We start from the raw sequence: 197525 nt of genomic DNA on the forward strand, positions 1-197525 counted from the left end.
CGCGGGATGGAGCAGCCCGGTAGCTCGTCAGGCTCATAACCTGAAGGTCGTAGGTTCAAATCCTACTCCCGCAACCAAACTTCTAAGTCAGATATCAAGCACTTAGCCTCGCATAACGCGGGGCTTTTTGCGTTTGAGGAATAGCCCGTGGAAGCACTGTGGAAGCAACAGGAACGAACTAGGCCTGTGACAACTCCGCAACAAAGGCTGTCCGCGCAATACTCCGCAAATTGGTTACAATGAGCCCTGTGCCGTCGCAATTCAATTGAGCCACTGCTTCCGCGATAGACGGAGAGCAACGCAAAAGAGTAGAAATAACTCAGCGCGAAAGAGGGACTTGGCATGTAGTTCCACGCCACTCGCCATAAGCTCGTCTATCGATGATAGTCCCGCGATAGCCAATCACACCGAAAACTAAGACTTCAACCAGCCATTGTGAAATAAGCCAACTCTCGTGAAGCTGAATGCCGGAAAGGGCACCTTTCGTGTCTTGATGCACTAACCTGTTTCTAAACTGCGAAATAATTTCAAACACGTCAATGTTGCTGTTTTCCGAAGAAAACTTCGAAAGCTCGGGGCTCATAGAAAGCAAATCACCTTCGATGCCGAAATGAAGTGTAGCGGCACGGCTTTTGTCAGCAAAAGCGATTGTGCGGTTCTTCATTAATGGCTTAGACCAACCCGCTCTATACCCTAGTATGTAGTGCACAATGGCTTCCAAGGCGGAATGTGCAGCAATTATTGACATCTCGATCGAGACGCGGCGTGAAGCGTTTGAAGCACGATAAAAGTTGATTGTTTGATTAAGTGCTCGTCTAGTCAACTCGTCTGTACTTGCTTCTGAAAAAAGCATGAAAATTTCAGGTAGGCTTTTCTGTATCTGGATATCATACCAGTTGATCTCTCGTCTTTCTAAGTCGCTCGGCGAAAAACCCAACAACTTGAAAGCAACTGCGTCATCCGCATCGTAGGCAAACAGGTGTCCAAAACCACAGTTACAGCCTTTTGCAAAGTTGAGAAAACTAAGAAGCGATGTAAGTGGCCTAAGCGGGTTGTCAGGGCTCAATTTCAGGTTTGATTTAATCAAACACTTGCTACCTTCCGCTGACGTGGCGGGCTCGAGCCTAGGTTCCACAGCGGCATGTAGCCTGACTACTGAATTGAGGAAAATGACCAACGGCAGCTCAGGGCTCTGTGCTGCTGTACTGAACTTCACCTTGGTTGGTAGATTTTGTTACGTAGGGATGGGGCAATCCATACATAAGGTAATGCATACTCTGATCCCTATGTAACGTAACCTTACGTAGAGCGGTGCCATGCCTAAACTGCTAAACGCAACCTGCGGGCGACGTTTGGCATTCCCACCAATGCGTCGAGCCGGGTCGCGTTTTCTTCCGCCGCCCGTCGTACCGGATCATCCGCCAGATGCGCATACCGCATGGTGGTCTGAATTTGACTGTGACCCAGCAACCGGCCAACCATCTGGATCGGCATACCTGAAGATACGGCATTTGATGCGTAGGTGTGGCGCAAGTCGTGAATGCGGACATCATGCAGACCAGCCAGCTTACGAATACGCCGCCAAGGTTTTTGCAGATCAGTGACGTAGTGTCCGGGAACTGCCCCGGCAATAACGTAAGGATTGTCAGGAAGCTGTGGGAGGGTGCTCAGGACCGCTCTGGCGGCTTGGGGCAGGGGAATGCGCCGCGCACCTGTTTTGGTATCTGGAAGCTCCATTCCAACGTCTGTGATGAAGGACCATTGCAAGGTCTGAATTTCACCAAGGCGACAGCCGGTTAGGATCAGCAATCGGAACGCGGCAACCACAAACGGCGACTCTGATCCGTCCCGTTCCGCGTCTGCCAAAACCTGCCCAAGCCGTTGAAGCTCATCTTGGCTCAGAAACCGTTCCCGCTTTTCTTCGCGGTATTTCGGGACATGGCGACAGGGGTTTGAACCGTCAGGTCGCAAGCCCCAGATTTCCGCCAGATTGAACATCTTGGACAATACGCCCAGTGTTCGGTTCGCCTGATAGGGTTTGTCCCGGAATTTGTGGTGCAGTTCGGCAATGTCTTTCCGTTCCACGTCAACTACTTTGAAGCTGCCAATTGCTGGAACAATGAACAGGTCGATTGCCCTGCGATACTCCCCTTGGGTAGAAGGCTTGCAGCGTTCTCTGACGTGCGTTTCAAAGAACCGTTCACACAGAGCCGCGACCGTTGGCGCGCGGCGATGTTGGGAAATCTCTTCGGCAGGGTTCTCACCTTTTGCCACTTGGCCCATGACTTCCTTTGCCAGCTTCCGTGCCTCGTCGACTGTGATCTTGCCATGTCGACCGATGGAAACGCGCCGTGTTCTTCCACCTTTGCGATATTGCGCCTGATAGGTTTTGGCACCGGAGGGCATGACGCGGACACCAAACCCGGCAATCTGACTATCCCAAACAAAGTAATCCTTCGCCTCAACGGGCAGAGCTTCTACGGCGCGCTTGGTCAGTTTCGGCATGCTCATTCCTTTACCTGTCATCGCCCCGTGGAAGCATTGTGGAAGCAACTGGAAGCGGTTCATGGCGTAAGAGGTAGGAATGGAGTGATGCGATCGTCAACAATAAAACAACGATTCCAATAAGATAGATTAGAACGGCGCTTTCCAGCGTAATTGGTGCAGGTGGGCGTAAACTATCTCATAACCTGAAGGTCGTAGGTTCAAATCCTACTCCCGCAACCACTTTTGCCGAACCAGCCGCCGCAAGGCGGCTTTTGTCGTTCTGGGCCAGCCCCCTGAAATCAGGCCACAGAGTAGTTAGTAATCCATCAAAGCATAGGATGAGGTACGTATTAGAAGCTTCACTGCTTGCAGTTGAATAGAGCCATCGGTGGGAAAAACCGATGGCTCTGTTTTTGAAAGTGCAACGCTAAAGCGAGACAGTTTCCAACGTCGCCTTTAGGCTGGGACTTCCTGCTCTGGCGCGCTCAGTGAAATGACCAGCACTACTGCAGCTCCGTTCAGCCAGTAAAATGCCGCATCCAAACCCGAGAACCCGAGAACGCTGGGTGCACACAGAAAGGTGATGCCGACAATAAGATCCACGGCCAGATGGAACTTGTAAGGCAGAACCCGCCAGATCCCGAGATGGTGGTCCGTCAGCACGGTCAGAACAAATGCAGCGACACCGGTGACTACCGAAAGCCACAGCGCCAGCGGATTGGATTGCCCTAACCCCAGCAGGAACGGCAGTGTCATCAGGGCGATGGCAACCGGATAGTCAAGATAGGCGTGAACAGAACGGGTAACGAAACGCAGGGACATAAGATCTTCCTCTTCTCAATCAGTGATGAAAGAAAGGTAGGAACCCAAGCCCGAACGAAGAATTCCTGATCGTTTCAGAAACATTGCAGATCGTTCAGAACCTCTGGGGTTTCAATGCATGGCCCTGTATGCAGCCGGCGACAAGCCAACCTGCTTCTTAAAAACGCGGGAAAACGCGGCCTCAGAGGCATATCCGACTTCGGCCGCTGCGTCCGCCACGTTCCATCGTGCCTCTGTTAACCCATGGCACGCGATCTGCATGCGCCAGTCGGTGAGGTACTGCATCGGCGTCGTGCCCATCTTCTCGGCAAATAATTGGGCGAAGGCCGTGCGTGACATTCCAGATTCACGCGCCAGGGTCGCAACGCTCCAATCGTTTGCCGGTGCTTGATGGAACGCGGTCAACGCACGAGAGATTCGTGTATCCGCAAACCCCGCAAGGGCAGCATCGCCGGGGCTCTGACGTTCCAGATAGGTACGGATCGCCTGCGCAAACAGAACTTCAGAGAGTTTCAGAGCGATGAGGTCGCCACCGATCCGGGTTCCGGACACTTCGGATCCGATCATGCGCAGGGTCGATTCGATCCAGGATCCGGCCTCTTCACCGTAGTTTTCGATCAGGATATACGGCGGCAGGCGATCGATCAGCATATGCCCGGTACCCTGTCGCCCAGCCGGGCCAGTGAAAGAGAAATGACCGCAGATCAACTGCGTATCCCGTTCTTCGTCATTCCCACCATAAACCAGCACGCCATCGCCGGTGTAGCCAGCGACCTCAAGCACCTGCTCCAGCGGCAGCGCATCCAAGGGTTTTACCTCGGCACAGAGTAACGCGTGCGGGGCACCATGTGGTATCAAGATCAAGTCCCCCTGTCTAAGCCGCAGGGTCTCCCCTGTGGTAGAGACGTACACTTTGAGCTCGCCGCGCTGCACAAAATGAAACCGCGCCACGTTTTCGAACCTCGGTACCTGAATACCGAAGGGTGGTGTGAACGAAGTGCGGAAGTAAAACGTGCCTCGCAAGGACAGGCGGGTGAGAATATCGCTGAGAAGGTCCAACATGCGCAGAAGATACGCAATCTGTGCAAACCGTCCAGACCACCGAACGATATGCACAGTAATTTGCACGCACTGCAACAAAAAAACCCCCGCCGAAGCAGGGGCTGAAAGCTTAAGAGCGAACCAGTTTCTCGTAGTCTTCCGCGATCTGGCGGGTCAGGTCCCCGACCTCAAAAGTATAATCACCGATTTGCCCGACCGGAGTGACCTCGGCTGCTGTGCCTGTCAGCCAGCACTGTTCGAAGTCGGCCATTTCCTCGGGCTTAATGCGGTGTTCATGCACTGTGATGCCCTTGTCTTTCAGCATCTGAATGACCGTTTGACGGGTGATGCCGTTCAGGAAGCAATCGGCCAGTGGGGTATGAACCTCACCACCTTTGACGAAAAACACGTTCGCGCCGGTTGCTTCGGCAACATAACCGCGCCAGTCCATGAACAAAGCGTCCGAGCAGCCCTTGGCTTCGGCCTTGTGCTTGGAAATGGTGCAGATCATGTATAGGCCAGCCGCCTTGGCGTGAACCGGGATGGTTTCGGGGCTGGGGCGTTTCCATTCGGCAATGTCCAGCTTGGCGCCCTGCATCTTGGCATCGCCGTAGTATGCACCCCAGGGCCAGACAGCGACGGCCATGCGCACCGGGTTCTTGGCTGAGGCTACGCCCATATCTTCACCCGAGCCACGCCAGACAAGTGCGCGCACATAAGCGTCCTGCAATCCGCTGGCCTTCAGGGCTTCTTCCTTGGCCGCTTCGATTTCGTCCACCGAATATGGCATCGGCATATCCAGCGCTTCGGCAGAGGCAATCAGACGCTCGGAATGTTCGCGGCTTTTGAAGATCTTACCGTTATATGCACGCTCGCCTTCAAATACGGACGAAGCGTAGTGCATTGCGTGGCTCAGAATGTGTACATTAGCCTCACGCCAAGGCACCAGCTTGCCGTCCAACCAAATGGTGCCATCACGATCATCATACCCCGCCATGCGAAACCTCCTGAACCGGGTTGAATTTTCGATTATTGCGCTTTTTAGGACCGATGTGGACATAATGTTGCGCAAAAACTGCGATTCGATACCTCTCTCTCCTTGGAATGTCAATAACGCTGACATAAACTCGGCGGTGTGTAACGAATGAGGCATGATATGTCCGAAACCCGCCCGGCCCCGCGTTATGGGGGCGAGAGTCTGTTGTTTTTGACCGATGAACAATTGCGGCAAGGGATCGAAGCCATGTTCTTTGCCTATCGCGGTTTTACCGCCGATCCCGATCGCATTCTTGCCGAATTGGCCTATGGCCGTGCCCATCACCGGGCAATCCATTTTATCAACCGCGCGCCGGGTACAACAGTTAACAACCTGCTGGCCATCCTTGGGGTTACAAAACAGTCTCTGAACCGGGTTTTGCGGACCTTGATCGAGGATGGTCTGGTAGAAAGCCGCGTGGGAACAGTGGACAAACGCGAACGCCACCTATTTCTGACTGAGAATGGCCAAGCGCTGGAAACCACGCTGTCGGATGCACAGCGGGCCAGAATGCGTGCCGCCTACAAGGATGCCGGCCCCGAAGCTGTGGCTGGATTTCGCAAAGTGCTTGAAGCAATGATGGATGCTGATATGCGTCATGCCTATACGAAACTTCGGGATACGACCTCATGAGCGATATGGATGCCCATCTGCTGATTGTTGACGATGACGAGCGCATTCGCGATCTGCTCAAGAAATTCCTGATGCGAAACGGGTTTCTGGTTACGGCAGCGCGGGATGCGGCCCATGCACGGCGTGTATTGTCTGGGCTGGATTTCGACATGATCGTCATGGATGTGATGATGCCGGGCGAAGATGGCGTCAGCCTGACACGGGCTTTGCGCGAAACCCATACGACGCCGATCCTGTTGCTGACCGCAAAAGGCGAAACCGAACATCGGATCGCAGGCCTTGAGGCCGGGGCGGATGATTACCTGGCCAAACCGTTCGAACCAAAAGAGCTGCTGCTGCGGATCAACGCAATCCTGCGCCGGATGCCGGACACCCCGGCCGAGGAAACCGCGGCGAAGATCCTGAACCTTGGCCCGATCCGGTACGACATTGAACGCGGCGAGATGTGGCAGGGCGAAGATCCGGTACGACTTACCGCAACCGAAAGCCAGTTGATGAAGATTTTCTCGGCCCAGCCCGGAGAGCCGATCAGCCGCGCCAAGCTGGTCGAGGATCTGGGTCGTGACAAAGGTCAGGCACAGGAGCGCGCGGTGGATGTACAGATCACACGCCTGCGGCGCAAGATTGAACAGGACCCGAAGCAACCCAGGTATCTGCAAACCGTCCGTGGTGCAGGGTATATGCTGGCACCGGATTAAATTTGCCGCCGCGCGGCGGTTTTGAGCCTTCGGCGAAGGTATTTGTAGCCAGATGAACAGGGGACCTCGATGACAACTGCCCTATTGACCCATGCCGATTGTCTGGGCCATGTGACACCTGAGGGCCACCCTGAACGGGTGGCGCGACTAGAGCACATTCTGCACGCCTTGGAAGGGTTAGACCTGAAACGCGCAACGGCGCCGCTGGCTGCCGATGATGATCTGCTTCGCGTGCATCCGGAAGGATATATTCGCGATATTCGGTCGACGCGTCCGGCGGACGGTTTTGCCCAAATTGATGGTGATACGTTCATGTCTTCGGGATCCGTTGATGCGGCCTATCGCGCAGCGGGCGCTGTTGTTCGAGCTGTCGATCTGGTGTTGAGCGGCGGGGCTTCGAACGCGTTTTGCGCCATTCGCCCGCCGGGGCACCATGCCGAAACCGATACGGCCATGGGGTTTTGCCTGTTCGGCAATGCAGCGCTGGCTGCCAAACATGCATTGGATCACCACGGCTTGAACCGGGTGGCCGTTGTTGATTTCGATGTGCACCACGGCAATGGCACGCAGGATCTTCTTTGGGATGAGAAGCGCGCGTTGGTCATCACCAGCCAACAAATGCCGCTGTGGCCGGGATCCGGGCGCCCGGATGAGACGGGCGCTTATGACACGGTACTGAACATACCGCTTGCGCCCGGTTCAGGCGGCGACCAGATGCGTGCGGCATACGAAGCCCAAGTCTTTCCGCGCCTCAGGGCGTTCAAGCCGGAACTGATCATCATATCAGCCGGTTTTGATGCCCATCAGGACGACCCCTTGGCCAATCTGAATTGGTCCACCGGCGATTTCGTCTGGATTACCGCCGAGCTGTGCAGGATTGCCGATGAAACCTGTGAAGGCCGTATCGTCTCGACTTTGGAAGGCGGGTATGATCTGAACGCACTGGCCGATGCCACACGCGCCCATGTGGAAGAACTTATGAGAGCAGCACGATGACCGATACCCCTGTTGAGCAGATGACATTCGAGCAAGCCATGAACGAGCTTGAGGCCGTGGTGGGCCAGCTTGAACGTGGCGACGTGGCACTGGACCAGTCAATTGCGCTTTATGAACGTGGTGCGGCGCTGAAGAAACGGTGTGAAGACGAATTGAAGCGCGCCGAGGAAAAAGTAGCGGCAATCACTCTGGATGCGAATGGTCAGCCAACCGGTACGACGCCCGTCGAAGGTCAGTGAATGTTCCCCGAAAGACTTGCGAAGGATGCAGCCAGCATTCAAGGCCAATTCGATCTGGTTCTAGGCGCGTTTGAAGACGTGGATGTAACCCGGGCAATGGCCTACGCTACCCGAGGCGGCAAACGATTGCGGGGGTTTCTGGCCCTGGAAAGCGCCCGACTTCATGATGTTGAAGAAAACCGTGCGATCTGGCCTGCGACGGCTATCGAGGCGCTGCATGCTTATTCCTTGGTGCATGACGACCTTCCGTGCATGGATGATGATGATCTGCGTCGCGGGCGCCCTACTGTTCACGTAGAATGGGACGAAGCGACCGCTGTTCTGTCCGGTGATGCCCTTCACACGCTTGCTTTCGAGCTGTGTATGTACGCTGAGGTTGGAGTTGCGAACGTTCGTGCAGACCTTGCCCTGACGTTGGCCAAAGCCAGCGGCGCGCAAGGCATGGTTCTTGGACAGGCGTTGGACATTGCGGCGGAAACGGCAGCAGAACCGCTGTCGCTGGACCAGATCACGCGCCTGCAGGCGGGAAAGACGGGTGCTCTGATCGAGTGGTCTGCCTGCGTTGGTGCCGTTATGGCGCAATCCGACCCAGGACCGTTGCGCCAATATGCCCGTGCACTGGGCCTTGCTTTTCAAATCGCTGATGACATCCTTGATATTGAAGGTGATGCCAAAAAGGCGGGCAAGCGTCTGCAAAAGGATGCTGAGGCAGGGAAAGCCACATTCGTTTCTCTGCTGGGTCTGTCAGCAGCCAAAGCACGCGCAGATGAACTGGTGGATCAGGCCTGCACCGCATTGGATGGGTATGGCCCAAAAGCTGAAACCTTGAAGGAAGCCGCCCGCTTCGTTATTGCCCGGGACAGCTAAGCCAGGAACGCGCCAAATGTCAGACCGCCCCAACACGCCCCTGCTGGATCTTGTGAACCGCCCTGCGGATCTCAGGCAGTTCTCGGACGCGCAACTGCATCAGGTCGCACAGGAGTTGCGGGCCGAAACGATCTCTGCGGTTTCCGTTACCGGCGGGCATCTGGGGGCCGGTTTGGGGGTCGTTGAGCTGACCACAGCGTTACACGCAGTGTTTGATACACCCCGCGACAAGATCATCTGGGATGTGGGTCATCAGTGCTATCCGCATAAAATCCTGACCGAGCGACGTGACCGCATCCGTACATTGCGTATGAAGGATGGTCTCAGTGGCTTCACCAAGCGCAGTGAGAGCCCCTATGATCCGTTCGGCGCTGCGCATTCCAGCACGTCGATCAGCGCCGCGCTAGGATTTGCTGTCGCAAGGGATCTGGGCGGTGTAACGCCTGAAGGGTTGGGTGACGCAATTGCAGTGATCGGTGACGGTTCGATGTCTGCGGGCATGGCCTTTGAGGCGATGAACAATGCAGGCCACCTGAAAAAGCGTCTGATCGTCATTCTGAATGACAACGAAATGAGCATCGCCCCTCCGGTGGGTGCCTTGTCAAGCTATCTGTCGCGTATCTATGCCGAAGAACCGTTTCACGATCTTAAAGCCGCTGCCAAGGGCGCAGTGTCGCTGTTGCCAGAACCATTCCGAGAAGGCGCCAAGCGAGCCAAGGAAATGCTGAAAGGCATGGCGATGGGCGGCACACTCTTTGAAGAGCTTGGGTTTTCCTATCTCGGCCCTATAGACGGCCATGATATGGACCAGCTTTTGCCAGTTCTTCGGACTGTAAAATCACGGGCAACCGGGCCGATCCTGATCCACGTGCTGACGAAGAAGGGCAAGGGGTACGCGCCCGCCGAGCAGGCCCGCGACAAGGGCCATGCCACAGCGAAATTCGATGTGGTGACGGGCGAACAGAAGAAGGCTCCTTCTAATGCACCCTCTTACACCTCGGTCTTTGGCAAGGCGCTGGCGGACGAGGCCGCGCGCGACGACAAGATTGTAGCGGTGACTGCGGCAATGCCCGATGGTACAGGTCTGAATCTGTTCGCTGAACGCTTTCCGTCGCGTTGCTTTGACGTGGCGATTGCAGAACAGCACGGCGTGACCTTCTCGGCGGCCCTTGCGGCGGGGGGAATGAAGCCGTTTTGTGCGATGTATTCGACCTTCCTGCAGCGTGGCTATGACCAGGTGGTGCATGACGTGGCAATTCAGCGACTGCCAGTCCGTTTTGCTATCGACCGCGCGGGTTTGGTGGGGGCGGACGGTGCCACCCACGCCGGATCGTTCGATATCGCCTATCTATCCAATCTGCCGGGTATCGTCGTGATGGCGGCTGCGGATGAAGCCGAACTGATGCATATGGTGGCAACTGCTGCCGCACATAACGAAGGCCCCATCGCCTTCCGCTACCCTCGCGGCGAAGGCGTCGGCGTAGATCTTCCCGAACGCGGCGACGTATTGGAAATCGGCAAGGGGCGTATGATCCAGACTGGAGCGCGCGTGGCCTTGCTGTCCTTCGGTACCCGACTGGCAGAGGTGCAAAAAGCAGCGGAGTCTCTGGCGGTCAAAGGTATTGCACCAACCATTGCTGACGCCCGCTTTGCCAAACCTCTGGACTGCGACCTGATTCTGGACCTGGCGGCCAATCACGAGGCGTTGATCACCATTGAAGAAGGCGCTGTTGGTGGCTTTGGCAGCCATGTTGCGCAACTTCTGGCGGACACAGGTGTTTTTGATCGGGGGTTGAAATATCGCTCAATGGTTCTTCCGGACATTTTCATCGATCAAGCCAATCCGGCGGACATGTATGCCGTGGCCGGAATGAATGCCGAGCAGATCGAAGCCAGGGTATTAGATGTTCTGGGCGTGGCCTCAATCGGTGAAAAACGCGCATAGGATTCGATCATTATGGTCCACTCCGCGCAGCTAGTGAATTGGGTGCTCGCAGAAAACGATGCGGTCGACGAGTAACTCAGCCAATAGGGCGAATACCTGACTTAAACGCGCCGACGCACTGAGATGTCAGCACGTTTGCCAAACTCTCTCATACCCGGAAAATCGCAGACGCCACGATTTCGTGTTACCCTTCTTTTAGTGGAATGCTGAAACGAGAAGGGGACGACGTGTCTAAACGTCGAGTAAAACTGGTTTTTTTTGCAATCGCATTATTGCCAGTTTGTGTTTTTGCACTGCACGAGATTATTCAAAAGCACATGATTGCGACCGAATTGGACGTTCCCATCAGCATTCTTACCGACGAGCGTACGTGGCTTGAGGCTGTAGGGCGGTTTCGATTTCTTGCCGCTGCATGGTTTTTTGCAGCGCTCGCTTTGTTACCTGTGGCTGTGTTGGTCCGCAATTTGTCACGCCCTACGGAACGGCAGACCAGAGTAACCGCCATCGCAATTGTTCTGGCCATTCTTCTTCTGGCGATTGTGCCGACTGTCCAACAGCATGTGACGTCAAAGACACCGCAAATCTATCACCAGGTCGGCAAAACTGTATTTGAATTGGCATTGTCTCAGGGGACTCTGCCCGGATGTATGGACCCCGACGATACCTGGCTGCTGGGAAGGTGCGGTGACATGCCGGTATTTACACTTTTCAGGCGTATATTAGACGTGATCAACGCACTTGCCGGGCTTGCCATTGGGTCATTGATCGTTGGGATGATTCTGTGCCTGGGATCCCGCGAAACCCGCGATATCGAAGAAACCGCTGCCGAGTTGGCAAAAAACCTGCGTCAAATGCGACAACAGCTGTATCTGTCCAGTCTTATCCTCACCTTTGGTATGTTCTTTGCAGCAAGCTGGATGTATTGGCCCCTGCCCCTGATCTCGGATTCTGAAAGAGCCGCCTACAATTCGCTGGTGACCGCTTCTGCGCTTTTTACAGGAACCTATTTTTGCTTGTTGATGTTGAGCTATTTCCTTCCTGTGGCTGTCATACTGGATGGAAGGATCGCCAACCTTGCCGTCGCTGCCAGCCAGGAAAGTGAGGCTGAAGATGCGTTTGACATTGAAGAATGGAGGTCTTCGCACAAGCTGGCCGAGGGTACGGGCGACATTATCCGCGCCGGCTTTGCGCTGGCCGCGCCAATTTTAGCCGCATTCGCCGGGGGTATATCCCCAATTACCGGGTAACTTCTGAGTGAATCGCGGTTGGTGCTTACCCACCCGTGAATGAGATCATGGGACTTGCCGCAAAATGAAGGCGGGATCGAAGGCGTGTAAATTGCGCGACAAGTCACCTGGCCAAGTATTCACTAATTTTTTGGGTTTATTTGGTGCCGCTGAAGGGGCTCGAACCCCCGACCCCATCATTGCGAATTTTGGCGTCCATGGGTTGGATGTGACCGGCTCAAATGGAGCACTCTCGTTCTATCGATATTTGCAATTGCCTTCTCAGCCCCTCGTGCAGCGCTTAGCAAGACATCGCGATAGGTGGGCCCGGCCTTTCCCCCTTCATGATCGTGAAGCGGCGCCAGTCCTTGGAGATGCATAGCTAATCGTGTGTCAAACTGCTCGAAGTCAGAGAAGCCGTCAGCCAATTTTTCCAGGGTTTCCACACGCAACGTTGAAATGAACTCTGCGGCCAGAGCCACGTCAGTCTCTCTCAGGGCGAAATGAGTTCGTTCAAATATCGATGCAAGCTCACCGCCTCGGGACTTACAAGCAGCCCGCTTTCGCCGAAACGTTTCTAGATCTTCCGTATTGATTTCTTCCGTAGGTTTCTCGGATATTCGGAGCATCTCCTGCCCCAAGTAGAAATAGTCGTCGTCCAGCTGCTTCTGACCTTCCAATATCGACGCTGCAGTGTCCGCACGAAAAGCCGCCCACTTGCGATCAAATGATTTTGCTGCTGCCCGTCGAACGTACCAGCCTCCGAGCAACGTTATCAGGACGAGCGTGACAATAATTCCGATCATTTCGGATGTCAGGTTGAGCACCATATCATCCGAGGTGAGATAACTCCAAGCATCGCAAAGAAGGCAGTGTTCATTGGCATCGTTTGGACTAGTCATTGATGTTCCTGCGAGGGCTGGATCGTTTAGATTACCGATTGTGCCATTCAAATTGAGGATTTGGCGACTGAGTGCAAGCAACTCGGCTTGTTGGGCGAGTTCCGCTATACACAGGGAAGTTTCGCGACTGCGGCAGATGTCCGCAATGTGGGCTGCGAATGCAGCATCGAAATAATGCGTTAAACGTCGGCTTTGGGCCAGAAACTACAATTCGGTTGGTAAAACGATAGAAAACTGATGGTGCCTCAAGAGGGACTCGAACCCCCGACCTTGTCCTTACGAAGGACCTGCTCTACCAGCTGAGCTATTGAGGCTTTCAGACCCTACTATGGCCCTACTAGTTCTAAGTGTTTGCCGCGAACTCATTGGTTTCGGAAGTCATTCTCGCGGGGACCCGCTAATTTCGAATGACGTGTTCTACCAGCTGAGCTACAGCGGCACCGTAGGTCACCCGGAACTGGTTCTGACCGGGTGCGAAGATCGTTTAAACTGTCAAACTGGTGCCTGCAAGCCCGGTTGTAATCGTATCGACGTAGCTATGCGTCACCACAGGTCTCAGCTTGTGAGAGGCCTGCCTGCGACCAAACCGTCGAGTTGGAACGTTCGTCTGTGAATTTTTTGTAACGGTGTGGGACTCAAATTGACTAGCTTCATATATTTCTATATTTCATGAAATATGAAAAAAAAGATAACCGATCAACTGGCCATCCTTGGCCACCCGCAACGTATCACTGTGTTTCGCATGTTAGTGCGACGATTTCCTGACACTGTTCCGGCAGGCGAGCTGGCGACTGAACTGGATATCAAACCCAGCACCATGTCGAACTATCTCAACGCTTTACAGAGGTCCGGGCTGGTCAAGCAGGAGCGATCCGGGACGTCTCTTCTTTATTCGATAGAAATGAAGAACGTGCAGCAAATGCTCGATTTCCTGATTGTGGACTGCTGCCGCGGCCGTCCTGATCTTTGTATGCCTTCACCCAAGGGAAGTGACACTATGACTGACCGTAAGTTCAATGTGTTGTTCATTTGCGTGGGCAATTCCGCCCGCTCGATTTTTGCCGAATCCCTGCTGCGTGAGATCGGCGGTGATCGGTTCAATGTGTATTCAGCTGGAATACGGCCAAGCTCAGCGCTCAACCCGTTTGCCTTGCAGGTTCTGAATGACAAGGGGCACGATACCTCGGTCCTGCGATCGAAGAATGTATCCGAGTTTTCGGGGCCGGACGCGCCAGATCTGGATTTTGTTTTTACTGTTTGCAACCAGGCCGCCAACGAGGAGTGCCCGGCATGGGACGGTCAACCGATCAGCGGCCACTGGGGCATGGTTGATCCGGTCAAGGCAGAAGGCACCGACGCCGAGAAGAGCCTGGCCTTCCAAAACGCCTACGGCGCGCTGCAGCGACGGATTCAGGCCTTCACATCTTTGCCAGTCGAAAGTCTTGACCGGATCGCACGTCAATCCGCTGTCGATGAAATCGGGCGGGCGCCACTCGAGGACACGAAATGACGATCTATGCGCTGAACGGCCTTGGCCGGATGGGAAAACTGGCCCTGAAACCTTTGCTGGAACAGGGCGCAAGGATCGCCTGGATCAACGATGCCGTCGGTGATCCCGAGATGCATGCACATTTGTTGGAGTTCGACACGGTCCATGGGCGCTGGGACGCACAGTTCAGCCATGATGCTGACAGCATCACCGTGAATGGAACCCGTCTGCCTTTCATTGGCACCAAAGACCCGGGCGCCCTACCGCTGGATGGCGTTGACGTGGTGATCGACTGTACTGGCGTTTTCAAGACCGAGGCCAAGCTGGACCCGTATTTCGATGCTGGAGTGAAGAAGGTTGTTGTCTCAGCCCCGGTCAAAGACGGCCCGACGGCCAATATCGTCATGGGTGTGAATGACAGCACCTATGATCCAGCGACCCATAAGATCGTGACAGCAGCGTCCTGCACCACCAACTGTCTGGCGCCTGTCGTCAAAGTGATCCACGAAAATCTGGGCATCCGTCACGGGTCGATGACCACGATTCACGACGTGACCAACACACAGACCATTGTCGATCGGCCAGCAAAAGACTTGCGGCGCGCGCGTTCGGCCCTGAATTCGCTGATCCCGACCACCACCGGCTCGGCCACGGCCATCACGCTGATTTACCCGGAACTCAAAGGCCGCCTGAACGGTCACGCAGTACGGGTGCCGCTACTGAACGCCTCGTTGACCGATTGCGTGTTCGAGGTTGAACGTGAAACCACGGTTGAAGAGGTCAATGCATTCTTTGAAGCCGCCGCCGGAGGTGATCTGAAGGGCATTCTGGGCTATGAAACCCGCCCCTTGGTTTCAACTGACTATACCAATGACGAACGCTCCTCGATTGTCGATGCGCCGTCGACCATGGTTGTGAACGGGACGCAGGTGAAAATCTACGCGTGGTACGATAACGAGATGAGCTATGCGCATCGACTGGTGGATGTCGCATTGATGGTAGGGTCATCCCTGTGACACAGCGGCCCGAAGGACTGTCGGCCTATATCGCGGTTACGGCGGCCTATTGGGCTTTCATGCTGACCGACGGTGCACTCAGGATGTTGGTGCTGCTGCACTTTCACACCATGGGCTTCTCTCCGGTTCAACTGGCATATCTGTTTGTACTTTATGAGATCGCCGGGATTGTCACCAATCTGTCCGCAGGCTGGATAGCAGCGCGGTTCGGATTGACCTCGACCCTTTATGCGGGGCTGGGGTTGCAGGTGGTGGCGCTGCTCGCGATGACGCAGCTTGACACGAACTGGACCGTTGCCGCTTCGGTCACCTTTGTGATGATGGTGCAAGGAGCCAGCGGAGTGGCCAAGGATCTGGCCAAGATGTCTTCGAAATCGTCGGTCAAGCTGTTGGCTCCGACCGAAGGCGGCGGTTTATTTCGCTGGGTTGCGGTCTTGACGGGATCGAAAAACGCCGTCAAAGGGCTGGGTTTCCTGTTGGGGGCGGCCATGCTGGCAACGCTGGGCTTCATGACGGCAATCCTTGTCATGGCTGCCGCTCTGGCGTTGATCCTGTTCGCAGTTATCCTGTTCATGCCGGCAGGCCTACCGAAGGGACGCAAAGGCGCGAAATTTTCTGAGGTTTTTTCGAAATCCGCCAATGTGAACTGGTTGTCTGCGGCGCGCGTCTTTCTGTTCGGTGCGCGAGATGTCTGGTTTGTGGTTGGCATCCCGGTCTATTTTTATGCGGTCCTGTCAGACGGCACAGAAGAGGGCAATCGGGCCGCGTTCTTCATGGTCGGGACATTTATGGCGGTATGGGTCATCCTCTACGGCGTAGTGCAAGCCAGCGCGCCGAAGATATTGCGTGCAAGGGACCGAACCGAAAGTGATCTGATCCGTGCCGCGCGAAGCTGGGCGGTCATCCTATTCTGTGTTCCCGCGGCTCTAACATTAGTAGTTTCGCTGTCGGATAGCCCAGAGACTTGGCTCACCATAACGCTTGTAGTTGGCTTGCTGATCTTCGGTGCGATCTTCGCAGTCAACTCATCACTGCATTCTTATCTGATTCTGGCCTTCACCCGGTCTGAGCGCGTGACGATGGATGTTGGCTTTTACTACATGGCGAATGCGGCGGGTCGGTTAGTTGGAACCGTACTGTCCGGCCTGACCTTTCAGGTGGGGGGGTTACCCATGGTTCTTGGCACGGCAACCGTTATGGTTGCCCTTGCCGCACTGATGTCCGGCAAACTCACAGATCAAACTTCCGAGGCGCTCTCATGAGCATTTTCGAACGCTATCTCACGGTTTGGATTGCCCTTGCGATGATTGGCGGCGTCCTAATCGGACTAGCCGCGCCGGGACTGGTGCAACTGGTGGCAAACGCTGAGATTGCCAGCGTCAATCTGGTTGTGGCCGTGCTGATCTGGGCAATGGTCTATCCGATGATGGTCAACGTCGATTTCGGCGCAGTCGCCGGGGTTGCCCGCCAACCGCGTGGTCTGATTGTTACGCTGGTGGTAAATTGGCTGATAAAACCCTTCACTATGGCACTGCTGGCCGTTGTGTTTTTTGACTATGTCTTCGCGCCCTGGATCGCGCCTGAAGACGCCGCCCAATACACCGCTGGTCTGATCTTGTTGGGGGCAGCACCCTGCACCGCCATGGTGTTTGTGTGGTCGCAACTCACCAAAGGCGACGCGACCTACACTCTGGTTCAGGTCTCGGTCAATGATCTGATCATGGTCGTTGCGTTTGCGCCGATCGTGGCCTTTTTGCTGGGCGTCACCGACATTGAAGTGCCGTGGCAGACACTGGTATTGGCCACGATCCTTTATGTTGTGTTACCGCTTGTCGCCGGGTTGATCACTCGCCGCAATTTAGGCTCTAAACAAGCGATTAAATCCTTTTCGACCCGGGTAAAACCGTGGTCTGTGATGGGATTGATCGCAACTGTGGTTATCCTGTTCGGCTTGCAGGGCCAGACCATTCTGGCGAAACCGTTGGTTATCGTTCTGATCGCTGTTCCCATTCTGATCCAAAGCTACGGTATTTTTGCCATAGCCTATGGTGCCGCTTATGCGCTGAAAGTTCCCCACCGGATCGCAGCCCCCTGTGCCATGATCGGGACATCGAACTTCTTCGAATTGGCCGTTGCCGTAGCAATCAGCTTGTTCGGTCTACATTCCGGCGCGGCATTGGCAACCGTTGTGGGCGTTCTGGTCGAAGTGCCGGTGATGTTGTCTCTTGTGGCTTTCGCCAACCGCACGCGCGCGCGGTTTCCAGCACCTGCGACACAGTAGGATTGGCCAACGCAGCAGAACGACGATCATATCTGGCGGCTACACACCGCCAGCCTCACACCACACGCTGCTTCAGAAATCCACACCGCGCTGTGCTTTGATACCCGCTTGGAACGGATGCTTCTCCTCGGTCATTTCAGTGACCAGATCGGCATATTCACGCAGGGCTTGCGGTGCGTCACGACCTGTTAGAAACACGCTGGTCTTGTCAGAGCGTACTTTCAACCCTTCGATGACCTGTTCGACCGTCAGGTATTCGTAACGCAGGGCGATGTTGATCTCATCTAATACGATCAGATCATACTCTCCGCTTGCCATCAGGGCGCGTGCTTTGTCGAAAGCGGCATTTGCCGCGGCAATGTCACGCTCGCGATCCTGCGTGTCCCAGGTAAAACCTTCACCCATCGTGTGCCATGTCACCAGATCGCGTTCCTCAAAGAAACGGCGTTCACCAGTTTTCCATTTGCCCTTGATGAACTGCACAACGCCAACTTTCTGACCCCAGCCCAAGGCGCGAATGACCACGCCGAACGCTGCCGAGGATTTACCCTTGCCCTTGCCGGTATTAATCAAAACCAGACCGCGCCCGGGGTCGACCGCTTCGGACACTTTCTTTCGGTGCTTTGCCTGCACCTTCTGCATCTTTTCCTTGTGATCCTGCGCGTCGCTCATTTGGGAACCTCTTTGATTGTCCGGCCCAACCTAGGGGAAGATTGCGAAAGGTAAAGTCACGCTTTGGGGTCCGTGACCGAACGGGCCTTGCCACGCTCAAGCCCCAGCTGGTGTTCGCGCCAGATTACAACGACATTGCCGGCAATCACCAACGTGGCGCCGATCAGAATCGCAACCGTTGGCAATTCGTCAAACCAGAAATAGCCAATGAAAATCGCAAAAAGCATCGTGGCATAATCATAAGGTGCCAGCATCGAGGCCTGACCAAATCGATAGGACGACGTCACCAGAATCTGCGCAACCCCGCCGGTCAGGCCCATCATGATCATGATTAGAGCCTGATTCCAGGTCGGCATCGACCATCCCCAGAACGCTGTCAGTGCGGACAGCAGCGTCGCGGTCATGGAGAAATAAAAGACAATGGCAGCAGGATGATCAACCTTGACCAGTTGCCGGATGTGGATCTGAACAAAAGCGCGTGCGAGGGTTGCGCCCAACACACATACCGCGCCAACGGTCGCAGCGACCTCCATCTCGGTACTGCCAAGGCGCGGCCATATCATGATCAGGACACCCAGCAGGCCAAGGGCCACCGCGCCGATGCGGATCAGGCGAATGCGTTCGCCCAGCATCACAGCCGCCAGAATCAGAGTGAAGATCGGGGTGGCATAGCCGATCGCGGTAACTTCAGGCAGCGGCAGCAGGCTGAGGCCGGTAAAGGTCAGACCCATTGCGCCGGTACCCAGAACACCGCGCCAGAAATGGCCCATGGGTTTCTTGACCACAAATCCCTTCGATAACTCTCCACGTGCGATTAGCCAAACAATGATGACCGGAATGGCAAAAAGCGAGCGAAAGAACACCAATTGGCCCGGCGGGAAGTCGTCGGACAAAGCCTTGACCAAAGCAGACATTGACGTGAACAGGAACAAAGCGCCCAGTTTCAGCGTCACTGCCAGCAAAGGTCGATGCGATGTTAAGGGTTTTGTCATCGGCGCGAACCTGCGCCTTTGCCAGACAAAGATCAACGGGTGGGGTCAGTAATTTACCCATGATTGAGGCAAGGAACTGCCGATTTCTTCGGCGAATTCTTCGAGAAAGCGGATCATACGGGCCGTTCGTTGCTCGGCGATCCTTCTGCCGGTCTCAGTCAGCATGTCACCCGGCAGCCGCAGAAGTTTCACCTTCCAATGGTCGAGAGAGAAATAAAGGTCGTCCAGAGGCCGGTTTTGGGCAAAAGGGTCTGCCGGATCATACAGAGTGCGCCCCAACGCGCCGGAGACGGAAAAGTTGCGTGCGATGCCGATTGCACCCAAAGCGTCAAGCCGATCTGCATCGCGCAGGATGCGCGCCTCATCTGTCTCGGGCGCTATATTGGCAGAGAAGCTATGTGCTTCGATCGCGTGCTGTATGGCCCGAACCTGATCTGTACTGTACCCGAATTCGACCAGAATAGGCTCTGATTCCGTTGCAGATCTGCGGGAAGCCAGATGTCGGTCAGGATCGTCCTTTGCCAAGTTTACAAGATCGTGCAGATAACTTGCGGCCAGCAACACGAGCATTTCGGTTTGGTCATCTGCTATGGCTTTAGCATTGGTCCAGACCCGATCCAGATGGGCCAGATCATGGGCCGGATCAGTTTCCATGCGGTGCGCGACGACAGCGCGCAAACGCGCGCGCAGGTCAGCCGATCCGTCCACGGTTTTCTCCGATTTGACCACGGTGCAGCAATAGATGGTCCAGGATCACGCAGGCCATCATCGCCTCGCCCACTGGAACTGCACGGATGCCGACACAGGGGTCATGGCGACCTTTAGTGATGATTTCGGTTTCTTCGCCAGTTTTCGTAATCGTCTTGCGCGTCGTCAGTATCGAGGAGGTCGGCTTGACCGCGAAGCGCACAACAACGTCTTGCCCGGTTGAGATGCCGCCCAGAATGCCGCCTGAGTGGTTCGAGCTATATTGTGGTCCATTCTGACCCATGAAGATTTCGTCCGCATTGGCTTCGCCAGTCAGTTCAGCGGCATCCATTCCTTCGCCGATCTCTACACCTTTGACGGCATTGATCGACATCATCGCTGCGGCCAGATCAGTGTCTAATTTGGCGTAAACGGGTGCTCCGATCCCGGCAGGGACACCGCGCGCGACGACCTCGACCACGGCGCCGACCGAGTTGCCGGACTTGCGCAGGTTGTCCAGATACGCGGCCCAATCTTCTGCGGCTGATGCGTCAGGTGTCCAGAACGGGTTCTGTTCGATCTGAGACCAGTCAAAGTTGACGCGATCAATTTTGTGAGGCCCGATCTGGGTCATATAGCCGGTGATCTGTATGTTCGGAGCGATCTGTTTGATCGCTTCGCGCGCCAGCCCGCCTGCCGCAACGCGAGACGCCGTTTCACGGGCCGAACTGCGCCCGCCGCCGCGGTAATCCCGGATACCGTATTTCTGCCAATAGGTGATATCGGCATGGCCCGGGCGGAACTTGTCCATGATATCGCCGTAGTCTTTCGAGCGTTGATCGGTGTTCTCGATCATCAGCTGCACCGGCGTTCCGGTGGTTTGCCCTTCAAACACGCCGGACAGAATTTTCACCTGATCGGGTTCACGCCGCTGAGTGGTGAACTTGTTCTGCCCCGGTTTGCGCTTGTCCAGCCAGCGCTGGATCATGGACTCGTCGATTGTCACTCCGGGGGGGCAGCCGTCGACCGTGGCGCCCAAAGCGGGCCCATGGCTTTCACCCCAGGTGGTGACGCGGAAAAGATGTCCAAAGCTGTTCATCGACATGGGGTGTACTCCTTTGAGGGTTGTGATTAGCGGGCAAGGCCCCCGGCCTCAAGCGGATTAGGTCGTTGATGGCGTGTGTGCCGCCTTATGGGCGGCACAACTGAGTATTTTTGTAAAGATGAAGATCAGGCGACCTGTGCGACTTTCGCGCGGGTTTCCGTGATCTTCAACGCGGCCTGAGCCGCTTCGCGCCCTTTCTGGACGAAATGGTCACGGTAGATGGCGTTATGGTGATCGGTTTCCTGGTATTGATGAGGGGTCAGCGAGACGGACAGGACTGGCACGCCCGTGTCCATTCCGGCGCGCATCAGCCCATCGACCACGGCTTGCGCCACGAAATCGTGCCGATAGATGCCGCCATCCACGACAAAGGCGGCACAGGCAACGGCGGCGTAGCGCCCGGTCTGAGCCAGATCGCGGGCCAGCAGCGGCATTTCAAACGCGCCGGGAACGTCGAAGACATCGACCTGCTCGGCAGGAATGAGCTCCAGAAACCCGTCCAGCGCACGGTCGACGATATCGGAATGCCAGTTGGCCTTGATGAAGGCATAGCGGGTGTGTGTCATCATGATCTCCTTAGTAAACAGACACTTCACCCAAGGCGATCACGAGCAGACGCACCGTATCACCGGCGCGGCTGGCACGTTCTCTTTCATCCGGACTTTAACCGTCGGCTCTGGCTTCTCACCAGATCTGCTGACACTCTTTCATGGTTCCACAATTTGACCGAAAACCGGTTCCCACTTTTCGGATCGTGGACACGGCAGAGCCGCTCGCGGGCTTACGGGTCATGGCCCGCATACCGCCGGTGGGGAATTTCGCCCCGCCCTGAGAACGATGCGGACCTTGCATGTAACCGGTCTTCTCTGCAAGTGATTTGACAGGAGGATCGTCATGCACCCAAATCCCGCTTTTCGAAGTGAAGACCGCGCCCGTCATGTTGAATTCGCTCGGGACCGAGCTTTTGGTGTGCTGGCCCTGTCCGCAGACGGCACACCGTTGTTGAGCCATTTGCCATTTTTGCTTTCGGAAGACGGGGCCGTGGCTGAGCTGCATTTGGTGCGTTCCAACCCGATTATCCGGGCGTTAAGCACTCCGCAAGAGGTGAAGATCGCAGTGCAAGGGCCGGACGCCTATATCTCGCCTGACTGGTACGGGGTAGAGGATCAGGTTCCGACCTGGAACTATATTGCCGTTCACCTGAGCGGAGAGCTGGAACTGCGCCCACAAGAAGAGTTGCTGGATCTGCTCAACCGTCAATCAGCTTTCTATGAAGGCCGCTTGCTGCCAAAGCCGCCCTGGGCAACCGGAAAGATGTCGGAACAGGCATTGGCCCGGATGATGCGGATGATCGTGCCGTGTCGGATGCACGTGCAAGATGTTCAGGGCACATGGAAGCTGGGGCAGAACAAACCTGACGAGGTGCGATTCGCCGCTGCGGATCATGTGCCAGATGGATTTGGCATTGAACCCCGACAGCTGGCCGCCTTGATGCGCAAGGCATAGCCAGCACCGGGAAACAGAATTACTCGGGACTGAAAGTCGCCAGATAGGCAGCGATATCTGCCGAACCCTTCTTGAGCTTGACGCTCATGTTCGGGCGGGCGGTTTCGTCATCCAGATATTCTTTGATGAAGCCGATCGGATCTTTGGAGTAGGCGGCGATGTTGTCTTCGGTCCAGATCAGACCCTCTTCGCCTGCACGGATCATGTCGTCGGTGAACATTCCGACGGGCAGGCGTTCGCTGCCATAACGATAGTCGTTTTCTGATCCGGCCACGCGCCCGACCACGCCATAGAGATTCGGGCCGGTGATTCCGCCTTTGACCAGAACTTCACCGTCCCTGATGATCGCATGACACGAGGAACAACGGTTATACATTGCCTCACCTTTGGCAGGATCGCCTGCGGCGAAGGTTTGTGCGGGCAGGGCCAATGTGAACATCGCAATGGCCAGGGTGATTTTTGACATTGGAGGTCTCCTTGCAGGAGTTCGCGCGTGTCCTGCGCTGTCCGGTATTCGCGCAAAAAGTGCAACGGTGTATTCACGCTCAATTTGCAATTTAAATCATCTATTTAGGGAATATCATTTAACCGAACACAATCTTCATCCTGCATTGCTGATTGTAGAGGATTTGCGCGCATATAAGAGGCCGTCGCGGTGACTCGGATCCGGCTGAACGGGCTTCGCAAAGAAGGTTTTGGTGTTCGAATCAAGGCTGCCTGATTCGACGCTCCCGGCAAAGTTGCAGGCAAGATTCACCAAAAAAAGCCCTTCGACAGGTGCGTGAAGCGACACATGCGGCGTATTGCGCGTTTATGAACGCTGGACGAACACTATTCTCCCCGATAGTAAGCGCGGTTAAGACGCCGCATTCATGCGGTGCGCGAGCTATTTGCCCGTCCGCGGGCGCCAGACAATCGGAGATAACCTCGTGTCCCACGCAGAAGACCACGAAGGCACCCGCAGAGATTTCCTGTATTACGTCGCAGGCGGCGCAGGTGTCGTTGCAACGGGTGCAGCAGTATGGCCCCTGATCAACCAAATGAACCCATCGGCAGACGTTCAGGCGCTGTCCTCGATCCGTGTGGACGTGAGCGGCGTTGAGCCGGGTACACAGCTGACCGTGAAATGGCTGGGTAAACCCGTGTTTGTGCGTCACCGCACCGGTGCAGAGATCCAGGAAGCACAGGAGCAGGATGCTGAAGGCGTTGATGCGCTGCCCGATCCGCTGGCGCGCAACTTCAACCTGAGCGCTGATGCACCGGCGACCGACGCAAACCGCGTGATGCCGTCACCAGAAGGCGAAGCACCGGGTGCATGGATCGTTCAGATGGGCGTTTGTACCCACCTGGGCTGTGTACCTCTGGGTGATGCCGGTGACTTCGGTGGCTGGTTCTGCCCCTGCCACGGCTCACATTACGACCTTGCCGGTCGTATCCGTAAAGGCCCCGCGCCTGAGAACCTGCCTGTCCCGCCCGCCGAATGGGTAGACGACAGCACAATCAAACTCGGCTAAGGGAGACCCAAACTTATGTCCGGAATTCCCCACGATCATTACGAGCCGAAGACAAACGGCGAGAAATGGCTGAACAGCCGTCTGCCGATTGTCGGTCTGCTGTATGACACACTCATGATCCCTACGCCTAAGAACCTGAACTGGTGGTGGATCTGGGGCATCGTTCTGGCGTTCTGCCTGGCGCTGCAAATTATTACCGGTATCGTTCTGGTGATGCACTATACCCCGCATGTCGATCTGGCCTTTGCCAGCATCGAGCACATCATGCGCAACGTGAATGGTGGCCACTTTATCCGCTATGTGCACATGAACGGCGCGTCGCTGTTCTTTGTCGCAGTTTACATTCACATGTTCCGCGGCCTGTTCTACGGTTCATACAAGGCCCCGCGTGAAATCACGTGGATCATCGGCATGCTGATCTATCTGATGATGATGGGCACCGCCTTTATGGGTTACGTTCTGCCCTGGGGTCAGATGTCCTTCTGGGGTGCGACCGTGATCACCGGCCTGTTTGGCGCGATCCCGTTTGTTGGCGAAGCGCTGCAGACTTGGTTGCTGGGTGGACCCGCTGTGGACAACGCCACGCTGAACCGCTTCTTCTCGTTGCACTATCTGCTTCCGTTCATCATCGCGGCACTGGTTGTTGTGCATATCTGGGCCTTCCACACCACCGGCAACAACAACCCGACAGGTGTTGAAGTGCGTCGTGGGTCGAAGGATGAGGCGAAGAAAGACACGCTGCCGTTCTGGCCATATTTCGTGATCAAGGACCTGTTCGCGCTGGTCGTTATCCTGGTCGTGTTCTGGGCGGTTGTCGGTTACATGCCGAACTACCTGGGCCACCCGGACAACTACATCGAAGCCAACCCGCTGGTGACACCGGCGCACATCGTTCCTGAATGGTATTTCCTGCCGTTCTACGCAATCTTGCGTGCCTTTACCGGCGAGGTCTGGGTCGTTCAGTTCGCAAGCTTCATCACCGGCGGTATCATCGACGCCAAGTTCTTTGGTGTTCTGGCGATGTTCGGTGCGATCCTGGCCATGGCTCTGGCACCGTGGCTGGACACGTCAAGCGTGCGTTCGGGCAAATACCGCCCGATGTTCAAATGGTGGTTCTACCTGCTGATCATCGATTTCTTTGCCCTGATGTGGCTGGGTGCGATGCCCGCCGAAGAGCCCTATGCGACCTTCTCGCTGATCGCGTCCGCTTACTGGTTCGCCTATTTCTTCGTAATCCTGCCAATCCTTGGCGTAATCGAGAAGCCTCTGGCACAACCTGAGACCATCGAAGAAGACTTCAACGCGCATTATGGCAAGGCTGACGCTGACGCCACGCCGGCCGAGTAAGAAGAGGGACCGGAAACATGTTCAAGAAACTTGCAATCGGCGCCGCGTTTGCTCTGGCACTGACCCCTGCTGCATCCATTGCAGCAGGTGGTGGCGAGCAGCATATCGAAGATTTCGCCTTCTCGTTCGAGGGGCCATTCGGCACCTGGGATCAGCATCAGCTGCAGCGCGGTCTGCAGATCTATACCGAGGTCTGTGCAGCCTGCCACGGTCTGCGATATGTTCCTCTGCGTGATCTGAAAGCGCTGGGCTATTCGGAAGAAGAAGTCATCGCTTACGCAGCTGACAACTTCGAAGTATTCGATCCTGAGCTGGACGATTTCCGCCCGGCGATCCCGACCGACCACTTCCCGGCCAATAACGGTGTCGGCGCACCGGACCTGAGCCTGATGGCCAAGGCTCGCGCGGGCTTCCATGGACCTTACGGTCTGGGCATCAACCAGCTGGTCAAAGGCATGGGCGGTGCCGAGTACATCGCCTCTCTGCTGGACGGCTATACCGGTGAGGAAAAGGAAGAGGCAGGCACTGTCCTTTACGAAAACAAAGCCTTCCCGGGCGGCTGGATTTCGATGGCGCCGCCGCTGTCGGACGAACAGGTTGAATTCGCCGATGGCCACCCGGCCACAGTTGAAGCCATGTCCGAAGACGTCTCAGCCTTCCTGATGTGGGCGGCTGAGCCGAAGATGATGGAGCGTAAAACCGCGGGCTTTGTCGGCGTGATCTTCCTAACCGTACTTTCGGTGTTGCTCTATCTGGTCAACAAGCGCCTCTGGGCACCGCATAAGAGCAAGCTTCGTAACGAAGATTGATCCTTTCCGGGATATTGATATCGAAACCCCCGCGCCATCTGGCTGCGGGGTTTTCTTTTTTCAGATTCGCTTAAAGGGGCCAGCCCCTTCTTGGCCTTTGGCCAATTCATCCCCGAGGTATTTTTGGCCAGATGAAGAACGGATCAGGCGGTGAGTTGGGTGAGCGTCTGCCCGATGATCGACGCAGTCACGATTTGACCTTCGGGTTGGGGCGCTTTGAATGATACCTCGGTGAATTGTTCGGTTCGGCCCAAATGAGGGTTCTCCATCAGGATGTGATGGGTTTTTCCGATTTGTTCTGACAGGTGCTTCTGAATCTGAGCGTCACCGGCAGCGCGCAGGCGGGCGGCACGGTTTTTTATGACAGTTCCATTCACTTGCCGCGATATGCGGGCGGCTGGAGTGCCTTCCCGCTTGGAGTAAGGGAAAACGTGCAGCCAGGTCAGATCGCAATCCGTGACCAGTCTGAGTGAGTTTTCAAAATGATCATCGGTCTCAGTCGGGAATCCCGCGATGATGTCGGCGCCGAAAGTCATTTCGGGGCGCAATTTCCGGGCCTCTTCAGTAAATCGGATGGCGTCGTCACGCAAGTGGCGGCGTTTCATGCGCTTCAGAATCAGATCGTCGCCATGCTGCAGTGACAAGTGCAGATGTGGCATCAGTCGCGGCTCGGTCGCGATGGCTTGCATCAAATTCTCATCGACTTCGATCGAGTCGATCGAGCTGATCCGCAGGCGTGGCAGATCAGGCACCAGCTTGAGAATACGCATCACCAGATCGCCCAGCTTGGGCTGAGCGGGCAAGTCGGCCCCCCAGGAGGTCAGATCGACCCCGGTCAAGACCACTTCGTTATACCCTTTGTCGACAAGCCTCTTGATCTGATCCACCACAACGCCTGCGGGCACGCTGCGTGAGTTGCCCCGGCCATAGGGAATAATGCAGAAGGTACAACGGTGGTCGCAGCCGTTCTGGACCTGCACATACGCACGTGAGCGTGTGCCGAACCCATCAATCAGATGACCGGCCGTTTCGGTGACCGACATGATGTCATCAACCTGAACAGCTTCGGTTTCTCCAATGAAATCGGCCGCCATGCCTTTCCAGGTCTCGGGTCGCATCTTTTCAGTGTTGCCGACCACCACATCAACCTCATCCATTTGGGCAAAGGTCTCGGGTTCAGTCTGAGCGGCACAGCCGGTGACGATCAGGCGGGCACTGGGGTTCTCGCGCCGCAGCTTGCGGATTTCTTGCCGGGCTTTGCGCACCGCCTCGGCAGTCACCGCGCATGTGTTCACCACCACAGCGTCTGTCAGACCCGCCTGTTGCGACAGCTCTTTCATTGCCTCGGTTTCATAGGCGTTCAGACGGCAACCCAGCGTGGTGAATTTGGGCGTGTTCATCCCAGCGTCCTCAGGAAGTCAGGCGTCAGCGTGCCCGAGAAGACGTGACATGTTGGGCCGGTCATCCAGACGCCATCGTCGCGCCAGTCGACCCAAAGCGTTCCGCCGTCCAGATCAATCTGTACCTTGCGCCCAGTTAGACCGCGCCGCGCTGCAGCAACGGCTGTAGCACAGGATGACGACCCGGATGCCAGAGTGATGCCAACTCCGCGTTCCCAGACGCGCATACGGATGCGATCCGGGCCGGTAATTTGCGCCACCTGTACATTAGTCCGTTCCGGGTAGAGCAGGTGGTGTTCATAACGTGCACCAAACTCTGCCAACGGAATCGCCTCGGCGTCTTCAACGAAGAAGGTACAATGCGGGTTACCCATTCCCGTTGCTGTTGGGATGCCTTCGATTGGCAATTCCAGCGTTTCCACCTCTTCTGCCAGCGGAACTTCGTGCCACTCCAATTGCGGATGACCCATATTGATCGAGGTGAGCCCATTGTCCGCGTCTCGCGCAAAAAGCGTTCCACGTTCGGTGGTGAGCGTCAGTGCAGATCGACCTGTCTCATCCATAAGCAACCGCGCAATGCAGCGGGTTGCATTACCGCAGGCGGCAGAGGTTGATCCGTCGGAATTATAGAACACCAGATGCGCGTCAGCTTCACCGTTTTCGATAACGGCCAACTGATCGAAACCCACGCCAAATTGTCGATGCCCGATTCCCTTGGCTATGGACGGGGTAATCGGGTCATCGTGTGCACGTGCGTCTACAATGACAAAGTCATTTCCCAGACCATGCATCTTCAAGAAGGGCAATCCGGTATCGAGTCTCTGTTGCATGGCGGGCATATAACGTTGGTCAGAACATGAATCCACCCTGTCACGAAGATTCCTTAAAAAAGGGGTTGACCCTCATGCGCCACCTGCCTAATTAGGCCGCCTATCGGGTCGCCGGAAACACTTGAAGTAACGGCGAAACGAGGCGTAAATAAGGGCTTGAACCCAGTTGGGAAAATGCCTTAAAGAGCGCCACGGATCAATCAGATCCAACAAAAAGAGTGGGCCGTTAGCTCAGTTGGTAGAGCAACTGACTTTTAATCAGTGGGTCGCAGGTTCGAATCCTGCACGGCTCACCACTTTTCATAATTTTTCCTTGCCTTGCTTGGGGTTGGTGTTGGATTTGACGAACCTTTTGTGAAGGTTCGCCAAGTTGCGCTCGCCATTTGGACGGGTAATCAGCTTGCCGATGGCAGAATCGGCCATGCCATCGCGACCTGCGGCCTCTGTATAGCGTTGGACGAGCGCCAGAGTTTTATGGCCGGTGACCGCTCCGATCTCGTGCGCAGTGGCTCCTGCTTCGGCCAAGCGACGCGCGCAGGCTTTGCGCAGGCCGTGAGCGGAGCACTGAGGCAGTTTGGCGCCTTGAGTCCAACGCTGCATGAGATTGCCTAGGCCTCCGGCGGACCGCATCGCGCCTTTCTGGGTTGCTAGGAAAGGGCGATCCTTCGGCAGCTTGTCCAGCACTTCGGCCAAATCTGGGTGGATCGGCACAGATATCAAAACACCACCTGAGCGCTGTGTCTTCTGCCGCCTGTACTCGATCTTGCCGTTGCGGATGTTGTTTGGCCCTAGCTTCACAGCATCGACTCGCGCCGCACCTGTGTAGAGCATCAATGTCACTGCCGTATGCGCCAACGTGTGGGGTTTATGGACCTTAAAGAACTGGGCTAACTCGTCCTCATCCCAGGTATGGAAACCATCACTGCCCACGCGGAACGGCTTGGTCGCCCTTGCCGGGTTGTCGCCGCGCCAATCAAGGGAAATCGCGAAATCCATCAGTTGAATTAGCCGTTTGCGTAAGTTGTTCGCTGCCGCAGGAGTCCCAGCTTTCTCTGCTAAAATCGCCTGTACATGCCTTCGCTGCATCAGTTTTACAGGCTTGTCACCATGCGCTTCGCGGAATTTCTCGACGATCCCGCGATAAACTTTTTGAGTGCTTAATTCGAGATCGAGGAATTGCGGTGAACGGTACCAGAAGGCAACGAGCTGGCTGACGCTGTAAGGTTTAGTTCGGTCAGTGCCAATTTTTCCACGTGATTTATACCCTTGAACTGCCGCTTCATAGCGGCGTACGAAATCCTCTGATCCGTAGCCTGTTCCCAGTTCCGCTGAAAATCCTTTCTTTCGGAACCGCCAACGCCGATTTCGGTGCCGATCAAAATAGGCCGTTGCGCCGGGAAACTGTTTGCGGCGTTTCACGGGCGATCCCACGGGTTAGTACTTTCGTCGGCCTGCTTTTCGGTGCTGTAAATCACGACCTTTCCGTCGCGGCTGATTTCGGAGCGCAGGACAGGTATGCCCGCGTCTCTGTATGCCTTGAGGTATCGTGTTAATTCGGTTTGCGTTATCGACGCACGAGACGTGCTCATTGAGTGATCTTTCGCATCAAAGGTTTGAGTGCGGAGGTTCGCCTATAGGCAAACTCGATTGTTTGACTGCCTTATGTTTGATCTTTGTGGCTTCCCTTTGGAAGCGCTCCCAGCCACTTAAAGTAAGCATCTTGGTTTTCGAAGATATCTCAACAAACTCGAGCCGCCCGTCGTTCATCAACGCTCGAACTTGCGCTGTACTGAGGCCTACGATCTCTCCAAGTTCTTTCGGTGAAAGTAGTTTTTCTCGTGTCAAAAGCTTTTCCTTTTCATAAGGTAGCACGAATCAGGCCATACTCACTTTAGCGCAGTGATCCGAGTACGAAACACAACAAGTGACGCTCAAATGTGCGTATAGCACTCAATTGTGCGCAACTGCAAGAGGAACGATGCCAGCATGGCGGATCGGCCCTATGACTACCTAAGCTCTCTTGGTGCGCGCTTAGCAATCGCGCGCAATGAGCTTGGCATGTCACAAAAGAAAATGGCGGATGCGCTCGGGATTTCGCTTCGCGCTTATCAGAGCTACGAACTCGGGAAACGCTCAATTCCCGTCGAGCGGCTTGTGGAACTGCACCGCATATTTTCCGTTGACCTAAATTGGGTTCTCTTGGGCGTCGATGCGGTAAGACTGAAACACGATTTGTTCGCCCTTGAAGAGTTCGAAGTCGCGCTGGATAAGTATCTATCTGATAATGGGATATCACTAAAAAGCGAAAAGCGCGGGGCCATTGCAGCACGCTGGTATCGTTCTTTCCTAGAGGGGAAGGGAGTGATCATGGATGACGTTCATACTTGGATTGAACTACTTAAGGAGTAGATTTTGGAACAACCAACCGTTCAATGGCAACGCGCTAGAATTGCGGCACTTGAAGGAGCTCACCGTAGAATCCTCGAGCCAGTTGGTAGAGCTCTGTTTAATGGCACAGCAACGGCTACACTTTGCTTTTTAGTGGTTTTTGTCTGGCACAACTTATTCACTTTTCGAGGTATCGGGAATTCGTTGATAATTGAAATTCAACATTTGATCGCCGCATCGTCGATGCTGACAATGTTACTCTTAACTGTGATCGCGTGTCCCGTCGCTCTTATTGATTGGCGCTATCGCCGCGAAATTGAATACGGCTCTAATAGATCATAAAACAAATGAATCTCTTCAATAAAAAAACTATTAAGCGGCACCTTAAGCCTGCAACGATCCCTCACGATCATTACGATACCCTGTCTGCTTGGGCTAGTATGATCCATGACAGTCGAATCTACTCGCTAAAGGAAGTCGCTCTGCATGGGCAGTTCACCTCCAAGATTGTAGAGAGTGTACTAGGTTACCATGGTCCCGCTGGCGGTGCAGATTATACTGTTTCAACCGAACAAACGATCCTGCGAGGCAGTGTCGACTTGGCCCTCGGGCGCTTCGGCGGCCCCAAGCCTGAAATCCTCGCACCGTTCGAGCTGAAGGGCGCAGATACCCGCGACCTTGATGCGATCATGCCTGGCCGCAACAAGAGCCCCGTTCAACAGGCGTGGGAATACGCCATGAACGCGCGCGGCGTGAAGTGGGTTCTAGTGTCTAACTACATCGAACTGCGGCTCTATGGGTTTGGCGAAGGCACATCGGCTTACGAGGTCTTCCGCCTCGACAAGCTGACGGATCCGGACGAATACGCCCGTTTCATGCTTCTTCTCTCGGCCGAAAACCTTCTATCTGGCCGCACGCTTGACCTGCTTAAGGAAAGCCGCCGCGAAGACAAGGACATCACGGACAAGCTCTACCAAGACTACAAAGACCTCCGGTTGAAGCTGCTCCATGCAGTGCAAGAGGCAGACTCGTCAATCGACGCGCTCGACGCGATTGCCTTCGCGCAGAAGATCCTCGACCGCGTGCTTTTCATCGCCTTTGCAGAAGATACTGGCCTTCTGCCCGACAACACGCTTAGAGACGCGTTCTCGCACGTTGACCCCTACAGCCCGCGCCCAGTTTGGGAAAATTTCAAAGGCCTGTTCCGCGCTATCGACGCAGGCCGCAACGAAGTTAGGGACGCAGAAGGCAAGGTCCTCGTCCCGGCCATCCCGCGCTACAACGGCGGGCTGTTCCGCACGGATGAAGTGATCGACCGCCTCATCCTGCCGGATGCCATCTGTGAAGGGTTCAAGACGCTGGGCGAGTATGATTTCGCCTCCGAAGTCTCCGTCACGGTTCTAGGCCACATCTTCGAACAATCCATCGCCGATGTGGAACGCCTGCAGGCCATCGCGCGGGGCGAAGAGGAAGAACTGGAAAAGACCAGCGGCACCAGTGGGCGACGCAAGCGGGACGGGGTGGTTTACACCCCTGACTACATCGCGCGGTTCATCGTGGCTGAAACCCTTGGCGCGCACCTGAAGGAAGCCTTTGAAGCCATCCTGCGCGATCATGCCAAAAAGGGCGCGGATGTGTCCGACTATGCCGCCATCCCGTGGCGCAGGAAATCGGCCGAGTTGGAAGCCTGGCAAGCCTATCGTGATCGCCTACGAGCTCTTCGCATTGTTGATCCCGCCTGTGGCTCGGGCGTGTTTCTGGTGATGGCTTTCGACTTCATGAAAGCTGAGCTGACCCGCGTTAATGACAAGATCAAGGAGCTGCTGCCCAAGGCCGAACACTTCGGCGATCTGCTCGACTACTTGCCGGACAGTGAAATCCTGTCGAACAACCTCTTCGGCGTCGATGTGAACGCGGAAAGCGTCGAGATCACCAAGCTGTCGCTTTGGATCAAGACCGCGCGGCGCGGCAAGGTGCTGGACAGTCTGTCGGGCAGTATCCGCGTCGGTGACAGCCTGATCGAGGACAGCAACTTCGCCTATCTCGATCACGCCTTCACTTGGGAAACCGCCTTTCCCGAGGTCTTTGCCGAAGGTGGCTTTGACGTAGTGCTGGGCAACCCGCCCTATGTGCGTCAGGAGCTTATCTCCAACCTTAAGCCATATTTACAAAGGCGATTTGAGAGCTACCACGGTGTGGCTGACCTGTTTTGCTACTTCTACGAGCGCGGTCTCCGTCTGCTGAAGCCGGGCGGTCGCTTGGGCTACATCTCGTCGAACACCTTCTTTAAAACCAACTCAGGCAAACTATTGCGTGAGTACTTGTTGAAGAATGCAACGGTTGAAGGCGTGGTCGATTTTGGTGACCTGCAGGTTTTCGAGGGCGTCACAACCTATCCCGCGATCCTTGTGCTTAAGAACGGCTCCGCGCCAAAAGACCATGAACTCAGGTTCTGGAAAGTGGAAGCGCTCCCAGAAACGAACTTTATTGCAAGCTGGGAAGCCGCTGCGGGACCGTTCACACAATCCGGACTGGATTCTGGGTCATGGCAGTTGGAAAATCGGTCACTCAGAGCCCTCAGAGAAAAGATTTGGGGCGGAAAGAAGACCTTGAAGGATGTATATGGGGCACCATTTCGCGGCATCGTAACGGGCGCAAATCCTGTCTTTGTTATCGGTACTGCGACCAAGGAACAGCTTTGCGCAGAAGACCCGCGATCTGCAGAGCTTTTGAAGCCATTTCTTGAAGGGAAGGATTTGAAACGCTGGCGCGCAGAACCAAGCGGTAGGTGGCTGATATTCACGAGACGCGGCCTCGATATTGAGTCCTATCCAGCGATCAAAGCTTACTTGCATAGCCATCGCGAAAAACTGGAACCGAAACCTGAAGGATGGACGCCACCCAAGCCGCGAGACAAATGGCCTGGCAGAAAATCAGGCACATACCAGTGGTTCGAAGTGCAAGACACGATTGGCTACCATGCGTCATTCTCACACAAAAAGATCATCTATCGGGACGTTTCGCGGCAAGCATCGTTTGCGCTCGACAAAAGCGGACTTCACTTGGATTCGACCGCCTCGTTCATTGATGCAGATGATCCCTTCCTGATCGCGGTATTGAACTCAAGAGTATTCTGGTTTGTACTTTCTGCTCTAACCCCATTGGCTCAAGGCGGTTACCGAAGGAAAAAGAACCAGTACATTGAGCAAGTACCTATCCCCAATGCTTCCGAAGAAGCTCGATCTAAGCTGGCTGTGCAGGTCGAAAAGTGCGGCGACCTAGCGCATCAACGCCTGGCACTCCAAACAGCCCTCACCCGCCGCATCCCCGACCTCTGCCCGCCAGACCGCGAGCCAAAGCTCAACGCCAAGCTCAAGGAATGGTGGACCCTGCCAGACTTCGCCGCCTTCCGGGCTGAGGTGAAGAAAGCCTTCAAGGCCGATATCCCGCTTTCAGAGCGTTCCGACTGGGAAGACTGGATCACCCGCGACCGCGCCGAGATTGCGCGCCTCACCGCCGAAATAGCCCAGGCCGAAGCCAAGATCGACGGCATCGTCTACGACCTCTTCGACCTCACTCCCGACGAAATCGCCCTTCTAGAAAGCGTAGTGTGACATGAGCACCGGGCTGCCCAACGGACGCAACATGTGGATACGCGCCTTTTACGGCTTCGATCCTGAACTGGACGGCTATGTAGGATGGACCAATGAGAGTGGTCAGGCACGCGCCCTGCGTGAACTGAACGATGGCGATCTGATGATGATCTACGGCGCAGCGTCGGGCAACACCAAGAAGTCCATGCGGTCGCACATCCTCGGATTTGTCGAAATCGAAGCGCGCCCAATACGCGATCACGAAAAGGCGTCTGAGGCCTCGCTTAAGGCCAAACGAGAAAGAGGAAACAGCGAAAAGTGGACTTATGGCCTTCCCGTAAGTCGCGCATGGCGTGCGCTCGACAAGATGTCGATCGAGCGCATCGCCCCCGACACCTACGACAAGGACGCTGGCCAAGGTATAGGCGTCTGGGGCCGTGCCTTGACGCCAGACGAGATCGAGACGGCGCTGAAGATCAATGTGACAGAGGTCAACGTCTTCGGTGAAGAGCCGGTTGGGGAGAGCGGTCTGACCAATACCCCGTTCAAGGACGAGTTCTTTCCGTCGAAGGCATTTCCGGGGTCGAGCGGCGAACGCACGTCTACCTACACCGATGGCGAGACGTTTCTGTACCTAGCGAAGTTCGACGGTGACGGTGCTTCCCTGCTGGGGCGCGCCAAGGCATTCGGAAGTAAGTCTGTCGCGCTGAAGATCGGTGTCTCGAACGATCCGGCGTCGCGCTCTGACCAGCTAAACGCAGGCATTCCGCCCGCTGCCAAGGGGCGGTGGCGGATCGAGTTGCAAGCGCCCTTCACGGATCGGAAAGCGGCAGAGACGGCAGAGCAGTTGTTTAAGGATAAATCCGGCAAGCTGGAAAGCCTGGGCGGGGAGTTTTTCTGGGGCGAAATCATGGACGCGATCCTGCTGTTCTCATCGATCCCAGGCGTGTCGCGGTTTTGAGTGAGAGACTTTGATGAGACGATTTGAAATTGATGCAGAGAAACTCCCGGACCTTCCCGGAATGATGCTTGTCGCGGTTGATGCGCTGAAAGACCTCGGCGGGTCCGCGACGATCCAAGAGCTCGATGAGAAGGTGATCGAGCTGGAAGGCGTGACCGAGGCGGAACAGGCCTTTACCATGCCGCGCGATGAAAACCGGACGCGGGTGAACTACTACCTTGCTTGGGCGCGCACCTATCTGAAACGCGGTGATGCGCTGAACAACTCCAAGCGCGGGGTGTGGGCGTTGACCGAGACAGGGTCTGCAATATCCGACCTGAGTGCGACGCAAGCGATCTACGATCAGGTGACACAGGAGGAACGCGAGCGCGCGCGCCTGAAGCGTCTGGCCGCCAAGAAGGCCGACACTGACAGGGGAGAAGAGATTGAGGTCATGGCCGGTGACGGCTTCGCGGACGAGGATGACTGGAAATCGGCACTGTTGGCTGTGTTGGGCAAGATGACCCCCGGATGGGTTCGAGCGCCTGGCACAGCGTCTCTTGCGCGAGGCAGGCTTCACAAAGGTCGAGGTCCGCGGCAAGTCAGGCGACGGTGGGATCGACGGAGTTGGCGTGCTGCGCGTGAACCTCGTGTCATTCCAGGTCTACTTTCAGTGCAAGCGCTGGAAGGGCAGCGTTGGCTCCAAGGAAATCCGAGACTTTTGGGGAGCCTTGCAGGGCCGCGCTGAAAAAGGGCTTTTCATCACCACTGGGCATTTCACTAGCCAAGCCTCGGATGAAGCCACGCGCGACGGCGCGATTGCGATTGACCTCATCGACGGTGATCGGCTCTGCGAGTTGTTGAAGGAAAATCGACTGGGTGTAGCAACTGAGATGATTGAGAGGGTTCAAATTCACCCAGATTGGTTTGAAAGAATTTAAAGCGATAGATGCAGCGGCTTGAGATCATCCGGGCTTTGGCGCGAGATTATCGGCGTTTATGGCTCAGATTATTTGAGACTCAAAGTCGCCACTGGCTCACAATAATTGCGACTGGCGCAGATATTCTGAGACGGGCACAACTCACCGAGACTGAGCAAATCACACCGGGCTTGTGGTCTGAGAACGACTGTTCGCATCGCCAGGCCCGAACTGGTAAGATGCGGGACAATGCGGACTATAACCAAATGTCTGCTGTGCTGCTGCCCGCACGACTCTATCCGCCTCATAGTCAAGTTCCGCATTCACTTCGATATTTCACTCCGCTACGATTGCTTCTATGGTTGTGGCATGTCTCTATGAGGTTGTTTTTTTGAGTAAGGGATTGGCATGGCGCATACAAAACAAGACTTAGCCGACAAGATTGTTGCGCTTGCTACGGCAAATTGGAAAGAGGTCTCGCAGCCTTTATTGCTTAGTCGGCTAGGGCCAGTCTTAAAAGCTGAGGGTTTTGACTACAAAGAAATTCTTGATGGGCAAGGGCTACGTAACTTCATCGACAAAGAAGTAGCCGAGCTGACGGTAGCACAACATCCACAGCAATATGCAAAGGTCGGCGTGCATCCTGTCGCGCAAACCTTTTCTTATTCAGACGCGATTGTTGAGACCAAACCTGAACCCTCAGAGTTCGACAAGCTACGAAAGAACCGACGGGCGTTCTATGGGTTTATTCAAGCAATTTCGGAACTGCCACCTGAAGAGATTGAAAGCGTCAACATTCCTGCACGAGTAATAGTTCGATTGCTTGAAGGTAAGTGAATGAAGGTCGCTATTGTCGTGATAACGCACGACGTAGACGTGCGTGCTTTCTTCGATGAGCAAAAGGGCGCTGTTGTTCCAAGAGAACTGCGCAAGGGCAACGTCGAATATGGTGCGATACCAATAGACGCGGCGTGTAGCGACCCTGAATTAATTAGGGCCTTGCTAGACGCCCACCTTAAACACGATGCCGTTGGTGTGTTAGTTGAAACAGCTTGTTTGTCGCGTTTAAAGGCGTGCCCGTCAGCTTTATTTGTAAAGGCTTTTGAGCCAAATGAAGCTAAAGGGAGTATGAAAAACTACTTTGGCCACAACATGAAACGTTGGCTGAAAAATCTACTGTTTATGTCGCGGACGTTTCGAGACGGTAAGCAAGTCAAATGCCTTTTACTGCCCAAGGGTAGCTTCAATGCGTCAGAATTAGATGAAGTTTTCAATCTATGCAGGACGCAATGTGATTTGGGACAGTTTCCTGAGTTGTTAGAGGCGCAGCTTAAAGCTGTCCGCGACCGAAGCGTTCCAAAGAAGAAAAAGAGCGGAACCCAGCATTTTTTGAAAGACGATAAAGACAGGTTTTTTGAACTCGGTAAGGAGGAGCATGGTCAATCTGAAACCGCTATGCCGCCACATGCCGCTGATTGTGCGTTAACTGCGTCAGCGCGTTTCGGCGTTACGATCAATCGGATGCTGCACTTTAATGTATCATTGGGTGGCGGGCAGATTAGCGGCACGTTTAGAGACTGCCACTTAGCCGAGTTTGTCGTTAAGCCAACCACCCATATCAATATGTTTCCGAACGGGTTCATTCGGTAGCTGGCTCTAAAACGGAAATAGGCGCAACGAAACCGCTACGCCTATCCGAATTCGAGTTACCTAAGTCGAGTTCACATGCTCAATGCGGTCTTAACCAGATCAACGCTCGAAGCCTATCTTTCCGGTTTGCCGATACAATGACGCGGCCTACAAACGATACAAGTATCATCGGCGGGCACACATGATGGCTTAGGTAACGAGTTATATGGACGAAATGGCGTCGTTTGTCAATGCTCGTTGGAGCAATCAAGCACTGTAGGGTGCGCTATGGTTAACGCTTACTGCAAAATTGTACAGACACCACATAGATTATCTGGACACATGCGCATACACAACATTAAGCCATTTTCGACGTGCGTCTAACTCGCCATTCTCGCGACTGGGACAAATAGCTACAAAGGAGTGCCCCGTGAATAGACAGCAGCGCCGACAACTAGAGCGTCAACAGCGCAAGGGTAAGGCAAAAGCAACGATCCCCAGTTATCCACAAGGCAAGACCGAGGTCTACGCATATACAGACGACAACGGTCAGGAACAGTGGCTAGACGTAGTCGGTCTGCGAACTTGGGCTGACGCCCACCTTCCTGTCTTGCGCGTTCCAATAGACTTACGGCGCGTTTCAGATATCATTACCTCCAATGCTATCGACGTCGAACACTTCAAATCGCACACGCTGCCAAACCCAGAAAGCGCCCGTCCGATTCTGATTTGCCAAAACCTCACCACAGGGAATGACCAAATTGTTGACGGCAACCATACATATGTAGCGTTTGGCATGGGTGTCATCATGGCCCAACAGGAAGGTATTGAAATGCCTGTGCCGCCAAGTGCAGCGGGATACATGATCGAACCAGATGCTTGGAAACGATTTGTTGTGCCGCCTGAGTTGCGAGGACCCGACCAACTTAAGTAGGCCGTGCGTCACACCAAACCGCGCGCGATGAACAGATCGCAATAAGCGCTAAATCTCATGAATGGAGACATTCGTGCAAATCGCAGAATCGGCCAGTGTGGGCTCTCTGCTCGAATTCGCCGCGTGCCGCATGAATGGCTGCTGCTCGCAACGGGCACCAATCCGTGGAGCGCTCACAAGGAAAACGCCCGTCATTCTGGCGGTGGCGATGTGCTGCGGATTTCTAGCCTCGACCTTCCGCTTTGCTGCGTACTTCAAAGAAGTTTGTCGATCAGAAAACCGATACACATGCCCAATCGGGTGAGCTAGTCTTCGACTGTGAACTCAACCTTGCGCTTCACGCTAACTAAGGAAGTTCGTTGCGGAATGACTTTGTGATGCTGCAACCTAGTAAGCAATAGCCCGGGAGGCACATCGTGCTGGTCGGCGAAACGTTTAAAGATTTGGGCTTTCATAGTGGGAACATAACTTCCGAATGAGGTGACAAATGCCTCTAGGACATCCATTGGAACAAGTATCTCAGCCGAAAACTGGTCCGCCTCAGCCTCGATGTCACGTTCTCCAGTTCCGCTGTCTTCTTGGTCGATAAACACTGCTTTTTTGCTATGCTCCAAGATGTGGCACGCCTCGTGGAAGAATGAGAACCAAATATTTGCTTCACGCTTCAATCGGTCACTGAGAACAATTACCGCTTTGTCTTTTGTCGCCCAATATGCAGCTCCTCGAAGTCCAGTGTTGGAAACCATGGGTACGAGAGCTACGGAAACACCAACCTCGGCACACTCTGACACCAACTTCTCGGAAATTTTGTCCCAGCGGTCGAGCGAGAGCTTCCGCAAAACAGGAAGTTTGCTTCTGAATTCTTGCTCGGAATAAGGAGCCGTATCTATTCGATCAGCAGCTACCTCAGCACGCCGAAGCCAAACTGCTACTGCATATGGATCGATCCTGTTGTGTCCCTGTTGTTTGAACCGAGAAAGATCCAATCGTTTTTTCCAATGCTCATCCCAAGCCGAAATACTACTAACGCTGAATGCTCTTAATACCGCGTCTACGATCTGTGAGCCCTTAGGTTTTGCGTCTAAGAGCTTCAGCTTGAGCATTTCTGCGATTGGAAAGTTTTTTGCCCATTCAATCGCGTCCTTCGATGTTGCGGCTTCTGTTTCACGGTCACGAAGTTTGGCAAGCTGATGGTTGGCCTCAAGAGCTAGCCAAAAACCCGCGCTCTCACCTAGAACGCGCTCAAACTGCAACGCGGTTTCCGGGGTTATTGCGACCTTCCCAGAAATTATTTCACTGATAGTCTTTGTCGGGCGACCTGTTCGGCGCGCAAAGTCGACGATCTTAATCCCGCGCGCCTCTAGGAAGCGACGCAAATGCTCACCAGGCGCACGCGGTGCGTAATCTGGCTTAAAGTTCTGAATAGCGCTGTCTGTCATACTGTTCCTCCCACAGAAATGACGCTCACGCTTCGGATACTATCCAAACCTTGGTCTGGCCGATGCTCGAACGGCATGAACAATATCTGCCCTGTTCCAGCCCTACCCACTGTAAACATTGGTCTTTTCTGTTCGGCAACTTGGTTTCTAAGTACCGGAGGCGATTTGCTAAGGTCGGCCAATGTCGGCGCTGCATCTAGGTAGTACAAAAGGTCTTTGACGTTCTCGGCTGCGTCTTCTCCCAAAGTATGAACCAAACGGTATCCACTGTTGCACAAGTCCCCTAACGAGCGGGACTCAAACGCCACCTGCATCCGAAAACCTCTAAGCGTCATGGTGGTTGGCCACCTTTTCCATAACGCGTCGTGTAATGGAAAGAGAATCAGATGTCAAAAATAAAAAGTAACATAAAACGTTATGAAAAGCTGTTGACAGAATCAGGCAGGCGGTACAAAAACCATAACAGCAAACGTTATGAAAAGGAGTTTTGCTATGACTCAGAGTTGCACTGCCTACGGTGACAAGTGGGAAATCTATCGCGACAACGCTAGCAACTGGCGCTGGCGCCGTACGGCCTCGAACGGCCGCATCGTCGGCGCATCAAGCGAAGGGTACATGAACAAAAGCGACTGCATTTCCAATGCGAAACGCAACGGCATGGCATGCACGCCGGTCTAAGTTGATCACGCAGCCGCATCGGCTGCGTGACACTCTCAACCAAGTAGAATCCAGCAGAAAGAAAGAAGATGCCGTACTCAACGAACCCGAAAGCACAGATTGCCTGGCGTAAGGCGCGGAAGGTTAGAGGCAAGAATCCAAACCAATACAGACGAGATAATGAAGGGAATCTAATTTACAAATCGTCTTACGGAAAAAACAGCCAAATGGGTTGGCAAGTTGACCACATCATGCCTCGTTCAAGAGGTGGATCTGATGCATCGCGCAATCTTCAGGCCTTGCAGACTGGCGCGAACCAACGAAAGTCCAACAAGCTTCCTAGGGGTGCGCGGAGCAAAAAACGTTACTGACCGCTTTGCGCAGAATGAAAGCTTCGCGGCATAGCAAATGCACGCGAGTAAGGCGATGAAATAGTTTATCAAATTGAGTTTAAGGATGAAAAGACAAGACTGTTGGCTGGTATAGAGTTCGACCAGGCGAGGTCGGATCATGAACAATACAAACGGTAAGGTTTGTTGGTATTCTTTCAAAGCATGCGCAATTAGAGATCAGCGAGTCGCAGGACTTCCCGAATTGAACTTCAACTAACGAGCAGTATCGGTGCTGCAGATCGGTGAAGGTTTGAAACGGTCAAGTGTTAGTATTCACTATCTGTCCCACCTCGATCGCCTTCGCATCCAATCCTAACTCCCTGATCAAAAAACCTTTGTCGCCCCACTTCTGGATGTTGCGCAAGTAGCCGTTGCCTTCGGCATCCATAAACAGACAACGGATGTCGCTGTATTCGCCCCAAACACCTGCAATGGCGATCAACAGGACATCCTTTGGCAAGCAACGCACATTCTCGAAGTCGCGATAGTCGATCCCGAAGTCGAGAGCTTGGCGAAAACTCATGGTGAAGCGTTCATGTGGAAACAACATTGCTTTCCTTTCAAATTAAAGATGGAAGCCGTATTCACGGTCTTGCTCAAGGTACTGTTCGTTCAGCTCTCTTTCAGCTGTGTTTCGGCGGCTCTCGCTAGCTTCAAGCTGGTTTTCAATTTCTCTTCCAACGCCGTGTAGCTCTGCTCTTCGGTTAGCAAGTCGGCCAACGTGGTGACTGACACGAGATGCGATTTCATGAGCAGCTCCACGCACTGCACTAAGCCATTCAATCTGGCTTCGATCCCGGTCGTCGAGCGTTCTTCCAAACTGCGCAATTCCTTGGCTGAGGTCTCGCAAGCCGTCACCAACCGCTCGACGCAAGCGAGCAAATCGCGCTCCAAGGCTGTCAGAGGCTGATCCATCTAGTTCGGCTCCACTCTGATGCAGGAAACCAACCGGCTTGCCACCGAACAGGTGCGCATGCTCGACGTCTCTGACGGCAGGATCAAATAAGTCGCTTGCTCGTGCAGCACCGTCTGAATGCCCAACCTCTCCAATTGCGTCGTGGTCGCAATCGTAGAAAGCTTCCAACTCCAAAGAAAGGTCAGCCCTGATGTTGCTGCGATCAGTACCAGACAGACAGTCGCCATAGCCCAGGGTGAAATCCGTAGCAATCGTTTGATCGTGTCGATGTGACGCTGCCAGGTCGTCCCGCTCCAATCCAGAAACATGCGGGTATCGGCTTCGATTGTATTCTGCGCGCGTGTCACACACTCCTGAATATCGTTCCTGAAGCTCTGCAATTGAGACTCCATCAAGGCGGCGTGTTCCTTGCGGATCTCTTCCAGATCCGTATTCAATTTCTCGCTCAGCCGAGTCGGCTTGCCAGTCGTCACGGAATATTTCTCCTTTCAATCGCCAGCGTTCGCCGGTCTCAGGGTCCTTGGCAGTGATGTAATTCTTGCTGGCGCGGGGGATGTCATAACCAACATCCGTCAAGGTATCGATCATGCTGGCGCGGTCAGTGATGGCGCCGATGCTGATCTGGTCGAGGATCCAGCGGTGCAGGTCTTCGCGGCCTTGCGCGCGTGCCGGGGTCTCCAGAGTCGCTTGCACTTCTTGCGCCCGCTCTAGCTCCATCGGATCAGCCCAGCCGTGCGTCTTGTTCATCAGGTCACGTAGGCTGTCGTAGGCTGACTGATAGCCTGGAGGCGCGATGTTGAGGCTCTTGCCTGTTGTCAGCTCCAAACGTGGCGTGCAGAAATGTAATTCAATGCGATCTTCGTGGCTGTGGCGGACCCAGAGCATATCGAATTGTTCACCGTCCAATCCCGCAAAGGCCAGCTTTTCGAATGCCTCCATTACTTCGACTTGTTGAGCTTCTGTAGGCGCATCTTCGTCGGCAAAACTGATGACGCCCGCGCGGTAGGTCCATTGGTTTTGGCTCGCGTCGATCAGTGCTTCAGTGCGGCTAGGGTCACCACGAAAGACTTCAGGCAGTGGGTCGCGCGCGACCATCACTGATTGACCATCGGCGTCACGGATCAAATCGCGATTGGCATCATAGGCCAGCACCTCACCCGCAACGAGATAGCCGACTGGTCCAGCGCCTACACCTTTTCCGTTGGGAAAGAACTTGATCAGCATCGCCGCGCTACTTCGATAATCTGGGCAAGTTGGCGCTCGATCACGACCAACTGGCGGGCCACGGCCAACGCATCAAGATCAACTCGACCATCCAGCAGCGCACGGTTCACAAACCTTGCGATCTGGTTGAGGTTGCCACCGATGCGTCCAACAGCCAGGACCAACGCTGGATCAACGCGCGGTGCGGGCTTGCGACGACGGGCTTCGATCAGGCCAAGCGCCTCGCGCAAAAGCGTCGCGGCGGGGACGCCAGCAGCCTCGGCCTTGGCGCGAAGCTCAGCCTTCTCAGCAGTTGTGCACCGAAAGACAAAGGTCTCGGTCAGCGGCTTTTTGGCGTGGGGCTTGCCCCCGCCGGTGGGGTTCGAAGGGGAGGCTTGCCACCCATCGCAAGGTCCCGTGTCAGCAACGCCAGTGTATGACATGGGTCGCCTTGCTCCTTGCTCAACTCGCATGGCGCACTTCCAGCTCAGATGGCTCGAAAACGGTCCAACCCTCCTTGATGAGCCAATGCTGCCAAGCGGGCCAGTCGTCTTTGTTAGTTGGCGGGAACCTGTCCGGAAGCCAGTATCCGCTAGCGCCGTTCTCCCAGGCAGCTGGCAGGGTTCTGTCAATCCAGGTTCCAAACATGCGTTCTGTGAACACTTCCCATTGGCGACAACCGAATGATGATCGCGGAACGAATACAGCCTGCGGTGCACCCCTGCGCGCCGAGGCGGATGGCCCTCCATCCGGCAGATCCGGCTCAAGCGCGGTTTTTTGTTCTTTGGATTGTTTAGTCTCTATATAGGAAAGATCACCTGTGAGCCTCTTTTCACCCACGGTTGACCCCTTTTCAGTATTCAAAAGGCTCATTGGTGCGCCCTTTTTTTGGGGGCGGAATGGGATGATTTTGGAGGGCGCGCGAAGGTCATATTTGGTGCAGTTTCCGGCACCACGCCCTTCGGTTCGAAAGAGCCAACCGAACTCAACAAGCTGTCGAAGGCATCGCTTGATGGTTGCTAATGACATACCCGCCAAAAACTCGTCCAATGTGTTCAGCGATGGATTGAGCTGGCCAGTTTTGTCGTTGGCGAACTGAACGGAAAGCGCTGATGCGACCGCTTTTGTAGATGAATTGAGGTCGGCACATTGCAGAACAGCTTTCAGCCATTCAAAACGGTTAAGCTTAGGCATGTGCACCTCCCGCGATTGCGGTAAGGTCACCTTTTTGATAAGTTGAGCGCGCAGAAAGATTTGCATTGCCGTTGAGGTGGGTGGCCGCCCCCTCAGCGGTTTTTCTTTGAGTTGCACCGGCTTTTTGGTTCGCCAAGCACTTAATTTCTTTAGTAGTTTCAATACGCCATTTTCGGTGGTTCGTCAGTTTAAGTCGTTGATTTCTTTGTGCAGGTCCACTCCTGCACGGCTCACCACTTTTTTAAGTGTGACAAATGACACGTGATCGTTCCTTTGCGACACGGTTTCTTTCCTTTGGGGGAAGCCCGAGCTGCCTTGCTTGGTGTCACGCGCTATGAGTGTTGAACTTGCTCGCCATCGCGTCTTAGATTGCCTTGCCGCAAACAGAAAATGCAATGTGGGTTTATTCGGGCGAAACAAGGTGTTCGTGTGTGAGCGCGGTCCAACAGGGTCTTCCGAGTTACTCACGCTGATACATGCAGATGATCGCTATGGCGATAGATTTTGGTATGGCCACGTATCAAGACCACTTGGGTCCCCGAACTACATTGCTGTTCTCGTTTGGTCCACAAAGCTGGTTAAGTGTAAGATCGGCTCGGATGAGATCACGCAGGTTGAGAAGTACGCTTTCACTATCGCCAATGACGAGCGCTTCCGTTCTGTGAAGACACGTTGGAGCTTCTGGGTGATATCCAATGATATGGACGATTATGCAGCTACAAAGACCCGGCAAAAAGACCAGCCGCCTGGTCGCGTGTTTATCTCAGACGACGGTAACGTCGAGGTATGGGTGAAAAGTTGGGCTGAGGTCCTAAACGCTTGCAAGGCCCGAATGCATTTTGTCCAGGAGCAGTTGAAGGCCAACGTCGATAAGGACACTGCATTACAGTACTTAAAAAGGACCTATGACAAATACCTGGTAGGGATAGCCGAAGAGCATGCGGAGGATTCAGAAGTAGCAGAGGTCGAATCTTAGGGCCCACATACTCAGAAGTGCCTATGCGAACCTCACGCCGTAGGAGTATGTACTCCAGCAGTGCCAATGTCTGCTTCACGGATGTGACAACGCGCATGTCGCAGCTGCGGCGAATAACTGCTTCCCACCCACCTGTTGAAGCCACATGCCCTTTTGGGCCAGGCGCCGCGATGGTCGTTAACGCACACTTGAGATTTTACCTGCCAATCGGCATTGTGGCCTGCGCCCAATCGAAGCTCAAGGTTTCTTGGAGTCCAAACTTACGTGGTCTCTAAGCATTTCAAGGATCCCGTTGCGCAGGTCGTCCCTGGCGTAAGTTACTGTGAGCAGTGCTTGATCAATCTTTTCGTCGTCGCCGGTGGAAAAGGCTTTCTTCAGCAATGCAAATTGAGCTTTGTTATCCTTTGCGAACGCGTACTCTTCTTCGATGCTATTGATGGCATGGATGCTCAGACGAGCGCGATTGATGAGCCACGGCCGATGCAGCCGGTCCGTGAATATGGTCGACCGAATTCGGAGGGCAAGCTCAAATGACGTTCGTCAATCAAGCCAAAGCGAAGCATTTGAAGATTTTGAAGGATGCTCATTATGAATTTCCACGGACGCATCGGCTCAACGAAGCAGTTGAATGGGCATTCACAGACTATTTCGTCAACGCAGAAATTCGACAGGAAACAGGAAAGGGGTTTGAGGCCAAAGCTTTGCTTGTCGTTGGACCCTCGCGTGTGGGAAAGACCGCAGAGATCGACAAGATTCGCTACGAGCTGGACCGTTGCAAGCTATCGATGCCGGATGGGCGTCCTGCGAAAATGGTCAAAATTACACTGCGCGGTATTTCATCGTGGAAATCGCTTGGAACACACACATTAAGCGAGTTGGGTTTCAATAGCAGAAGCTCTTCGAACCAAAGCCAGATTTGGGATCTTGTCGCATTCCATGCCCAAGCCCATGGGGTGGTTTGCATACACTATGATGAATGTCAGCACATCTTTTCTGGTAAGTCAGCCGATGTGCAAGACAATCTGATTGACTGTTTCAAATCACTCCTCAAGCAACCTGCCTGGCCCCTTATGCTCGTGTTTTCCGGCGTGCAGCAGCTCAAAGAATTTATCCTGCGGGAAGAACAGCTAAGGTACTTAGTCAGGACTGTCACTTTCAATGAAATAGACCCCCTTTGCGAAGAAGATCTGATCGAGCTGAACAAGCTTTGCTTCGCCTACGCCGACCGCGTCAGCGTAGATTTTTCGGAGATCAGCAACTCAGATTTTCACCAAAGGCTTTCATTTTCTTGCGCTGACAGATGGGGTTTGGTCATAGAGCTCTTGATTGAGGCCCTAACACTGGCCAAGACCGAGAACCAAAGCAAGATTGAAAAACGGCATTTCTGCAGAGCATTTACTGACCGATTTGAACTCAAGCCAAACCATTCACCATTTTCGGTTGAGCAGTATGAAGAGTTCTTCCGTCGCGAAGCTATCTTGGAGATGTGGTTGCGCGATCAAGACTAAGCACTTCCAGAAGTTATGCTGCGACACCCGCTTTCAGCGGGTGTTTTTTTGTCGGCCTACATGTGTTTCTACAAGGTTATGAGTTTCGCCTGCACACATATGGTTAAATAGCCGATAGTTCTGGAATTTCATTAATATTATCAACTAGTTAATCGCATTTCGTTTGGAGCGGGTCAAAAATTGCACTCTTATGCGTTACTGACATTAAGACGCAGAGATATGCAAGCCGTGGGGTGCGAGGCGCGTCGCGGATTGTACAAAATCGCCTTCGTTTTGCGAGAACTGCAGCCGTTACCTATCAACGGGTGGTTGAAGTATCAGTTTTGTCCATAAAAAATTGTCTTTTTCGGGTAAAACCGATAGGTTTTTCCGAAAGGTGGAAAACACCGGGGGCAGTGAGAAAGCAGATGCGACAGGCAAAAACACGTGTTTTGCGAACAAAAATACCCTCACGTCTAAAGGGAAAGCGAGATGGCCTATTTTTCTTATGGGGAGAGATTGAGCGCGCGCGTTTAAATGCCGAAGGCGGTAATCCATCTGATGCAAAAGCCTCGGAAGAGGCGGGTGCAACCATGAACAGAGCGTCAAATGGATCTGGGCTGATGCCGGTAGACGAGTTTATCTTCTACTGAAGCGGTTTGCTTGACTGACCCAGCCCGAACTATTCCTTTTCGAAGAAAAGGATCACTTCGCCTAACCGAAGGCCATATCGCGATACGTAAGCGCGGTTGAGTAGGCGATCATCATCCAGAAGCCACATCCAGTCGTCAAAGTTTACGCGCATTGTACCCTCTTTGATCGGCAGATCGATCTTGTATTTCCAGTTGAAGGTGTCGCCCCGCTCGATTCCGCTGGCGGTACCCAGCACACCCGGAGCCGTGCCGGTCCATGTATCTTCTCCGGTCTTGGTCAATGACCAGACACGTTGCTCGGTCGCGCCATCGTCGTAGACAAAATCTTCGACCAGCGTCAGCGTTTTCCCATCCCAGGTGCCATCGATGTCGACTGTAAACCTGCGTGGAATATTCCCTAGCACATCCTGAAACTGACCATAAGCCACTGTTTTGCCTTCGAAGAATTCCTCGAGATTCAGCTTGCGATCTGAGAGAAACGTTTTTGAAACCCGTGGTTTGCTGGAACACGCCGCCAGCAGCGCAAGGCTTGCGACGGCAATGAATGCGATAAGTGACCGCGCAAAGATCATTGCAACGGTTTTCGTTCTGAAACCGCGTCGTACCGGTTGGCGCCATTCATATGGATCGGCTTTGATTTGGGGGCCGGGCGCATCGTGGCAACCAGTTCAGCAACCTTGATGCCATATTTGCGCATCTCGGACCGGTTCATGATGACGCCGTGCTCTGTCAGATACATCCAATCCGTAACATCCAGTGTGTGCCCACCGGCGTCTTGTGGCAGAATAATACTGTAGGTCAGTTTGACCGTCGCGCCGGATATCGTGCCCTGGCCTTCGCCAACGATATCGTCCGCTTTTGCAGTAAACGTATTGCCGGTGCCCAGCGTCAGATACCACTTGCGGTTCATCTGCTTCCCATTTGAATACGCAAAAGATTCAGAAAGTGTGCCGGAGTTCCCAGCCCATTCACCGATCATGCGAGCCACAAAGCTGTTCGACATCTTGCCATTGGGGCCATAGATCAGCCCTTCGGATAGGATTTCCCCGTTCAGGTGTTCTTTGAGCGAAAAGACTGGTCCGGTTCCGGCATAGTCTAACGGGGATTGCGCCCGGAAGCTCAGCAATCGTGCGCGGACAAATATGGCGATCAGCAGGGCCAGTAGGATGATGGTGACAGCATTCATTTGCTCGTGACCTCGGTTGGTAGAGTCAGAACCATCCCAAACGCCCCAAGTTTCAGAAGGCAGGGCAGCACGGCGTAGGCAAGATTGAGTGTATCGAGCGCTTGGGCAGAATTGGTTTGACCGGGTGTGAAGCCGCTGCGTTCCAACAGTGGAAGAGTGAAAAAGGCCGCCAGGGCGAGACCCAGCTTGCCGGCGAAGGACCAGATTCCAAACGCGGACGACGCGTTCAGCCCGGCTCGGGTCAGAACGACCGAGAACATGGCCGGCAACACGACCATATCCGCGCCCAGAGCAGCGCCCGAGGTGAGACAGATCATTGCAAAGCCCGCCAGGTTTCCGGCGCTCAGTGTGGCGGCGCCAATAAAACCCGCGATGGAGAGAGGCATCGCAATAATCAGTGTCTGTTTCGAGCCAATTCGATTGCTCAGCTTTGCCCAAAGCGGCACGCTTGCGCCCGCGCTTAGGAAGAACAGGATCAACAAGAGCCCGGCTTTGCCCGGCAATTGCAGACGGTCTTCCACAAAGAACAGAAACAGGGTGGAGGTGATGGCCACGGGCAGGCTGTTGACCAATGCCAACGCCAGAAGACGCAGGCCGCCAGCCTGAGCCAAACCTGCAAATGACAAGCCTGTTCCGGTAATCGGTGCCCGTCGCCAGATCGGAATGGTCAACAGAAGAGTCGCGACCGACAACAAACCCAGAAACAGACCAAATGCGGGATAGCCTTGGGCATGCGCTCCGGCCGCAACAAAAAAGGCCGGGGCACTTGCCGCAACGATTACGCCCGTTAGTTGCCCACCTTCCCGATAGGCGGCCAACGTCATCAGCTCCTTCGCATCTGTGCGTTTCGCCAGAGTCGCACTGCGCCCGTAGAGCAGGATAGTTCCGAGGCTATAGGCCGAAAACAACAGGATCAGAACAACAGCCAACGCCAGCACACTTGCGCCTTGTTGCAGGCTGAACAGCACCGGGAATCCGATGGCAAGACCCAATGCCGCCATTGATGCAAAGACAAGCTGGCCGCCGGGCCATCTGTCTATCGCCCAGCCGATCAGCGGGTCCTGTATCAGATCCACCAATCGAATCGCCAGCAATACGGCACCGATCACTCCTAGGCCGATGCCCAGATTCACCGCCGCAAACCGCGGCAAGTGAATGTAAAGCGGGATACCCGCCGCAGCGAGCATCAGCGCATATAGACTGACCCGAGGATAGAGCATCATTTTCCCTGAAGCTTTTGCGTGAACGACGCGGACCGCGTGTTGTCACCAAGGAATACCGACATGAAACTGCGTTTAATGCCCGGATACGCCATTGTGCACGTCTTTCGACCGTTCAGCCAGAAACTGACCTTGTCAGGCCCGTCAGATACTGCAAGGAAACTATCGCCTTTGGTCACGGCCTTAAAACAAACGTCCAGTTGATCCCCAACCGGAGCAGGGCGACCGATACGTTTCATCTCGTCAAGGGTCGAGTTGACCAGCGCTTTCTTCTTGATGCTTTTGCGGTAGGTCAGCTGCAGGCCAAAATCCTCGCCCCAATTGAACGAAGCACCGTTGGATGTGTAAAGCATGGCGTCGTAGATCGGAAAGCCAAGATAGCGGAAGGTTGCGGTGCCACGCAGTTGTGCGCTGTTCAACTCTTCCGCCACGGGTGACGCAATCAATCCGGTGGGGGTCAGCAAGGAAAGGCTCAACAACGCCGCGCGCCACATCCCGTTATTCGGCGGCAACAGAGATGGCCGGGTCTTGTCCAGGAATGGCATTGTCAGCTCCGATGGTTTGCGGGGTGCCATTTATCCGCTCGACGACATGCATCGCGCTGGCTATCCCGTCTTCGTGAAACCCGTGCCGGTTATACGCGCCGGCAAACCAGGTTCGGTTCTGTCCCTGCATCTCGCGAATTTGTCCTTGAGCCTTAAGGGCAGCTTTGTCGAATACCGGATGGGCGAATTCGACCTGATCATAGATTTTATCTGCGGAAATCTCTGTGGAGGCGTTCAGCGTCACAAAAAGCGGGTCGCTGTCTGGAATATTCTGAAGGCGGTTCATCCAATACGTGACGCCTACATCTCCGGCATGCGAGCGATAAGTCCAGCTGGACCAGCAGGCGTGTCGCTTTGGCATCTGGCCGGGATCGCAGTGCAATGTAGCGGTGTTTGGCTGATAGCGGATCGATCCCAGCGCAGCGATTTCCGCAGGTGTCGCATCCTCGCCCAAAATGGTCAGGGACTGGTCTGAATGGGTTGCCAAAATTATTTCGTCAAAGCGATCCACCAGACCCTGACTGCGGACTGTAACGCCGTCTTCATCCCGCGCGACCTGCTGCACAGGGCTGTCGAGGCGAATTTCAGACCCGCGCGCCCGTAGGGCTGCATCGATCCGACGGACATATTCGATACTTCCGCCTTTGACTGTGTACCATTGGTGTTGTTTGGCGCGACCGCTGGCCAGCAATGCGTGATTTCGGAAGAACTGCACCAGCGAACGTGCAGGGAACTGGTCGACGAATTCAACCGGCGTTGACCAGATCGCACCGCACATGGGCATCAAATAATTATACCGGAACCAGTGACCCAGACGTAGTTGCTCCACCAACTCGCCAATCGTCGTGTCATCGTCTTTGGCAGCCTCGGGGGCTTCTTTGCCAAAGCGCAGGATATCAGCGATCATCTTATAGTATGCCGGTCGCGCCAGATTACGCTTTTGCGCCGTCAATGTGCGCAGGTTGTTCAGCCCATATTCGATACGGCCATTGTCGATCGTTGCACCAAAGCTCATCTCGCTTTTGGTCACGGGAACATTGAGCTCGCCGAAAAGCCGGGTTAGGTAAGGGTAAGTCTCATAGTTGAAAACGATGAAGCCTGTATCGACCGGTTGATCGCGGTTTTTCCCTGCTATGACCGTGCGGGCGTGACCACCCAGTCGCGGTTCTGCCTCGTAAATGGTCACGTCGTTGTTTTCTGACAGATAGTAAGCGGCGGAAAGACCCGAAATGCCTGCACCTACAATCGCGATTTTCTTTCGGACACCCCGGGTTTCGTCGAACATTCCAGCCTCGTTATGTGACGTTTTACAATAAGATACGCAGGGTAGGCGCAGGTGGATCAATCCGATTAGATATTTTTAACAGATGCACTACCATGTGACTTCCTGTTACAGCTTTCGTGATTTGCTAGCCGTTTGATCCAACGCGGATGCGGGGCCGTATTATTGTGAAACACGAATGAAACGGCTTACACATGAGCAGCTTTGACCGAAAAACTTTTTGGATCATCGGCGCAAGCGAAGGTTTGGGTCGCGCTTTGGCTGAAGCACTCAGCCGACAGGGTGCCCAACTGATCCTGTCTGCACGCAACATCGAGCGATTATCCGAGGTTTGTTCTGAACTTCCGAATGCGCGTGCGATCCAGTGCGATGTAACCGATTTAGACTCTGTTCGTGGCGCTGCTGCTGAGGCAGGCCGGGTCGACGGGTTGATTTATAATGCCGGTGCTTATGACCCCATGCGTTCAGCTGAGTGGGATACCGAGGCGTCGCTCAGGATGAGCGATGTGAACTATCTGGGTGCGTTGCGGGTTCTGGGTGAAATCGTTCCGGGTTTCGTCCAGGAAGGTCAGGGAGAGATTACACTGATCGGGTCGCTGGCCGGGTATCATGGGCTGCCTGCGGCCATCGGGTACGGGGCCAGCAAGGCCGCGTTGATTTCACTGGCCGAGACGATGCGGCACGATCTGACGGGCACCGGCGTGACGGTGCGCATTGTGAATCCCGGCTTCATCAAAACCCGACTGACGGAAAAGAACAGTTTCAAGATGCCCATGCTGATGACGCCCGAAGATGCGGCAGACCGTGTGGTCAAGGCGATGTCACGCCGTCGCTTCCGCACAGATTTTCCGGCCCCGTTTTCCTGGTTGATCCGCCTGATCGATTATTTACCTGATCTGCTTGTCTATCGCGGAAAGTAGACCCTAACCAAACTGTCCGTGGCAGAACCAGCCAGCCGACATGGTGCCGCCGTGGCCATAGAACAGCCACAGTCGCTCGCCTTGCTGCGTCACCACCACCCAGTAGTCGCGCACGCCGCTGCGCCAATTGGGATCGTCCAGCCACCATTCCGGCGCGATCCGTTCCGGGCCGGTGGCTTGCGCCAGTTGCCAGTCCCGTCCACGCCAGCGAAAGGCGCTGGGCATGTCGGGGGTTTCCGGGGCCATCACCGGCTCGGGTTGCCACATAAGTAAGGGTCGGGGGCGCGGTGGGGCGGACCAGTTGCGCGCGGGATCCGACCACGCAGCCGCCAGCGTCTGGGCCGTTTTCTCGGGGATGTGCGAGGCCGCAGGATGGTGTCGAGTGATCGTCTCAAGCCCCACCCGTGCGCCCAGTTTACCGATCAAATCCTCAACACCAGTATTGCCGTCCAGCCGGTTGCGGGCCACGCGGCGCGCCTCGGCATGGCCCGCGATGGTGCGGGCGTGGATGGGCTCGGTCTGGATCGCCTCAAGCCGTAGCATATCGATGCCATAACCCGCGTCGATCTTATCGATTTTCATCTCTAATAAAGGGCGAATGCGATGTTTATCGAATGTCGGGCGGGCAAGGCCGACCTCGATAACCTCAGCCGCCTGATCGGCGCGGTGCGCCTCAAGTCGCAGGGTGCGGACCCCGCGCCCTTTTTCTTCCAGCTTCTTGCAAAGCGTGGGCAAAACCCGGTCGATTGCGGCCATCACGTCCTCGATCAAACCAATCGGATTGGGCAAAGTCATCCGCACCGCAAAGTGATGTGGCGGACGCGCGGGCGAGACTGGCTCGGGCGCGCTGCCCATGGCCTGATCCAGACGCAACACCAGCCCGCGCCCGAACCGCCGCGCCAAACTGGCCCGCGGCTGGCCCAGAAGATCGCCGATCCGGCGCAGGCCCAGACGGTTCAGCTGAACGACAACCTGATCTTCCAACCGCAGCGCCGCGATGGGCAGGGGGCTGAGCGCGCCATAGGATTGTCCCGGCGGCGCGATCCGCGCACCTCCACCCAAGGCCATCACCTGTGGTGCAGCCCCGCCTTTGGTCCAGTGCCGCCGTTTACCCGCCCGGGCGCGGGTGGCGCGAGCTTCTTGGCTGATGGCATCGCCATTGCGGTCGGATGTGGCCTCTTGCCCCGCATAGCGGGCCAAAGCCCAGGCTGCGCCCAGCGTGTCGGCAATGCCCATCTGCACGCTGAGGCTCATATCGGTACAGTCGGTCTCAATGACGCTCAGCAGTGCTTCTTCGCCTCCGAACAGATGAGTACAGCCCGACAAGTCAACGATCAGCCCGTCCGGGGTCTCTTCAGCCACCCATGGGCTGAACTTGCCTGCCCAACGGCGCAATGCGGTCAGAAACGCGGCCTCGGCCGGGGCGTTGCCGGGACGGGTGATCAGGGCCGCACACATGGCATGGGCGTCACGCACCGGTTGCCCCACACGCAGACCAGCGTCCTGAGCCTCGGTATTCAATGAGGTGACGACCTGCATGTTCGATTGTTCGGTCACCACGGCCAAAGGTCCGGAATGCAGGCCCCGCGCGGCGCGGATCATCCGTTCAGCCCCCAGACGGGGGAACCAGAGTGAAAGTATTCGGCGTTTGGGCATCAGCAGACATCACGATGTTCTCATTTTGTTCTTAAGTGAGAATCGGTGCCTGAGTCGAGTCCGTCCTTATCCGCAGGTCAGCCGCTGGATGACCCCGGCACCATTTACGTACACGTTCAGCCGGTCGATGCGGTAATCTTGCGTCGCGATGTCATCTGGCCCCAGCACGCGCGACCGTTCGGGCAAGTTCGCCTGAATGGTCGAAACCGGCTGGCCAACGGTATCGGCAAAATCTTCGCCCTGACAAAAGGCCAGATCGACCGGGTCGGGCTCAGGCGACAGCGCGGCGCCTTCGGGGGTGGGCGGTGTCTCAGCACAGGCCGCCAAAAGGACCAAAATCGGACTAAATCGACGCATTGGCGTTCCTCATTCTGACAATGTCGTTTCTGCAATATCAAATAATTAGCCAACCTGCCATGAAAGCGCAGTTGAAAACACCCTGTATTTGACGCAGGGTCGGGCAAAAGTGACAGGGAGACAAACACCATGCGTACCCGTGCCGCCGTCGCCGTTCAGGCGGGCAAACCTTTGGAAGTGATGGATGTGAACCTCGAGGGCCCCAAAGCGGGTGAGGTTCTGGTCGAGATCAAGGCCACCGGCATCTGCCATACCGACGAATTCACCCTGTCGGGGGCCGATCCCGAAGGCCTGTTCCCGGCCATTCTGGGCCACGAAGGCGCAGGCGTGGTGGTCGAGGTCGGGCCGGGCGTGACCAGCCTGAAACCAGGCGATCACGTGATCCCGCTTTACACTCCGGAATGCCGTGAATGCGAATATTGCTTGCACCCCAAGACCAACCTGTGTCAGGCGATCCGCACCACCCAGGGCCAGGGCCTGATGCCCGACGGCACCTCGCGCTTTTCGACCTTGGATGGCGATCCGATCCTGCACTACATGGGCTGCTCGACCTTCGCCAACCACACGGTTCTGCCCGAGATTGCGCTGGCCAAGGTGCGCGAAGACGCGCCGTTCGACAAAATCTGCTACATTGGTTGCGGAGTGACCACAGGTATCGGCGCGGTGATCAACACCGCCAAGGTGGAAATCGGCAGCCGTGCCATCGTGTTCGGTCTAGGCGGTATCGGCCTGAACGTGATCCAGGGTCTGCGTCTGGCCGGGGCCGATCAGATTGTGGGCGTCGACCTCAACCCGTCAAAGGTCGAGATGGCCACGAAATTCGGCATGACCGATTTCGTCAACCCGTCCGAAGTTGAGGGCGATCTGGTCCCTTATCTGGTCAACCTGACCAAGGGCGGCGCGGATTATACCTTTGATGCCACCGGCAATGTCGGCGTGATGCGCGCGGCACTGGAATCGGCACACAAGGGCTGGGGGGAATCGATCATCATCGGCGTGGCGCCTGCGGGGGCCGAAATCTCGACCCGTCCGTTCCAGCTTGTGACCGGACGTTCATGGCGCGGTACCGCGTTCGGCGGCGCGCGTGGCCGGACTGATGTGCCCAAGATCGTCGATTGGTATATGGACGGCAAAATCGAGATCGATCCAATGATCACCCACACCATGGGCCTGGACGACATCAACCATGGGTTTGACCTGATGCATAAAGGCGAGAGCATTCGGTCAGTGGTCGTTTACTAGTGTCAGAGGCCTTCGTCGCTCAAACTAGTTCCGAACTCTATGAAATACTAAGGACATGGGGGGCTTCGGCTCCCCCTCGTTTGGAGCGAAGAGGACGGCAGAAGGAGCTCGAAAGATTTTGTCTTCGGCTCCTCCTGGACTTTCAGAACCAAAGCGGTCAACTCAAATTTCCGCTGGAAGTTGTGGAATGTGAGAACCCGGATTTCATTCTGACCGGTCAGGGAATCAACAGTGGTATTGAGGTTGTCGAAGCTTGCGATCCTCGCGAGCAAGCAGAGTGGACGCGTTTCGCAAAAAATGTACAAGCTTCAGAAGAGCCAATCAGCCGTGACATAGGCTTGATGGACCCACAAAGAAAACCCAAGTTTCGAAATCTGGTTCAAAGAGCAATCTTTTCAAAAGCTAAGAAATCGAGTTCAGACGTAGATCAACTCCTCATCTACTCAAATACGGATTTAGACAACTTTGAAGATCTTGAGTGGAAGTTATCCGCATTGGAGGCGTGCGAAAATCCGGGGTCAAAGTTCTCTAAGATTTGGATCATAAGCGGCAGAGATGTTTTCTGCTTAGCATCATGAGCCCGGCCGTGTCGCACCTGTATCCGACCTCGGCGACCGCACGCGCAGAACCGGAGTGTTGACCGACGTCGTATTCGCCCGGCTTTCGCGCCAGACAACGTAGACACCCGAAGCGATGATGATGCTGGCCCCTACGGCCACCCAGCCGCCTGGCCGTTCGCCAAAGAAGATCATGCCGAACAGTGTCGCCCAGATGATCTGGCTGTACTGGCTGGGAGCAATAACACCGGCAGGTGCTGCCCGGTAAGCCAGAATGATCAAGTGCTGGGCGATCACCGAGAACACCCCAACCAGCGCCATCATCGCCAGATGCAGCAGAGATGGGGGCTGATATACGGCGGGTTGGGCAAGGCTCATCACAGCAATGGCCAGCAGCATCGGGTACAGGATCAGCACGGCTGAGCGTTCCTCGTTTCCGATTTTGCGCACCAGAACCGAGGCAAAGGCGCTGCAGAAGGCGGCTGTCAGGGCGGCCAGATGGCCAAGCGTGATATCCGTTGCGCCGGGACGCAAAACGATCAGGACGCCGATCAGGCCGACGCCGACCGCAGCCCAGCGCTGGGCGCGGACCACCTCACCCAGTATCGGGATCGACAAAACGGTGACGATCAATGGGAAAGAAAACAGCAGCGAATAGACCTCGGCCAGTGGCATGACGGAAAATGCATAAAACGCGCAGGACATGGCCGTAACCATCAGGCCCGAGCGAAGCAGCACCAGCCAGGGGTGATGAGGCAGGAAGTTCCCGGTCGTACGGTCTGTCAGAATCGTGACGGCCATAGGCACAAAGGAAAACAATGTGGCGAAGAAGATGATCTGCAGTACCGAATAGGTACCACCTAGCACTTTGATCAAGGCATCGTGGCTGGCAAAGACTGCAAAGCCAAGAAATGCATAGCCAAGCCCCCTTAGGGTGGTGTTTTGAGCGCTCATCGGTCTGGCCCCGGTTAATGTTGGTGTGGTGGCGATACGCCATAGCAGCGCGGGCAGAGTTCCCGGCTGTCTTTATTGCTGCTTAACCCTATTTTGAAGGCGCGAATAGCCTAAATTTTACCGCTAACATGTCAAAGCTGCCATGATTTGAGATCATCGCAGCATCGGTGGTGCGTCCTTGGGCTGGCGCGCGGATTGCACGCCCGCTTTCATTCCCACACCGATGCGGCGGGCCAGCGCCACCCACGGCGTGGCGGTTTCCGGCGGCAGCGTCTGGGTGGCGACCTCTTCGAACAGGTCCAGCCAGTGGGCGAAGAACTCTGGCCTCACGTCGGGCCGTTCGATATGGACCCGCTGCGGATTGCCGTCATAGCTGCGCTCATACAGAATGGCGTTGCGCCAGAAGGCGGCGATTTTATCCTCATGCGCGGGCCAGTTGTCGACGTGTTTGTTGAAGACCGGTCCCAGTACGGCGTCTTCGCGCACGCGAGCGTAGAACGCGCGGACCTGCGCGTTGATTTGCGCGTGCGTTGCGGGAAAGCGCGGGGGCAGGGTGGGTCTGGTCATGAGCGGCTCGATTTTGACTCTGTTCAGGGCAGATACCCGGTTCAGCCGTCAGGCAACAGGCGTGGTTTTGTCGCGCGGCTCGGGCGTCAGCAAATGCCGCAGCAGGGCCACCGGATGCGCCCGCAGGCTGAGGCGGGTGGCGACGTAATCCTCGACCACCTGCTCGCCCAGCGTCATCTGCGGCAGATGGGCTTCGGGCTCGTCCAGCGCCTCACCCTCCAGATCTTGCGAGAACAGCGGCAAGGGTTTCGCGGTGGCAATCGCCTTGGCCTGCCATAACGCCTCGCGCCGGGTCAGATCGCAGGCGGCAAAGGCATCGGCTTCGGCCAGACGTTCGATCACTGCAGGCCCCAGCCCCGCGCGCCGCCAGACGTCATCGACCTGATGGTAACCGTTGCCGCGCGCCGCCGTTAACCAACTGGCGTCTTCCTCGCTCAGCCCCTTGATCTGGCGGAACCCCAGCCGCAGGGCCAGCCCGCCGCGCCCGTCAGGTTCCATCACATTGTCCCAGAAGCTGGCATTGATGCAGACCGGGCGCACTTGCACGCCATGCTCGCGCGCATCGCGCACGATCTGGGCAGGCGCGTAGAACCCCATCGGCTGCGAGTTCAACAGCGCGCAGGCAAAGATGCCGGGGTGATGGCACTTGATCCAGGCCGAGGCATAGACCAGCAGCGCAAAACTGGCCGCGTGGCTTTCAGGGAAGCCATATGACCCGAACCCTTCGATCTGGGAAAAACAGCGCTCGGCAAAATCATCCTCATACCCGTTCTGTTTCATCCCGCGCAGGAACAGGGCACGAAACTCGCTGACATTGCCATGCTTTTTGAACGTTGCCAGAGATCGCCGCAGCCGGTCGGCCTGTTCCGGTGTAAAGCCCGCGCCAACGATGGCGATCTGCATCGCCTGTTCCTGAAACAGCGGCACCCCCAGCGTTTTGCCCAAGACCTCGCCCAGTGCGTCCGAGGGGAAGCTGACATCCTCTTCGCCATTGCGCCGCCGGATGTAAGGATGAACCATATCGCCCTGAATGGGGCCGGGGCGGATGATGGCGACCTCGATCACCAGATCATAGAAATTGCGCGGCCGCATTCGGGGGAGAAAGTTCATCTGCGCACGTGATTCCACCTGAAACACGCCGATACTGTCCGCCTTACAGAGCATGTCATAAACCACCGGGTCCTCGGGCGGCAGGGTCGCCAGCGTATAGCTGGTCTGATGATGCTGCCCGATCAGATCGAACGCTTTGCGGATGCAGGTGAGCATCCCGAGGCTTAGGACATCGACCTTCAGGATGCCCAGACTGTCGATATCATCCTTGTCCCAGCAGATCACCGTGCGGCCCTCCATAGTGGCGTTTTCGATGGGGACCAGTTCGTCAAGCCGCCCCTCGGTTATGATGAAGCCGCCCACGTGCTGGGACAGATGGCGGGGGAAGCCGTTGATCTGATGCACCAGTGTTAGAGTCTGTTTCAAGCGGCGGTCTTGGGGATCGAGGCCGATTTCACGCATCCGTTGCGCTTCTAGCCCATCGGCCGAGAAGAAACCCCAAAGCTGGGAGGAGAGGCCTGCAATCGTATCCTCGCTCAGGCCCATCGCCCGGCCCACTTCGCGAATGGCGCGCTTGCCGCGATAATGCACGACCGTGGCGCAAAGGCCGGCGCGGTGGCGGCCGTAGCGGTCATAGATGTGCTGGATCACCTCTTCGCGGCGTTCGTGTTCGAAATCGACGTCGATATCGGGCGGCTCATCGCGGGCTTCCGAGACGAAGCGTTCAAACACCATGGTGCCCAGTTCGGGGCTGACCTCGGTGATGCCAAGGCAGAAGCAGACCACCGAATTGGCGGCTGAGCCGCGCCCCTGACACAGGATATCGCGCGAGCGGGCGAATTTGACGATATCGCGGACGGTCAGGAAATAGGGTTCGTATTTCAGCTTGCCGATAAGCGTAAGCTCATGCGCCAGCATCTGTTTCGCCTTATCTGACGCGCCTGCCGGATAACGCCATTTTAGTCCTTCATGGGCCAGACGATGCAGGCGCTCGGTCGGGGTTTCCTGTTCGCTGCCTTCGTTGGGATATTCATAGCGCAGTTCATTGAGCGAGAATTGGAGCCGTTCGCTGAGGTCATGAGCGCGGGCGACGGCCCCTTCATGACCTTTGAAGAGACGCAACATTTCAGCTTCGGACCGCAGGCGCTGCTCGCCATTGGCCAGCGCGTCGCGGCCCAGCTCATCCACTTTGCGGCGCAGGCGGATGGCGGTCAGCACGTCGGCCAGCTTACGGCGGGTGCCGTGATGTATCATCGGCGCGGCGCTGGCGAGGGTGGGGATGTTAAGATGCTGTGATTCAGTCTCTAATTTGTGGAAATACGCGCTGTCTGTCCCATCATACCGGGGGTGCATCAACAGATGCATCCGCCCGGCAAAGCGGCGCGTCAACTGGTGCGCCTGTGTCCGCCAAGGGTTCGCGCCGCCCTGCGCCCGTGTCGCCTGTGGCCAAAGCAGCAGATGGAGACCGTCGGAAAATTCCAGCAGGTCCGAGAGATGCAGGATGCAGTCGCCCTTTTCAGCGCGCAGGCGGCCCCGGGACAGGATACGGCACAGGTTGGCCCAGCCCTGCCGGTTCAGGGGCAGGGCGGAGACGGTGGGTGCGTCGGTAAAGACCAGTCGCGCCGCCGGGATCAGGCGCGGCACCGCATGGACAGGGTACGAAGGCGGCTTGGGGATGTGATCGGGGCAAGGCGGGCCGATGAGGGTATTCTGCGCCTCCCACACCTGCCGTTCACGCACCTTGCGGGCGATCTCGCGCCCCTGGGTGTGGGCGCGGACGATCCCGGCGACCGAGTTGTCATCGGCAATCGCGATGGCGGGCAGGCCCAGGGTGACGGCGCGCTCCATATACTCCTCGGGGTGCGAGGCCCCGGTGAGGAAGGTGAAGTTCGATGTGATCGACAATTCGGCATACATGGCGAATCCATATTATATTCACGTTTTGTTCTTTTTCGAGTCCTTTGCGCAGGAAACGGGTCGCCTGGGTCTGGGTCGCCGGGCAGTGTTGCGAAAAAGGAGGCCTGAGATGTTCAAGATCACTGCACTGTCAACCGACGACGTACGCGCCCTGCAAGCGGGTGGGCCAGATGCTTACGGAGCCGTGCCGGAGCGCACTGTTTCGACCGGCGCGGGAAATCCCTGCCGCCATTGTCTGCAGAATATCCCGGAAGGCGAAGAGATGCTGATACTGGCACATCGCCCTTTTTCAGAGACACATCCTTATGCCGAAACAGGGCCGATTTTCCTGTGTGCTGCCCCGTGTGAGCGGTATGAGGGCGCCGAGTTGCCCGAGATTTTGACCACCTCCCCCGACTATCTGATCAAAGGCTATGGGGTGGATGACCGCATCGCCTATGGCACCGGGGCGATTACGCCCACGGATCAGATCGGCACGGCGGTGAAGGACATCTTTGCCCGCCCGGACATCGCCTATATCCACGTGCGATCCGCCCGCAACAATTGCTATCAGGCGCGGATCGACCGGGCTTAAAGCTTGACCCGGTGCATGCCCCGGCGCGGCTGATCCTGATCGTCCGCCGGGGTGTCATCCGCGCGGGATGAGGTCAGGGCGAGGAACACATCCTCAAGATCGGCCTCCTCGGTCCGGACGTCGCGGATGCGGATGCCTACGGTCCGGACCGATTCCAAAACCTGCTCGGCGCTGGTCTGCGCGCTGCGATATTGCAGCACCAGACTGCCATCGTCACGCAACATGGCCTCGACCCCTTCGGTTGCGGGCAGATCGGAAACGGGGCTGTCAGGAACGATCACCATGGTGCGGCTGTCCATGCGGCCCAGCAGGTTGGCGGTGCTGTCCTGCGCGATCTTTTCGCCATGGTTGATGATGGCGATCTGGTCGCACATTTCCTGTGCTTCTTCCAGATAATGGGTTGTCAGAATGATGGTAATGCCCTGTTCGTTCAGCTTGCGCACATTGGCCCAGAGCATCTGGCGCAGTTCGATATCGACGCCCGCTGTCGGTTCGTCCAGCACCAGAACCTTGGGATGATGCACCAGCGCCTTGGCCAGCAGCAAACGCCGCCGCATGCCGCCGGACAGGGTGCGGGCATAGGCCTCGGCCTTGTCGCTGAGGCCCACCAGTTCCAGAATCTCATCGCTGCGACGCTGGGCTTTGGGCATGCCATACAGGCCCGCCTGAACCTCGAGCGCGCCGCGCGGGGTGAAGAAGGGATCCAGGTTCAGTTCCTGCGGCATCACGCCGATTGCGGCGCGGGACTGGCGCGGGTGCTGGTCCTGATCGAAGCCCCAGATCGACACGGCCCCGGTGGATTTCACCACCAGACCGGCCAGAATATTGATCAAGGTCGATTTCCCGGCCCCGTTCGGCCCCAGCAGTCCAAAGACCGAGCCGCGCGGCACGGTCAGATCGATGCCATTCAGCGCCTGCTTCTCAGGCTGACCCTTGCCACCGCGATAGGTCTTGCGCAGCCCTTCGATCCTGATTGCCGCATCGCTCATGTGGCTCTTGCCCCCGGTTTGCTCATCGCTCATAAACGCACCTAATACATGCCCGCGAGGCCGACAACCAAAGAAGGATCGCCAGCCGTGACCATCGAAGCGCCGGAAACCAAGATCGTCGAAACCGCCCGTGTCGCCTGTGACGGCGGCGAAGGCGCATTGGGCCATCCGCGCGTCTGGCTGCAAATCCCTGAGGACACAGGTTGGGTCGAGTGTCCCTATTGCGACTGCAAGTATGTTCTGAAGGGCACAGAGCAGGGCTGATTGCCTTCTCAATCAGGTTTCGCCCAAATTTCACCGCGATTTTGATGGAAGTGCTTTGGCGCAGCCATCCTAGGTGAGTGTGATGACCGACATTCCAGTCACAGACAATGCTAACCCGGTTTTCGGTTGGGTCGGGTTTTGCATCGCTTCTTTAGCGTTATTTGCCGCTTTGCTTGCATTTTGGGCGGGCCCGTTTGCACCTCAGCAATCCACGGGCGTGTCGCTGGGTGAACTGGCTGCCGAGATTGGCAAATCGACGCTTCGGGCCGCGGCAGGTATGGAGCAACCCGCGCCTGTTGCCCACGCCCGTGATCTGGATGATTTCCTGCGGATCGGTGTCGCCATGATGGGCGGGCTGGCCATCGTCATCTCGGTCATTGGAATCCTGCGTCACGAAAAGCGGCGTCCGGCCGTTGCCGGAATGGTCATTGGCACGGGTGCGATACTGTTCCAGTTCTTCGCTTTTGCGTTTTTCGCTTTCCTCGGTGTGCTGGTCATTATGGCATTTCTACATAGTTTCTCAGACTTCTTTACCGGTCTATTTGGTGGTTAACTGAGATGGGCCTGCCGCCTATGAACAGTCTCTAACTAACAGGTTTTGAGGCGGTTTTGCACATTTCCGTGGTGTTAATATCGCCATATTCATTGCGCAGAAACTGTTCGACATTAAAGCCGGTCCATACGCGGAACGGTTCTCCATCGCTCAGAACACCGAGCCCGGTTGCGGTACCGGTCTCTGGATGTTGATAGGTGAAAAAGGCCCGCCCTGTGAGGGCATTGTCACAAGTTATATTGGCTTCACCCAAACCGAATGATCCTTTCGATAGCCATTCGCCGAAACATGCAAAGTTAGCACTGCTTTGACCTGCAAAAGTCCCTGAACTCCATCCAATGGCCCGGCCAATGAAATAGATGCCGTCTTGGCCCAGACAAGCAAGGATCGGTACGCAATTCGCACTGTTTGATTGGTCGGGTACACAATCTGTTGGCAGTTTGGGGCCGGAATATGCCGGTGCGGCTACAACAATGATTGCGGTCACAAGCGGGATCGCAGATAAAAAGCGCTGAATGAACATGATCAGCACTTTAAGGGGCGCGACACCATGAGCAAGAGTGAATTCGGTAAAGGGTGTCACTTGCATCTGATCGACGGGTCGGCCTTTATTTTCCGAGCTTATCACGCATTGCCGCCTTTGACGCGCAAGACGGATGGTTTGCCGATTGGGGCCGTGTCCGGCTTTTGCAACATGCTGCAGAAATATGTCGAGGATAATGCCGGACCGGATGCGCCGACCCATGTGGCGGTGATCTTTGACAAGGGCTCGCACACCTTCCGCAACGATCTGTATGATCTGTACAAGGCCAATCGCGAGGCGATGCCCGAGGATCTGCGCCCGCAGATGCCGCTGACGCGCGAGGCGACCAAGGCGTTCAACATCGCCTGCAAGGAACTGGAAGGCTATGAGGCCGACGACATCATCGCCACTCTCGCTGTGCAAGCGCGCGAGGCGGGCGGGCGTGTGACTATTGTGAGTTCCGACAAGGATCTGATGCAGTTGGTCGGCGGCGGTGTAGAAATGCTGGATGCGATGAAAAACAAGCGCATCGACCGGGATGGGGTAATTGAGAAATTTGGTGTTGGCCCCGAGCGCGTTGTAGATGTGCAGGCGCTGGCTGGGGATTCCGTGGACAACGTGCCCGGCGCTCCGGGCATCGGGATCAAGACGGCGGCCCTTTTGATCAATGAATACGGTGATCTGGAAACGTTGCTGGACCGTGCGGAAGAGATCAAGCAACCCAAACGCCGCCAAACCCTGATTGAAAAGCGTGACCAGATCGAGTTGTCGAAGAAGCTGGTCCAACTGGACGAGAGCACGCCGCTGGACTTCACTTTGGACGATCTGGAAGTGAAGGACCCCGATCCCGAAACCTTGCTGGGTTTTCTGGCGGATATGGAGTTCCGCACTCTGACCAAGCGGATCGCCGAAAAGCTGGGGGCCGAGGCTCCGGTGATCGCCGATGCGCCCGCGCTTGTCGAGGAAGCGCAGGCCGAGGAAATCCCATTCGACGCGGCGAACTATGAATGCGTGCGAGATGCCGCCGCGTTGCAGAAGTGGATCGACCAGGCCTATGAGCGCGGCTGGGTCGCGGTGGACACCGAGACCACCGGTCTGAATGAAATGATCGCCGATCTGGTCGGGATTTCGCTGTGCGTTGAGCCGGGTGAAGCCTGCTATATCCCGCTGATCCATCGTGAAAGCGCGACGGATGATCTGTTTGGAACCGATGCGCTGGCCGAAGGGCAGATCCCGCTGGATGAAGCTCTGACATTGTTGAAACCGATGTTCGAGGACCCGTCGATCCTGAAGATCGGACAGAACATGAAATACGATGCCAAGATGTTTAAGCGCTATGGTGTGGATGTGGCTCCGGTCGACGACACGATGCTGATGTCCTATGCCATGCACGGCGGCGAGCATGGGCACGGGATGGACACACTGTCCGAGCGATATCTGAGCCATACACCGATCCCGATCAAACCACTGTTGGGCGCGGGCAAGTCTGCGATTACTTTTGACAAGGTACCGATTGATGAGGCCACAGCCTATGCGGCCGAGGATGCGGACATAACGCTGCGCCTTTGGAAACTGTTCAAACCGCAATTGCATCAGGTGCAGGTGACGACGGTCTATGAGACGCTTGAACGACCTCTGGTTCCGGTTTTGACCGAGATGGAGATGCATGGCATTAAGGTCGACCGTGATGTGTTATCGCGCATGTCCAACGCCTTTGCACAAAAAATGGCTGGGTTAGAGGCTGAAATCCACGAATTGGCCGATGAGAATTTCAACGTCGGCTCGCCCGCCCAGTTGGGCGAGATCCTGTTCGACAAAATGGGTCTGGAAGGCGGCAAGAAGGGTAAAACCGGAAAGTACTCGACCGGCGCGGATATTCTTGAGGACCTTGCGACCGAGCATGAATTGCCGCGCCGGGTGCTGGACTGGCGGCAGCTGTCCAAGCTGAAATCTACCTACACGGACGCGCTGCAGACCCATATCAACCTCGATACAGGCCGGGTGCATACGTCTTATTCGATCACGGGTGCGAACACAGGGCGTCTGGCCTCGACCGACCCGAACCTGCAGAACATTCCGGTGCGCACCGAGGAAGGCCGCCGCATCCGCGAAGCGTTTATCGCTGAGCCGGGCAATGTACTCGTCAGCCTCGACTACAGCCAGATCGAGTTGCGAATTCTGGCCCATATCGCCGGGATTGACACCTTGAAGCAGGCATTCTCGGACGGGCTGGATATTCACGCAATGACGGCGTCCGAGATGTTCGATGTGCCGCTGGACGAGATGACGCCGGACATCCGGCGGCAGGCCAAGGCGATCAACTTTGGTGTGATCTACGGTATTTCGGGCTTTGGTCTGGCACGGAACCTACGCATTCCGCGGGCCGAAGCGCAGGGCTTTATCGACCGCTATTTTGAACGCTTCCCGGGTATTCGCAGATACATGGACGACACGGTCGCCTTTGCCAAAGAGCATGGTTATGTACAAACCCTGTTCGGGCGCAAGATTCACACGCCCGAGATCAATGCAAAGGGTCCGCATGCCGGATTCTCACGCCGGGCGGCGATCAACGCTCCGATTCAGGGTACGGCGGCGGATGTGATCCGGCGGGCGATGGTGCGGATGCCGGATGCGATCAACGGGTTGCCTGCCAAAATGCTGTTGCAGGTGCATGACGAATTACTGTTCGAAGTGGCCGAAGACGCAGTGGACCAGCTTGTTGGTGTTGCACGCGACGTAATGGAGGGTGCCTCGGACCCGGCGGTGAAACTGGATGTGAAGCTGGTTGTGGATGCCGGGCAAGGCGCGAACTGGGCCGAAGCGCACTAGCAACGCTGCTCATCAGGCCCAACGGGCCCTCTTCGCAGCGGGTCAGTCCCGAGGCCTGACCCATCCCTCAACCATACGTTTGACCGAAGGGCCAAGGGTCAGGATGACAGTGAAGGCGATGGGCCAGCAAAAGGCCCAGGACGCCATCCAGTCACCAAGCGTGCCGGGACCGAACCCCACTGCCTTGACCGTGGCGATGCCGGTGACGATGCAGGACATCAGACCGGACATGATCAGGCCAAAGACGGCATGGGCAAAGCGGGCAGGGATCATTTCGGATATCCTTGAAGGCGCGTTTTCCAAGATGTGCGTCATTTGGGCGGCGAATTCCAGCCCGGGGATCAGTCGCTAAAGCTGCATCCATGCCAAAGTCGCAGCCGTTCGCGTGATTGAAGGCGTGTATTCAGCACTGACCCAACCGGTATAGCCGGCGTCGTCCATCGCCGCGAACAGGGTCGCGAAATCCGTGGGCCCGCGCCCTGGTTCAGATCGGTCCGGGGCGGCCCCAATCTGGGCGTGAATTACCTTTGGGTGAAATCGCGCCCAGACGGCCAGCGCGTCACCGTGGATCATATGCGCGTGAAAACTGTCATATTGCAGACCGACATTCGGGCGGTCCACGCGGCTCAGCACCTCGGCCGCCAGATCATAGTCGTTCAGGAAATACCCGGGCTGGGATATCGGGTTGAGCGGTTCGATCGTAAACACTTGCTGCGGCGCGAAATCGGCGGCCCATTGCAGATTGCGCACGAAGCTGTCCATGGCAGCCGCCCCGTCAGCGTATCCCGACATGATATGGATAAGGCCGGGCCGAAGCACATCGGCATAACGCAAAACGCGTCGGATATCGGATTGAAACCGCGCCTTACCGCCCGGGACGGCGGCATAACCCGGTGTACCGCCAGTATAGTTTGGCAGGGGTGCGTTGATCAGCACCAACTCCAACCCGTTTGCCAGCAAGGCACGGCGAGTCTCTGTCGCGGCGATGTCATAGGGAAATAATACCTCGACGGCGGTGAATCCTGCATCGGCGGCGGCTTGAAACCGGTCGAGATAGGGCAGTTCGTTAAAGAGCAGCGAGAGGTTGGCGGCAAATCGGGGCATGAGTGGTCTGCGGTAATGACAATGCGACCCTAACGGGCATGTGAAACGCTGGGAAGAGACCGAAAACGACAATCTGTCGAAAATCGACCAGATCACGCCCATCAAATCGAAGAGCTTCTGGTGGTAACAGCGAATCATTTCTCGCGCTACATCAACAGAAGGTTTGAACCCAATGGCCATGAGCCCGGACCCGGCACGCCGGGCATCACGCTCTTTGTCTGCTGGCCGCCAGTCGGCCCTGTCCGGCAATGGATTGGCGGTGGCGTCGATGATAACCTGGGCCGCGGGTTTCCCGGCCGCTGAGATTTTGTTGCTAAGCTGGCCCCCTGTGGCCGTGTTGACGGCGCGTCTGGCATTGGCAGTGGCTGTGATGGCACCGATCTGGTTCATCCTCGACGGACCCGGCCGCGTGCTGAAGGCCAGGTGGGGTCGGGCGATGGTGATTGGCGGATTGGGCTTTGGGATCAGCATGTTCCTTATGATCCTTGCACAAAAGCTGACAGATCCGGTGACCGTCGCCATTATCGCATCCTGCGCGCCGCTGATGGCCACACTGCTGGAGCTTGCTGCAGGCACACGGCGGCTGACGTGGAGCTTTGCTCTGGGCGTTGGCGTGTCGATTGTGGGTGGTTTGATAGCAACCAGCGCTGGCGCGCCCGCGCAGTTGGGGTTAGGCGCGGTTTTCGCGATCACCTCGATTGCGCTGTTTTGCTGGGCGAGCATGGCAACGGCGCGGGATTTCCCCGAGCTCAGTCCGATTGGTCGCACCACGATCACCTTTACTGGTGGTCTATTGATGGCAGGCGTTCTGAGCTTTGGTGCTGCACAGATGGGTATGGGTGTACTGCCGCGTGCGACCATTGATGGTCAACAAATCGGGATGCTCGCGATCTACGCGCTGGTTGCCATGGGCCTCAGCCAGGTTTTGTTCATCACCTCGGTCGGCAAGCTGGGCGTGGCATTGGCCTCGTTTCACATCAACATCGCGCCATTCTATGTGATGCTGATCATGCTGATGCTGGGGGATGAGTGGAACTGGACCCGCGCGCTGGGCGCGGGGGTGGTTGCTCTGGCTGTCGTGTTGGCGCAGGATCGAGCGCCCGGATCAGCCCAGGGATCAGCTAAGCTCGGCTGAGGGGATCAGCGCAAAGAACTGACCGCCAGACCACACGCCGAACCAATCATCATGGTGGGTGCCAATATCGACGAGGCGATAGAAGCTTTTGCGATCTATGCGCGCTTCGAGGTTGGCGCGGATCAATATGTAGGGTGAGGGTTCATCCGTTTCGGGGTCGATGACAATCCTGATTGGATGATCAGCTCCGGCAACGGCGCTGTCGCCGACATGGGTTGTGAATGTCAGGGACTGGGCCTTTCCATCTCCGTCCCGGTCGAAGTCCAGGGCCACAAACGGCACGTCCTCGACGGTGATTCCCACCTTTTCAACCGGCGTGACGAGGTAGTATTTTCCATCTTCTTTCTTAAGAATTGAGGAAAAAAGCCTCACCAGCTCGAAACGGTTGATGGGGGAACCTAAATAACTCCAGGTACCATCTTTTGCGATCCTGATGTCCAGATCGCCGCAAAACGGAGGATTCCAGAGGTGAACGGGCGGTAAACCCTTGGTTTTGGTCGCTTTGACCGAGGCCACCAGACTATCTGGCGACGGTTTCACAGGTTTTTGTCCGCTCATTGCTTTTGCCATTTCCTCTCAGCGCGATACACTTCAATCATATTCGTCCACGGAAGGGAAAGTCATGTCCGAACCTGCCGACCTCGTAGCCGAGATCGAAGCGCTGGAAAACAAGCTGCAAGAGGCCAAGGCCTCGATCACCCGCCGCTTCATCGGGCAGGAGAGGGTCGTGGACCTGACCTTGACCGCGCTATTGTGCGGCGGCCATGCACTGCTGATCGGTCTACCGGGTCTGGGCAAGACGCGTCTGGTCGAGACCCTGTCAACAGTGATGGGATTGCATGGCAACCGCATTCAGTTCACACCTGATTTGATGCCTGCTGACATTCTTGGCTCTGAAGTATTGGACACTGCAGACGATGGCAGCCGCCATTTCCGGTTCATTCCCGGTCCCATCTTCTGCCAGTTGCTGATGGCGGACGAGATCAACCGGGCAAGCCCGCGGACACAGTCAGCACTGCTGCAGGCCATGCAAGAGCGAACAGTGACCGTGGCCGGCGAAGACCGGTCGTTGGGCACGCCGTTTCATGTGTTGGCCACGCAAAACCCGATTGAACAGGAAGGTACCTATCCGCTGCCCGAAGCTCAGCTTGACCGTTTTCTGGTGCAGATCGATGTTGAATACCCCGACCGTCAGACCGAACGGGATATTTTGCTGGCCACGACCGGCGTTGAAGAAGACGAAGCACATCAGATTTTCAGCAAGGAAGAGCTGCTGGCAGCGCAGGTCCTGTTGCGCCGGATGCCAGTTGGGGATTCCGTCGTTGAACTGATCCTTGATCTGGTACGAGCCTTCCGCCCCGAAGAAACTGGTGTATCCGAACGGGTTACCGAAACTGTCGCGTGGGGGCCGGGCCCCCGTGCAGCGCAGGCGCTTATGATGACAGTGCGGGCGCGTGCGATGTTGCAAGGACGTCTGGCACCCAATGCCGAGGATGTTCTGGATATGGCACGCCCGGTACTCAGCCACAGGATGGCGCTGAACTTTGCGGCGCGAGCCCGCGGTGACAGCCTTGCACAGCTGATCGAGTCGACAGCAGTTGGGCTGATCCGGACTGAGGCAGCGGCGTGAATGCCGCGCTGACCCTTCGCGAAAGATCCGAGACCGAGGCATCACGGTTGCCGCCCCTTCTGGCGCGGGCCGAGCATCTGGCCGGAACCGTTCTGCTGGGCGATCACGGGCGGCGCCGGTCCGGGATGGGCGATGATTTCTGGCAATACCGCCCCGCTCAGATCGGTGACAGCCGCCGCATGATCGACCATCGCCGATCAGCGCGTGGGGATCAGCAATTTGTACGCGAACGGGAATGGCAGATCGCGCAATCGGTGATGCTCTGGGTCGATCAGGGCGCGTCAATGCGCTTTGCATCCGACAAATCGCTGCCCACCAAGGCGGATCGCGTCCGGCTTTTGGGGTTGGCAACGTCAATCTTGCTGGTCCGAGGTGGCGAGCGTGTTGGCCTGACAGGCACAACCTTGCCGCCCCGGCGCGGCAATGCGCAGATCATCCGGCTGGCGCAGGCCTGGTCCGAGGATGATCAGACCGATTACGCCCCGCCAGAACACCGTGCCATGATCCCTCATGCCCGCGCTGTGTTTATCTCTGATTTTCTTGGTCCCATGGACGAAGTTGAACTTGCCTTGACCAAAGCCGCCGACCGGGGCGTGCGCGGCGTAGTCCTGCAGGTGCTGGACCCGGGCGAAGAGTCGTTTCCCTACCGTGGCCGGACAATATTCGAAAGCGTCGGCGGTTCTGTCCGGCATGAAACGCTCAAGGCTGCAGAGTTGCGGGACCGTTATCTGGAACGTCTTGCGCGCCGCAAGGATGTATTGACGCAGCTTTGCCGTGCGACGGGCTGGCAATTGGGTCTGCATCACACGGGTGATAGCGCACAGACGGCTCTGTTATGGCTCTATCGGGCGCTGGATGGGGGAACACGATGACGGTTCTGGCGGGCATCGGGTTTACTGCACCCTGGGTTTTGCTGGGTCTTTTAACCCTGCCGATCCTGTGGCTGATCCTGCGCGCAGTACCGCCAGCGCCGATCCGCCGGATGTTCCCGGCGGTGACACTTCTGTTGGGTCTCAAGGATGATGAAAGCGTTTCGGACCGCACGCCGTGGTGGTTATTGTTGCTACGGATGCTGGCGGCGGCGGCGATAATCATCGGATTGGCAGGGCCGGTTCTAAACCCGTCAAGAGATGAGACTGGAACAGGGCCGCTGCTGTTGGTGCTGGACGCAAGTTGGGCTGGGGCCACGCGCTGGGCGGCCACAGTTGACCAGATCGACACACAATTGACCGAGGCCGGGCGCGCGGGCCGCACAGTTGCCATTCTGCGCCTGACAGAGCCGGAAACTCCTGTTTTCCAGGCGGCAGAGGCGTGGCGCGGGCGTTTGCCGGGGCTGACTCCGAACCCATGGCAACCGACTGATGAGCAGATCGTTCAGACAATCGCAGCGCTGGAGATCGTCGACGGAGGGTTTGATACCCATTGGTTTAGCGACCGGTTGGACTATGTTCAGCATGCTTCACTGGTCACTGCCTTGCAGGCGCGCGGTGATGTCACGGTTTATCAGGCGGCATCCCGACCCGTTGGGATCCTGCCTGCGGCCTATCAGGATGGGCTGATCCAACTGACAGTACAGCGCGCGGGGCCCGGCCCTGAAGAACAGGTGACGGTTTTGGCGCAAGGGCGCGATCCTGCGGGCACGGCGCGGGTGCTGCATTCCATAGAATTGTCCCTTGAAGCAGGGGAAACAACAGCGCAGATCGATCTGGCGCTGCCCTCTGAACTTCGGGCTCGGATCACGCGGTTCGAAATCCAGGGCCAGAAATCCGCCGGGGCTGTGACTCTGACTGATGATAGCTTGCGTCGGCGCGAGGTTGCGCTGATTGCAGGAACCTTGAACCGCGAAGGGCTGGAGTTGTTGTCGCCCCTACATTACCTGACGCAAGTCCTGATCCCGACCGCTGATTTTGTCGACGGCGGATTGCTTGAGGTTCTGCCCGCCAATCCGGATGTGATCGTCCTGTCGGACGTGGCGCAGATGTCGGAACCGGAAGAGGCGGCGTTGATCGAATGGGTCGAACAAGGTGGTTTATTGCTGCGTTTTGCCGGTCCACGCATGGCCGCCAGTGATCTGGGGCGGGACAGCGAAGACACATTGTTACCAGCGCGTCTGCGCAGCGGCGGACGATCTGTCGGCGGCGCGATGAGCTGGGGCGAGGCCAAGACGCTGGCTCCGTTCCCTGAAAATTCTCCGTTCTACGGATTGGACATTCCGGATGATGTGGTTGTTTCGACACAAGTCATGGCTCAACCAGACCCTAAACTGGCGGATCGTGTGATTGCTTCACTGTCTGACGGCACACCTTTGGTTACCCGCAAAGCGTTGGGGTTGGGGCAGGTGGTATTGTTCCATGTCACTGCGGATGCGGATTGGTCCAGCCTGCCGCTGTCAGGTTTGTTTGTTGAGATGCTGGATCGTCTCGCCGTGGCTTCCGCTGCGAAATCCCGGCAAGAGGAACAATTGCAGGGAACCACATGGGAACCGGTGCAGATCATGGACGGGTTTGGCACGCTGTCGGATGCCGGCACTCTGGTTGGTGTGGACGGCGTGCAATTGATCTCGGGACAGATTGGCCCAGACTTACGTCCCGGTCTGTATGAAAGCGGCAAACAGAAACTGGCGCTGAATGTGGTTTCTGAGGATACCGAGCTGCGACCGGTGGTCTGGCCTGCAAATGTGCCGATCAAGGGGCAGGAGGCCAGCACTGAAACGCCACTTGGTGGCCTGTTGCTCAGCCTGGCTCTGATTTTTTTGACGATCGATGTGGTCGCATCTTTGTCTTTGTCCGGCAGATTGGGTCTGGCGCGAGCTGCGGCTGCTGCTCTGGCCGCCTTTTTGCTGGTCCCCGAGGTTCAGGCGCAGACGCCTGAAGACACTGAGTTCGCCTTGGCGGCAACACATGAACTTGTGTTGGCGCATGTGCTGACAGGTGACACACAGGTAGACGACATCGCACAAGCCGGGCTTCGCGGATTGGCCCAGACCCTGTTCTATCGCACCTCGGTTGAGCCTGCGGAACCTATCGGTGTGGATCTTGAACGTGATGAGCTGGCTTTTTTTCCGCTGCTTTACTGGCCTATTGCACCAAGCCAGCCGCAACCGTCGGCTGAGGCTTACGTCAAGCTAAATGCTTATCTGCGTTCGGGCGGAATGATCCTGTTTGACACGCGCGATGCGGACATCGCTGGCTTCGGTGCGTCCAGCCCGAATGGCCGCAAGTTGCAGCAACTGGCCGGACCACTGAATATCCCTGCGTTAGAGCCGATTCCACGCGATCACGTCCTGACCAGAACCTTCTATTTGCTACAGGATTTTCCGGGTCGTTATTCCGGTACCGAAGTTTGGGTCGAAGCCGCTGCACTGGATGCGGAACAGATCGAAGGGATGCCATTCCGTAACCTCAATGACAATGTGACACCCGTGGTCATCGGAGGCAATGACTGGGCCGGGGCATGGGCCGTGGATCGAAACGGCCAGGCTCTGCTGCCGGTCGGGCGCGGATATGCGGGGGAACGGCAACGCGAACTGGCCAATCGTTTTGGTGTCAATCTAGTGATGCATGTGCTGACCGGGAATTACAAATCCGATCAGGTCCACGTGCCCGCCCTTTTGGACAGGTTGGGACAATGACAGGAACCGTCATATTCGATCCGTTGATCCCGTGGCCGGTCTTGGTTGCCGTGTGTGCAATTGCTTTGGCTGGGGTGGTACTGGCCCTGTGGCGCGGCTTGTCTGGTTGGGCCTTGCGGGGAATGGCGGCTCTGGTCGTCGTCGCGGCCCTGTCCGGCCCTGTCTATCAAGCCGAGGATCGCGCACCGCTGACAGATATCGTCTTGATGATTGTGGATGAAAGCGCCAGCCAGACACTCTCGGACCGGACCGAGCAAACCGCTCGGGCGGCTGAAGATCTGGCAGCCGAGATTGAGGCGCGTGACAATACGGAACTGCGCCGCGTTCGGGTCGGCGACAGTGATGGGGATGAGGGCACCCGGGTCATGGCCGCCCTGAATGAGGCATTGGCTGAAGAACCGCGCGCGCGTATCGCGGGCATTCTGGTGGTGTCGGATGGGATCGTGCACGATGTCGATCAGGCCCCTGACCTGCCCGCGCCGATGCACCTGCTACAATCCGGGCAGAGCAGCGATTGGGACCGCAGGTTGATTGTCCGAAATGCGCCTGCCTTTGCCATAATCGGCGAATCTGTGACTTTGACCCTGCGCGTGGAAGACAGTGGAGCGGCCCCTACGGGCGCAGTTACTGCTCCGATTGAGATTTCGGTGGATGGTGGCGAACCCGAGCAACTGAATATTCCAATCGGTCGGGACGTCGAACTTCCCATCACGTTGCCCCATGGCGGACGCAACGTAATCCAGTTTTCAGTGCCTCAGGCCGACGGCGAGTTGACCGACCGCAACAACACCGCGTTGATCCAGATGAACGGCGTCCGGGATCGTTTGCGCGTGTTGTTGGTCTCGGGCGAGCCGCATCCGGGCGGACGCACATGGCGTAACCTGTTGAAATCTGACAGTTCGGTCGATCTGGTGCATTTCACCATCCTGCGCCCGCCCGAGAAACAGGACGGTGTGCCGGTCGATGAATTGTCGTTGATCGCTTTCCCGACCCGCGAGTTGTTTCTGGAAAAGATCAACGATTTCGACCTGATCATCTTTGACCGCTATAAGCGGCGCGGCATCCTGCCTGCGATCTATCTGGACAACGTTACCAGTTACATCAACGACGGGGGCGCAGTTCTGATTGCAGCGGGTCCCGATTTCGCAAGTGCTGACAGCATCTTCCGGTCTCCACTTGCGCCGATTCTGCCGGCCCAGCCCTCGGCACGGGTGTTCGAAGAGCGCTATGTGCCGATGGTCAGCGAATTGGGGCAGCGGCATCCGGTGACAACCAACCTCGGGGATTCCGAGGATTGGGGGGCGTGGTTGCGTCAGATCGACGTAAATCATCGCACGGGTGAGGTGTTGATGACGGGCATTGATGATCGTCCGCTGCTGGTTCTGGACCGCGTCGGTGAAGGGCGCGTTGCTATGCTGGCGTCCGACCACGCCTGGTTGTGGAGTCGCGGCTTTGAAGGCGGTGGCCCGCAGTTGGAACTGCTGCGCAGGCTGGCCCATTGGATGATGAAGGAACCCGAACTGGAAGAAGAGGCGCTGTGGGCCGAGGCCAACGGTCAGTCCATGCGCATCATTCGTCAGACCCTTGAAGATGAAGTGGGCCCTGTGACGGTAACACGCCCAAATGGTGAGACATTGGAGATCACTTTGGATGAGGTCTCTCCGGGTCGGTTCGAAGCGCAGTATTTTGGTCCCGAGATCGGGTTGTACCGGTTGCAGGAAGGGGAGCACATGGCCGTGATTGGTCTGGGTCCCGCCGCGCCCAAAGAGTTTGAACGCACGATCGCGACCGGCGATGTCCTCGAACCGGTTCTGGCCAGTATGCGCGGGGGTGTAATCCGACTGGAGGATGGGCTGCCGTCGATCCGCAACGTGCGCGTTGGACGCCCGGCGGCAGGTCGGGGCTGGATCGGTCTGACCCCGCGCAATGCGTATGAAACACGGGATGTCACGCAGGCCGGTCTGCTGCCTCCATGGCTTGTTCTGCTGTTGGCAGGAGGTTTCCTGTTGGGCGGTTGGCTGCGTGAAGGGCGGCGTTAATCAATCCTGATTGTTGCCCGGTCGGAAAGACCATGCGAATCTACTACAACAAGCGATGTGAAACCTACCCCCGGATTGGGGATTTCGAACTCTCGTTGCAGCTGACCAGTGAGCACGGGCACACCATCCGCCAGTATTGAAAATGGCCCGACGCCTCCGCGAAGTTTGACTGTCAGTGGCGCACCAAACATCTCTAACACGGCGTTATTCGGTGGAAATAACAAGTCCGGTGCAGAAGAGTCACTCTCAAAAGCTGCCGCGCGGGGGCGGAAACGCTGCAATGGTTGAGGCAATTGAGCCGCGCCCACTAACAAGGTCGAGGGCGGCGGTGGGCGCAACGGTGTCAGTTCGGGTTTCAGAAACCCGAAAGCTTCGGTCAGAAGCGGCGCGGCAAGGTCGCCGCCGAATGCGCCGGGAACAGGTGTTCCGTCGGCTCGGCCCAGCCAGACCCCAATGACGTGCTGCCCGTCGAAGCCTATGGCCCACGCATCGCGGTGGCCATAAGATGTTCCTGTCTTGAATGCGAGAGCCCCTGTCGCACCGCCTGTGGGCTGTGAAAGTCCGGCCAGAATATCCGCAATCTGCCAGGCAGAGGTCTCTGACAGAACACGCTTGGTCTGCCGCGCATCCGCCAGCATGTCATGATGCAGGATCGGACCTTGCCCGCCGGCTGCCAGTGTAACGTAGATCTGGACCAGATCGTGCAGGCTCAACCCCACACCACCCAAAGAGATCGCCAATCCGGGGGTGCCCCCATTCAAACGCGGTTTTGATCCGGCTGCGCGCATTGCCGCCATCACACGGGAGGGACCCAACTCATTCGTCAGGCGCACAACAGGGATGTTCAGCGACAATTGCAACGCATCCCGCACCCGCACATCGCCACGGAACGCGCCATCAAAATTGAGTGGGGCGTACCGGCCGAACATCACGGGGCTATCGCTGATCAGGGTCTCGGGATGGGCAAGCCCCTGATCGAATGCCAGCCCGTAGACCAGAGGTTTCAGGGTCGACCCCGGGGATCGCAAGGCTTGGGTCATATCTACAAACCCCTGGCGGACATCCTGATACCCAGCAGACCCGACCGAGGCCAGAACCTTGCCGCTGCGATGGTCCGCCACAATCAAGGCCCCGGACACATGCGGACCGATTCGGGCGGCGGCTTGTGCCACCAAGGCCTCCAACCGGGATTGTAGCCCGGCGTCCAAAGTCAGATCATATGCACCGGCTGCAGGGGTCTGACGTTTCACGCGGTCGGTCAGATGTGGCGCAAGGCGCGGAAATGGTATCATCCTGTCAGGAATAATATCCGTCAAAGCCCAGTTTGTTTCAGCCTTGGTCAGGACGCCTTGGCGTTCAAGTCTGCGCAGAACCCGGTCACGGGCGGTTCTGGCTGCATCGGGATTGCGATCCGGGCGCCGAGCTTCCGGGGATTGCGGCAAAGCGACCAGCAAGGCTGCCTGTGCCGCAGTCAGCCGAGCTGCGTCTTTGCCAAACCATGCACGTGTTCCAGCGCGGAGTCCTTCGAGATTTCCGCCGTAAGGAGCGTGCGTCAGATAGAGGTTCAGAATCTGTCTCTTGCTGAGATGCCGCTCCAACGCCAATGCAACCCTAACTTGACGGGTTTTGCCACTCCAACGCCCGGTTGACCCGTCTTCAATCAAACGCGCGACCTGCATGGTCAGGGTCGACCCGCCCGACACTGCGCGCCCGTTCCAAAGGCTTTGCCCTGCGGCCCGCAACATCGCAATCGGGTCCACCCCGGAATGGGCCCAGAACCGTTTGTCCTCATATCGGACCAGCATGGCGGTGAAATTCGGATCAACCGCACCGGGCTGCATTCTCCAGATGCCATCCCCGACCGGAAACGTGCGCAAAAGCTCGCCATTCCGATCCCGCATCTCGACCGAAGTTTCCGCCAGAACGGGGGGCAGCGTGGTGGCATCGACCCAGCTGTCAACGCCGTCTCGTGCCAGTGCCGTCAGATAGAGGGCCCCTGCCAATGCAAACAACAGGCGAGACGGTCTAGGCATGACAACCACCCAAGCAGTGATATGGCGCGGTGCCTATCACTGAACCTCAACCCGACCGATTGCGGTTCGCGCGCGGTTCTGCGGCCGGTACATATCTTCAACCGAGGCCGCCGGGTGGTGGAACACCCCCGGTGTGACGGCACGGGCCACATAGGCCAGCGTCACGATTTCGCGCCCTGAAAGGTCAACCGCAGCAAGGAACCGGTCCGCGCGAAACTCGGTATGGGTGGCGTCAGACAGATCCAGCCAGTCGAGTGCCCGCACATCGCCCGAGCGCAGTAGGCTTGGGTTGTCGATCTCGATCCCGGCGGCAAGCGGATCGTCCACCATCAACCGTGCACCGCCGCTTTCGAACGGCGTTACTTTCAGAACCGTGACAAACCGCTCACCCACAGCAAAGCTGCGTGAGTCGATCGGATTGCCGTCCATCGCATAATACAACCGTTCGATCGCATAGCCGGTGCCGCCCGCCTCGGGCGGGATGTCCGGTATACCCGTGACGGTCAGGGTAACATCCGTCGCCTGACCGACAGCGGCAGTGATGTTGACCTCATCCGTCTGTCCGGATTGCAGAACTTGCACAAACGGGCCAGCAACCGGTGCGCCGTTGACCGTCAAGCCTGATCCGGTTGGATCAGAGACCAACGCATGCGCCGCCAGTAAGGACCACGTGGCCTCTTGCGTGGACAATGGCGTGTGGCCAGCGCTTACCCGTTGGATCAAAGCATTGCGGTCGATCGCTGCGCTGCCTGCATCCACGGCAAGAGTTAACAGACCCGCCGCATCACGCAGGTAGGTTCCGTAATCAGCACGCCAATAGGTCTGTTGCTCGTCCTGCTGCTGATCCAACATCCGCGCGGCGCGGCTGAACATCGCATCCGCCCGGGTCTGATCTCCGTAAGAGGCCAGGGCCGCGCCAAGTTGCGCCGCCGCCATTGGGGTGTCGAATGCATCCCCTTTGACATCCGCGTAGTAACGCAGATCGCCCATCGAAGCCGCGCCTTCCCTTGCCAGAACCATCAGTGCATATGCAATATCCTGACCGCCTTCGTCAAAATCGGGCGCGTAATTGACTCTGTTCCGCAGGTTGTCCATCGCCTGAGCAAAAGCGCGGTCCGGCACAGGATGTCCCTGAGCACGGGCACGGGACAGGAAGTCGGTCACATAGGCGTCCAGCCAGAAATCCCCGCTTCCTGCGCGCCACAGACCAAAGGCTCCGTTTGCGGCCTGACGGGTCAGGATGCTGCGGATTGAATCCGTGATGCGCTGATCCACCATCAGACCGTCCCCCAGCCCCGAGGCTTGTGCAATTGATGACAGGTACAGTAACGGCAGGGCTTTGCTGGTCATCTGTTCGGTGCAGCCATAGGGGTAACGGTTCAATTGATCCAGTAGACCGGGCGCGTCGAATTTTGCCAGAGCTCCGGCAGACAGAATGGCTTTGGCCGAGCCGGGCTGGAACCCGTCAAACACGTCTTGCGAGAACAGGAAGCTGTCGCCTGCGCCCAAAGCAAAACGCCGCGTCTGGGCAATCACCGGGTCGTTGGCCCGCACTGGCATCCGCAAGGTTTGTGACAGGTCGCGCCCATCGGGTGTGGTGATCGATACGCTGATTTCAGGATCGCCGATGACACTGGCCGTGATCGGGATCTCGAATACCGCCTTGCCGCCGTCGTCCAGCACAAAGCTGGTTGGTGCCGTGCCCAGTCTCAGGCCGCCCGATGCAGTCAGGCCAAGTGCCATTTCTCCGGGAGAGCCATCGGAGTGGACGATCTCCAGCAGCATCCGACTTTGATCACCGGGGGCCAGGAAACGCGGCAGGCTGGCGGTGACGACCACCGGGTCGCGGACGATCATCTCGGCCACGGCCTGTCCCACGGCATTGGGTGACCACGCAATGGCCATCAACCGGACGGTCCCGTTGAAGGCCGGCAGGGGGATGTCGATCTCCACCTCTCCATCCGCGCCCACCTCAACAGGGCCGCTGAACACGGCCATCAGGTCTTGTGTTGGCGGCGGAGACTGGCGGCGCATCCCGTTGTCGTTGTCGCCACCGGACCGAACCGTGCCCATGGCCCCGTTCATGCTGTCGATCAGACGCCCGTAGACATCCCTTAGATCAACACCCAGACGACGTTGCCCGAAATAGTATCCCTGCGGGTCCGGGCTTTCGAACCCTGTCAGGTTCAGGATGCCCACATCCACAGCGGCAAGCGTCAGCCAGACCGGATCACCATCTGAGGCATTTTCGACCCTAACCCGGGCTTTTTGCGTTTGTCGTGGCGAAGTAACCTCAGGCACATCTATGGCCACGGACAATTTGCGATCCGCTGGATCAATGGTGGCATGAGCCACGCCCATCGCACGCGCCGGATTTTGACCAGCCGCAACATCCATTGGGCGGATCACGGTGGCGGTGACATAGGCACCTGCACCCCAGTCTTGCGTAACCTCAATGGGAATCAAGGTTTCACCTTCCGGCACCTTCACCATATGGCGATGGATCACCCGGTTCGAAAGAACTTCGATCTGGGCGACACCGGCCATGCGCGGGACGATTCTCAGCTGCGCGGTGTCGCCTGCGCGATAGCTGTCACGATCCAGCGACAACTCCAGCCGGTCCGGCGTTGTCGAGGCGTCGGCGGCCTGATACCACCCGGCATTAAAGTCGACAGCAGTTTCGGTAAAAGTACCGTCGACACGCTGCACCACTAATTCATAGCGACCCCAATCCACAGGCTGTGTCAGGATCAGAGGGTCTGTAGCAACGTCCACTTCTCCGGTGGCGATCCGGGTGCGGTGCGTCGTCGGTTCCCAGTTCCAGTTGCCGTACAGCTGATACCATTGATATCGCGTTTCAACCTTGTTCAGCGTCCAGCGCAGGCGCATCGGGCTAGGGGTCAGATCAGAGGCAAGGCCAACGATCTGGAACGCGGCCTCGGCTCCTTCAGGAATGACCTCGTTGAACATGGGCTTGACACCGATCACAGGTTGCGGCGGCAGAACCGGAGCAGTCAGGCGACGTTCGACCGGACGGCCCGAGCCATCGGCCAGCCGCGTAATGATTGCGGCCTCAATCGGCTTTCCTTCTGTCTCTAACACAGGGATTTCAACGGCAACGTTGGCGCGACCCGCCGCGTCAGTTCGCGTATCGCCGAAATAGGTGCTCTTGACCGAGGTCTCTGCATCATAACGGCCAAAGCGATACCCTTCGTAGCCCGGGATGGTATCTGCTGGGCGCGCAACGACCTGACCGTCGATGCTCAAATCCGAACCCGGCGCACCGAAGAGATAGCGCGCGTCGATAGTTAACGGTGGGCTATCGCCGGGGCGCAGCGGCGCGTCCGGCAGGGTTAGATCAAAATCGATACGCTCAGGCAGGAAATCTTCCACCAGCACGGTCTGACGCGCCAGTGCATCTCCTTTGGGGTCGGACTTGATTTCAATCTTCCATGCTCCACGCGGTACATCTGTTGCAACGGGCAGGGCAAAGACATGCCCTCCGGCAATGCCGCCATCTGAGACAGACCGGCGGTATTCCACCCCGTCCGGGCGATACAGGATCGCGGTCAGCGGCAGGCGTTCAATAGCCTGAGCCTCACCATCGCGTGTAAGGGCGGTGAGGTGGATCACCTCCCCGGCCCGATACGCGCCTCGGTCCGTGGTCAGAAAAACATCGACCGGCCCCGCTGGCGCTCGGCCTTCGACGCCGCGATCCGACAGGTCAAAGGCGGGATCGGTCAGGGACAAAAAGCTGAAATCGCTGTCACCGGCGGCGGCCATCACCAAGGCGGGCGCACTGGCCCCTTTGCCGCGGGTCAAACCGGGATCGAATCTGGCATAGCCGGTTTCGTCGGTCCGCGCCGTTGCGATGACTGCGTTTGCGTTTGTGACCAGAGACACCTCGACGTCCCGACGCGGCGCAGCGTCGCTTAGACCGCGCACGGTCACGTGCAACCCATCGGTGCCAAATACAGTGCTTATTCCCAGATCAGACAGCACAAACCATTGCGTTGCACCGGGATCGTCATAGGGGTCGGCCCCTGGAACACGGGCTGTCAGCGCATAAATTCCGGCGGGTTGGTCGGAAATCGCCTCAGCCATTGGCAGACGTGCCGTCATGGATTGGTTCAACTGGTTCGAAACCTCTGCAGTGCCAGTCCAGATATCCTCGGCAATCTGATCCGAGAACTCTTCTTCTTGCCATTCGCTGAGCGGGCGACCAAAGAAGTCCTGCTGCACCGCACGCAACAGGTTGCGGTCACTGACCCTCCGCAGGATCAGATCCAGTTCGGTGACATTGACCGTTTCGATGGGCAAGGCTGCATCAGCAGATTTCGGAAGCACGTAGCTGCGCCCTGGAAACCGAACCGATGGTGTTCGGTCGCGCACGTAATGGGTCAGTTCGATGTTGCGGTTCAGCACTTCACCCGAGGCGGCAGGCAAACCTTCGCGCAGTGTCAGCCGATAGCGCTGCCCATGCGCAATTCCATCGACGCAGAGTTGTCTGTCTTCTGCCTGCACGACCAAACCGTCATCAGTGCGCTGAACAAATGGATCGTAGTCGACCCCTGCCTTGGCCAGCGGTTCCGAGAATTCGAAACAAATTCGTGGTGCAGCAGCGTCGCTCTCGACTGAGCTGTCCACAACGCGGAAGCCGTACTTTCCAATGGCATTGTCCAGTGCGGTCAGTACGTCCTCACGCGGCTGAACCTGCTCGGCCAGCCGAAGAACAGGGATCATGTCGCGCCCGCGCTCAACCTCTTCCAGAGCTTGTGCAAGTGTCATCAGGGCAACGATCTGGGTGCCGGGGGCATCGGCGCGCAGATAGCCATTGATCGCCGCACTCAGCGCGCGTTTACGTAGGTCGCGCCGCGCGTTCCAGCCCGAGGGATTCATGGCCAGCAGCAAACGTGCGTATTCCACCCACAAATCCGGTGCATCGCTGAGTGACACGGCAACACCGGTCCACTGCATCGCCTGTCGCGAATTGCCCGCGCTACGCGCCGCGCCCAGAACAGCCTGAACATCGTAACCGTCTGCCGGGTGCAGGAACCCCAAATCGCGGGCTTGTTTTGCCGCTTGATCCAGATCGGCAGCGCCAAGCATCTTCAATGCCTCAGCGCGCGTTTTGCCCAATGTTAGGGCCGGTTCTGTGCTTGATATCTTCTTCGCAGAAAAAGCCCCCTGATACGCCTCCTGCCGGGTGACGCCGGTTTTTGGAAAGCACGCGTGGGATCGGGTGTTAAAGGTGAACGCCGTACATTGCGCATTGGCAGAACAAGCCTGAATGCAGGATTTCAGATCGGTGTCGAACAGAGCATCCAGATCCGCGCCATAATAATCCGTGTCCCGCGTGGTGATATAGCGGAATTCTGGCACCGCATCCTGCGCCAGAACGACAGTGGGCAGGATCAGAAGTGAAAAGATGTAAGTTATTGAAATAAAAACAAAGCGGTGCATGGTGCCCTCCTCTTTGAGCTCAGCCTTGCATGGCGCGTGCCTGTTGCGCAACGGCTTAAACAGATTTTCATTCTCTGCCGCGATCCTGAGGTTTGAACGTCCTGGAATCGATTACCATGAGTCTTGCAAACAAACTGGCACAGGAACGGCGCGCGCGTTTGGCGGCCGAACGTATGCTTGCCCTGAAACAGGCCGAGCTTTCGGCGGCAAATCGAAAACTCGGCCAACATGCCATGGCGCTGACCAGACGTATTGGCGAAACGCAGGCCGAGGTTGAAACTGTTCGGGGCGAGAACGAAAAAGTCAAATCCGATCTCTCCGTCGCGCATGCCAAGATCGAGGTGGCCGAACGCCGTCTTTGGCATTCGATCCAGACCATTCAGGATGGATTTGCCTTCTTCGACGGCGGCGGTCGGCTGATCAGTGCAAACGCTGCGTATCTGAGCGTTTTTGAAGGCCTGGATGAGGTCGCGCCCGGGATATCGTATTTTCGTATTCTACAGTTGCTGACCTCGGAAGGTCTTGTGGATACAGGCGGCGAAACTGCTGGGCAATGGCAAACCAGAATGAAAGCGCGTTGGGGGCGCGCCAACCCACCTCCAATCGTCATGCAGCTTTGGAACGGTCATTACATCCGACTGATCGACCAGCGAGGCAGTGGCGGCGATGTCGTCAGTCTGGCGCTTAACATCACCGCGTCGGTTCGACACGAAGCTGAACTGAAGGCGGCGCGCGAACGGGCTGAAGCAGCCAACCGGGCCAAGTCCGCCTTCTTGGCCAATATGAGCCACGAAATCCGTACGCCAATGAATGGTATCGTCGGCATGACCGAATTGCTGGACGAATCCGCTCTGGACGAAGAACAGCGGTTATATGTGAACACAATCCGTAATTCGGGCGAGGCGTTACTGGTTATCATCAACGACGTGCTTGATTATTCCAAGATCGAGGCGGACAAACTGGTTCTGCATCCCGAACCGTTCGATCTGGAGCGGTGCATCCTTGAGGTCGCGATGCTGCTGCAACCCAGCGTTCGCGACAAGGGGCTCAGCTTGCTGGTGGATTACGACCTGTTCCTGCCTACTCTTTTCGTTGGCGATCCAGGCCGAATACGGCAGGTTCTGACCAATCTGGTTGGCAACGCGGTCAAGTTCACAGCGGACGGGCACGTGCTGGTCCGTGTTACCGGCGTCCCGCATTCACACACGCAAACCTGCGACGTTCATATTGCCATAGAGGACACTGGCATCGGCATCGATGCTGGGAAAGTCAGCCACATTTTCGGCGAATTCAATCAGGTCGAAGACGAGCAAAATCGCCAGTTTGAGGGTACAGGTCTGGGTCTTGCCATTACCAGACGCCTGATTACCATGATGGGTGGCTCGGTCTGGGTGGAAAGTGAATTGGGGGAAGGGTCCTGTTTCGGCTTTCGAGTATCGCTGCCCACGGCTGAAGGTCCTCAGCCCGAGCCTCCGAAACTGGCAGAATGTGTGAAGCATGTCATGGTGGTCGAGGATCTGGCTGTAAACCGGGCAATTCTTGCAAAACAACTTGGCCGTCTTGGCGCTGAAGTAACAGTTTGCACCTCCGGAACTGAAGCGCTGACAGAAATGAATGAATCGATCGAGCTGGTGCTCTGCGATCATGACTTGCCGGATATGGACGGGCTGGACCTTGCAGTCTCATTCAAAGACCGGGGCTGGAAAGATTTACCGATCGTCGTGATGTCCGCGAACCCCGCTTTGATTCACACTCACCCTGCGCGCGACCTGATCGACGGCGTTCTGCAGAAACCAATCCCCAGGGCCGAGTTGTATTGCAGGCTGATGGACCTCAAAGACCCTTCACTATCTGAGTGCCGTTCAACTCAACCTGAAACAGTCTCTAATAATGCTGAATCCGTGACCTTGGAAACAAAACGTATGAGGGTCCTTGCGGCAGAGGACAACCGCACCAATCAGTTGATCTTGAAAAAGATGGTTAAGGGCCTGCATCTCGACCTGAGATTTGCATCCAATGGGATGGAGGCCGTTGAAATATTTCAGGAGTTCAATCCGGATCTGATCTTTATGGATATATCCATGCCGAAGATGGACGGCAAACAGGCCACTTCAGAAATCCGCAGGCTCGAAATCGAGACAGGCCGTCATGTACCGATTGTTGCCCTGACAGCTCATGCCATGGCCGGAGACGATCAGGGTATTCTTTCGGCAGGGTTGGATCACTACATGACGAAACCTCTGCACAAAAACCTCATTCATCAGATGATTTTGCAACATCAACCCGATGGGGTATGCAATGTTGTGGACGATCATCTCGTCCAGGATCCTTCTTCATCTGGCTAAAAATACCTCGGGGAGCGCGAGGGGCTGGCCCCTCGCTCAGAGTCGCAAGCTACTGTTGTAGCTGTAAATACGTCGCTCAAAATGCCAAGATATCAGGCCGCATACGGCCGAACAAAGGCTGGTTTATCCTCTTCTGACAGATCAGGACGATATTCATAACCACCTGTGTCGAAATCCAGCAGAGCTTTGGGGTCGGTTAGTTGGTGCTGAATGATATAGCGGGCCATGGCACCGCGCGCCTTTTTGGCAAAAAAGCTTACGATCTTCGGGGTGCCATTCTTGTCTTCCATGAAGACCGGCGTGATGACGCGCAGTTTCAAGGCTTTCGGATCCACGGCACCGAAATACTCCTGACTGGCGCAGTTCACCAGAACGTCGCTATCGATCACGGTGCCTTGTGCGTTCAATGTTTTGCTCAACTGGTCGCGCCAGTATTCATAGAGGTTCTTCCCTCGTCGGGTTTTCAGCCTGCTGCCCATTTCCAATCTGTAGGGCTGTATCGCATCAAGTGGCCGCAAAACTCCATACAGGCCCGAGAGGATGCGCAGATGATCCTGCGCCCACGCCAATTCATCGTCATCCAACGATGCAGCTTCCAGCCCCTGATAGGTGTCACCCGCAAATGCAAGCGCAGCTGGTCGCGTTGCATCGAGCTCGGGCGTGTCTGAAAAAGCGCGATAGCGGTCGCGATTTAAGCGGGCCAGATCATCACTCAGATCCATCAGCTTCTTCAGATCGCCAAGGGTCAGATTGCGGGCTGTTTTAGACAGTCGGATCGCATCGTCCTGAAAATCGGGTTGCGTGACTTTTACATCCCGCTCTGCCCAGTCCAGCCGCTTGGCCGGGGAAATCACTACCAGCATACCTGCCCTCTTTTCTTACTTGCTCTGGCGTATCTAGCCCGCCTCACGCAGCACGTCCAGAAAGGCAGCGCCAAACCTTTCGTGACGACGGTCGCCCAGCACCTTCTCGACCCCGCGCGGGTCATCGGGGCGCATCTGCGCCACCTTTGCCAGTTGCGATGCTGAACAGGTCAGCGGTTTGTCGATTCCTTCAGATCCGCGGGACAATTGAGACTGAACTTCCAGCAACCGGTCATAAATTTCGCCCTGATCACGTCCGGCCAGTTTGCGACGTGCGGGATGTATGGCCTCAACGGCGCCCGCGACCACTTCAAGGAACGTATCGCCATAGCGCTCCAGCTTCTTGGCGCCGATACCACCAATGCGCGCCATGTCGTCCAACGTCATAGGGCGTTTTTCGGCCATTTCGATCAGGGTGCGATCGGGGAAAATGACATAGGCCGGGACCCGCGCGGATTCCGCCAAAGCGCGTCGCTTGGCCTTAAGTGCCGACAGCAGCGGAGCGTCCTCTTCGGATACCATGGCTTTCACCGCCGGGCGCCGGGTCGCCTTGCGCAACGAGTCCTTGCGCAGATTGATCTGTGCGTCCCCTTTCAGGATCGGTTTCGCTGCTTCGGTCATACGCAATGCGCCGTGGCGGTCGGAGTCGGGGCGCACCAGATCGTGCCCCATCATCTGGCGGAAGATGGCTTGCCACTGTGCACGCGACCACTCTTTGCCGATACCCCAGGTAGACAGGTTATCGTGACGGCGCGCGTGGGTTTTGTCGGTTTCAGTTGCCAGGAGAATGTCGATCAAATGACCCGACCCGAACCACTCCTCGGTGCGCAGAATTGCCGAAAGCGCCATGCGAACGGGCGTAGTGCCATCGAACACCTCGGGCGGTGTGTCGCACAGGTCGCACTTCCCGCAAGGCGCAGCCTTTTCTCCGAAATACCCCAACAGAGTCTGGCGGCGGCATTTCAGCGCCTCGGCCAAACCCAACAATGCGTTAAGCCGGGCGTGATCGGCCATACGGCGCTCGGGCGGTGCCAGCCCCTCATCGATCTGTGACCGTCGCAGGCGGATGTCATCGGGGCCGAACAGGGTCAAAGTTTCGGCGGGCCCGCCGTCACGCCCGGCGCGGCCGATCTCTTGATAATAGGCCTCGATCGATTTCGGCAGGTCCGCATGGGCGACCCAGCGGATATCCGGCTTGTCGATGCCCATGCCGAAAGCCACAGTCGCTACCACGATCAGCCCGTCCTCGCGCGCGAAACGAGATTCGACAATGCGGCGATCCTCGGCCTCCATCCCGCCGTGATAATGGCAGGCCTCGTGCTCATCGGCCCGCAGGGCTTGCGCCAGCACCTCGGTTTTGTTGCGGGTGCCGCAATAGACGATGCCGGATTGACCTTTGCGAGCGGCGGCGAAATCAAGGATTTGTTTGCGCGGCCCGTCCTTGGCGGTAAAGGCCAGATGAATGTTGGGCCGATCAAATCCCCGCAGGAACTTGCGGGGTTCGGTGCCATCGAACAGTTTCTCGACGATCTCTTCCCGTGTCTCGGCATCTGCCGTCGCCGTGAAAGCAGCCAGCGGAACGTCCAATGCACGCCGCAATTCTCCGATCCGCAGGTAATCCGGGCGGAAATCGTGACCCCATTGGCTTACGCAATGCGCCTCATCCACGGCAATCAGGCTGACATTGATCCGGCGCAGCATCCCCATCGCCGACCCGGCGGCCAGACGTTCAGGCGCCATGTAAAGCAATTTGAGCCGCCCGGCCTCCAGCGCCTCCCAAACGGCATCGGTTTCTTCGGGCGTATTGCCCGAGGTCAGCGCCCCGGCCTCAACTCCGGCCTCCTGCAGGCCGCGCACCTGATCGCGCATCAGGGCGATCAGCGGAGAGATCACCACCGTCACTCCGTCGCGCAAAAGTGCGGGCAATTGAAAACAAAGGGATTTACCGCCCCCGGTGGGCATGATGGCCAGCACGTTTTCGCCTGCGGTCACGGCGTCAACGATTTCTTCCTGACCAGGTCGGAAGTCGTCGAATCCAAAGACATCTCGCAGCAAGGGTGCGGCGTCGAACATATGCGGGGGCGCCCTGTTTTAAGGTTTAACTGCTCTTGAGACAGGACAATCACATACTAAGATTCGGTGAACAAGGGGTCAGTAGAAATAGGGCATGTTGTTTATCAGGACGATCCGCAACGCATAGACGCCGATCAGCACGACCAGAGGAGTCAGGTCCAGACCACCCATATTTGGCAAAACGCGCCGGATCGGGCCGTATAGAGGCTCCAGAATGCGGTTCAGGCCGTACCAGATTTGCGCGACCAGCTGTTGATGCAGGTTGAGCACCTGAAAGTTGATCAGCCAGCTCATGATCACATGGGCCAGAATGACGAACCAGACAATGTCCAGGATCAGCAGCAGGATTTGGATCAGTGACAGCATGGGTTCTCCGTATTCTTGTTGGCCGAGACCTAAGCACCAAAGCGATAAAGAGCAAGTGCCCGGAACTCAACGCTTGCGAATTGAATTAAAGCCTCGTCTTATAAACGCAACGATAAACAGAGGCAGAGATGGCAGAGATTTCCAAGCGCAGGCGCATCTGGGGCTGGTGGTTCTTTGACTGGGCTGGTCAGCCCTATCACACCCTGTTGGTCACGTTTGTCTTTGGTCCGTATTTCGCCGGAGTGGCGGCGGGCTATTACGCAAATACTGGGCTGGATGCCGAGGCCGCCGCCGCGCAAGCGCAGACCGTCTGGGCAAACTGCCTGACGATCACCGGGCTGATCATCGCGTTTGGTGCGCCACTGTTGGGGGCCATGGCGGATGTATCAGGGCGGCGCATCCCGTGGATCTTTGCGTTTTCGGCCATGTATGCGGTCGGTTCTGCTGCGCTTTGGTATACGATGCCCGACGGCTCGAACATGTGGCTGATGCTGTCAGCATTTGGTCTTGGTTTCGTGGGCGCGGAATATGCGCTGATCTTCATCAACTCACAGTTGCCCGATCTTGGCGATGACAGTGAAGTCGGAGAGATCTCAGGTTCCGGCTTTGCCTTTGGCTATTTTGGCGGGCTGATCTCGTTGATAATCATGCTCGCGCTGTTTGTCGAACAACCCAATGGCAGAACGTTGATCGGGATAGAGCCCGCCCTTGGTCTGGATGCCTCAACCCGGGAGGGTACGCGTTTTGTCGGTCCCTTCACGGCGGCTTGGTTCATTCTGTTCATGGTGCCCTATTTCTTGTGGGTCCGCGACGATGAGACAACGAACAAGAAGGGCAGTGTGCGTGAGGCACTGCAATTACTGGCGAAATCAGTGTCTAATCTGCGCCATCGCGTCAGCCTAGCCACATATCTTGGTTCGTCCATGTTCTACCGCGATGCGCTGAACGGCCTATACGGATTTGGTGGTGTTTACGCGCGGCTGGTATTGGAGTGGGACCTGATCAAGATCGGTATCTTCGGGATCGTCAGTGTTCTGGCTTCGGCTATTTTTGCATGGATCGGCGGGAAGGCGGACAAAAAATACGGTCCTAAACCGGTGATTTTGATGGCCATCTGGGTGCTGATCTTCGTCTGCATCACTGTCGTGTCGATGGACCGGACGCAGGTTTATGGCCTTTCCCTGCCCGAAGGGTCAAGCCTGCCCGACTTAGTCTTCTTTGGCTGCGGCGTGCTGATTGGCGGCATGGGCGGCATTCTGCAATCGTCCAGCCGCTCGATGATGGTGCGCCATACCGACCCCAAAACCCCGGTCGAAAGCTTCGGCCTCTATGGCCTGTCGGGGCGGGCGACCGCTTTTGCTGCGCCTTTGCTGATCGGAGTGGCAACAACTGTGACCGGAAGCGCGCGTCTGGGGGTGTCACCGATCATTCTGTTGTTTATTCTGGGGCTATTCCTGATGCGTTGGGTCAGACCTGAAGGGGATCAGAGCAGATGATTTTATTACGTTTTTTGACACTACTGGCAATCATGACGCTGGCGAACACGGCCGCAGCGCAGCCCTTGGCAAAACAGTTGTTCGGGGCACAGAAAGTAAACTCTCAACAAAAGGCAGCCGCTTTCGGCAGTTATTCGCGTGGATGTGCCGCCGGGTCGGTGCAATTACCGGAAACCGGGCCGACATGGCAGGCGATGAGGTTGTCCAGGAACCGCAATTGGGGGCATCCACAGGCGATTGATTACGTTCAGGACCTCAGCAAGTTTGCGGCGCGTCAAAAGGGATGGAATGGTCTCTATGTCGGGGATATCAGCCAGCCTCGGGGTGGGCCAATGACCTCGGGCCACCGCTCGCATCAATTGGGGCTGGATATCGATATCTGGATGCTTCCGGGCGATAACATGCGCCTGTCGCGTAAGGTGCGCGAGAATATCTCGTCTATCTCGCTGCGCCGCTCGAACGGCGCTTACGTCAACGGCAACTGGACCAAACAACACCATGCGGTTCTGCGTGAAGCCGCAAAAGACAAGCGCGTGGCGCGTATCTTCGTTTTCCCTGGTGCCAAGGTGCAAATGTGCAACGATGAAAAAGGCAACCGCGCTTACCTGCGCAAGATCAGACCCTGGTGGGGACACCATTACCATTTCCACGTGCGCTTGAAGTGTCCGAGAGGATCGAAAGGCTGCGTCAATCAGGATCAGCCGCCTAAAGGTGACGGTTGTGCCGAAGCCCGGCAATGGGTCCGCAACATCCTGAATCCGCCGCCGCCTGATCCGAACGCACCTGCGCCAAAGAAACGCCGGGAATATGTTCTGGCCGATTTGCCGAAACAATGCACCGCCGTTTTGCAATCAAACTGACCGCAGCGCTGATACTGGCCTCGGCGGCCTTGGGAGTGGATGTAAAGACAGCCACTCACCAAAGCAGTTTCGCATGGCGCCATCAGGCGGATTGGTTTGGCGGGTTTTCGGCGCTTCACATCTCGGACAACGGACGCCAGATGATTGCGCTCAGCGACCGGGCAAGGCTTGTGACCGCGCGCATTGAGCGGAGCGGGGGCGAGGTCGTCGGCATTCGCCTTCTTGGGAAATGGCCGGTTCTGTCCAGCAAAGGGCGCATCATGTCCGGGGGTGTCGGTGATTCAGAAGGGATAGCGGTGGCACCTGATGGTGGGTTCTATATCTCTTTCGAAGGGGTGCATCGTGTCGCCTATTATTCCGGACCGGGCAAAAAAGCGCGCGTATTGCCGCGCCCGCAGGCGTTTCAAAACCTCTCTGAAAACGGCTCCTTTGAAGGTCTGGCCATCGACGCAACCGGGCGGCTTTACACCATGCCGGAAAAAAACCGCACTGCCCAGGGGGACATTCCCGTCTATCGCTGGAATGGTCATAGCTGGTCGACCCCCTTTGCCCTGCCTCAACGTGGTTGGTTTAAGCCGGTCGCCGCTGATTTCGGTCCCGATGGACGGTTTTACATGCTGGAACGCAAGCTCTCAGCTATCGGATTTCGCTCGCGCCTGCGGCGATGGGATCTGACGGATGACTTGCCAAACACTGAGGAGATCCTGTTCGAAACCGGAACTGGTGCTCATGACAACCTCGAAGGTTTGTCGGTCTGGCGCGATGGACAGGGCCGTTTGCGGGCCACGATGATCTCGGATGACAACTTTCTGGCACTGCAACGGACCGAGCTGGTGGAATACCTGCTGCCCGATTGACACGAGGCAGATGAGGGTCTAAACGCACGGCTTGCCTTGGGACGGTCCCTTGGCCAAGTCGCCGCTACCTTGTCAAAACGGGCATCAAATATGCAACGCAGCTTTTTTCCCGGCATCCTTGCCATGGCCACAATTGTTGTGGCTTCAAACATTCTGGTCCAGTTCCTGATCCTTGACGGGCTGCTGACCTGGGGTGCATTCACCTATCCGCTGGCCTTTCTGGTCACCGACATCATGAATCGCGTTTATGGTGTGGCCACGGCCCGCAAGGTTGTGTTTGCCGGGTTTGTCACCGGTATCATCTGCTCGCTGATCGGCAGCCAGATCATGTTGCAGGGCGACGGCTTTACCTATGCCGCCGTACCGTTGCGGATCGCTATTGCATCAGGCACGGCGTTCCTGATCGCGCAGCTGACCGATGTCACAGTGTTCAACGCGATGCGCGGCGGCCGTTGGTGGCGCGCGCCGCTGGTTTCGACGCTGGTCGGCTCGGCGCTGGATACCGCTTTGTTCTTCACCATTGCCTTCTCGGCCTCGGTCACCTTCTTCGGAGCCAATGCAGACGCCGCAATCAACTGGGCGTGGGAGCCCGTGCCCTTCATGCTGTCGGGCCCGATGGCCCCCCTGTGGGTCACGTTGGCATTCGCGGACTGGCTGGTGAAACTGTCGCTGGCTCTGATTGCGCTGATCCCATTTAAGATGATCGTTTCCCGTCTGACTGTTCAGCCTGCGTAAAAAAGTTCTTTGAGAATGGCACAAGTTGTGTCACGCTTCTTTTTAACCGCAACAGATAGAAAAGGAGGTGATCCAGTGTCGAGAAAGAGATTGGAGAGAGGTGTCGGAACAACCGGGGGGATCGCCTGTTAGGGCAGCCCTTGGCGGAGCGCTCGCTCCGGCTGGTCGATTGATCTAACCGACCCGACCTCCTGAACTTTCGAAGGGCCGTCCCGCCGGGGCGGCCCTTTCTGTTTCCATCTATGCCCTATAAGGTCGCGCCATGTTGCGCATCACCGACGATATCATCCTGCAAGACTGGGAAATGACCGAAAGCTTTGTCCGCTCTTCCGGTCCTGGTGGGCAGAACGTCAACAAGGTCTCAACCGCTGTTGAGTTGCGATTTGAGGCTGCGCGCTCGCCTTCTTTACCCGATCCGGTCAAGACCAGGCTTAAACGGCTGGCCGGACGACGCTGGACCAAGGATGGCGCGATCATCATCCAGTGCGAAGAAACACGTTCGCAAGCCCGCAACCGGGAAATTGCGCGAACAAGGCTGGCTGAACTGATCGGCCGCGCGCTTGTAAAACCCAAACGGCGGATCGCAACAAAACCCACTTATGGCTCGGTCAAACGCCGGCTTGCTGCGAAAAAGGCCCGAGGCGACGTCAAAACGCTGCGGGGCAAAGTGTCCGAAGATTGATCTGGCATCTTGTCGGGGCGTTGATAGTCTGACCTTCAAAAGCTGTTGGAGGGTAACGCCATGAGGCTGGAGGGAAAAACCGCAATCGTCACGGGCGGAGCATCTGGATTTGGCGCAGGGATCGTGCAGAAGTTCCTGACCGAAGGCGCGCGCGTCATGATTGCGGACATTAACGGCGACGCAGCGAACGAATTAGCAGCGCAGCTAGGTTCCGACGCAGTGGCGCAACAGGTCGACGTGAGCAACGGCGCTTCGGTTCAAAAGATGGCGGATACGGCGCTCGCAACATTCGGGCAGCTGGATATTCTGGTAAACAATGCAGGCGTTACCCATCTGCCAACACCGCTCGAAGATGTCAGCGAAGAAGATTTCGACCATGTTTTCAATGTGAACATGAAGTCCGTTTATCTGACTGCCCGTAATTTGGTTCCGTATATGAAGGCACGGGGTGCGGGGGCAATCCTAAACGTCGCATCCACCGCTGGCCTGTCACCGCGCCCCAATCTGAACTGGTACAACGCGTCCAAGGGCTGGATGATTACTGCAACCAAAACCATGGCGGTCGAGCTGGCTCCCACCGGTGTGCGCGTGAATGCGATTTGTCCGGTGGCGGGCGAAACGCCGCTGCTGAAATCCTTTATGGGCGAAGACACACCTGAAATCCGCGCCAAGTTCCTGTCGACCATTCCATTGGGCCGCTTTTCAACCCCTGAAGACATGGCCAACGCTGCCTGTTTCCTGTGCTCGGACGAGGCCAGCATGATCACCGGCACCGCGCTTGAAGTCGACGGCGGCCGATGCATCTGATCCGCGCTTCATCTGGCCAAAAATATCCCTGCCGGAGGCAGCGCGCATCAGCGCGCTTTCCCGCCAAACCATCGAGATTTACATGACCCCTGGACCAAGAAACCTGATCACGGATGTTCCCGGCCTGATGGTCGGAAATGCTCAGGACGCCGCTTTGAAATCCGGTACGACTGTCCTGACGGCCAAAGACCCGTTCGTGGCATCGGTCCATGTTATGGGCGGCGCGCCGGGAACGCGTGAAACGGATCTTCTCGCGCCTGACAAGACAGTCACCCACGTGGACGCGATATCGCTGTCCGGGGGTTCGGCTTTCGGGTTGGACGCCTGCTCGGGTGTTTCAGACGCGCTGCGGCAACAGGGCCGCGGTTTTCCGGTTGGGAGCGCTGTGGTCCCCCTTGTTCCTGGGGCGATCCTGTTTGATCTTCTTAATGGTGGCGACAAAACCTGGGATGAAAACCCCTATCGCGCATTGGGGTACGCCGCCTTCCAAGCCGCGTCGGACCAGTTTGACCTTGGTACCGCTGGCGCGGGCACAGGGGCACTGGCGGCCATGCACAAAGGCGGGCTGGGCTCTGCCTCGCTTGTCTTGGACAGCGGTGTCACCGTTGGCGCACTTGTTGCTGTCAACCCGCTGGGAAGCGTGACCACGCCGGGCGACCGGCATTTCTGGGCAGCCCCATTTGAGGTGAACGGCGAATTCGGAGGATTAGGGCCGGATTCCAGTGCGGGTCTCGGCTATCCGACAGCCAGTCGCAAGGCGCAAGTGATGCAGTCGGCCAATCCGGACAAGACCAATACCACGATTGCCATCGTTGCGACTGATGCTGCTCTGACCAAACCTCAATGCCAGAGGCTGGCCGTTGCTGCCCATGACGGTATTGCGCGCGCCATTGTACCCGCCCACACGCCGGGGGATGGCGATCTGGTGTTCGGGGTCAGCACGGGCGCGCGGAAGATCACCTCTGATACAGAACCGGGTGTCATCGGGCATGCCGCTTCGATTTGTCTGGCGCGGGCCATTGCTCGGGCCGTTTATCTGGCGACTCCGGAAGCAGGCGATCTATTGCGCTGCTGGTCCGGGGTACATGACAAAAGTTAAGGACACCCTATTTGTCGCAGTGGCACAGTATCTGCGCGCGGCAATCTGCGCGTTGACTCTTTTTTGCGCCGACGATCCATTCGGTGCAGCCAAATTTGTATCGGAGCAAAAGCTATGAATCGCATCCTCGCTACCGCAATCGTCGGCCTTCTGGCCCTACCCGCCTATGCTGAAGGCGACGCTGAGGCTGGTAAGAAGACCTTCAACAAATGCAAGTCCTGCCACATGATCGCCGACCCTGAAGGCGAAGTGATCGTCAAGGGCGGCAAAACTGGCCCGAACCTTTTCGGCATTGACGGTCGCACCGCCGGGACCTTTGAAGGTTTCAAGTACGGTGACAGCATTGTTGCCGCAGGTGAGAATGGTCTGGTTTGGGACGAGGCAACATTTGTCGAGTACTCGCAGGACCCCAAGGCCTTCCTGAAATCCTATCTGGATGACACGGCTGCCAAGTCGAAAATGACCTTCAAGCTGAAAAAAGGCGGTGAAGACGTGTATGCTTACATCGTCAGCGTGTCGGGCGAATAACAACTGATATTGTGCACCTTTGCACAAGGACCAAAGGCCGCAGCCCCTGCGGCCTTTGGTGCGATTGATACTAAAGTAGAACATTGCCACTTTGGTATCTGACGGCAAGCCGCAGAGTTCGCCGCAACGCCAAGCCGCAACGGCAACAGCTAAACCCAACATCAGCGCCCGCCAGGCGGATTGGCAGCAGGAGAGGACAGATGGGCATTATGATCCCGGCCTGGGTCGATGGTGAATTGACCCCTGTAGACAAGCTCGAAGCCCATGAAAAAGGGCTTAAGCACAAGGCCGTGTCCGTCTTTGTTGTGCGGGGTACAGAAATTCTGTTGCAACGCCGCGCATTGGGCAAATACCACACGCCCGGGCTGTGGGCGAACACCTGCTGCACGCACCCGGATTGGGACGAAAGCTCCTCTACCTGTGCTGTGCGCCGCCTGCGCGAAGAGCTTGGGATCACCGGCCTTTATCCCGAATATCGTCACCGTCTGGAATATCACGCCGATGTCGGCAACAGCATGGTAGAAAATGAGGTTGTCGACGTCTTTCTGGCGCATGTACGTGGGCCGCTGAAAATCGAGCCTAACCCTGACGAAGTCATGGACATCCGTTGGATCGATTACCACGATCTGCTGGCCGAGGTGAAACGTCATCCGGACCGGTTTACGCCCTGGTTGAAGATATACCTTCACAACCACGCCGACACGATTTTTGGCCCTGATCTGATCATTTCGGCCAAATCCTGATGCCCTTCGGAAATCCTTGCCTTGCAAGGGCGGCTCAAGCCGCCTAAATCAACGCGTCATGGCCAAGCAGAAGACAGACCCGAATTACAAGGTAATAGCCGAAAACCGGCGCGCCCGCTTCGATTACGCGATCGAAGAGGACATTGAATGCGGCATTATCCTGCAAGGGTCCGAGGTCAAGTCTCTGCGCGCGGGTGGCTCCAATATCGCCGAAAGCTATGCTGCGGTCGATGATGGCGAGCTGTGGCTGGTTAACAGCTATATCGCACCCTACGAGCAGGCCAAGGTTTTCAAGCACGAAGAGCGCCGTAGACGCAAGTTACTGGTGTCACGCAAACAGATGTCGAATCTGTGGAACGCGACCCAACGTAAGGGCATGACGCTGGTGCCGTTGGTTCTATATTTCAACCACAAGGGTCTGGCCAAGATTAAGATCGGCGTCGCCAAGGGTAAGAAAACCCATGACAAGCGCGAAACTCAGGCCAAGCGGGATTGGTCACGGCAAAAGCAGCGGCTTTTGAAAGATCACAGCTAGAGGCAGAGCTTCGGGTTAATCGCCTCGCCCAGGTTCTTTGGGATTGCTTGAGAACAGTGCGATCTTGTTGCCTTGAGGATCACGCAGGTAACCGACGTAGAAATCGGGTCCATAATTAGCGCGAAACCCCGGTTGACCTTCGTCGGATCCACCTGCAGCTACGGCTGCCGCATGAAGATCCCGAACCTGATTTTGATTGCGCGCTTCGAATGCGGTCATGGACCCGTTACCGGCCGACGCCGGACGCCCGTCGAAGGTAGGCTTGACATAAAATTCAGGAAGAATAGGAGATTGGCCGGGTTCAACGGGCAATGCATAGCTCAGCCCCTCTGGCCCTTCCTCGAGCTCGTACCCCAGCGCGAGCATAAACGCCGAATAAAACCGCTTCGCACATGTTATGTCATCGGTGCCGACTGTGATGTACGAAATCATGTTTCGCCTTTCTGCCTGAACAATCCTGTGACCTTCGAACATGTTGGCTCATACAGAATTCGGCTCAACAAATGCTGCAGTTCAAAATGCCATCGTCGCCTGCACAGCCCGTTGCCAGCGGTCATATGCTACGTCGCGTTCGGCTTGATCTTGCGTTGGCTCGAACCGGCGATCCAGCGCCCATGTCTTGGCAAAACCGGCCTGATCCGGATAAATTCCGGCTTTCATGCCTGCCAGCCACGCGGCGCCAAGGGCGGTCGTCTCCTGCATAACGGGACGATCCACAGGTGCGCCCAGACAATTCGACAGGCCCTGCATGGTCCAGTCTGATGCGCTCATCCCGCCATCGACTCGCAGGATGACATCAGCGTCAGCCCCCCAGTCGCCCTGCATCGCGTGCCACAGGTCGCGGGTCTGAAAGGCGATGCTTTCCAGCGTGGCGCGGGCGATCTCGGCTCGGCCTGAATTGCGTGTCAGTCCGAACATCGCGCCGCGACATTCGGGTTTCCAATAAGGTGCGCCAAGGCCAGTGAAAGCTGGTACCAGAATCACATGTTGGTTCGGATCGGCCTGCGCCGCCAGCTCGCCGCTTTGCGGGGCCGCATCAATGATCTGCAACGCATCGCGCAACCATTGCACGCCGGCCCCCGCGATAAAGATTGACCCTTCCAGCGCATAGGTGCGCTGACCATCCAACTGGTAGGCAATCGTCGTCAGCAGGCGGTTTTTCGACTCGACCGGCTGTGCGCCTGTATTCAGCAGCGCAAAGCAGCCCGTGCCATAAGTTGACTTCATCATGCCAGGCTGAAAACAAGCCTGCCCGATGGTGGCAGCTTGCTGATCACCCGCGACGCCCAGAATTGGGATATTGGCACCAAATAACGTGGTGGTGCCGAAGTCCGAAGCGCAATCCCGCACTTCGGGCAGAAGGTTCAGAGGCACATCCAGCAGGTCGCAAATCTCGGCGCTCCACGCACCTTTGTGAATATCGAACAACAGGGTGCGGGCGGCATTGGTGGCATCGGTGGCGTGTACACGGCCCTCGGTCAGTCGCCAGATCAGGAAACTGTCGATCGTACCAAACAGCAGCTCTCCCGCCTCAGCCCGTTCGCGGCCACCCGAAACAGTATCCAGCAGCCATTTCACCTTGGTGCCCGAGAAATACGGGTCCAGTAGCAGCCCGGTCTGGGCGGTGACATCATCCTCGCACCCGGCTTGCTTGAAACGCGCGCAGATATCGGCTGTGCGGCGGTCCTGCCAGACGATGGCGTTGTGGATGGGCTTGCCGGTCTGCTTATCCCAGACGACCGTTGTTTCACGCTGATTGGTGATGCCGATCCCGGCGATCTGATCCGCTGAAACGCCGGTGGTCTCAATCACTTCACGGCATACGTGCAGAACGCTGGACCAGATATCCTCTGGGTCATGTTCAACCCAACCTTCCTGCGGGAAATGCTGGGGAAACTCTTGCTGCGCGGAGCCAACCGGCCGCATCTGCGCGTCAAACAAAATAGCGCGCGAGGACGTAGTGCCCTGATCGATTGCCAGAATATAGGTCATGTCCGCTCTCCCCCAGTATCGTTTTGCGGGACTTTAGCGCAAACAACGGCGAAGGGGCCAGAGCAGAAATCAGGCCGGATTGACCGGAATATTGTCGATCAGGCGGACGCCGTCTGCCCAGGCCGTAACGAACAGACGGGCGGGCTTGCTGGCACGGGGCAAGCTTTCCAGCGTTTCGGCGCAGCGCAGGTCGATATATTCAACTTCCGTAAAACCTGCGTTCAGTAATGCTGCCTTTGCATCTTGCGCCAGAGTGACAAAATCCTTGCCTGCTGCAAGGTCCTTTGCAAGTTGTCGCATGATTTCATTCATAAGTGCGGCGATCTTCAAGCCCTCGGGCGAAAGCAGCAGATTGCGGGACGACATTGCCAACCCCGAAGGTTCGCGCACAGTCGGGCAACCGATTACTTCGATTGGTATGTTCAGATCGCGCGCCATTCGGCGAACTACCAACAGCTGCTGATAGTCTTTTTCGCCGAAATAGGCTCTGTCAGCCTGCGTTTGCAAGAACAGCTTAGCGACGACGGTGGCAACGCCTTCGAAATGGCCAGGACGAAAGGGGCCTTCCATCATGTCGGTCAAACCGGCCACCGAAACCGTGGTGGAAAAACCGTCAGGATAGATGTCCTGCGGGTCTGGGACATAGATCACGTCCACACCATAACGGGACAGTTTTTGGGCGTCCTCATGTTCGGTGCGGGGATAATTCGTCAGATCTTCAGGATTGTTGAACTGCTTGGGGTTCACAAAGATTGTCACGATGACCCGGTCGCAGCCTTCTTTCGCGGCCTGCGCCAGTGACAAATGCCCTTCGTGCAGCGCACCCATGGTCGGAACAACGCCGATAGTCTCACCGTTCCTATGCCATTCGTTGGTTTTGGCGCGCAGTTCGGCCAGTGAACGCAATATCGGTGCGATCATGTCTTGCGTCCTTTGGCCGGAGCCTGATCGGCAAAGACATGTTCCTCTGCCGGGAAAGTTCGAGCCCGAACTTCGGCAGCGTATTCTGCTATAGCGGCTTCAGCCAACGGGCCCAGCTCGGCATAGCGTTTGACGAATTTGGGTTTGAAGGCGGTGAAAAAACCGACCATGTCGTCCACGACCAGAATCTGACCGTCACACCCTGCGGATGCACCGATTCCGATGGTGGGAATCGCAATCTCTTCGGTGATCTGGTCGGCCAGAACCTGAGGAACTTTTTCAAGCACCGCGGAAAACGCACCAGCCTCGGCCACCGCACGGGCATCTGCCAAGACGGTTTCGGCCTGTTCGTCACGGCCCTGTACCTTGTAGCCGCCCAGTGTGTTGATCGATTGCGGGGTCAGGCCGATATGAGCCATCACAGGGATGCCGCGCGTGACAAGAAAGCGGATGGTTTCGGCCATGTCGACCCCGCCTTCAAGTTTGACCGCGCCAGCCCCGGTATCTGCCATCAGGCGGGCAGCATTGCGAAAGGCTTGTGCCGGGCTTTCTTCATAGCTCCCGAAAGGCATGTCGATGACCATCATCGCCTGGTCCAGACCACGTGAAACAGCCTGACCGTGCAGGATCATCATCTCCATCGTGACCCCCAGTGTGGATTCCAGCCCGTGCAGCACCATACCTACGCTGTCACCGACCAGAACAAAGTCGCAATGCGCGTCCATCAGGCGCGCCATCGGTGTGGTATAGGCGGTCAGCGAGACCAGCGGTTCGCCGCCTTTTCGGGCGCGAATATCCTCGGCATTCGGGGCTTTCTTGCGGGCGGTGGCGCTCATGTGTCGCTCCTGCAGGTATTATGTTGCAGTGCGGCATAGCAGATCAGACGGGGCCTAAGAAACCCCGGTTGCGCGAACATTCCCTTGATTGACCTCAGGTTTACAGGAAGACTGTCGGTAAAACGGCCCTGAAAACAAGGGCACAAACAGTTTCAGTAGGGAGAGTTCACATGACAAAATTCATGTTCCGGACAATTGCATCGACCCTGGCCGTAGGGGCCAGCCTGCTTGCCACGCAAGCATTGGCTAGGTCGGACATCACCATCGCAATGCAACTTGAACCCCCGCATCTGGATCCCACCAGCGCCGCGGCGCAGGCCATCGACTCGGTGGTCTATACCAATATTTTCGAAGGTCTTACCCGTTTCATGGGCGATGGTTCGGTCGTGCCTGGCCTTGCCGAAAGCTGGGAGATTTCCGAAGACGGTACGGTTTACACCTTTAAACTGCGCGACGGTGTGACCTTCCATGACGGTACCACCATGGACGCTGAAGACGTCAAATTCAGCCTCGACCGGGCAACCGCCGAAGACAGCGCTAATGCGCAGAAAGCCCTGTTTGCCGGGATTGACAGCGTTGAGGCCGTGGACCCGCTCACTGTCAAAATAACTCTGGCCGAGCCGAACGGCAATTTCCTGTTCAACCTTGCATGGGGCGATGCGGTGGTCGTTGCGCCTGAGAGCGTTGAGAACATCAAGACCAACCCGGTTGGCACGGGGGCTTACACGTTTGGTAACTGGGTTCAGGGCGACAGTATCACGCTGATCCGCAATCCCGACTATTGGGGCGATCAGCCTGCGTTAGAGACTGCCACGTTCAAATTCATCTCAGACCCAACCGCCGCTTTTGCAGCCATGATGGCCGAAGATGTGGACGTGTTCGACAACTTCCCGGCACCGGAAAACCTGTCCCAGTTCGAGGCTGATCCACGCTTTCAGGTTCTGGTTGGCTCGACCGAGGGCGAAACGATCCTGTCCACCAACAACAAGCAGCCGCCGTTTGACGATATTCTTGTCCGGCAGGCGCTGGCTCATGCGATCGACCGTCAGGCGATCATCGACGGCGCGATGTTTGGCTATGGTACCCCGATCGGCACCCATTTTGCGCCACACAACCCGGCTTATGTCGATCTGACCGGGCAGTCCGTCTATGATCCCGAAAAAGCAAAGGCGTTGCTGGCAGAGGCTGGATTCGAAAACGGGTTTGAGACGACTTTGCACCTGCCTCCGCCATCTTATGCCCGTCGCGGTGGGGAAATCACTGCCGCACAACTGGCCGAAGTTGGCATCACCGCCGAGATTATAAACGTGGAATGGGCTCAATGGCTGGAATCGGTGTTCAAGGGTAAGGAATTCGGTCTGACCATTGTCAGTCATACAGAGCCGATGGATATCGGCATTTACGCGCGGCCTGACTATTACTTCCAGTATGACAGCACGGATTTTCAGGCATTGATGGATGCGTTGAATACCACCACTGATCCCGAAGAACGCACCCGCCTGTTGGGAGAGGCGCAGCGTCTCATCTCAAGTGATTATGTTAACGGATATCTGTTCCAACTGGCCAAGCTGGGGGTTGCGAAGGCCGGTGTTAAGGGCCTGTGGGAAAACGCGCCCACGGCCGCAATTGATCTGACGCAGATCAGTTGGTCTGAGTAATGAATGAACCGGGGCCGTCCGGTGCGGCCCCAGCATTCACAAGGTTTGGGTGTGTTTCGCCATGACATTGTTTCGTGCCATTTACTTCGTCGCTTTTACCGTTTGCCTCGTTTCCTTTTTCCCAGACAAGGCTGTGTCTCAGAATGTGTTGGGGGGGCACTTGGACGCTCTGGCCGGAACACCGGAAAACCCGCTGGAGGTTGGCGTCGGCATCCGCATCGACCAAATCACAGGCGTCGATCAAAAGGCCGAAAACTATGGCGCGGTAGTTGTTTTGCGGGTGGAATGGACGGACCCGGCACTCGCATATGATCACGAAGAACTGGGGCGCGATATCCGGGTCTTCAACCCGCCTGACCTTGCCAACCATGCAGCTGAGGTCGGCGCTGTCATGCCTGCTTTTGTCATTCACAACCAGCAATCCAACAAGTGGATACACGAATCTGCGGCGTCTTTGCGGTATGACGGGCGCGTTGTCTATGTTGAGAAGTCCTCGCTGATATTACAGGCGCCGCATTTTGATTTCCGGAAATACCCATTCGACACGCAGGAATTTCACTTTGAGGTCGTATCAATTTTTCCAACTGAATATGTCTCTTACTACCCGTTGGAGGAGTTTTCCGGCCTTGGCGACCTGCTGGGCGAAGAAGAGTGGATTTTGAACAATGCACGACTGGAAGCGTCCGAGGTCATGGGGCTGTCCGGCAGGGAAAGCGACCAGGTGGCGCTTGTCTTCGAAGGCAACCGGCATCTGACCTACTACGTCATTCGGGTATTCCTGCCGATGCTTGTATTGATCTCGGTCGGCTGGGCTCTGTTTTTCCTGGATGAATATCGCCGGAGGATCGAGATCGCCGGCGGCAATCTGTTGGTCTTCGTCGCATTCAACTGGGCCATCTCTGCCGATTTGCCCAAGCTGGGCTATCTGACATTTTTGGACTTTGTCCTTCAGTGCATGTTCTTGATGACCGGAGCGCTGATCGTGTTCAATGTCGCGCTGCGACGACTCAAAGTGTCCGGAAAAGAAGGCACGGCGCGGACGTTGGACAATTATGCGATCAAGTGGATTTATCCGTTGGGCTATGCAGCGATCGTGGCTTACGCGGTTTTCGCCTATCTTCTGGTACCTTAGATGCTGGACCCATGCGTGATGTGACCCTAACGTGGTGCCGATGCTCCGCTATGCCCTCAAACGACTGATTTCACTGCTTGTCAGCCTTTCGGTTGCCTCGGTGGTCATTTTTGCAGTGATCGAGGTTGCGCCGGGAGATCCCGCGTCGTTCATGCTGGGCGTCAACGCGCAAGAGGATACTCTGGCCGCGCTGCGTTCCGAATTGGGTCTCGATGGGTCTAAGATGCAGCGGTATTTCAACTGGGTCGGTGGGATGCTGGTGGGGGATTTCGGGACTTCGTACACCTACCGCACGCCAGTGTCCCAGATGATTGCAGACCGGATGTGGGTGTCGCTGCCATTGGCGTTATACGCGCTTATGTTGTCCACTTTGATCGCCTTTCCCGCCGGGATTTATGCCGCCGCGCGCCGGGGCAAGCCGGGGGATCTGGCGGTGATGGGAGCCACGCAGCTTGGAATAGCGGTCCCCAATTTCTGGTTCGCGATGATGCTTGTGCTGATCTTTGCCATCAATTTGCGCTGGTTTAACGCTGGCGGGTTTGTCGGTTGGGGTGAAGGGGTGTTACCGGGCTTACATTCACTGACACTGCCTGCAGTGGCTCTGGCCTTACCACAGGCGGCGATCCTGGCACGGGTGATGCGATCGGCCTTGCTGGACATTCTGAGCGAGGATTTCATGCGCACCGCCCGCGCCAAGGGCTTGTCCCGCCGTCAGGCCCTTTGGCGGCATGGGGTGCGAAATGCGTTAATCCCGGTGCTGACCATCATAGGTCTGCAGTTTTCCTTCCTTCTGGCGGGTTCGATCATCATCGAACAGGTGTTTTATCTACCGGGCCTTGGGCGATTGGTGTTTCAGGCGATTTCAGCCCGTGATCTGATCGTGGTTGAATCGGTGGTCATGCTGCTTGTCTTCGCCGTGATCACCGTGAATTTTCTAGTTGATCTCGCCTATGCTGCCGTTGATCCAAGGCTGAGGAGCAGGTCATGAGCCGCAACCTGATCCTCGGTGCTTTTCTGTCGTCACTGGTGGTGCTGGCCGCGCTGATCTCGTTTGTCTGGACACCCTACGACTATGCTGCGTTGGACATACCCAACAAATTGCAGCCGCCAAATGTACAGCATTGGTTTGGGACCGACCATTTCGGACGCGACATATTTTCGATGATCATGGTCGGTGCACGTACCTCGATCGCTGTGGCACTGGTGGCGGTGGGGATCGGAATGGTGCTGGGCGTGCCGCTGGGCCTGACAGCGGCCGCGCGCAAAGGATCCTGGCTGGATGAGGTGATCATGCGTGGCAACGATCTGGTCTTTGCCTTCCCCTCGCTGGTTATCGCCATCCTGATCACCGCCGTGTTTGGCGCCGGTGCGATCAACGCCATCATTGCCATCGGCATATTCAACATCCCCGTCTTCGCCCGCATCACCCGTGGTGCTGCTCTGTCGCTTTGGGAGCGCGAGTTCATCCTTGCCGCCCGCGTATCTGGCAAGGGCGCGGCGCGGATATCGGCCGAACACATCCTTCCCAATGTCGCCAACCTGCTGATCGTGCAGGGCACAATCCAGTTCAGCTTGGGAATTTTGGCCGAGGCCGGTCTGTCATACGTCGGCCTGGGGGCACAGCCGCCTACGCCCAGTTGGGGTAGAATGCTGGCAGATGCGCAGACAATGGTTAGTTTTGCCCCACATTTGGCTCTGATTCCGGGTCTGGCCATCATTGTTACGGTGCTCGGTCTAAACTTGTTGGGCGATGGTCTGCGCGACTGGCTGGATCCGCGGATCAGGGTGGCACGGGCATGAGTTTGCTGCAGATCGAAAACCTGTCGCTGACGATTCACGGCGCACTGATCCTGAAACAGGTCAACCTGACGATCGATCCCGGCCAGATCGTGGCTGTCACGGGTGAGAGCGGCTCGGGCAAGTCGATGACTGCTTTGGCGGTCATGCAATTGCCGCCAAACGGAGCAGAGATGGATGGTACCATCCGACTGGGCGGTCAAGATTTGCTGACCCGGTCAGAGGTCGAAATGTGCGCCTTGCGTGGTGCATCCATCGGAATGGTGTTTCAGGAACCGATGACAGCGCTCAATCCAGTGAAAACTATTGGTGACCAGGTGATGGAAACGATCCTGATCCACAAGGCAATGACCCTGACCCCGGCCCGTGCGCGCGCCGAAGAGGTGTTGACCCGCGTCGGGTTGCCGTCGGATCGGTTTCCTCTGTCTCGCTATCCGCATGAACTGTCCGGCGGGCAACGCCAGCGCGTGGTGATCGCCATGGCTATCGCCCTGCGCCCCAAGCTGTTGATCGCGGATGAACCCACGACGGCGCTGGATGTGACTACGCAGGCGCAGATCCTTGATCTGCTCAAGGGGCTGGTGCGCGAATATGATATGGGCCTGCTGATGATCACCCATGATCTGGCCGTGGTTGCGGATATGGCTGACCAGATCACCGTCATGCGTCAAGGCGAAGTGGTTGAAAGCGGCCCGACCCGACATCTGCTGCACAACATGCAGCACCCATATACCCGTATGCTGTTCGAGGCCTCTGGCCATCAGGTCACGCTGCCAGAACCCGCGCAATCCCACCCTTTGCTGGAGGTGAATCAGGTAGTGCGAGACTACCGCCTCCCCCGCAAGGGATTGCTGGATGCGCCACGCCATCACCGGGCAGTGGACGGGGTCAGTTTCACCCTCAACAGAGGGGAACGGTTGGGGTTGGTGGGCGAGTCCGGATGCGGAAAATCGACCCTAACAAAAGCTATATTGGGTTTAGAAGAAGTGCAGTCTGGTCAAATCCTTCTGGACGGTCAGCCGGTTTTCACTGGTCACAAACCCAACCTTGCTGTGCGTAAGAAGATGCAGGTGGTGTTTCAGGACCCGTATGGCAGCTTCAACCCCCGCCACCGTGTCGCACGCCTGATCACAGAGCCTTTCCATTTGTTGGAAACCCCGCCAACCGGATCAGAGCGGCAGGATCGGATCGCCGAGATGCTGGTGGCTGTTGGCCTTGGTCCAGATGACGCAGGCAAATACATCCACGAGTTTTCGGGTGGGCAACGGCAGCGGATCGCTATCGCCCGTGCCCTGATCATTCGGCCCGAACTGATACTCTTTGACGAGGCTGTCTCTGCCCTTGATGTTTCGGTCCGGGCGCAGATTCTCGATTTACTTGCAGAGCTATGCGAAGCTTACGACCTGACATATCTGTTCATCAGCCACGATCTGAGCGTCGTGCATACGATCACCGACCGCGTGCTGGTGATGCAGTCCGGGCGGATCGTCGAACAGGGCGAGACCGATCAGGTCTTTACGACACCAAAACACCCCTACACACAAACCCTGATCGCAGCCGCACCCCGATTGCCTGAGCTTGGGAAGGTACCGGCCTGAAATCATTGATTAGAGCCTGAAATGGAGGCGAAATTGACCCAGAAAATATGGTTCGACCCCACACTTTGCCTGATTGAGGGTCGTTGGAAACCAGCAACCTCAGGTGACACCGTGCCGCTCATCAACCCCTCGGACGGGACCGAAATTTGTCGGATCGCGCGTGGCTCGAAGTCAGATGTCGACGCCGCAGTTGCAGCGGCCCAAAGCGCGTTGCAGGGCGATTGGGGGCATAAAACAGCGCTTGAGCGGGGTCGGATTCTGACGAGGCTGGGTCAGCTGGTGCTGGAGCGGGTCGACGATCTGGCGCAGCTTGAAGCGATGGATGTAGGCAAACCGCTGACGCAGGCCCGGGGGGACGCAGTTGCGCTGGCGCGGTATTGCGAGTTCTATGGCGGTGCGGCGGATAAGGTGATGGGAGAGACCATACCCTATCTCGACGGCTACACCGTATATACGTTACGCGAACCGCATGGGGTGACGGGCCATATTGTGCCCTGGAACTATCCGATGCAGATTATCGGGCGTTCCGTTGGGGCGGCGCTGGCAATGGGCAACGCCTGTGTGTTGAAACCTGCGGAAGAGGCCTGCCTGACCGCGCTGGCCTTTGCCCATCTCGCGCAGCAGGCAGGGTTGCCTGCTGGTGCTTTGAACGTTGTCCCCGGTCTGGGGGGTGAGGCGGGGGCCGCGCTGTCCGAGCATCCGGGGGTCAACCATATCTCGTTCACCGGCTCGGTCGCCACGGGAGCCTTGGTCCAGCAGGCTGCGGGGCGCAACGTGGTGCCTGTGACGTTGGAACTGGGCGGGAAATCCCCGCAACTGGTCTTTGACGATGCTGATCTGGATGCGGCGCTGCCGTTTCTGGTGAATGCTGGCATTCAAAACGCTGGGCAGACCTGTTCGGCGTCCTCTCGCATTTTGGTGCAGCGCGGTGTTTATGAGCAGGTCAAATCCCGCATGTCTGAGGCGTACGCAGACCTCACTGTCGGACCCGCGATGCAGGATCTGCGCGTCGGGCCACTGATCTCGGACCGACAGCAGCAGATTGTCGGCGGTTTTTTGGAAACAGGCGCGGATCTGACCATCGCCGCACAGGGGCAAATTGTAGAGGACGCGCCGAAAAAAGGCGCCTATATCCGACCAACCTTGTTTGTAGATGTGTCGCCTGACCATCCGCTGGCGCGGAATGAAATTTTCGGCCCAGTTCAGGTTCTGATCCCGTTTGACACTGAAGAACAGGCTCTAACAATCGCCAACAATACCGAATACGGACTTGTCGCCAGCATCTGGACGCGGGACGGTGCGCGACAGATGCGGTTGGCGAAAGGCCTGCAGTCGGGTCAGGTGTTCATCAATAATTATGGTGCGGGCGGCGGCGTTGAACTGCCATTTGGTGGCGTGGGTAAGTCCGGTCATGGCCGTGAAAAAGGGTTTGAGGCCTTATATGGCTTTTCTCAGCTCAAGACAGTCGCCGCCTATCACGGTTAAACGATCACCTCGATTGCCTCTTGCGCGCCGACGCCGAACACACGTTTGTACCGCTCGATCTGGTCTTTCGGCCCCATTGCTTTTTCCGGGTTGTCCGATAGTTTCACTGTTGGACGTCCATTGGCGGATACGGCTTTGCAGACCAACGAGAACGGCGCTAACGCGTCATTAGTAACAAGCCCGCGAAAATCGTTGGTCAGCAGAGTTCCCCAGCCGAAAGAAATATTGGTGCGACCTGAGAACTGGGCGTGCAACTCCCGAATTTTATCGACATCCAACCCGTCCGAGAAAATGATCCGTTTCTGCGTCAGGTCCTCGCCGCGGGCGTTCCACCAGTCAATTGCCACCTCGGCCGCAGTAGCTGGATCCCCGCTGTCGATGCGAATGCCGGTCCACCCCGCCAGCCAGTCAGGTGCGTTGTCCAGAAACCCTTTGGTGCCATAGGTATCGGGCAGGATAATGCGCAGGTTGCCGTCATGCTCGTCATGCCAGTCGCTAAGAACGTCATAGGGGGCTTGCGCCAGTTCGGCATCGGTGTCGGCCAGCGCAGAATAGACCATCGGCAACTCATGAGCGTTTGTACCGATGGCCTCGACCTCGCGACGCATGGCGATCAGGCAGTTCGACGTCCCGGTAAACGCGGGCCCAAGCCCCTCAATCATCGCTTGTACGCACCAGTCCTGCCAAAGGAACGAATGCCGCCGCCTTGTACCAAAATCGGCGATACCAAGCCCGTCGATGGCGCTGAGCTTTTTGATTTTCTCCCAAACGCGGGTCATTGCCTGGGCATAAAGTACTTGAAGCTCAAACCGGCGCATTTGATTCAGTACCGCGCGGGATCGCAACTCCATCAGCACTGCCAGCGCGGGGATTTCCCACAGCATGACCTCGTGCCATTTACCTTCGAACGCCAATTCGTACTGATCACCTTTGCGTTCAAGGTGATAGGCAGGCAGGCGCATATTCTCGAACCATTCCATGAAATCCGAGCGAAACATCTGACGCTTGCCGTAGAACATATTGCCGCGCAGCCAGGTGCTTTCCCCACGGCTGAGGCTGAGTGAACGAATATGATCCAGCTGCTCCCGCAACTCGCCCTCATCAATCAAACGGGCCAGAGGGACGTGATTCGACCGGTTGATCAGCGAGAACACAACGTCCGTTTGGGGCTTGTTTCGAAACACTGACTGGCACATCAGCAGTTTGTAGAAGTCAGTATCGATCAAAGACCGCACAATCGGGTCAATTTTCCATTTGTGATTGTAGACGCGGGTCGCGATGTCGACCATGGGGAACTCCTGCGATTTCCGTAGTTAGATCAATCGACTCTGGAAATGGCAAGAGTCGCTGATTTGGTGACAATGACAGTATGACGTCACAATACCGGCATATTGTGCATTGTTTTTACCGGTTAGTGAGAGAAGGGGATGGAAAGACGAAACTGAGTTTGTGAATGGGTCTCGAGTACGATTTTGATATTGTTAACGTAACACTGGACGACTTAGATCCCAAAAAGCTGGGGTCTAACTCTGATACGGAACGCCATGTGTGTGCAGTGTTCCGCGATATCCGAACGGCGGATGCGTTACGGGGAACGTCGCCGAAAATCCGCAAGATTTTCATGGATGCCGGATTCAGCCTCGAGTCGCGCAACAGCGGCATCGTGCCTGGAGTATATCCAGCCGAAGATCAGACGGATCGGGTGCAGATTCTGCGGTCTTTGTTTGAGAACGTAAAGACCCGTGGGGTTCAGGGGGAATACTGCGGTGAGTTCAATTTGTGGGATTTTCTGCACTATGTCCGGTCAGCGCAGCCTATGGCCGGGATTGTGCGTAGCCGCCCGATGCGCAATCTGCCACCACAGCCAAGTCATCCGAACCCGGAACGTCGCACGGCTCCGGGGCGCATTGGGTTTGCGTTGGGTCTGGCAGTTGTTCTGTTCGTGATGATCAAGCTTTTGGCCGCTGCAGGCGCCACGCCTTAGGTCAGCACAACGCCAGCGTCCCGCATCGCCTGTTCGGCTGCGGCCAGCGAACCGTCCATATCAATCGCGCGACAAGCGTCCGTGTGGACCGTTACATCGAAACCCAACCGGGCGGCATCCACTGCTGAGTAGTGTACACAGAAATCGGTGGCCAATCCGACCAACGTCAAACGGTCGATGCCCCGGGTTTCCAAATAGCCTTTCAGGCCAGTGGGAGTCTGGTGGTCGTTCTCGAAAAACGCGGAATAGCTGTCGATGGCACTGCGGAATCCTTTGCGTAGGATCAGGTCGCTGTCGATGCGCAATTCGGGATGAAAAGCGGCCCCCTGCGTACCCTGAACGCAGTGATCGGGCCACATCACCTGCGGGCCATAGGGCATTTCGATCAAATCGAACGGGTTTTTGCCTTCATGCGAACTCGCAAACGAAGAATGCCCTGCCGGATGCCAGTCCTGCGTCAGGATCACGGCGTCGAACTCATTCATCATGGCATTGATTGGGGCGACGATTTCATCCCCTCCGACCACAGCCAACGCGCCGTCGGGGCAGAAATCGTTCTGGACGTCGATTACGATCAGGGCGTGGGTCATTGCAGCCTCCTTTGAATGCCTTATCGGTAGGCGGCACGGCGCGGGGCGTCAATGCAATCCCTTGCGACTCTGGGTTTGCGGGGGTAGATCGCGCCTATGTACACAATTGCTGCCCTGTATCACTTTACCCGATTCCCGGATCACGTCGCGCTGCGTGAGCCGTTGCTGGACCTGTGTCGCGCGCAATCCGTCACAGGAACGCTTTTGCTCGCACAGGAAGGGATCAATGGCACCATCGCAGGCCCGCGTGCCGGGATCGATGTGGTGTTGACGTATATTCGGGCCTTGCCGGGCTGTGCAGATCTGGAGTGGAAAGAGGCGACATCGGATCATCCACCGTTCGGCAAGATGAAGGTGCGGCTGAAGAAAGAGATCGTGACCATGGGTCAACCGGATGTCGATCCGCGCGCCCGCGTCGGCAATTATGTCGAGCCAAAGGACTGGAACGACCTGATCCGTTCAGACGATGTCGTATTGATCGATACCAGAAACGATTACGAGGTAGCGATTGGAACGTTTGAGGGCGCAATAGACCCAGAAACGGCTAGTTTTCGCGACTTTCCCGCTTGGTGGGAAGAGAACAAGGACCGGTTCCACAACAAGCGCGTCGCCATGTTCTGTACGGGTGGCATTCGGTGCGAGAAATCGACCAATTACCTGCTGGGGCAGGGGGTCGAGGATGTCTATCACCTCAAAGGTGGTATCTTGCGGTATCTGGAAGAAATGCCTGCAGAAGACAGTTCGTGGCAGGGCGATTGCTTCGTGTTCGACAATCGTGTCTCGGTTGGTCACGGTCTTGTCGAAGGGCCACATAAACTCTGCCATGGATGCCGTCGCCCGATCTTGCCCGAGGATGTGAAACGCCCTGAGTACGAGCACGGCGTGTCGTGCCATCGATGCATCGACGAGACGTCGGATGCTGACAAGAAGCGTTTTCGCGAGCGGCAAAAACAGATCCTACTCGCGCGTAAACGGGGTGACACGCATTTTCGGCAGGGCTGAATTCGGGTTGCAGGCCCCTGTCTTAGGTTGGATGATCGCGTGTAGACCAGCTTGAAGGGGCGTTCATGCACCGCGAACCCACAACATTGGAAGAATGGAAATCAACTCTGCTTGCAGCGTTGGGGTTAGTTCTGGCGAGTTTCCTTGCCTGGTACGGCCTTTCGCGCCTGAACGAGACGACCGCGGGCGACACGATTGGCACATTCGCTTCGGTTGGCCTGTTGATCTGGCTGGTGTCACAATCCTGGTACTACATGACCCAAGTGAAATCGCCCCGCAGACTATTGTTTTTGATGGGCGTGTCGTTCATTCAGGTCGTGCCCTTTCTGTTCGCCGCAGTATACGGGGCGTTTGGATATAACGACCATTGCGTCATTGGTGCGCAGGGTCCGGGGGATATTCTGTATTTCTCGTACGTCACCTTCACCACGGTTGGATATGGCGACATGTCCCCGACTGGCCTGTGTCGTGGTCTGGCTGTGTCCGAGGCTGTAACGGGATATATCCTGTTGGGCATGTTTGTTGCGGCAGCGGTCTCGCTCTATGCACGTAACCACAATCGAGAAGACCCTAAATAGGGACTATTTATTTTGATCGATCCAGCGCGACATCATTTTCTTGTCGCGGAAACATTCGGATGGGATCGGGCGGCGTTTGCTGCGTGATATCCGCTCGGCAAAGGCGACCTGCTTTCCGGTCGGGTAATTGTCGAATTGCGAGGTCGCGCGTGGTTTGTGCGCCGAAATCCAGTCGGACAACAACCGCCGGTCGCGTTGCGCTTCTACCGGAATCTCAACTGCTGATACCTCGGCAATCGCGCGTGCATACCGCATTTGCCGGTCTGTCACCGGAAGCAAGTGGTAATCGTTGTTTGGCCCATTCAGGGCTGCATGACGTGTTTGCTGGGCCATCGGTTTGTCCTCTGACTACGTGGAACATAAATAGAACATTAACCGAAAAATTCAAGGCTTGAGGGGTTTGGCAGGCAAAAACTCGCCCCTTGGATGATTTTATTGACTGATCAGTCAATAACCGATAGGCCGATTTTCAACTGCCCTCATGTCCCGTCCAAACGGGTGCGAAAGAAAAGGACACGGTATGAAATTTCAGCCCAAGGCCAGCCATTTCATTGATGGCGAATATGTTGAGGATACTGAAGGTACTGCCATTGACGTGATCTACCCTGCAACAGGAGAAGTGATTGCACGCCTGCATTCAGCAACGCAGGCGATCGTAGATAAGGCTCTAAACAGTGCAAAAAACGCTCAGGTAGCTTGGGCGTCACTGTCCGGTACGGAACGCGGCCGCATATTGCGCCGCGCGGCCGATATCATGCGCGACCGAAACTATGACCTGTCCGTTCTGGAAACCCACGACACCGGCAAGCCGATTCAGGAAACCACTGTGGCGGATGCCACTTCGGGCGCGGATGCGCTGGAATATTTCGGAGGCCTAACCGCCTCATTGACCGGCGAGCATATCCCGCTGGGTGGCGGCGATTTCGTTTACACCATCCGCGAGGCGCTTGGTGTTTGCGTCGGGATCGGCGCATGGAATTATCCCACTCAGATTGCCTGCTGGAAAGGTGCTCCGGCCCTGGCCTGCGGCAACACGATGGTGTTCAAGCCTTCTGAAACTACGCCCCTTTCAGCACTGAAAGTGGCCGAGATTCTGGTCGAGGCTGGCGCGCCCAAAGGCGTATACAACGTGATCCAGGGCTATGGCGATGTAGGTGCGTCGTTGGTCACTGATCCGCGTGTTGCCAAGGTCTCGCTGACAGGTTCTGTTCCTACGGGTCGCAAAGTCTATGCTGCTGCTGCGGGCGGTATGAAGCACGTGACCATGGAGCTTGGCGGGAAATCCCCGATGATCGTCTTTGACGATGCCGACATCGAAAACGCGGTTTCGGGTGCGATTCTGGGCAACTTCTATTCCTCGGGTCAGGTCTGTTCCAATGGCACCCGCGTCTTTGTGCAGAAAGGCATCAAAGAGGCATTCCTGACACGATTGTCTGAACGTTTGGCCAACGCTAAAATCGGCGATCCGATGGATGAGGATGTCAGCTTTGGGCCGATGGTCAGCGAGAATCAGATGAACATTGCCTTGGGCTATATCGAAAAGGGCAAAGCCGAAGGTGCGCGTCTGGTTTTTGGCGGCGAACGGATCGACGGTGATGGCTTTTACATGCAACCCACTGTTTTTGCCGACGTCACCGACAACATGACCATCGCGCGCGAGGAAATCTTCGGCCCAGTCATGTCGGTGCTGGATTTCGATACCGAGGAAGATGTGATAGCCCGTGCCAATGACACTGAATTTGGTCTGGCGGCCGGCGTTTTCACCAATGATCTGACCCGCGCGCACCGAGTTGTTGCTGGGTTCGAGGCTGGCACTTGTTACATAAACACCTACAACCTTGCCCCGGTAGAGGCACCGTTTGGTGGATCGAAAATGTCCGGTGTCGGGCGCGAGAACTCGAAACTGGCGATCAATCATTTCTCGGAAATGAAAACCGTCTATGTCTCGATGAACGACGTCGAGGCTCCGTATTGACGCAATGACGGCGGTGAGTCGTTTTGATGGTTCTGCTCTTGGCGTCTGATGTCGGGAGTAGAGCAGGCGCTCGTCCCTACCAGTGGCGCGCATACCAGGGCTGATGACGCCAAAGCCTGTCCGCATGGCAGAACAGATCTGCTTGGCAGAGTGTTGTGTTCAAATCTTCGCTATCCGCTACTGTCCGAGCCAACCCGGTGGCGACGGAAAATTCTGGTTTCTCAGATCACCGTTTAACTGAGCAAGCGGAATCTCCGCCGGCAAAACCCAGTAGTTTGGTACTTCGGGATTCACGCGTCAAGAGTGAATTCCTCAGCGCGTGTTTCCCGAAGGGCGCCAGGGCAACCGTTGCGAACTCCTCAACCGGGGTTGCTACTGAAATCCAGGGCCTGTTTCTCAAGTAAGGCCTGCGCCCGAACCGCCCGGAAAGAGGGTTTGGTTCATTCTTACCTCTTCCGGTTCGGGCGCTTGGAATGGGTCGGCGCGACGCATCGGCACCCAGTTTCCCGATCGGCGAGAAGCCTGTACGGGACAAGGGCCTGCCGAAGCCATGATATACGTTCATCCTGCCGGGTATTGTCTGGACGATGCATAAGGTATGTCACTCCATCCCAACAGCACTCAACATCTCATCGATCCGCTGTCGTGTGGTCTGACTGTCCTCCAACAGGTATTTCGCGCCCGCCAGAGGTTTTTCTGGCAACCGGACGGGTGAGTCCAACAGGGCTTTGGTTGTCCGATTCAATGTTGCGAATTTCTCGTCCTGAGACCCGAGCCATTCGTCCGATAACCCGGCCAGCCAGAAATAGCGGTTTGCCGCACCGTATTGTTCGAGGTTGCGCAGCATATCACCTGCGGCCGCAAAATCCTCCGCCCCGTCCAGGGCTTGCGCACGTAAGACAATTGCGTCCTCCGAGTTGTCCTCGGCCAGCTCCAACATGGCTTGATGGGGGCGTCCCAACTGCAGAGCTGCCCGAGCACGCAAACGCGCTCGATCCGAGCGCCGTGTCTGATCTTCGGGTCTGTTCGCCAGCGCAAAAGCCTGTGTGGCAAAACCAAGGGCAGCAAGGCGGTCCGCCAGTGCAATTGCAGTTTCGGTTGTCAGTACAGCAGCCTTGCCCGGCCGCATCATCTCCATCGTTTGGCGTAAAAAGGTTACGTCATCAGACCGTTCCGCAAGCAATTGCAAATGCCGATTGAAGGCGCTGCCGCTAACGTGCCCGGCCGGCAGTGATTGGATCACGTCGAACGCGCGGTCGAATTCCTGGCTCAGGCTTAGGGCGATCGCATGGGTGCGGGTCATCGTCGGGCCCAGCTCCGACCGCCTGAACTCGACTGCATAAGATGCCGCCAGGTCAAGCTCTTGGGAAGAAACGGTTTTGCGCTCAGACCAGCGCTTTTCGACCAGGCGCGCCAAAGCTACAGGAGCTCCGACCGCGGCCTCTGTCGAGACGATGACTTTGGTCAGCAGTTCCTCTTCACGAGTACTGTCGCCTTCTGCCTCGGCCACGTTGGCCTTGGCTTTCGCAACACCTGGTGTTGAGTTCGGCTCGATCCGGTCCACCGAACGTAGAATCCTGCGCGCAGCCTCCAGTTCTTCGGCTCTTACCAGAATATCTGAAAGCCGCGCTCCCAGTTGGCGGCGAAGATGATCGGGAAGTTTTGAATAGGCTTGTTCGATAGCCACAATATGCGCGTCTGGTGTCAGGTCCTCTTCGGATAGCACAGCCCAGAGCGCAGCATCGCTGTCGCATCGCTGCAGGTCACTGAAGGGGTTCGAAGAAAGCGCCGGTTGTTCATCAACAATCCGCGCAATCGCAGCAATCCGTTTTGTGTCCTTTGGCCGTATCTTCAGCAAACTCATGACACCCAGCGCTTCGGCCCCAAAGCCGTGAAAGGCATAGAGCTTTGCCAGTTTCAGAGCCTTTTCATCGTCAAGTGTGTCGAATTCCTTGTACAGCCCTGCACGCAGAGCGGCCACTTGCTCGGTAAAGGGCGACTCTCCGGACCAGGATGTAAAATCCAGCTCTGCAGTCGATATGCACGCAAGCTCCGTGCCGAATTGCTGCAATTCTGCATTCAGTACGTTCTGCAAATCGTCCAGAACCGTGGTCAGGCGTATGTTCGACTCCAACCCGGATGGGACGGGTGTGGTATCCGGCAAGATCGTGCTGCGTGGCCCGACGGGTGACAGCTTCAGATCAAGCAGCTTGCGATCGGCCCCCTGTAACAGACGGGTCGACAGCTGGCCCTTTATCCCCTGCTGTTTCATGGTGAGAAGCGGCAAATCCAAACCGGTGACCTCGAATCGTGGAGTGCCCATAGCTGGTTTTCCAACTTGGGGTGGAGGTATGTCTTCAAGACGTGACGGCAAAAATGTCCCTGGCCCGATGTCCAACACGATCATTGAATTCCTATACAGGAAGGCGGACGCCACACACTCACATCCGAATTCCATCTCCAACGCATCGCCCGGCTGTTTTTGTAACACAGAGGCCAGACGGTTCGTGGTCAAACGCCCGAAAACCGAGCCAGTACGGAATGTTACCTCGTCCAGGGCAATTGTAAGCTGTGCGCCGTTTTTGCGTTGTGCCAGCACCCAGTCAGTATCCGGCGGAACATTGAATACCAGACGTGTGTATCCGTCATGCTCACCGGAACGCACCGTCACATCCTCAGAGGTCGCGGCAGTTGCCGCCGCGATCAAAGCAGCAACCAGAAACCCGATACGTTTCATGCCACTGCCTGCTTGAGTTCCTTCAACGCATCCTCGAGCTCGGTAAAGCCGGGACGATTGTGGGTTGGGGTATTCTGGCGCCCAACTTCAATGCACATGGCGGCGTTGTGGTTATGCAGGTTGGCAACCAGAACTTCCTTGATCAGTTGATAGAAATGGTTGTCTTCTTCGACCACCGCTTTCAGCTTGCCCGCGAAGGGACCAACCAGACCATATGCCAGAAAAACGCCCAGAAACGTGCCCACCAGTGCGCCGCCGATCAATTTCCCCAAGACTTCGGGTGGCTGGTCGATTGATCCCATCGTCTTGATCACACCAAGAACCGCAGCCACAATCCCCAATGCAGGCAGGCCGTCTGCCACTGTTTGCAGCGCGTGGCTCGGGTGCATCGCGTGATGGAAATTCGCCTCCATACGTTTTTCCAGAACCTCTTCAACCTGATGCGGATCGTCATAGTTCATCGCCGCGGACCGCATCGTGTCACAGATCAGGTCGATGGCTTCCTTGTCGGATTGAATCCTGGGATAAGCGGAAAACAAGTCAGAATTTTCAGGATCTTCGATATGTTGTTCGACCTCTACAGGGTTGGCACGGGCAATCCGGATCAAAGAAAACAGCAGACACAGCAGGTCGCGGTAATCTTCAGGCTTCCATTTTGGGCCTTTGAACACTTTCCCCATGTCCTTGATCGTATGTTTAACGCCGCCCATGTCATTGCTGATCAGAAAGGCACCAACGGCAGCACCGCCGATCATCATCATTTCAAATGGAAGGGATTTCATAATGATCGTCATCTTGCCGCCCGCAGCCAGGTAACCGCCGAATACCATAACAAAAATGACGATAATTCCAACAATTCCAATCATTTGAGATCTCCGGCTATGGTCTTCGCAAAACAGGGAAACACGTGCATTTATTCCTGAGGGGCCAAAGCGTTACGACCCGCCATAACAACGCTGATCGTATAGGCCGCTTCCGGGCTGAGACCCGCCAATACCCCGGCAGCTGCGTCTGCTGGCATGCGCGACAAAAACCCTGCGGCAAAGGTCGGGTCCATGGTTTCAAACAATGCCGCCGCGTCTTTTGGCTTCATGTTCTGATAGACATCCGTCAGGCGAGTCAGATCGTTCTCTGCCGCCTTGTCTGCCACTGCGAGCGTGGCGCGCAGGGAACCTTCAGCCTCTTGAAGTGCGATCAGGCGCATTTCGATGGCCTGATCCGCGATCTCCAGTGCTTTTTCCCGTTCACGCAAAGCGTCTTCCCGCTGTTTGATGGTCTTCTCTCTGCGCAAAAGCTCTGTAAGCACGACCTGGATGTCGCGCGTGTCAGACTTCGCAGACTTGTTTTCCGAGGTTTCGTGAATCGCAGGTTTGGCGAGCGCGGGCCCCGCCTCCAGACCAACCCGAATGGCGGCCGAGCCAATCATCAACAATGAGATCACCGCAAGGACGCCACCACGCGGGCGTGTGCCTCGCCTGCTGACCCGAGCGCGGCTCATGCCTGGGCCTCACTTTGTTTTCGGTCATGTCGGAAGAACATCAGCCCTTCCGGCGCCTTGGTCTGCTGTTCGTTTGCTTCTGATTCGGCAGGGTCCGCAGCTTCAGGTTTTTCTTCCCGCGCGATCCTTTTTCCGTCTTCTGGCTGAGTGTCGGCAGAGGGCGAATCCGCCTTCTCCCGATGTGCTGTGTCCTCTTCGGGGATAACATCATGCATCGACGCCATCATCAGCTCCAGCCGCTGCGCCACCGACTCCGCGCGCAGCGTCAGCGCCTTGAGCTGATCTCCCGACTGGTCAGAGGCACGTCGTGCACTGTCCAAAGATTTTTTCAGCTCTTCCGCCTGCGTCGACAGCACGGCCACTGCGCCGCCGACGCCTTTTTCGAGATCTGTAAACCGTTTGAGACGGCGGGACAGCACAAAGCAATACAGACCCGCACCCAGCGCTCCGGCGACCAGCAAAATATCTGAAATCAGCTCCAATTCCGCCTCCTAATTCAATACAAATTCCATCACCAGCACATCACGAACGCGGCCTTCGCCAACGACAATTTCTATGCGCCGCAGCAAGTGACCCCGGATGCGCATCAATGCCAGCGTATCCTCAAAATCCCTCAGCTCGACGGCCCGAAGGTATCCGTTCAGAACATCCATGATTCGTGGCTGCATCTTTTGCACATCAGCCATGTATGGCGCGTTAACTTCGAGTTGCGCGTGAAACTTCAGATACCGCGATCCACCTGAATTCACCGACACTATGACAGTTGGCAGGTCGATAAACCCGACGTCTGCCAGCGCTTTGGCAGGTTCTTCCTTTTCCACGTTTTGGTTTTCTTCTTTCGTGGCCATGCTGCCTAGCGGAATTAATCCTGATGAGGTCAGGACATACCCGCCCGCGGCACCAGCGATCGCCAGAATCAATCCGATAAGCATTCCCTTTTTCCCCCTTTTTTCGGGGGCTTCCGCCTGTTCGGTCGTTGCGTCGGTCATGACGTCCTCATTCATCCGTTCTGTCCCTGTCATAACCCTGCAGGGACTAACCGATTGTTAAGGGCAATCGTCCAAACAGGATGTGCGTCGGGCAGAATGCCGGCGAGTCGGAGGTGAGCGTGCAGCAGATCGGAACTGTCTGGGCAAGTTTGGACAGACGTAAACAAATTATCGTCGCTGGTGCGGTTGTGCTGGTGTTTCTGGGAATCCTCGGGATGTCGCGTCTGGTGACTGCTCCGTCCATGTCGCTGCTTTACGCAGGGCTGGAAAGCGGTGCCGCCGGAGATATCGTGCGGGCGTTGGACCAGCGTGGCGTGTCGTATGAAATCCGCGGCGGATCAATTTACGTGTCAGGTGCGGAGCGCGACCAATTGCGAATGACTTTGGCCAGCGAAGGCCTGCCTGCAAACGGCAACAAAGGGTACGAACTGCTTGATTCGTTGAGCGGGTTCGGAACTACGTCTCAGATGTTTGATGCCGCCTATTGGCGCGCGAAAGAGGGCGAATTGGCGCGGACACTTGTCGGCAGCCCATATGTCAGCCAGGCCCGGGTTCATATAGCGAACGGTTCCGCCAACCCCTTTCAGCGCAGTGTTTCGCCAACAGCTTCGGTTTATCTTGTGCCGTCCGGGGCCGACATCACCGGCGATCAGGCCAAGGCCATTCGATTCCTTGTTGCCTCGGCCGTGAGTGGGCTGGCACCCGAGAACGTAACGGTGATTGATTCGAACGGAACCGTGATCGGAGGGCAGGATACTGCTGTGGCCGCTGACAATGCGGATGACAAGTCGCGTCAGTTGCGGGAACGTGTTCTGCGTCTGGTCGAAGCGCGTGTTGGGGCCGGCAATGCTGTGGTCGAGGTCAGCGTGAATACTGAGACCAAGACGGAATCCATTCGCGAGCGGCGCTTTGATCCCAAGGGCCGGGTGGCGATCAGCACGGATGTCGAAGAACGCTCGGACAGCGCCCGAAATCAGTCATCGGATGTCACGGTGGCGTCGAACCTGCCTGACGGTGATGGGGCGGGTGGGGACGAATCAAACTCGACCGCTACCCAGACTCGTGAGCGGGTGAACTATGAAGTTTCAGAGACCGAACTGGAAGTGCATACGGCACCTGGCGCAATCAAGCGCCTGACGGTCGCGGTTCTGGTCAATGGAACGCGAAGGGTGGATGCGTCCGGTACCGAAACATTTACACCCTTGCCCCAGGAAGAATTGGCCGCGCTTGAAGAACTTGTGGCGTCTGCTGTGGGGTACGATGTCTCGCGTGGCGATGTTATCACACTGAAATCCCTGGATTTACCGTCGGTTGAGCCGCAGGGTACGCTGGTGTCGTCGTCGCTCTGGCAAAACTTTCATTTGGACGCGATGTCCTTGATTCAGATGGCGGTGCTGGCCTTGGTCTCACTGGTGTTGGCGCTGTTTGTAATTCGCCCAATCCTGATGAGGCCGGCACCGATACCGGCGCTGCTGCCTGCCGGGGGCGGGGCAGATGCGGGATCATTGGCGCTGACCGGTGAAATCGCGCCGGATGAAACAGCAGAATTCGCGACCCTGCCGGTGGAGGGGAATGTTCCGGCACTCGGCTCGGGGACCACGGAAGATTCTGTCGATCGGTTGCGCGCAATGATCGGTGACAAGCAGGAAGAGACTGTCGAGATCTTGCGCAGCTGGCTTGAAGAAGGTGAGGAACGGGTGTGATGTCGATTGCTCATCTGCTTGAGGATTTCACCACCCAGACCAGTGCAAGGCCCGTTCTGGTTCTGGATGAGGAAACGCTGGAAGAACAACGGCTCGCGGCCTTTGAAGACGGTTACGGGGCAGGTTGGGAAGATGCATCTCGGGCGCAGGAACAAAGCCGCGGTCAGGTTTCGGCCGAATTGGCCAGGTCGCTTGAGGACATGTCTTTCACCTATCACGAAGCGATCACCCGAATGACGCTGTCTTTGGAACCCATGTTCAACAGTCTGGTTCAAACCGTTTTACCTGAGATGTTTGAGCGCGGTTTGGCGGCCCGTCTTGTCGAACAGTTCTGCGAAATGGCGCGTTCGCAAGTTGAGCAGCCGATGCAGATTTTGGTGCCACCAGGATGCGTTGAGGATGTTGTGGCGATGTTGCCACAAGATTTACATTCCGCCCCCCAGGTTATTGAAAACGCCGCCTTGGAGCCTGGGCAGGCGCGGATTCAGGTTGGCACAAGCCGACGAGAAGTGGATTGCACCGCCCTGTCGGCTGCCATCGCACAGATCTTTGACGCTTATGTCTTTGAGGCAAGAGAGGCTTTGTCCAATGAATGATACTCAGACCCCGAAATCCGAAAAGCCCAACCCTTTCGACTCGGTCCCGATTGAAGTGACTGTGTCCGTCGGCCGGGCGCGTCCGCTGATCCGGGACCTTTTGAATATGGGAGAGAACGCAGTGCTGACCCTGGACAAGCGCATTGAAGACCCCGTTGATCTATATGTTGGGGATCAATTGGTGGCACGCGGGCTGCTGGAGGAAATGGAAGGTGATCATGCCGGACAACTTTCAGTGCGCCTGACCGAGATTGCGGATCTGCAAAACGGAATCGGTTGATGCGTCCTGTGATCTGGTTTGCTCTGATGGTTGCGCTTGCGCCATCATTTGCCGCTGCGCAGGATGTGACCTTGTCTTTGGGCGAGGGCGGATCAATTTCTGCCCGAACAATCCAGCTGATCCTACTGATCACAGTGCTGAGCATCGCTCCGGGGCTGGCGATCATGATCACCTGTTTCCCGTTTCTGATCACTGTGCTGTCGATCTTGCGGCAAGGGGTCGGCCTACAGCAATCACCGCCCAACATGCTGCTGGTCAGTTTGGCGCTGTTTCTGACTTATTTCATAATGGACCCGGTCTTTACCGAAGCCTGGAATGCCGGGATACGTCCGATGATGGAAGAAACGATGGAGGTTGAGCCTGCGCTTGAGCGCGCGTTAGAGCCTTTTCGCGCGTTTATGGCGACCCGGCTGGATGCCGACACGTTCTACGCTATGGCGGCCTTGCGGCCCGGTGGTGAGGCCATGGAACTGTCTGCGCAGGCGCCACTATCGGTCTTGATGCCATCTTTCATGCTGTCTGAAATCGCGCGGGCGTTTCAGATTGGATTTCTGATTTTCCTGCCGTTTCTGATCATCGACCTTGTTGTGGCAGCTGTATTGATGTCGATGGGCATGATGATGGTGCCGCCGGCCATAGTGTCCTTGCCATTCAAGCTGGCGTTTTTCGTGATCGCTGACGGGTGGGCGTTGATCGCGGGCGCATTGGTGCGCAGTTACATGCCGTGACTTCGACCTGGAAAACCGGTTGAGCGGCGAAAAAAGGGGCCTGACGGCGCTGACCTCTGACTTCTACCAATCATGTTATCCAACGCCCGGTTCCGTATGGCCAAGATCAGCCTGTCTTTTTCAGGTCCTTGATCAGTTGGTTCAGGTTGCCCTTGCGCGCATCCAGCATCGCTCCGATTTCGGTACGCTCGGTCAGCAACAGATTCACACCTTCGATGAACATGTTATAAAACTTTTCGCGCCCTGATTTGTCAGAGACAAGGAAGGTCACATCAAACGGAGACGACCCACGCAGTTTAACCATCGTGCGCACTTCATACCCTGCCTTGATCTTGCGCGCATTTCGCACGTTGACCTCGCCGCCGATGAATTCACGGAAGCGGCGACCATACTTGCGCGAAATATAGCCCTGAAACGCCTTGGTGAATTGTTTCAACTGGGACGGGCTGGCGGTGCGGGCATCCGCCCCCAGCGCATAACGGGCCATGATCGGGACGTCTGCATATTGCACAAATATCTTCTCAAAGTCGCGCAACATCGCTTTTTCCGATTTGCCCGACTCGATAACCCGGTTGATGTCGGTAACCACGTTGCCGACCAGTGCCTTGGCAGTCGCCTCGGTCTGGGCAAACGCATGCGCGGGCAAAACGGCCAAGGCCATACCGGCTGCGATAAAGTGACGGCGGTTCAACTCGTTATTCAGCATAGGGGTCCTCGTAGGGGTCTAGATAGGGGTCCCTGACCGGGTCTGTCCCGGTTTCAGCGTAAGGGTCAGAATACAAGTCCAGATAGGCGTCTTCGTCATCTCTTGCCAGTTCAAAGCGGCGGTTTTGCAGATAGATCAGGCGAGCCTGTGCGTAACTGTCTGCGCTTTCGTAAAGAATCGAGTCGACGGTATCCGAGAATCGGCCACGATCGCCCATGCGACGCACAATTTCGGCGTAGACGCCAAGATTGTCGGCAGGCCGTGTCGGAGAGAAGTTGATCGGATTCGAGAACAGGTTGACCACGACCCCGATCGCATCCCGTTGGGTTGATGGGCCATAGAACGGTAATTCAACATAAGCGCCTTCGCCAACCCCCCAGACATGCAGGGTCTCACCGAAATCGGTGTCAACGGGTGGCAGGTTCAGTTCATCCGCCGGTGCGGACAGGCCAAAGCCGCCCACGGTCATGTTGATCACGAATCGCAACAAGGCATTGCCCATCTGTTTCGGATTGCCCTGTAGCAGGTAGTCGACGGCCTGCCCGGGCAGCGAGATGTTTTCGGCAAAAGTGCTGAAACTCGTGACCATAGGGTCGGGAACGATCTTCACGTAACCTTTCGATGCTGGCCGGAACAGAAATCGGTCAACGCCCAGATTGAACTTATGGATTCCCCGGTTCGTGTTTTCATACGGGTCAAATACGTCACTGCGTGAGGCTTGCTCTGGGGGCGTTGTTGCGCAGGCAGACAGAACGGCCATGAGTGACAATACAACAAGGTGCTTCAGGCGAAATCTGCTCGACACGATCTTTGCTTCTCCCAAATGGCCCGACTCCTGCTCTGTCGGACTAACAATCACAATCCACCAATATTCATATGCCGGTATGGCACAAGTTTTTGTCACATAGTCGTTTAAGGTCTCAAATGAAACACCTAGCGTGTAACCTGTCCGTCATGGCCGGGTAAAGTGATCGACTATCTACAGGTCATAATAAGTAAAGATATGCTCAGATCGCAGGCAAGCCGGAAATTGCCTGTTTCCGTCTTTCCCCGACTGCGCTTCCCGGTTAGCGTCCGGCGGAGTCAATCAGGGAAGGACCCACTCAATGAGCATCGCTGCAAAACTGGAAAGCCTCGGTGTCACGCTGGACGACGCGCCTGCGCCTGCGGCCAACTATGTACCGTTCGTACGTACGGGCAATATCATCTATGTGTCCGGCCAGATTTCGAAAACAGATAAGCTGATCATCGGCAAACTGGGCGATGACATGGATGTCGAAGCCGGAGCTGCCGCGGCGCGCGCCTGCGCGATCAATCTGCTGGCACAGGTCAAGGCAGCCTGCGGTGGAGATATTGAAAAACTGGTGCGCGTTATCAAGCTGACCGGCTTCGTGAACTCAACCACGGATTTCACGGCACAGCCGCAGGTGATCAACGGTGCGTCCGATTTCCTGGTCGAGGCGCTGGGCGATGCCGGCCGCCACTCGCGTTCCGCTGTCAGCGCGGCGTCGCTACCGCTGGGCGTGGCAGTGGAAATCGAAGGCATCTTCGAGATCGCATGATACTGCCACTGCCCGCTGCGTTTCTGCAGGCCCCAATTGCCCATAGGGCGCTGCATGACGTCTCGAATAACCGCCCGGAAAACAGCCGGGCGGCCATTCACGCTGCAATTGAAGCCGGTTACGGGATCGAGATCGATCTTCAGCTGACTTCGGATGATCGGGCTGTCGTATTCCATGACTATGATTTGTTGCGCCTGACCGGTCAGCCCGGGCCGATCCGGCAGGTCTCGGCGGAGACTGCATCCCGTGCGACCCTTCTGTATGGTGACGACGGTATTCCAACGTTGGACGATGTGCTGAAGATGGTGGCGGGTCAGGTGCCGCTGCTGATCGAACTGAAAGATCAGGACGGAGCGATGGGCACGAATATCGGCGCGTTGGAACGCGACACTGTGCGCGCATTGCAAGGCTACGAAGGCCCGGTGGCCGTGATGTCATTCAACCCCAACTCGGTCGCTGAACTGGCACGGCTGGCTCCGCATCTGCCGCGTGGTATCACAACTTGCGCCTATGAACCCAGCGTCGAGCTTTTGCCGCAAGACGTCTGCGATCATTTGCGTGATATTCCGGATTTCGATCGCGTCGGGGCCAGTTTCATTAGCCATGAAGCCGCCGACCTGTCCCGACCACGCGTGGCCGAGCTGAAGGCACAAGGCGTGCCAGTCCTGTGCTGGACAATCCGGACGCCCGAACAAGAGGCAGAGGTCCGCAAGGTTGCCGACAATGTGACCTTCGAAGGGTATCTGGCCGCGCATTCAACTTGAACCTTAGCGCCTCGGTCACAGATAAAGGGCTGGTGCGGAGGACATATGGATCAGGCACAAATCGAAATTCAGGTACTGGGTGCTCTGTCGCAGATTTCAGCGGCCGACTGGGATGCCTGCGCCTGCCCCGAGGCTGCCGATGGTGGGCGGCCCCTTGATCCCTTTACCACGCATCGTTTTTTACGAACGCTCGAGGAAAGCGGCTCGGTCGGGCGCGGCACGGGTTGGCAGCCGCAATACCTGACGGCCTTTCTGGACGGGATGCTGATCGCGGCGGCCCCGATGTACGCCAAATCGCATAGCCAGGGTGAATATATCTTCGACCACAGCTGGGCTCATGCTTATGAAAGCGCGGGTGGGCGGTATTATCCGAAACTGCAGATCGCGGTGCCGTTCACACCTGCAACCGGGCGGCGTTTTCTGGTGCGTCCGGGGTATGAGAGGATCGGAATGTCAGCCTTGGTGCAGGGTGCAGTGCAACTTGCGGCCGACAATCAGGTCTCGTCAGTTCACGCGACTTTTTGTACCGAAGACGAAGCGCTGGCCGGTGGGCAGATGGGTCTTATGCTGCGCAGCTCGCAACAGTTTCACTGGCTGAATGACAAATATACTGATTTCGATGCGTTCCTCACGGCCTTGTCGTCGCGCAAGCGCAAGAACATCCGCAAGGAACGTGCGCAGGCCTGTGGCTTTGGGGGTGAAATCCGCACACTGACAGGCGATCAGTTGCGCCCGGAACACTGGGAGGCATTCTGGCGGTTCTATCAGGATACAGGCGCGCGGAAGTGGGGCTCGCCCTACCTGACGCGCCAGTTTTTTGATATCGCGCAACAGACCATGATGGATGACATGGCTTTGGTGCTGGCGGAACGGGATGGCTATGCCATTGCGGGTGCGCTGAACTTCATAGGCCGCGAAACGCTTTTTGGCCGGTATTGGGGTTGCAGTGAACATCATGCCTGCCTGCATTTCGAACTGTGCTACTATAGGGCGATAGACTTTGCCATTGCCCACGGTCTGGCCCGGGTTGAGGCGGGCGCACAGGGCGAACACAAGCTGGCGCGGGGGTATTTGCCAACGCGCACGCATAGCTTGCACTGGGTTGGCGATCCGGGTTTTGCCGATGCGGTCAAAAAATATCTGGACGCCGAAGGCCGCGCAGTGGGAGAAGAGATCGAGATTCTGACGGATTACGGTCCGTTCAGGAAATCGAACCCGGAGGAACAGCAATGACTGAACTTTTGTCGACCGAGACCCGTGGCCCGCTGCTGGATCCGCTGTTCAAGAACGGCTGGACAATGGTCGAAGGCCGCGACGCAATCACCAAGACCTTCATTTTCGACAACTTCGTGCATGCATTTGGCTGGATGACGCAAGTGGCGATCTGGGCCGAGAAATGGAACCATCATCCCGAATGGTCCAATGTCTACCGCACGGTCGAGGTTGTACTGTCCACCCATGACGTGGGCGGCCTGTCAGCGCTGGACGCCAAGCTGGCCCGAAAAATGGACAGTCTGTGCTAGCGATCGTTGCGGCCTGAACCTTCGCCACCAGCGAGGGATGCAGTAATGCCCATCTGCCTGAACTCAGCCGGTGTTACAGTCCCGTCACTAAGGTCAATGGACCGTGGGATACCCGTTGTCTTGTTGCCGATCTGGCGCACACCGCGCGCGGCCGGGTTAATGTCCAGACACTTGTTGTCATAGCAGGTCAGGCCAGACAGGTTGATCTGAATGCGGGCCTGCCCATCCGGGCCGGTCACGACGGGGGCCTGCGGCACATCACAAGCTGCCACGAGCGCCAAAACCCCCAATCCGATCCATTTGTTCATACCAAGCTCCTGCTAAATGGGCCTAGTCCAGTAGACCATTGCCATTTTGATCTGCCACGCCGAAATCGTCATTCATCTGCGCATCATATTCCGATCTTGAAACAAAGCTGTCCTTGTTCCGGTCAACATCCTGAAACTGCTTTATGTCCAGAAACGGTTTGGCCTCGTCCTGACCCAGAGTGCCGTTCTTGTCCTCGTCCATTGTCTGAAACGCATAGTCCGAGAACGCGTTGAACTCGTCCCTGGACAAGAACCCGTCATTATTCGCGTCAATGGCGTTCAGCTCTTTTTCATGCAGTTCAGCAACGCTTTCAGCATTTGCTGCCGTGGCCAGAAAAGCGGCCGCGATTATGAAAATTGCCCGTGTCATGCTCAACCTCCTCAGCACGCGAATCTCTGGCCTTCGAAGCCACCGGCGGCAGCGCCCGCTGCGGTCAGGATCGTTTTGCCTGATCCGCCGCCAAACTGGTTGCCGATTGCACCGCCAATCAACGCGCCGCCAAGTGTGCCGCCAAGGCACGCAATTTCGTGCTGTCGTGCCGCTTGCTGTTGTGGGGTTGGGGCCGGTCCACAGGCCGCCACAAGGCCTGCGCTGACTAAGATGAGTGAAAATACTCTAAGCGTCATAAAAATCTCCCAAAGTCATGTTTGGAGTATTCGCGCATTGAGGCGGTGCTTCAAGTTAAATTGAGATCAAGTGGCCCCGGGCAGACCGGGGCCAGTAAAACTCAGATAACCTCCAGCAGGCCTTCACCCGCTGAGATTTCACAGGCGCCGGGGTTTTCTTCCAGGTTCAGCGCTGTGACCTTACCGTCCTCGACCAGCATCGCATAACGTTTGGACCGGGCGATCAGGCCTACAGGTGGCGCGTCGAAATCCATGCCGATGGCCTTGGTGAGTTCCGAGGCCGCGTCTGACACCATGGTCAATCCTGCCTCGGTCGCGCCGGTGGATTCGCCCCAGGCCTGCATCACGAAAGGGTCATTTACCGACAGGCACATGATCTCTTCCACGCCCTTGTCGTCGAACTGTTTTTTCGTACGCATGAAGCTTGGTACATGGGCCGTGGTGCACGTTCCGGTGTAGGCACCGGGCACTGCGAATATGACCACTTTGCGCCCTTTGGTCTTATCTGAAATCCGAACCTCTTCCGGCCCTTCCGCCCCCATCTGGATCAATGTGGCCTCGGGAAGGGTATCTCCTGTTGAAATCATTTTCTTAGCTCCTGTCATTTGGATTTGCAGAATTAGGCTTAGCCGCAATATAGGTGGTCCAAACACAGAGACCACGGGAAAACTACTGGGTGAGCAAAACATGAGCCATATAGTTGTGATTGGCGCGGGTCAGGCGGGAGCGTCCTTGGTGGCGCGTTTGCGCAAGGACGGGTTCGATGGTGAGATCACCCTGATCGGGGCCGAGCCGCATCTGCCATACCAGCGCCCGCCCTTGTCCAAGGCCTATCTGCTGGGTGAGATGGAGCAGGAGCGCCTGTTCCTGCGGCCCGAAAGCTATTATGCCGAAAACGACATCTCCCTTTGTCTGGGCCAGCGCGTCACAGGCATCGACCCACAGGCCAAAACCGTGACACTGGGCGATGAGGTAATGTCCTATGACGAACTGGCGCTGACCACCGGGTCCGACCCACGCCGCTTGCCCGCCGCCGTTGGTGGCGATCTGGACGGTGTGCATGTGGTGCGCGACCTGACCCATATTGACGACATGGAGCCCAAAGTAACCGACGGGGCCCGTGCTTTGATCGTGGGCGGCGGCTATATCGGGCTCGAGGCCGCCGCCGTCTGCGCCAAGCGCGGTGTCAAGGTCACACTGGTCGAGATGGCTCACCGCATCCTGCAACGGGTCGCAGCGCCCGAGACCAGCGATTATTTTCGCGCGTTGCACAGCGAATACGGCGCCGACATCCGTGAAGGTGTTGGCTTGGATCGGCTGCTTGGCGAAAACGGCAAGGTCACTGGAGCCGTTTTGACCGATGGCACCGAGCTGGAGGTTGATTTCGTCGTGGTTGGCGTGGGCATCGCGCCCGCAACCCAACTGGCCGAGATGGCAGGGCTGGAGCTGGACAACGGTATCAAAACCGACGCCCATGGCCGCACGTCTGACCCGTCGATCTGGGCGGCCGGCGATTGCGCGTCATTCCCTCATGCAGGCGGGCGGATCAGGTTGGAAAGCGTCCCGAACGCCATCGATCAGGCTGAAATCGTGGCGCAGAATATGCTGGGCGCGGCCCGGGACTATGTGGCGACGCCGTGGTTCTGGTCGGATCAGTACGACGTCAAGCTGCAAATCGCCGGGCTGAACACCGGCTATGACCGGGTGGTGACCCGTCAGGGCGCGGGGCAGACCGTATCCTTTTGGTATTACAGCGGCGACAGGCTGATTGCGGTGGACGCGATGAATGACCCGCGCGCCTATATGGTCGGCAAACGTCTGATCGAGATGGGCAAAACCGCTGATCCTGCGGTCGTGGCCGACCCGGATGCGGACCTGAAACCGCTGCTCAAGGCGTGAGGATCATAGCCGGAGAATTCCGGGGTCGTGCCTTGGCCTCGGTCGGTAAGGGCGATGCGGGTGCCCATCTGCGGCCTACTACCGATCGCGTGCGAGAAAGCCTGTTCAATGTACTGATCCACCAGATCGACTTTGACGGTTTACGCGTGTTGGACCTGTTTGCGGGAACCGGGGCGCTGGGGCTCGAGGCGCTGTCGCGGGGTGCGACACATGTCACCTTCGTCGATGACGGACGTGTGGCGCAGGGGCTGATCCGCAAGAATATCGACCTGACCCGCAGCGCCGACCGTACCGACTTGGTCTGCCGCGATGCGACCCGGTTGGGCGACAATCCCAGCGCGCCTTATGATCTGGTTTTTCTGGACCCGCCTTACGGGAAATCCATGGGCGAGAAGGCCGTCGCTGGGTTGGCGAATGGCTGGGTCGCGGATGAGGCATTGCTGGTTTGGGAAGAAAACACTCCGATCCAGGCACCGATTGGGTTCACCTTGCAGGATAACCGGAAATATGGCGACACATTTATCTCATTGATGTGGAACAGTGTTTCAGACTGAAACACTCTGCGCGGTTTGGCGCTGAGCACTGGTTTGCAAAAACGGGAAAGCTTGGATAGGCCGACCGCGAGGCAAGGCAGGGGGCCCAAATGCACGATCTGGTCATTTTCGATTGCGACGGTGTTCTGGTAGACAGCGAGGTAGTCTCGAACCAGGTTCTGGCGGACAATCTGGCGGGCTACGGCCTGCATCTGACGCTGCCTGAATGTATGTCTCTGTTTGTGGGTGGAACTATGGTAGGGGTGCGCGACAAAGCCCGTGCGATGGGCGCTGATCTGCCAGCTGGTTGGATTGATCAGGTCTATGTCGAAACCTACGACCGGTTGCGTGCAGGTGTGCCTTTGGTGCCCGGTATCGCAGACCTGCTGGAGAGGCTGGATCAAAAGGGTATCCCCTATTGCGTCGCGTCGAACGGCAGCCCGGACAAGATGAAGATCACGCTGGGTCAGAACGGGCTTTGGGATCGGTTCAAAGACGTGATGTTCTCGGCCCATGTGCTGGGCACTGGTAAGCCGGACCCAAAAATGTTCCACTTGGCAGCCCGGCACTTTGGTGCCGAGACCCCAGTGGTCGTTGAAGACAGTCACAACGGCGTCACGGCGGCGATCCGAGCCGGGATGCGCTGCCTTGCCTACGCACCGCACGGGGGTGGCGACAGTCTGGCCGATCTTGGGGCCGAAGTGATCACGGATATGTCACAGGCGCACCAGCTGTTGGGACTTTGATCCGAGGCTGTGCTAGGATGCATGCATGGACCGCACCCTGACACCTTTTGTCTGGACGTTTTCCAGCGATGCCGAGGTCAAAACGGGACCCGAGTTCAAACCTATGCGTTCGCCCGTGTTCATCCACGACGCGGTCACGCCGTGGGGTGCCGAAACGATGCTGCTGAAGCTCCTGCGCGAACAGGCTGCCGATCAGGAGGAATAGGTCGGATGGTATTTTCCGCCGGGTGACAAGGTAAAGATCTCGACCCCATCGGCGGTTACACCCACCGAATGCTCGAACTGAGCCGACAGCGATTTATCGCGGGTCACGGCTGTCCAGTCATCAGCCAGCGTCTTGGTCTCGGGTCGGCCCAGATTGACCATCGGCTCGATGGTAAAGAACATACCCTCTTCCAGAACTGCACCGGTGCCGGGTCGGCCATAATGCAGCACGTTTGGCGGCGCGTGGAACACGCGGCCCAGACCGTGGCCGCAGAAATCACGTACAACGCTCATCCGATGTGCTTCGACATAGGCCTGAATGGCGTGGCCGATATCGCCAAAGGTGTTACCTGGCTTGACCATATCGATGCCCTTGAACAGCGCGTCATGGGTCACTTGAATCAGACGCTCGGCCTTGCGCGGCAGTTTTCCCGCCACGTACATGCGCGAGGTGTCGCCGAACCAGCCATCGACGATGACGGTCACGTCGATGTTCAGGATGTCGCCATCCTTCAGCTTTTTGTCGCCCGGAATGCCATGGCAGACCACATGGTTCACACTGATACAGCTCGCGTGCTGATAGCCCTTGTAGCCAATGGTGGCCGAGGTTGCGCCTGCGTCTTCGACCATCTGCGTGATCAGCCCGTCAATCACGCCGGTGGACTGGCCGGGAAAGACATGCCCGGCGATATCATCCAGAATCCGCGCCGCCAAAGCGCCCGCCGCGTGCATCCCGGCAAAGTCACCCTGTTCATAGATGCGAATGCCGTCCTTCGTCAGGCGGCCACGATGCTCTTTCATCGACGCTAAGCTCCAAATGTTGCGCGCAGCATTCCTTTTACGCTGCTTGTGCAGAAAGTTCCAGAGGGTGCGGGGTCGCGGGGCGATTCAACGAAAGAAAATGGCATTTACAGAGCCAAGTTCAAGGGCTGCAAAACCTTAGCGTCAAACGAGGCCGGGCCTGCTGAATTCCTACTCAGTCGGCCAGTCGTGCATCAGCCACGCAAATACCCCCCGGCGAAATGCGCGTCCCGTAAATCAACCGTTCAACACCCCGAGCTTGCGCAGCTTCAAATGCTGCCGCGTAAACCGGATCAATATCTGCAGCCAACGCAAACCGGGCACAATCCGTCCGTTGCACAAGATACAGCATGATCGCCCGATGACCTTGTGCCGCCATTGTCGCCAGCTCGCCCAGATGCTTGGTGCCGCGGGCTGTGACACTGTCGGGAAACTCGGCCAGACCGGATTGGCGGGACAGGGTCACGCTTTTGACTTCGACATAGGCATCCGGCAGGTCCGGCCCGGTCAACAGGAAATCGATGCGGCTGTTTTCGCCGTACTTTACTTCGGGCCGGACGGTGTCATAGGCGGCAAACTCGGGAATCTCACCTGCTTCCAATGCGGCGCGCAGCGCCCGGTTCGGGACCGAGGTATCGACGCCGGTAAAATGCCCGTTCTCGTGATCGACCAGCCGCCAGCCAAATTTCAGCTTTTTCTTCGGATCATCGTTGGGTTCCAGCCAGATCTTTTCGCCCGGCTCAGCCAGCCCCATCATCGACCCCGGATTGGCGCAATGGGCGGTAACCTCTCGCCCATCTTCAAGCGTGCAATCGGCCAGAAAGCGTTTGTAGCGACGGATCAGGCGGGCGGGGACAAGAGGGGTTTCAAAACGCATGGGTGACGGCCTATACCTGCCCCTACGGACGATCAAGAGGGGAGAGCGCCATGGCCAATCCAACCGCAGCAATGCTGGTGATCGGGGATGAAATCCTGTCGGGCCGAACCCGCGATGCGAATATGCATTTTCTGGCACAGGAGCTGGCAAAACACGGCATCGACCTGAAAGAGGTTCGTATTGTCAGCGATGACGCCCCCGCCATCGAAACAACAGTCAAAGCGCTGTCCCTCACTTATGACAACGTCTTCACCAGCGGCGGTATCGGTCCGACCCATGATGATATCACCGCCGATTGCATCGCCCGTGCTTTTGACACACCGATTGACGTGCGCGACGACGCGCGTGCGCTGTTGCAAGCGCACTACGACAAATCCGGGCTGGAACTTAACGCGGCCCGCCTACGCATGGCGCGCATTCCGGATGGTGCGGCGCTGATCGACAACCCGGTCTCGACCGCGCCGGGGTTCACCATTTCAAATGTGCATGTGATGGCCGGAGTACCGTCGGTTTTTCAGGCAATGGTGGCCAGCGTCCTGCCAACCTTGACAGGTGGCAGCCCCCTGCTGTCGCAAACGTTGCGCGTGGATCGCGGTGAGGGTGATATCGCGGCAATTCTGTCCACACTGGCCGAGGATTTCAGCGAGCTTTCCATTGGCTGCTATCCGTTCCAGATCAACGGTGCCTTTGGCGCCAACGTGGTCGTGCGCGGTACTGATGGTGGACGAATTGACGCCGCCACAACCCGATTGGCGAAAGAGCTTGAGCTTTGAGCCTCAACTGGGCGGATATTGTCGATGGCACCTGGCCTGCAGCGGGGTATGAGACGCTTGGCCCGTTTCAATTGCGCGCAGGGCAGGGTGGAGGATCGCGCGTCTCTGCCGCCAGCGCGCTATCCACGGCGACCGACGCGGACATCGACGCTGCCGAGGCCGCGATGCAGGCCATGGGGCAGAACAGCATCTTCTGTCTGCGACCGGGGGATGAGGCCCTGGATGCGCAGTTGGCTCTCCGGGGGTATGATATTCTGGATCCGGTCAACATTTACGTTTGCCCTGCCGTTCAACTGGCAGATCAACCGATCCCTCCGGTCATGGTTTTTTCTGTCTGGGAACCACTTGAGATCATGCGTGAAATCTGGGCAACTGCCGGTATCGGACCCGAGCGGCTGGCGGTGATGCAGCGTGCCAAGGGGCCTAAAACCAGCCTATTGTTGCGCCACAATGACAAACCCAGCGGAGTGGCCTTCGTGGCGATGCATGGTGAGGTTGCAATGGTCCACGCACTTGAAATCCTGCCCGAGCACCGCCGTCATGGATTGGGCCATTGGACGATGCGTGCCGCTGCGATCTGGGCGCGCGACAACGGCGCTCAAAGCCTCAGCGTGATCTGCACAAAAGCCAATGAGGGCGCCAATGGTCTTTATCGCGCCCTCGGGATGGAGATCGCGGGCGAATACCATTACCGTCACCTTGTCTGAACCGAAGAGGCCTCCGTGACACAAAAAGACATGCCTACCGCGCTGAACCTGCCCATGGTTGATCCACTGCCGCCGGAAACGCAGAAGTACTTTGATATCTGCGTCGAAAAACTGGGCATGATTCCGAATGTGCTGAAAGCCAACGCGTTCGATATAGATAAGCTGAACGCTTTCGCCGCGATGTATAACGATCTGATGCTGGCTGACAGCGGATTGTCCAAGTTGGAGCGTGAGATGATCGCCGTGGTCGTCTCGTCGATCAACAAGTGTTTCTACTGCCTGGTCGCGCATGGTGCGGCGGTGCGGCAGCTCTCGGGCAATCCGCAACTGGGTGAGATGCTGGTGATGAACTATCGCGTCGCGCCGCTGGAACCTCGTCAACGGGAGATGCTGGACTTTGCCGCCAAGATGACCACAGCCAGCGCCGAAATCGAAGAGCCCGACCGCCAGAGCTTGCGTGACGTGGGATTCACCGACCGCGACATCTGGGACATTGCCAATGTCACCGGGTTTTTCAACATGTCCAACCGGGTGGCCAGCGCAACCGCAATGGTGCCCAACGAAGAATATCACGCGCAGTTTCGATGATCCGACCAGCTGCCCTTTTTGCTTTGCTTTTGACAGGACCGGTTCTGGCGCAGGACCTGACCTTGCCAGCCAGTGCCCGACAAATCAGCGACCGAACCTCGCCGCTGGACAGTTATGATCTGCCGACAGGCCCGTATGCGAATGGCTCAGTGCCTGCTGACATGTTCGAAGGCCGGGTTGAGCGCTATACGTGGCGGCTTCAGGCGGGGTCCAGCACGACCTTGCAGCTTCTCGCCCCGCTGCGGGATCAGATTGAGGCGCAGGGGTACAAGATTCTGTTCGAATGCGACGCGCGGGCTTGTGGTGGGTTCGACTTCCGCTTTGGCACCGAGGTTGTGCCAACCCCGGACATGTACGTTGCCATTCAGGATTACCGGTTTTTATCGGCTACCAAAGGGCCAGTTGCTCTTAGCCTGCTGGTCAGCCGCAACTCTCCGGACGGCTATGTCCAGATGATTCGGGTGACGCCTCAGGATGCGCCGGACCCGGATCCCGTGGTGGTCGAGCAGGCGGTGGAGGGTGCGGTGGGGGTGCTGGACGCTCTGACGACAACAGGCCACGTAATCCTGGACGACCTTCATTTTCCGTCAGGTGAAGTCGCATTGGGCGAGGGTCCGTTTGGCTCGCTGACCCTGTTGGCCGGATATCTGGCCGATAATCCGAACGCGAGGCTGGCGCTGGTGGGGCATACAGATGATACCGGCGCGCTACAGGCAAATATTGCGGTCAGCAAAAGCCGGGCCGAGGCGGTACGAACCCGCCTGATCGATGCGCATGGCGTGGCCTCAGACCGCATCGAAGCGCAGGGCGTGGGCTATCTGTCTCCGATCACGTCGAACGCAACGCCCGAAGGGCGCGACCTGAACCGCCGTGTCGAAGCGGTTTTGCTGGTCAATTGAACTTGCAAAGCCGGGTGGCAGGGCAAAAAAAAGACCCGCACTTTTACATGCGGGCCACAGGGAGGTCTTCAGGGAGAAATTACCAGTCCATCGGACCCTTCTCGTGGAAGGCGTCGACGAGGAAATCAATGAAAGCGCGTACTTTGGGTTGTGTGAAACGGCCTGGCGGGTAGACGGCGTAAATGCCCTGAACCTCGTCCGGCAGGGACGGCATAGCATCGACAACCAACCCCGCTTGCAGGGCCTCAGCATAAAGGTAACTTGGCAGATAGGCGATCCCAAGGCCGGAAACGGCCGCGTTCAGCAGGGATTGCCCGTCATTCACGCTTAGCCAGCCCGCAGTGCGCACCTGACGCTTTTCACCGGACGGTGCGGTCAGCTTCCAGACATTGCCCGAAGACTGGCTGGAATAGTGCAGCAGCTTGTGTTCGTTCAGATCGTCGATCTTTTGTGGACGGCCAAATCTTTCAATATAGCTGGGCGCTGCTACCATGCGTTTGACCGTTTCGGTCAATTTGCGTGCACGTAGCGTACTGTCTTCCAGCTCGCCAATGCGCACGGCCACGTCAAATCCTTCGGAAATCAGTTCGACATAACGGTTGTTCAGTACCATGTTCACGGTGATGTCTGGGAAGGCCGCGAGAAATTCGGACAGGACGGGCGACAGATGATTGACGCCGAAATCCGTGGCAACACTGATGCGCAAAAGACCAGACGGAGCCGATTGCATGGACGTTACCAGTGAATCCGCCTCACCCGCGTCATTCAGAACGCGACGCGCCCGGTCATAATACGCCAAACCGATTTCCGTTGGTGACACCCGGCGCGTGGTACGATTCAACAGCCGCGCCCCCAGCCGCGCTTCGAGGCTCGAGACGTGTTTGGACACGGCTGACTTGGAGATGCCCATCTTTTTGGCCGCGTCGGTGAAGCCACCCTGGTCCACCACATTGGCGAAGGCTTCCATTTCGGTCAGTCGGTCCATACTCGTTCCCCAGATCTTGATTTCCGTCCTGACTATGGCGCTGAATCTGGGCGGAAACGCGGCAGACATGGGATAATATCAGGGATTTGAATCGGATCGTTTGCGTATGAGAAACGCAGAAACAGTGGTTTCCAATCTAGCGTCAGACCTTGTGATGCTGTGTTTTTCAGTCAATCGCGCTAAGCTGTTAAATTGAGAATGGCTTTTTTGTGACAAGGGAGGAGATCATGAAGACCTTTTTCGCCATTGCTGCTCTTTGCCTATCGGTCGGCGTTGCACAGGCCGGAGGAGAGACGCCATCGAATCCTGACGCAAAGGTCTATTTCGTCAACCTGTCCGATGGTGACACCGTACAATCACCTGTCACGGTCGTCTTTGGCCTCAGCGGCATGGGCGTTGCCCCTGCCGGGACCGAGAAGGAAAACACCGGCCACCACCATCTGCTGATCGACCGTCCCCCGCTGGGCGAGGGCGAGGATGGCCCGGATGAGCTGGCCTATGGCCTGCCGTCCGACGAAAGCCACATGCATTTTGGCGGTGGCCAGACCGAGGTAACGCTGGATCTGCCCCCTGGTCAGCATACGTTGCAACTGGTTCTGGGCGACGCGGGGCACGTGCCACACGCCACTCCGATCGTATCCAAGGTGATCACGATTACGGTCGAGTAGTCCGTGCCCACATCTTCGTCGAATCTATGCGGCGGCGGGCAATAGGAAAACGCCCCGTGCCAGCGCTGAATTCAGCCGTTCCTTTGTATACCATTGGTCAAGCACGGTGTTGGCCATCAAATCGGGATTTCCCTGTGTGAATCTCTCAAAGTCGTCGGTTTGAGTATATGCCAGACGCTCTGCGATCAGACTCATGAAGGCGTAAGTGATCGTCAGATTGAACTTGTCCGGGGCGCCCGCCTTGGCCGCAAGCGTGCGGATTCCCTTGGCGTATATCGTGGCCGCATCGATGAAATCATATTTGCGCAACAGATCGTATGCGACCTGCACATGCTCGACATGTCCGAACGTCGTGTTGTCGATGGCGTGTGCCTCAAACGCATTGGTGATATCGGCGTTCATTCTCCGTCCTCCTTGAAACGGTGACTGTCCTCGGCAGTCCAGTCGAGGTCATAGACATTTTTGAGCTGTTTGATTTTTTCCAACGTTTCCTCGGAAAACGCCGGTTTGTTTTCAAAGCTGTGCAGGGCGATGCCCTCGATCAGATCACCAAGGGTCATGTCCAGCGACTCCGCCAACCCTTTGAGGACTTTCAGCAGGCGCTTTTCGATTCGAATTCCTGTCTGGGTGCGTTCTAACTTTAGACTCATATGTTATATATGTACGTAAGTACATTAAGTGTCAAGCAACACCAAATAAAGCCGCCTCTTTCGAGACGGCTTCCCTTGGTGCAAATTGGGGTCGTTGGGTCAGAACGTAGCCGCCAGACGCGTCCCTTGATTGATCGCGCGTTTGGCGTCCAGCTCTGCCGCCACATCCGCACCGCCGATCACGTGCGGAGTGATGCCGCGTTCGATCAGTGCATCCGCCAGCGAGCGCTCTGACACCTGGCCTGCACACAGCACAATCGTGTCTGCAGGGATAACAGTCGGGTCTGCACGCTCTTCACCAAAGCTGACATGCAGACCGTCATCGTCGATGCGCTCATAGTTCACGCCACCAACGAAATTGACGTCCTTCATCTTCAGCGCTGCACGATGAATCCAGCCGGTGGTCTTGCCCAGCCCCTTGCCATGCGCCTGTTTCTTGCGCTGCAGCAATGTAACCTGACGTGCGGGGGCAGCTGGTTGCGGCCCTTCAGGCGCCAACCCCGATCGGTGCTCGGACGGATCCGTCACACCCCATTCTTTCATCCAAAGCGGCAGGTCAGTCGTGGCGCTGTGACCGTCCTCCAGCAAGAACTCGGAGACGTCAAAACCGATACCGCCCGCGCCGATCACGGCGGCGGATTTACCGACATCGGCCTTGTCGCGCAGCACGTCGATGTAACTCAGCACGTTATCCCGATCCTGCCCTGGGATTTGCGGATCACGCGGGATGACGCCGGTGGCGATGACCACCTCGTCAAAGCCAATCAGGTCATCAGCGCCGATGTTACGGTTCAACTCCACCTTCACGCCCAGATCGTCGATCATTGTGCGGTACCAGTCGACCAACCCCCAGAACTCTTCTTTTCCCGGCACCTGTTTTGCCATGTTCAACTGACCGCCCACTGCGCTGGCGCGGTCGAACAGGGTTACGTCATGGCCGCGCTGGGCGGCTGTCATTGCCGTCGACAGACCTGCCGGGCCTGCGCCGACAATTGCCACTTTCTTTACCGTCTCAGCCTTGGAAATCACGAACTCGGATTCATTGCACGCACGCGGGTTGACCAAACATGTGGTCAGCTTGCCGCTGAATGTATGGTCCAGGCAGGCCTGATTGCAGGCGATACAGGGCGCGATTTTGGCGGCATCGCCTGAAATCGCCTTGTTCACGAAATCCGCATCGGCCAGCATCGGGCGCGCCAGAGATACCATGTCGGCGCAACCGGTTGCCAGAACCTCTTCGGCCACCTCTGGCGTGTTGATCCGGTTCGACGTGATGACGGGTATCGACACCTTGCCCATCAGCTTTTTCGTCACCCATGCAAACGCCGCACGCGGGACGCTGGTGGCAATGGTCGGAATCCGTGCCTCGTGCCAGCCGATGCCGGTGTTGATGATCGTGGCCCCGGCCTTTTCGATCTCTTGTGCCAGTTGCACGACCTCGTCGTGGGTCGAGCCGTTGGGCACCAGATCGATCATCGACAGCCGGTAGATGATGATGAAATCGGTGCCAACGGCCTCGCGTGTCCGGCGCACCACCTCAATCGGCAGACGTATACGGTTTTCATAGGACCCACCCCAGCGGTCTGTGCGCTTGTTGGTGTGGGTCACGATGAATTGGTTCAGGAAATATCCCTCGGAGCCCATGATCTCGACCCCGTCATAGCCCGCCTTCTGCGCCAGAACAGCCGCGTTGACGATATCGCCGATCTGCTTTTCGATACCGTCTTCGTCCAGCTCATTGGGTGGAAACGGAGAGATCGGGGATTTCACCGGGCTGGGTGCCACACATTTTGGACCATAGGCATAGCGGCCTGCATGCAGGATCTGCATGGCGATTTTACCGCCCGCTTCATGCACCCGCTGTGTGACGATGGAATGTTTCGCAACCTCTTTGTCGTTGGTCATCATCGACGCACCCGGCAAAACCGAACCCTCAAGGTTCGGGCCAATCCCGCCCGTCACCATCAACGCCACGCCACCGCGCGCCCGGTCAGCATAGAACTCGGCCACCCGGTTCCAATCACCGGTTTCCTCAAGCCCCGTATGCATCGAGCCCATCAGCACGCGGTTCTTCAGCGTGGTAAAGCCCAGATCCAGCGGAGCCAGCATGTTTGGGTACGCAGTCATGGCGAAACTCTCCCTCCCGAATTTGCGTGTTAGATTGACGTTCGCGTCAACTTTGTCACGCGAAACCCCACGTCACCCCCTTTGCTGTGGCACCGACGATTGCTAGAGGTGGGCGGAACAACCCGATGAGGCCGAGCATGACCCCCGAAGAAATCGCCAAATTGCCCTATCGCCCCTGTGTCGGGCTGATGCTGATGAATGCCGAGGGCAAGATTTTCGTGGGCCAGCGCAATGATCGCCACAAGAACGCCTGGCAAATGCCTCAGGGCGGCGTGGACAAGGGCGAAGACCCGCGCGATGCCGCCCTGCGTGAGCTGTGGGAAGAAACCGGCGTTACCGCCGATCTGGTCGAGATCGTGACCGAAACAGACGGCTGGCTGGCCTACGATCTGCCCCATGACATCGTGCCCAAGATCTGGAAGGGCCGCTATCGCGGGCAAGAGCAGAAATGGTACTTGCTGCGCTTCACAGGCCGGGACGATCAGGTCGACATTGAAACCCAGCATCCCGAATTCACCCGCTGGAAATGGCAGGACCCTGCGCGCCTGATCGATGAAATCGTGCCTTTCAAACGGGATGTGTATGAAAAGGTCGTCGCCGCATTCGCCGACCATCTTGGCCGGTAAGCCCCTTCAGATTTCACTGCTGGCTCGCTGAACCGCACGTTGCCGTGAGGGGGCGTGGTTTGACACTGCGGGCATCTCTAGCTTGGTGCCCATGAAGGACAGTACGCACGATATTCCGATACTGGCCCCCGCTGGCCGCAGGTTCACCGGAACCGACCGACGCGCCCCGCTGCGTGACGGGCTGCAAGGCTGCGGTGAATATGGCGCAGGCCAGACGGCGGGGCGGTTTTATCCTGTTGCGTGTGTGGCGCTGGAGGTGACCCAGCGCTGCAATCTGGATTGCACGCTCTGCTATCTCTCGGATCGGGCCGAGATGACCTATGACCCGCCTCTTTCAGTTCTGCTGGCGCGACTGGTCACGATCCAAAGCCATTATGGCGAAGGTGTCTCGGTTCAGTTGACCGGTGGCGATCCGACCCTGCGCAAGGTCGAGGACCTAGAAGTTTTGTGCCGGGAAATCCGGCGGTTTGGCATGCGATCCTGCCTGATGACTAACGGTATCCGTGCCAGCCGCGCGTTCCTGACCCGTCTGGCGGCAGCCGGGCTGGACGACGTGGCCTTTCACGTGGACATGACGCAGGAACGCTCCGGGTTCCACTCTGAGGTCGAACTGAACCGTGTACGCCGGAAGTATATCGACCGAGCGCAGGGCCTTGGGCTGCGCGTCCTTTTCAACACAACCGTTTTCGAAGGCAACGTTTCCGACCTTCCTGACCTTGCCCGATTTTTCCGAGACCAACCCGAGGTCGCCTTCGTTTCATTCCAGATGCAGGCCGATACAGGGCGGGGTTTTCTGCGGGCGCGGCCAGATACGATCACGCAGGACAGTGTGATCCGGGCAGTGGAGGCCGGGTATGAAACACCTCTGCACTTTGATGCTGCTGCAGTTGGTCATTCCCGTTGCAATCGCTATGCCGGCGTCCTGACTGCCGGGGGGCGGGCGGTTTCGGTTCTGTCGAACCACCACCTTGTTCAGCGTGTGATTGGTGCACTGGAACAGGTCGAAGACGGGCGCGAGGCACATCTCGATATCCGGGCCTCTGTTTTGCGACTGGTTCTGCGGCGCCCTCTGCTGGCCCTGCGCGCAGCGGCGCATCTGCTCGCGTGTACGCTAAGGCTGGGCACGGGTCTGTTACGTGGGCGATTGCGGCGGCAGGCCATCTTCATCCACAACTTCATGTCCGCTGATGCGTTGGAGGCAGACCGCTGCGCCTCATGCGTGTTCATGGTCGCAACCGCAAACGGTCCGCTGTCGATGTGTGTTCACAATGCCGAGCGGGACCGCCATCTGCAGGCATCGGACAGGCTGGATGGTCCGGCAGGGCCGCAATGGTGGAACGCCGCGAGCCGCAACTTGTCCGATCACGCCGACATGCCGGGGCTGGGCGACCTTGATCTGGCACCGATCAAGCGGCTTAAGGGGCAACTCAAAGCCCGACACCGAAACCGGAAGGACGCGTCATGAGATACATGATAGCAGCGCTGATGCTGTCATTACTGACGGCCTGCGCCAGTGTCGAGCGCCTGGCTCTGCCCGCGCCGAACCCGTTGCAAAATCAGGCTCTGACGCGGGCAGCCAACCCTCCCGGCACAAAGGTGGACCACAGTGATTGGAGTGCGTTTCTTTCACGCTATGTCTCGCCCGACGCTCAGGGTGTGAACCGGGTGGCCTATGTACAGGTGACGCAAGCAGATCGAACCCGGCTGGACGCATACTTGAATGATCTGCAATCAGTTGACCCGGCCATGCTGACCAGACGGCAGCACTTGGCCTATTGGATCAACCTGTATAATGCGCTGACACTGGGTGTGGTTCTGGACAATTACCCTGTTGCCTCGATCCGTGATATCACCGACGGCCCTTTGTCTTTTGGCCCCTGGGATCGCCCACTGGCGCAGGTGGCCGGGCAGGACCTGACATTGAATGACATCGAACACCGCATCATCCGCCCCACCTTTGACGAACCCCGCATCCACTATGCCCTGAACTGTGCTGCCGTCGGTTGTCCGAATCTGATGGATCGGGCATGGCAAGGCAACACGCTTGAGGAAGATTTCGCTGCGGCTGAACGCGCCTATGTAAACGATCCGCGCGGGGCGCGGTTTGATGATCGCGGGCGGCTGATCCTGTCAAAGATCTATATCTGGTTCCGCGGAGATTTCGGTGACAGCGAAAAGGCCGTGATTGCGTCCATCGCTCAAGCGTCAGAGCCGGACCTGAAAGCACGGCTCATGGAAAATCCGCGCGTCAGAGCCTATCGATACAACTGGGCTCTGAACGATGCGGGGGCTGGATCATGATCGGCCAAAAGTAGGTTCCAGGGTTGATATCTACTCAGCGCAGCGCGACAGGCGGCGGCCGTTCTCAATGTCTTCCAGAAGATAAAAGCCACCCTGATCAGCGTTGACCGTGAAATAATGAGGTAGTTCGTTGGACAATATCCCGATCACAAAAGTGACCGGTGGGTTTTGTTTGCCATAATATGTGTAAGCTGTGTCTGCATCCGCGATGCGTTGACCCTGATACGTTAACTCAAACTGTTCATTATCACCCAAACCGGAAATCTCCACGCCGTCCGCAACTGAGCAATTGGTAGAATACCGGCCTTCGACTTCGATGATTTCAAAATCCGCGCGATATTGCGGCAACCAGTCCAAAAACGAAGCACAATAGGGGTCCGCTTCGCTTTGGTTCCAGTTTTGGCACGGCCCGCCTTTCATGTCGGCCAAGCCGTGTCCGGGTAGGGCACCGAGTAAGAAAAGAACGCAGAATTTCTTCCTCATAACTCGATACCCTTTCTGTTCTTCGCGCTCACAGCAACCCTTCGGCACGCAGCAATTCCTGCATGTTCGCTTCGGGCCGCGGGCCGATATGGCTGATGACTTCGCGGGCGCAGACATTGCCGATCTTGGCACAGGTCTCGTAATCGCGGCCCGTGGCCATGCCAAACAGGAAGCCTGCCGCGAATTGGTCACCTGCGCCTGTTGCATCAACGGGCACAACCTTTTCGACCGGCACATCAATGCGGGCGTCGCCGTTCAGTACGGTCACGCCGTCGCCAGAACGGGTGCAGACCACCAGCGGACAGATCGCCGCGGTTTTGGCCAGGGCTTCATCCAGATCGTCAGTTTCGAACAGCGACTTGATCTCGGCCTCGTTGCCGATCACGAAGTCCAACTCATTTTCGATCAGCAGCAGGAAATCGACCCTGTGACGCTCTACGCAGAACGGGTCGGAAATGGCGATGCCTGCCTTGCCGCCGCCCTTATGGCAGGCGCGGGCGGCCTCAAGAAACGCGGCCTTGCCCTTTTCCTTGTCGAACAGATAGCCTTCAAGGAACATGATCTGACTGTTTCCAGCGACGTCATCGGACACATCCTCAGACGACAGCTCTGAGGAAATGCCCAGATAGGTGTTCATCGACCGCTCACCATCGGGCGAGACAAAGATCATTGAACGCGAAGTCGGCAGTTCACCACCCGGAACAGGCGGGTTCACGAAATCTACGCCATCTTCATTCATCGCGTCCGCGTAGAACCGGCCCAGCGCGTCATCATGCACGCGACCGATGAATGCAGCATCCAGACCCAACGCACCAGCGCCGGCAATGGTGTTGGCAACAGATCCGCCCGGCGTCTGAACCCGGCTTTCCATCGAGGCGTAAAGCACCTCACCGCGTTCCTGTTCGATCAACTGCATGATGCCCTTTTCGATGCCCATCAGTTCCAGGAAACTGTCATCGGCCTGGGAAATCACGTCCACTACGGCATTTCCGATGCCGGTCAGTTGGTAAGTCTTCATAAGGTTTTGTCCTCGAATTGACAGAGATCACGGATGATGCAGGTCGGGCATTGTGGCTTGCGCGCCTTGCAATGGTACCGGCCATGCAGGATCAGCCAGTGATGCGCATGAAGTTGAAAGTCTGCAGGAATGTTGTCTTCGATGGCGCGCTCGACCGAGTCCACGTCTTTGCCGGGGCAGATGCCGGTACGGTTACCAACGCGAAAAATATGTGTGTCCACCGCCTGTGCCGGTTGCCGCCACCACATGTTCAAAACCACATTGGCCGTCTTGCGGCCCACACCCGGAAGCGATTGCAGGGCGGTACGGGAATTGGGCACCTCACCGTCATAGTCTTCGACCAGAATACGGCTGAGCTTGATGACGTTTTTTGCCTTCTGGCGGAACAGGCCGATGGTCTTGATATGCTCGATCAGGCCTTCTTCACCCAGATCCAGCATCTTTTGCGGCGTGTCGGCGATCTGAAACAGCTCGCGCGTCGCTTTGTTGACACCCGCATCGGTCGCCTGCGCCGAAAGCGCTACGGCGACGACCAGAGTATAGACGTTCACATGCTCCAGCTCGCCCTTGGGTTCGGGGTCGGCCTCTTGAAAGCGTGTAAAGATCTCGCGGATCGTGTGATAATCGAGTTGTTTTGCCATCCGGGCCTTAATGCCGTCCACCGGGCCGTGACACAAGCCCAAAGCCAATGCGCAAGTTCCGGGTCGCGAGCGCGTGGCCCGCGCGCTATGGTTTTGTCAGGAGATGAGGTGGAATCATGAATGTTCAGACCCCAGAAGGCGGATACCATTACAACGTCATGCGCCGGGCAATCGATCTTATTGATCAAGGTGGCGAAAACCTGAACCTCGAAGACCTGGCCTGCCAGATGGACATGAGCCCGGCCCATTTCCAGCGCCTGTTCTCGCGTTGGACTGGGGTGTCCCCCAAGCGATACCAGCAATATCTGACACTGGGCTATGCCAAGGCATTGCTGCACGAACGGTTCACGACGCTGGAAACCGCGCATAATGTCGGTCTGTCAGGCAGCGGGCGACTGCACGATCTGTTCCTTAAATGGGAATCCATGAGCCCCGGCGAATACGCCCGCAAGGGCGATGGTTTGACGATCTATTGGGGTTGGTTCGAATGTCCCTTTGGTCCTGCGCTGGTTATGGGCACCGACAAGGGCATTTGCGGTATGGCCTTCGGGGCCGAGACTGGCGAAGAAGCCGCGATGGAGGACATGATCTCGCGCTGGCCCAAGGCAGAGTTCGTTGAAGACCCGATGCGTCTGCGCCCATGGGTGCTCAGTGCCTTTGCAGCGGCCAGCGATCGGTTGCTGCCAACGCCGATCTATCTGATCGGCTCACCCTTGCAGATCAAGGTGTGGGAGGCTCTGATGCACATCCCCTCGGGTCAGGTCACGACCTATTCAGAGATCGCGCAGCGCGTGGGCTCGCCTCAAGCTGTGCGCGCCGTGGGAACGGCGGTTGGACGTAACCCGGTCAGCTGGTTGATCCCGTGTCACCGCGCATTGCGTAAATCCGGAGGGTTGGGCGGCTATCACTGGGGCCTGCCGGTCAAGCGCGCTATGCTGGCGTATGAAGCGGCACAGGCAGGCGCCTGATTGACACAATGCCCGACCGCTGCCAAAAGACATCGCAGGTTCGGGTCCCCTGCTGTTCGCGGCCATTGGCTTTGGTGAAACCCGGTTTGAAGAACATCTGTTGCCCATTTCTGGCGCGCGGATGGAAATGCGAACCCCGTCCAGACTTCGCGCCCGTTCAAGGAAACGAGGCACATGATGACACGAATCCAAACCGTTGCTCCGGTTGAAGAGCTGAAAGCGCAAGCCAAACGCCTGCGGGAAAAACTGAAGGCGACAGGTGTTGCGCTGTCGCACAGCGCCGCATTGGAACTGCTGGCCCATCAGCATGGCGTACGAGACTGGAACACGTTGAACGCAATGGCCGGGAACCGGATGCACTTGCGTGTAGGCGACAGGGTCGAAGGGCGCTATCTGGGTCAGGTGTACACAGCGGAAATCCGCGCAATAACTATGCTGGGCGATGGTGCTCGTCGCCGTGTAACCCTGCACTTCGATACGCCGGTCGACGTGGTACGTTTCGATAGCTTCTCTGCTTTTCGACAGCGCGTTACCGGAGAGATTGGCTGGGACGGTCGATCCCTACGGCACACTTCCGATGGGGAACCCCAACTTGTGGTGCGGCCTGTATAATACACTAAGGGCGAGGCTCAGGAGCCGCCTCGCCCAATCCGCGAAACTCGCCGGGAAGCTTATTCCGCAGCCCAGCCGCCGACAGCTTTGACTTCAAGGAAGTCTTCCAGACCAAAGATGCCGCCTTCACGCCCGTTGCCGGATTGCTTCATGCCTCCGAACGGAGAGCCCGCGCTGCGTGACTGGCCATTCATCTCGACCATGCCCGACCGTAGAACCCGCGCCATGCGATTGGCACGCGCGCCATCCTGGGTCTGAACGTAGTTGGTCAGGCCATAAGGCGTGTCATTGGCGATCTCGATTGCCTCCTCCTCGGTGTCGAACGGGATCATGGTCAGGACCGGGCCGAAGATTTCTTCGCGCGCGATGGTCATCTGGTTGTTTGCATCGGCAAAGACCGTGGGGCGGACATAGTAGCCTTTGTTCAAACCCTCAGGCCGCCCGGTGCCGCCAGCGACCAGTCGCGCGCCTTCATCGATGCCTTTCTGGATCAGGTCTTGGATCTTGGTCCACTGCACTTCATTCACCACCGGACCGATATGGCGACCTTCCTCGGCGGCAGGGCCGACTTTGACCATTTTGGCCACTTCTGTCGCCGTTTCCACCGCCTTGTCATAGATCGGGCGCTGAACCAGCATCCGGCTGGGGGCGTTACAGCTTTGGCCTGTGTTTTGCATCATGTGCAGCACACCGCGCTTGACCGCTTTCTCGTCTGCATCCTCGAAGACTACATTCGCGCCTTTGCCGCCCAGTTCCAGATGCACTTTCTTGAGCGTCTCAGCCGCGTTCTTCGAAATCGCAGTACCCGCGCGGGTCGAGCCGGTGAAACTGACCATATCCACGTCCCTATGGCCCGACAGCTGAGAGCCAACGCCTACCCCGTCGCCATTCACCAGATTGAACACGCCGGGTGGGAAGCCTGCTTCGTCCATCATATCAGCAAAGATCATTGCGTTCAGCGGGCTTTGTTCTGATGGTTTCAGAACCATGGTGCAGCCTGCGATCGCCGCCGCACCGACCTTGAGCGTGATCTGGTTCATCGGCCAGTTCCACGGAGTAATCAAAGCGGCAACGCCAACCGCCTCATGGATGATTCGGTCATTCGGCGCGTGATCGCCCAGCGGGCGTTCAAATTCAAATGCCTTGGCTGCGCGGATGAAATTCTTCAGGTGGTAGATACCTGCGCCCGCTTGTGCCGAGCGCGCCAGATCAATCGGGGCGCCCATCTCAAGCGACATCGCCTGCGCCAGATCTTCGGACCGGGCCGCATAAAGATCGACCAGTTTTTCCACCAGCGCGATGCGGGTCTCCACCGGGGTTTCCATCCAGCCGGGCAGGGCAGCTTTGGCAGCCGTAACAGCTGCATTGGTGTCGGCTTCTGCGCCAAGCGAAATCACCGCGCAGGGCTCCTCGGTCGAGGGGTTTATGACTTCAAAATCATTGGGCTGCGACGGCGCGACCCAATGACCGTTAATATAGAAATCCCGCTTGTAGATCATCGTGAGCCCTCCTGAAAGTTCGCCTGAGTCCGGCTGTTCGAGGTCACTCTGTCACCCATATACTGATGGAGCAATAGAGAATTTGATCAAATTATTTTCTCGAAGTGTCCACGAATTCCGTATCCTTGGGCGAGGTGGATGGTTTAACCTTCGCTCAAAGTGATTAGGTTCCCAGCAACCGACTCAGGTTTTTCACAGGAAAGGAGATGCCCCATGGGTTTGCGCATCAACGACACCGTCCCGAATTTCACAGCAGAAACGGATCAGGGCACCGTTCAGTTTCACGATTGGATTGGCGACAGCTGGGCCATTCTGTTCTCGCACCCAAAGGACTTCACCCCTGTTTGCACCACCGAGTTTTCGGCTGTTGCACAGCTGAATGACGAATGGGCCGCACGCAACACCAAAGTGATCGGCGTGTCGGTCGACGGTGTTGAGGACCACAAGAAGTGGAAGAAAGACATCGAAGAATACGGCAAGGCCAATCCCGGCTTTCCGATTATCGCCGATGACGGCCTGGCCGTGTCAAAAGCTTTCGACATGCTGCCAGCCGAAGCCTATCTGCCCGATGGCCGCACACCGGCTGACAGCGCCACCGTGCGTTCGGTCTTTATCATCGGCCCGGACAAGCAACTGAAACTGTCGATGACTTACCCAATGACCGTGGGCCGGAACTTTGCTGAAATCCTGCGCGCGCTGGACGGGCTGCAAATGTCGGCCAAAGGCGTTGCAACACCGGCCAACTGGGTGCCGGGCGAAGACGTTATCATCCCGCCGGCCGTGTCGAACGAAGACGCCAAAGCCAAGTTTGGCGAGTTCGAGACGATCTTCCCCTATCTGCGCAAAACCAAAGCGCCGTCCTAAGACGGTTGCCGGGTCAGGGGGGCTGTCTGCCCCCCATCGCGCCTATCGGTACGATCCCCCCCGAAGATATTTCTGGCCAGATGAAGCAGGCGGTTGCTGCGAATGTAGCGATCGCCGGTAAATCCACCGCGCGCGACAACTGACAGGGGTCTGTCTGGATGCCCCCGTACCAAAAGCACGAGGGCATAAGGCGACTGGAAACCGGAGAGAAACCTGACGCCCAAACCGATCAGAAGTTATAGCGAAGCCCGAAGTTGACGCTGAACGTATCCAGATCGTCTTCGACGTTGCCAGTCAAAGCTCCGTTCGGGGCCAGGCGCTGAGAGGAAACGTCAAAGGCCCTGGCATAGCGTGCATCGACGGTAAAGGCGGTTGACGCGTTGATGTCATAGGCCACACCGGCGATCAGTTGGGCGGCAAAAGTTGTGTCGCTGTCATCCAGCGCCACACCTGGCCCATAGGCAAAATCCAGATCCGAGTAAGTAGCACCCAGGCCGAATCCCGCAAACGGTGTCAGCGCACCGGCCTGTTTGAAATCGAACAGCACATTGGCAAACAGCGACGTCTGCGTGACATCGCCCGAGATATTGCCTTCGGCCCCCGGACCGTTGCCGGTAAAGTTCACACCATCCACGTCACTGTCGCGATAGGAAAGCTCCAGTTCGATGCGCGTTCCGATACTGTCATTGGACCATTGCGGGATTTCTTTGCCGATCGCCACACCCAGACCGAAACCTGTGTCGAAATCCGTATCAACCGATTGCGTCGCGCCGCCGATTGTGCCCGCGAAATCGCTGTCCTGTAGTTGGCTGTAGCCGATGAAGCCCTGAATATAGGTACCATCGCCAAGACTCTGTGCGGCAAGCGCCGTCGAGCTGATAGCCAGAGCCGTAGAGGCAAGAATGAGGCGCGTGAACATTAACCATCTCCTTTGTTCCAAAGTCCGCATGCCACCGATGTGGGCAAAGCTGGCCAAAAGGAAAGGTGCGGGACCTTCACTTCGCTTCACAGGTTTTTGGAACAGTGTGAGTGAATAGCCCGGCGGGATTGCGGGCAGGTCTTGCCGTTTTTCAGGAGCTGTCACCTGTGGGGGGCGGAACATCCTTTACCAACGGCTCGCACAGAAGTTCGTCGACAAAGAAACTGAGCAACTGCAACCGGCTGGAAACGCCCGCCTTTCGGTACACCGCAGCGCTTTGCGCCTTTATTGTCCCTTCTTTGGTCTGCCGAATTTCGGCGATTTCAGCAATGGACAGACCTTTGATCGACAACATGGCGACATCACGCTCGGCGTCGGTCAGTTGCCATTCACTGAACTGGTTTTCGATGATCTGGGCAAACGCTCCTTGGGCCACGCGCAGCTGCCGTTGCATGTCGCGCACCCGCCTAGTCTGGGAACGGATCAGGGCGATTGTGGCGCTCAGACCTGCGACAAGCGCCAGCGCCAGAAACAGCTCAAACGAATGCAGGTAACGAAACCCTGCGTCGCTGCCACCGGTCCAGTCCAGCGCCGCATCGGTCATGAAAAAGGCGGCGCAGAGAGCCTGCACCACCAGAAGGAGCCAAAGTAAAGACGTTTGAGAGATTTTCATACAGCCCCTTGGATATCGAGAATTCAGTCGTCATCCTCTTCGAGCTCGATGGCGGTCACGACGCCGTCCGTGTCAGACAGGACGAGCTCAGTTTCCACGCCATCCTTGAGCAGTTCAACCTCAATCTCACCGTCTTCGAATTCGATCTCTTCGATCTGATACCCCTGCGCTTCAAGAGTTGACCGGATGTCGGCTTCGCTGGTGCCCAGTTTGTCGCCCAGTCCGACATTGGCCAATGCAAGTACCGGTGCTGTTGCGATCAGTCCTGTCAGCGTCAGCAGTTTCAAAGTTTCCATATCACATCTCCTTTTTGCGGTGTGGCAATGCAGTCGAACTGGGCGCGCGGGCTGGTCGCTGCGATTGGCTTATGGTTGAAACAGGGTGGATTAAACCAAAGTTTATGCTCTCCGGCGGCAGGTTCCGCCCACCATATTCTGGTTCCGGCCGATCTGTGATAGTTTGTTTTGGGAAACATACAGGCTTGTGACCAACGACGTCGGGCTTTCGGACTGTCTTGAACAGGAGAAGACCATGGCATTTACAGATTGGTACGTGGAGGGGGAAAGTTTCGGGAATTGCAATTGCGGCTATGCTTGCCCCTGCCAATTCGAGGAGCTGCCGACGCATGGCGATTGTCGGGGCTTTGAAGTGCTTGAAATCGGCAACGGGTATTTCGGAGAAACGGATCTCAGTGGAACCAAGGCTGCGTTGATTTACGCATGGCCCGGGCCAATATTCGAGGGTGGCGGTGAAATGCAGGTGATTGTCGACCCCGCAGCCACGCCGACGCAGCGCGATGCGTTGGAAAAGGTCTTTCACGGTGAAGAAACCGAAGAGATGGCAACGCATTGGTTCGTGTTTCGGGCCATGTGCGATACAGTGCATGACACATTGTACCTGCCGATTGAGTTTGAGATGGATATCGAAGGGCGAACAGCCAGTGTTACCGTCGGTGACGTTCTAAAGTCGACCGGGCGTCCGATTCAGGCTCCGCATGGCGGCGGAGAACATCGCGTACGCATTGATATTCCCGGTGGGATCGAATTCACCACTGCCGAAATCGGTAGCGCCACGACTCGCGCCGATGCGGCGATCAAGCTGGATTTGAAGGACAGTTATGGCCAGTGGCATGTGTTGAAACACGGCCCGGGTGGTGTCGCCCATTGAGGACTGGGGGCTTCAGGCTGCCTGCGCGGGTGTGAGTGCTGGGACCTCCCAGCGGGGAACTATCAGATTCCCCTGTAACGCACATACTTCAAAGGGTTTCAGCACCGGTAATACCGTGGATCCGTAACCGTGTTCCTTGTCGGGCAAGTCTGGGAAAAGCTCGAACAACTCTCGTCGAGTCGCCGGGGCCATGGCACTTAACGTTGTGTCGCCGGGAAAAAAAGACTCCGACCAGACACCTTCCACGTTCACCAATTCGTGCCGATCGAAAAGTATGTGAACGTACTCTACCCCCTGCGCTGGTGTTTCCTGAATGATGGTATGCCCATCGATCAGCCCTTTTGCCGGGGCCAGCATGGCTGCATCCCCAAACATTACCTCCATCATAGTCGACGTGACGGCGATCCGGTGTTGCGGGGAAACAACCAGATCGCGGCTGGGGCAGTTCGGTCCGAAAGTGCCTGCGCTGATCCGTACCGGGCACAGATGAGGGCTCTGTTGCAGCTCGTGCGCCGACAATCGACGCCTGCCAATCCAGCGCACCGGGCAGACGCGACCATCAGCGGTGACCACCGGATCACCGGGTCTCAGGGTTTCCACGCGGCGGGGCCCTGAAGATGTCTGGATCAGTGAATTGGCGGTAAAGCACACAAAGGACGGAAGCGTTTGGTACGCCGAAGGCTGAGCCGTGCCCGCAAAACCTGTATCCGATATCGTATCGTTCAGCTGGGCCTGACCTGAGGTGACGATAATGTACCGCGGGTTTGAAAATTGAAGCAGGATGAAGGTTACAGGTGTTCCGTTCACTGTCCCGGTATAACTTTCGAACGTACTGAAATTTTGGCTCGATCCGGCAAAGCCGGGCAGGGACCCAAGATCCAGCTGTGCGCCATCCGGGTCGGGGTCCTGCAAGAAGGCATCATTATCCGTGATTTCGACGGAATACGCAGCGGTGATATCAACGTTGCGATTGCTGAACGGGTCTGCACTGATTTCGAAAACGGTAATTGAGGCCACGGTCGAAGAGCATCCCTGAAAGCGGCAATAACATCCTTATGGTTGAGTAAATACATGCAATAAGTGTTAATAATTGATTTACCAAAACGAAGCGTCGTTTCGGTGGTACTGAAACGAAAAAGGCCCCGGTCGAAACCGGGGCCTTTTGCAGTCAGTCAGAGGGGGCAGATTACTCTGCGCCTTCCTCTTTCTTTTCTTTCTTCTCAGGAACGATCTCTTCGCCGGTTTCCTGATCGACAACTTTCATCGACAGGCGGACCTTGCCGCGATCGTCGAAGCCCAGCAGCTTGACCTTCACTTCCTGACCTTCCTTCAGAACATCTGACGGATGGTTCAGGCGGCGGTTCTCGATCTGGGATACGTGGACCAGACCATCGCGCTTGCCAAAGAAGTTCACGAAGGCGCCGAAATCGACGATCTTGACCACTTTACCGGTATAGACCTGACCTTCTTCCGGCTCGGCCACGATCGAATAGATCATGTCATAGGCCTTCTTGATCGATTCACCATCGGGCGAGGCGATCTTGATAACGCCGTCATCGTTGATGTCGACCTTGGCACCCGAGGTTTCCACGATCTCGCGGATGACTTTACCGCCCGAGCCGATCACTTCGCGGATCTTGTCGGTCGGGATGTTCATGGTCTCGATGCGCGGCGCGTGGACCGAGAATTCGTTGGTCTCGGACAGGGCTTTGCTCATTTCACCCAGGATGTGCATCCGGCCGTCCTTGGCTTGCGCCAGGGCTTTCTCCATGATCTCGGGCGTGATGCCCGCAACCTTGATGTCCATCTGCAGCGAGGTGATGCCGTTTTCGGTACCAGCCACCTTGAAGTCCATGTCACCCAGGTGGTCTTCGTCACCCAGAATGTCCGACAGGATTGCGTAATCGCCGTCATCTTCCAGGATCAGACCCATGGCCACACCGGCAACCGGTGCCTTCAGCGGAACACCCGCATCCATCATCGACAGCGAGCCGCCGCAGACCGACGCCATCGAGGACGATCCGTTGGATTCGGTGATCTCTGACACGATGCGGATCGTATAGGGGAAGTCGGTTGCCGCAGGCAGAACCGCCTGCAGGGCGCGCCATGCCAGCTTGCCGTGGCCGATCTCACGACGGCCCGGGCCCATGACCCGGCCAACTTCACCAACCGAATACGGAGGGAAGTTGTAGTGCAGCAGGAAGTTCGATTTGAAGTTGCCGTGCAGCGCGTCGATGAACTGTTCGTCGTCGCCGGTGCCCAGCGTGGTCACGGCCAGTGCCTGTGTTTCACCACGGGTGAACAGGGCCGAACCATGGGTCCGCGGCAGCATCGAGGTCTCTGCAACGATCGAACGGATGTCGGTGGTCGAACGACCATCTATCCGCTTGCCGCCCTTGACGACGTCGCCGCGCAGAATGCCAGCTTCCAGTTTCTTCATCGCCGAACCGAGGTTGCCGTCTTCCAGCTGCTCTTCGGTCAGTGCTTCCTTGATCGCTTCACGGGCAGCGGCAACAGCGGCGGTGCGCTCTTGCTTGTCGGTGATCGCGAAGGCGGCGCGCATCTGTTCTTCACCGGCGGCTTTGACAGCGGCGGACAGCTCCGAATAATCCGGCGCCTGGAAATCAAACGGCTCTTTCGCGGCGTCTTCGGCCAGCGAAATGATCAGGTCGATAACCGGTTGAATCTGCTCATGTGCGAATTTGACCGCACCCAGCATTTCGGCCTCGGACAGCTCGTAGGCTTCGGATTCCACCATCATCACGGCGTCTTTGGTGCCGGCAACAACCAGATCCAGACGCTGTTCGGGGTTCAGGCGCAGGTCCTGCATGTCGTCGACGGTCGGGTTCAGGATATATTCGCCATCCTCGAAACCAACGCGGCAACCAGCGATCGGGCCCATGAACGGCGCGCCCGACAGTGTCAGCGCGGCGGAGGCGGCGATCATCGCAACCATGTCGGGATCGTTGACCAGATCATGGGACAGCACGGTGCACATCACCAGAACTTCGTTCTTGAAGCCGTCAACGAACAGCGGGCGGATCGGACGGTCGATCAGACGCGCGGTCAGCGTCTCTTTCTCGGTCGGGCGCGCCTCGCGCTTGAAAAAGCCGCCCGGAACCTTACCGGCAGCATAGTATTTTTCCTGATAGTGGACGGTCAGCGGGAAAAAGTCCTGACCGGGTTTTTGCGCCCGCGCAAAGGTCACGTTTGCCATGACGCTGGTTTCGCCCAGCGTGGCAATCACGCTGCCGTCAGCCTGACGGGCAACCTTGCCGGTTTCCAGTGTCAGCGTCTCTTCGCCCCACTGCATAGATTTCTTTGTTACATCAAACATATGCGTATCCTAGAAGGGAGCACTCCCGGCCCTCCGGGTCTCCCGTTTTGCATGGCGGCCCCATTGCCGCCGATCCCATTTTAACTTTCGTCTGAGTGCCGGGATCAGGGCACAACGTCTCAGATACCGCGCGCATACATGAGAATGCGTTGGAAGGAAAGGGGAAGTGCCAAGTGTGGCCGGATCATGCAAAAACCGGCTACAGCTGTCACTGAAAATCAGATTGAAAGGTCCGGCTATTGATTTTTGATGTGAGGAAACCGATCTGTTTCACCTTTTCTAAAAGCAAATATTCTTACCCGCTTTTTTGGAGTTTTCTGTGGCGTTGCTATTGCGTTGACATTGAATTCTCAGAATAGGAATTTCACCGCAAATCAAAGTGCATTCGACCACCCTTGGAGGAATTAGTGTCAATTGTTGATGTTCTGGCTGCGCGTCTGATCGAAGATGTCAAATCCAATGACTTGTCGGGGAGTTTCCTGATGCTCGGACGGCAGGATTGGGTTGGTGTGCGCCGGTCGAACTCCGCAGCTTTGTTTCGGGAAGTCTTGCAGAAATACCTGCCCGGAGTGACCGAAACCGACCTTTGCAACTCGGATGATAGTTACTCGGAAACCTTCTTTCGAAAACTTGGGTTCTCCGAAGTGGACTCTCTGGATTATTCAGATTTTGAAGGTGCGAGTATCGTTCAGGACCTCGCCGGGGTTTTACCCGACAAGCTGGTTGGTAGGTTTGACGTCATTTATGATGGTGGAACCTGCGAGCACGTGTTCGACTTGCCGACCGCTTACAGAAACATTGATAAGATGCTTAAGCCTGGAGGAGTGTTTATTGCGCACTCGCCTTCGAACAATTGGATCAATCACGGCTTCTATCAGATTTGCCCAGAGATCGTGTACGGCTTTTGGGTCAACGCGATGAACTACGAGGCTCTGAAATGTGTGTGGCAACCGTTAAGGCCATATGCTGCGCGTAATGTGGTGAAAATGACGGACCCCAACAAGACAAAGAAGCGTCCGCGCCCGCTTGGATCGTTTAATGCAGGATTACCGGTGCTTTTGGATTATGTGGTCCGAAAACCGTTTGCTGATACAGGGACGCGTGCAAGTGTGTCGCAAAGTGACTATGCCACACGTTGGGAAAAACACGTTGAAAGCTGATGGCGATGTACCCAGATGGACCTGACTTGGCCGTTTTGAGTTTTCCAGCTGCTGTGATGAATTAAGAGGGGTAAGGTGTTTTGATCTCAGTTCAGATCAAGCATGAATTGCCAGCTGAAACAGTTTGTATCAACCCGAGTGGCAATTGAAATTCTGTCTTGTCATTTTCCGCGAATCAAAATGAAAACGCCCGCCAGTCGGCGGGCGCGTTGAACCGGGAAACCCGGTTTCGGGTCTTTTTCAAGAAGCTTAGCGGCGGATGCCCAGCTTTTTGATCAGGTCCTGGTAACGGGCTTCTTCTTTGCCTTTCAGGTAGTCCAGCAGCTTACGGCGCTGGGCGACCATTTTCAGCAGACCGCGACGACCGTGGTTGTCTTTCTTGTGGGTCTTGAAGTGCTCGGTCAGGGTGGTAATGCGCGAAGTCAGGATGGCAACCTGGACTTCCGGCGAACCGGTGTCGCCGTCCTTGGTTGCGAATTCTTTCATGACGCGTGTTTTTTCAGCGGCAGTAATCGACATCGGGGTCTCCTTCAATAGGTTAGAGTTGATGGCGCAGGCCGGGATGTCGTCCAGCACAGGCCCATGGAGAAATCCGCACCGATTCCGATGCGGATGGGCGCGTATAAGCGCATTTTCTTCAAATGGCAAAGGGAATTTGATGGCTCAGACCATCTGCCCATACTGCGCCAGTTGTGCTTCCGTGATCAGTTTAATGTCAGCCACAGTCATACCTTCGGCCCCGTAAACCTGCGCTACTTCCTGACCATTGACCATGATCCGCGTCAGGTTGGCGTTTTCCGCGTCGGGTTCCACTTCAATCTCTGGGTTGGTCTCATCCTCCCAGGTGACAAGCAGTTTGTCCTCACCAGGCTGGAATCCCATGACGGCGACTTCGTCATTGCCCGGGCTCAGCACGATGTCATCGGCACCCAGACCGCCTGTCACAACATCGCCGCTGCCTGCGACAATAGTGTCATCACCGGCACCCCCGTTCAGAAAATCACGCTCGGCAGTGCCTTCTTCGATGCCGAACACAAAGTCGTCCCCGTCTCCGCCAAAGACCACATCCTCACCTTCTCCACCGTTCAGGACATCGTCTCCGAACCCGCCCTGCAACGCGTCATCCTCAGCGCCACCTTCCAGAGTATCATTTCCCTGACCACCGTAGAGCTCATCTTCGCCCTCACCTCCGTCCAGAATGTCGTCACCGAAGTGGCCAAACAGGGCATCGTCACCTTCCTCGCCGAGCAACAGATCGTCATCGGCCTCACCATGCAGGACATCATCTCCGTGACCGCCTGAAAGCACATCCGCACCGTCGCCCCCGTACAGAACATCGTCGCCCTTGCCGCCATCAATAGCGTCATCGCCGCCGAACCCATTGATCTGATCCACTCCGTCTTGCCCGGTGATAGTGTCGGGAGTGTCGCTACCGGCAATCACGAGGTCTCCTTCAAATTCCGAGATCACAGTGCCGGTGGATGGGGTTTCAGCGTCAGGATCTATCGGGTCTTCGATGTTTTCGCCGATGTCCAGATATTCTCCGGTGCCGTGTTCAGTCGAAGCGTCATCGTCTGGATTGTCATCCGACACGTCGTCATCTTCGATCAAGATATCGCTCATCGCGTAAGCAGCACCGCCGATGGCGGCCAGTCCAATCAATCCGGCCAGAAACATGACACTCCTCCGATGGCAGAATGCTCCGAGGGTGATCATCCCATGCATTCGGCACTGAGGTCAAAGTCAACCTATTGAAATGGTTAATTCTTTATCACCACAGCTCGGGCTGTTGGGTGTATGCGATATAAAGCGGATGCTTGGGGTGACCATCCTTGGTCAGGCCCAGATGGAACAGTGGCTGGCCGGTTTCGCGCAAAAGGGTTTCAACCGCCGGCCCGCGCTCCAAATGCGCACCATGGGTGCCCCAGGCGGCGATGATCTGATCGGCCCATTGCACGCCGTCCAGAATAGCCCGGTCATTCTCTGGCCCCACTGGATCGGTGGCGGCGCGCATCTTATGCGGATCGGTGTCGCGCCAGGCAAAGATGTTGGTGACCTGAAAGGCACCGAACCCCAATGCGCGCGCGCGTCGTTCGCAGCGTTCCACCGTGGGATCGTTCTGTACCTCGGTTGCAGTCGACGGGTTCAGCATCACGAACAACGCCCTTTTCCCTTCCGGGTCCCAGATACGGGTCAGGCTATAGCGATACATTTCGCAGTCAGAATAAACGGCGGTCGAGGGCGCATCGCCCTTGATATGGGAACGGGTGATCATGCCTTTCGCCTAACACGTGGTTCAGACGACGAACACCCGGCTGGGATGCAATTCACCTGATTTGTAGATGCCTACGGCCACGGCTTTGCCATCCAGCGAGGCCCAGGCTTCGTCGCCATACTCGACATCCGAGGCCAGCACCATGCCCGGGTTGCCGTTGCGTAGCCGGGTCGCGCCTTCGGGGCTGCATTTCAGTTCCGGCAGACCCGAGAGACCGGTTTCCAGAGGGTGCAGGTAGTCGTCCAGCGCGGTCGTCTTGGCCATCTCATCGATCTGCTCGATACTCAGCCCGTCTTCTGCCTCGAACGGGCCGGACCAGATGCGGCGCAGCACCTTGACGTGGCCATGACACCCCAACGCCGCACCCAGATCGCGCGCGATGGACCGGACATAGCCGCCTTTGCCACAGGTCATTTCCAGTACAACGTGATCATCATCGGGGCGGTCGACAAGGATCAGCTCCTCGACCCAAAGGGGCCGGGCAGTCAGTTCCACATCTTCGCCATCGCGGGCCAGTTTATAGGCGCGCTGGCCATCGATCTTCACGGCCGAGAATTTCGGCGGGACCTGCATAATGTCGCCCAGAAACGGTGAAAGCGCCTGTTTGACATCTGCATCCGACGGGCGCTCATCGCTTTGTGCGATCACCTCGCCCTCGGCATCATCGGTGTTGGTGGCCTGACCCAGACGAACGGTGAAGGTATAGGCTTTCAAAGCATCAGTGATGTAGGGAACGGTTTTGGTCGCCTCCCCCAGAGCCACGGCCAGAACGCCTGTTGCCTCGGGGTCCAGCGTGCCGGCATGGCCCGCTTTCTTGGCGTCCATCGCCCAACGCACCTTGTTGACCATAGCCGTCGAGGTCATGCCCGCAGGCTTGTCCACCACCAGCCATCCGGAAATGTCGCGACCCTTGCGTTTGCGTCCCATCTTGCACCTTGCCTTTTGCCGAGGCGCGCGACCTATCGGATCACCATCGCCCTGTCAATTTGAAGGCCTATCCTCGACCACGCCGACAATGGGCCCCAGAGAGAACCCCAGATCTGAACGGCTATTGGCGCGGTCATACATTCGCGAGATATTGCCATCCAGAAACAGCGCGTTCGGGGTACCCAGAGCATCGCGGAACAGGCTGCCGAATTCGTGGAAGGTCACGTAATCTTCGGAGATTACGAATACAGCACGTGTGCCGTCGTCGCTCGTGCCCACACCGTTACGAATGTAGCGCGAGGTCGAATCAGGCAGGAAGCGCGGATGCAGCTCTCCGTCGATTACCAGCATCGGCCCGGATTGGGTGGCAAAGCGGCAGTTCGGGGCACGATCAACGTAATCCAGCGTCTCAAACACATCGGCGCGACCCTTGCGGATGCAGAACACCCCATTGGGCAGTAGCCCGAAATTGCCGGGGCCAGGGTTTGCGATGATGCGCATCTGCTCCTGTCCGTCTTCGACATAGTGACCCACGGGCGAGCGGTCGTCATGATACATGCCCGCATTCATCGCAAAGGTCAGCTGTTTGCCGTCGGGCACCAGCGTCTCGTTGACGGATGAGAAGTGGCCAAGAACGTCGCCATCCTCGCCGTTCAGAAACAGGCGAATGTCTTCGTTGGCTGCATCAACCTCGCAGACCGTATACCGCAAGTCCTCGTGGGTCAGCTTTTCGCAAGTCACTGCCTCAACTTGCGCGGCCCAGAGAACCGCGCAAAATGTGGTCAGCGTGCGGATCACTCGTCCAGATCGCGGCGCACCGCGTCCTGTTCGAACATGCGGCGGGTGTCGTCCAGACGGTCAAACGTGTCATCCAGCCGGAACCGCAGATCGGGCGAGAATTTCAGGCCGACCTTCTTACCGACCATGCGGCGCAGCTCGTGTTTGTTGCGGGCCAGCAGTTCGATCACGTCCTCCTGCCCTTTGCCGCCCAGAGGCAGCACGAAGGCGGTCGCGATTTTCAGATCGGGCGAGGTGCGCACCTCACCCACGGTGATCGACATGCGGTTCAGGTCTGGGTCGTGGACATCTCCGCGCGCCAGAACTTCGGACAGGGTGCGGCGGATCAGTTCGCCGACACGCAGCTGTCGTTGGGACGGGCCGGGGCCATCGTGAAATTTGTTCTTTGCCATAAACCCCGATCTAAGCCCAAAGCGGGGCTTTGCCAAGCGGGCGCGAACGAGGTAGGAGGCTTTGAGCCGAATTCGAGAAAGGACCAGCGCAATGACCCATATTCCGGGGATCGTCATCACAGGGGCTTCGGGCCGTATGGGGCAGATGCTGATCAAGACCGTGACGGACAGCGATCAGGCGCGTCTGGTGGGTGTTGTCGAACGCGAGGGTCACGATTGGATCGGTCAGGATGTGGGCACGGCGATGGGTGGCCCCGCACTGGGCGTCAAAATCACCGACGACCCGTTGGAAGCATTCGCGCAGGCGCAGGCGGTGATCGATTTTACCGCGCCCGAGGCAACGCTGGAGTTTGCCGCTTTGGCTGCGCAGGCACGGTGCGTACATGTGATCGGCACAACCGGAATGGCAGACGAGCAGATTGCGGCACTTGAACCGGCCTCGCGTCATGCGGTGATCGTACGCGCGGGCAACATGAGCCTTGGCGTCAACCTGCTGGTGCAATTGACCAAAAAGGTCGCTGCTGCGCTGGATGAGGATTTTGATATCGAAATCATCGAAGGGCATCACCACCACAAGGTAGACGCTCCGTCTGGCACAGCGTTGATGTTGGGCGAGGCTGCGGCCGAGGGGCGCGGCGTTACACTGACAGATGTGTCCGACCGGGGCCGCGACGGCATCACCGGCCCCCGCAAACGCGGCGATATCGGCTTCCACGCCATTCGCGGCGGCGACATTGTTGGTGAACATGACGTGCTGTTCGCGGCCCCCGGAGAACGCATTGTCCTGCGCCATCTGGCCAGTGACCGCGCAATCTTTGCGCGCGGCGCTTTGAAAGCTGCGCTGTGGGGGCAGGGGAAGGCGCCCGGCCAGTATGACATGGTGGATGTGCTGGGGCTGTAAGCCATAGACGAAGCGGTCGCCGACGCTAAGCTCTGACCCATGAGGATTCGGCACACTGGACTGGCAACCGGCGTTTGGCTTGCAGTGTTTTACCTGACACTGCTGCCATTCGTGGCGCATGGCGTTGGTATGATAGGCATTGGCCTATCGGAAGACGCAGCCCAACAGAGCTATCTGTTCGCGGATGACCAGTTCGTCGGCAATGCAGCCATGTTGGTGCATATCCTGGCAGGTACGCTTCTGGTGGTACTCGTGCCGCTTCAACTGCTGAAAGGGCTTCGGCTCGAATACAATCGATTGCACCGCGCGATGGGAACCGGATTGGTGGCACTGGCGCTGATCACAGGTCTGGCAGGCATGACCTATATCCCATTGCGCGGGACAATCGGTGGCCCGGTGATGTCCGCAGCCTTCTTTCTGTATGGGCTGTGTCTGTTCACGGCCGCACTGATGGTGGCGCGCATGGCCTTAGCCAGAGATCGAGCAGGTCATTGGGCGTGGGGTTTGCGCTTGTTCTGGCTGGCGCTTGGGTCGTGGCTCTACAGATTGCACTATACGCTATGGTACTTGCTGACTGGTGGTCTTGGGTCAGAGCCCGATTTCTCGGGCCCTTTCGATCTGGTGCAGAACTTTGCGTTTTTCGTGCCCTATCTTTTGGTTGTTCAGGTTTGGGTATCCAATAGGCGCAATGCTCATCATGGGACGTTGGCTACAAATCCCTGATCTTATCTGCGCGCAGGGGGCAGGCCAGATAGACGCCGAACTCTTTCCCCATATCGGCGCTGACACGGGCATGGACGCGCCCCTGCCGATCAAGGAATCGCTGGTTGTCTTCAACCGGGAAAATTCCTTCGTGCCATATGCCGGGATGGATATAGAGGCCGCGCGAGCCGTCACACCAGAACGCCACAACCTTGTCCGGGGTCAGATTGTCACCGGGCAGAGCGACAGGCACGATGAAGGGCTTGTTGTCCAGCGGCCAGAACATCTGCCCGCCATCCGGGTGGTAGTTCATATGCCACAACAGCACCTGATCGCGTGGCGCGGTTTTCCGGTCGGTCTGCGCGGCCTGTGGATCAGCGGACCAGCCAAGAACATAGTGACCTTTGACCGCTTCGTTCTCGCCGTATAGCACATCGCCCTGCCAGTCGCATTTGAACGTGCCTTCGACCCAACCACCTTCGTCGCCCGTTCCTTCGTCGATGGGGCGCCAGCCTTGCTGCGGCCAGCGCACAATTTCGATTTCAAAGGATTCAGGGTCGTCAACCAGGCATCCATAGCTCTTGACCGAGTCTTCCGTCGCCCGGATCAGAGGAACCTCATGCCACGGCAAAGAAGGTTTTGTGCTGGCTTCGAAGATGTATTCCGGAGCGTTCATGCTGACCCCAGATGCTTGTCGACCATCCGTTGCACCATCGGCGCGAAATGCGCAAAGTCCGGCGTTTCCATATCCGCGCGCTTGCCAGCTTCGTCAAGATACCGCACCTGAATGATCTCTGCCAAGTTCGGGTTGGCTTCGAAATCGGCAACCTCATCGGCGCTCATCGGGCCACCCTGCAATTCCAATGTATGAACCGAAGCTGTCGACAGCCGATTGAAATACTCCGGCTTTGTGGCGCAGAGATACCTCTTGGCCGCCACGTGATAGCGACAGCAATCAGTGATCACTGAGGGAAAGAACTGCTCAAGTACCTCGGCCCCTGCATCTTCGTGATGACGGTCTTCGGTGTCGTCCGGGTGATAGGTGCCGAACTCGGACGTGAAATGGCCGATATCGTGCAACAGGGCACCGACGATGATTTCTTCGGGCTGACCGTTCTGTTCTGCGATGGTCGCGCCCTGCAACATGTGCTCGGCCATGGTGACAGGCTCGCCCAGATATTCCTCGCCGCCGCGACGGGCAAAGATATCCCCGATGAAGGCTACGATATTTTCCCTGTTCAGGGTTGAGAATTCGGGCTTCATTCTGCCGCCTCCGGCTGCGCTGTCTGCATCGCAGCCAGTGTCGACAGCAGCCCGTCCTTGTCGGCATAGCAGCCCTGCAGCCAACGCGAGCCTGCGCCAGAATAGCCCAGACGCGCGTGCAGTACGCGGGTGTTGTCGACGATGAAACTCTCGCCGGGTTCCAGCTTGAACGATACGCCCATGGCCGGGTCGTCGATGATATCACCCAACTGGCGATAGGCGGCGTAGTAGGCCTCCATCTTGTCAAACGGAACGTCCACGAAAGGGGCAGAGGAGCGGTTGTTGAATCGGATGCCGATCAGTTCGCCATCGGGCGACAGTTCGATCATCGGACGACGCGAGCGCAGGTAAACACCGTCCGAGCCTTTGTATTCGAAGCGCGCCGGGTAGCCAGCCAGAAGGGCAAAGCCTTCGGGGTTCTGTTCACGCAGTTTTTCAGCGGCGCGGAAGCCATCGACCACGATCGAGTCGCCACCCTCGGCGCTGTTTTCAAGACAATAGAGGATTTGCAGCGTTGGCACCGGGTCGCGATAGGGATTGTCCGTATGGGCCTGCAGCCCCAATCCGGTATAGGCAAGGTTGGTCGGGTTCACCTCGGTCCGAACCTCAAAGTAAGGGCCATAATTGGTTTCGCGGACGTAGCCGAAAAGGTCGGCCACTTTAAGCAGCGATTCCGGTTCGGTCGGGCCATCTGTCAGTTTGGCAAAACCGAACTCTGCCACAGCGGCCAACCAATTGCGCTTGGCCGCAGGGCTGGCATGGACCTCGTTCCAATCACCACTGGGCGCGCCGATGCCGCGTTCCCATGTCGTGATGCCCGATGCGATGCGTCCATGTGCAACATCACGATCGCAGTCGTAGCTGTGTTCGGCCAACCATTCGGCCGGGAAGGTAACAGTCTTGCCTTCAGGCTGGAACGTGACCTGCAAACCGCCCGAAACAACCTCGGCTGCACTGACCGAGATGTTTGCAGGGATATCGCCGATGGTGATCAGACGCTGACCGTTACCGGGGGCGCGGGTATCGGCGTCCAGCGCATTGTCGCGCAGCCAAACGGCGTGAAAGCGAGCTTGGGTTCCGGTGTCGAATTCGACGGTGACGACCGACGTATCGTGGATGGCAGAGCGCAGCATGGGGGTCTCCTGTTCAGCGCGGGCTTTGGTTGAGCAGATACGTCGTTCATGGCATTACTACAATTAATCCTTATTTCGGCTGAGACTTGGAAAAACTTATGGCTAAGAAAAAGATCGGATTGCCGCCCCTGGACTGGCTGCGGGTGTTCGAGGCTGCCGGACGTCTTGGTGGATTCTCGGCAGCTGCTAAAGAGTTTGGACTGACGCAGGCGGCGGTCAGTCAACGGATCGGCAATCTTGAAGCCTGGCTGGGCCGATCCTTGTTCGTGCGCGAGGCGCGGGGCGTGTCGCTGACAGTGGAAGGCGAAAGCTATCTGCCTTTGGTACAGGACAGCCTGCAGGCGCTGGAGCGCAACACTGAAGACCTGTTCGGGAAATCCCCGCGCGAACTCAGGGTGGCCGGATTGTCATCGAACATTCATGCGCTTGTCCTACCCGCCCTGCCTGCCTTTCATCACTTGCAGCCCAAGGTTCGGGTGATGACCGACTCGGTCGCACGTCGGTCGTCCCTGGATGAGGAACGCACATGGCTGCAAATCCGTTATGGCCGGGGTATGTGGTCCGGGCGAGATGCGGCCCTGATTGCGCGCGAAGTCCTTGTGCCTATGGCCGCACCGGATATCAGCTGGGGCGCGCCCTTGATTGATCTGCGCGGCGAACGCCCCGGCTGGCGTGAGTGGAGCCAGAAATGTGGCCGAGAAGATTTGCCGCCTTCAACAATCAGCTTCGATTCAATGGAACACGCAATTTCGGCAGCGCGGCGCGGAATGGGAATGGTTTTGGGGTCGGTTCCGTTGGCGGCCGCCGATCTTCAGGAGGGTCAGCTGCGCAGGCTGGATTTGCCTGAACTGCAAACCAAAGACGGGTATTGGCTGACATGGCCCGAAGACCGGGCGAAGTCCAAAAAACAACGTGCGTTGATCGAGGATTTCCTGAAGGCGCTGCGCGGCTGAGCGCTCAGAAGTCGATGGCGATACCTTTCTTTTCCCAATCGCCGTAACGGGCCGGATCCGGCCCGTCGCGACCACCCAGTTCCTTGGGCAGCTTTGTGGCCTCGGCTTCGGCCTTGCGGCGGCGTTCTTCCGCTTCGGCCAGCGCGCGCTGGGCAGCAAGGGGCATATCTTTGCTGTTGTCACTCATGACATTGGGTTCCTTTCCGTCCATAGCCTTGATATACGCGCGCGTCCGCCAAAGGCAATGCGGGCTCAGGTCACATGAAGGCGGAACCATGTCAAACAGTGCAACAGCAGCACGGCGCAGCGCAATCTATCTTCTGGATCAGGTTCTGGGCGAAGGCCGCCTGCTGTCCGAATGTCTGGCGGCGGGTGCTCTGGATCGGCTGGAGCCCGAGGACCGCGCGCGCGCCCAGCGCCTGGCATCGGAAACGCTGCGCGGACTGGAGCGGGCCGACCGTCTGCTGGACAACCATCTGAATCGCACACCGGCCCTGACGGTTCACAACACGCTGAGACTGGGCGCGATCGAGCTGTGTAACGGTGAAGCCGCGCATGGCGTGGTGAATTCGATGGTCGAGATCATCAGCCGTTCGCGCAAGCATGGACGTCTGAAGGGCTTGGTAAATGCCGTTCTGCGCAAGGTTGCGACAGAGGGGCCCGAGGCGTGGCCGAAGATGCGTGTCCCGCGTTTGCCAGAGTGGTTGCGGGATCCGCTGATCATGGCGTGGGGCGCGGATGCCGTTGCCGGGATGGAGCAGGCGCATTTCGGGGGGGCGCCACTCGATCTGACTTTGAAGCCGGGGGTGAACGGCCCTTCGGGCGATGTGTTGCCGACAGGCTCAATTCGCTTGCAGGATGCCGGTCAGGTTTCGACTCTGCCGGGGTACAAAGCCGGGGATTGGTGGGTGCAGGATGCGGCAGCTGCTTTACCGGTTCGCGTTCTGGCGCCCAAGGCGGGCGAGAAGGTGCTGGATCTTTGTGCAGCGCCCGGAGGTAAAACGATGCAAATGGTCGCCGCCGGAGCGAATGTCACGGCTTTGGATGTATCGGAAGCCCGGATGGCGCGGGTGAGCGATAACCTTGAGCGCACCGGGTTGAAGGCGCAGGTCGTTGTCGGGGATGCGCTGGAACATGAAGGCCAATACGACGCAATCCTGTTGGACGCGCCTTGTTCGGCTACCGGCACGATCCGCAGGCATCCCGATTTGCCGTTTGCCAAAGATGGCTCGGAATTCGGCGGTCTGATCGAGCTTCAAACGCAAATGTTGGCCCATGCCTTGACTTTGCTGAAACCCGGCGGGCGCTTGGTCTATTGCACCTGTTCATTGCTGCCGGATGAAGGTGAGGTTCAGATCGAAGAAGCATTGGACATGTATCCTGGCATGACCGTGAATCGCGCCGCTCTGAACATACCGGGCGTCGAAGAGGACTGGATCACCGAAGAGGGCGGGCTGCGGTTGCGGCCGGATTTTTGGCCGGATCGCGGCGGATTGGATGGGTTCTATATCGCCTGTCTGAACAAATCTGCCTGAGCGCACGCTTTTCGATGACTTGACGATCGGCACCGTCTATCGTTGGGTCTCAAGCGCCAGCAGAGCGCAAGGGGCAGAGTAACACGCGTCATGTCGAAATCAGACACCATGACCAGTCGGTGGATGCGGTTTCAGAACCGTTTCTACGCGCGCCTGAGCCAGCGGCAAAAGGCGGTCACGGGGTTTGTTGCGCAACCTGATCCGCGTACTGTGGGTTCTTTTGCGCGCGGACGACAGTTGGTCGCCGGTAACCTGTTGTTCGCCGGGTATCTGGTCGAGGCAGAAGATACCGGACTTTGGGATGTGGCCGCCCCCAGCGCCGGCTTTGACGACGAACGCCACGGCTTTGCTTGGTTGGATGATCTGGCCGCTGTCGGCGACATGCGCGCACGGGAAAAGGCGCAGCGCTGGGTCTGGGGCTGGATCGAGGCGCATGGGCGCGGGCAAGGACCCGGCTGGGTGCCTGATCTGACCGGACGCCGTGTCATGCGCTGGATCAACCACGCGATCTTTCTGCTGCGTGGGGCGGACGAAAAGCAAAGCAGGCTGTTCTTTCGGTCTTTGGCTCAACAGACATGGTTCCTGTCCAAACGCTGGCAAGCCGCGACACCGGGCTTGCCACGGTTCGAAACTCTGGCCGGTCTGGTACAGGCCGGGTTGGCGTTGGAGGGGCTGGAGCAGATAGCCGACCTCGCTTTGCGCGCCCTGGCCGGAGAATGCGACCGTCAGGTAGATGCGCAGGGCGGTATTCCAACGCGCAATCCGGAAGAGCTGCTTGAGGTGTTCACGCTGCTCAGCTGGACTTCGGCGGCTCTAAGCGATCTTGGACGCGGTACGCCTGTTGCGCAGGCCAATGCGATCAAGCGGATCGCGCCGACCCTGCGCAGCCTGCGCCATGCGGATGGTGCACTGGCGCGGTTCCACGGTGGCGGGCGCGGAGTTGAGGGACGTCTGGAGCAGGCTCTTGCGCAAAGTGGCGTCAAACATAAGGCGGCCACCGAATTGCCGATGGGCTATGCGCGCTTGTCCGCCGCACGCACCACGATAATCGTAGATGCCAGCGTTCCGCCATCTGGTGCGGCCTCGTTCAACGCGCACGCGTCCACTCTGGCGTTCGAGCTAACTTCGGGGCGGCGCCCATTGATCGTGAATTGTGGGTCGGGGGCCAGTTTCGGGCTGGATTGGCGTCGCGCCGGGCGGGCGACGCCCTCGCATTCGACATTATGTCTGGATGGGTTTTCCAGTGCCCGGCTAACCAACCCGTTGCCGGGCCGCGAAAGTCAGGCACTGGTGGACGCGCCCCAAGAAGTGCCTGTTGATTTCGAAGACGCGTTCGAAGGTATCCGCTTCATGGCCGGGCATGATGGATATGCCAAGGTCTTTGGCCTAACTCACGCACGCACATTCGAATTGCGGTTCGACGGTCGTGAGCTGATGGTCGAGGATATTCTGCTGACCGCGACCGACAAGGCGAAGCGTCAGTTCGACAAGGCGATGGATGCCTCGGGCCTCAAAGGTATCGGGTATGACATCCGTTTTCACCTGCATCCCGACGTGGATGCAGCGCTGGATTTGGGCGGGGCGGCGGTGTCGATGGCGCTCAAAAGCGGTGAGATCTGGGTTTTCCGCCATGATGGTATTGGAAAATTATCCGTCGAGCCAAGCGTTTACCTTGAAAAGGGGCGTTTAAAGCCACGCGCGACAAAACAGATCGTTCTATCTGGCCGCGCAATGGAGTATGCGACGCGCATCCGGTGGACTCTGAGCAAGGCACAGGACACAGCCTATGCCGTGCGCGATACGCACCGGGACGAGCCAGAATTCGACTGACGCCAAAAGGACCTTTGGACCCATGACCGATCTTCACCCCGTGCGCCGCGCGTTGCTTTCCGTATCCGACAAAACCGGGCTGATCGAGCTGGGCAAGGCGCTGGCCGAGCGCGGGGTCGAGCTGCTGTCGACCGGCGGCACGGCCAAGGCACTGCGTGATGCAGGGCTCGCGGTGAAGGATGTCAGCGAGGTCACCGGCTTCCCCGAGATGATGGATGGCCGTGTCAAAACCCTGCACCCAATGGTGCATGGCGGTCTGCTGGCGTTGCGCGACAATGACACCCATGTTGCGGCCATGAACGAACACGGCATCCGTGCAATTGATCTGCTGGTGGTGAACCTCTACCCGTTCGAGGCCACCGTTGCCAAAGGCGCAGGTTACGATGAATGCGTCGAGAATATCGACATTGGCGGTCCGGCGATGATCCGCGCGGCGGCCAAGAACCATGCGTTTGTAAACGTGGTCGTGGACGTTGAGGATTACGACAAACTGCTGGGCGATATGGATCAGCACAACGGTGCGACCTGCCCGAAATTCCGCCGCAAGCTGGCGCAAAAGGCATATGCCCGCACCGCCGCCTATGACACGGCGGTCTCGAACTGGATGGCCGACGCTCTGCAGCTTGAGGCCCCTAAGCGCCGCGCTTTTGCCGGTGAGCTGAAGCAGACCCTGCGCTATGGCGAGAACAGCCACCAGACGGCGGCCTTCTACACCGATGGCACCAACCGTCCGGGCGTAGCGACTGCGGTGCAGCATCAGGGCAAAGAACTGAGTTACAACAACATCAATGATACCGATGCGGCCTTTGAATTGGTGGCTGAGTTTGATCCGACGCAAGGCGCGGCTTGTACCATCATCAAACACGCCAACCCTTGCGGTGTTGCCAAAGGCGCGACGTTGCTTGAGGCGTACAAGGCCGCGTTTGACTGCGACCGCACCTCGGCCTTTGGCGGGATTGTAGCGCTGAACCAGCCGCTGGACGCCGAAACCGCGCAGGAGATCACCGGTATCTTCACCGAGGTTGTGATCGCTCCTGGCGCATCGGATGAGGCCAAGGCGATCTTTGCCACCAAGAAAAACCTGCGCCTGCTGACGACCGACGCGCTTCCCGATGTGACCGCCGGCGGCAAAACCGTGCGTCAGGTTGCTGGTGGTCTGCTGGTTCAGGACAAGGACAATGGGTTCATCGGTATGGACGATCTGAAGGTCGTCACTCAAAAGGCCCCGAGCGATGAGCAAATGCGCGATCTTCTGTTCGCGTGGAAAGTCGCCAAGCACGTGAAGTCCAATGCCATCGTCTATGTTAAAGACGGTGCAACCGTCGGCGTCGGCGCGGGCCAGATGAGCCGTGTGGACTCGGCTCTGATCGCCGCGAAAAAAGCCGAACGCATGGCGGATGTACTGGGTCTGCCGCAGCCGCTGACCATCGGTTCTGCCGTAGCGTCAGACGCGTTCTTCCCCTTCCCCGACGGTCTGATGGAGGCCGCCGAAGCCGGTGCCACCTGCGTGATCCAGCCGGGCGGATCGATGCGCGATGACGAAGTGATCGCCACCGCAGACGAGGCTGGTCTGGCCATGGTCTTCACCGGCATGCGGCATTTCCGGCACTGATGCGGTCTCATCTGCTTCTTTGGGCCACTCTGGCCGCGTTTCTGATCGACCAGATCAGCAAGTATCTGGTCGTTCACGTCATGCGTGTGGCCGATGGTGACATCGACGTGCTGCCGCCGCTTCTCGTGTTCAAATACGGCGAGAATCGCGGCATCAATTTCGGTTTGTTTCAGGGTAACTCGGAAGCGGCACGCTGGGTGCTGATCGGCGTTTCACTGGCCATCTGCGTTGGTGTCCTGATCTGGCTTGGCCGTACGGCGCCGACGAAATTCATGTTGTTTTGCGCCGGCCTTCTGATCGGCGGGGCGCTGGGAAATGTCGTGGATCGTGTGTTGTATGGCTATGTGCTGGATTTCCTCAACATGTCCTGCTGCGGCATCAACAACCCGTATGTGTTCAATCTGGCCGATGTGTTCATTTTTGCGGGAGCGTTGGGTCTGGTGCTTTTTGACGGCAAAAAGGCCTCGTGACGTGCGGAATGAAATGCGATAAAAGCGCCTGAAACAGGCTGGAGACACCAATGCGGATGCCGCGCGCCATTTTTGCTTTGACAGTTGCCGCTGCGGTTGCGGCATGTTCGAATCCCGGGCTTCGGGATCTGGCGCCTCCAGGGCAAGGCCCGGACGAGTTCTCGGTATTGCCGGTCAAACCGCTGACTCAGCCACAGGATTATGCGTTTTTGCCCGCGCCCACACTGGGTGGTGCAAATCTGACCGATCCGAACCCCAATGCTGACGCCGTGGCTGCGTTGGGCGGTAACGCTGCTGCACTGAACCCGAATACTGCCGTTCCTTCCTCGGATGCGGCGCTTGTCACAGCCTCCAGCCGGTATGGGGTGTCACCTGATGCGCGTCAGGTGGTCGAGGCCGAAGATGCCGCGTTCCGTAAACGTCGTGGCCGTTGGACTGGTCTGCGCCTGTTCCCGGTCGACCGCTATGGTCAAGTTTACGAAAAGCAATCGATCGATCCGTTCTCGGAAACAGAAGCTGCCCGTCGGGCCGGGATCGAAACCCCGTCATCGCCGCCGGGTGAATAATTCTTAACTTTCCGTCATCGGGCTTGAACCCGGGCCGCACCACCGTAGTTTGAGTCCCAGAAACGAAACGGAGGATGCCCCATGGTTCGGGCCCTGGCCTTATCGGCTGCCCTGATTGCCACCACCCCGGTTTTTGCCGAGGACGGGAAAGAAGCGGTCACCACATTCACTCTGGACAACGGCATGGATGTCGTCGTGGTCGAAGATCACCGCGCGCCGGTCGTGCAACACATGGTCTGGTACCGCGCCGGATCAGCAGATGAGCCGATCGGATCGTCCGGCGTGGCGCATTTTCTGGAACACTTGCTGTTCAAAGGCACAGATACGTTGGCGCCGGGCGAGTTTTCGGCAACCGTCGCGGCCAATGGCGGCAATGACAACGCCTTCACCTCGTATGATTACACCGCTTATTTTCAGCGTGTCGCTGCCGACCGGCTGGAACTGATGATGCGGATGGAATCCGATCGGATGCGGAACCTGCGTCTGAACGAAGAGGACATTCTGACCGAACGCAACGTGATCCTTGAGGAACGCAACCAGCGCACCGAAAACAACCCACGCGCCCTTTTCGGCGAACAGATGAGCGCGGCGCAATATTTGAACCACCGCTACGGCGCTCCGATCATCGGCTGGATGCACGAGATGGAAGACCTGGACATGGACGATGCGCTGTCGTTCTACCAGACCCACTACGCGCCCAATAATGCCATTCTGGTGGTGACCGGTGATGTGGACCCGGATGAGGTCCGCGCCCTGGCCGATCAGTATTACGGCGTGATCCCTGCCAACGCCGACTTGCCCGAACGGGTCCGGTCACAGGAACCGCCGCAAACGGCCGAGCGTCGCCTGACCTTTAAAGACTCGCGTGTGGCCCAGCCTTATGTGCAACGCAGCTATCTGGCACCGGAACGCGATCCGGGTAAACAGGAAAAGGCGGCTGCTCTGTTCATGCTGGCTGAATTGTTGGGCGGCAGCACCACGTCTTATCTGAACGAAAAGCTTCAGTTCGACCAGCAAAAGGCCGTTTATACCGGGGCGTTCTACCGCGGAGTTTCGTTGGATGACACGACCTTTGATCTTTTGATCGTTCCGGCCGAAGGGGTTTCCCTGCAAGAGGCCGAAGACGCAATGGATCAGGCCGTGGCCGATTTCATCGCCGAAGGCGTAAATGAAGACGATCTGAACCGCATCAAGATGCAGCTGCGCGCTTCGCAGACCTATGCACGTGACAATGTGGACGGGATCGGCAACCGCTATGGCCGGGCCCTGACCAGTGGTCTGACGGTCGAGGATGTGCAGGCTTGGCCCGATGTCCTTCAGGCCGTAACCGGGGATGAGATCATCGCTGCCGCCCGTGAAATTCTGCAACCCGAGGCATCGGTCACCGGCTGGCTGATGCGCGATGATGAGGTGACGCAATGAAACGGTTCCTTGCAACGCTGATTGCTTGTCTGGTTGCCCTGCCTGCCCTGGCCGAGATCGAGATCGAAGAAGTGACCTCGCCCGGAGGCATCAAAGCCTGGCTGGTCGAGGATCACTCGATCCCCTTCACGGCGCTGGAGCTGCGGTTTCGTGGTGGCACGTCGTTGGACGATGCTGACAAACGTGGCGCGGTTTACCTGATGAGCGGCCTGATTGAAGAGGGTTCAGGCGACATGGATGCGCGGACCTATGCGCGCGAACTGGAGGCTCTGGCCGCGTCATTCCGCTATAACGCTGGTGACGACACGGTTTCGATTTCCGCGCGTTTTTTGACCGAAAACCGGGATGAGGTGGTCGACCTGCTACGTACAACGATCCACGAACCTCGCTTTGACCAGGACGCAGTTGACCGGGTGCGCGCGCAAATTCTGTCAGGCCTGCGCTCGGATCTGACCGACCCGAATGAGATCGCCGGTCTCAACTTCGCGCAGATGGCCTATGGCGATCACCCCTATGGCTCCGAAGGTAAAGGCACCATCGAAAGCGTCTCGACCCTGACGCGCGAAGACGTGGTGGCGGCTTATGAAGGCGTCTTTGCCAAGGATCGTCTCTATGTTGGGGCGGTTGGTGACATCACGGCCGAAGAACTGGGTATTTTGCTTGATACTTTGCTTGCCGCTCTGCCGGAAACCGGCAAACCCATTCCGGGCAAGGCCAATGTAACCATTCCAGGTGGCGTAAGCGTTGTGGAATTCGACACACCGCAATCCGTGGCCCTGTTCGGTCAATCCGGGATTGACCGGGATGATCCGGATTTCTTTGCGGCCTTTGTCCTGAACCACATCCTTGGCGGCGGCGGATTTGAAAGTCGCCTGATGCAGGAGGTGCGTGAAAAGCGCGGCCTGACCTATGGGGTTGGAACCTATCTTGTGCCCAAGGATCTGGCCTCGGTCTATCTGGGATCCGTGTCATCGGCCAACGATCGTATTGCCGAGGCGGTTGAGGTGATCCGGGATGAATGGGCCCGTGCGGCTTCTGAAGGCGTGACGCAGAAGGAACTGGATGACGCCAAGACCTATCTGACCGGCGCCTATCCGTTGCGTTTTGACGGCAATGGTCAGATTGCGGGAATCATGGTCGAGATGCAGATGGAAGATCTGCCGATCGACTATATCGCCACCCGGAATGACAAAGTGAACGCTGTGACACTGGAAGATGTGAACCGAGTGGCCTCCGAACTGCTGGACCCGGACGGGCTGCATTTCACTGTGGTGGGTAAACCTGCCGGGCTTGAGACCACGAACTGAACAAGGAGGGGTGAGTAAAGCTCACCCCTTTTTCATGCTGCGCAGCATATCCCCCATCATCTGGCCGAACTTGCCTGAGCCACGCTGATACAGCGCGCCATCGACGGCCAGAACGGTGCCGCTGATATAGCTGGCCATGTCCGAGCTGAGGAACAGGCAGGCATTGGCGACGTCCTGTGGCTGGCCCCAGCGGCCCAGCGGCACGTCCCGGCGCAGGGCCTCACCGGCGTCGGGGGTCGGCGCAAGGCGCTTGGCCCCTTCTGTGCCTTCGATGAACCCCGGCACAACCGAGTTCACCCTGATCCCCTCGACACCCCATTCCATCGACAGGGTGCGCGTGATCTGGTCGACGCCGGCCTTGGCGGCACAGACATGGGCCTGACCTTCATAGGGCAGATAAGACTGCGGGGCCGAGATGTTGATGATGCTTGCACCAGGGCGCTTCAGGTACGGATACGCCCCTTTCATCACGTGGATCGTGCCCATCAGGTCAATATCGATCACCGCCTTGAACGCGTTGACCGACATCTCCGATGCAAGTGCCGGGAAGTTCCCCGCCGCGCCCGAGATCAGCACATCGAACTCTCCAAACGCGTCGTAGAACTGTTTCAGGCCAACGGCCACAGCTTCAGGATTACGCACGTCGAACGCTGAACCCATGGCGTCCTGTGCGCCCGTTTCTTTCAGCGCGGCAACAGTATCATCGACTTTTTCCTGCGACCGGCTGGCGACGGCCAGTTTGGCACCCGAGGCCGCAAAGGCCTCAGCAATGCCGCGATTGATACCGCTGGTTCCGCCGATGACGATGACGGTTTTTCCTGAAAAATCCCCTGCAGTACTCATGTAGGCCTCCCTTGGCGGGGAGCCCTACTCGCCGTAGGGCACCCAGATGTTTTTCACTTCGGTCGCAGCCTGAAGGAAGTGACGCGAATGGTCCATGCTCCAGTCAAATGCCGTCGCGTTATTGACCCAGGTCCGTTTCAGGTTGCCGGCCGAGACGACTTCGATCTCTTTTGACAGGTCGGTGGACGAGAACGACCAGACCGCATCGACGTTCAGATGTGAGGCCAGCGGCTTCGCCAGTTCCGCATGGCTGCCGGTCAGAATGTTGACCACGCCTGATGGGACGTCAGATGTTTCGAGAATCTGATAGAAGTCAGTCGCAGCCAGCGGAAAGGGTTCCGAGGCCACCAGAACCGTCCGGTTGCCCATCGCAATTGCGGGCGCCATAGCAGAGACCAGACCCAGCAGAGGCGCTTCATCGGCACAGAGGGCACCGATGACGCCCACCGATTCCTTCATGGCAATTGCGACACCCCGGATCGGAACGCCATGGACCTGACCGTCATATTTATCGGCCCATGCGGCGGCGGTGAACAGGCGTTGGATAGAGGCCTCGACCTCCTTCGCGCCGTCTTTCCCGCCGGTCATGGCGTCGATACGTATGGCGAATTCATCGGCACGGGCCGAGAGGTTTTCGCCGATGTAATACAGGATCTGCGCCCGAAGATGACCGGTGGTCCTGGACCAGCCTTTGGCACCTGCCGCAGCCTCAACTGCGTTGCGGACGTCCTTGCGGTTGGCAAGACCCACATGGCCCAACAGGCCGGGTTTTCCCCAGACAGGCTTCGAATACCCACCATCAGGCCGCGCCTGTTTGCCGCCGACATACATCTTGGCGGTGCGGTCAATCGGATCGACCGGAGCGCCTTGGCCCACAGTGGCTTCAATCTTCGCCAGCGGCTTGGCCTTGCCCTTGGGCTTGGTATAGGCCGCCAGACCTTCCCAACCGCCTTCGCGGCCAAAGCCGCTTTCGCGAACACCGCCGAAACCGGCAGCAGCGTCGAACAGGTTGGTGGCGTTCACCCAGACCACACCCGCAACCAGCTTGGGCGCGATATCCAGCGCAAGGTTCACGTTCTCGGTCCAGACCGTCGCGGCCAACCCGTAGCGGGTGTTGTTGGCCAGCTCCACCGCCTCTTCCGGCGTGCGGAAGGTGGACGACACCAGAACCGGGCCAAAAACTTCTTCCTGCATCAGCGGATCCGAGGTCTCGAGGCCCGAGATCAGCGTCGGCGGATAGTAGCAGCCGTTTGCGGGTAGCTGGCAGGCCGCCTGATGAACGTGGCCAGCCGTGTTACTTTCGACTAAGCCCTTGATGGTCTGCAACTGGACCGGGTCAACGACCGCGCCCACGTCGATGCATTTGTCCAGCGGGTCACCGATGCGCAGCGTGTCCATCCGCGCACGCAATTTATCGTGGAAGCGGTCGGCGATGCCCTCTTGAACCAACAAACGAGACCCAGCACAGCAAACCTGACCCTGATTGAACCAGATCGCATCGACCAGTCCTTCGATGGCACTGTCGATATCGGCGTCATCAAAGACGACATAGGCGGACTTGCCGCCCAATTCCAACGTCAGTTCCTTGCCCGAACCTGCAGTTGCCTCGCGAATACGGCGGCCCACTACGGTCGAGCCGGTGAAGGCGATCTTGTCCACGTCCGCGTTCACGATCATCTCGCCCACCGCGCCGTCTCCGGTGACGATGTTGACCACGCCCTTGGGCAGGCCAGCCTGCGAGCAGATATCGGCAAACAGCAGTGCAGTCAGCGAAGTATATTCTGCCGGTTTCAGTACCACTGTGTTGCCCATCGCCAGTGCAGGTGCGATTTTCCAAGATAACATCAGCAGGGGGAAGTTCCACGGGATGATCTGACCGCATACGCCCAAGGCCTGGGCATCGGGCAGTTCGCTCTCCATCAATTGCGCCATGCCCGCGTGATAGTAGAAGTGCCGATGCGCCAGAGGGATGTCGATGTCGCGCGATTCACGGATCGGTTTCCCGTTGTCCATGCTCTCCAACACCGCAAACAGGCGCGAATGCTTTTGCAGCAGGCGCGCAATGGCATAGAGATACCGTGCGCGGCCTGCGCCGCCCAGCTTCTCCCACTTTGGCTGTGCTTTTCGCGCAGCGTCAACGGCGGCGTCCACGTCGGTTTGTTTTGCTTGCGTCAGCTTGGCCAGAACTTCTCCGGTCGCCGGGTTGCGGCTGTCGAAGCCTTTGCCGGGTTTGGTGAAGGTTCCGTCGATATAATGGCCGAACTTGTCGCCCTGATCGACCAACCAGGCCAAAGCCTCGGCGGCGCTTTCGGGGGCGGGGCCGTAATCCATGGTCTCGAAAATCTCTTTGACTGTCATTGTTCTTGCCCTCAGCCCATGGAGTGACGGTAACCGGCGGAGTACGCGCCAGTCACATAGTGTTCCAGCTGTCGTTCGATATCGCCCAGCAGCGACGAGGCGCCAAAGCGGAACAGGTCCGGCTCCAGCCAGCGGTCGCCCAACTCATCCTTGATCAGCGACAGATAGACCAGCGCATCCTTGGCTTTCGAAATACCGCCAGCAGGCTTGTAGCCAACGCGGTACCCAGTGCGGCCATAGTAGTCGCGGATTGCTCGGATCATTACCAGTGACACGGGCAAGGTGGCGTTGACGCTTTCCTTGCCGGTCGAGGTCTTGATGAAATCCGCGCCCGCCATCATGCAGACCAGCGAGGCGCGCGCGACGTTGCGCAGGCTGCCCAGTTCACCGGTGGCAAGGATGGCTTTGACATGCGCATCACCGCACGCAACGCGAAACGCTTTCATCTCATCATACAGCGCCTGCCAATCGCCCGACAGAACATGGCGGCGCGAAATGACGATGTCGATTTCTTCGGCACCAGCTTTCACGCTTTCTTCGATCTCGGCCACGCGCAGGTGGAAGGGGGACAGGCCCGCCGGAAAACCGGTCGAAACGGCCGCGACCGGGATGCCGGTGCCTTTCAACGCGTCCACGGCGGTTTCGATCATGTCGTGGTAGACGCACACGGCGCCCGTGGTGATCGGCGGCATATCCAGCGTTTGGAGGACTGAGGGCGCGACGGGCTGGCGTGCCTTGGCGCACAGGCGACGTACGCGGCCCACTGTGTCATCGCCCGAAAGCGTGGTCAGGTCGATCATAGTGATCGCTTTGAGCAGCCACGCGGCCTGATATTCCTTTTTGACCGAACGGCGGCCCGGCAGAGTCGCGGCGCGGCGTTCAATAGCCGAGGTGTTGGCCTGTACGGCGCGCACCCAATCCATATCCAGATCCATTCCGGGGTTCCGGGGTTCGGTCACTTGCGGCAGATGCGCGGTGCGCACGGGGCTTTCTGAGCTCTGCGTATCCATGGTCACGTCCTTTGGGAGGTTTGCGACAAAATCGCACGGGAGACCGGGGAATGGAAGATGTTGAAGGGTAATGATTGGTAAGTTTTTGACCATTTGGACAAAACAATACGACTTTTCTGCGAATAATTCGCATTAGCGTTGACTTAGTTGCGAATGGTTCTCATATTCACTCCAAGCAGGAAGCTAAACTGAGGTCGAAGATGATTCGCCGGAATTTTATTGCAGCATTGGCGCTGGCCCTTTCCTTGCCAGTAACAGCCTGGGCCGAGGCACCGCTTAAAGTGGTGGCAACGACCGGCATGATTGCTGATGCGGTGCGTCAGGTTGGCGGTGATCAGGTTGAGGTCAAAGGGCTGATGGGGCCCGGTGTCGACCCGCATGCTTATCGCCAGACCCGCAGTGATATTGTGGCGATGACGCGCGCGGATCTGATCCTGTGGCATGGCTTGTATCTCGAAGCGCAGATGGAAGACTTCTTCCACGATCTTGAACGTAAACGGACCGTGGTTGCCGTTGCTGAGGGCATTGATAAATCCAAACTGCGCGCGCATGACGACTATGCCGACAAGTTCGATCCTCATGTCTGGATGACACCCGAATTGTGGCGTGACGTTGTTTTGGAAGTCCAGGCCGCGCTGACAGAAGCGCGTCCCGAAGCGGCTGAGGTATTTGCCGCAAATGCGCAGGCCCATCTGACGGATGTCGATCGTCTGACGGCCTATGCCAATGACTCTTTGTCTTCGGTTCCGGAGAGCAGCAAAGTTCTGATCACGGCCCATGATGCCTTTGGGTATTTTGGTGAAAGCTTTGGGTTTGAAGTACTTGGCATTCAGGGAATCTCGACCCAGTCCGAGGCTGGCCTGAACCGGATTGGAGAGCTGGTCGATCTGCTGGTTGACCGACAGGTCACAGCCGTATTCGTCGAAAGTTCGGTTTCGGATCGTTCGATTCGCGCGCTGATCGAAGGTGCAGCCGCCAAGGGACATGACGTGAAAGTCGGAGGTGAGCTGTTCTCGGACGCCATGGGTGAAGATGGAACTTATGAAGGCACCTATATCGGTATGCTGGATCACAACATCACGATCATTGCCAGTGCATTGGGCGGCGACGCGCCGGGTCGTGGCATGGACGGCAAATTGTCGGCGGGGTTCTGATCGATGCTGGATCTGATTAGCAATGAAGGTGTGACAGTTGGCGACCAGGGGTTGGCCGAAAGCCCCCTTGCAGTCCGTGGGCTGACGGTCTCGTACGGACAAAAGCCCGCCGTATTCTCTGTCGATATGACGGTACAGCCCGGTGCGATGACAGCGATCATCGGACCAAACGGAGCCGGGAAGTCGACTCTGCTCAAGGCCGCACTTGGCATCGTTTCGCCTTTGTCAGGTCAGGTCACCGTATTTGGCCAACCATTGGAAAAACAGCGGGCTCGCATCGCTTATGTGCCTCAGCGCGCCAGCGTCGATTGGGATTTCCCGACACGCGTCATCGACGTGGTTCTTATGGGATTGTCACGCGAGCTTGGATTGTTGGGTCGGGTACGTGCCCGCCACAAGGCTTGCGCGATGGACTGTCTGAACCGTGTGGGAATGCGCGATTTCGCAGATCGCCAGATCGGACAATTGTCCGGCGGCCAGCAGCAGCGCGTGTTTCTGGCGCGCGCTTTGGCTCAGGGCGCTGACCTTTATCTTCTGGATGAACCGTTCGCAGGCGTTGACGCTGCCACCGAGAAAGCCATCATCGCGGTGCTGAAGTCGCTGAAAGAAGCGGGCAAGACGGTTGTCGTGGTGCATCACGATCTGGCGACTGTGACCGACTATTTCGACCACGTCTTTCTGATCAATACCCGAAAAGTGGCCGAAGGGCCGGTGGCCGAGTCCTTCACAGCGGAAACGTTGCAATCGGCTTATGGTGGGCGACTGGCAACCGCGCAGATTGATCAGTTGTCGCGCGCGCAGGGGTAACACATGCTTTGGGATGCTCTGACCCTGCAGCTTGGCTACAATGCCACGCTGGTAGCTCTGGGTGCGACTTTGTTGGGGGTGTCGGCGGGCGTGACGGGGACATTTCTGTTTCTGCGCAAGCGCGCCCTGGTCAGCGACGCAATAAGTCATGCAACTCTTCCCGGCGTCTGTCTGGCCTTTATGGCATTGGTTGCGCTGGGAGGGGACGGGCGTAACCTGCTGGGCCTGCTGGCAGGATCTGCCATCTCGGCCTGGGCCGGTCTTCTCTGCATGAATTGGCTGACACGGCACACACGGCTGGCCGAGGATGCCGCCATCGGAGCGGTTCTGTCGGTGTTTTTCGGCTTCGGCATCGTGTTGCTGACGGTCATACAAACCATGGGCGTGGGCCGTCAGGCCGGGTTGGAAGGTTTTCTTTTGGGGTCCACGGCCGGAATGCTTTGGGCGGATGCGATGATCATCGCAATCGGAGGTGCAGTGACGCTGTTGTTGGTCATGATCATTCGCCGCCCGATGACCCTTGTCGCCTTCGATCCGGAATATGCTGCAGCCCGCGGGCTGCCGGTGCACAGGATTGACCTTGCCATGATGGGTTTGGTCATGGCCGTGACTGTGGTTGGCTTGAAAATCGTGGGTTTGATCCTGATCGTGGCATTGTTGATCATCCCCGCCGTGACCGCGCGGTTCTGGTCCGAACGCTCTGAACATGTAGTCCTGCTCGCTGGGGTAGCAGGTGGGTTGGCCGGATACATTGGTGCCGCCATTTCGGCTTCGGCCCCAAATCTTCCGACCGGTCCGATTATCGTTCTGGTCAGTTTTGCCTTCTTTGTCGTGTCCCTTTTTTTTGCTCCAAAGCGCGGTGTTCTTGCTGCAGTGCTGCGCCATTTGCGTTTTCAGCGGAGGGTGCATATTCGTCAAGGTCTTCTGGCCTTGGCACAGGGGCAAAAGATCTATGAACCCTTGACCCTGCGCTTGTTACGTCGCGCGGGGCTGGCCCGCGCGGACGGGGTGGCGACCGACACCGGCAAGGCGCGCGCGGCCAAGGCGCTCCGCGACGAAAGACGCTGGGAAATCGTCCGCGCAGACCTGGCGCATGAGGCAACGGCTGCGCTTTATGACGGGCTTCGTGATATCGAGACTGTCTTGACCCGCGACCAGATCGCCGAGATCGACCGCCGAATCGGCGGACCACAGGGGATACTGCTATGAGTGGCGAAGAATTCGTACCGCTGTCGCTGACACCGCTGTTGATTGGCACCTTCGCGGCCATCGCCTGCGCTTTGCCCGGCAATTTTCTGGTGCTGCGAAAACAGGCGCTGATCGGGGACGCGATCAGCCATGTCGTACTGCCGGGTATTGTTGTGGCATTTCTGGTTACAGGAACCATATCAACCTGGCCGATGATGCTGGGCGCGGCGGGGGCCGCCGTTGTGGCCGTGGTTCTGATCGAAGCTATTCGCCGACTGGGCCAAATCGAACCTGGCGCCGCCATGGGAGTGGTCTTTACCACCATGTTCGCAGCCGGCGTTCTGCTGCTTGAACAGACGGACACATCAACCGTGCATCTGGACGTGGAACATGCGCTTTATGGCAATCTCGAAAGCCTGATCTGGTTGGACGCGACCGGATGGTCATCCTTGCTTGACATAGAGGCACTTGCCGGCTTGCCCCCTGAACTACCCCGCATAGCACTGACCTTGGTGGGCGTGACTCTGTTCACATGGTTGTTCTGGCGACCGCTGAAGATCTCGACCTTTGACGAAGGCTTTGCCCGGACCATTGGCATTCGTACTGGTGTACTGGGTATGGCCCTGGTCATCACGGCAGCCATCGCGGCGGTAGCTGCCTTTGACGCTGTAGGCTCAATCATCGTGATCGCCATGTTCATCTGCCCGCCAGCTGCGGCGCGGATGTTGACCAACCGGCTGGAAACGCAGATTGCCTGGAGCGTCTTGTTTGCCACAGCCTCGGCCGTGTCGGGCTATGTGTTGGCGGGTTACGGACCCTTGTGGCTGGGTGGTGCGGATGCTGTCAGTGCGGCAGGTATGATCGCCACTATGTCAGGTCTGATTCTTGCTGCGGCAGCGACGTTCGGCCCCTGCCGGGCGCGTATCGGTGCACACACATCTGCGTGATCAGGCATTTTCCTGCCGCACATGCCCGAGCGTCATCGGCCAATCTCTGCCCAGAAACTGAACGGGCGAATCTTAAGCAGATTTTCCGACAGGTGCATGATACATGCTGTCTCATTGACGAGCTGAAACACACCACTCACTTGGCACGTCCGGGTGATCCTGAATGAAGCCTCATTCGCGGTTATCCGGACGCCCCCTCCCTTCAAAAATGCGCTGCTCAAACCGGTGGCAGAATCGTGCGCGATTGTGCTAGGTCTAGGGGTATGGCGCAAGCAGACCCCAATATCAGCGAAAAACGCCCCGTGATTAAGCAGCTTGATGATGCTGCAATCAACCGTATTGCGGCAGGTGAAGTGGTGGAGCGTCCGGCCTCGGCGGTCAAGGAACTGGTCGAGAACGCAATCGATGCAGGGGCCACGCGGGTTGCCATCGATATCGCCGATGGTGGCAAGACCCTGATCCGTGTCACGGACGACGGTTGCGGTATCTCTGCCGAAGATTTGCCGCTGGCCTTGTCCCGCCATGCCACATCAAAGATTGACGGGTCGGACCTGCTGAACATCCACACCTTCGGGTTCCGGGGTGAGGCGCTGCCGTCTTTGGGAGCGGTCGGTCGCCTGACCATCACCAGCCGTGTGCCCGATGCGGATGCAGCGCAGGTCCACATCGCGGGGGGCAAGATGGGTGTGGTCAAACCCGCCGCCCTGCGCGCGGGCACTGTGGTCGAACTGCGCGATCTGTTCTTCGCCACGCCAGCCCGCCTGAAATTCATGCGCACGGACCGGGCCGAAGCGCAGGCGATCACTGACACAGTGAAACGGCTGGCCATGGCCGAACCTTCCGTGACTTTCTCCCTGCGCGATGTGTCCGGTGGTGGCGATGGTCGTGTGACCTTCCGCGCGGATCGCGAGAACGGAGATCTGTTCGACGCGCTCCATGCCCGTCTGGCCCGCGTGATTGGGCGCGAGTTCGCCGAAAACGCCCTGCGGATCGACGCCACGCGTGAAGGCATCCGGCTCTATGGATATGCTGCCCTGCCGACCTATTCCCGGGGCGCTGCGGTGGCGCAGTATCTGTTCGTCAACGGTCGCCCGGTGCGCGACAAGATGCTGACCGGCGCGTTGCGTGCCGCCTATTTCGATTTCCTCAGCCGGGACCGTCACCCGGCGGCGGCTCTGTTCATCGACTGCGACCCGACGCTGGTTGACGTGAACGTCCACCCGGCCAAATCCGAGGTTCGGTTCCGTGATCCCGGTATTGCGCGGGGTCTGATCGTTTCCAGTTTGCGCCATGCTTTGGCCGAGGCCGGGCACCGGGCATCCTCGACAGTCGCCAATGCGACCCTGGGCGCAATGCGACCGGAACCGGCGCAGCCTGCCCCCGCGCGAATCTATCAGATGGATCGCCCGTCGCCCGCAGCGCGTCAGGCAGCGGATCGCGCCCAGGCCCCGGGTTTCGCCGAACTGGCCAACGATTACAGCGGCAGCGTTGTTGATCCGACTCCGGTTGCGCTGATTGCAGAGGTTCAGGAGCCTCCGGCGCAGGATCTGCCGTTGGGTGCTGCACGCGGACAAGTGCATGAAAACTACATCATCGCACAGACCGTCGATGGCATGGTGATCGTTGATCAGCACGCCGCACATGAGCGGCTGGTCTATGAAAAGCTGAAAACGCAGATGGCCGAGAATGGCGTCGCGGCGCAGGCTCTGCTGATTCCGGAAATCGTAGAATTGTCCGAAGGTGATTGCGCCCGCCTGATGGCCGTCGCGGATGATCTGACGCGCTTTGGCCTGACCATCGAACCTTTCGGCGGAGGCGCCATCGCTGTGCGTGAAACCCCTGCCATTCTGGGCGAGGTTGATGCGCGCGCGATGATCCTCGATATCCTGGACGAACTGACGGATCAGGGTGAAAGCCAGATGGTACAGGCAAAGGTTGAGGCGATCCTTAGCCGGGTGGCCTGTCATGGCTCGATCCGGTCTGGCCGCCGGATGCGGGCCGAAGAGATGAACGCCCTGCTGCGCGAGATGGAAGCAACGCCGCATTCCGGTCAGTGCAACCACGGGCGACCAACCTATGTGGAGCTAAAGCTGAGCGATATCGAACGGCTGTTCGGACGCAGTTGATTTGCTTTCAAGCACGGCTTAAAAAGATAGAAACAAAACGAGAACAAACTGAACCCCATGATCCAGATTGCAGGCACTGAAATAGCGTTGAATGACCCGGTTGTTCTGACTGTGGGCGGGGTGGTGGCTTTGATCGTGCTGCTGTTGTTCCTGTCGTTGCGGGCGGCCAACCGCTCGGCCCGGATGGCGGAGCCGCTGGCACGGCAGATGGCGCATCTGGGTCAGCATGTGCAGCAATTGGGGCAGGGGCAGGAACAAATGCGCGGCGGCCTTCAGCATGTCTCGGACACGCAGGCCAATGCGCAGGTGCAGGTGATCCAGACGGTCGAGGCACGCTTGTCATCGGTCCAGCAGCAGATGAACGACCGGCTGGCGGACAACGCAATGAAATCGGCACGAGCACTGGCCGAGATGCAGGAACGGATGAAGGAAACCCTGCATGGCTCGTCGAAACAGACGGCGACATCGCTGACACAGTTGCAGGAACGTCTGGCCGCCATCGACAAGGCGCAGGACAATATCACGAAACTGTCGGGTGACGTGCTGTCTTTGCAGGATATCCTGTCGAATAAGCAACGGCGCGGGATGTTCGGTGAGATTCAACTGAACGATATTGTATCAAAGGCGCTGCCCGCTGACAGTTATTCGCTGCAGGCCACGTTGTCGAACGGCAGACGGGCAGATTGCCTGATCCATCTGCCGAACCCGCCGGGCCCGATCGTGATCGATGCGAAATTCCCGCTGGAGGATTTCGAAGCGCTTGCCGCCGCGCAGACAAAGGCGGATGTCGAAAGATGCCTGCGCGCATTCGGTGCTGCCGTAAAAGTACATATCAAGGCGATTTCCGAAAAGTACATTCTCGACGGGGAAACTGCCGATGGTGCTTTGATGTTTGTTCCGTCCGAGGCGATTTATGCCGAGCTGCACGCCCGCCTGCCCGACGTTGTGCGCGAAGGGTTCGCCGCAAAGGTTTGGGTCGTTTCACCGACGACTTGCATGGCCACGCTGAATACCATGCGGGCGATCCTGAAAGATGCGCGTATGCGCGAACAGGCCGGTGCGATCCGCAAAGAACTTGGGTTGCTGCACAAGGACGTGGAGCGTCTGGGCGACCGCGTTACAAATCTGGATCGGCATTTTGGTCAGGCGGCGAAGGATATCTCGGAAATCAAGACCAGCGCCGAAAAGGCGGGCCGACGCGCTCAGCGGTTGGACAATTTCGACTTTGAAGAAATCGCGACCGAGGCTGCCTCAGACGTTGTACCCCTGGCGCGTCACGAAGGCTGAGATTTACTGGATCGACAGATCCAGATTATACCCCACGGTTTTGCCGGTATCCCTGTCATTGCCCATGAGATAGACGCGGATTGTATACTCGCCATCCTCGGGCAGATTGATCCGGGCCGTGTTGCCGTCAATCGACCCGTTATAGATTGCGACCCCGTCGCTGTCCGGTGGCAGGATGTTGAAGTAGATCACACCGTTTCCATTGGTGTCACTGACCTGAAGGTCGGCAAACATTTCCTGACCGGCCTTGGCACCCAGCAGATAATCGAAATATGCGCCCCCTGAAATCGTTCCGCTGACCATGGCACCGTAATTGCCGGGCTGAAACTGCACTTCGGCGGTCATCTGGGCTGAGGCAACAGGCGCGACTGCAAGCAGAAGGGCAGACAGCAGCAGTCTTCGGTACATGATCTTTCCTTCCAAATCGAATCTGACGTTGACCTCGCCAGAGACTTCAAATGCGCAGGAAGGGCTGGAACAGGCGCGGCATCAGCTTGGTGAACTTCAGCGGCGCGTCCGTGACTGCCAGACAAATGCAATCTGCCGAAATGTCTGCCACGGGCGTGTGTTCTAAATCCTCGTCCGCGATCTCAACATCGCCACGGGCAAAGCAATCCACTTCGTCTGAGAATGCACCCTGCAGAACCATCGTCAGCTCGATTCCGTGATGCCCGTGATCTGGAACGGCAGCACCGGCTGGAATGAACAGCAAGCGAGCTGTAGCGTCTTTTGTCGTGGGCAGGATGGCTTGTTTCACGCCCATACCGATCGGCTTCCAGCGGATATCCGAGACAGTGCCGCCAACATAGTCCTGCAAAGGGGTCGGCAATACGGAACATTTGGGGCGCGCTGGTTCGGGGGCCGACGCGCCTTGGGCGATTAAAGCCATTGTCGCTGCCAGAGAGACGTCACTCATGGCGGTGGAGTCCGTTTGTTCTTCCAGAACATGCCCACCCACGGCGTCAAAACTTTCGACGCGCGCACGGCAGTGGACACACAGGGACAAATGCGTTGCGACGATCAGATCGAATGCTTCGGGCAGACTGCCGGCAGAGTACGCCATCAGCAGGTCATCTGTCAGGTGATGTTTGATCGACTTGTTCATTTTACTCATCTCAGTTCATCGCATGGCGCAAGCGGTCTAGCGCCAGCCTAATTCGTGATTTGATCGTTCCCAGGGGCAACCCGGTCTGCGTCGCTATCTCCCGATGACTCAGATCACCGAAATACGCCTTCTCGATCAGCTCTCTCTGCGCCTCCGGCAACGCCGACAAGGCGTTGCGCAGCTGCGCGGTCTCCTGTTGCAGCGCAATCACGTCGGTCTGCTCAGGCTCTGCCTCAGGACCCCAGGCCAGCTCTTCCGGTTCGGGGCGACGCTGCTTGCGCAGGACGTCAATGCGCTTGTTCCGGGCGATGGTGAACACCCAAGTGGCCACCGATGCCCGCGTCGGGTCGAACAAATGGGCCTTGTTCCACAAGGTCGCCATCACCTCCTGCGCGCATTCCTCCGCCATTGTGGCATCTGATCCCGATTTCATCAGGAACGCCTTGATGCGCGGCGCGAAGTGCTGGAAAAGTTCGGCAAATGCCGCCTGATCCTGCGCGTCGCGGATGCGCATGACGTGATCCAGCCATTCGGTTTTGGTATCGCGCCTGCTGTTGGTTCCGTTCACCCGTCTACCCTTGATGCGTTTCAATTCGCGCCGAGGCTGAAAGGCGACCGGTTCAGCCGCAGGTTCGTCCAAGGTCACAGTATCGATCTCGGTAAACATAACAACATTACGCAGCTCAGCCAAAGCCGGATCACTTTATTGAGGCATTATGATCCAAATCGAGCAAATTCCCGTACCATGTTCATCGGTATCTGGAAGAAATCAGTGCAGTTTAAGGTGTTTACAAGAAGGCCGGAAAGAAACGAATGACGCAAAAAATCGATCATATAGCGGGGCATACCTATCACGGGCGCAAGGGCACGATTGAAAACGCGTTTCGGTACTCGATCGACTATATCCTGCTGGACCCCGAAGCAGAGCTGAACACGCCATTGCTGTTTTCAGTGGATCGCATGAATGTCACGAACTGGCGCACCAGGGATCACGGGGGAGAACCAGGTCAGGGCGAAGGCGCACGCTGGCTGCGCGCGCGGTTCGATGAGATGTCGGTGGCGCAACCGGCGCGCATCATGTTGCTGACCCAACCCCGTGTTCTGGGGCATGTGTTCAACCCGGTGAGCCTCTGGTTTTGTTTTGATGACAGCGACAAGCTCTATGCCGTGGTGGCCGAGGTCACCAATACCTATGGTACGCGTCACAGTTACCTGTGTCACAAACCCGATTTCTCGGCCATCGAACCGTCTGACCGAGTGGTGGCGGACAAGCTGATGCATGTCTCGCCTTTTCAGAAGATCGAAGGCAGCTATACCTTCCGCTTTGATTATCGCCCGAACCGGGTTGGTGTCTGGATCGACTATGGCCGTGCCGACGGTGGGCTGATCGCGACGTTGACTGGGCCGCGCCAGCCCCTGAGCAATCGCGTGATCCTTTGGTCACTGCTGCGACGGCCATTTGGTGCCCGGCGGACTTTTACGCTAATCGTTTGGCAGGCTTTGAAGCTTTGGCTGAAAAAAGCGACCTTTCGTCCATTTCGCAACGAACCGGTGCCGGACCAGCAAGTTTCACGTGTGCAGCGCTAGGGCGGTCGTTTGCGTAAGATCAAAGACTCGGACCGTGTTCGGTGGTTGTGATGGCATAACAACGCGAATACGAGGAACTGATCCATGTTGGAAATATCGGCAAGAAAGGTCGCTCAGGTTGCCATGATGGGGCGCGAACTGAACCGGGCAGAAGGTGAAATGCGCGCCTTTATCGAGCGCATGAGTGAAGATGAGCAGGCCGAACTGGTTGCCATCATGTGGGTCGGCCGCGAGAGCTTTTTCGCCGAAGATCTGGCCGAAGCGATTGCCACCGCCAAGACCGAGGCCTCGACCCCTTGTGCAGATTACCTGATCGGAACTCCGCATATGTCCGATCATCTTGAGAATGGCCTGGACGCGTTGGGGATATCCGCCGAGGATGTTGAGAACGATCTGATGTAGTTCTATTCGTGGATCAGAAACTTTCGGTGACACTTCGATAATCGTTGGGTCTTGACCCTCAAAAAAAACGTGTTGCCGGTACAGATCAGACCTCCCTCCTGACACGTGTTAAGAAACCTTAATCCACTGCTTTGGCAACGTTAAGGCAGCCTTCCCAGATTTGATTTCATGAAGACAACGAAATCGAGTTCAGGAGGAGAAAGACATGGCACATACACAAATTGCAGCCCCGCAGAACGGCCTTCTTGACGGCCTGTTTGTAAAATACGCAGACGCAAAAGTTGAGCACTTCCGCCGCCGAATTTATTCGAAAACTGTAAAGGATATGGAAAAGCTCGACGACCAGCGACTGGCTGATATCGGCGTCCAGCGAGACCAGATCAAGCGGCGCGTGTATGAGAGTGTTTATCACAACAAGCCATACCGGCAGTGATTGCGTGTTCAACGTGAGCTTACACCAATCGCCATGATCCCGTTTATGAGGTTACCAGTATGTTTGACGTTATCCCGCCCACCGACCAACTTGCCCCGGCCACCAGCGCATTGTTGTTGTTCGACCGGGCCATGCGGATCCGGGCCATCGGCCCTGACATTGTTCGCGCAGCGCAGCAATTGAACGCTATGACCGATCACCAGTTGTCCGAGCTTGGCATCAACCGCAGCGATATCGAAGACACGATAGAGCGGTTTATCTGAAGGCCCTGCGAGACAAACAGAATCGAGTTTGATATGCGAAAAGAAGAACAATGAAAGCCATTCCAGAAAACTGGGATGGCTTTTTTGCTTCAATCAGGCCGTGTGATCGACGATTTGCAGATGCTGGGCCAGCCTGTCGATTTCACCCATCCAACCCTGCACCAGCTTCGGATCGCTGGGGGCTGCGTGAACGCCCGCCGGGATGGCGCGGTTCAGAACCGCCTCGATGGCCAGTGAGACCGGGATTGACACCAGACGGGCCATTGCTGTGCCACGCTCGTCACCCCAGGCATCCATGACATAGGTTTTGTGCCAGATTTTGACGCCGTCTTTCTCGGCCTTCAGGCTCACGCACAGAACCACGCGGTCGGGTTCACCCTCGTCATAGGCGTTTTCCTCCCAAAACTGATCCGACATCTCTTTCAGACGTGCATCGCCTGCGGCCCCCGAAAGGGTTTCGATCTCGCTGAAAACACCCGACCACGCGTCGGCCCAGCCGTTCAGGCGCAGGGTGCCGCGGACGAATTCCTTGACGGTCCAGTGCTCCTCGAACTGGTATTCGGCCATGAAGGGCAGCGAGTCGCGGTTCGGATAGACCTCAAAGCTTTCCGGTGCAGGCAGCGGCGCGATGTAGCTGCTGATCGCGTCCCACGGGCGGGCAACGTCCAGCGGGGCGTAGTCGCGGATTGATTTCGACGGTGACCGCAGCGCTTTCAGCACGCCCAGCGGCGACCAGCTGAACTTGTAGCGGAACGGGTTCGGATGCTTTGGGATGCCGCCGCAATAGGAGATGAAGCTCAGGTGGTTTTGTGGATCGAATGCATCCGAGGCGCGGTAGTCGTCAACCAAGGCGTGCGCCATCAGGTGGTCGATGCCCGGATCCAGCCCGACCTCGTTGACCAGCGCCACACCGGCTTCACGCGCCTTGTCATCCAGAGCGCGCATTTCGGGCGCGATGTAAGAGGACGAGACGAAATTGGCTTGTTTCGAAATCGCCAGTTCCGCCAGCGGCACGTGCCAGTCACCCGGAAGCATCGAAACGATCACATCACCTTTCTGCAAGACCGCGCCCAAGACGTCGATGTCGAAAGCGTGGATGTCGTCGGTCAGGTCTCCGACTTCGGCCTTGGCCTTTTCGATGGTTCGGTTCCAGACAATAACCTTGTGCCCGCCTTCGATCAGGCGGCGCAGGCCGGGAATGGCCGAGAGGCCGGTGCCACACCAATGGATGGTCATTTGAAAGCTCCTTTAAGGCGGTTCAGCCGAATTTCAGTTTCGCGGTCACAATCGCACCGACAAGTAGGATCGATATCACATTGCCAAGGATCAGCGGCCATGCCGAGATCATCAACCCATAGATCAGCCACAGGGTCAGCGTGGACAGAATCAACAGGTTTGCTGGCAGAGACAGGTCCTTGGTCTCGCGACTGCGCCACGTTTTCAGGGTTTGCGGTAGCCAGCACACAGTGCCCAGAACCGCCGCTGCCCCTCCGATCAGATGTTCCATGCGCGCGCTCGTTTAGACATGTTTTCTGAACTCGTCCCGCGCACGACCCCAGACACCCTTTTCAAGATCGATTAGCGTCAGCAGAGACGGCAGCAGTTGCGCGGCGTAGTCTTCCGAGCTTTCGACCGGCAGCATCGACGGCAGGTTGTCGATTGCCATTAAGTCCATCACCGGGTCGGTGGCCACGCGTAGGGCAGGGGTGTCCCATGTGGTGGCGCGATCATAGACCGGCACCGGGTTGTAGTCGCTGTCCGGATCGCAGGCCACGTCGCCGATGGCGGTCAGTTTGCGCTGGGCGGTCAATGCTTCACGCGGGACAAAGACCGGGGTGCCCGGGCGCGCAAAGATACAGTTCAGAAAAAGGTCGTGGTCAAGGATTTCCGGGAAGGGTCCGCCGCTGGCGGTCTCGGCCATGTCCCATTTGGTGACGCTGACGCTCATCGCCTCGCACAGGTCCGCGGCACCGGTCCCGACACGGCCCAGGGCGCCGATGACCATAGCGCGTGGGCGTGCAGACCCGGTGGCGTCCAACTCGGCCAACAGTTCCGCGTTCAGCGAATCTTTGTCTGAATACACACCAACCGGCGGGCATTCCTCATCCCGTTGCTGCGCGGCCCATGTCTTGAGCGTCACCGCAGCACCCGCATATCCGGCCCAATAGCCAAACGCAGCCACCCGGCGACCATCCTCATCAACGAGGTACTCCAAGTCGTAGAGCGTGCCGCCACCGACCTTGAACCGGTCCAGCAGCGCCCGGCCGGGGTGTTGGCCTTTATAGGCGTGGCCAAACATGATGTGGCGGTGGGGCAGGGGTGTGCCATCTTCGGGCAGTTCTTTAAGCCCGAAGATAATCGCATCCAGTGGGGCCTCGGGCCAGGAATTCTCGGGCGCAATCTTGCAGCCTGCCTCCTTGTAGCCGTCCAATGGGATGGCACGGACATGGCTTTCCTCGACCGTGACGCGGATGCCTGCGGCGGTCAGCTCGGCAGCACCTTCAGGTGTCAGCCCAACCCGTTCCTCATTCGGGCGCTGTTCTGCCCGGACCCAGAGATGTGTCATCTTATTTCCTTTTGTCAGAGCATCCCGGCGGCACGCACCGCCTGAACCGAAGGACGTGCTTCCATCGCCTCACGGAAGGCGAGAATTTTGGGAAAGGCCGAAACGTCGACGCCGTCGCCTTCCAGCCAGCTGCACACCACGAACAGGTAAGCATCGGCCAGCGAGAATGCCTCGCCCAGCACAAACGGTCCACGCAGGCCATTCGAAGAGATATAGTCGCAGGACGCGGTCATCGTCTGCGCGACCTTGTCTTTCATGTCTTTCCAGCTGGACTTCTTGTCGGCCCAACGGTGCCCGCGTATCTTGTGTGCGTGGTTCACATGCATGGTCGAGGCAAGGTAGAACATCACCTCGCGCATCCGTGCGGCCATCACCGGATCAGCAGGCACCAACCCGGCTTCGGGTGCTTTGGCCGCGACAAATTCCAACAGCGCGCCGGTTTCAGTCAGGATACCGCCATCAACGACCAGCGCCGGAACGCGGCCCTTGGGGTTGATCTGTTTGTAGGCAGGTTTTGTCTGCTCACCCCCAGCGAAGTCCAACTTGATCGCTTCGTATTCCTGTCCGGCCTCTTCCAACGCTATCGCGACAGCGACCGAGATGGTCCGGGGGGCATAGTAGAGCTGCATCAGGGGTCTCCGATCTGGTTTACAGGTGGGTCTGCGCGAACTGCCGGTCAGGTGCTTCCAGATGCGGAACGGCATTGAACAGAACCGGGCTTAGCTGAGCGCCAATCGGGTGCAGACGATGCATCGACGTGTTCATGATGGCAAGAGCAACCCGTGCCATCGACGGGATATCCAACCCCATCGCCTGCCGCACCACCATCGAGATCAACCCACCCGAGGTCACAACAATGGCCGGCCCGCCTTCGGTTCCGATCTCGCGCAGCGCGTCGCGAACACGGGTTTCGAACGCGTCGAAGGTTTCGGGCGTGTTCTCGATGTCCCCATTGGCCCAGGCCGAAAATGTTTTGGGCAGATGTTCGACAAACCCTTCGCGATCCGTGGGGATCGCAACACCATGTTGTTCCTCGAGTAATTGCGCAAGCGTGAAATACTCGATCTCATTCAGTCGTGCGTCACGGATTGGATCGGGCAAGTCCATACTGGCCGCTGTCTCGGCATGGCGGGTCAGGGTGCCGCAATAGACCCGCGTATAGTGGCTGCGGGTGTCACGCAGATGCGCCCCCAGCCAGCGCGCCTGCTGATGCCCCAGTTCGCTGAGCCTGTCATAGCTTACCTCGTCCCGTGCCGTCGTATTTGCCTGCCCGTGACGCACCAATGTGATATGTGACATGTCGGTCCCTCTTGCGCCGAAGTCTTAGGGCAGGTTCCTTGTCGGGACCAGAGGGGTTTCATGTCTTGCGGAAAAAATACTCGCCCCAATTCCGTTTCTGGCTATGGTCTCCCTGAGCAAATTTCCGGAGGTGCACATGGCCGTCGATCACAGGCGTTTTCTGACCGACCTGCATAAATTGCGTGAATTCGGTGCTTCGGGTGTGGGCAAGGGGGTCGTCCGCCCGGCCTATTCAGATGCGGACATCGCTGCGCGCCAGTGGCTTGCCGTGCGTATGGCCGAAGCCGGTCTGACACCGCAGTTTGATCCGGTCGGTAACCTGTTCGGATTGGCGTCTGGAAGGTCTCTGCTGATGGGATCGCATTCCGACAGCCAGCCCGAAGGTGGCTGGCTGGACGGCGCGCTGGGTGTCATTGCCGCGTTGGAAATCGCGCGTTCCAGCGACCGGCCCATTTCAGTTGTCAGCTTTCAGGACGAGGAAGGCCGATTCGGCGTGACCACTGGCTCTGCCGTATGGTCAGGTGGGTTACCTCTGGAAAAGGCCGATGTGTTGACAGACGGGGCGGGCGTCACCTTTTGCCAGGCCCGATCAACCATGGCCGACCTGTCGCAAAGTTTCGTGGACCCGTCCCAATTTAGTGGCTTCGTAGAGATGCATATCGAACAGGGCCTCTCACTGGACGCGACACGAGAGCAGATTGGCGTCGTCACCGATATCGTCGGCATCCGCGACATGTCCATCACCTATGAGGGGCAACAAAACCACGCTGGCACCACGCCCATGCACCTGCGCCGCGATGCGTTTCAGGCCTTGTCCGTGTTCAACACCCGGCTCAATGAACGCTTTCGCAATGTGGTTACGCCTCAGACAGTCTGGACTATCGGGCGGGTCGAACTGCATCCGAACGCCTCGTCCATCGTGCCGGGGCGTGTGAGGTTTTCGATGCAATGGCGTGATAGTGATGCAGACCGCCTGGTCCGAATGGAGGAGATCATTCGAGCGACAGCGCAAGAGATCGCCGATGAGCTGGGAATGGCTTTGGATTACGGCCCGATGTTGGGGTTGGAACCTGTCGCTATGGATCTGACCCTGCGCGGGGCACTGGAAAACGGAGCGGAACAGGTCGCTCAGGGCAAATGGCGCAGAATGCCCTCAGGTGCATTGCACGATGCCACCAACGTTTCTCGGCTGATGCCGGTCGCGATGCTGTTCGTGCCCTCGATCAACGGAATCAGCCATGACTTTGCGGAAGACACAGCCGAGACCGATTTGATTGCAGGGCTTGAGGTTCTGGATCGCGCTATGCGGTCACTCTCCTCGTGAACGTCGTCTGGGGCAGACATCCTTCTAAGAAGCCGTTGTGCCGACAGAGAAAAACTTCTTTTTGTTCCTGGTAAGATACTCGTGTTTCCGTTGATTCAGAGTGATGATTGTTGCCTAACGGAGAAAAGTTTCCTATGGGAACATTCATGGTGCATGCGTCTGTATACCGCCTCTGCTTAGGATGGTGTTTCGCTAAAAACTGGGTGGAATCATTGCATTCTTTTCGGCTTGGGGCAGACTGACGGTTATGCATTTTGACCTTTAGGCACGCAGAAGGTAACCGGCTCATGACTTCATCGAAACGCACGCCCCTTTACTCATTGCATGTTGAGTTGGGTGGTAAGCTGGTTGATTTTGCTGGTTGGGAGATGCCTGT

202 protein-coding genes, 3 tRNA genes, 1 pseudogene and 1 riboswitch are annotated in these 197525 nt (G+C 57.3%); of the genes and pseudogenes, 111 read left to right on the forward strand and 95 right to left on the reverse strand.

All coding sequences use genetic code 11. From position 1 onward, the window contains the following. Positions 1-77: transfer RNA gene (locus tag Q0816_RS13790), tRNA-Met, on the forward strand. 242 nt (positions 78-319) lie between these two features. On the opposite strand, the gene Q0816_RS13795 is transcribed toward Q0816_RS13790, so the two are convergent. The 5 genes from Q0816_RS13795 to Q0816_RS13815 form a co-directional block, all read right to left on the reverse strand. After that, the gene (locus tag Q0816_RS13795) at positions 320-1087 is read right to left on the reverse strand and encodes a hypothetical protein (RefSeq protein ID WP_298851496.1); all 768 of its coding nucleotides are present in this window, start codon (positions 1085-1087) and stop codon (positions 320-322) included. A 233-nt stretch (positions 1088-1320) separates the two neighbouring features. Next, positions 1321-2505, reverse strand: a complete 1185-nt coding sequence (locus Q0816_RS13800; RefSeq protein WP_298851499.1) for a site-specific integrase — start codon at positions 2503-2505, stop codon at positions 1321-1323. Positions 2506-2943: 438 nt separating this feature from the next. Continuing rightward, a complete protein-coding gene (locus tag Q0816_RS13805; protein WP_298851501.1) occupies positions 2944-3309 on the reverse strand; it encodes a hypothetical protein in 366 nt (121 codons plus the stop codon). 111 nt (positions 3310-3420) lie between these two features. Further along, a complete protein-coding gene (locus Q0816_RS13810; RefSeq protein ID WP_298851927.1) occupies positions 3421-4371 on the reverse strand; it encodes an AraC family transcriptional regulator in 951 nt (316 codons plus the stop codon). 109 nt (positions 4372-4480) lie between these two features. Continuing rightward, positions 4481-5347 (reverse strand): branched-chain amino acid aminotransferase, encoded by an 867-nt coding sequence (locus Q0816_RS13815; RefSeq protein WP_298851504.1) that lies wholly within the window; start codon positions 5345-5347, stop codon positions 4481-4483. Between the two features lie 159 nt (positions 5348-5506). On the opposite strand from Q0816_RS13815, the gene Q0816_RS13820 reads away from it, so the two are divergent. The 7 genes from Q0816_RS13820 (at position 5507) to Q0816_RS13850 (ending at position 12011) form a co-directional block, all read left to right on the forward strand. Then, entirely contained in the window at positions 5507-6019 is a 513-nt protein-coding gene (locus tag Q0816_RS13820) for a MarR family winged helix-turn-helix transcriptional regulator (protein ID WP_298851505.1), read from the forward strand. Then, the gene (locus Q0816_RS13825; RefSeq protein WP_298851507.1) at positions 6016-6717 is read left to right on the forward strand and encodes a response regulator; all 702 of its coding nucleotides are present in this window, start codon (positions 6016-6018) and stop codon (positions 6715-6717) included. The genes Q0816_RS13820 and Q0816_RS13825 overlap by 4 nt, the downstream gene beginning before the upstream one ends. A gap of 69 nt (positions 6718-6786) precedes the next feature. Continuing rightward, positions 6787-7713: a histone deacetylase family protein gene (locus Q0816_RS13830; protein WP_298851509.1), complete on the forward strand. Its 927-nt coding sequence runs from the start codon at positions 6787-6789 to the stop codon at positions 7711-7713. After that, positions 7710-7952, forward strand: a complete 243-nt coding sequence (locus tag Q0816_RS13835) for an exodeoxyribonuclease VII small subunit (RefSeq protein WP_298851511.1) — start codon at positions 7710-7712, stop codon at positions 7950-7952. The genes Q0816_RS13830 and Q0816_RS13835 overlap by 4 nt, the downstream gene beginning before the upstream one ends. Continuing rightward, positions 7953-8819 (forward strand): polyprenyl synthetase family protein, encoded by an 867-nt coding sequence (locus tag Q0816_RS13840; RefSeq protein WP_298851513.1) that lies wholly within the window; start codon positions 7953-7955, stop codon positions 8817-8819. It begins immediately after the preceding gene. 16 nt (positions 8820-8835) lie between these two features. Further along, positions 8836-10764 (forward strand): 1-deoxy-D-xylulose-5-phosphate synthase, encoded by a 1929-nt coding sequence (dxs, locus tag Q0816_RS13845; RefSeq protein ID WP_298851538.1) that lies wholly within the window; start codon positions 8836-8838, stop codon positions 10762-10764. A gap of 227 nt (positions 10765-10991) precedes the next feature. Continuing rightward, positions 10992-12011, forward strand: coding sequence for a hypothetical protein (locus Q0816_RS13850; protein WP_298851540.1), 1020 nt, complete (start codon positions 10992-10994; stop codon positions 12009-12011). Between the two features lie 176 nt (positions 12012-12187). Here the strand turns inward: Q0816_RS13850 and Q0816_RS13855 are convergent, their stop codons facing one another. After that, a complete protein-coding gene (locus Q0816_RS13855) occupies positions 12188-12892 on the reverse strand; it encodes a hypothetical protein (RefSeq protein ID WP_298851542.1) in 705 nt (234 codons plus the stop codon). Positions 12893-13130: 238 nt separating this feature from the next. Continuing rightward, positions 13131-13206: transfer RNA gene (locus Q0816_RS13860), tRNA-Thr, on the reverse strand. Positions 13207-13568: 362 nt separating this feature from the next. Here Q0816_RS13860 and Q0816_RS13865 point away from each other — a divergent pair. Genes Q0816_RS13865 through arsB form a run of 4 tightly spaced genes read left to right on the forward strand, consistent with a single transcriptional unit; the run spans position 13569 to position 17678 of the window. Beyond that, positions 13569-14402 (forward strand): helix-turn-helix domain-containing protein, encoded by an 834-nt coding sequence (locus tag Q0816_RS13865; RefSeq protein ID WP_298851545.1) that lies wholly within the window; start codon positions 13569-13571, stop codon positions 14400-14402. Further along, positions 14399-15397, forward strand: a complete 999-nt coding sequence (locus Q0816_RS13870) for an ArsJ-associated glyceraldehyde-3-phosphate dehydrogenase (RefSeq protein ID WP_298851548.1) — start codon at positions 14399-14401, stop codon at positions 15395-15397. Before Q0816_RS13865 ends, Q0816_RS13870 begins: the two co-directional genes overlap by 4 nt. Continuing rightward, positions 15394-16659, forward strand: coding sequence for an organoarsenical effux MFS transporter ArsJ (gene arsJ, locus Q0816_RS13875; RefSeq protein ID WP_298851550.1), 1266 nt, complete (start codon positions 15394-15396; stop codon positions 16657-16659). The genes Q0816_RS13870 and arsJ overlap by 4 nt, the downstream gene beginning before the upstream one ends. Further along, on the forward strand, positions 16656-17678 hold the full coding sequence (arsB, locus tag Q0816_RS13880; RefSeq protein ID WP_298851552.1) for an ACR3 family arsenite efflux transporter: 1023 nt from the start codon (positions 16656-16658) through the stop codon (positions 17676-17678). The genes arsJ and arsB overlap by 4 nt, the downstream gene beginning before the upstream one ends. A 72-nt stretch (positions 17679-17750) precedes the next feature. Here the strand turns inward: arsB and cobO are convergent, their stop codons facing one another. The 5 genes from cobO to Q0816_RS13905 all read right to left on the reverse strand — a co-directional run bounded on the left by cobO (position 17751) and on the right by Q0816_RS13905 (position 21700). Continuing rightward, positions 17751-18350 (reverse strand): cob(I)yrinic acid a,c-diamide adenosyltransferase, encoded by a 600-nt coding sequence (gene cobO, locus Q0816_RS13885; protein ID WP_298851554.1) that lies wholly within the window; start codon positions 18348-18350, stop codon positions 17751-17753. 56 nt (positions 18351-18406) lie between these two features. Beyond that, the gene (locus tag Q0816_RS13890; protein WP_298851557.1) at positions 18407-19342 is read right to left on the reverse strand and encodes a DMT family transporter; all 936 of its coding nucleotides are present in this window, start codon (positions 19340-19342) and stop codon (positions 18407-18409) included. A gap of 45 nt (positions 19343-19387) precedes the next feature. Further along, on the reverse strand, positions 19388-20050 hold the full coding sequence (locus Q0816_RS13895; RefSeq protein WP_298851559.1) for an HD domain-containing protein: 663 nt from the start codon (positions 20048-20050) through the stop codon (positions 19388-19390). After that, the gene (aroC, locus tag Q0816_RS13900) at positions 20034-21134 is read right to left on the reverse strand and encodes a chorismate synthase (protein WP_298851562.1); all 1101 of its coding nucleotides are present in this window, start codon (positions 21132-21134) and stop codon (positions 20034-20036) included. The genes Q0816_RS13895 and aroC overlap by 17 nt, the downstream gene beginning before the upstream one ends. 125 nt (positions 21135-21259) lie before the next feature. Then, positions 21260-21700: a 6,7-dimethyl-8-ribityllumazine synthase gene (locus Q0816_RS13905; protein ID WP_298851564.1), complete on the reverse strand. Its 441-nt coding sequence runs from the start codon at positions 21698-21700 to the stop codon at positions 21260-21262. Between the two features lie 74 nt (positions 21701-21774). Continuing rightward, positions 21775-21974, reverse strand: a riboswitch (FMN riboswitch). Positions 21975-22028: 54 nt separating this feature from the next. Here Q0816_RS13905 and Q0816_RS13910 point away from each other — a divergent pair. After that, positions 22029-22640 (forward strand): FMN-binding negative transcriptional regulator, encoded by a 612-nt coding sequence (locus Q0816_RS13910; protein ID WP_298851566.1) that lies wholly within the window; start codon positions 22029-22031, stop codon positions 22638-22640. Between the two features lie 19 nt (positions 22641-22659). On the opposite strand, the gene Q0816_RS13915 is transcribed toward Q0816_RS13910, so the two are convergent. Further along, on the reverse strand, positions 22660-23106 hold the full coding sequence (locus Q0816_RS13915) for a cytochrome C (RefSeq protein WP_298851568.1): 447 nt from the start codon (positions 23104-23106) through the stop codon (positions 22660-22662). Between the two features lie 463 nt (positions 23107-23569). On the opposite strand from Q0816_RS13915, the gene petA reads away from it, so the two are divergent. From petA to Q0816_RS13930, 3 genes are read left to right on the forward strand one after another with little or no spacing between them, the layout of a single operon-like run. Beyond that, entirely contained in the window at positions 23570-24154 is a 585-nt protein-coding gene (petA, locus tag Q0816_RS13920; RefSeq protein ID WP_298851570.1) for a ubiquinol-cytochrome c reductase iron-sulfur subunit, read from the forward strand. Between the two features lie 15 nt (positions 24155-24169). Beyond that, complete coding sequence (gene petB / locus Q0816_RS13925) at positions 24170-25501, forward strand: cytochrome b (protein WP_298851572.1); 1332 nt, start codon at positions 24170-24172, stop codon at positions 25499-25501. Between the two features lie 17 nt (positions 25502-25518). Next, on the forward strand, positions 25519-26310 hold the full coding sequence (locus Q0816_RS13930) for a cytochrome c1 (RefSeq protein ID WP_298851575.1): 792 nt from the start codon (positions 25519-25521) through the stop codon (positions 26308-26310). Between the two features lie 143 nt (positions 26311-26453). Here the strand turns inward: Q0816_RS13930 and mtaB are convergent, their stop codons facing one another. Together mtaB and dapF are read right to left on the reverse strand one after the other, a co-directional pair. Then, a complete protein-coding gene (gene mtaB, locus Q0816_RS13935) occupies positions 26454-27710 on the reverse strand; it encodes a tRNA (N(6)-L-threonylcarbamoyladenosine(37)-C(2))-methylthiotransferase MtaB (RefSeq protein WP_298851576.1) in 1257 nt (418 codons plus the stop codon). Beyond that, a complete protein-coding gene (dapF, locus tag Q0816_RS13940; RefSeq protein WP_298851578.1) occupies positions 27707-28549 on the reverse strand; it encodes a diaminopimelate epimerase in 843 nt (280 codons plus the stop codon). The genes mtaB and dapF overlap by 4 nt, the downstream gene beginning before the upstream one ends. A gap of 211 nt (positions 28550-28760) precedes the next feature. Between dapF and Q0816_RS13945 the strand changes: the two genes are divergently transcribed. Then, a tRNA-Lys gene (locus tag Q0816_RS13945) sits at positions 28761-28836 on the forward strand. Between the two features lie 4 nt (positions 28837-28840). Here Q0816_RS13945 and Q0816_RS13950 read toward each other — a convergent pair. Beyond that, a complete protein-coding gene (locus tag Q0816_RS13950) occupies positions 28841-29959 on the reverse strand; it encodes a tyrosine-type recombinase/integrase (RefSeq protein ID WP_298851580.1) in 1119 nt (372 codons plus the stop codon). A 567-nt stretch (positions 29960-30526) separates the two neighbouring features. Between Q0816_RS13950 and Q0816_RS13955 the strand changes: the two genes are divergently transcribed. The 9 genes and pseudogenes from Q0816_RS13955 to Q0816_RS13995 all read left to right on the forward strand — a co-directional run bounded on the left by Q0816_RS13955 (position 30527) and on the right by Q0816_RS13995 (position 38944). Beyond that, a complete protein-coding gene (locus Q0816_RS13955; RefSeq protein ID WP_298851583.1) occupies positions 30527-30949 on the forward strand; it encodes a helix-turn-helix transcriptional regulator in 423 nt (140 codons plus the stop codon). Between the two features lie 3 nt (positions 30950-30952). Continuing rightward, positions 30953-31270 carry a hypothetical protein gene (locus Q0816_RS13960; protein ID WP_298851588.1) on the forward strand — a complete coding sequence of 106 codons (318 nt, stop codon included), beginning with the start codon at positions 30953-30955 and terminating at the stop codon, positions 31268-31270. A gap of 5 nt (positions 31271-31275) precedes the next feature. After that, positions 31276-34542 (forward strand): N-6 DNA methylase, encoded by a 3267-nt coding sequence (locus Q0816_RS13965; protein WP_298851590.1) that lies wholly within the window; start codon positions 31276-31278, stop codon positions 34540-34542. A gap of 1 nt (position 34543) precedes the next feature. Then, positions 34544-35482, forward strand: coding sequence for a GIY-YIG nuclease family protein (locus Q0816_RS13970; protein ID WP_298851592.1), 939 nt, complete (start codon positions 34544-34546; stop codon positions 35480-35482). Positions 35483-35546: 64 nt separating this feature from the next. After that, positions 35547-35780, forward strand: a pseudogene (locus Q0816_RS13975) (winged helix-turn-helix domain-containing protein); the annotation flags it as partial. 241 nt (positions 35781-36021) lie between these two features. Continuing rightward, entirely contained in the window at positions 36022-36402 is a 381-nt protein-coding gene (locus Q0816_RS13980) for a restriction endonuclease (protein WP_298851594.1), read from the forward strand. 387 nt (positions 36403-36789) lie between these two features. After that, positions 36790-37218 (forward strand): hypothetical protein, encoded by a 429-nt coding sequence (locus tag Q0816_RS13985; RefSeq protein WP_298851596.1) that lies wholly within the window; start codon positions 36790-36792, stop codon positions 37216-37218. Then, a complete protein-coding gene (locus Q0816_RS13990) occupies positions 37219-38031 on the forward strand; it encodes a hypothetical protein (RefSeq protein ID WP_298851598.1) in 813 nt (270 codons plus the stop codon). A 409-nt stretch (positions 38032-38440) separates the two neighbouring features. Next, complete coding sequence (locus Q0816_RS13995; RefSeq protein ID WP_298851600.1) at positions 38441-38944, forward strand: hypothetical protein; 504 nt, start codon at positions 38441-38443, stop codon at positions 38942-38944. Between the two features lie 305 nt (positions 38945-39249). On the opposite strand, the gene Q0816_RS14000 is transcribed toward Q0816_RS13995, so the two are convergent. Then, positions 39250-40383, reverse strand: a complete 1134-nt coding sequence (locus tag Q0816_RS14000) for a HigA family addiction module antitoxin (RefSeq protein ID WP_298851602.1) — start codon at positions 40381-40383, stop codon at positions 39250-39252. A 492-nt stretch (positions 40384-40875) separates the two neighbouring features. Here Q0816_RS14000 and Q0816_RS14005 point away from each other — a divergent pair, with 492 nt between their 5' ends. After that, positions 40876-41061: a DUF1508 domain-containing protein gene (locus Q0816_RS14005; protein WP_298851604.1), complete on the forward strand. Its 186-nt coding sequence runs from the start codon at positions 40876-40878 to the stop codon at positions 41059-41061. Between the two features lie 206 nt (positions 41062-41267). After that, positions 41268-41411, forward strand: a complete 144-nt coding sequence (locus Q0816_RS14010) for an HNH endonuclease domain-containing protein (RefSeq protein WP_298851930.1) — start codon at positions 41268-41270, stop codon at positions 41409-41411. Between the two features lie 280 nt (positions 41412-41691). On the opposite strand, the gene Q0816_RS14015 is transcribed toward Q0816_RS14010, so the two are convergent. From Q0816_RS14015 to Q0816_RS14030, 4 genes are read right to left on the reverse strand one after another with little or no spacing between them, the layout of a single operon-like run. Then, positions 41692-41982, reverse strand: a complete 291-nt coding sequence (locus Q0816_RS14015) for a hypothetical protein (RefSeq protein ID WP_298851606.1) — start codon at positions 41980-41982, stop codon at positions 41692-41694. A gap of 15 nt (positions 41983-41997) precedes the next feature. Beyond that, complete coding sequence (locus tag Q0816_RS14020; protein WP_298851608.1) at positions 41998-43572, reverse strand: relaxase/mobilization nuclease domain-containing protein; 1575 nt, start codon at positions 43570-43572, stop codon at positions 41998-42000. Next, entirely contained in the window at positions 43566-43994 is a 429-nt protein-coding gene (locus tag Q0816_RS14025; protein ID WP_298851611.1) for a plasmid mobilization relaxosome protein MobC, read from the reverse strand. The genes Q0816_RS14020 and Q0816_RS14025 overlap by 7 nt, the downstream gene beginning before the upstream one ends. Before the next feature lie 19 nt (positions 43995-44013). Continuing rightward, positions 44014-44745 carry a hypothetical protein gene (locus Q0816_RS14030; RefSeq protein WP_298851613.1) on the reverse strand — a complete coding sequence of 244 codons (732 nt, stop codon included), beginning with the start codon at positions 44743-44745 and terminating at the stop codon, positions 44014-44016. 334 nt (positions 44746-45079) lie between these two features. On the opposite strand from Q0816_RS14030, the gene Q0816_RS14035 reads away from it, so the two are divergent. The 4 genes from Q0816_RS14035 (at position 45080) to Q0816_RS14050 (ending at position 47861) form a co-directional block, all read left to right on the forward strand. Beyond that, the gene (locus Q0816_RS14035) at positions 45080-45721 is read left to right on the forward strand and encodes a hypothetical protein (protein ID WP_298851615.1); all 642 of its coding nucleotides are present in this window, start codon (positions 45080-45082) and stop codon (positions 45719-45721) included. A 333-nt stretch (positions 45722-46054) separates the two neighbouring features. Further along, entirely contained in the window at positions 46055-46255 is a 201-nt protein-coding gene (locus Q0816_RS14040) for a hypothetical protein (protein WP_298851617.1), read from the forward strand. Next, complete coding sequence (locus Q0816_RS14045; RefSeq protein ID WP_298851619.1) at positions 46252-47229, forward strand: AAA family ATPase; 978 nt, start codon at positions 46252-46254, stop codon at positions 47227-47229. Before Q0816_RS14040 ends, Q0816_RS14045 begins: the two co-directional genes overlap by 4 nt. Positions 47230-47636: 407 nt before the next feature. Further along, positions 47637-47861: a hypothetical protein gene (locus Q0816_RS14050; RefSeq protein ID WP_298851621.1), complete on the forward strand. Its 225-nt coding sequence runs from the start codon at positions 47637-47639 to the stop codon at positions 47859-47861. A 29-nt stretch (positions 47862-47890) separates the two neighbouring features. Here the strand turns inward: Q0816_RS14050 and Q0816_RS14055 are convergent, their stop codons facing one another. Genes Q0816_RS14055 through Q0816_RS14075 form a run of 5 tightly spaced genes read right to left on the reverse strand, consistent with a single transcriptional unit; the run spans position 47891 to position 52097 of the window. After that, on the reverse strand, positions 47891-48433 hold the full coding sequence (locus Q0816_RS14055; protein ID WP_298851623.1) for a DUF3833 family protein: 543 nt from the start codon (positions 48431-48433) through the stop codon (positions 47891-47893). Continuing rightward, positions 48430-49047 carry a DUF3833 domain-containing protein gene (locus Q0816_RS14060; protein WP_298851625.1) on the reverse strand — a complete coding sequence of 206 codons (618 nt, stop codon included), beginning with the start codon at positions 49045-49047 and terminating at the stop codon, positions 48430-48432. Before Q0816_RS14060 ends, Q0816_RS14055 begins: the two co-directional genes overlap by 4 nt. Next, positions 49044-50267, reverse strand: a complete 1224-nt coding sequence (locus Q0816_RS14065; RefSeq protein ID WP_298851933.1) for an MFS transporter — start codon at positions 50265-50267, stop codon at positions 49044-49046. The genes Q0816_RS14060 and Q0816_RS14065 overlap by 4 nt, the downstream gene beginning before the upstream one ends. Further along, complete coding sequence (locus tag Q0816_RS14070) at positions 50267-50812, reverse strand: hypothetical protein (RefSeq protein WP_298851627.1); 546 nt, start codon at positions 50810-50812, stop codon at positions 50267-50269. The genes Q0816_RS14065 and Q0816_RS14070 overlap by 1 nt, the downstream gene beginning before the upstream one ends. Further along, positions 50766-52097, reverse strand: coding sequence for an NAD(P)/FAD-dependent oxidoreductase (locus Q0816_RS14075; protein ID WP_298851630.1), 1332 nt, complete (start codon positions 52095-52097; stop codon positions 50766-50768). Before Q0816_RS14075 ends, Q0816_RS14070 begins: the two co-directional genes overlap by 47 nt. Before the next feature lie 191 nt (positions 52098-52288). Between Q0816_RS14075 and Q0816_RS14080 the strand changes: the two genes are divergently transcribed. Continuing rightward, complete coding sequence (locus Q0816_RS14080; RefSeq protein WP_298851632.1) at positions 52289-53014, forward strand: SDR family oxidoreductase; 726 nt, start codon at positions 52289-52291, stop codon at positions 53012-53014. Positions 53015-53017: 3 nt separating this feature from the next. On the opposite strand, the gene Q0816_RS14085 is transcribed toward Q0816_RS14080, so the two are convergent. Both Q0816_RS14085 and Q0816_RS14090 read right to left on the reverse strand, forming a co-directional pair. After that, positions 53018-54670, reverse strand: coding sequence for a DUF6504 family protein (locus Q0816_RS14085; protein WP_298851634.1), 1653 nt, complete (start codon positions 54668-54670; stop codon positions 53018-53020). 66 nt (positions 54671-54736) lie between these two features. Then, a complete protein-coding gene (locus Q0816_RS14090) occupies positions 54737-55027 on the reverse strand; it encodes an I78 family peptidase inhibitor (protein WP_298851636.1) in 291 nt (96 codons plus the stop codon). A gap of 129 nt (positions 55028-55156) precedes the next feature. Between Q0816_RS14090 and Q0816_RS14095 the strand changes: the two genes are divergently transcribed. Beyond that, positions 55157-56269: an S-(hydroxymethyl)glutathione dehydrogenase/class III alcohol dehydrogenase gene (locus Q0816_RS14095; RefSeq protein ID WP_298851638.1), complete on the forward strand. Its 1113-nt coding sequence runs from the start codon at positions 55157-55159 to the stop codon at positions 56267-56269. A 182-nt stretch (positions 56270-56451) separates the two neighbouring features. Then, positions 56452-56847, forward strand: a complete 396-nt coding sequence (locus Q0816_RS14100) for a hypothetical protein (protein WP_298851641.1) — start codon at positions 56452-56454, stop codon at positions 56845-56847. On the opposite strand, the gene Q0816_RS14105 is transcribed toward Q0816_RS14100, so the two are convergent. From Q0816_RS14105 to Q0816_RS14115, 3 genes are all read right to left on the reverse strand, one after another. After that, entirely contained in the window at positions 56842-57780 is a 939-nt protein-coding gene (locus Q0816_RS14105) for a DMT family transporter (RefSeq protein ID WP_298851643.1), read from the reverse strand. The genes Q0816_RS14100 and Q0816_RS14105 overlap by 6 nt on opposite strands. A 153-nt stretch (positions 57781-57933) precedes the next feature. Beyond that, positions 57934-58347: a group III truncated hemoglobin gene (locus Q0816_RS14110; RefSeq protein ID WP_298851645.1), complete on the reverse strand. Its 414-nt coding sequence runs from the start codon at positions 58345-58347 to the stop codon at positions 57934-57936. A gap of 48 nt (positions 58348-58395) precedes the next feature. Continuing rightward, positions 58396-61314, reverse strand: a complete 2919-nt coding sequence (locus Q0816_RS14115) for an error-prone DNA polymerase (protein ID WP_298851647.1) — start codon at positions 61312-61314, stop codon at positions 58396-58398. Between the two features lie 109 nt (positions 61315-61423). Between Q0816_RS14115 and Q0816_RS14120 the strand changes: the two genes are divergently transcribed. Then, positions 61424-61888, forward strand: a complete 465-nt coding sequence (locus Q0816_RS14120) for a DUF1203 domain-containing protein (protein ID WP_298851650.1) — start codon at positions 61424-61426, stop codon at positions 61886-61888. Here Q0816_RS14120 and Q0816_RS14125 read toward each other — a convergent pair. Continuing rightward, complete coding sequence (locus Q0816_RS14125; RefSeq protein WP_298851935.1) at positions 61885-62877, reverse strand: ABC transporter ATP-binding protein; 993 nt, start codon at positions 62875-62877, stop codon at positions 61885-61887. The two genes, Q0816_RS14120 and Q0816_RS14125, sit on opposite strands and share 4 nt — an antisense overlap. Positions 62878-62964: 87 nt before the next feature. Between Q0816_RS14125 and Q0816_RS14130 the strand changes: the two genes are divergently transcribed. Both Q0816_RS14130 and Q0816_RS14135 read left to right on the forward strand, forming a co-directional pair. Continuing rightward, entirely contained in the window at positions 62965-63141 is a 177-nt protein-coding gene (locus tag Q0816_RS14130) for a zinc-finger domain-containing protein (protein ID WP_170346779.1), read from the forward strand. 82 nt (positions 63142-63223) lie between these two features. Beyond that, positions 63224-63694 carry a hypothetical protein gene (locus Q0816_RS14135; protein ID WP_298851662.1) on the forward strand — a complete coding sequence of 157 codons (471 nt, stop codon included), beginning with the start codon at positions 63224-63226 and terminating at the stop codon, positions 63692-63694. 31 nt (positions 63695-63725) lie between these two features. On the opposite strand, the gene Q0816_RS14140 is transcribed toward Q0816_RS14135, so the two are convergent. Further along, on the reverse strand, positions 63726-64226 hold the full coding sequence (locus Q0816_RS14140; RefSeq protein ID WP_298851664.1) for a hypothetical protein: 501 nt from the start codon (positions 64224-64226) through the stop codon (positions 63726-63728). A gap of 18 nt (positions 64227-64244) precedes the next feature. On the opposite strand from Q0816_RS14140, the gene polA reads away from it, so the two are divergent. Beyond that, entirely contained in the window at positions 64245-67046 is a 2802-nt protein-coding gene (gene polA, locus Q0816_RS14145; RefSeq protein WP_298851666.1) for a DNA polymerase I, read from the forward strand. Positions 67047-67088: 42 nt separating this feature from the next. Here the strand turns inward: polA and Q0816_RS14150 are convergent, their stop codons facing one another. Both Q0816_RS14150 and Q0816_RS14155 read right to left on the reverse strand, forming a co-directional pair. After that, a complete protein-coding gene (locus Q0816_RS14150) occupies positions 67089-67319 on the reverse strand; it encodes a DUF2798 domain-containing protein (protein ID WP_298851668.1) in 231 nt (76 codons plus the stop codon). Between the two features lie 75 nt (positions 67320-67394). Next, positions 67395-68150, reverse strand: coding sequence for a TIM barrel protein (locus tag Q0816_RS14155; RefSeq protein ID WP_298851670.1), 756 nt, complete (start codon positions 68148-68150; stop codon positions 67395-67397). A gap of 172 nt (positions 68151-68322) precedes the next feature. Here Q0816_RS14155 and Q0816_RS14160 point away from each other — a divergent pair, with 172 nt between their 5' ends. Next, positions 68323-69285 (forward strand): DMT family transporter, encoded by a 963-nt coding sequence (locus Q0816_RS14160; RefSeq protein WP_298851672.1) that lies wholly within the window; start codon positions 68323-68325, stop codon positions 69283-69285. On the opposite strand, the gene Q0816_RS14165 is transcribed toward Q0816_RS14160, so the two are convergent. Beyond that, positions 69268-69843 carry a DUF1285 domain-containing protein gene (locus tag Q0816_RS14165; protein WP_298851675.1) on the reverse strand — a complete coding sequence of 192 codons (576 nt, stop codon included), beginning with the start codon at positions 69841-69843 and terminating at the stop codon, positions 69268-69270. The genes Q0816_RS14160 and Q0816_RS14165 overlap by 18 nt on opposite strands. A gap of 64 nt (positions 69844-69907) precedes the next feature. Here Q0816_RS14165 and Q0816_RS14170 point away from each other — a divergent pair, with 64 nt between their 5' ends. The 4 genes from Q0816_RS14170 to Q0816_RS14185 are packed head-to-tail and all read left to right on the forward strand — an operon-like array spanning position 69908 to position 76585. Continuing rightward, the gene (locus Q0816_RS14170; protein WP_298851677.1) at positions 69908-70915 is read left to right on the forward strand and encodes a MoxR family ATPase; all 1008 of its coding nucleotides are present in this window, start codon (positions 69908-69910) and stop codon (positions 70913-70915) included. Then, positions 70912-71787: a DUF58 domain-containing protein gene (locus Q0816_RS14175; protein WP_298851679.1), complete on the forward strand. Its 876-nt coding sequence runs from the start codon at positions 70912-70914 to the stop codon at positions 71785-71787. Before Q0816_RS14170 ends, Q0816_RS14175 begins: the two co-directional genes overlap by 4 nt. Beyond that, positions 71784-74546: a DUF4159 domain-containing protein gene (locus Q0816_RS14180; protein WP_298851681.1), complete on the forward strand. Its 2763-nt coding sequence runs from the start codon at positions 71784-71786 to the stop codon at positions 74544-74546. The genes Q0816_RS14175 and Q0816_RS14180 overlap by 4 nt, the downstream gene beginning before the upstream one ends. Next, positions 74543-76585 (forward strand): hypothetical protein, encoded by a 2043-nt coding sequence (locus tag Q0816_RS14185; RefSeq protein ID WP_298851683.1) that lies wholly within the window; start codon positions 74543-74545, stop codon positions 76583-76585. The genes Q0816_RS14180 and Q0816_RS14185 overlap by 4 nt, the downstream gene beginning before the upstream one ends. Here the strand turns inward: Q0816_RS14185 and pbpC are convergent. Both pbpC and Q0816_RS14195 read right to left on the reverse strand, forming a co-directional pair. Further along, positions 76582-78618 (reverse strand): penicillin-binding protein 1C, encoded by a 2037-nt coding sequence (gene pbpC / locus Q0816_RS14190; protein WP_298851685.1) that lies wholly within the window; start codon positions 78616-78618, stop codon positions 76582-76584. The two genes, Q0816_RS14185 and pbpC, sit on opposite strands and share 4 nt — an antisense overlap. A gap of 36 nt (positions 78619-78654) precedes the next feature. Next, positions 78655-84081, reverse strand: a complete 5427-nt coding sequence (locus tag Q0816_RS14195) for an alpha-2-macroglobulin family protein (protein WP_298851687.1) — start codon at positions 84079-84081, stop codon at positions 78655-78657. A 116-nt stretch (positions 84082-84197) separates the two neighbouring features. Here Q0816_RS14195 and Q0816_RS14200 point away from each other — a divergent pair, with 116 nt between their 5' ends. Further along, entirely contained in the window at positions 84198-86426 is a 2229-nt protein-coding gene (locus tag Q0816_RS14200; RefSeq protein ID WP_298851690.1) for a response regulator, read from the forward strand. A 92-nt stretch (positions 86427-86518) separates the two neighbouring features. Here the strand turns inward: Q0816_RS14200 and yaaA are convergent, their stop codons facing one another. The 3 genes from yaaA to Q0816_RS14215 form a co-directional block, all read right to left on the reverse strand. Continuing rightward, on the reverse strand, positions 86519-87289 hold the full coding sequence (gene yaaA / locus Q0816_RS14205; RefSeq protein ID WP_298851693.1) for a peroxide stress protein YaaA: 771 nt from the start codon (positions 87287-87289) through the stop codon (positions 86519-86521). 33 nt (positions 87290-87322) lie between these two features. Then, positions 87323-89362, reverse strand: coding sequence for a DNA helicase RecQ (recQ, locus tag Q0816_RS14210; protein ID WP_298851696.1), 2040 nt, complete (start codon positions 89360-89362; stop codon positions 87323-87325). A gap of 78 nt (positions 89363-89440) precedes the next feature. Beyond that, positions 89441-89728 (reverse strand): YggT family protein, encoded by a 288-nt coding sequence (locus Q0816_RS14215; RefSeq protein ID WP_298851698.1) that lies wholly within the window; start codon positions 89726-89728, stop codon positions 89441-89443. A gap of 128 nt (positions 89729-89856) precedes the next feature. On the opposite strand from Q0816_RS14215, the gene Q0816_RS14220 reads away from it, so the two are divergent. The 10 genes from Q0816_RS14220 (at position 89857) to smpB (ending at position 98070) form a co-directional block, all read left to right on the forward strand. Continuing rightward, positions 89857-91224, forward strand: coding sequence for an MFS transporter (locus Q0816_RS14220; protein WP_298851700.1), 1368 nt, complete (start codon positions 89857-89859; stop codon positions 91222-91224). Further along, positions 91221-92084, forward strand: coding sequence for a penicillin-insensitive murein endopeptidase (mepA, locus tag Q0816_RS14225; RefSeq protein WP_298851702.1), 864 nt, complete (start codon positions 91221-91223; stop codon positions 92082-92084). Before Q0816_RS14220 ends, mepA begins: the two co-directional genes overlap by 4 nt. Then, positions 92057-92941 (forward strand): esterase-like activity of phytase family protein, encoded by an 885-nt coding sequence (locus tag Q0816_RS14230; RefSeq protein WP_298851704.1) that lies wholly within the window; start codon positions 92057-92059, stop codon positions 92939-92941. Before mepA ends, Q0816_RS14230 begins: the two co-directional genes overlap by 28 nt. Positions 92942-93031: 90 nt before the next feature. Continuing rightward, positions 93032-93676 carry a queuosine precursor transporter gene (locus Q0816_RS14235; protein ID WP_298851706.1) on the forward strand — a complete coding sequence of 215 codons (645 nt, stop codon included), beginning with the start codon at positions 93032-93034 and terminating at the stop codon, positions 93674-93676. A gap of 262 nt (positions 93677-93938) precedes the next feature. Beyond that, a complete protein-coding gene (arfB, locus tag Q0816_RS14240) occupies positions 93939-94358 on the forward strand; it encodes an alternative ribosome rescue aminoacyl-tRNA hydrolase ArfB (RefSeq protein WP_298851708.1) in 420 nt (139 codons plus the stop codon). Positions 94359-94418: 60 nt separating this feature from the next. Further along, positions 94419-95165, forward strand: coding sequence for an SDR family oxidoreductase (locus Q0816_RS14245; RefSeq protein ID WP_298851710.1), 747 nt, complete (start codon positions 94419-94421; stop codon positions 95163-95165). Positions 95166-95247: 82 nt separating this feature from the next. Continuing rightward, the gene (locus Q0816_RS14250; RefSeq protein WP_298851713.1) at positions 95248-96264 is read left to right on the forward strand and encodes a P1 family peptidase; all 1017 of its coding nucleotides are present in this window, start codon (positions 95248-95250) and stop codon (positions 96262-96264) included. A gap of 114 nt (positions 96265-96378) precedes the next feature. Continuing rightward, on the forward strand, positions 96379-96792 hold the full coding sequence (locus tag Q0816_RS14255; RefSeq protein WP_298851715.1) for a cytochrome C: 414 nt from the start codon (positions 96379-96381) through the stop codon (positions 96790-96792). Positions 96793-96992: 200 nt separating this feature from the next. Beyond that, positions 96993-97535 (forward strand): isopentenyl-diphosphate Delta-isomerase, encoded by a 543-nt coding sequence (gene idi, locus Q0816_RS14260; protein ID WP_298851717.1) that lies wholly within the window; start codon positions 96993-96995, stop codon positions 97533-97535. Positions 97536-97593: 58 nt separating this feature from the next. Then, on the forward strand, positions 97594-98070 hold the full coding sequence (gene smpB, locus Q0816_RS14265; RefSeq protein WP_298851719.1) for an SsrA-binding protein SmpB: 477 nt from the start codon (positions 97594-97596) through the stop codon (positions 98068-98070). A gap of 15 nt (positions 98071-98085) precedes the next feature. Here the strand turns inward: smpB and Q0816_RS14270 are convergent, their stop codons facing one another. From Q0816_RS14270 to panB, 4 genes are all read right to left on the reverse strand, one after another. Continuing rightward, positions 98086-98502 (reverse strand): VOC family protein, encoded by a 417-nt coding sequence (locus tag Q0816_RS14270; RefSeq protein ID WP_298851723.1) that lies wholly within the window; start codon positions 98500-98502, stop codon positions 98086-98088. Positions 98503-98583: 81 nt separating this feature from the next. Next, complete coding sequence (gene glpK, locus Q0816_RS14275; protein WP_298851725.1) at positions 98584-100062, reverse strand: glycerol kinase GlpK; 1479 nt, start codon at positions 100060-100062, stop codon at positions 98584-98586. A gap of 69 nt (positions 100063-100131) precedes the next feature. Beyond that, positions 100132-100983, reverse strand: a complete 852-nt coding sequence (gene panC, locus Q0816_RS14280; protein WP_298851728.1) for a pantoate--beta-alanine ligase — start codon at positions 100981-100983, stop codon at positions 100132-100134. Beyond that, entirely contained in the window at positions 100980-101819 is an 840-nt protein-coding gene (gene panB, locus Q0816_RS14285; protein WP_298851731.1) for a 3-methyl-2-oxobutanoate hydroxymethyltransferase, read from the reverse strand. The genes panC and panB overlap by 4 nt, the downstream gene beginning before the upstream one ends. Positions 101820-101989: 170 nt before the next feature. Between panB and Q0816_RS14290 the strand changes: the two genes are divergently transcribed. The 6 genes from Q0816_RS14290 to Q0816_RS14315 all read left to right on the forward strand — a co-directional run bounded on the left by Q0816_RS14290 (position 101990) and on the right by Q0816_RS14315 (position 109489). After that, positions 101990-103477 (forward strand): ABC transporter substrate-binding protein, encoded by a 1488-nt coding sequence (locus Q0816_RS14290; protein ID WP_298851733.1) that lies wholly within the window; start codon positions 101990-101992, stop codon positions 103475-103477. Positions 103478-103538: 61 nt separating this feature from the next. After that, positions 103539-104609 carry a hypothetical protein gene (locus Q0816_RS14295; protein WP_298851735.1) on the forward strand — a complete coding sequence of 357 codons (1071 nt, stop codon included), beginning with the start codon at positions 103539-103541 and terminating at the stop codon, positions 104607-104609. A 40-nt stretch (positions 104610-104649) separates the two neighbouring features. Continuing rightward, positions 104650-105597 (forward strand): ABC transporter permease, encoded by a 948-nt coding sequence (locus Q0816_RS14300; RefSeq protein ID WP_298851739.1) that lies wholly within the window; start codon positions 104650-104652, stop codon positions 105595-105597. Continuing rightward, entirely contained in the window at positions 105594-106409 is an 816-nt protein-coding gene (locus Q0816_RS14305; protein WP_298851741.1) for an ABC transporter permease, read from the forward strand. The genes Q0816_RS14300 and Q0816_RS14305 overlap by 4 nt, the downstream gene beginning before the upstream one ends. Continuing rightward, the gene (locus Q0816_RS14310) at positions 106406-108004 is read left to right on the forward strand and encodes an ABC transporter ATP-binding protein (RefSeq protein ID WP_298851743.1); all 1599 of its coding nucleotides are present in this window, start codon (positions 106406-106408) and stop codon (positions 108002-108004) included. Before Q0816_RS14305 ends, Q0816_RS14310 begins: the two co-directional genes overlap by 4 nt. A 21-nt stretch (positions 108005-108025) precedes the next feature. Further along, positions 108026-109489 (forward strand): aldehyde dehydrogenase family protein, encoded by a 1464-nt coding sequence (locus Q0816_RS14315; RefSeq protein WP_298851745.1) that lies wholly within the window; start codon positions 108026-108028, stop codon positions 109487-109489. Here the strand turns inward: Q0816_RS14315 and pncB are convergent. Then, positions 109486-110778, reverse strand: a complete 1293-nt coding sequence (pncB, locus tag Q0816_RS14320; protein ID WP_298851747.1) for a nicotinate phosphoribosyltransferase — start codon at positions 110776-110778, stop codon at positions 109486-109488. The genes Q0816_RS14315 and pncB overlap by 4 nt on opposite strands. Positions 110779-110942: 164 nt before the next feature. Here pncB and Q0816_RS14325 point away from each other — a divergent pair, with 164 nt between their 5' ends. Beyond that, positions 110943-111473: a hypothetical protein gene (locus Q0816_RS14325; protein ID WP_298851748.1), complete on the forward strand. Its 531-nt coding sequence runs from the start codon at positions 110943-110945 to the stop codon at positions 111471-111473. On the opposite strand, the gene pncA is transcribed toward Q0816_RS14325, so the two are convergent. Beyond that, the gene (pncA, locus tag Q0816_RS14330; protein WP_298851751.1) at positions 111470-112063 is read right to left on the reverse strand and encodes a bifunctional nicotinamidase/pyrazinamidase; all 594 of its coding nucleotides are present in this window, start codon (positions 112061-112063) and stop codon (positions 111470-111472) included. The two genes, Q0816_RS14325 and pncA, sit on opposite strands and share 4 nt — an antisense overlap. A 96-nt stretch (positions 112064-112159) precedes the next feature. Here pncA and Q0816_RS14335 point away from each other — a divergent pair, with 96 nt between their 5' ends. Together Q0816_RS14335 and Q0816_RS14340 are read left to right on the forward strand one after the other, a co-directional pair. After that, a complete protein-coding gene (locus Q0816_RS14335) occupies positions 112160-113065 on the forward strand; it encodes a rhodanese-related sulfurtransferase (RefSeq protein ID WP_298851752.1) in 906 nt (301 codons plus the stop codon). 65 nt (positions 113066-113130) lie between these two features. Next, a complete protein-coding gene (locus Q0816_RS14340; protein WP_298851754.1) occupies positions 113131-113643 on the forward strand; it encodes a potassium channel family protein in 513 nt (170 codons plus the stop codon). 3 nt (positions 113644-113646) lie between these two features. On the opposite strand, the gene Q0816_RS14345 is transcribed toward Q0816_RS14340, so the two are convergent. Then, positions 113647-113976, reverse strand: a complete 330-nt coding sequence (locus Q0816_RS14345; RefSeq protein WP_298851756.1) for a hypothetical protein — start codon at positions 113974-113976, stop codon at positions 113647-113649. A 187-nt stretch (positions 113977-114163) separates the two neighbouring features. Here Q0816_RS14345 and betB point away from each other — a divergent pair, with 187 nt between their 5' ends. Then, positions 114164-115618, forward strand: a complete 1455-nt coding sequence (gene betB / locus Q0816_RS14350; protein WP_298851758.1) for a betaine-aldehyde dehydrogenase — start codon at positions 114164-114166, stop codon at positions 115616-115618. A 601-nt stretch (positions 115619-116219) separates the two neighbouring features. On the opposite strand, the gene Q0816_RS14355 is transcribed toward betB, so the two are convergent. From Q0816_RS14355 to fliL, 5 genes are read right to left on the reverse strand one after another with little or no spacing between them, the layout of a single operon-like run. Next, positions 116220-118355, reverse strand: coding sequence for a hypothetical protein (locus Q0816_RS14355; RefSeq protein WP_298851759.1), 2136 nt, complete (start codon positions 118353-118355; stop codon positions 116220-116222). After that, positions 118352-119221, reverse strand: a complete 870-nt coding sequence (motA, locus tag Q0816_RS14360; protein ID WP_298851760.1) for a flagellar motor stator protein MotA — start codon at positions 119219-119221, stop codon at positions 118352-118354. The genes Q0816_RS14355 and motA overlap by 4 nt, the downstream gene beginning before the upstream one ends. Before the next feature lie 47 nt (positions 119222-119268). After that, a complete protein-coding gene (locus Q0816_RS14365) occupies positions 119269-119853 on the reverse strand; it encodes a hypothetical protein (RefSeq protein WP_298851761.1) in 585 nt (194 codons plus the stop codon). Then, positions 119850-120335 (reverse strand): hypothetical protein, encoded by a 486-nt coding sequence (locus Q0816_RS14370; RefSeq protein ID WP_298851762.1) that lies wholly within the window; start codon positions 120333-120335, stop codon positions 119850-119852. Before Q0816_RS14370 ends, Q0816_RS14365 begins: the two co-directional genes overlap by 4 nt. 9 nt (positions 120336-120344) lie before the next feature. After that, positions 120345-120842, reverse strand: a complete 498-nt coding sequence (gene fliL, locus Q0816_RS14375; RefSeq protein ID WP_298851763.1) for a flagellar basal body-associated FliL family protein — start codon at positions 120840-120842, stop codon at positions 120345-120347. A gap of 119 nt (positions 120843-120961) precedes the next feature. Here fliL and fliF point away from each other — a divergent pair, with 119 nt between their 5' ends. Genes fliF through fliP form a run of 4 tightly spaced genes read left to right on the forward strand, consistent with a single transcriptional unit; the run spans position 120962 to position 124149 of the window. Further along, entirely contained in the window at positions 120962-122545 is a 1584-nt protein-coding gene (fliF, locus tag Q0816_RS14380) for a flagellar basal-body MS-ring/collar protein FliF (protein ID WP_298851764.1), read from the forward strand. Next, positions 122545-123141 carry an ABC transporter ATP-binding protein gene (locus Q0816_RS14385; RefSeq protein ID WP_298851766.1) on the forward strand — a complete coding sequence of 199 codons (597 nt, stop codon included), beginning with the start codon at positions 122545-122547 and terminating at the stop codon, positions 123139-123141. Before fliF ends, Q0816_RS14385 begins: the two co-directional genes overlap by 1 nt. After that, positions 123134-123421, forward strand: coding sequence for a FliM/FliN family flagellar motor C-terminal domain-containing protein (locus tag Q0816_RS14390; RefSeq protein WP_298851769.1), 288 nt, complete (start codon positions 123134-123136; stop codon positions 123419-123421). The genes Q0816_RS14385 and Q0816_RS14390 overlap by 8 nt, the downstream gene beginning before the upstream one ends. Beyond that, complete coding sequence (gene fliP / locus Q0816_RS14395) at positions 123421-124149, forward strand: flagellar type III secretion system pore protein FliP (protein WP_298851772.1); 729 nt, start codon at positions 123421-123423, stop codon at positions 124147-124149. The genes Q0816_RS14390 and fliP overlap by 1 nt, the downstream gene beginning before the upstream one ends. Before the next feature lie 106 nt (positions 124150-124255). Here the strand turns inward: fliP and Q0816_RS14400 are convergent, their stop codons facing one another. Next, positions 124256-124855 (reverse strand): phospholipid-binding protein MlaC, encoded by a 600-nt coding sequence (locus Q0816_RS14400; RefSeq protein WP_298851774.1) that lies wholly within the window; start codon positions 124853-124855, stop codon positions 124256-124258. Then, positions 124845-125615: a VacJ family lipoprotein gene (locus Q0816_RS14405; protein WP_298851937.1), complete on the reverse strand. Its 771-nt coding sequence runs from the start codon at positions 125613-125615 to the stop codon at positions 124845-124847. The genes Q0816_RS14400 and Q0816_RS14405 overlap by 11 nt, the downstream gene beginning before the upstream one ends. Positions 125616-125961: 346 nt before the next feature. Here Q0816_RS14405 and Q0816_RS14410 point away from each other — a divergent pair, with 346 nt between their 5' ends. From Q0816_RS14410 to Q0816_RS14425, 4 genes are read left to right on the forward strand one after another with little or no spacing between them, the layout of a single operon-like run. Further along, the gene (locus tag Q0816_RS14410) at positions 125962-126417 is read left to right on the forward strand and encodes a RidA family protein (RefSeq protein ID WP_298851777.1); all 456 of its coding nucleotides are present in this window, start codon (positions 125962-125964) and stop codon (positions 126415-126417) included. Beyond that, the gene (locus Q0816_RS14415; protein ID WP_298851779.1) at positions 126414-127181 is read left to right on the forward strand and encodes a glycerophosphodiester phosphodiesterase family protein; all 768 of its coding nucleotides are present in this window, start codon (positions 126414-126416) and stop codon (positions 127179-127181) included. The genes Q0816_RS14410 and Q0816_RS14415 overlap by 4 nt, the downstream gene beginning before the upstream one ends. Before the next feature lie 45 nt (positions 127182-127226). Further along, the gene (locus tag Q0816_RS14420) at positions 127227-128414 is read left to right on the forward strand and encodes a GNAT family N-acetyltransferase (RefSeq protein WP_298851782.1); all 1188 of its coding nucleotides are present in this window, start codon (positions 127227-127229) and stop codon (positions 128412-128414) included. Beyond that, the gene (locus Q0816_RS14425) at positions 128411-128704 is read left to right on the forward strand and encodes a 4a-hydroxytetrahydrobiopterin dehydratase (RefSeq protein ID WP_298851785.1); all 294 of its coding nucleotides are present in this window, start codon (positions 128411-128413) and stop codon (positions 128702-128704) included. Before Q0816_RS14420 ends, Q0816_RS14425 begins: the two co-directional genes overlap by 4 nt. Here the strand turns inward: Q0816_RS14425 and Q0816_RS14430 are convergent. The 4 genes from Q0816_RS14430 to Q0816_RS14445 form a co-directional block, all read right to left on the reverse strand. Further along, on the reverse strand, positions 128701-129012 hold the full coding sequence (locus tag Q0816_RS14430) for a hypothetical protein (RefSeq protein ID WP_298851788.1): 312 nt from the start codon (positions 129010-129012) through the stop codon (positions 128701-128703). The two genes, Q0816_RS14425 and Q0816_RS14430, sit on opposite strands and share 4 nt — an antisense overlap. Before the next feature lie 22 nt (positions 129013-129034). Then, entirely contained in the window at positions 129035-129382 is a 348-nt protein-coding gene (locus Q0816_RS14435) for a hypothetical protein (RefSeq protein ID WP_298851791.1), read from the reverse strand. Between the two features lie 11 nt (positions 129383-129393). Further along, positions 129394-129639, reverse strand: coding sequence for a glycine zipper 2TM domain-containing protein (locus Q0816_RS14440; protein ID WP_298851795.1), 246 nt, complete (start codon positions 129637-129639; stop codon positions 129394-129396). Positions 129640-129740: 101 nt separating this feature from the next. After that, on the reverse strand, positions 129741-130226 hold the full coding sequence (locus tag Q0816_RS14445) for a peroxiredoxin (protein ID WP_298851798.1): 486 nt from the start codon (positions 130224-130226) through the stop codon (positions 129741-129743). A gap of 100 nt (positions 130227-130326) precedes the next feature. Between Q0816_RS14445 and Q0816_RS14450 the strand changes: the two genes are divergently transcribed. The 4 genes from Q0816_RS14450 (at position 130327) to Q0816_RS14465 (ending at position 133022) form a co-directional block, all read left to right on the forward strand. Continuing rightward, complete coding sequence (locus tag Q0816_RS14450; RefSeq protein WP_298851800.1) at positions 130327-131538, forward strand: FAD-dependent oxidoreductase; 1212 nt, start codon at positions 130327-130329, stop codon at positions 131536-131538. After that, positions 131535-132092 carry a 16S rRNA (guanine(966)-N(2))-methyltransferase RsmD gene (gene rsmD, locus Q0816_RS14455; protein WP_298851803.1) on the forward strand — a complete coding sequence of 186 codons (558 nt, stop codon included), beginning with the start codon at positions 131535-131537 and terminating at the stop codon, positions 132090-132092. Before Q0816_RS14450 ends, rsmD begins: the two co-directional genes overlap by 4 nt. Positions 132093-132181: 89 nt before the next feature. Continuing rightward, positions 132182-132817: an HAD family phosphatase gene (locus tag Q0816_RS14460; protein WP_298851805.1), complete on the forward strand. Its 636-nt coding sequence runs from the start codon at positions 132182-132184 to the stop codon at positions 132815-132817. 25 nt (positions 132818-132842) lie between these two features. Next, positions 132843-133022 carry a hypothetical protein gene (locus Q0816_RS14465; protein ID WP_298851807.1) on the forward strand — a complete coding sequence of 60 codons (180 nt, stop codon included), beginning with the start codon at positions 132843-132845 and terminating at the stop codon, positions 133020-133022. On the opposite strand, the gene map is transcribed toward Q0816_RS14465, so the two are convergent. Beyond that, a complete protein-coding gene (gene map / locus Q0816_RS14470; RefSeq protein WP_298851808.1) occupies positions 133010-133822 on the reverse strand; it encodes a type I methionyl aminopeptidase in 813 nt (270 codons plus the stop codon). The genes Q0816_RS14465 and map overlap by 13 nt on opposite strands. Positions 133823-133997: 175 nt before the next feature. Further along, entirely contained in the window at positions 133998-134699 is a 702-nt protein-coding gene (gene sfsA / locus Q0816_RS14475; RefSeq protein WP_298851811.1) for a DNA/RNA nuclease SfsA, read from the reverse strand. 50 nt (positions 134700-134749) lie between these two features. Between sfsA and Q0816_RS14480 the strand changes: the two genes are divergently transcribed. From Q0816_RS14480 to Q0816_RS14495, 4 genes are read left to right on the forward strand one after another with little or no spacing between them, the layout of a single operon-like run. Then, complete coding sequence (locus tag Q0816_RS14480; RefSeq protein WP_298851813.1) at positions 134750-135472, forward strand: molybdopterin-binding protein; 723 nt, start codon at positions 134750-134752, stop codon at positions 135470-135472. Then, entirely contained in the window at positions 135469-136179 is a 711-nt protein-coding gene (locus Q0816_RS14485; RefSeq protein WP_298851815.1) for a GNAT family N-acetyltransferase, read from the forward strand. Before Q0816_RS14480 ends, Q0816_RS14485 begins: the two co-directional genes overlap by 4 nt. Positions 136180-136194: 15 nt before the next feature. Beyond that, positions 136195-136767 (forward strand): peroxidase-related enzyme, encoded by a 573-nt coding sequence (locus Q0816_RS14490; RefSeq protein WP_298851818.1) that lies wholly within the window; start codon positions 136195-136197, stop codon positions 136765-136767. After that, the gene (locus tag Q0816_RS14495) at positions 136764-137666 is read left to right on the forward strand and encodes an OmpA family protein (RefSeq protein ID WP_298851820.1); all 903 of its coding nucleotides are present in this window, start codon (positions 136764-136766) and stop codon (positions 137664-137666) included. Before Q0816_RS14490 ends, Q0816_RS14495 begins: the two co-directional genes overlap by 4 nt. Positions 137667-137745: 79 nt before the next feature. Here the strand turns inward: Q0816_RS14495 and Q0816_RS14500 are convergent, their stop codons facing one another. Then, positions 137746-138651 (reverse strand): LysR family transcriptional regulator, encoded by a 906-nt coding sequence (locus Q0816_RS14500; RefSeq protein WP_298851822.1) that lies wholly within the window; start codon positions 138649-138651, stop codon positions 137746-137748. Between the two features lie 227 nt (positions 138652-138878). Here Q0816_RS14500 and Q0816_RS14505 point away from each other — a divergent pair, with 227 nt between their 5' ends. Then, on the forward strand, positions 138879-139319 hold the full coding sequence (locus Q0816_RS14505; protein ID WP_298851824.1) for a DUF4399 domain-containing protein: 441 nt from the start codon (positions 138879-138881) through the stop codon (positions 139317-139319). 24 nt (positions 139320-139343) lie between these two features. On the opposite strand, the gene Q0816_RS14510 is transcribed toward Q0816_RS14505, so the two are convergent. From Q0816_RS14510 to Q0816_RS14520, 3 genes are all read right to left on the reverse strand, one after another. Further along, positions 139344-139721, reverse strand: coding sequence for a hypothetical protein (locus Q0816_RS14510; RefSeq protein WP_298851826.1), 378 nt, complete (start codon positions 139719-139721; stop codon positions 139344-139346). Beyond that, the gene (locus Q0816_RS14515; protein WP_298851828.1) at positions 139718-139879 is read right to left on the reverse strand and encodes a hypothetical protein; all 162 of its coding nucleotides are present in this window, start codon (positions 139877-139879) and stop codon (positions 139718-139720) included. The genes Q0816_RS14510 and Q0816_RS14515 overlap by 4 nt, the downstream gene beginning before the upstream one ends. A gap of 189 nt (positions 139880-140068) precedes the next feature. Then, on the reverse strand, positions 140069-142096 hold the full coding sequence (locus Q0816_RS14520; protein WP_298851830.1) for an NADPH-dependent 2,4-dienoyl-CoA reductase: 2028 nt from the start codon (positions 142094-142096) through the stop codon (positions 140069-140071). A gap of 137 nt (positions 142097-142233) precedes the next feature. Here Q0816_RS14520 and Q0816_RS14525 point away from each other — a divergent pair, with 137 nt between their 5' ends. The 3 genes from Q0816_RS14525 to Q0816_RS14535 all read left to right on the forward strand — a co-directional run bounded on the left by Q0816_RS14525 (position 142234) and on the right by Q0816_RS14535 (position 145023). Further along, positions 142234-142722 carry an RNA pyrophosphohydrolase gene (locus Q0816_RS14525; RefSeq protein ID WP_298851832.1) on the forward strand — a complete coding sequence of 163 codons (489 nt, stop codon included), beginning with the start codon at positions 142234-142236 and terminating at the stop codon, positions 142720-142722. A gap of 91 nt (positions 142723-142813) precedes the next feature. Further along, a complete protein-coding gene (locus Q0816_RS14530) occupies positions 142814-144187 on the forward strand; it encodes a radical SAM protein (protein ID WP_298851833.1) in 1374 nt (457 codons plus the stop codon). Further along, the gene (locus Q0816_RS14535) at positions 144184-145023 is read left to right on the forward strand and encodes a DUF547 domain-containing protein (protein WP_298851836.1); all 840 of its coding nucleotides are present in this window, start codon (positions 144184-144186) and stop codon (positions 145021-145023) included. The genes Q0816_RS14530 and Q0816_RS14535 overlap by 4 nt, the downstream gene beginning before the upstream one ends. A gap of 30 nt (positions 145024-145053) precedes the next feature. Here Q0816_RS14535 and Q0816_RS14540 read toward each other — a convergent pair whose 3' ends face one another. Genes Q0816_RS14540 through nth form a run of 3 tightly spaced genes read right to left on the reverse strand, consistent with a single transcriptional unit; the run spans position 145054 to position 147165 of the window. Further along, positions 145054-145506, reverse strand: coding sequence for a hypothetical protein (locus tag Q0816_RS14540; RefSeq protein ID WP_298851838.1), 453 nt, complete (start codon positions 145504-145506; stop codon positions 145054-145056). A gap of 28 nt (positions 145507-145534) precedes the next feature. Further along, positions 145535-146524 carry an adenosine kinase gene (locus tag Q0816_RS14545; RefSeq protein WP_298851840.1) on the reverse strand — a complete coding sequence of 330 codons (990 nt, stop codon included), beginning with the start codon at positions 146522-146524 and terminating at the stop codon, positions 145535-145537. Next, complete coding sequence (gene nth, locus Q0816_RS14550; protein ID WP_298851842.1) at positions 146521-147165, reverse strand: endonuclease III; 645 nt, start codon at positions 147163-147165, stop codon at positions 146521-146523. Before nth ends, Q0816_RS14545 begins: the two co-directional genes overlap by 4 nt. Positions 147166-147281: 116 nt before the next feature. Between nth and Q0816_RS14555 the strand changes: the two genes are divergently transcribed. Beyond that, positions 147282-148133, forward strand: a complete 852-nt coding sequence (locus Q0816_RS14555; protein ID WP_298851843.1) for a bifunctional helix-turn-helix domain-containing protein/methylated-DNA--[protein]-cysteine S-methyltransferase — start codon at positions 147282-147284, stop codon at positions 148131-148133. Between the two features lie 177 nt (positions 148134-148310). Then, the gene (locus Q0816_RS14560; RefSeq protein ID WP_298851939.1) at positions 148311-148745 is read left to right on the forward strand and encodes a glyoxalase superfamily protein; all 435 of its coding nucleotides are present in this window, start codon (positions 148311-148313) and stop codon (positions 148743-148745) included. A 59-nt stretch (positions 148746-148804) separates the two neighbouring features. Here the strand turns inward: Q0816_RS14560 and Q0816_RS14565 are convergent, their stop codons facing one another. Next, a complete protein-coding gene (locus Q0816_RS14565) occupies positions 148805-150244 on the reverse strand; it encodes an aldehyde dehydrogenase family protein (RefSeq protein ID WP_298851844.1) in 1440 nt (479 codons plus the stop codon). A gap of 213 nt (positions 150245-150457) precedes the next feature. Here Q0816_RS14565 and Q0816_RS14570 point away from each other — a divergent pair, with 213 nt between their 5' ends. Continuing rightward, the gene (locus Q0816_RS14570) at positions 150458-151108 is read left to right on the forward strand and encodes a peroxiredoxin (RefSeq protein ID WP_050605090.1); all 651 of its coding nucleotides are present in this window, start codon (positions 150458-150460) and stop codon (positions 151106-151108) included. Between the two features lie 229 nt (positions 151109-151337). Here Q0816_RS14570 and Q0816_RS14575 read toward each other — a convergent pair whose 3' ends face one another. The 3 genes from Q0816_RS14575 to Q0816_RS14585 form a co-directional block, all read right to left on the reverse strand. Next, positions 151338-152027, reverse strand: coding sequence for an outer membrane beta-barrel protein (locus tag Q0816_RS14575; RefSeq protein ID WP_298851845.1), 690 nt, complete (start codon positions 152025-152027; stop codon positions 151338-151340). Between the two features lie 151 nt (positions 152028-152178). Next, positions 152179-152700 carry a helix-turn-helix transcriptional regulator gene (locus Q0816_RS14580; protein WP_298851846.1) on the reverse strand — a complete coding sequence of 174 codons (522 nt, stop codon included), beginning with the start codon at positions 152698-152700 and terminating at the stop codon, positions 152179-152181. A 23-nt stretch (positions 152701-152723) separates the two neighbouring features. Then, entirely contained in the window at positions 152724-152996 is a 273-nt protein-coding gene (locus tag Q0816_RS14585; protein WP_298851847.1) for a PepSY domain-containing protein, read from the reverse strand. 235 nt (positions 152997-153231) lie between these two features. Between Q0816_RS14585 and Q0816_RS14590 the strand changes: the two genes are divergently transcribed. After that, the gene (locus Q0816_RS14590) at positions 153232-153867 is read left to right on the forward strand and encodes a DUF1326 domain-containing protein (protein WP_298851848.1); all 636 of its coding nucleotides are present in this window, start codon (positions 153232-153234) and stop codon (positions 153865-153867) included. Between the two features lie 12 nt (positions 153868-153879). On the opposite strand, the gene Q0816_RS14595 is transcribed toward Q0816_RS14590, so the two are convergent. Together Q0816_RS14595 and pnp are read right to left on the reverse strand one after the other, a co-directional pair. Then, positions 153880-154884: a Hint domain-containing protein gene (locus Q0816_RS14595; RefSeq protein ID WP_298851849.1), complete on the reverse strand. Its 1005-nt coding sequence runs from the start codon at positions 154882-154884 to the stop codon at positions 153880-153882. Positions 154885-155053: 169 nt separating this feature from the next. After that, the gene (gene pnp, locus Q0816_RS14600) at positions 155054-157204 is read right to left on the reverse strand and encodes a polyribonucleotide nucleotidyltransferase (RefSeq protein ID WP_298851851.1); all 2151 of its coding nucleotides are present in this window, start codon (positions 157202-157204) and stop codon (positions 155054-155056) included. 407 nt (positions 157205-157611) lie between these two features. On the opposite strand from pnp, the gene Q0816_RS14605 reads away from it, so the two are divergent. Further along, on the forward strand, positions 157612-158364 hold the full coding sequence (locus tag Q0816_RS14605; RefSeq protein WP_298851852.1) for a class I SAM-dependent methyltransferase: 753 nt from the start codon (positions 157612-157614) through the stop codon (positions 158362-158364). Positions 158365-158613: 249 nt separating this feature from the next. Here the strand turns inward: Q0816_RS14605 and rpsO are convergent, their stop codons facing one another. From rpsO to rbfA, 6 genes are all read right to left on the reverse strand, one after another. Further along, a complete protein-coding gene (rpsO, locus tag Q0816_RS14610) occupies positions 158614-158883 on the reverse strand; it encodes a 30S ribosomal protein S15 (RefSeq protein WP_298851941.1) in 270 nt (89 codons plus the stop codon). A gap of 144 nt (positions 158884-159027) precedes the next feature. After that, complete coding sequence (locus tag Q0816_RS14615) at positions 159028-160041, reverse strand: calcium-binding protein (RefSeq protein WP_298851854.1); 1014 nt, start codon at positions 160039-160041, stop codon at positions 159028-159030. A gap of 94 nt (positions 160042-160135) precedes the next feature. Then, positions 160136-160639: a DUF1643 domain-containing protein gene (locus Q0816_RS14620; RefSeq protein WP_298851855.1), complete on the reverse strand. Its 504-nt coding sequence runs from the start codon at positions 160637-160639 to the stop codon at positions 160136-160138. A gap of 21 nt (positions 160640-160660) precedes the next feature. Beyond that, positions 160661-161566 carry a tRNA pseudouridine(55) synthase TruB gene (gene truB, locus Q0816_RS14625; RefSeq protein WP_298851857.1) on the reverse strand — a complete coding sequence of 302 codons (906 nt, stop codon included), beginning with the start codon at positions 161564-161566 and terminating at the stop codon, positions 160661-160663. Between the two features lie 54 nt (positions 161567-161620). Continuing rightward, positions 161621-162364: a phosphodiester glycosidase family protein gene (locus Q0816_RS14630; RefSeq protein ID WP_298851859.1), complete on the reverse strand. Its 744-nt coding sequence runs from the start codon at positions 162362-162364 to the stop codon at positions 161621-161623. Further along, the gene (gene rbfA, locus Q0816_RS14635) at positions 162361-162756 is read right to left on the reverse strand and encodes a 30S ribosome-binding factor RbfA (protein WP_298851860.1); all 396 of its coding nucleotides are present in this window, start codon (positions 162754-162756) and stop codon (positions 162361-162363) included. The genes Q0816_RS14630 and rbfA overlap by 4 nt, the downstream gene beginning before the upstream one ends. 91 nt (positions 162757-162847) lie before the next feature. Between rbfA and dapB the strand changes: the two genes are divergently transcribed. Together dapB and Q0816_RS14645 are read left to right on the forward strand one after the other, a co-directional pair. Then, on the forward strand, positions 162848-163657 hold the full coding sequence (dapB, locus tag Q0816_RS14640; RefSeq protein WP_298851862.1) for a 4-hydroxy-tetrahydrodipicolinate reductase: 810 nt from the start codon (positions 162848-162850) through the stop codon (positions 163655-163657). 39 nt (positions 163658-163696) lie between these two features. Further along, positions 163697-164380 carry a DUF2306 domain-containing protein gene (locus Q0816_RS14645; RefSeq protein ID WP_298851864.1) on the forward strand — a complete coding sequence of 228 codons (684 nt, stop codon included), beginning with the start codon at positions 163697-163699 and terminating at the stop codon, positions 164378-164380. Here Q0816_RS14645 and Q0816_RS14650 read toward each other — a convergent pair. From Q0816_RS14650 to Q0816_RS14660, 3 genes are read right to left on the reverse strand one after another with little or no spacing between them, the layout of a single operon-like run. Continuing rightward, positions 164367-165035: an ureidoglycolate lyase gene (locus Q0816_RS14650; RefSeq protein ID WP_298851865.1), complete on the reverse strand. Its 669-nt coding sequence runs from the start codon at positions 165033-165035 to the stop codon at positions 164367-164369. The genes Q0816_RS14645 and Q0816_RS14650 overlap by 14 nt on opposite strands. Continuing rightward, the gene (locus tag Q0816_RS14655; protein ID WP_298851866.1) at positions 165032-165622 is read right to left on the reverse strand and encodes an HD domain-containing protein; all 591 of its coding nucleotides are present in this window, start codon (positions 165620-165622) and stop codon (positions 165032-165034) included. Before Q0816_RS14655 ends, Q0816_RS14650 begins: the two co-directional genes overlap by 4 nt. Beyond that, a complete protein-coding gene (locus tag Q0816_RS14660) occupies positions 165619-166755 on the reverse strand; it encodes a TauD/TfdA family dioxygenase (protein ID WP_298851867.1) in 1137 nt (378 codons plus the stop codon). The genes Q0816_RS14655 and Q0816_RS14660 overlap by 4 nt, the downstream gene beginning before the upstream one ends. A 98-nt stretch (positions 166756-166853) precedes the next feature. Between Q0816_RS14660 and Q0816_RS14665 the strand changes: the two genes are divergently transcribed. Beyond that, on the forward strand, positions 166854-167708 hold the full coding sequence (locus Q0816_RS14665) for a LysR family transcriptional regulator (protein ID WP_298851868.1): 855 nt from the start codon (positions 166854-166856) through the stop codon (positions 167706-167708). Positions 167709-167712: 4 nt separating this feature from the next. Here the strand turns inward: Q0816_RS14665 and Q0816_RS14670 are convergent, their stop codons facing one another. Beyond that, positions 167713-167895, reverse strand: a complete 183-nt coding sequence (locus Q0816_RS14670; RefSeq protein ID WP_298851870.1) for a DUF1674 domain-containing protein — start codon at positions 167893-167895, stop codon at positions 167713-167715. An 88-nt stretch (positions 167896-167983) separates the two neighbouring features. Here Q0816_RS14670 and Q0816_RS14675 point away from each other — a divergent pair, with 88 nt between their 5' ends. The 7 genes from Q0816_RS14675 (at position 167984) to Q0816_RS14705 (ending at position 176450) form a co-directional block, all read left to right on the forward strand. After that, complete coding sequence (locus tag Q0816_RS14675) at positions 167984-169243, forward strand: transcription antitermination factor NusB (protein WP_298851871.1); 1260 nt, start codon at positions 167984-167986, stop codon at positions 169241-169243. Between the two features lie 90 nt (positions 169244-169333). Further along, a complete protein-coding gene (locus Q0816_RS14680; protein WP_298851873.1) occupies positions 169334-171073 on the forward strand; it encodes a heparinase II/III family protein in 1740 nt (579 codons plus the stop codon). A 22-nt stretch (positions 171074-171095) separates the two neighbouring features. Further along, entirely contained in the window at positions 171096-172685 is a 1590-nt protein-coding gene (purH, locus tag Q0816_RS14685) for a bifunctional phosphoribosylaminoimidazolecarboxamide formyltransferase/IMP cyclohydrolase (RefSeq protein WP_298851875.1), read from the forward strand. Beyond that, the gene (lspA, locus tag Q0816_RS14690; protein WP_298851877.1) at positions 172685-173155 is read left to right on the forward strand and encodes a signal peptidase II; all 471 of its coding nucleotides are present in this window, start codon (positions 172685-172687) and stop codon (positions 173153-173155) included. The genes purH and lspA overlap by 1 nt, the downstream gene beginning before the upstream one ends. Positions 173156-173205: 50 nt before the next feature. Beyond that, a complete protein-coding gene (locus Q0816_RS14695) occupies positions 173206-173721 on the forward strand; it encodes a DUF3035 domain-containing protein (RefSeq protein ID WP_298851880.1) in 516 nt (171 codons plus the stop codon). Between the two features lie 81 nt (positions 173722-173802). After that, a complete protein-coding gene (locus tag Q0816_RS14700) occupies positions 173803-175143 on the forward strand; it encodes a pitrilysin family protein (RefSeq protein ID WP_298851882.1) in 1341 nt (446 codons plus the stop codon). Next, positions 175140-176450 carry a pitrilysin family protein gene (locus tag Q0816_RS14705; RefSeq protein ID WP_298851884.1) on the forward strand — a complete coding sequence of 437 codons (1311 nt, stop codon included), beginning with the start codon at positions 175140-175142 and terminating at the stop codon, positions 176448-176450. The genes Q0816_RS14700 and Q0816_RS14705 overlap by 4 nt, the downstream gene beginning before the upstream one ends. Before the next feature lie 21 nt (positions 176451-176471). On the opposite strand, the gene Q0816_RS14710 is transcribed toward Q0816_RS14705, so the two are convergent. Genes Q0816_RS14710 through deoC form a run of 3 tightly spaced genes read right to left on the reverse strand, consistent with a single transcriptional unit; the run spans position 176472 to position 180661 of the window. Beyond that, positions 176472-177293, reverse strand: a complete 822-nt coding sequence (locus Q0816_RS14710; protein ID WP_298851885.1) for an SDR family oxidoreductase — start codon at positions 177291-177293, stop codon at positions 176472-176474. A 24-nt stretch (positions 177294-177317) separates the two neighbouring features. Further along, complete coding sequence (locus tag Q0816_RS14715) at positions 177318-179651, reverse strand: aldehyde dehydrogenase family protein (protein ID WP_298851887.1); 2334 nt, start codon at positions 179649-179651, stop codon at positions 177318-177320. 11 nt (positions 179652-179662) lie between these two features. Further along, the gene (gene deoC / locus Q0816_RS14720) at positions 179663-180661 is read right to left on the reverse strand and encodes a deoxyribose-phosphate aldolase (protein WP_298851889.1); all 999 of its coding nucleotides are present in this window, start codon (positions 180659-180661) and stop codon (positions 179663-179665) included. Between the two features lie 200 nt (positions 180662-180861). Between deoC and Q0816_RS14725 the strand changes: the two genes are divergently transcribed. From Q0816_RS14725 to Q0816_RS14750, 6 genes are all read left to right on the forward strand, one after another. Next, positions 180862-181815 carry a zinc ABC transporter substrate-binding protein gene (locus tag Q0816_RS14725; protein WP_298851892.1) on the forward strand — a complete coding sequence of 318 codons (954 nt, stop codon included), beginning with the start codon at positions 180862-180864 and terminating at the stop codon, positions 181813-181815. 3 nt (positions 181816-181818) lie between these two features. Next, positions 181819-182622, forward strand: coding sequence for a metal ABC transporter ATP-binding protein (locus Q0816_RS14730; RefSeq protein WP_298851894.1), 804 nt, complete (start codon positions 181819-181821; stop codon positions 182620-182622). A 3-nt stretch (positions 182623-182625) separates the two neighbouring features. Continuing rightward, on the forward strand, positions 182626-183831 hold the full coding sequence (locus Q0816_RS14735) for a metal ABC transporter permease (RefSeq protein ID WP_298851896.1): 1206 nt from the start codon (positions 182626-182628) through the stop codon (positions 183829-183831). After that, positions 183828-184757, forward strand: a complete 930-nt coding sequence (locus Q0816_RS14740) for a metal ABC transporter permease (RefSeq protein ID WP_298851897.1) — start codon at positions 183828-183830, stop codon at positions 184755-184757. The genes Q0816_RS14735 and Q0816_RS14740 overlap by 4 nt, the downstream gene beginning before the upstream one ends. A 263-nt stretch (positions 184758-185020) precedes the next feature. Next, positions 185021-186883, forward strand: coding sequence for a DNA mismatch repair endonuclease MutL (gene mutL / locus Q0816_RS14745; protein WP_298851899.1), 1863 nt, complete (start codon positions 185021-185023; stop codon positions 186881-186883). A gap of 57 nt (positions 186884-186940) precedes the next feature. Continuing rightward, positions 186941-188170 carry a DNA recombination protein RmuC gene (locus Q0816_RS14750; protein ID WP_298851900.1) on the forward strand — a complete coding sequence of 410 codons (1230 nt, stop codon included), beginning with the start codon at positions 186941-186943 and terminating at the stop codon, positions 188168-188170. A 3-nt stretch (positions 188171-188173) separates the two neighbouring features. On the opposite strand, the gene Q0816_RS14755 is transcribed toward Q0816_RS14750, so the two are convergent. From Q0816_RS14755 to Q0816_RS14765, 3 genes are read right to left on the reverse strand one after another with little or no spacing between them, the layout of a single operon-like run. Continuing rightward, complete coding sequence (locus Q0816_RS14755) at positions 188174-188578, reverse strand: hypothetical protein (RefSeq protein ID WP_298851901.1); 405 nt, start codon at positions 188576-188578, stop codon at positions 188174-188176. Between the two features lie 46 nt (positions 188579-188624). Then, a complete protein-coding gene (locus Q0816_RS14760; protein ID WP_298851943.1) occupies positions 188625-189275 on the reverse strand; it encodes a ChrR family anti-sigma-E factor in 651 nt (216 codons plus the stop codon). A 10-nt stretch (positions 189276-189285) separates the two neighbouring features. Then, positions 189286-189942, reverse strand: coding sequence for a sigma-70 family RNA polymerase sigma factor (locus tag Q0816_RS14765; RefSeq protein WP_298851945.1), 657 nt, complete (start codon positions 189940-189942; stop codon positions 189286-189288). A gap of 146 nt (positions 189943-190088) precedes the next feature. Between Q0816_RS14765 and Q0816_RS14770 the strand changes: the two genes are divergently transcribed. The 4 genes from Q0816_RS14770 (at position 190089) to Q0816_RS14785 (ending at position 191960) form a co-directional block, all read left to right on the forward strand. Then, positions 190089-190862, forward strand: coding sequence for a DUF1365 domain-containing protein (locus Q0816_RS14770; protein ID WP_298851903.1), 774 nt, complete (start codon positions 190089-190091; stop codon positions 190860-190862). A gap of 84 nt (positions 190863-190946) precedes the next feature. Continuing rightward, positions 190947-191264, forward strand: a complete 318-nt coding sequence (locus Q0816_RS14775) for a DUF3775 domain-containing protein (protein ID WP_298851905.1) — start codon at positions 190947-190949, stop codon at positions 191262-191264. 205 nt (positions 191265-191469) lie between these two features. Then, positions 191470-191697: a DUF1127 domain-containing protein gene (locus Q0816_RS14780; RefSeq protein ID WP_298851907.1), complete on the forward strand. Its 228-nt coding sequence runs from the start codon at positions 191470-191472 to the stop codon at positions 191695-191697. 59 nt (positions 191698-191756) lie between these two features. After that, on the forward strand, positions 191757-191960 hold the full coding sequence (locus Q0816_RS14785) for a hypothetical protein (RefSeq protein WP_298851908.1): 204 nt from the start codon (positions 191757-191759) through the stop codon (positions 191958-191960). 93 nt (positions 191961-192053) lie between these two features. Here Q0816_RS14785 and Q0816_RS14790 read toward each other — a convergent pair whose 3' ends face one another. From Q0816_RS14790 to Q0816_RS14810, 5 genes are read right to left on the reverse strand one after another with little or no spacing between them, the layout of a single operon-like run. Beyond that, positions 192054-193196, reverse strand: a complete 1143-nt coding sequence (locus Q0816_RS14790) for a saccharopine dehydrogenase family protein (protein ID WP_298851911.1) — start codon at positions 193194-193196, stop codon at positions 192054-192056. Between the two features lie 22 nt (positions 193197-193218). Further along, positions 193219-193467: a SemiSWEET family sugar transporter gene (locus Q0816_RS14795; RefSeq protein WP_298851915.1), complete on the reverse strand. Its 249-nt coding sequence runs from the start codon at positions 193465-193467 to the stop codon at positions 193219-193221. Positions 193468-193479: 12 nt separating this feature from the next. Further along, positions 193480-194526: a saccharopine dehydrogenase gene (locus Q0816_RS14800; RefSeq protein ID WP_298851918.1), complete on the reverse strand. Its 1047-nt coding sequence runs from the start codon at positions 194524-194526 to the stop codon at positions 193480-193482. A gap of 14 nt (positions 194527-194540) precedes the next feature. After that, a complete protein-coding gene (locus tag Q0816_RS14805) occupies positions 194541-195155 on the reverse strand; it encodes a glutathione S-transferase family protein (RefSeq protein ID WP_298851920.1) in 615 nt (204 codons plus the stop codon). Positions 195156-195174: 19 nt separating this feature from the next. Further along, positions 195175-195825, reverse strand: coding sequence for a histidine phosphatase family protein (locus Q0816_RS14810; RefSeq protein ID WP_298851922.1), 651 nt, complete (start codon positions 195823-195825; stop codon positions 195175-195177). Between the two features lie 136 nt (positions 195826-195961). Between Q0816_RS14810 and Q0816_RS14815 the strand changes: the two genes are divergently transcribed. Further along, positions 195962-197149, forward strand: a complete 1188-nt coding sequence (locus tag Q0816_RS14815) for a Zn-dependent hydrolase (protein WP_298851925.1) — start codon at positions 195962-195964, stop codon at positions 197147-197149. Positions 197150-197525: the final 376 nt, after the last annotated feature.

The sequence above is a fragment of the uncultured Ruegeria sp. genome, assembly GCF_947497005.1.
GTDB lineage: Bacteria > Pseudomonadota > Alphaproteobacteria > Rhodobacterales > Rhodobacteraceae > Ruegeria.

Coding starts and splice junctions, on each gene's coding strand:
- pbpC (WP_298851685.1), bottom strand. CDS start 78,618: ATGCCTAGACCGTCTCGCCTGTTGTTTGCATTGGCAGGGGCCCTCTAT.
- Q0816_RS14800 (WP_298851918.1), bottom strand. CDS start 194,526: ATGACACATCTCTGGGTCCGGGCAGAACAGCGCCCGAATGAGGAACGG.
- Q0816_RS14010 (WP_298851930.1), top strand. CDS start 41,268: ATGGGTTGGCAAGTTGACCACATCATGCCTCGTTCAAGAGGTGGATCT.
- Q0816_RS14435 (WP_298851791.1), bottom strand. CDS start 129,382: ATGACACGGGCAATTTTCATAATCGCGGCCGCTTTTCTGGCCACGGCA.
- Q0816_RS13915 (WP_298851568.1), bottom strand. CDS start 23,106: ATGTCAAAAATCACCCTGGCCATTGCGATGTTCACATTGGCCCTGCCC.
- Q0816_RS14780 (WP_298851907.1), top strand. CDS start 191,470: ATGGCACATACACAAATTGCAGCCCCGCAGAACGGCCTTCTTGACGGC.
- mutL (WP_298851899.1), top strand. CDS start 185,021: ATGGCGCAAGCAGACCCCAATATCAGCGAAAAACGCCCCGTGATTAAG.
- recQ (WP_298851696.1), bottom strand. CDS start 89,362: ATGTTCGACGCCGCACCCTTGCTGCGAGATGTCTTTGGATTCGACGAC.
- Q0816_RS14025 (WP_298851611.1), bottom strand. CDS start 43,994: ATGTCATACACTGGCGTTGCTGACACGGGACCTTGCGATGGGTGGCAA.
- Q0816_RS14535 (WP_298851836.1), top strand. CDS start 144,184: ATGAGATACATGATAGCAGCGCTGATGCTGTCATTACTGACGGCCTGC.
- Q0816_RS14710 (WP_298851885.1), bottom strand. CDS start 177,293: ATGAGTACTGCAGGGGATTTTTCAGGAAAAACCGTCATCGTCATCGGC.
- cobO (WP_298851554.1), bottom strand. CDS start 18,350: ATGAGCGACGCGCAGGATCACAAGGAAAAGATGCAGAAGGTGCAGGCA.
- panB (WP_298851731.1), bottom strand. CDS start 101,819: ATGAGCGCCACCGCCCGCAAGAAAGCCCCGAATGCCGAGGATATTCGC.
- Q0816_RS14215 (WP_298851698.1), bottom strand. CDS start 89,728: ATGCTGTCACTGATCCAAATCCTGCTGCTGATCCTGGACATTGTCTGG.
- Q0816_RS14180 (WP_298851681.1), top strand. CDS start 71,784: ATGACGGTTCTGGCGGGCATCGGGTTTACTGCACCCTGGGTTTTGCTG.
- Q0816_RS14650 (WP_298851865.1), bottom strand. CDS start 165,035: ATGAACGCTCCGGAATACATCTTCGAAGCCAGCACAAAACCTTCTTTG.
- Q0816_RS14390 (WP_298851769.1), top strand. CDS start 123,134: ATGAATGATACTCAGACCCCGAAATCCGAAAAGCCCAACCCTTTCGAC.
- Q0816_RS14520 (WP_298851830.1), bottom strand. CDS start 142,096: ATGACTGCGTACCCAAACATGCTGGCTCCGCTGGATCTGGGCTTTACC.
- Q0816_RS14725 (WP_298851892.1), top strand. CDS start 180,862: ATGATTCGCCGGAATTTTATTGCAGCATTGGCGCTGGCCCTTTCCTTG.
- Q0816_RS14555 (WP_298851843.1), top strand. CDS start 147,282: ATGAATGTTCAGACCCCAGAAGGCGGATACCATTACAACGTCATGCGC.
- deoC (WP_298851889.1), bottom strand. CDS start 180,661: ATGGATACGCAGAGCTCAGAAAGCCCCGTGCGCACCGCGCATCTGCCG.
- Q0816_RS13825 (WP_298851507.1), top strand. CDS start 6,016: ATGAGCGATATGGATGCCCATCTGCTGATTGTTGACGATGACGAGCGC.
- Q0816_RS14560 (WP_298851939.1), top strand. CDS start 148,311: ATGACACGAATCCAAACCGTTGCTCCGGTTGAAGAGCTGAAAGCGCAA.
- purH (WP_298851875.1), top strand. CDS start 171,096: ATGACCGATCTTCACCCCGTGCGCCGCGCGTTGCTTTCCGTATCCGAC.
- Q0816_RS14315 (WP_298851745.1), top strand. CDS start 108,026: ATGGAGGCGAAATTGACCCAGAAAATATGGTTCGACCCCACACTTTGC.
- Q0816_RS14425 (WP_298851785.1), top strand. CDS start 128,411: ATGACTGAACTTTTGTCGACCGAGACCCGTGGCCCGCTGCTGGATCCG.
- Q0816_RS14060 (WP_298851625.1), bottom strand. CDS start 49,047: ATGAATGCTGTCACCATCATCCTACTGGCCCTGCTGATCGCCATATTT.
- Q0816_RS14705 (WP_298851884.1), top strand. CDS start 175,140: ATGAAACGGTTCCTTGCAACGCTGATTGCTTGTCTGGTTGCCCTGCCT.
- Q0816_RS14185 (WP_298851683.1), top strand. CDS start 74,543: ATGACAGGAACCGTCATATTCGATCCGTTGATCCCGTGGCCGGTCTTG.
- Q0816_RS14430 (WP_298851788.1), bottom strand. CDS start 129,012: ATGAACAAATGGATCGGATTGGGGGTTTTGGCGCTCGTGGCAGCTTGT.
- Q0816_RS14005 (WP_298851604.1), top strand. CDS start 40,876: ATGACTCAGAGTTGCACTGCCTACGGTGACAAGTGGGAAATCTATCGC.
- Q0816_RS13905 (WP_298851564.1), bottom strand. CDS start 21,700: ATGACACACACCCGCTATGCCTTCATCAAGGCCAACTGGCATTCCGAT.
- betB (WP_298851758.1), top strand. CDS start 114,164: ATGAAATTTCAGCCCAAGGCCAGCCATTTCATTGATGGCGAATATGTT.
- lspA (WP_298851877.1), top strand. CDS start 172,685: ATGCGGTCTCATCTGCTTCTTTGGGCCACTCTGGCCGCGTTTCTGATC.
- Q0816_RS14410 (WP_298851777.1), top strand. CDS start 125,962: ATGAGCATCGCTGCAAAACTGGAAAGCCTCGGTGTCACGCTGGACGAC.
- Q0816_RS14230 (WP_298851704.1), top strand. CDS start 92,057: ATGCACCGCCGTTTTGCAATCAAACTGACCGCAGCGCTGATACTGGCC.
- Q0816_RS14220 (WP_298851700.1), top strand. CDS start 89,857: ATGGCAGAGATTTCCAAGCGCAGGCGCATCTGGGGCTGGTGGTTCTTT.
- Q0816_RS14750 (WP_298851900.1), top strand. CDS start 186,941: ATGATCCAGATTGCAGGCACTGAAATAGCGTTGAATGACCCGGTTGTT.
- Q0816_RS14155 (WP_298851670.1), bottom strand. CDS start 68,150: ATGCCCCGATTTGCCGCCAACCTCTCGCTGCTCTTTAACGAACTGCCC.
- Q0816_RS14810 (WP_298851922.1), bottom strand. CDS start 195,825: ATGTCACATATCACATTGGTGCGTCACGGGCAGGCAAATACGACGGCA.
- Q0816_RS14065 (WP_298851933.1), bottom strand. CDS start 50,267: ATGCTCTATCCTCGGGTCAGTCTATATGCGCTGATGCTCGCTGCGGCG.
- Q0816_RS13800 (WP_298851499.1), bottom strand. CDS start 2,505: ATGCCGAAACTGACCAAGCGCGCCGTAGAAGCTCTGCCCGTTGAGGCG.
- Q0816_RS14170 (WP_298851677.1), top strand. CDS start 69,908: ATGTCCGAACCTGCCGACCTCGTAGCCGAGATCGAAGCGCTGGAAAAC.
- Q0816_RS14165 (WP_298851675.1), bottom strand. CDS start 69,843: ATGAGCGGACAAAAACCTGTGAAACCGTCGCCAGATAGTCTGGTGGCC.
- panC (WP_298851728.1), bottom strand. CDS start 100,983: ATGATCGCACCGATATTGCGTTCACTGGCCGAACTGCGCGCCAAAACC.
- Q0816_RS14245 (WP_298851710.1), top strand. CDS start 94,419: ATGAGGCTGGAGGGAAAAACCGCAATCGTCACGGGCGGAGCATCTGGA.
- arsB (WP_298851552.1), top strand. CDS start 16,656: ATGAGCATTTTCGAACGCTATCTCACGGTTTGGATTGCCCTTGCGATG.
- sfsA (WP_298851811.1), bottom strand. CDS start 134,699: ATGCGTTTTGAAACCCCTCTTGTCCCCGCCCGCCTGATCCGTCGCTAC.
- Q0816_RS14465 (WP_298851807.1), top strand. CDS start 132,843: ATGGACCGCACCCTGACACCTTTTGTCTGGACGTTTTCCAGCGATGCC.
- Q0816_RS14385 (WP_298851766.1), top strand. CDS start 122,545: ATGTCGATTGCTCATCTGCTTGAGGATTTCACCACCCAGACCAGTGCA.
- fliP (WP_298851772.1), top strand. CDS start 123,421: ATGCGTCCTGTGATCTGGTTTGCTCTGATGGTTGCGCTTGCGCCATCA.
- Q0816_RS14795 (WP_298851915.1), bottom strand. CDS start 193,467: ATGGAACATCTGATCGGAGGGGCAGCGGCGGTTCTGGGCACTGTGTGC.
- Q0816_RS14055 (WP_298851623.1), bottom strand. CDS start 48,433: ATGATCTTTGCGCGGTCACTTATCGCATTCATTGCCGTCGCAAGCCTT.
- pnp (WP_298851851.1), bottom strand. CDS start 157,204: ATGTTTGATGTAACAAAGAAATCTATGCAGTGGGGCGAAGAGACGCTG.
- Q0816_RS14015 (WP_298851606.1), bottom strand. CDS start 41,982: ATGTTGTTTCCACATGAACGCTTCACCATGAGTTTTCGCCAAGCTCTC.
- Q0816_RS14775 (WP_298851905.1), top strand. CDS start 190,947: ATGTTGGAAATATCGGCAAGAAAGGTCGCTCAGGTTGCCATGATGGGG.
- Q0816_RS14590 (WP_298851848.1), top strand. CDS start 153,232: ATGGCATTTACAGATTGGTACGTGGAGGGGGAAAGTTTCGGGAATTGC.
- Q0816_RS14090 (WP_298851636.1), bottom strand. CDS start 55,027: ATGCGTCGATTTAGTCCGATTTTGGTCCTTTTGGCGGCCTGTGCTGAG.
- petB (WP_298851572.1), top strand. CDS start 24,170: ATGTCCGGAATTCCCCACGATCATTACGAGCCGAAGACAAACGGCGAG.
- Q0816_RS13805 (WP_298851501.1), bottom strand. CDS start 3,309: ATGTCCCTGCGTTTCGTTACCCGTTCTGTTCACGCCTATCTTGACTAT.
- Q0816_RS14620 (WP_298851855.1), bottom strand. CDS start 160,639: ATGATCACCCGTTCCCATATCAAGGGCGATGCGCCCTCGACCGCCGTT.
- Q0816_RS14095 (WP_298851638.1), top strand. CDS start 55,157: ATGCGTACCCGTGCCGCCGTCGCCGTTCAGGCGGGCAAACCTTTGGAA.
- Q0816_RS14235 (WP_298851706.1), top strand. CDS start 93,032: ATGCAACGCAGCTTTTTTCCCGGCATCCTTGCCATGGCCACAATTGTT.
- pncA (WP_298851751.1), bottom strand. CDS start 112,063: ATGACCCACGCCCTGATCGTAATCGACGTCCAGAACGATTTCTGCCCC.
- Q0816_RS14670 (WP_298851870.1), bottom strand. CDS start 167,895: ATGAGTGACAACAGCAAAGATATGCCCCTTGCTGCCCAGCGCGCGCTG.
- Q0816_RS14150 (WP_298851668.1), bottom strand. CDS start 67,319: ATGATCCCTGCCCGCTTTGCCCATGCCGTCTTTGGCCTGATCATGTCC.
- arfB (WP_298851708.1), top strand. CDS start 93,939: ATGTTGCGCATCACCGACGATATCATCCTGCAAGACTGGGAAATGACC.
- Q0816_RS14525 (WP_298851832.1), top strand. CDS start 142,234: ATGACCCCCGAAGAAATCGCCAAATTGCCCTATCGCCCCTGTGTCGGG.
- Q0816_RS14530 (WP_298851833.1), top strand. CDS start 142,814: ATGAAGGACAGTACGCACGATATTCCGATACTGGCCCCCGCTGGCCGC.
- Q0816_RS13955 (WP_298851583.1), top strand. CDS start 30,527: ATGGCGGATCGGCCCTATGACTACCTAAGCTCTCTTGGTGCGCGCTTA.
- nth (WP_298851842.1), bottom strand. CDS start 147,165: ATGGCAAAACAACTCGATTATCACACGATCCGCGAGATCTTTACACGC.
- Q0816_RS14480 (WP_298851813.1), top strand. CDS start 134,750: ATGGCCAATCCAACCGCAGCAATGCTGGTGATCGGGGATGAAATCCTG.
- Q0816_RS14335 (WP_298851752.1), top strand. CDS start 112,160: ATGTACACAATTGCTGCCCTGTATCACTTTACCCGATTCCCGGATCAC.
- Q0816_RS14270 (WP_298851723.1), bottom strand. CDS start 98,502: ATGATTTCGTACATCACAGTCGGCACCGATGACATAACATGTGCGAAG.
- Q0816_RS14290 (WP_298851733.1), top strand. CDS start 101,990: ATGACAAAATTCATGTTCCGGACAATTGCATCGACCCTGGCCGTAGGG.
- Q0816_RS14545 (WP_298851840.1), bottom strand. CDS start 146,524: ATGAAGACTTACCAACTGACCGGCATCGGAAATGCCGTAGTGGACGTG.
- Q0816_RS14765 (WP_298851945.1), bottom strand. CDS start 189,942: ATGTTTACCGAGATCGATACTGTGACCTTGGACGAACCTGCGGCTGAA.
- rbfA (WP_298851860.1), bottom strand. CDS start 162,756: ATGGCAAAGAACAAATTTCACGATGGCCCCGGCCCGTCCCAACGACAG.
- map (WP_298851808.1), bottom strand. CDS start 133,822: ATGAAAGAGCATCGTGGCCGCCTGACGAAGGACGGCATTCGCATCTAT.
- Q0816_RS14340 (WP_298851754.1), top strand. CDS start 113,131: ATGCACCGCGAACCCACAACATTGGAAGAATGGAAATCAACTCTGCTT.
- Q0816_RS14815 (WP_298851925.1), top strand. CDS start 195,962: ATGGCCGTCGATCACAGGCGTTTTCTGACCGACCTGCATAAATTGCGT.
- Q0816_RS14760 (WP_298851943.1), bottom strand. CDS start 189,275: ATGAACAAGTCGATCAAACATCACCTGACAGATGACCTGCTGATGGCG.
- dxs (WP_298851538.1), top strand. CDS start 8,836: ATGTCAGACCGCCCCAACACGCCCCTGCTGGATCTTGTGAACCGCCCT.
- Q0816_RS14715 (WP_298851887.1), bottom strand. CDS start 179,651: ATGACAGTCAAAGAGATTTTCGAGACCATGGATTACGGCCCCGCCCCC.
- Q0816_RS14080 (WP_298851632.1), top strand. CDS start 52,289: ATGAGCAGCTTTGACCGAAAAACTTTTTGGATCATCGGCGCAAGCGAA.
- Q0816_RS14460 (WP_298851805.1), top strand. CDS start 132,182: ATGCACGATCTGGTCATTTTCGATTGCGACGGTGTTCTGGTAGACAGC.
- Q0816_RS13815 (WP_298851504.1), bottom strand. CDS start 5,347: ATGGCGGGGTATGATGATCGTGATGGCACCATTTGGTTGGACGGCAAG.
- fliL (WP_298851763.1), bottom strand. CDS start 120,842: ATGACCGACGCAACGACCGAACAGGCGGAAGCCCCCGAAAAAAGGGGG.
- Q0816_RS14115 (WP_298851647.1), bottom strand. CDS start 61,314: ATGTATGCCGAATTGTCGATCACATCGAACTTCACCTTCCTCACCGGG.
- Q0816_RS14700 (WP_298851882.1), top strand. CDS start 173,803: ATGGTTCGGGCCCTGGCCTTATCGGCTGCCCTGATTGCCACCACCCCG.
- Q0816_RS13840 (WP_298851513.1), top strand. CDS start 7,953: ATGTTCCCCGAAAGACTTGCGAAGGATGCAGCCAGCATTCAAGGCCAA.
- dapF (WP_298851578.1), bottom strand. CDS start 28,549: ATGCCCGCCATGCAACAGAGACTCGATACCGGATTGCCCTTCTTGAAG.
- dapB (WP_298851862.1), top strand. CDS start 162,848: ATGACCCATATTCCGGGGATCGTCATCACAGGGGCTTCGGGCCGTATG.
- Q0816_RS14255 (WP_298851715.1), top strand. CDS start 96,379: ATGAATCGCATCCTCGCTACCGCAATCGTCGGCCTTCTGGCCCTACCC.
- Q0816_RS14565 (WP_298851844.1), bottom strand. CDS start 150,244: ATGATCTACAAGCGGGATTTCTATATTAACGGTCATTGGGTCGCGCCG.
- Q0816_RS14695 (WP_298851880.1), top strand. CDS start 173,206: ATGCGGATGCCGCGCGCCATTTTTGCTTTGACAGTTGCCGCTGCGGTT.
- Q0816_RS14440 (WP_298851795.1), bottom strand. CDS start 129,639: ATGACGCTTAGAGTATTTTCACTCATCTTAGTCAGCGCAGGCCTTGTG.
- Q0816_RS14680 (WP_298851873.1), top strand. CDS start 169,334: ATGTCGAAATCAGACACCATGACCAGTCGGTGGATGCGGTTTCAGAAC.
- Q0816_RS13865 (WP_298851545.1), top strand. CDS start 13,569: ATGAAAAAAAAGATAACCGATCAACTGGCCATCCTTGGCCACCCGCAA.
- Q0816_RS14675 (WP_298851871.1), top strand. CDS start 167,984: ATGTCAAACAGTGCAACAGCAGCACGGCGCAGCGCAATCTATCTTCTG.
- Q0816_RS14325 (WP_298851748.1), top strand. CDS start 110,943: ATGGGTCTCGAGTACGATTTTGATATTGTTAACGTAACACTGGACGAC.
- Q0816_RS14020 (WP_298851608.1), bottom strand. CDS start 43,572: ATGCTGATCAAGTTCTTTCCCAACGGAAAAGGTGTAGGCGCTGGACCA.
- Q0816_RS13810 (WP_298851927.1), bottom strand. CDS start 4,371: ATGTTGGACCTTCTCAGCGATATTCTCACCCGCCTGTCCTTGCGAGGC.
- Q0816_RS14105 (WP_298851643.1), bottom strand. CDS start 57,780: ATGAGCGCTCAAAACACCACCCTAAGGGGGCTTGGCTATGCATTTCTT.
- Q0816_RS14160 (WP_298851672.1), top strand. CDS start 68,323: ATGGCCATGAGCCCGGACCCGGCACGCCGGGCATCACGCTCTTTGTCT.
- Q0816_RS14450 (WP_298851800.1), top strand. CDS start 130,327: ATGAGCCATATAGTTGTGATTGGCGCGGGTCAGGCGGGAGCGTCCTTG.
- truB (WP_298851857.1), bottom strand. CDS start 161,566: ATGGGACGCAAACGCAAGGGTCGCGACATTTCCGGATGGCTGGTGGTG.
- Q0816_RS14730 (WP_298851894.1), top strand. CDS start 181,819: ATGCTGGATCTGATTAGCAATGAAGGTGTGACAGTTGGCGACCAGGGG.
- Q0816_RS13990 (WP_298851598.1), top strand. CDS start 37,219: ATGAAGGTCGCTATTGTCGTGATAACGCACGACGTAGACGTGCGTGCT.
- Q0816_RS14415 (WP_298851779.1), top strand. CDS start 126,414: ATGATACTGCCACTGCCCGCTGCGTTTCTGCAGGCCCCAATTGCCCAT.
- Q0816_RS14135 (WP_298851662.1), top strand. CDS start 63,224: ATGACCGACATTCCAGTCACAGACAATGCTAACCCGGTTTTCGGTTGG.
- Q0816_RS14070 (WP_298851627.1), bottom strand. CDS start 50,812: ATGCCATTCCTGGACAAGACCCGGCCATCTCTGTTGCCGCCGAATAAC.
- Q0816_RS13910 (WP_298851566.1), top strand. CDS start 22,029: ATGCACCCAAATCCCGCTTTTCGAAGTGAAGACCGCGCCCGTCATGTT.
- Q0816_RS14585 (WP_298851847.1), bottom strand. CDS start 152,996: ATGGAAACTTTGAAACTGCTGACGCTGACAGGACTGATCGCAACAGCA.
- Q0816_RS14575 (WP_298851845.1), bottom strand. CDS start 152,027: ATGTTCACGCGCCTCATTCTTGCCTCTACGGCTCTGGCTATCAGCTCG.
- Q0816_RS14645 (WP_298851864.1), top strand. CDS start 163,697: ATGAGGATTCGGCACACTGGACTGGCAACCGGCGTTTGGCTTGCAGTG.
- Q0816_RS14195 (WP_298851687.1), bottom strand. CDS start 84,081: ATGCACCGCTTTGTTTTTATTTCAATAACTTACATCTTTTCACTTCTG.
- Q0816_RS14740 (WP_298851897.1), top strand. CDS start 183,828: ATGAGTGGCGAAGAATTCGTACCGCTGTCGCTGACACCGCTGTTGATT.
- Q0816_RS14615 (WP_298851854.1), bottom strand. CDS start 160,041: ATGTTTCTGGCCGGATTGATTGGACTGGCCGCCATCGGCGGTGCTGCT.
- Q0816_RS13855 (WP_298851542.1), bottom strand. CDS start 12,892: ATGACTAGTCCAAACGATGCCAATGAACACTGCCTTCTTTGCGATGCT.
- Q0816_RS14420 (WP_298851782.1), top strand. CDS start 127,227: ATGGATCAGGCACAAATCGAAATTCAGGTACTGGGTGCTCTGTCGCAG.
- smpB (WP_298851719.1), top strand. CDS start 97,594: ATGGCCAAGCAGAAGACAGACCCGAATTACAAGGTAATAGCCGAAAAC.
- Q0816_RS14790 (WP_298851911.1), bottom strand. CDS start 193,196: ATGACCATCCATTGGTGTGGCACCGGCCTCTCGGCCATTCCCGGCCTG.
- Q0816_RS14035 (WP_298851615.1), top strand. CDS start 45,080: ATGAGTGTTGAACTTGCTCGCCATCGCGTCTTAGATTGCCTTGCCGCA.
- Q0816_RS13890 (WP_298851557.1), bottom strand. CDS start 19,342: ATGACAAAACCCTTAACATCGCATCGACCTTTGCTGGCAGTGACGCTG.
- Q0816_RS14655 (WP_298851866.1), bottom strand. CDS start 165,622: ATGAAGCCCGAATTCTCAACCCTGAACAGGGAAAATATCGTAGCCTTC.
- Q0816_RS14735 (WP_298851896.1), top strand. CDS start 182,626: ATGCTTTGGGATGCTCTGACCCTGCAGCTTGGCTACAATGCCACGCTG.
- Q0816_RS14355 (WP_298851759.1), bottom strand. CDS start 118,355: ATGAAACGTATCGGGTTTCTGGTTGCTGCTTTGATCGCGGCGGCAACT.
- glpK (WP_298851725.1), bottom strand. CDS start 100,062: ATGACCTATATTCTGGCAATCGATCAGGGCACTACGTCCTCGCGCGCT.
- Q0816_RS14085 (WP_298851634.1), bottom strand. CDS start 54,670: ATGCCCAAACGCCGAATACTTTCACTCTGGTTCCCCCGTCTGGGGGCT.
- Q0816_RS14345 (WP_298851756.1), bottom strand. CDS start 113,976: ATGGCCCAGCAAACACGTCATGCAGCCCTGAATGGGCCAAACAACGAT.
- Q0816_RS14515 (WP_298851828.1), bottom strand. CDS start 139,879: ATGACCCTTGGTGATCTGATCGAGGGCATCGCCCTGCACAGCTTTGAA.
- Q0816_RS14050 (WP_298851621.1), top strand. CDS start 47,637: ATGCGACAGGCAAAAACACGTGTTTTGCGAACAAAAATACCCTCACGT.
- Q0816_RS14110 (WP_298851645.1), bottom strand. CDS start 58,347: ATGACCAGACCCACCCTGCCCCCGCGCTTTCCCGCAACGCACGCGCAA.
- pncB (WP_298851747.1), bottom strand. CDS start 110,778: ATGGTCGACATCGCGACCCGCGTCTACAATCACAAATGGAAAATTGAC.
- Q0816_RS14785 (WP_298851908.1), top strand. CDS start 191,757: ATGTTTGACGTTATCCCGCCCACCGACCAACTTGCCCCGGCCACCAGC.
- Q0816_RS14770 (WP_298851903.1), top strand. CDS start 190,089: ATGACGCAAAAAATCGATCATATAGCGGGGCATACCTATCACGGGCGC.
- Q0816_RS14755 (WP_298851901.1), bottom strand. CDS start 188,578: ATGTACCGAAGACTGCTGCTGTCTGCCCTTCTGCTTGCAGTCGCGCCT.
- Q0816_RS14540 (WP_298851838.1), bottom strand. CDS start 145,506: ATGAGGAAGAAATTCTGCGTTCTTTTCTTACTCGGTGCCCTACCCGGA.
- Q0816_RS14505 (WP_298851824.1), top strand. CDS start 138,879: ATGAAGACCTTTTTCGCCATTGCTGCTCTTTGCCTATCGGTCGGCGTT.
- Q0816_RS14665 (WP_298851868.1), top strand. CDS start 166,854: ATGGCTAAGAAAAAGATCGGATTGCCGCCCCTGGACTGGCTGCGGGTG.
- Q0816_RS14030 (WP_298851613.1), bottom strand. CDS start 44,745: ATGCCTAAGCTTAACCGTTTTGAATGGCTGAAAGCTGTTCTGCAATGT.
- Q0816_RS13835 (WP_298851511.1), top strand. CDS start 7,710: ATGACCGATACCCCTGTTGAGCAGATGACATTCGAGCAAGCCATGAAC.
- Q0816_RS14405 (WP_298851937.1), bottom strand. CDS start 125,615: ATGGCCGTTCTGTCTGCCTGCGCAACAACGCCCCCAGAGCAAGCCTCA.
- motA (WP_298851760.1), bottom strand. CDS start 119,221: ATGATTGGAATTGTTGGAATTATCGTCATTTTTGTTATGGTATTCGGC.
- Q0816_RS14365 (WP_298851761.1), bottom strand. CDS start 119,853: ATGAGCCGCGCTCGGGTCAGCAGGCGAGGCACACGCCCGCGTGGTGGC.
- Q0816_RS14000 (WP_298851602.1), bottom strand. CDS start 40,383: ATGACAGACAGCGCTATTCAGAACTTTAAGCCAGATTACGCACCGCGT.
- Q0816_RS14295 (WP_298851735.1), top strand. CDS start 103,539: ATGACATTGTTTCGTGCCATTTACTTCGTCGCTTTTACCGTTTGCCTC.
- Q0816_RS14310 (WP_298851743.1), top strand. CDS start 106,406: ATGAGTTTGCTGCAGATCGAAAACCTGTCGCTGACGATTCACGGCGCA.
- Q0816_RS14500 (WP_298851822.1), bottom strand. CDS start 138,651: ATGGACCGACTGACCGAAATGGAAGCCTTCGCCAATGTGGTGGACCAG.
- Q0816_RS14120 (WP_298851650.1), top strand. CDS start 61,424: ATGTTCAAGATCACTGCACTGTCAACCGACGACGTACGCGCCCTGCAA.
- Q0816_RS14305 (WP_298851741.1), top strand. CDS start 105,594: ATGAGCCGCAACCTGATCCTCGGTGCTTTTCTGTCGTCACTGGTGGTG.
- Q0816_RS14445 (WP_298851798.1), bottom strand. CDS start 130,226: ATGATTTCAACAGGAGATACCCTTCCCGAGGCCACATTGATCCAGATG.
- Q0816_RS14805 (WP_298851920.1), bottom strand. CDS start 195,155: ATGCAGCTCTACTATGCCCCCCGGACCATCTCGGTCGCTGTCGCGATA.
- Q0816_RS14200 (WP_298851690.1), top strand. CDS start 84,198: ATGAGTCTTGCAAACAAACTGGCACAGGAACGGCGCGCGCGTTTGGCG.
- Q0816_RS14075 (WP_298851630.1), bottom strand. CDS start 52,097: ATGTTCGACGAAACCCGGGGTGTCCGAAAGAAAATCGCGATTGTAGGT.
- mtaB (WP_298851576.1), bottom strand. CDS start 27,710: ATGAACACGCCCAAATTCACCACGCTGGGTTGCCGTCTGAACGCCTAT.
- Q0816_RS13985 (WP_298851596.1), top strand. CDS start 36,790: ATGGCGCATACAAAACAAGACTTAGCCGACAAGATTGTTGCGCTTGCT.
- rpsO (WP_298851941.1), bottom strand. CDS start 158,883: ATGTCGATTACTGCCGCTGAAAAAACACGCGTCATGAAAGAATTCGCA.
- Q0816_RS14570 (WP_050605090.1), top strand. CDS start 150,458: ATGGGTTTGCGCATCAACGACACCGTCCCGAATTTCACAGCAGAAACG.
- yaaA (WP_298851693.1), bottom strand. CDS start 87,289: ATGCTGGTAGTGATTTCCCCGGCCAAGCGGCTGGACTGGGCAGAGCGG.
- Q0816_RS14580 (WP_298851846.1), bottom strand. CDS start 152,700: ATGAAAATCTCTCAAACGTCTTTACTTTGGCTCCTTCTGGTGGTGCAG.
- Q0816_RS14400 (WP_298851774.1), bottom strand. CDS start 124,855: ATGCTGAATAACGAGTTGAACCGCCGTCACTTTATCGCAGCCGGTATG.
- Q0816_RS13820 (WP_298851505.1), top strand. CDS start 5,507: ATGTCCGAAACCCGCCCGGCCCCGCGTTATGGGGGCGAGAGTCTGTTG.
- Q0816_RS14510 (WP_298851826.1), bottom strand. CDS start 139,721: ATGAACGCCGATATCACCAATGCGTTTGAGGCACACGCCATCGACAAC.
- Q0816_RS14250 (WP_298851713.1), top strand. CDS start 95,248: ATGACCCCTGGACCAAGAAACCTGATCACGGATGTTCCCGGCCTGATG.
- Q0816_RS13870 (WP_298851548.1), top strand. CDS start 14,399: ATGACGATCTATGCGCTGAACGGCCTTGGCCGGATGGGAAAACTGGCC.
- mepA (WP_298851702.1), top strand. CDS start 91,221: ATGATTTTATTACGTTTTTTGACACTACTGGCAATCATGACGCTGGCG.
- polA (WP_298851666.1), top strand. CDS start 64,245: ATGAGCAAGAGTGAATTCGGTAAAGGGTGTCACTTGCATCTGATCGAC.
- Q0816_RS14300 (WP_298851739.1), top strand. CDS start 104,650: ATGCTCCGCTATGCCCTCAAACGACTGATTTCACTGCTTGTCAGCCTT.
- Q0816_RS14045 (WP_298851619.1), top strand. CDS start 46,252: ATGACGTTCGTCAATCAAGCCAAAGCGAAGCATTTGAAGATTTTGAAG.
- Q0816_RS13830 (WP_298851509.1), top strand. CDS start 6,787: ATGACAACTGCCCTATTGACCCATGCCGATTGTCTGGGCCATGTGACA.
- Q0816_RS14660 (WP_298851867.1), bottom strand. CDS start 166,755: ATGCTGCGCTCTGCCATCCACGATACGTCGGTCGTCACCGTCGAATTC.
- Q0816_RS13965 (WP_298851590.1), top strand. CDS start 31,276: ATGAATCTCTTCAATAAAAAAACTATTAAGCGGCACCTTAAGCCTGCA.
- aroC (WP_298851562.1), bottom strand. CDS start 21,134: ATGTCGATGAACAGCTTTGGACATCTTTTCCGCGTCACCACCTGGGGT.
- idi (WP_298851717.1), top strand. CDS start 96,993: ATGGGCATTATGATCCCGGCCTGGGTCGATGGTGAATTGACCCCTGTA.
- Q0816_RS13930 (WP_298851575.1), top strand. CDS start 25,519: ATGTTCAAGAAACTTGCAATCGGCGCCGCGTTTGCTCTGGCACTGACC.
- Q0816_RS13970 (WP_298851592.1), top strand. CDS start 34,544: ATGAGCACCGGGCTGCCCAACGGACGCAACATGTGGATACGCGCCTTT.
- Q0816_RS14495 (WP_298851820.1), top strand. CDS start 136,764: ATGATCCGACCAGCTGCCCTTTTTGCTTTGCTTTTGACAGGACCGGTT.
- Q0816_RS14125 (WP_298851935.1), bottom strand. CDS start 62,877: ATGAGCGATGCGGCAATCAGGATCGAAGGGCTGCGCAAGACCTATCGC.